This is a genomic window from Streptomyces sp. NPDC004721, assembly GCF_053601495.1.
Map to the genome: position 1 here is coordinate 112,489 of NZ_JBSGBZ010000001.1, position 229,789 is coordinate 342,277.

Sequence of the window (229,789 nt, forward strand, 5' to 3'; positions counted from 1 at the left end):
GCAGCTTGGGGTCGATGTTGGCCTTCTGGACCTTCTTGACCGCGTTTTCGAGCTTCGTGACCTTCTTCTTGTCGAAGGTCGTCTTGATCGTGTATCCGCCCAGCCGCAGCTTGTCCGCGGTGATGCCGGTCTCGTCGCTGTGGGTGACCAGATAGCTGTTGGCCAGGTCCACGAGGTAGCCGGTCTGACCGCTCAGCTGGGTGTTCGACCGCGGGTTCTTCCAGTCGGGGAGCTTGGTGTACTTGGCCCGCTCGGTGGGGCTCAGATGCTTGCCCTCGACCATCTTGTTGAGCGTGTCCTGCATCTGCTGCAGGGCCCGGGCGGAGTTCTTCTCCGCGGTGGCTCCGGTGGGGTCGATGGAGGTCTGGCCCGCCGGGTCGTAGTACGCCGCGCCTTTGAGCATCGCGGACAGGAAGGCGCACTCGCCCGGGTTCAGCTGGATGGCTTCCTTGTTGAAATAGGCGCGTGAGGCCGCCTGGATCCCGTAGGCACCCCGGCCGTAGTAGGCCGAGTTCAGGTAGCCCTCGAGGATCTCCTGCTTTTTGACAGTGGTGCCCACCTTGATCGAGATGAAGATCTCCTTGAACTTACGGGAGATCGTCTGCGACTGGTCGTCCAGCCTCGCGTTCTTCACGTACTGCTGGGTGATGGTGGAACCACCCTGGGTCTGGCCGCCGGTGGCCATGTTGAAGAACGCGCGGGCGATGCCCTTGGGGTCGATGCCGCTGTCGGAGTAGAAGCTCTTGTTCTCCTGGGAGATGACCGCCCACTGCATCGCCTCGGGGATCTGCGACAGGTTGACGATCTGCCGGTTCGTCTCACCACCCGTCGAGACCATCGGCGTGTTGTCGGACCAGAGGTAGACGTTGTTCTGCGCGGTCGCGGTCTGGGCGACATCGGGCACGCCCACCATGGCGTACCCGATGCCGGCGACCGCCACCAGACTCCCGACGAAGCCGATGAACAGCCCCGTCACGAGCTTCCAGGACGGCGTCCAGCGGCGCCATCCATCCTTGCCCGCGCGCGGATAGTCGACGATCCGGTTCTTGGCGGGCGGCGCCGCCCGGCCACGTCCGCGCCCGGGCCCGTTCGGGCCGCCGGGGCCGGCGGGCCGGCCCCGGCGACCGCCACCTCTCTGCGCCGCCCGCCGAGCGGCGGCACGACCCTCGTACGGGCGCTCCTCACCTCCCGCGCCATACGAACCCGACCCCGGACCCGGTCCTTGGGAACCGGATCCATAGGAATCGGCAGGGGATCCGCTGGCGCCTCGCGGTGCCGCGCGGCGGCCGGGGGACGAGCCGGACTGGCCGCGTCGGGCCGCGGCACGTCCGCCTCCCTGCGGCTGCGGCGGTTTGCGACGGTGCTCGCTCATCGAACGATTACTCCTCGGGCAGGCGCACCCTTGCGCGCCTGGAAACGGCGGCTGGTTTCCGGTCCCCCCGAAGTACGGATGTGGTCGGTCACGTATTCACCCGTACCGCACCGGGGACGAGGACGTCCCCCAGGCGTCACTTGGTTCCCGGCGGTGTGCATGGCGCACAGACTACGCACTGGCAAAACCCGCTGAGCCTCGAAGTTCACCCCAAATCAGGCAACTTGCCTCCGACTGACCTGCGATGTGATCCCGTTCACCCTGCCCCCTCTTGTCGCATCCGGGGCTGGGATCTATCGTCGTGATGTATCGAGTCGATACATCAGCGCGAGATAAGCATCGCCATGGCACCCGGAGCGGCACCCGCCGCCGCCGGTTCGTGGGAGAGAGGAGGCGACGATGGGCCGGCGTTCCGGCATCCTCGAGTTCGCCGTTCTCGGTCTGCTCCGCGAATCTCCGATGCACGGCTACGAGCTGCGCAAACGACTTAATACGTCACTGGGTGTGTTCCGTGCGTTCAGCTACGGGACGCTCTATCCCTGCCTCAAGACGCTGGTCGCCAACGGCTGGTTGATCGAGGAGCCGGGGAACGCTCCTGAGGACGCCGTCTCCGCCGCGCTCGCAGGGCGCCGCGCCAAAATCGTCTACCGGTTGACGGCCGAAGGTAAGGAGCACTTCGAGGAGCTGCTCTCGCAGACCGGCCCCGACACGTACGAGGACGAGCACTTCGCCGCGCGCTTCGCCTTCTTCGGGCAGACGTCGCGCGACGTACGCATGCGCGTGCTGGAGGGCCGCCGCAGCCGGCTGGAGGAGCGTCTGGAGAAGATGCGCGCCTCTCTGGCACGCACCCGGGAGCGCCTCGACGACTACACACTCGAGCTCCAGCGCCACGGAATGGAGTCCGTGGAGCGCGAAGTGCGCTGGCTGAACGAGCTCATCGAGAGCGAGCGGGCCGGGCGGGACCTCAAGGGTTCCGCCTCCGGGGGACCCGCGTCGCTGGACACCACCACTGGAGCGACGGGCGGCCTGCCCCGGTCCGGGGAGTCTCCCCGGCCGGATACGCCCGACGACACCGCCACGTGAGGTCCCGTCGGGGCTTCACCGATTACACACAGGGAGCAACCGGAATGGGTTCGGTTCGCGTAGCCATCGTCGGCGTGGGCAACTGCGCCGCGTCGCTGGTGCAGGGCGTCGAGTACTACAAGGACGCCGACCCGGCGTCGAAGGTCCCGGGCCTCATGCACGTGCAGTTCGGCGACTACCACGTGCGTGACATCGAGTTCGTCGCCGCCTTCGACGTCGACGCGAAGAAGGTCGGCCTGGACCTCGCGGACGCCATCGGCGCCTCCGAGAACAACACCATCAAGATCTGCGACGTGCCCAGCACCGGTGTGACGGTTCAGCGCGGCCACACCCTCGACGGTCTCGGCAAGTACTACCGGGAGACCATCGAGGAGTCCGCCGAGGCCCCGGTCGACGTCGTCCAGGTCCTCAAGGACAAGCAGATCGACGTCCTGGTCTGCTACCTGCCCGTGGGCTCCGAGCACGCGGCGAAGTTCTACGCCCAGTGCGCCATCGAGGCCAAGGTCGCCTTCGTCAACGCGCTCCCGGTCTTCATCGCCGGCACCAAGGAGTGGGCGGACAAGTTCACCGAGGCGGGCGTCCCGATCGTCGGCGACGACATCAAGTCGCAGGTCGGCGCGACCATCACGCACCGCGTCATGGCGAAGCTGTTCGAGGACCGCGGTGTCATCCTGGACCGCACCATGCAGCTGAACGTCGGCGGCAACATGGACTTCAAGAACATGCTGGAGCGCGACCGCCTGGAGTCCAAGAAGATCTCCAAGACGCAGGCCGTCACCTCCCAGATCCCCGACCGGGACCTCGGCGAGAAGAACGTCCACATCGGCCCGTCCGACTACGTGGCCTGGCTCGACGACCGCAAGTGGGCCTACGTCCGCCTCGAGGGCCGCGCCTTCGGCGACGTCCCGCTGAGCCTGGAGTACAAGCTCGAGGTCTGGGACTCCCCGAACTCCGCCGGTGTCATCATCGACGCCCTGCGCGCCGCGAAGATCGCCAAGGACCGGGGCATCGGCGGTCCGATCCTGTCGGCGTCCTCGTACTTCATGAAGTCCCCGCCGGTGCAGTACTTCGACGACGAGGCCCGCGAGAACGTGGAGAAGTTCATCCGCGGCGAGGTCGAGCGCTAGAGAGCGCTTCGCAAAACCGCTCCTGCCAGGGCTGTTGGGCCCCCGTCCGTGTACGCCGTGCGTGCACGGACGGGGGCCCTCCCACATGTGAGGCTGTGCTCCATGGCCGTCGTCCGTGACCTGCGTGTCCTGCTGCGCCTGAGGAACTTCAGACGCCTGCTCGCCGTACGGGTGCTCTCCCAGAGCGCGGACGGCGTCTACCAGGTCGCGCTCGCCACCTACGTCGTCTTCTCCCCGGAGAAGCAGACCTCGCCCGCCGCGATCGCCTCCGCGATGGCGGTCCTGCTCCTGCCGTACTCCCTGGTCGGCCCCTTCGCAGGCGTCCTGCTGGACCGCTGGCGCCGCCGTCAGGTCTTCCTCTACGGCAACCTGGCGCGTGCCGTGATGGCGACCGCCACGGCCGTGCTGATGGTCGCCGCCGTGCCGGACTGGCTGTTCTACGTCTCCGCGCTGTGCGTCACCGCCGTCAACCGCTTCGTCCTCGCCGGCCTGTCGGCCGCGCTGCCACGCGTCGTCGACGCCGAGCGGCTGGTGATGGCCAACTCGCTGTCGCCGACCGCCGGCTCCCTGGCCGCGTTCGCGGGTGGCGGTCTCGCCTTCGTCGTACGGCTGGTGGGAGCGGACTCCGACGCGGCCGTGGTGCTGCTGGGGGCCGCCCTGTACCTGTGCGCGGCCCTGACCTCGCTGCTCATGGCACCGGATCTGCTCGGGCCCGACCGGGAACCGGAGCGGACCCGGCTGGGCGCGGCACTGACCGTCACCGCACGCGATCTGATGGCGGCTGTACGGCACCTCGCCGCACCGTCCCGGCGGCAGGCCGCCTGGGCACTGGCCTCGATGACGCTGATGCGGTTCTGCTACGGGGCACTGACCGTCATGGTGCTGATGCTGTGCCGCTACGGCCTGACCTCGAACACACGGGAGGGACTGCGTCTGCTCGGGCTGGCGCTGGCCCTCTCGGGCGCCGGGTTCTTCGCGGCGGCCGTGATGACACCGTGGGCGGCGGGCCGGCTCGGACCGGCCCGCTGGATCGCCGTGTGCGCCGGCTCCGCCGCGGTTCTCGAGCCCGCCCTGGGTCTGCCCTTCGCCACCGGCCCCCTGCTCGTCGCGGCGTTCGTGCTGGGGCTGACCACCCAGGGAGCGAAGATCTCCACGGACACGATGGTGCAGTCCGCGGTCGACGACGGCTTCCGCGGCCGGATCTTTTCCGTGTACGACGTGCTGTTCAACGTGGCGTTCGTCGGCGCCGCGGGGTTCGCCGCGCTGATGCTGCCACCCGACGGCCGCTCGGCCGTGCTCGTCGTCATGATCGCCGCGATCTACGGAGCAGTTGCGGTCACTATGACCCGCTTTGCGGGCAAATAAGTGTCACATCAATGCCACAGAGTCCCAGTGGGCTACAGCAGTGTCAGTCATGGCCTGTAACTTACGTGCGTCTTATTTCGACGGCATGTTCCTGCCATCATGCCCAAGTTCCAGGGGGACCCCCAAGTGACCACTCCGCCGCCCCAGGGCCAGAACCCGCACGCCCAGGCGCCCACCGCTCCCATGGGGCAGCAGCCCGGTCAGCCCGGATCCCCGCAGCAGCCCTACCCGCCGCAGGCTCCGTACGCCCCCTTCCCCCAGCAACAGGGTGCACCGGTCCCGCCGCCCGTTCCGCCGAAGTCCGGGGCCAAGAAGGCGCTGGGCATCATGATGGCGATCGTCGTCGCTGTCGCCATCTTCCTCGTCAAGTTCGGCATCGGCTGGTGGTTCAGCCAGAACGACGCCGAGACGACCTCGGTGGGCGCCTGCCTGCACAACAAGGGAACCGACTCCAACCCCGACCTCAAGGAGGTCGGCTGCTCGTCCAGTGAGGCCGAGTACAAGGTGGTCCAGAAGTTCGACGGCTCCTCCGACGAGGACAAGTGCGAAGGCGTCAAGGGGTGGACCATCTCCTACGTCCAGTCTGGAGGCGGGCACGACGTGGTGCTGTGCCTGAAGGAGACGCAGTAACACCCGCATGACCCATGACTGAGGGGCGATGTTTCACGTGAAACATCGCCCCTTGGCGTTTCCCGGGCCCGTGTTTCACGTGAAACACGGGCCCTCTTCACACGATCTCAGCCCTACTCCTCCTGCTCGGCCCACCACTCCTTGAGGGCCGCCACCGCCGCATCGTGCTCCATCGGGCCGTTCTCGAGGCGGAGCTCCAGCAGGTACTTGTACGCCTTGCCGACGGCCGGGCCGGGCTTGACGCCCAGGATCTCCATGATCTGGTTGCCGTCGAGGTCCGGGCGGATCGCGTCGAGTTCTTCCCGCTCCTGGAGCTGGGCGATGCGCTCCTCCAGACCGTCGTACGCCCGGGACAGCGCGGCCGCCTTGCGCTTGTTGCGGGTGGTGCAGTCCGAGCGGGTCAGCTTGTGGAGACGGTCGAGCAGCGGGCCGGCATCACGGACGTAGCGGCGGACAGCCGAGTCCGTCCACTCGCCCGTGCCGTAGCCGTGGAACCGCAGGTGGAGTTCGACCAGCCGTGAAACGTCCTTCACCAGCTCGTTGGAGTACTTCAGCGCGATCATGCGCTTCTTGGTCATCTTCGCGCCGACCACCTCGTGATGGTGGAAGGAGACCCGGCCGTCCTTCTCGAAGCGGCGCGTGCGCGGCTTGCCGATGTCATGCAGAAGGGCAGCGAGGCGGAGGGCCAGGTCGGGTTCCTCCTCCAGCGCCATCGCCTGCTCCAGCACGATCAGCGTGTGGTCGTAGACATCCTTGTGCCGGTGGTGCTCATCGCTCTCCAGGCGGAGGGCGGGCAGCTCGGGCAGGACATGGCCGGCGAGACCGGTGTCGACGAGCAGGGTCAGGCCCTTGCGCGGGTGGGCCGACAGGATCAGCTTGTTCAACTCGTCCCGGACCCGCTCCGCCGAGACGATCTCGATGCGCCCCGCCATGTCCTTGATCGCCGTGACGACCTCGGGGGCGACGTCGAAGTCGAGCTGGGCGGCGAAGCGCGCGGCCCGCATCATGCGCAGCGGATCGTCGGAGAAGGACTCCTCGGGTGTGCCCGGGGTGCGCAGCACACGCGCCTCGAGGTCGCCGATCCCGCCGTGCGGGTCGATGAACGTCTTCTCCGGCAGCGCCACGGCCATGGCGTTGACCGTGAAGTCACGGCGGACGAGGTCCTCCTCGATGGAGTCGCCGTACGACACCTCGGGCTTGCGCGAGGAGCGGTCGTAGGCCTCGGACCGGTAGGTGGTCACCTCGATCTGGAAGCACCGGTCGGCGTCCCCGACGCGGGCCTGCTTCTGCACCCCGACCGTGCCGAAGGCGATCCCGACCTCCCAGACGGCGTCCGCCCATGGCCGCACGATCTTCAGTACGTCCTCGGGGCGGGCGTCGGTCGTGAAGTCCAGGTCGTTGCCGAGCCGGCCGAGCAGCGCGTCCCGGACCGAGCCTCCGACCAGGGCGAGGGAGAACCCGGCCTCCTGGAAACGGCGCGCGAGCTCGTCGGCGACGGGGGCCACCCGCAGCAACTCGCTCACCGCGCGCTGCTGCACCTGGTTCAGGGCAGGGGAAGTGTCTTCGTTGGCGTTCGGCACAACAGAAAAGGGTACGTGGCCCGGGCACTGGACCGCGCCGTCATTGTTCGGGCACGGGGCTCGGCCGGTCCGCCGGAACGGCACCACCGGGGGCCACCGCGGCAGACCCCTTTATTACCTGCTCAAACCCTGTCTTTGTGACGTAACGAACAGCATCCCCGGATACGGGCATATCCAGGGCGTCCACTCGCGTCCAGCGATCTTGAGACCGCCTCCGTGGCACTTCCCCTCGGCGCACATCGTTACCATGCGTGGACGCACATTCCGACGACCACTGACGACGAGGGACGGGCGAGCGCGTGGCCGAGGCGGCAGACTTCCAGGGGACCAGTCCCTCACCTGCCCGCCGCCGGTTGCGGCGTGCCGGGGCGCTGCTCGCCGGAGCACCGCTGCTGGCCGCTCTGCTCCAACTGCCCGCCATGCCGTCCGCACACGCTGCCGGGCAGGAGTCCCAGCAGGCCGCGTCGGGCTCGCGTACGGTGGCCGTCTCCCTCGACTCGCTCAGCCCCAGCACCCCCTCGGACGGGGACACGCTGACCGTCTCCGGCACGGTGACGAACAAGGGCAAGCAGGCTGTCACCGACGCCCACGTGGGCCTGCGCGTGGGCCCGGAGCTGGACACCCGCTCGGCGATCGACAGCGTGGCCCAGCGCAGCCGGTTCGATCCGGCCGCCGACGGACCCGAGGTCGGCGACAAGTACGTCCAGAAGTTCACCCGGCTCGCTCCGGGCGTCGCCCAGCACTTCAGCGTCTCCGTGCCGGTCGACAAGCTGAACCTCGGCACGAACGGGGTCTACGAGCTCTCCGTCTCGCTGTCCGGCCAGACCTCCGCCCAGCCCTGGGAGCAGGTCCTGGGCATCCAGCGCACGTTCCTGCCGTGGCAGCCGAACGACGCGGGCACGAAGACGAAGACGACCTATCTGTGGCCGCTCGTGTCCGACGTCCACATGACGGCCGAGACGGGCCCCGGAGCACAGCAGACGCCGGTCTTCCTCGACGACGACCTCGCCAAGGACATCGCTCCCGGCGGACGCCTGGAGCAGATGCTGTCGCTGGGCAAGGATCTCGACGTCACCTGGGTGATCGACCCCGACCTGCTGGCGTCCGTCGACGCCATGACCCGTAACTACCGCATCCAGACCGGGGACGGCGCACCCGTGCCGGGCACCCATCAGGATGTCGCCAAGAAGTGGCTCGCCGAGCTCCAGCAGGCGGTGGCGGGCAAGGACGTCGTGGCACTGCCCTTCGCCGACCCCGACCTGGCCTCCCTCGCCCACCACGGCACGAGCGTCACCGGCTCACTGAGTCAGTTCAAGGACGCCACCGACGTCGCCGCAGGCACGGTGGAGACGGTGCTCCACGTGAAACCGAACACGGACTTCGCCTGGCCCGTGGACGGCGCCATCGACCGGTCGATCGTCAAGGTCGCCACCTCCGCGGGCGCCGACAAGGTCATCACGCGCAGCGACAGCCTCCAGGAGACCGGCGGGCTCACCTACACGCCCTCCGCCGCCCGTCCGATCGGCGGCGGCACCACGGCGGTCGTCGCGGACGCCCGCCTGTCGACGGCGTTCGAGGGCGAAATGACGCAGGCCGGCGCCACCACGCTCGCCGTGCAGCAGTTCCTCGCCCAGAGCCTGGAGCTCGACAGCCAGACGAGTCGGCAGCGCAGCATCGTCGTGGCCCCGCAGCGCATGCCCACCGCCCCCCAGGCCCAGGCCATGGCGCAGGCGCTGACGGCCCTCCAGCAGAGCACCTGGTCCCAGTCGCAGGACCTGAACGCGGCCGCCGCGGCCAAGCCCGACCCCAGTGCCACCACGAAGATCCCGTCCACCGCGGACTACCCCTCCTCGCTACGCAAGAAGGAACTCGGGCGAGCCGCCTTCTGGGCGATCGCCAGGACGCAGGACAAGGTCGACAACTTCCAGGTCGTCCTCACCGACCCGTCCCGGGTCGTCACGCCCTTCGGACGGGGCATGAACCGCGAGATGGCCACGTCGTGGCGCGGCCGGACCGGTGAGGCGTCCAGCTTCCGGGACGGCGTGGAGGCGTATCTCGACGACCTCTCCGAGCAGGTCAAGCTGATCGACAAGTCGGAGACGAAGCTCTCCGGCCGCAGTGCCACGATCCCGGTGACGGTGCAGAACAACCTGGTGCAGGGTGTCGACCACCTGATGCTGCGGCTCACCTCGACCAACCCCACCCGCCTCAAGATCCGCGGCAAGGCGTACGCGGAACAGCCCGTCGCGGTCTCCGGCGGGCACAGCCAGTCCGTGAAGTTCCCCACGTCGGCCAACGCCAACGGTCCCGTGACGGTGGTCGCCCAGCTCTACACGCAGGACGGCCGGGAGTACGGCGCGCCCGTCACCTTCGACGTGAAGGTCACCGAGATCACGGCCACGGTGATGCTGGTCATCGGCGGCGGCGTCCTGCTGCTCGTCCTCGCCGGCTTCCGCATGTACACCCAGCGCAAGCGGGCGACGGCCAAGGAGGCCGCCCAGGACCCGCAGGACGCCGGGAGCGCCGAGGAGGCGCAGGACGGTGAGGACGGCGCCGGAGAAGCCGGTGAGAGCGCGGCCGAGCCGGAAGGCGGCGAGCCGGAGAACCTCGAAGGCACTGCCGGTCGTCTCACAGAAGAGTCCGGCACCCGGTCCCGGGCAGACGACCCGGAGCAGCCGAGTGACCCGGCACCGGACACCGAAGCGGAAAGCGCAGACCCGTCCGGCACGGGTGAGAAAGTGGACCGTTGAGGATGTCGTGGCCCGGAGGGCCCGGGACGATGAGGTGGGGTAAAGCATGAACGCGCCGTACGACGGTGACCGCGGCCAGGCCGTGGGCGGCTCGGGCCACCCCGACGCTCCGCCGCCCGGACACGGCCAGACGCCGCCCCAGCCTCCTGCGGACACGTACCTCCAGGACGCCTACGACGACGACCCCTACCGGGCGCAGGACCTCACCGCCCAGGACCCGGTCAGCGAGGCGCTGTACGACCGCGCCGCGCACCCTCCGCCTCCTCCGGGCACGAACGGGCCGCAGCAGCCGCTGTACGGCCGCCCCGCACAGTCTCCGTACGCCCCCGACCCACGGGTGTGGGCGCAGACCCCGCCGCCGGAGCCCTCGGGCCCCACCCAGTACCTGCCGCACGGCGAGGATCCCCGCACCACGCAGTTCGTCGGCGTCGACGACCTGGTCAGCAACTCCGGCGAGGAGCACCACGAGCCGGACGCCTTCGCCCACCTCTTCCGTGACCAGCAGCAGGGCGGCCGTCCGGACATGCGCCAGGACGGCTACGGCCACCAAGGTCCGGGACAGCACGGCTACCAGCCACCGCAGGACATGGGCGGACGCCCGCAGATGGCCGTCCCGTCGGTTCCCGGCCCCGCCCCGGCCCCGGCCGCCGGTCAGGGGCCGATGGGACCGTACGCCGCCGCACCGGCCATCGCCGAGGCCTCTGCCCCGGCTGCCGAGCCCGCCCCCGCTCCGGCGGCGAAGAAGGGCGGGAAGGCCGCGGGGCTGCTGAAGTCGAGCGCCGTCATGGCGGCGGGCACGATGGTCTCCCGGCTCACCGGGTTCATCCGCTCGGCGATGATCGTGGCCGCACTGGGCACGGCCCTGCTGGGCGACACCTTCCAGGTGGCCTACCAGCTGCCGACGATGATCTACATCCTGACCGTCGGCGGTGGCCTGAACTCCGTGTTCGTCCCGCAGCTCGTCCGCGCCATGAAGGAGGACGACGACGGGGGCGAGGCGTTCGCCAACCGGCTGCTCACCCTGGTGATGGTCGCACTGGGCGTGCTCACCGCCCTCACGATGTTCGCGGCGCCGCTTCTGGTCCGGATGCTCTCCAATTCGGTCGCCAGCAATCCGGCGGCCAACGAGGTCGGCATCACCTTCACCCGGTACTTCCTGCCCTCGATCTTCTTCATGGGCGTCCACGTGGTGATGGGCCAGATCCTCAACGCCCGGGGCAAGTTCGGCGCGATGATGTGGACGCCGGTCCTGAACAACATCGTCATCATCTTCACGCTCGGCACGTTCCTGTGGGTCTACGGCACGGCCGCGAACTCCCACATGACCGTCACGACCATCCCGCCGGAGGGCCAGCGGCTGCTCGGCGTCGGCGTGCTCCTCGGCCTCGTCGTGCAGGCACTCGCGATGATCCCGTACCTGCGCGAGACCGGGTTCAAGCTCCGTCTGCGCTTCGACTGGAAGGGACACGGCCTCGGCAAGGCCGCCATGCTGGCCAAGTGGACGGTCCTCTTCGTCCTCGCCAACCAGGCGGGCGCCCTGGTGGTCACCCAGCTGGCCACCTCCGCGGTCGCCCGCACGCACATCGACGGCACTGGCTTCAGCGCCTACGCCAACGCCCAGCTGATCTGGGGCCTGCCCCAAGCCATCATCACGGTCTCGCTGATGGCGGCCCTGCTGCCCCGCATCTCGCGCTCGGCCGCCGAGAACGACGCCGGCGCGGTCCGCGACGACATCTCGCAGGGTCTGCGGACGACGGCGGTCGCCATCGTGCCGATCTCCTTCGGGTTCCTCGCGCTCGGCATCCCCATGTGCACGCTGATCTTCGGCTCCCAGGGCACCACGGCCGCCACCAACATGGGCTACATGCTGATGGCCTTCGGACTCGGCCTGATCCCGTACTCCGTGCAGTACGTCGTCCTGCGCGCCTTCTACGCCTACGAGGACACCCGCACGCCCTTCTACAACACGGTCATCGTGGCCACGGTCAACGCGGTTGCCTCACTCCTGTGTTACTTCCTGCTTCCGGCCCGCTGGTCCGTGGCCGGCATGGCGGCCGTGTACGGTCTCGCGTACGCGATCGGCGTCGGGGTCGCCTGGCGCCGGCTGCGCCAGCGGCTGGGCGGCGACCTCGACGGCTCCCGTGTGCTGCGGACGTACGCGCGGCTGTGCATCGCCTCGGTGCCGGCGGCGCTGCTCAGCGGCGCGGCCTGCTACGGCATCGGCCACTCGCTGGGGCAGGGCGTCTTCGGGTCGTTCGTCGCACTGCTGGCCGGTGGCGTACTGCTGCTCGGAGTCTTCTTCGTCGCCGCCCGCCGGATGCGCATCGAGGAAGTCAACGGTCTCGTGGGCATGGTCCGCGGGCGCCTGGGGCGTTGAGTCGGGGGTAGGCGCACAACCATCGTCCGCAGCCGTGTGTCGTGCATAGCGGCGGACTGTGGGCACAATTGGATTCGGCGTCGGACAGCGCGCGATGGATGGGGAGGCAGGAGCGACGGTGGCGGAACGAATCACGGCTGCCGTCGACGTGGCAGACAACAGCGGCGAGCAGTCGCTGACCGCCGAGGCGGACCAGTCCACGTCCGACGGGGTGGCCCAGAATCGGGACCGGGGCACGGACAACGACGAGGCACAGGGGAGCGGCGGGACGGAGAGTCCCGGAAAGATGGCCTCACCGACCGAACTTCACAGCGGCCACAAACTGGCCGGACGCTACCGCCTCGAGGAGTGCGTCACCCGTCTGGACGGATTCAGCAGTTGGCGAGCGGTGGACGAGAAGCTCCGTCGCGCCGTCGGGGTGCACATCCTGCCCGCGGACCATACGCGAGCCCGGTCCGTGCTGGCCGCGGCCCGCTCCTCCGCGCTGCTCGGCGATCCCCGCTTCGTGCAGGTGCTCGACGCCGTCGAGGAGAACGACCTCGTCTACGTCGTCCACGAGTGGCTGCCCGACGCGACGGAGCTGACCACGCTTCTGGCCTCGGGCCCTCTGGAGCCGCACGACGCCTACCAGTTGGTCAGCCAGATCGCCTCCGCCATGGCCGCCGCGCACCGCGAGGGCCTCGCCCATCTGCGCCTGAACCCCAATGCCGTACTGCGCACCTCCACCGGACAGTGGCGGGTCCGCGGCCTCGCCGTGAACGCCGCGCTGCGCGGCATCAGTTCCGACACCCCGCAGCGAGCCGACACCGAGGCGATCGGCGCCCTGCTGTACGCGGCGCTCACCCAGCGCTGGCCGTACGAGAGCGACGCCTACGGCCTGTCCGGCCTGCCCAAGGACATCGGCCTCATCGCCCCCGACCAGGTGCGCGCGGGCGTCCACCGGGGTCTGTCCGAACTCGCCATGCGCGCCCTCGTCAACGACGGCGCCACCGCCTCCCGCCACGAGTCGGCGTGCACCACCCCGGAGGAACTGGTCAAGGCGATCGGTGAGATGCCGCGCGTCCGGCCGCCGGAGCCGACGTTCACCGCACCGCCGGAGTACCAGGGCACCTCCTACCAGCAGGGCGCGTACGGCCGTCCGGCACCGCACCCCGGTGTCACCCAGCCGGTCCCGGCCCCGCCGCCTCCGCTGCAGAGCCGCACCGGCAAGGCCCTGAAGTGGGCCGTCTCGGCCCTCCTCATCGCCGCCCTGGGCCTTGGCAGCTGGCAGCTCGCGGACGCCCTCCTGGACCAGGGCGGCAAGTCCGACGACACCCAGACGCAGACCCAGGACGACAACGACAAGAACGACAACCAGCCGAAGCCGGCCCAGCCGCTCCAGATCCAGGGGGCGCGGGAGTACGTCGCGAAGGGAGACGCCCAGCACCCCAACGACGTAGCCAAGACGTACGACGGAAACAGTTCGACGTACTGGCGGACCAACAGCTTCGTCGACGGTCCGACCCTGGCGCCGTACAAGCCGGGTGTGGGCATCGTCTATGACGTGGGCGCGGCCAAGGAGCTCTCCGCGGCGACCATAGGGCTCCTCTACGGCGGGGACCACACAACGGTCGAGCTGTACGCGGCGGATTCCCTGACGCCTTCCTCGCTGAGCTCGATGCAGAAGATCGGCAGCGTCCAGACGAGCGGGACCACCGCCACCGTGAAGGTCACGAAGCCGGTGAAGACCCAGTACGTGTTGGTGTGGCTCACCGCCCTGCCGTACGCGTCCGGGGACCAGTACAGCAATGGCGGATACAAGCAGGCCATCACCGATGTGAAGTTCACGGGCTGACGTCCCACCGAGGGGGAAGGGGTCAGATGGCGGACGGCGCCGGATACGGCGGAGCGAGCGATCAGGAGCTGCTCACCCGTCATGTGGAGGGCGACCCCGAAGCCTTCGGTGAGCTCGTACGCCGCCATCGTGATCGTCTCTGGGCGGTCGCCCTGCGCACACTGGGCGACCGCGAGGAGGCCGCTGACGCCGTGCAGGACGCGTTCGTCTCCGCCTACCGGGCCGCGGGCACCTTCCGCGGCCAGTCGGCCGTCACGACCTGGCTGCACCGGATCACGGTGAACGCCTGCCTGGACCGGGTCCGCAAGGCCGCTTCGCGCAAGACCTCGCCCGTGAGCGACACCGAGCGCCTGGAGCAGTTGCTGGAGCCGCACGAGTCGGCCTCGGCGCCCGCCGAGAGGAACGACGTGCAGCGGCAACTCGTCGAGGCTCTGGACACTCTCCCACCCGATCAGCGGGCCGCCCTGGTGCTCGTGGACATGCAGGGCTACCCGGTCGCCGAAGCCGCCCGCATCCTCGATGTTCCGACCGGAACGGTGAAGAGCCGTTGCGCCCGGGGCCGAGCGAGACTCCTGCCGCTGCTCACCCATCTGCGACCGGGACGCACCCGTGAGGAGAAGGAATCGGGCGCGGGACGGAACCGGGCGGAGGGGACATCCGTCCCACCGACGACGGATCCTGAAGGCGCGCGCCCCGAGGGCAGACACACGCAGGACACGGGATCAAGCGATTCAGCTGCTGTGAAGGGCGGAGGTGGGCGAGCGTGACATCCACGACAGACACGGCCGGGCACCCGGACGTCACCGAGATCTCCGACCTCACCGAGGGCCTCCTCGATCCCTCCCGGGCCGAGGACCTCCAGCGGCATCTGGACGAGTGCGAGCTGTGCGCCGACGTCCACACGTCGCTGACGGAGATCCGTGATCTGCTCGGCACCCTGCCGGGTGTGCCTGCCATGCCGGCCGACGTGGCGGACCGTATCGATGCGGCTCTCGCCGCCGAGGCCTCAGTCACGGGACCCTCGGTCACCGGTGGCGCGCGTGTTTCACGTGAAACATCGGCCGCGGATCGCCCATCCGGTCACCCTCGCGCCTCCAGCACCGGACCCGGTCGCAAGACAGGGACCCGGCGGGGACGCCACAGGGTCGCCGTTCTGGGCTCCGTCGTCGCCCTCGCCGCCCTGGGGGTGACAACCGTGGTTCTGACGTCGCTCCACGACGACAAGCGGTCCGACACCGCGGCACACGATCGTCCGAGCGCGTCCGCAGACACCTTCTCCGCGGGCACCCTCAAGAGCGAGGTCGCCGATCTCCTCGCCCAGGAGCAGCGGTCGCGCAGGGACACCCACACGCCGCACGACTTCGGCGTGGAATCCGCAGCCGGTACCGACAAGCCCAAGCTACTGAAGAGCCAGCCCCCGACCGTCCCCTCATGCGTACGGCAGGGCATCAACGACAGCGGCACCCCGCTCGCCGCCCGGGCGGGCACCTATGACGGCAAGGAGGCCTATCTCATCGTGCTGCCCGATGCCTCCGGCGACAGCACCCGTGTCACGGCCTACCTGGTCGACGCGACCTGCGTCCGCCACCCGGACGTCACGGCCAAGGTGCTGTTGTCGCACTCCTACGCGCGTTCCTGAGCTCGCACGCTCGGTCCTCGCGCTGCATGGCATCCCGTGCGCTGTCGCGCCCCCGTGTGCCCTGGCACACCGGGAATGCATGCCCCTTAGGATCCGTTGGGTGGGGTGAGAGCTGTGAGAGAGGCTCCCACCGGCCGTACGACACAGTCCAGAGACGAGGAATCAAGCCGTGAGCGATGTCCGTAACGTGATCATCATCGGCTCCGGGCCCGCCGGTTACACGGCGGCGCTCTACACCGCGCGCGCGTCGCTGAAGCCGCTGGTTTTCGAGGGTGCGGTCACCGCGGGTGGTGCCCTGATGAACACCACCGACGTGGAGAACTTCCCCGGCTTCCGCGACGGAATCATGGGACCCGAGCTCATGGACAACATGCGTGCGCAGGCCGAGCGTTTCGGCGCCGAGCTCATCCCGGACGACGTGGTCTCCGTCGACCTGAGCGGTGAGATCAAGACCGTCACGGACACCGCGGGCACGGTGCACCGGGCCAAGGCCGTCATCGTCACCACCGGCTCGCAGCACCGCAAGCTCGGTCTGCCGAACGAGGACACACTCTCCGGTCGGGGTGTCTCCTGGTGCGCCACCTGTGACGGCTTCTTCTTCCGGGAGCAGGACATCGCCGTGATCGGTGGCGGTGACACCGCCATGGAGGAGGCCACCTTCCTCTCCCGGTTCGCCAAGTCCGTCACGGTCGTCCACCGCCGGGACACCCTGCGTGCCTCCAAGGCGATGCAGGAGCGCGCCTTCGCCGACCCGAAGATCAAGTTCGTTTGGGACAGCGAGATCGCCGAGATCCAGGGCGACCAGAAGCTCTCCGGCCTGAAGCTGCGCAACGTCAAGACCGGCGAGCTGTCGGACCTGCCGGTGACGGGCCTGTTCATCGCGATCGGCCACGACCCGCGTACGGAGCTCTTCAAGGGCCAGCTGGACCTAGACGAGGAGGGTTACCTGAAGGTCGACTCGCCGTCCACCCGCACCAACCTGACCGGTGTCTTCGCCGCCGGCGACGTGGTCGACCACACCTACCGCCAGGCGATCACCGCGGCGGGCACCGGCTGCTCCGCCGCCCTCGACGCCGAGCGCTTCCTCGCGGCCCTCGCGGACAACGAGCAGAAGGCCGAGCCCGAGAAGTCCACCGTCTGAGACCCCCAACCACCCCACCGCACGACCAGTTAAGGAGCCCGCTGTGGCCGGCACCCTGAAGAACGTGACCGACGACTCCTTCGAGCAGGACGTCCTGAAGAGCGACAAGCCCGTCCTGGTGGACTTCTGGGCCGCTTGGTGCGGTCCCTGCCGCCAGATCGCTCCGTCCCTCGAGGCGATCGCCGCCGAGTACGGCGACAAGATCGAGGTCGTCAAGCTCAACATCGACGAAAACCCGAACACCGCTGCCAAGTACGGGGTCATGTCCATCCCGACGCTGAACGTCTACCAGAACGGCGAGGTCGCCAAGACCATCGTGGGCGCGAAGCCGAAGGCTGCGATCGTTCGCGACCTCGAGGACTTCGTCGCCGAGTAATCACGGCAGGGCCGCCGAGAGGGCGGCGATGTTTCACGTGAAACACGAATGGGCCAACCCTGAAGGGTTGGCCCATTCGCATGTGGCAGCTCGCCTACAGCGGCCTCAGCGCCGGTTCCTTCTGCACAGCGCCCAGCAGCCGGTCGATCGCCATCTCCACGTCCTCTTTCCAGGACAGCGTCGAACGCAGCTCCAGCCGAAGCCGCGGGTGGGCCGGGTGATGCCGGACCGTCTTGAACCCCACGGCCAGCAGATGGTCGGCGGGGAGCATGCAGGCGGGTTCCTTCCAGCGAGCGTCCCCGAATGCCTCGATGGCCTTGAAGCCCCGCCGCAGCAGGTCCTTCGCGACCGTCTGGACCATCACACGGCCCAGCCCCTGCCCCTGGTAGCCCGGCATGAGGAAGCCGGTCATCAGCTGCACCGCGTCCGGAGAAACGGGGCTCGTGGGAAACGCCGTGGAACGGGGGACGTAGGCGGGGGGAGCGTAGAGCACGAAGCCCACGGGTGCGTCATCGACGTAGACGACGCGGCCACAGGAGCCCCAGTCCAGCAGGACGGCGGAGATCCACGCTTCCTTTTCCGCCACGGATGTGCCGGCCTTCAGCGCGGCTTCACCACTGACGGGGTCCAGCTCCCAGAAGACGCACGCCCGGCAGCGCTGGGGAAGGTCTTGAAGGTTGTCCAGCGTGAGCGGTACGAGCCTGCGGCCCATGAAGGCTGTTCCTCGCTTCCTTCGCCCGCGGCGCCACGCGCGGCTGTCAGAGCGCTGCGTTCCTTGAGGAGGCTGCCGACGAATCCGCCGACCGCACCCAGCCCCAAGACCGCGCCGAGCATTCCGGTGCGGCTCACCGTTCGCATGCCCCTGCCTCCCTCTAGAGGTACCGCTGGGTGGATGCGTCATACCCAAGCGCATCGTATCGACGATGCGATTGCATCGATACCGCCTGAAAGCAAAGAGCGGGCCGTGTTCCGGTACACACCGGACACGACCCGCCTGTGTCGCTCGATCGAGCCGAAACCGTCCCTCGGACGGGCTCAGCCCTCCGTCTCCTTCTCCGGCTCTTCGCCGTCCAGAAGACTCTTCTGCATGACCGGGCCCTCGCCCGGAGCCAGCGTGCCGAGGATGCGCTCCAGGTCCTCCATGGAAGCGAACTCGACGGTGATCTTGCCCTTCTTCTGTCCCAGGTCGACCTTCACCCGCGTCTCAAAGCGGTCGGACAGACGCGTCGCGAGGTCGGACAGTGCCGGCGAGACCCGCCCGCCGGCACGCGGACCCTTGGAGCGAGGAGCCGCCGTCGGCCGTGACCCCATCAAGGTCACGATCTCCTCGACCGCCCGCACCGACAGACCCTCGGCGACGATCCGATGCGCCAGTCGGTCCTGCTCCTCCGAGTCCTCGACGGAGAGCAGCGCCCGGGCATGTCCGGCCGAGAGGACTCCGGCGGCGACCCGGCGCTGCACCGCCGGGGAGAGCTTCAGCAGACGCAGCGTGTTGGAAACCTGCGGGCGGGAACGGCCGATCCGGTCCGCCAGCTGGTCGTGCGTGCAGTTGAAGTCCTTCAGCAGCTGGTCGTAGGCGGCCGCCTCTTCCAGCGGGTTCAGCTGGGCCCGGTGCAGGTTCTCCAGCAGGGCGTCCAGAAGAAGCTTCTCGTCATCCGTGGCCCGCACGATCGCCGGGATGGCCGCGAGCCCCGCCTCACGACAGGCCCGCCAGCGCCGCTCACCCATGATGAGCTCATAGCGCCCGGGACCGAGTTGCCGGACAACGACGGGCTGGAGGAGTCCGACCTCCTTGATGGAGGTGACGAGCTCGGCCAGCGCGTCCTCGTCGAAGACGTCACGCGGCTGGCGCGGGTTCGGCGTGATGGAGTCGAGGGGGATCTCAGCGAAGTGGGCGCCCATCACGGACGTGTTCATCTCAGCCGGGCTGCTCGCCGACGGCTGCGATGTTTCACGTGAAACAGGCGGCAGTGTGGTCACCTTCGCCGCCGCCACCCCCCGGTCACCGGTCAGCCTCGGGACAGCCGTGGACGATGCGGAGTCCGCGCCCCCCGCCGTCGCCGGAGCCGGCGGTTTCTCCCCGGTCGGGGCAGCGGGGATCAGCGCGCCGAGACCACGACCCAACCCCCTCCGTCGCTCACTCACTGAATCCCCTCCACCATGTTCGGATCACCCTGTGCGCCGAGGTGAGCGTGCGTGGCGTCGTAGCTGACACCGACGCCCCTCAGCGCGATTTCTCGTGCCGCCTCAAGATAGGAGAGGGCACCGCTTGACCCTGGATCGTAAGTCAGCACCGTCTGCCCATAGCTCGGTGCCTCGGAGATACGGACGGAGCGGGGAATGCTCGTCCGCAGCACCTCGTCACCGAAGTGGCTGCGCACCTCTTCCGCGACCTGGGACGCAAGGCGCGTCCGGCCGTCGTACATGGTGAGCAGGATGGTCGACACATGCAGGTCGGGATTGAGGTGCCCCCGGACCAGGTCGACATTGCGGAGCAACTGGCCCAGGCCTTCCAGCGCGTAGTACTCGCACTGGATCGGGATGAGGACCTCCTGGCCGGCGACGAGCGCGTTGACCGTCAGCAGGCCGAGCGAGGGCGGGCAGTCGATGAGGATGTAGTCCAGCGGCTGCTCGTAGGCCTGAATCGCCCGCTGCAACCGGCTCTCCCGCGCCACCAGGGACACCAGCTCGATCTCCGCACCGGCGAGATCGATCGTGGCGGGAGCGCAGAAGAGACCCTCGACATCGGGGACGGGCTGGACGACCTCGGCCAGCGGCCTACTCTCCACCAGGACGTCGTAGATGGAGGGGACTTCGGCGTGATGGTCGATGCCCAGCGCCGTGGAGGCATTGCCCTGTGGGTCCAGGTCGACCACCAGGACGCGGGCACCGTGCAGAGCCAGCGAAGCGGCAAGATTGACAGTCGTCGTCGTCTTGCCCACGCCACCCTTCTGGTTGGCGACCACCATGACGCGGGTCTGTTCGGGCTGGGGCAGACCCTCGCCGGCGCGGCCCAGAGCCTCGACCGCCAGTTGGGCAGCACGACCGATGGGAGTGTCGTCCATCGGGGGCGGCGTTTCACGTGAAACATCCTCCCCCATCGATTCGGTACGGGGACCGGGGACCGGATCGGTCATCGGTCCCGCAATGTTGGCGTCGGACCGCAAGGATTCACTCTCCTCGACTTCAGGCTCGCAATGAACAGAGCCTCCCATGCCTTCGGGGTCGTGAACCAGTGAGGCCTGACGTTCTGTGGAGAAATCCACCTCTGTGGACAACTCCATTCCCTGTCCGAGTGAACTGAGAGGCTTGCGGTCGCGGGGTTGGGCCGCGGCGCGGCCACGGTTGATGATGCCGTGCAGCAGTGAGCGACGTTTCACGTGAAACACGATGCACAGCGGCCGTGGCCGGACTGTCGCGACACTCCGGCATGTGGAGGTTTGGCAGCTTGTGTGGAGTACGGGCGGCTATCGACGCCGTCGCGTCCGTCCTGTCCGCGCCGCCTTCGCCCGCTTGGCCGCGAAGCGTACGCCGCCCGGGCTTTCCCCGACCTCGACCCGCACGACGGTGGAGCTCGGATCCACGATGCCCTCACCCACATGCAGGATGGAGGTCTCCACCGCACCGAGCTTGCTCAGGGCGGCGGCCGCGCTCTTCAGCTCCTCCTCGGCAGTGTCCCCCTTGAGGGCGAGCATCTCCCCGTAGGGACGCAGCAACGGGATGCCCCACGTGGCCAGGCGGTCCAGCGGCGCAACCGCGCGGGCGGTCACCACATGCACCGGCGGAAGCTTGCCCATCACCTCCTCGGCACGGCCCCGGACAACGGTGACGTGGTCGAGCCCCAGCAGCTCCACAACCTCGGTGAGGAAGTTGGTGCGCCGCAGCAGCGGCTCCAACAGCGTGATCTTCAGGTCCTCCCGGACCAGGGCCAGGGGGATACCCGGCAGGCCGGCGCCCGAGCCGACGTCGCACACCGTCACCCCCTCGGGAACCACCTCCGAGAGCACCGCACAGTTCAGCAGATGCCGCTCCCACAGGCGGGGTACCTCACGCGGGCCGATGAGCCCTCGCTGCACTCCGGCCTCGGCCAGCAGCTCGGCGTACCGGACCGCATCCGTGAAGCGATCACCAAATACGTCACGTGCCTGCTCGGGCGCAGGGGGGAGCTCCGCTTCCGCCGTCACGGGGACCGTCCTTCCGTACCGCATCGGCGCTCTCGGCGCCGACCACCAGAACTACCAGGCTGACAAAGTACGGCCCCGCCTGCGCAACAGACGGGGCCGGTGGAACGTGGGACCGCTCAGGCGGGAAGCACGACGACGAAGCGCTGCGGCTCCTCGCCCTCCGACTCGCTGCGCAGGCCGGCGGCCTTGACCGCGTCGTGGACGACCTTGCGCTCGAACGGAGTCATCGGCTCCAGCTTCACGGGCTCGCCACTGCTCTTGGCCTCGGCTGCGGCCTTCGCACCCAGCTCGGACAGCTCGGTCCTCTTCTTGGCGCGGTAGCCCGCGATGTCCAGCATCAGACGGCTGCGGTCGCCGGTCTCCCGGTGCACGGCCAGGCGCGTGAGCTCCTGCAGTGCCTCCAGCACCTCACCGTCACGGCCGACCAGCTTCTGCAGGTCGCGACCGCCGGTGTCACTGATGATCGAGACAGAGGCGCGGTCGGCCTCGACATCCATGTCGATGTCACCGTCGAGGTCAGCGATGTCCAGTAGACCTTCGAGGTAGTCCGCCGCGATCTCGCCCTCCTGCTCCAGGCGGGTCAGGGCGTCCGCGCCCTCGGCAGCGGCGGAGGTGGTGCCTTCCGTCACGGGATGGGCTCCTTCTTACTTCTTGGACGGGGACTTGGGCCGCTGCGGACCCTTGCGCTGTCCGGACTGGGCCTTGCTGCGGGCGCCGTTGCCGGGCTTCGAGGCGGGTTTCTTGCCGGCTGCGGCCGGAGCGTCCTCCGGCTCGTCGGATTTGGTCAGCGACGGAGACTCCGTCGCCTCATCGGCCGGCTTCGTACCGCCCGACTGACGCTGCGACTTGGTCTGCCGCTTGGGCTGCTGGCGCCGGGGAGCGGTGGCGGTCGCCGTGGTGGTCGTACCGTCCTCGGCCTGTGCGACGGCGGCGCCGTCGCTCTTCATCACGGAGCCGTCGGGCTGGGCCGCGAGACCCGCCTTGTTCAGACCGTTGATGAACTTGCGCTCGAAGTCGTTGCGGTCACGGCCCTTGACGACGATCGCCTTGACGATGGCCTTCTCACGCCGGTTGCGGGTCTTGCCGTGGTGCGTGACGTGCTTGAAGAGCCGCTCCAGGTAGGCAGCCTGGGCCTTGGAACCCGGGGTCGGGTTGTTGTGGATGACGTACATCTGCTGGCCCATGGTCCACACGTTGGTGGTCAGCCAGTAGACGAGGACACCGACGGGGAAGTTGATGCCGAAGATGGCGAACATGACCGGGAAGACGTACATCAGCATCTTCTGCTGCTGCATGAACGGCGTCTTCACCGTCGTGTCGACGTTCTTCGTCATCAACTGGCGCTGCGTGTAGAACTGCGACGCCGACATCAGGATGATCATGACCGCGGTCACCACACGGACGTCGGTCAGCGAGGCGCCGAGCGCGGCGACCTTGTCGGTGCTGTCCATGAACTTCGCGGCGAGCGGCGCCCCGACGATGTGCGCCTTACGGGCACTGGCGAGCAGCTGATCGTCGATGACGCCGATCGTCTTGCCCGTCGCGATGCCGTTGAGCACGTGATACAGGGCGAAGAAGAACGGGGACTGCGCCAGGATGGGAAGGCACGAGGAGAGCGGGTTGGTACCCGACTCCTTGTACAGCTTCATCATCTCTTCGGACTGGCGCTGCTTGTCGTTCTTGTAGCGCTCCTGGATCTTCTTCATCTCGGGCTGGAGCGTCTGCATCGCCCGGGTCGCCTTGATCTGCTTCACGAAGAGCGGGATCAGGCAGATGCGGATCAGGATCACCAGGGACACGATGGACAGGCCCCAGGCCCACCCGGTGTCAGGGCCGAAGATCGTGCCGTACACCGTGTGGAACTGGACGATGACCCAGGAAACGGGTGTCGTGATGAAGCTGAAGAGGCTGGCAATCGTGTCCACTAATCATGCTCCTTGGGCATGGGGCGAGGTCTCTGCGGCCGGGACCGCCGGCATCTTCCCGTCGGTGGCCGTTTCGGCGGCGGAGGGCCCGCCCCTGCGCGCACGCCAGGCGTCACGCAGCATTTCGTGCCACCGCGGACGCTTACGCGGCGGAACATGGTCCACACCGCCGAGCGACCACGGATTGCACCGTAGGATGCGCCACGCCGTGAGCGCCGTTCCCTTGATCGCACCGTGCCGGTCGATGGCCGTGTAGCCGTAGTGGGAACACGACGGGTAGTACTTGCACACCGGCCCGAGCAACGGGCTGATGGTCCACTGGTACAGCTTGATCAGAGCCAGCAGCGGGTACTTCATCGCGTGCCCCCTCCCAGCAGCCGTCGCAGGGCGGCATCCAGGTCTCGGGCCAGCTGTGCGTGATCGGCGTCGCCCGCACCGGGCAGCGCTCGTACGACTACCAGGCTACCGGGGGGCAGCAAGGCGACTCGGTCACGCATCAGATGGCGAAGTCTGCGCTTCACCGTGTTGCGGACGACCGCGCCACCCACCGCCTTGCTCACGACGAAACCCGCACGTGACGGGGGAGCGCTCTCCCCTGGCACGTGCGGGTCCGTGGCACCGCTACGTAGATGGACGACGAGAAGCGGGCGTCCGGCTCGACGCCCTCGCCGTACCGCGGTCGCGAAGTCCTCGCGCCGCCTCAGCCGGTTCTCGGTGGGCAGCACGATGTCATGACCTGACCGGAATCAGGCGGACAGACGGGCGCGACCCTTGCTGCGGCGGGACGCGAGAATCGCGCGGCCGGCACGGGTGCGCATACGCAGCCGGAAGCCGTGGGTCTTCGCGCGACGACGGTTGTTCGGCTGGAAGGTGCGCTTGCTCACTCGGGGGCTCCAGAAAGAATCAGTAGTGGCGGGGTGCCGTCCTGGCTGTCACCGTGCGCCCACGATCAGCTCGCAGTAACGCCCGAGTGCACCGCTTTCCGATCACCCTTGACGCGATCTGTGCCCTTCGGAGGCAGGCGGCAGCAGCCATCGACAACTCGACCTGGTCACGGTACGCGCGGCTGCGCCATCCGGTCAAACCGGCCGCCCCCGAGGGACACTGTCCACAGCCTGGGGACAACGACTTGAACCGCACCCGTGGCCCTGACTACCGTGACTGGACTCCGATTCGTTCCCATGTCCCCCGCCCCACCCGTTTTAGATACCGACCCGTCCCGCACCACACGTTCGCGGGACCTGTGAGAGAGCGTGCCCTGTGGCTGACGTACCTGCCGATCTTGCCGCAGTGTGGCCACGAGTTCTGGAGCAGCTTCTCGGCGAGGGACGCGGACAGGGCGTCGAGACGAAGGACGAGCACTGGATCCGGCGCTGCCAGCCGCTCGCGCTGGTCGCGGACACCGCGTTGCTCGCCGTACCGAACGAGTTCGCCAAGGGCGTACTCGAAGGGCGCCTCGCACCGGTCGTCAGCGAGACGCTGAGCCGTGAGTGCGGCCGCCCGATCAGGATCGCGATCACCGTCGACAGCTCCGTCGGCGAGTCCCAGGCCCCCGCGCCCGCACCGGCGCCGCGCTACGAGGACCAGGAGCTGCCCGCGGGCCATGGCGGCGGCTACGAGGGCTACGGCCGGCGCCGGGCGGACGTCCACCGTCCCGGCCGCCCCGACCAGTTCCCGGGCGGTCAGGGCGACCATCTGACGCCCCCGCGCACGGGCCCGCAGCCGGCGGACGGCGGCGACCACCTCCCGAACGCCCGCCCCGCCTATCCGTCGGAGTACGCCGAGTACCAGCGTCCCGAGCCCGGCGCCTGGCCGCGCCACCACCAGGACGACTACGGATGGCAGCAGCAGCGGCTCGGCTTCCCGGAGCGCGACCCCTACGCCTCGCCGTCCCAGGACGCCTACGGCCCGCAGGACACCGGGTACGGCCACCAGGACGCGTATCCGCCGGCCAAGGACTCCTACGCGCAGGACTACCGGTCCCCGTCGATGGAGCGCCCGCCCTACGACCAGCCGCGCTCCGACTACGACCCGTCCCGCGGCGAGTACGACGCCCGCGACTACGACCAGCGCGACGTCGGCCACCGCGAGCCGCCCGAGCCACCGGCCGGCTCCGGCCAGGTGCACCGCGGCGGCCCGGTGGGCCCGAACCTGCCCACCACCGGCGCCCCCGGCCCGCTGGCCGCACAGCCCGCACCGGCGGCCGGCCCCGGCGAGCCGACCGCGCGCCTGAACCCCAAGTACCTCTTCGACACGTTCGTCATCGGCGCGTCCAACCGCTTCGCGCACGCGGCCGCGGTCGCCGTCGCCGAGGCACCCGCCAAGGCGTACAACCCCCTGTTCATCTACGGGGAGTCCGGACTCGGCAAGACCCACCTGCTGCACGCGATCGGCCACTACGCGCGCAGCCTGTACCCGGGTACGCGCGTGCGCTACGTGAGCTCGGAGGAGTTCACCAACGAGTTCATCAACTCCATCCGCGACGGCAAGGGCGACAGCTTCCGCAAGCGCTACCGCGAGATGGACATCCTGCTCGTCGACGACATCCAGTTCCTCGCGGACAAGGAGTCGACGCAGGAGGAGTTCTTCCACACCTTCAACACCCTCCACAACGCCAACAAGCAGATCGTGCTCTCCAGCGACCGGCCGCCCAAGCAGCTGGTGACCCTGGAGGACCGGCTGCGCAACCGGTTCGAGTGGGGCCTGATCACCGACGTCCAGCCGCCCGAGCTGGAGACCCGTATCGCGATCCTGCGCAAGAAGGCGGTGCAGGAGCAGCTGAACGCCCCGCCGGAGGTGCTGGAGTTCATCGCCTCCCGGATCTCGCGCAACATCCGCGAGCTGGAGGGCGCGCTGATCCGGGTGACGGCGTTCGCCTCGCTCAACCGGCAGCCGGTGGACCTGGGCCTGACGGAGATCGTCCTGAAGGACCTGATCCCCGGCGGCGAGGACACGGCCCCGGAGATCACGGCGCCGGCCATCATGGCGGCCACGGCCGACTACTTCGGCCTCACCGTCGAGGACCTGTGCGGCACCTCGCGCGGCCGGGCCCTGGTCACCGCCCGCCAGATCGCCATGTACCTGTGCCGTGAGCTGACCGATCTGTCGCTGCCGAAGATCGGCGCCCAGTTCGGCGGCCGCGACCACACGACCGTCATGCACGCCGACCGCAAGATCCGCGCGCTGATGGCCGAGCGGCGCTCCATCTACAACCAGGTCACGGAGCTGACCAACCGCATCAAGAACGGCTGAGAACACGCACAGCGGCGCTCAGGGCGCCTCCGGGAGCGGATCCCGGGGGCGCCCTGAGCGCGTTGCGGCGTCCGGCGCTGTTCGAATCCGCACCGGGTCACGGCCGTCCTCCACAGATTCGGCGACTTTTTTCCGTCCACATCCTGGGGACCGGGAAGTTGTCCAGATCGCTTCCACAGGCTGTGTGGTCGCAACACCATCACACCAGCTCAGGGGCCTGTGGAATCGTGGACGAACGCTCTCCACAGACTGTGGACGAAGCGATGATCCACAGGACACGGCCAAAGTTGTCCACCGGCGACCCACAGGCTGGGGGCCGTTGTCCCCAATGATCGACTGCTTCTCCACACCCCTGTCCACTGTTCGGCAACGCGACGCCCCCGGTCACCGCGTCGAGTGAAAGCCGTCACACCGAGGTGCGCGATTGGCGTGTGGGAAACGTGGGTAAACCTGGGGACGCAGCTGGGGAGAACTGCCCTCGGGCTGTGGGCAAGGTGTGCAGAACTTCCGGTTCTCCACAGAGACGCCCGGTTGTCCACCGGTCCCACCCACAGGGCCAGTGGACAAAATTTCCGCGCTGAGCTGGGAAAACGTGGTTATCCACGGTATCCACAGGGCCTACTACTACTCCCGACTAGAGAGAGTGCGGAATCCGTTTCGAAGCGGGGCCTGTGCACAACTCGAGCTCTCGAGCCCGACCGCCCCTCGGAGCGACTTGACCCCGACAGGCGCCTACTGTCAGTGCCGTGCGTCAGACTGGTCCCCGGTGTCCTTCCCGTCCCAGTGGGCGGTGACACCGAGTCGGAGGACTCAGTAGCAACAGCAGGAGGCGGCTTACGGTGAAGATCCGGGTGGAACGCGACGTACTCGCGGAGGCAGTGGCCTGGGCGGCTCGCAGCCTCCCGGCCCGTCCGCCGGCGCCTGTTCTCGCCGGCCTGCTGCTCAAGGCGGAGGACGGGCAGCTGAGCCTGTCCAGCTTCGACTACGAGGTCTCCGCGCGCGTGTCCGTGGAGGCCGAGGTCGACGAGGAGGGCACGGTCCTCGTCTCCGGCCGCCTGCTCGCCGACATCTCGCGCGCCCTGCCCAACCGCCCGGTGGAGATCTCCACAGACGGTGTACGGGCGACGGTGGTCTGCGGCTCCTCGCGGTTCACCCTCCACACCCTGCCTGTGGAGGAGTACCCGGCGCTCCCGCAGATGCCGAACGCGACGGGCACGGTCCCCGGCGAGGTCTTCGCCTCCGCCGTGCAGCAGGTGGCGATCGCGGCCGGCCGCGACGACACGCTGCCCGTGCTGACCGGTGTCCGCATCGAGATCGAGGGCGACACCGTCACGCTGGCCTCCACCGACCGCTACCGCTTCGCGGTCCGCGAGTTCCTGTGGAAGCCGGAGAACCCGGACGCCTCCGCGGTCGCCCTGGTGCCCGCCAAGACCCTGCTGGACACCGCCAAGGCGCTGACCAGCGGCGACAGCGTGATCCTGGCGCTGTCCGGCTCGGGTGCCGGTGAGGGCCTGATCGGCTTCGAGGGCGCCGGGCGGCGTACAACCACGCGCCTGCTGGAGGGCGACCTCCCGAAGTACCGCACCCTGTTCCCGACGGAGTTCAACTCCGTGGCCGTCATCGAGACCGCCCCCTTCGTGGAGGCCGTCAAGCGCGTGGCGCTGGTCGCCGAGCGCAACACCCCGGTGCGCCTGAGCTTCGAGCAGGGCGTGCTGATCCTGGAGGCCGGCTCCAGCGACGACGCACAGGCTGTGGAGAGGGTCGACGCGCAGCTGGAGGGCGACGACATCTCGATCGCCTTCAACCCGACGTTCCTGCTGGACGGCCTCAGCGCGATCGACTCCCCGGTGGCCCAGCTGTCCTTCACGACGTCCACCAAGCCGGCGCTGCTCAGCGGCAAGCCCGCGGTGGACGCCGAGGCGGACGACGCCTACAAGTACCTGATCATGCCGGTGCGGCTGAGCGGCTGAGCGGGCTGACGGCTGGGCGCGTTTCCGCAGGTGGCGACCCCAGGTCCGGGCATACGTATGAGCGCTTATGCCCACGGATGTGCGCGAGCGTCCGGGTCTAGGCTCGGACGCAGGTACGAAAGTGCCGGAACGTCACGTCGTGAAACCTAAGGAACGCAACTGATGGAGCTCGGTCTCGTCGGCCTCGGCAAGATGGGTGGCAACATGCGCGAGCGGATCCGCCGCGCCGGCCACACCGTCATCGGATACGACCGCAACCCGGACCTCGCCGATGTCCACAGCCTGGAAGAGCTTGTGGACAAACTTCACGGCCCGCGCGTGGTCTGGGTGATGGTCCCGGCCGGCGAGCCCACCCAGGGCACGATCGACGCCCTCGCCGAACTGCTGGAGCCCGGCGACGTGGTCGTGGACGGCGGGAACTCCCGCTGGACGGACGACGAGAGGCACGCCGAGGAGCTGGCCGCCAAGGGCATAGGCTTCGTCGACTGCGGCGTCTCCGGCGGCGTCTGGGGCCTGGAGAACGGCTACGCGCTGATGTACGGCGGCGACGCGAAGAACGTCGCCAAGGTGCAGCCGGTCTTCGACGCGCTCAAGCCGGAGGGCGACCTCGGCGCGGTGCACGCCGGCAAGGTCGGGGCGGGCCACTTCGCCAAGATGGTCCACAACGGCATCGAGTACGCGATGATGCAGGCCTACGCCGAGGGCTGGGAGCTGCTGGAGAAGGTCGACTCCGTGGAGAACGTCCGCGAGGTCTTCCGCTCCTGGCAGGAGGGCACCGTCATCCGCTCCTGGCTGCTCGACCTGGCGGTGAACTCCCTCGACGAGGACGAGCACCTGGAGCAGCTGAGGGGCTACGCGCAGGACTCCGGCGAGGGCCGGTGGACTGTGGAGGCGGCCATCGACAACGCCGTGCCGCTGCCCGCGATAACGGCCTCGCTGTTCGCGCGGTTCTCCTCGCGCCAGGAGGACTCGCCGCAGATGAAGATGATCGCCGCGCTGCGTAACCAGTTCGGCGGTCACGCCGTGGAGAAGAAGTAGTCCACCGGACCGCCTCGGCGGTCCGCAACGCCGGGGGAGGTCGGCGAACGACCATGCACGTCACGCATCTGTCGCTGGCCGACTTCCGCTCGTACGGCCGGGCCGAGGTTCCGCTCGACCGGGGTGTCACGGCGTTCGTCGGCCCCAACGGCCAGGGCAAGACGAACCTCGTCGAGGCGATCGGCTACCTGGCCACGCTCGGCAGCCACCGGGTCACCTCCGACGCTCCGCTGGTCCGCATGGGCGCCGAGCGTGCGGTGATCCGGGCGCAGGTGCGGCAGGGCGAGCGGCAGCAGCTGGTCGAGCTGGAGCTGAACCCCGGCCGGGCCAATCGCGCCCGTATCAACCGGTCCTCGCAGGTCAGGCCGCGGGATGTGCTGGGCATCGTGCGCACCGTGCTGTTCGCGCCCGAGGACCTGGCCCTGGTCAAGGGCGATCCCGGGGAGCGGCGGCGTTTCCTCGACGAGCTGGTGACGGCGCGCTCTCCGCGCATGGCGGGGGTGCGCTCCGACTACGAGCGGGTGCTCAAGCAGCGCAACACTCTGCTGAAGTCGGCCGCGCTGGCGCGCCGGCACGGTGGCCGTTCGATGGACCTGTCCACGCTGGACGTGTGGGACCAGCATCTGGCGCGGGCGGGCGCCGAACTGCTCGCCCAGCGCCTGGACCTGGTCGGCGCGCTGGAGCCGCTGGCGGACAAGGCGTACGAGCAACTGGCCCCCGGCGGCGGTCCCGTCGTGCTGGAGTACAAGCCGTCGGCGCCCGGCGAGGCACACACGCGTGAGGATCTCTTCGCGCAGCTGATGGCCGCGCTCGCGGACGTCCGCAAGCAGGAGATCGAGCGGGGCGTGACGCTGGTGGGGCCGCACCGGGACGACGTGGTGCTCAGGCTCGGTCAGCTGCCGGCGAAGGGGTACGCCTCGCACGGGGAGTCCTGGTCGTTCGCGCTGGCGCTGCGCTTGGCGTCGTACGACCTGCTGCGCGCGGAGGGCAATGAGCCGGTGCTGATCCTCGACGACGTCTTCGCGGAGCTGGACACCCGTCGCCGTGAGCGGCTGGCGGAGCTGGTGGCGCCCGGTGAGCAGGTCCTGGTGACCGCCGCGGTCGACGACGACGTGCCGCACGTGCTGACGGGTACGCGGTTCGCCGTGTTGGACGGGACGGTGGAGCGCGTATGAGCGGCGAACGGGACCCGGGCCGGGGGAAGGCGCCCGAGCCGTCGGGCGTCGACCTCGCGCGCGTGGCGCTGCACGCGGCGAAGGAGGCGGCACGCGCGCGTGGGGACGCGGCGCAGCAGCGCAGGCAGGTGCGGCGTGGTGGTCTGCGTTCCGGCGCGCGGGCCGACGGCCGTGATCCCATGGCTCTGGGCGCCGCGATCAACCGGCTGATCACCGAGCGCGGCTGGGAGGCGCCGGCCGCGGTGGGCGGCGTGATGGGGCGCTGGCCGCAGATCGTCGGGGCGGATGTGGCCAAGCACTGCGTGCCGGATCGGTACGACGAGGACGAGCGGGTGCTGACGGTGCGCTGCGACTCGACGGCGTGGGCGACGAACCTGCGTCTGCTCGCTCCGACGTTGGTGGCCCGGCTCAACGAGGACCTGGGGCACGGCGCGGTGCGGACGATCAAGGTCATCGGGCCGGGTGGCGGCGGCCGCCGGTACGGTCCGCTGCGGGTGCCGGGCAGCACGGGCCCCGGCGACACCTATGGGTGACAGACGTCACACAACGGGTTTGTGGTGGTCATCTCCGGGCGTGTGAGGGCCGTCCTTCGTGCAACCGCACGCCCTTGCGAATCCCGACCTGACCCGGGAGTAGCGAAGTGTTGACGTCCGGAAGCGCTGAGTGCCGCTGTGAGCCTCTTGGAGCCCCCTTGTGCATATCGGGACCCGGCCAAGACCGGTTGAGGGCGCCACATGCGTACTCAGGTACCGGCAAACCCCCATCACTGTCGGCGCTACCGGTAGACTGGAAGCCAATCCCGCCCCCATCGTGGGGACCGTCCGGGAAAAGCTGAGCAACGCTGATCAAGGCTTACCAACGCAACATGCCGCAGCCGCTCCGGCAACCCGCCGACGAGCCCGGCTCGTGCTGTGCCAGAAAGGGCGCTTCGTGGCCGATTCCGGCAACCCCAACGAGAACATCCCGTCCACCGAAGCCGGCGTGAACGGGGCAGCATCCTCGAACGGCGAGGTTGCCGCCTCGTACGACGCCAGCGCGATCACCGTGCTCGAGGGCCTGGACGCGGTTCGCAAGCGCCCCGGTATGTACATCGGCTCAACCGGTGAGCGCGGTCTGCACCACCTCGTGTACGAGGTCGTCGACAACTCGGTCGACGAGGCGCTTGCCGGGCACGCGGACACGATCGACGTGACGATCCTCGCCGACGGCGGCGTCCGCGTCGTCGACAACGGCCGTGGCATCCCCGTGGGCATCGTCCCGTCCGAGGGCAAGCCCGCCCTCGAGGTCGTGCTGACCGTGCTGCACGCGGGCGGCAAGTTCGGAGGCGGCGGCTACGCGGTCTCCGGCGGTCTGCACGGCGTCGGCGTCTCCGTCGTCAACGCCCTGTCGAGCAAGGTGTCGGTCGAGGTCAGGACCGACGGCCACCGCTGGACGCAGGACTACAAGATGGGCGTGCCGACGGCCCCGCTCGCCCAGCACGAGGAGATCAGCGAGACCGGCACCTCGGTCACCTTCTGGGCCGACCCGGACATCTTCGAGACCACCGACTACTCCTTCGAGACGCTCTCGCGGCGCTTCCAGGAGATGGCGTTCCTCAACAAGGGCCTGACCATCCGGCTCACCGACGAGCGCGAGTCGGCGAAGGCCACCTCGGGGGCGGACGAGGCGGGCGCCGACGAGAAGGACGAGGTCAAGTCCGTCACGTACCACTACGAGGGCGGCATCGTCGACTTCGTGAAGTACCTCAACTCCCGCAAGGGAGAGGTGGTGCACCCCACGGTCATCGACCTGGAGGCCGAGGACAAGGACAAGAGCCTGTCCCTCGAGGTCGCCATGCAGTGGAACGGCGGCTACAGCGAGGGTGTGTACTCCTTCGCGAACATCATCCACACGCACGAGGGCGGTACGCACGAGGAGGGCTTCCGCGCGGCCCTCACCAGCCTGATCAACAAGTACGCGCGCGACAAGAAGCTGCTGCGCGACAAGGACGACAACCTCACGGGCGACGACATCCGCGAGGGTCTGACCGCGATCATCTCGGTCAAGCTGAGCGAGCCTCAGTTCGAGGGCCAGACCAAGACCAAGCTGGGCAACACGGAGGCGAAGACCTTCGTCCAGAAGGCCGTCTACGAACACCTGAACGACTGGCTGGACCGCAACCCGGTCGAGGCGGCGGACATCATCCGCAAGGGCATCCAGGCGGCCACCGCGCGCGTGGCGGCCCGCAAGGCCCGCGACCTCACCCGCCGCAAGGGCCTGCTGGAGTCCGCCTCCCTGCCGGGCAAGCTCTCCGACTGCCAGTCGAACGACCCCACCAAGTGCGAGATCTTCATCGTCGAGGGTGACTCCGCCGGCGGCTCGGCCAAGTCCGGCCGCAACCCGGAGTACCAGGCGATCCTGCCGATCCGCGGCAAGATCCTCAACGTCGAGAAGGCGCGGATCGACAAGATCCTCCAGAACCAGGAGATCCAGGCGCTGATCTCCGCGTTCGGCACGGGTGTGCACGAGGACTTCGACATCGAGAAGCTCCGCTATCACAAGATCATCCTGATGGCGGACGCCGATGTCGACGGCCAGCACATCAACACCCTGCTGCTGACCTTCCTGTTCCGCTTCATGCGGCCCCTGGTCGAGGCCGGGCACGTGTTCCTGTCCCGCCCCCCGCTGTACAAGATCAAGTGGGGCCGGGAGGACGTCGAGTACGCGTACTCCGACCGCGAGCGCGACGCGCTCCTGGAGCTGGGCCGCCAGCGCGGCAAGCGGGTGCGGGAGGACTCGATCCAGCGCTTCAAGGGTCTCGGCGAGATGAACGCCGAGGAGCTGCGCGTGACCACCATGGACCAGGAGCACCGCGTGCTCGGCCAGGTCACCCTCGACGACGCGGCCCAGGCCGACGACCTGTTCTCGGTCCTGATGGGCGAGGACGTCGAGGCCCGCCGCCAGTTCATCCAGCGCAACGCCAAGGACGTCCGCTTCCTCGACATCTGAGTCGGTCTCAGCTGACCGCACCAGGAAGGATCCTCACCAGCAATGGCCGACGAGAACACTCCCGTCACCCCCGAAGAGGGCGGCGACCTCGCCATGCGTGTCGAGCCCGTCGGGCTCGAGACGGAGATGCAGCGCTCCTACCTCGACTACGCGATGTCCGTCATCGTCTCGCGTGCGCTGCCCGACGTCCGGGACGGTCTCAAGCCCGTCCACCGCCGCGTCCTGTACGCCATGTACGACGGCGGCTACCGCCCCGAGCGCGGCTTCTACAAGTGCGCCCGCGTCGTCGGCGACGTCATGGGCAACTACCACCCGCACGGCGACTCCTCGATCTACGACGCGCTGGTCCGCCTGGCGCAGCCGTGGGCGATGCGGATGCCGCTGGTGGACTCCAACGGCAACTTCGGCTCACCGGGCAACGACCCGGCGGCGGCCATGCGCTACACCGAGTGCAAGATGGCGCCGCTGTCGATGGAGATGGTCCGCGACATCGACGAGGGGACCGTCGACTTCACGGACAACTACGACGGCCGCTCCCAGGAGCCGACCGTCCTGCCGTCCCGCTTCCCGAACCTGCTGATCAACGGCTCGGCCGGCATCGCGGTCGGCATGGCGACCAACATCCCGCCGCACAACCTGCGCGAGGTCGCCTCCGGTGCCCAGTGGTACCTGGAGAACCCGGAGGCCTCCCACGAGGAGCTCCTCGACGCGCTGATCGAGCGGATCAAGGGCCCGGACTTCCCCACCGGAGCGCTCGTCGTCGGCCGCAAGGGCATCGAGGAGGCGTACCGCACCGGTCGCGGCTCGATCACCATGCGCGCCGTGGTCGAGGTCGAGGAGATCCAGAACCGCCAGTGCCTGGTGGTCACGGAGCTGCCGTACCAGGTCAACCCGGACAACCTCGCGCAGAAGATCGCCGACCTGGTGAAGGACGGCAAGATCGGCGGCATCGCGGACGTCCGCGACGAGACCAGCTCGCGCACCGGCCAGCGCCTGGTGATCGTCCTCAAGCGGGACGCGGTCGCCAAGGTCGTCCTGAACAACCTCTACAAGCACACCGACCTGCAGACCAACTTCGGCGCCAACATGCTGGCGCTGGTCGACGGCGTGCCGCGCACCCTGTCGCTGGACGCGTTCATCCGCCACTGGGTGACGCACCAGATCGAGGTCATCGTCCGCCGGACCCGCTTCCGGCTGCGCAAGGCCGAGGAGCGCGCCCACATCCTGCGCGGCCTGCTCAAGGCCCTGGACGCCATCGACGAGGTCATCGCGCTGATCCGGCGCAGCGCGACCGTCGAGGTCGCGCGTGAGGGCCTGATGGGCCTGCTGGAGATCGACGAGATCCAGGCCAACGCCATCCTGGAGATGCAGCTGCGCCGTCTGGCCGCCCTGGAGCGCCAGAAGATCGTCCAGGAGCACGACGAGCTCCAGGCGAAGATCAACGAGTACAACGAGATCCTCGCCTCGCCAGTCCGCCAGCGCGGGATCGTCAGCGCCGAGCTGGCCGCGATCGTCGAGAAGTTCGGCGACGACCGCAAGACGATGCTGATCCCCTACGAGGGCGACATGTCCATCGAGGATCTGATCGCCGAAGAGGACATCGTCGTCACGGTCAGCCGCGGCGGCTACATCAAGCGGACCAAGACCGACGACTACCGCGCCCAGAAGCGCGGCGGCAAGGGCGTGCGCGGCACGAAGCTGAAGGAAGACGACATCGTCGACCACTTCTTCGTCTCCACCACGCACCACTGGCTGCTGTTCTTCACCAACAAGGGCCGGGTGTACCGGGCGAAGGCCTACGAGCTGCCGGACGCCGGCCGGGACGCGCGCGGCCAGCACGTGGCGAACCTGCTGGCCTTCCAGCCGGACGAGGCGATCGCCCAGATCCTCGCGATCCGCGATTACGAGGCGACGCCGTACCTGGTGCTCGGCACCAAGGCGGGCCTGGTCAAGAAGACGCCTCTGAAGGATTACGATTCACCTCGCTCCGGCGGCGTCATCGCGATCAACCTGCGCGAGCAGGAGGACGGTTCCGATGACGAACTGATCGGGGCCGAGCTGGTCTCCGCCGATGACGATCTGCTTCTGATCAGCAAGAAGGCGCAATCGATCAGGTTCACCGCCTCCGACGACACTCTGCGTCCGATGGGCCGTGCCACCTCGGGTGTCAAGGGCATGAGTTTCCGCGGGGGCGACGAACTGCTCTCGATGAATGTTGTTCGACCCGGTACGTTCGTGTTCACTGCCACCGATGGCGGGTACGCCAAGCGGACCCGAGTCGACGAGTACCGCGTTCAGGGTCGCGGCGGCCTCGGCATCAAGGCCGCCAAGATCGTGGAGGACCGCGGCTCGCTCGTGGGGGCGCTGATTGTCGAGGAGACCGACGAGATCCTCGCCATCACGCTCTCGGGCGGCGTGATTCGTACGCGAGTCAACGAGGTCAGGGAGACGGGCCGTGACACCATGGGCGTCCAACTGATCAACCTGGGGAAGCGCGATGCCGTCGTCGGTATCGCACGTAACGCCGAGGCGGGGCGCGAGGCGGAGGAAGTCGACGGCGACGTGGCCGTGGACGAGACCGCCGAGGGGGCCGCGACCAGCGGCACGGACGAGGGCGAGGTGCCCTCGGCCGAGTAGCACGAGGAGAGAGTCATCGTGAGCGGAGCCACGGGCGCCGGATCGGCCGGTACCTCCACTGGTACGGGAGCGGACGGCGGCGGCCGTGGCTCCGCCGCGCCTGCGACGGACACGCGTACGACCAATCTGCAAGCGATCAAGTCGCCCGCGACCGATGCACACACGCCCCACACTCACGGATCCCAGGGGGAAACGGTGACGAACACCCGAGGCCCGCAGGCCCAGCAGGCGAACGCCGCGGCCGGTCAGCAGGCGGCGGGCTCACCGCTGCCGGGGGAGCGGCAGGCACAGCAGCCCTCCGGGCCGTACCACCCGCCGCAGGCCTACCCGTCGGCCGAGCCCGCCTCCCAGGCGGTGCGCCGGCCGCGCACGGGCGCGCGTACCGCACCGCGCACCCGCAAGGCCCGGCTGCGTGTGGCCAAGGCCGACCCGTGGTCGGTGATGAAGGTCAGCTTCCTGCTCTCCATCGCCCTGGGCATCTGCACGATCGTGGCGGCCGCCGTGCTGTGGATGGTCATGAACGCGATGGGTGTGTTCTCCACGGTCGGCGGGACGATCTCGGAGGCCACCGGCTCCAACGAGTCGAACGGCTTCGACCTCCAGTCCTTCCTGTCCCTTCCTCACGTGCTGATGTTCACGTCGATCATCGCCGTGATCGACGTGGTGCTGGCGACGGCCCTCGCGACCCTCGGAGCGTTCATTTACAACCTCTCCGCGGGCTTCGTCGGCGGCGTCGAGCTCACGCTGGCCGAGGACGAGTAGACCGACCGACCGCGCCTGCGCCGGTGTCGCGAAACGTCCGCTGACGGTCCTCCGACAACCGATTTTGGGACTGCCCCCCTCGTGCGCTAATCTTCAGGAGTCAGCGCGCGGGACACACACCGCAGAGCGCGGCGGGGCTATAGCTCAGTTGGTTAGAGCGCATCCCTGATAAGGATGAGGCCACAGGTTCAAATCCTGTTAGCCCCACAGTGAAAGACCCCCAGCCAATGGTTGGGGGTCTTTGGCGTTCAGGGGCTTACATCGTCGAGGATCCCGGCTTCGGTGCACGAGCACAATCTGTCGGTCCACGGCGCTCGTCGCCGCCTCCGAGGGCTCCTCGGGCCCGGATCTTCTCGGCGGGCTGTTGTTCGGAGTGAAGGAGCCGACCCATCACGTCGACTGGCTCCTCATCTCGGAGCAGGCGCGGGGCAAGGGCGTCGGCCGTGCGCTGATGGCAGGCGCGATGCGCCAGGCCGTCTCCGGGTCGTCCGTGGTGGTGAACCGCGTTGGCAGGTGACGACAGTCGGCTCCGGTTTCCACGCAGGCGAAGCTCCCCGGTCGTGGTGCCCGGGGAGCTTCGCGTTCTACGGCTGGTGCTGTACGCGAATCGCCGTTACGTCAAGGGTGCTGATGGTGGCACCGGCCGGGCCGGTGCGGCACTGTCAGCGCTGGAGGGGGATGGTCGGGCGGGCCGGTGGTTCGTCCGGGAGGCCTCGGGGTTCGGCGGCGAGGGAGAAGGCGTCGGTCGGCGGGCGGTGGCGGCAGCCGGGGGTCCTTCCGTGGGCCTCGGCGCGGATGCGCTGTTTCATCGTGGGAGGCAGGGACGGGGTGTGGGGACTGGACAAGGACGACGTCGTCTGTGCCGGCACCGGTGCGGTGCTCTTGGGCGCCGTCTCGGGCTGCGGTGCGGCCGCGGCCGTGGAGGCGGTCGTGGTGATGAGTCCGAGCGCCGTGCAGAGCGCGAGGAAGGCGGTGACGATGGCGGTCCACAGCTTCATGACCTTGTGCTGGTCCATGGCCCCTCACTTTCGGGTTGGGCGATTTGCGTACATTGCTCATCATGTGTATGAGGGTCGCGAAGTGGCGGACCGACGCCCGTGGCGCAGCGATCTTCGGATGAACACCACTCGGATGGGCGCATGAGCGGTGAAAAGGTGCGAAGACGGGAGGAGGGTGGTCAAAGTCACCGTCCGTGCGGACGTGATCACGCTCCGATCGGAGCGGATTCGTCAGCATCTAATGTGCTCACGCGCACGGCAGTTGACGGCCGACGCAGGTCACCGATCGGTATCGGCCGGTGTGTATAGTCGGGCGCCAGAGGTCCCCTACGTCAAGGAAAGACGAGGTCGCGCGGTGAAGAAGCTTCTCCTGGTCGCACTGGCCGCCATCGGCGGGCTCCTCGTGTACCGCCAGATCCAGGCGGATCGCGCCGAGCAGGATCTGTGGACGGAGGCGACTGACTCCGTGCCCACGGGTTCGTGAGCACTGACATCCCGAACTGAGCAGGCCCCGACCGCCGTAGCGGTCGGGGTTTTGTGTTGTGGTCCTCCGGCCGCGGCCGGGTCTCGTGTTGCGCGGTCGCGGAGGGTGGGGTAGGCGTCGCTTCTGAGGCCGGTGTTGCGCACGCGCCTGGGGAATGCGCGGATGGCGTAGCGGCCCTCGGGGCAGGATGGGCGACGGTCCGGAGCGACGGAACGCGAGGGGTGGCGCGGCATGGTGGGGCATGGGGCGGAACGGCAGGCGAGGGCAGGGAGCCCCCGGCGTGACCGGCGCGGCCGGTACCTCTCGCACAAGCTCGCTGTGCGCCTGGGCGCGGCCGCGGCGGCGCTGTGCCTCGCGGCGGCCGTCCCCGGCCCGAGCGCGTTCGCGGCCGGCGAACCGGAACCGTACGCCTTCACCGACGGCGCCCGGTCCGTCACCGGGGCCACGAGCACCACGGACGCCGCACGCCTCGAGCCCGGCCACACCTATAGGAGTTCCCTGCCGGGCAGCGGCAAGCTCTACTACCGCCTCGACCTCGACGCCACCTCCACCGCCTACGTCTCCGTCACGGCGGTGCCCGGACCCGGCACCACGGTCGCCGCCACCGACGGCCTCAGGATCTCGGTGCAGGACGCCCGAGGCACCTCCTGCTCCTCGCAGGCCGCTCACTTCGGCCCGAGCCGCAGTCCGCACCCCATCGCAGCGTGGGGCGCGCGCGAGGTCTCCTCCGGCCGCAGCCTGTGCCAGGGCGCCGGGGCGTACTACGTGCTCGTCGAACGCGTCGGCGCCGAGGGATCCTCGTCCGACGCCTGGCCCCTGGAACTCGCCGCCGTCTCGGAACCGCCGCTGAAACGCACCGGGGCCACCAGCGCGCCCGAGTCCTGGAACTCCGCCTCGCCCGAACCGGTCACCGGCCAGGCGGCAGAACGGGCCGGCGGTGCCGGGTTCGCCGCGGCGAGCACGGTCGGGCAAGGCGTGTGGCGGACCCGGATCCGGCCTGGCCAGACGGTCTTCTACCAGGTCCCGGTCGACTGGGGACAGCAGCCGAGCGCCACCGTCGAGCTGGGCAGTTCCAGCGGCGGCAGCGGCTATGTGAGCGGCGCGCTCACCCTGTCGCTCTACAACCCGGTACGCGGATACGTCGAGGAGGCGTACGCCGGTTACACCGGCCGGCAGACGTCCGCCACCCTCGCTCCCCTGCCGCCCGTCGCCCACGCCAACCGCCACGGCTTCGCCGACCAGGTCAAGGGGATGCGGTTCGCCGGCCTCCACTACCTGGTCGTGCACCTCGCCGCGCAGACCGCCGACTCCTTCGGCGAGGGGCCCTACGGACTGATCCTGCGTGTGCGGGTGGACGGCACGGCACAGCCGGGACCGGACTACGCCGGCCGGTCCGAGCCCGGCCGGCTCTTCGAGGTCACCGCCCACGACCGGGCCGCGGCGACCCCGGCCGGGGCGGCGGACGGCTCCGCGGCACTCCAGGCGCTCGCCGTCGGTGGGATCGGCGCGGGAACGGTCCTGCTGGCCGTCCACGGGGTGTGGACCGTGCTCGCCCGGCGCAGGGCCGAGGCCCAGTAGGCGGCGGGAGGGGCAGGAGGACGGGGACCCCGGCCGGGAGCGGCCCCTGCGGGCCTCACAGGCGGCTCAGTGCCCAGAAACCGACGGCGTAGCAGGCCAGGGCGAGGAGCAGCAGCGGGATCGCCGCCGTCGCGGGTGGGCCGGGGCGGCGCGGGCGCCTGGCGCGGTGGCGTGAGATTCCTCGCGCCGGAACGGGAACCCGCAGGGACTGGGCGGTGTACGAAGCAGTAGAGACATCAGCAGGCTGCCGCGGATCGGGGGAGGACAGCACATGAGTGGGGTCGTGAGGGGAGACGTGGACCACGGGCTGGGCGGCCGCGGGCTGGACCGGGGGCTGGACTGGGGGTTGGGTCGCGGGCTGGGCCGCGGGTTCGAGTGGCACGCCGCCGGAGGGCGGGGCGGCCGGTGCCGGGGGGAGGACGGTCTGCGGGGGCGCGGCGGGGGGTGGAACGGCCTGCGGGGGCGCGGCCCGGTGCCGTGGGACTTCCCACTCCGGGGCGGTGGTCTCCGGCGGCGGCAGGTGGAAGCTGCCTGTGTCCGACATGGTGGAGGGCTGGGCTGGTCCGGGCGACAAGCCGCTGCCGCCCGTCCCAGGCGTCGCCCCGGTCCCCTCCCGTGGATCGAGCCGCGGGTCCGGCACACCCCCGGCACCGGAAGCGGTACCAGCGCCGGAAGTCGCGGAGCCGGTACCGGAAGTGGCGGCACCGGTACCGGGAACCACAGACCCGGTGGCCGAACCGGCGGAGGCGGAGGCCGTCGTACGCCCGACCGTCACCCCAGGGCTCCGGGTGAGCGGTCCCTCGGGTCCGAACCCCGGTGGCAGCGGGCCGAGTTGGTCGAAGATCTCGATCAGCTCGTCGTCGGGGCCCGGCTCCGGCAGCAGCTCGGCGCATGTGACGAGGGCCTTGCGCGCACCCGTCGCGGTACGGAACCTGGCCTGCGGATCGGGTTGCAGCAGGGTGGCCACGACCTGCCACAGGGGATCGGGAACACCCTTGGGCGCACCGGGAGTTCCGTGCTCCGCGAAGTACTCCACGAGCGCTCTGGCGTCCGGCTTGGCGCCCTGGAGCAGATAGAGGGCGACCAGACCGGTGGCGAACAGGTCGGCGGGGAAGTCCGGTTCGGCGCCCATCATCTGCTCGGGAGCGAGGTAACCCGGCGTCCCCACCACCAGGTTGGTCTCCGTCAGCCGCGGTTCGCCCAACCGCATCGCGATGCCGAAGTCCGACAGCCGCAGCCTGGGCCGGCCGGTCCCGGTGGCCTCCAGCAGGATGTTCGCGGGCTTGATGTCGCGGTGCACGACACCCTCCGCGTGCACGGCGGCGAGCCCGGACAGCAACTGGTCGAGCAGGGTGCAGACGAACACCGGGGGCAGCGGACCGTAGTCCCCGACCAGGTGGACGAGCGAGCCGCCGGCCACCAGGTCCATGGTGAACAGGACCTTGTCGTCGTCAGCGGCCCAGCTGGCCGGTGCGAGCACATGGGGGTGATCGATCCGCAGCGCCTGCTCCCGCACGAAGCGCAGCAGGGAGTGTGCGTCGCGCTGCTGAAGGACCTTGGCGGCCACATACCGGCGACGGCGGTGGTCCCAGGCCCGCCAGACCGCGCCGACTCCCCCGCGTCCGACCGGGTCGGCCAGCTCGTACCGGCCGGCGAAGACCTCACCCATGGCTGTGCGTCGCTCCTCCCCCTGCGGTTGTCCCCCTCGCATCCCCCCGACGCGCGATACGACCCCCGCGGCGTCAGTTCTGGTGGGACTGGTAGTGCGCTACCGCGTCAGAGGTGCGGCCGGCGCCGTACACCCGGAGGAATTCCGCGAGTTCGGGGTGGGTCGGGGCGAGGGTGTTCGCGGCCTCGATGATGTCACCGGCCGCGGCGACCGAGCGGAGCAGCGACTGGATCTCGCGGACCACCCGCTTGACCGTCGGCGCCCCCGAAGTGCTCGTCGTGTGCGTGGTGTTGCTGAGCACCGAGCCGCCCTGCGACCGCTTGATCTCGTCCATGCGCTCGGTCGCCTCGGCCGCGCTGACGCTGCCGTCCGCCACCTGGGCCGCCAGCTCCTGGAGCAGTTGCACCCGCTGGACCACCGCAGGGTTGCCGATCTTCGCGCGCTGGCCGCTCATCAGCTGCGACAGCATCGGGGCGGACAGTCCCAGTACCCCCGCCAGCCGGGCCTGGTTGAGCCCCAGGTCATCTATGAGCTTGCGGAAGAGCGCCCCCAACGGCTCCCCGTACCAGTTCCGCTGCAGTTCCCGCGCTCTTGCGGTGGCTTCCTGCTGTGCGGCGTCCATTGCGTCTCCCCATCGCTTCCCCAAGTACCGCGGTTCGCTGTAGCGAACCACGCGGAGCATCTTACGGAGAGTGGTCGGCCGCGGGGAGCCCCCATCTTTTTGCGAGATCCGGGGGGTGACCCGGTACTCTGGTCTGCGGCACCGACCGGTGAGCGGATCTTCCGGCCGGATGCTCTCGTCCGGGGCCTTAGCTCAGTTGGTAGAGCGCTGTCTTTGCATGGCAGATGTCAGGGGTTCGACTCCCCTAGGCTCCACTGGTGAAACGCCCTCTGACCTGCGAAAACGCGGTGTCAGGGGGCGTTTTTCGTGCGCACGCGGTGCGCCCGGGCAGGGCGTTGGCGTATGCGCGCCTGTCCGTCCGGCTTCGGAGCACGCCCCGACGCCTTCGGGCAGGGATCCTTCGGCTACGCCGGAAGTTCCTCCACGTAGCGCTTCGCGAGGAGGAGCGAGACGTACGGGTGGGTCTGCCGTACCACCTTGATGACGGCGACGTCGCCCTGTTCCCTGCGCACCCGCCGGATCTTCTCCTCGTCGACCTGGCTCCGGAACCCCTCGAAGGATCCATAGCACTCCCAGAAAGCCTTCTCGCGCTTTTTCGAGGCGTGGTCGCCGACGACTGCTGACGCCACCATGACGCCGATGGCGATGGTTCCCGTGATTCCGCCGAGCATGGGTCCCCCCTTTTTTTCCTGTCGGTGCCCCAGGCAACCTCAACCTGCCCGCTCGCGGACCGGCAGCCACGTGCACGCGACAAAAGCTCGCCTGACCTGTGGAAACACCGGTCAGGCGAGCTCTTTCGTCGCTGGCGGTCAGCCCTGTTCGTCGCGGTCCGCCGCCTCCTCGGCCTCCTTCGCCTGGACCTCGGGGTCAAGCACGGACTGGCCGGTGCCGTCCACGGACGTCAGCCGACCAGAATCGGGCACCTCGGTCGCGGCCGGCGGTTCCACCAGCCAGTCGGGGTTGGCCTGCTTGTCCCACCACTTCCAGGCGGCGAAGGCACCGCCGGCGAGCGCGCCCGCCAGCGCGAGCAGCTTCACGACGCGCCCGGCCCGCGCCCGCCGCTCGTGTGTGCGGGCCAGCTTCTGGATCTTCCGGGCCGGGACCTGACCGCGCAGCGCCACCAGCGCGGCGGCACCGCGCGCGGCGGCCTCGTCCGCGACCGGCCCCGCCGCGGCCATCGCCTGCTCGATCCGCGGCCGGGAGTACTCGGCGGCCTGCCGCGCGGCCCGGCGCGTCCGCTCGGCGGCCTCCTGGGCGGCCTGGTCGACCTTGGGCGGCACATGGGCCATGGCCTGCGTACGGGCCTGCTCCAGCCGGGGTGCGACATGGGCGCCGTACTGGACGCGGGCCTGGTCGGCGGCCAGCGTCACCTTCGGCGCGAGCCGTACGCGTGCCTCGTGTGCGTATTGCGCGGCCCTTTCCCTGGCCGTGTCGGCGTAGGGCGCCACCACTTCCGCGGCGTGCAGCACGCTGTCCTTCGCCGAGCCGGTCGCGGCGCGCACGCTGTCGATGCGGGTCACGGGTTCCTCCTCCTCGGTGGCGTACGGTAATTCGACTTTCCACCCTTTTACGGATCATGCCTGCCAACGGGCCCGGCGGCATGTGCGAACGGGCATCCGGGTCACGGGTGACGACCGCAGTCACCGCGGTGGCCCTGCCGATCGGGAGTCCGCCGGGAGACGATCACGTGCGATAGGGATGAATACGGAGCAACAGGAGCTTGTCGTCGACAATGCCACGGATCGTCGCGCCGCGCTCCCGTCCGGGAGGACTCACCCGGTTTTCCGCAACCGAATCCGGCGGATCTCCTCCAGGAAGCGACCGCTGGGCGACGCACGGCGCGGGCCGTGCGAGGATCGGGGAGTCACAGGAAGACAACGGAAGGCAGATCGTGGCTGAGCAGCTCTACGCCACCCTGAAGACCAACCACGGCGACATCGAGGTCCGGCTCCTGCCGAACCACGCCCCCGAGACGGTTCGGAACTTTGTCGAACTCGCCAAGGGCGAGCGCGAGTGGACCCACCCCGCCACCGGCGAGAAGTCCACGGCGAAGCTCTACGACGGCACGGTCTTCCACCGGGTGATCAGCGGTTTCATGATCCAGGGCGGCGACCCGCTGGGCAACGGCACCGGCGGTCCCGGTTACCAGTTCAAGGACGAGTTCCACCCGGACCTCTCCTTCGACAAGCCCTACCTGCTGGCGATGGCCAACGCGGGCCCGGGCACCAACGGCTCGCAGTTCTTCATCACCGTCGGCCCGACGGCCTGGCTGAACCGCAAGCACACCATCTTCGGCGAGGTCACCGACACGGCCAGCCAGAAGGTCGTGGACTCCATCGCGACCGCGCAGACCAACCCGCGCACCGACCGTCCGCTCAACGACGTCGTCATCGAGTCGGTCGTCGTCGAGACCCGCGAAGGCTGAGTGAAGGGCCCGTCCCGACAGCTCCCCTAGGGAACCAAACGCCCCGCTTGTCCGTAAGGATGGGCGGGGCGGTGCATTGCCCACGAGCAGCCGCAGCCGTGCTCCGCGCAGGACGAATCGAGGGGAACCCCATGGACCAGGCACCAGGCAGCCCGCAGGGCCCGGCGGGCCAGGACCCGGCGGACCAGGGCCCGCCGGACGCCCACCGCCTGCCCACCTGCTATCGCCATCCGGGCCGCGAGACCGGTATCCGCTGCGCCCGCTGCGACCGGGCGATCTGCCCCGAGTGCATGGTCGACGCCTCCGTGGGCTTCCAGTGCCCGGACTGCGTCCGCGGCGGTTCCGGCACCGGCCACCCGCCCGCCGCGTCGCGGCCCCGCACGCTGGCCGGCGGCACCATGACCGCCGACCCCCGCCTGCTCACCAAGATCCTCATCGGGATCAACATCGCGGTGTTCATCGCGGTCAGCGCCGACTCCTCGCTCCTCGGGGACCTGGTCCTGATCGGCGCCTGGCCGCCGGCTCCCTTCACCCCCACCTCGGGTGTCGCGGACGGCGAGTGGTACCGCCTGGTGACCTCGATGTTCACGCACCAGGAGATCTGGCACATCGGCTTCAACATGCTCAGCCTGTGGTGGCTGGGCGGCCCCCTGGAGGCGGCCCTGGGCCGGCTGCGCTATCTGTCGCTCTACTTCGTCTCCGGGCTCGCGGGCGGAGCGCTGACGTACCTGCTCGCCTCGCCCAGCCAGGCCACGCTCGGCGCCTCGGGCGCCATCTTCGGACTGTTCGGCGCCACCGCGGTGCTGATGCGCCGGCTCAACTACGACATGCGGCCGATCATCGTCCTGCTGGTGATCAACCTGATCTTCACCTTCAGCTGGAGCGGTATCGCCTGGCAGGCGCACATCGGGGGTCTGGTCGCCGGTGTGGTGGTGGGGTACGCGATGGTGCACGCCCCGCGTGAACGGCGGGACCTGGTGCAGTACGGCACCTGTGCGCTGGTGCTGGTGGTCGTCGTCGTGTTGACGCTGATCAGAACGGTTCAGCTCATCTGAGAGCGCCCGTTGTCCACAGCTGGTGTCCGATCTTGTGCATAGCGTGCGGGAACGCGTGTGCCCCCTGTCGCCGACCTGTGTTGTCGCAGGTCAGGCAGGGGGCGTACGCACTCTGGACGAGCGGTGTGACAGTCGTACCGGTGTCAACGGCGCACTGGTTATCCACAGATCATCGGCGTTTTCCCCAGGCCGCATGTGGAAATTCTTCCGGCCTGTGGATAACTCAGCGGATACCCGTGGGCAGAGCTGTGTTCACCGGGACGCCGACGTCACTTCCACTGCGTGGAGACGGCGAATCCGGCCGCGATGAAGCCGAAGCCCACAACGATGTTCGCGTTGCCCAGGGCGTTGATGGGCAGGGATCCGTCGGTCACATAGAAGACGACAATCCAGGCCAGGCCGATGAGGAAGAGCGCCAGCATGACGGGCGCCACCCAGCCGCGGCCCTCCAGCTTGATACTCGCGGCCTGCTTGGCGGGCGGCGGCGTGTAGTCGGCCTTCTTGCGGATACGTGACTTCGGCACGAGGGTCTCTCCTGTCGATGCGCTGGTGGCCGCGCAGGGAACTGGGCTGGCTCCGGGGCAGCGTACAAGGGCACACTGAGCACTCCCCCGGACGTCCGTTAGCGTAGTGCTTCCGCGGCGCCGAAGGAGATAAGGGTACGTTGAGCAATTCTGCCGACTTCCCGGGGACGGGTGCCGGCCCGGACCGTACGCGCCGCCCGAGGCCCGTGCGGATCATGACCGTGGCCGTCTTCGCCCTCGCCGGGTTGATCTTCTTCACCAGTTTCAACACGGCCAAGGGCACCAACATCCGCACGGACACGTCCCTTCTGAAGCTGTCCGACCTCGTCCAGGAGCGCAGCCGGAAGAACAAGGAGCTGGACGAGTCCAACGCCGCCCTGCGCGACGACATCGAGTCCCTCGCCGCGCGCGACGACGGCGGCAAGCCGCAGGACGGCAGGCTGACCGGGCTCGAGCAGAGCGCGGGCACCCGGAAGATCACGGGCAAGGCGATCACGGTCACGCTCAACGACGCCCCGCCCGACGCCACCGCGAAGCTCCCCGGCTACCCCGAGCCGCAGCCGGACTACCTGGTGATCCACCAGCAGGACCTCCAGGCCGTGGTCAACGCGCTGTGGAAGGGTGGCGCCCAGGGCATCAAGGTGATGGACCAGCGGCTGATCTCCACCAGCGCCGTGCGCTGCGTGGGCAACACGCTGATCCTCCAGGGCCGCGTCTACTCGCCGCCGTACAAGATCACGGCGGTCGGCGATCCGGCGAAGCTCCAGAAGGCCCTCGCGGACTCCCCGGCGATCCAGAACTACATGGTGTACGTCAACGTCTACGGCCTCGGCTGGAAGGTCACCGACGACGGAACGGCGACGCTGCCCGGCTACTCCGGCACGGTGGACCTGCAGCACGCGAAGCCCGTGCAGTAGACGCGGGTGCCGGGCCTCGCGCCGCCGGTGCGGGCGACCGCCGCTGTCGTACTGGTGAACGGAACGGCCTGGTTCGCGTATCGGATCGACAAAGGGCCGTACAAAACCGTGTCCGCGATCGTTGAGGTGATCGACGCTGTGCCACGTACGTCCGGTCGCACGCGGTTTTCGCACAGCTAGCGGAGGCCGGGAGACCTCGGGCGCCGCGCCGTTAGTCTGGTGGCGTACGGCGTGAGTCTGGTGCCGTGGGAGACGGAAGGGACGGCATGTACGGCTGGATCTGGCGGCATCTGCCGGGGAACGCGTGGGTGAAGGCGCTGATCTCACTGGTGCTGGTCCTGGCCGCGGTCTACGCCCTGTTCCAGTACGTCTTCCCGTGGGCCGAACCGCTGCTTCCCTTCAACGATGTGACGGTGGACAACCAGTGAGTGCGCGGATTCTCGTCGTCGACAACTACGACAGCTTCGTCTTCAACCTGGTCCAGTACCTGTACCAGCTGGGGGCCGAGTGCGAGGTGCTGCGCAACGACGAGGTGTCGACGGCGCACGCGCAGGACGGTTTCGACGGCGTGCTGCTCTCGCCGGGTCCGGGTGCGCCCGAGCAGGCCGGTATCTGCGTGGAGATGGTCCGGCACTGCGCCGCGACCGGTGTTCCCGTCTTCGGTGTGTGCCTGGGGATGCAGTCGATGCAGGTGGCCTACGGCGGTGTGGTGGACCGCGCGCCCGAGCTGCTGCACGGCAAGACCTCGCTGGTGGAGCACGAGGGCACGGGCGTCTTCGCGGGACTGCCCTCCCCCTTCACGGCGACCCGCTACCACTCCCTGGCCGCCGAGCCGGCGACCGTGCCCGACGAGCTGGTGGTCACGGCGCGCACGCACGACGGCATCATCATGGGCCTGCGGCACCGTGAACTTCCCGTCGAGGGCGTGCAGTTCCATCCCGAGTCGGTACTGACCGAGCACGGGCACCGGATGCTGGCCAACTGGTTGGCGGAGTGCGGCGACAAGGAGGCCGTGGCGAGGTCGGCGGGGCTCGCCCCGGTGGTGGGCAGGGCCACGGCGTGACCGCGCTGCGCCCCGAGCGCGAGACCGACACCTCGTACGGGGAGCAGTCGTACGGGGGGCCGGACGCGTTCGAGGAGTGGTACGGCGGCGGGGCGCAGGGCGCGCACCAGGACCCCTACGCGGCGTCCTACGGGTCTCCGGGGGCGGCGCCCCAGCAGAACGCGCCCCAGCAGCACGCGGCGCCCCAGCAGCACGCGGCGCCTCAGCAGAGCGCGGCGGGGGTGCCGTACGGGCCCGCGGGTGAAGCCACGGCGTATCTGCCTCCCGTCGACGACGAGACGATGGCGCTGCGGATCCCGGATCCGCCGCCTGGCGCGTCTTCCGCCGCGCGGGCTCCCGCACCCCCACCGGGTGGACGCGCGGCCCGCAGAAAGGCCGCCAGGCGCCGTCACGGCCGTCGTGGGGCCGCGGCGGGCGCGCCGTCGGAGGAGGACAGCCCGGCCGACCGGGCGTCCGCTCCGCTGTCCCGTGTGGAGGCGCGCCGGCAGGCGCGGGCACGCAGGGCGAGCCCGGCCGTGATCGCCAGCCGGGTCATCGGTGAGATGTTCATCACCACCGGTGTGGTGATGCTGCTCTTCGTCACCTACCAGTTGTGGTGGACGAACGTCCGGGCGCACGCGCAGGCGGGCAGCGAGGCGCACCAGTTGCAGGACGACTGGGCGAGCGGCAAGCGCAATCCCGGGACGTTCGAGCCGGGACAGGGATTCGCCCTCCTGCACATCCCGAAGCTGGACGTGGTGGTGCCCATCGCGGAGGGCACCAGCAAGCCGAAGGTGCTGGACAAGGGCATGGTCGGGCACTACGGCCAGGGCGACCTCAACACCGCGATGCCGGACGCGAAGACGGGCAACTTCGGGCTCGCGGGCCACCGCAACACGCACGGTGAGCCGTTCCGGTACATCAACAAGCTCTCGCCGGGCGACGCGATCGTCGTGGAGACGCAGGACACGTACTTCGTCTACAAGATGGCGTCGATACTGCCGGTGACCTCGCCGGCCAACATCAGTGTCCTCGATCCCGTCCCGAAGGGATCGGGCTTCACCGGGCCCGGCCGCTACATCACGCTGACCACCTGCACACCGGAGTTCACCAGCAAGTACCGGATGATCGTCTGGGGCAAGATGGTCGAGGAACGGCCGCGCAGCAAGGGCAAGCCGGATGCGCTCGTCAGTTAAAGGGCGGATGAACAGTGGCAGCGACCACGGACGACACGGCAGGGCACACCGAGGGCCGCGAAGGGCACGGTGACGCGTCGGGCCCCGGCCGGGCGCGACGCCGCCGGGGTACCGGCCCGCTGGCCCTCGCCGTCAGCGTCTTCGGCGAACTCCTCATCACGGTGGGTCTGGTCCTCGGCCTGTTCGTCGTCTACTCCCTGTGGTGGACGAACGTCCTGGCGGACCGCAAGGCCGACCAGGAGGGCGGCAAGGTCCGCGACGAGTGGTCCCAGTCCGTGGCCGGCGGTCCCGGAGCGCTCGACACCAAGGACGGGATCGGCTTCCTGCACGTGCCGTCCATGCACAACGGCGAGGTCCTGATCAAGAAGGGCACGTCGGCGGAGGTGCTGAACGACGGCGTGGCCGGCTACTACGTGGACCCCGCCAAGGCGACCCTGCCGACGTCCGGCAAGGCCGGCAACTTCACCCTCGCCGCCCACCGGGACGGTCACGGCGCGAAGTTCCACAACATCGACAAGGTGCGGGTGGGCGATCCGGTCGTCTTCGAGACCAAGGACAAGTGGTACGTCTACAAGGTCTACGACATCCTCCCCGAGACGTCGAAGTACAACGTCCAGGTCCTGTCCTCGGTCCCCAAGGAGTCGGGCGTCAAGAAGGCCGGCCACTACATCACCCTGACGACCTGCACACCGGTGTACACCTCCCGCTACCGGTACGTGGTCTGGGGCGAACTGGTCCGCACGGAAAAGGTGGACGCCAAGCGCACACCGCCGAAGGAACTGACCGGTTGACGGACCACCTCCGGAGGACGTCCGGTACGACGGAGCCCCGGTTCCCCTCCTGGGAGGGGAACCGGGGCTCTGAGCGTCGAGGTGGGGTCAGCCGCCGAAGAAGCCGCCGTTGCCGTTCCCGTTGCCGTTGTTGCCGCCGCCGCCGAAGGTCGTCAGCGTGATCGGCGTGTTGGGGTCGTCGACCTCTTGGCCCTCGTTCGGTTCCTGCTTGACGACAAACGCGTTGTCGTCCTGGCTGCTTCCCTCGGCGAACTGGATGTTGGTGAAGCCGTTCTGCGCCAGAACCTGCTTGGCCTCCCCAAGACGCATGCCCTGGACCCTCGGCACCCGCTTCTTCTCCTGCTGCTGAAGCTTGCCGACCTGGATGTCGACGTTGGAGCCCTTGTCGACCTGCTGGTTGACGGCCGGAACGGTCTGGACGACCTTGCCGTCCTGGTTGGGGTCGCTGGTGGGCACCTCCCTGCAGGTGCCCTTGAGGTTGCTGCCCTGAAGCTGCTGCTGGGCCTCGTCGCACGTCGCGCCGACGATATTGGGGACAGTCGCCTTCTCGGCCGGCTTGGCGACCGTGAGGGTGATGACGGAGCCCTTCTCCTTCTCCGTGTCGCCCGCGGGGTCCTGGCTGATGACCACGTCGGGGGTCTGGTCGGACTCCTGGGTCTGCTTATCGACCTTGAAGCCCTTCTCCACCAGCTGGGACTTCGCCTTGTCGAAGGTCACGCCGCGGACGTCGGGAACCGTCTCCTTCGGCGCCCCGGTGGACAGCACCAGGTCGACCGTGTCGCCCTTCTTGACCTCGCCGTCCTTGGGGTCCTGTGAGCAGACCTTGCCCTTGGGCTGGTCCTCGCAGGTGTCCTGGGTGAAGGCCACTTCGACGCTGCCGTTCCGGGCCATCTCCACGGCTTCGGCCCTCGTGTGGCCGACGAAGTTGGGCACACGCACCATGTCGTTGTTGGCGCCCTTCCCGCCGAAGGCGTACATGCCGATGAAGATCGCGCCGATGAGGACCAGAACGCCGGCGACGGCCAGCAGGATCGTCGAGGTGTTGGACTTCTTCTGACGGCGCCGGTCGGGGCGGTCGTCGTAGCCGAAGCCGCCGTCGTCCGGGTTCATGGGCGGCAGCATCGTCGTCGCGCCCGCGGGGCCGGCGTCGGGGCGCAGCGCGGTGGTCGGCTGGTCGTCGGGGTAGCCGCCGTAGCCGACGGAGCCCAGGGCCGCCGTGGCCGCGACCGGCTGGCCGTCGAGGCAGGCCTCGATGTCGGCGCGCATCTCGTCGGCGGACTGGTAGCGGTAGTCGGGGTCCTTGACCAGCGCCCGCATCACGATCGCGTCCATCTCGGGCGTGATCTCGGGGTCGAAGACGCTCGGCGGCTGCGGCTCCTCGCGGACGTGCTGGTAGGCCACCGCGACCGGGGAGTCGCCCACGAAGGGCGGGCGGACCGTCAGCAGCTCGTAGAGCAGGCAACCCGTCGAGTACAGGTCCGAGCGCGCGTCGACCTGCTCGCCTTTGGCCTGCTCGGGAGACAGGTACTGGGCGGTGCCGATGACGGCCGAGGTCTGGGTCATGGTCATGCCGGAGTCGCCCATGGCGCGGGCGATGCCGAAGTCCATGACCTTGACCTGGCCGTTGCGGGTCAGCATGACGTTGGCCGGCTTGATGTCGCGGTGGACGATGCCGCTGCGGTGGGCGTACTCCAGGCCCTGGAGGATGCCGATGGTCATCTCCATGGACCGCTCGGGCAGCAGTTTGCGCCCGCTGTGCAGCAGTTCACGGAGCGTGGAGCCGTCGACGTACTCCATCACGATGTACGGGATCGAGACCCCGTCGATGTAGTCCTCGCCCGTGTCGTAGACCGCGACGATCGCGGGATGGTTGAGCGAGGCGGCCGACTGGGCCTCCCGGCGGAACCGGGCCTGGAAGGAAGGGTCGCGCGCCAGGTCGGCGCGCAGCGTCTTCACCGCCACGGTGCGTCCCAGCCGGGTGTCATGCGCGAGGTACACCTCCGCCATGCCACCACGGCCGAGCACATGGCCCAGCTCGTACCGGCCGCCGAGGCGACGCGGCTCTTCCATAGCTACCTACCAGCCCTCTCCGTCGGTCCCGACCGGCACCGCTTGTGCCGCCGGAGGCTGCTGTCCGGGCCTACCGTACCCGGCTCGCTCTGTGTGACCTGGCCAAGCCCGTCACCCGATACAGGACCGGTATCGCAACGTGCACCGATGTGAAGGGGGCATGACAGGGCTCACTGCCTGGAGTTGATGACCGCCTCCATGACGTTCTTCGCGATGGGCGCCGCGAGGCCGCCACCGGAGATGTCGTCGCGGTTGGCGTTGTTGTCCTCGACCACCACGGCCACGGCGACCGGCGAGCTGCCGTCGGCGAGCTTGGCGTAGGAGAGGAACCAGGCGTACGGCTTCTCGCTGTTGTCGACGCCGTGCTGGGCGGTACCGGTCTTGCCGCCCACGGTGACGTTGTTGATCTGCGCGTTCCTGCCCGTGCCGTCCTTGACGACGGTCTCCATCATGGACTGCAGGATCTGGGCGTTCTGCGAGCTGAGCGGCCGGCTCAGTTCCTGCGGCTGGGTCTGCTCCAGGGTGTCCACGTTGGGCGACTGGAGCTTGTCGACCATGTACGGCTTCATCAGCTTGCCGTCGTTGGCGACGGCGGAGGCGACCATGGCCATCTGCAGCGGGGTCGCGGCGGTCTCGAACTGGCCGATGGAGCTGAGCGCGGTCTGCGGCTGGTCCATCTTCTCGGGGAAGACGGAGGCGTTGGCGCGCACGGGCGTGAACTGCTCGGCGTTGAAGCCGAACTTCTTCGCCTCGGCGAGCATCTTGTCCTTGCCGAGGTCGTAGCCCATCTTGCCGAAGACGGTGTTGCAGGACACCCGCAGCGCCTCGCGCATGGTGGCGTTCCTGCAGGGGATGTTGCCCTCGTTCTTCAGCTCGGTCCGGGTGTTCGGCAGGGTCCACGGCAGCGGCGAGTCGGTGGGTTGGTCCGCCGACTTGTACAGGCCGTTCTCCAGCGCGGCGGCCGCGGTGACCACCTTGAAGGTGGAGCCCGGCGGGTAGGTCTCGCGCAGTGCCCGGTTCAGCATCGGGTCGTTGGCGTCGGACGTCTTCTGGAGGTCCTTCCAGGCCTTGGCGTCCTTGTCGGAGTTGCCGGCGAACGACGACGGGTCGTAGGACGGGTAGGACGCCAGGGCGAGGATCTTGCCCGTGGAGGGGTCCAGGGCCACCGCGGCGCCCTTGCCGCCGACCTTCTTCAGGCCGTTGAAGGCCGCCTTCTGCGCGGCCTCGTTGAGCGTGGTGACCACGTTGCCGCCCTGCTTGGGCTTGCCCGTGATCATGTCCAGGGTGTTCCGGAAGAAGAGCCGGTCGTCGTTTCCGGTGAGGATGCCGTCCTCGATGCTCTCCAACTGGGTGGCGCCGAAGGCCTGGGAGGTGAACCCGGTGACGGGCGCCCACATCGGGCCGTCCTTGTACGTGCGCTTGTACTTGAGGTCGTTGAGTCCGTTGCTCTTGGTCTCGACCGACCCGGTGATCGGGTTTCCGCCGACGATGATGTCGCCGCGCGGGGTGGCGTAACGCGCGATGGTGACGCGGCGGTTGTGCTTGTCGTTCTTGAGGGTGTCGGCCTTGACGTACTGGATCCAGTTGTCGCGGACGAGCAGTGTGAGGACGAGGAGGCCGCAGAAGATCGCGATTCGGCGCAGGGGCTTGTTCACGGGCGGACCACCTGGGTCATCTCGGCGTCGGGGTTGGAGGCGGGCGCGGGCGCGGGTCTGCGGGCGGTGTCGCTGATCCGGATCAGGATGCCGATCAGGGCCCAGTTGGCGATGACGGAGGAGCCGCCGTACGCCAGGAACGGCATCGTCATACCGGTGAGCGGGATGAGGCCCATCACGCCGCCGGACACGACGAAGACCTGCAGTGCGAAGGCGCCGGACAGGCCGATGGCGAGCAGCTTGCCGAACGGGTCGCGGGCGGCCAGCGCGGTGCGCACGCCGCGTTCCACGATCAGGCCGTAGACCAGCAGGATGGCCATGAGGCCGGCCAGGCCCAGCTCCTCGCCGAAGGTGGCGAGGATGAAGTCGGAGTTGGCGGCGAACTTGATGAGGTCGGAGTGGCCCTGGCCGAGGCCGGAGCCGAGGGTGCCGCCGGAGCCGAACGCCCACAGCGCTTCCATGGACTGCTCGGAGTGGCCGACGGAGCCCGCCTGGCTGAGCTTGTACTCCTTCATCGGGTCGAGCCAGGCCTGGACGCGCTGCTGGACGTGCGGCTCGAAGCTGGCCACGCCGACGGCGCCGGCGGCGGACATCAGCAGACCGAAGACGATCCAGCTGGTCCGCTCGGTGGCGACGTACAGCATGACGACGAACATGCCGAAGAACAGCAGCGAGGTGCCGAGGTCGGTCTCGAAGACCAGGATGAGGATCGAGATCACCCAGACGACCAGGATCGGTCCGAGGTCGCGGCCGCGGGGCAGGTACAGGCCCATGAAGCGGCGGCTGGCCAGGGCGAGCGCGTCCCGCTTCACCATGAGGTAGCCGGCGAAGAAGATGGCGAGCACGATCTTGGCGAACTCACCGGGCTGGATGGAGAACCCGGCGACCGAGATCCAGATCTTGGCGCCGTAGATGTTGGCGCCGAGGCCCGGCACGAGCGGCAGCAGCAGCAGGATCAGCGCGCCGACCATGGAGATGTAGGTGTAGCGCTGAAGGGCGCGGTGGTCCTTGAGGAAGATCAGCACCACCACGAACAGGGCGATGCCCAGGGCCGTGTACAGCAGCTGCCGTGGCGCGGCCGTTCCCGCCTGGTGGATGGCCTGGAGCAGTTTCGACTGGTCCAGCCGCCAGATGACGACCAGTCCGAGCCCGTTCAGCAGCGTGGCCAGCGGCAGCAGCAGCGGGTCCGCGTACGGGGCGAACTTGCGGACGACGAGGTGCGCGACGCCGGCCAGCAGACCGAGGCCCAGGCCGTAGCTCAGCAGGCCCGCGGGCACCTGGCTGTTGATGGCCAGGCCCACGTTGGCGTAGGCGAACACCGGGATGGCGACGGCGAAGACCAGCAGCGCCAGCTCGGTGTTGCGGCGGCTGGGCGCGCCGATCGCGCCGATCGTGGACGTGTGGTGCGTCGACGGGTTGGTAGTGCTGCTCATCGTGTGACAGGGCCTCTCACGGCTTGCCTACTGCTTACCGCACAGCGAGACGACCTTCTGCTCTTCCTCCGAGAGAGTGGGGCCGGGGCTGGGAGTGGACGCGGTGGCGGACGTGGACGGGGAGGACGGGGACGTGGTCGTCGACGGGTTCGGCGTCGGCGTCGCCTTGGACGTGAAGGAGGCGCGGGTGGTTCCCGTGGTGCCGGTGGTACCGCCCGCCTGGCCTTCTTGCGTCTTGGCGCCGTTCTTGTCCTCGGCGGTGCGGCGCTGGGTCTCCTTCTTGCACGCGGAGGCCTGCACGGACAGCTCGTCGATCTTCTTCTGGGCGTTGGTCAGACCGCCCTCGGTGATCGTCGCCTTGACCTGCTGCTGCTGATAGGGCGGCAGGTACTTGAGTTCGATCTCGGGGTGGTCCGTGTGGAGCTTCGACAGCTTCAGCCAGGCCAGGTCCTGGCTGATGCCCTGGTACAGCGCGACGTGCTCCTCGTTGGCGCCGACGAAGTACTGCGTCTGCGTCCAGCGGTAGCCGCCGTACAGGCCGCCGCCGAGCACGGCGAGCGCGAGAACGCTGTAGAAGGAGCGCTTGAGCCACCTGCGGTTCTTGCGGGGCTTGACGAAGTCCTCGTCGCCGTAGTCGCCGAAGCCGGCCGCGGGGGCGTAACCGTCGGTGTCGCCGGATCCGGGCGGGCCGAACTCGCCGCCACCGCCGCCCTGTCCGGGCACCTGGCGGCCGAGGCCCGAGGCGCGTCCGGCGGGGGTCTGCATGATGCCGTTGTCGTGCAGGTGGTTCTGGTTCTCGGCGACCGCGCCGACCACGACCGGGGTGTCGGACAGCTGTCCGGCGAGGGTGTCGCCGGTGTCCAGGTCCAGGACGTCGGCGACGATGACGGTGATGTTGTCGGGGCCGCCGCCGCGCAGCGCGAACTGGATCAGCTCCTGCACCGTCTCCTGCGGGCCCTGGTAGCCGGCGAGGGTCTCCTCCATCGTCTGGTGGGAGACGACGCCGCTGAGGCCGTCGGAGCAGATCAGGTAGCGGTCGCCGGCGCGCACCTCGCGGATGGACAGGTCGGGCTCGACGTGTTCGCCGCTGCCGAGGGCGCGCATGAGCAGGGCGCGCTGCGGGTGGGTGGTGGCCTCTTCCTCGGTGATGCGTCCCTCGTCGACGAGGCGCTGCACCCAGGTGTGGTCCTGGGTGATCTGGGTCAGCACGCCGTCGCGCAGCAGGTAGGCGCGCGAGTCGCCGACGTGCACCAGGCCGAGTCGCTGGCCGGTCCACAGCAGGGCGGTGAGCGTGGTGCCCATGCCCTCCAGCTGCGGGTCCTCTTCGACCATGGCGCGCAACTGGTCGTTGGCGCGCCGTACGGCGGTGCCGAGCGAGGTGAGGATGTCGGAGCCGGGGATGTCGTCGTCGAGGGCGACGATGGTGGAGATCACCTCGGAGGAGGCGACCTCGCCGGCGGCCTGGCCGCCCATTCCGTCGGCGATCGCGAGCAGGCGGGGACCGGCGTACCCGGAATCCTCGTTGCCCTCGCGGATCATGCCTTTGTGCGATCCGGCGGCGAAGCGCAGTGACAGACTCATGCGCACCTCGCCCGTCGGCTCCGGGTACATCCGCACGGTGCCCACCCTCCGGTCGGGAGCGCGCCGGGGCCCGGGGTGCCGGCCGCCGCTGCGTGCTCGCTCCGCTCGCTCATTAGTCGTACTACTTCCGCAGCTCGATGACGGTCTTGCCGATGCGGATCGGCGCGCCCAGCGGCATCGGTGTGGGGGTCGTCAGCCGGGTCCGGTCCAGGTATGTGCCGTTGGTGGATCCGAGGTCCTCGACGATCCACTGGCCGTCGCGGTCCGGGTAGATCCTGGCATGGCGGCTGGAGGCGTAGTCGTCGTCCAGCACGATCGTGGAGTCGTGCGCACGGCCCAGGGTGATGGTCTGGCCCTGCAGCGCGACGGTGGTGCCGGTGAGGATGCCCTCGGTCACCACGAGTTTGGTGGGGGCGTTGCGGCGCTGGCGGCCACCGCCCTGCTGACCGCGCTGCTGCGGCGGCGCCTGGCGCGCGGCCTGCTGCGGCCGGGCCGTCTCCCTGCGGGCCCCCCGCTGGGTGACGCGCGTACCGAACAGGTCGCTGCGGATGACCTGCACGGCCACGATCACGAACAGCCACAGTACGGCCAGGAAACCCAGCCGCATGACCGTGAGGGTCAGCTCTGACATTGCCCCCGCTTCACCCTTCGGCTTGCCGGTAAATGATGGTGGTGCTGCCCACGACGATCCGCGAGCCGTCGCGGAGCGTAGCGCGGGTGGTGTGCTGCCCGTCCACCACGATGCCGTTGGTGGACCCGAGATCCTGGATCGTCGAGGGCGTTCCGGTCCGGATCTCGCAGTGCCGGCGGGATACGCCGGGGTCGTCGATCCGCACGTCGGCCTCGGTGCTGCGGCCGAGCACGAGTGTCGGGCGGGAGATCTGGTGGCGGGTGCCGTTGATCTCGATCCAGTAGCGGGTGCGGCCGCCGCTCGCCGGGGCGGGCGCGGGCTGCTGGGCGGCGGGCGGCGGGTAGCCGTAGCCGCCGGGGCGGGCGCCGGGCGGCGGCGCGGACGGCATGGGGGGCGCTGCCGAGGGGCCGGCCGCGGGCGGGTAGCCGTACCCGCCCGGGGCGGCGGGGCGGCCGCCCGGGCCGGCCGAGGGGGCCTGGGGCGCCTGCTGGCTGCTGGTGGAGGCGAGCGTACGGCTGCGCACCCGGTACAGGCCGGTGTCCAGGTCCTCCGCCTTCTCCAGGTGGACCTTGATCGGCCCCATGAAGGTGTAGCGCTGCTGCTTCGCGTAGTCGCGCACCATGCCTGCGAGCTCGTCGCCGAGCTGGCCGGAGTAGGGGCTCAGACGCTCGTAGTCCGGCGCGCTGAGCTCCACGATGAAGTCGTTGGGTACGACGGTGCGGTCGCGGTTCCAGATCGTCGCGTTGTTGTCGCACTCGCGCTGGAGCGCACCCGCGATCTCCACGGGCTGGACCTCGGACTTGAAGACCTTGGCGAAGGTGCCGTTGACCAGACCTTCGAGACGCTGCTCGAACTTCTTCAGGACTCCCATGGGGCACCTCCTCCATCGTTGCCATCGCTGCGGGTCGTGCCGTCGTGCTGCGTATTGCTTGCCTGGTACTGCTTACTGATCGTATCCACGCGCGGGTGAATCGGCTGGTTCCCCCTGTCGGCCCTGTCGACGGGTGTCGACGCCTTCTGCGTGCCCGGGTGTCGCTCGGTACTTCTGCCCAGGATCGTAGAGGGGGTCGCAGACCAGTGTCCCGCACCCGACTGTGGTCCTCGTCCGGCTCCTGGGCAGACGGGCGTGACCGGTACGAGGTTGATACGTGAACGGGCGCGCTCCGATACGGAAAGAGGGTCTGTCCGGGCGGCGCGGCCGGGGGCCGGCGGCCTGGCGCGGCGGGTGGACGCGATGCGGCCGGGGCTGGACGTCTGCCCTGGGAAAGCGATGTGAATCCACCCTTCGGGGCGTGCTAATGTTCTGCATGTCGGAAGGCGCCAGCCCCCAGGGGGACGGAGCCGGAGGACACACCCAATGCGCGGGTGGCGGAATAGGCAGACGCGCTGGATTCAGGTTCCAGTGCCCGCAAGGGCGTGGGGGTTCAACTCCCCCCTCGCGCACCATGAGATACCGATGGAACGGGTCTCCGCCAGTGACGGAAGTCACGGTGGGGGCCCGTTTCTCGTTGTGCCGGCAGGTGTGGGTCATCGCACAGCTCGGCCGACGGACAACGGGCCCCGGCGCGTGAGGTATCTCACGTATCGGGGCCCGTTGTGTGCCGTCGGGACCGGTCGTCACTCGCGCCGCCAGAGGGCGGGGACGTTCGGCGGTTCCCAGCCGGTCATGGACGTGTGGGCCTGGAGGCAGCGGTAGGCGGCGCCGGCGTACGCGACGCGGTCGCCCGCGGCGTAGGAGCGGCCGGGGGCCCAGGCGCCGTTCGGCGGGTCGGTGGGCGGGGTGCCCGGATCGCTCGGGCCCGGTGTGCCGTCGACGTTCAGGACGAAGTCGAAGGTGCCCTCCTTGGCGTTGCCGGCCCCGCGGACGTTCATCAGCAGGGCCGGGTCGAAGAGAGCGTCGGTGCCGTTGCGCGGCTCGCCGGGGAAGTACAGCTGGGTGGTGAGCACCGGACGGCCGGGCGCCTGCGCCTTGACGTGGAGGTGCCGGGTGCGGCCGGGGTAGAGGCCCGGCACGATCGTGCTCAGCGAGTACGCGCCGGTGGAGTCCGTGAACTGGTGGCCCCGCAAGGCGTATCCGCTCATGTCGTACGCGCCGGCGTCGTCGGCCTGCCAGAAGTCGAGCAGGACGCCGGCCAGCGGGACGCAGTTGCGGCCGAAGACATGGCCGCTGACGGTCAGCCGGGTGCCGGGGGTGCCCGGCGTCACCAGGGCGGTGCGCAGCGGTGAGTTCGGCTTGAAGTAGGGGCCCTCGATCTGGTCGTGGGTCGGGCCGTCCCCGTCGTCGCACATGGGCGTAGGCGGAAGGGGCCGGTCCGGGGCGGCGGAGGCCCGGGCGAGCGCCGCAGCGCCGGTGGCCAGCGGGAGGGCGGCACCGGCGGCGACGGCCGCCTTGAGCAGGTTCTTGCGGCTGATCCGGTGCTCGGACGCGGAGCCGTCGGGGTCTGTGGGTGTCATGGCGGTTCCTCGGTCACCTCGAGTGGGGGAAGCGGGGAAAGCGGGGGAAGGGGATGGGGCATGCATGACACGGAGTACGCGCGGTGCGCTGGGCGCGCGGTCGAGCTCCGGTGGGGCCACCGACGACGGTAATCGCGCCGGTCGTGCACGAGGAGATGTCGTTGTGTCCCCCTGTCCGGTGTTATGGGTGGCCCGACGGACAGGGGGCGTTGGAGCGGGGGCCCGGCCGTCGCGGTGGTGGGCGGGGGCCCGGCCCGTGCGGCGCTAGTCTGGTCGGGTGACGACCCCGGAAGCTGGACAGGGTGACGTCGCCGGGGCGGACCGGGCGACGTCCGAGGGCGCCTCTGCGCGGCCCGAGGAGCGGTTGGAGCGGGCCGTACGGGCCGCCGAACAGGCGCTCATCGAGTACGAGATCGCGGTGGAGACCTTCCGGGTGGAGGTCGAGAACTTCGCCCGGCTGCACGAGCAGAGACTCGGACCGCTCTACGCACGGCTGGAGGAGCTGAAGGCGCTGACGGCCGAGGCCAGGGCCGCGCGCACCGGTGACCCCGAGGACCTGCGCAAGGCGCGGGAGGCGCGAGCCGATCTGCAGCCGATCCCCGGGGTCGAGGAGCTTCTGAACGGCTGGATGGACTCCGACGGCCTGTACCCGGAGGCCGTCGCGATGCTCACCGACGAGCCCGTGCGGCCCCCGCAGCGGGTACGCCCCAGCGAGGAGGCCCGCCGCCTCTACCGCGAGCTGGCCCGCAAGGCCCACCCCGACCTGGCGCAAGAGGACGACGAGCGCCAGCGGCGTGAGGAGTTCCTCACCCGGGTCAATGCCGCCTACGCGCGCGGCGCCGAGGACGAGCTGCGGGAGCTGGGCGCGGAGTGGGCGGCCGGCCCCAAGCCCAAGGAGCAGCGGCCGAGCCGCAGCGAGGAGCTCTACGCCCGCCTCGAATGGCTCGCCCGGCGCAAGGAGCTGCTCACGGTGGTCGCCAAGGGGCTGGAGGACGGCGCGATCGCCGGGATGCTCCGGCTGGCCCCCGACGATCCCGACGGCCTCCTCGACGAGATCGCCGAGCAGCTGCGCAAGGAGGTCGCGGAGCGCGAGGCGGAACTGGCCGAGCTGCTGGGCCAGGAGTGACGAGCGTGACTCGCGTGCCTTTGCGTGGCCTGCCCGCACCCGCGTGACCTGCGTCACCCGTGACCGGCCGGGTGCCGGATCCGTGCCGGTCCGAGCCGGAACCCTCCGGTGTGCTTCGGGTAGCGTCGACTCATGCATTTCGGAGCTGGTGTGCCCACGGTCGGGGTCCAGGACCTCGAGGACGGCGACTTCCTGCTGGACGTCCGCGAGGACGACGAGTGGCGGGCGGGCCACGCCGAGGGGGCGCTGCACATCCCCCTCAGCGAGTTCGTGGCCCGGTACGGCGAACTGACCGAGACGGCGCCCGAGGACGGGCGGGTCCATGTGATCTGCCGCTCCGGCGGGCGGTCGGCGCAGGTCGCGATGTACCTGGTCCAGCAGGGCGTCGACGCGGTGAACGTCGACGGCGGCATGCAGGTGTGGGCCGCCTCGGGCCGGCCCGTCGTGACCGACGAGGGGCGGCCCGGCCAGGTGGTGTGACACCGGGACGGGCCCTGTACTCCCCGGCACCGACATGTATCTGACTGTGCGTCAGAAGCATGGCGGACTTGGGTGGATGGACACGGCCGGACGACCAACCGAGCCCGTGTGCCCGGCCGATTCCATGTTGCGGTGGACCGCCGTAGGGTGGCCCCCGCCGCGGACGGCCGCCGGACGACTGCCGGTTCGGTCCGGCGCGGCGCCCGGTACGTTCCGGGGTGTGCCCGGAGGGCGGCCCTGAGTACCGTTCCGGTGCGGCACCGGGAAGCGGTGCGCGCGGGCGGTACGGCGCCCCACGGCCGGGTGGCGGCCGGAGGACGGACCGGGATCGGAAACGGGGCGGGATGAACGCGCACGACGACGACTCGACCGCCTCACGCGCCCCCAGCCGCCCGGGCGCCCGGCCGGACGAGGGCTCCCGGACCGCTGTCGGGCCCGCAGCCGGGCCGCCGGCCGCTGACGGCCCGGACGAGAACGCCGGGGCCGTAGCCGGGCCGGACGAGAGCGCCCCGGCCCCGGCCCCCGCGCCCGCCTCCGTTCCTGCTCCTCGCTCAGCGCCTGGCACCGGTCCGGGTGCTGGCACCGGTCCCGCTCCCGGCCTTGGCACCGCTCCCGGCCCTGGCACCGGTCCCGCTCCCGCTCCCAGCCTTGGCACCGGTCTCGGTTCCGGCACCGGCCCCGGTCCTGCTCCTGGTCCCGGCCCGGCCGCAGTGCCGGCTCCCGAGCCCGGTCCCGTTCCCGACCCCGGTCCTGACCCCGGTCCCGTTCCTGGCACTGGCCCTGGCCCCGCCGCGCTCGCGGCTCCCGCCCCCATATCTGCGCCCGCCCTCGCCCCCGCCCCCGGTGAGCCGGCGTCTCGTGGTGGTGTCGCTGCGTTGTCCCTGCCGTATCAGGTGGGTGCGGTGCTGGTGCTCGCGGTGGTCGCCGTCGTGGTGTGTGTGCATCTCGGGATGGTGTTCCTGCACGTCACGCCGTCGAACACGGTGAACAGGGAGCACGCCGAGGCCATCGACGGGTGGATCTACCCGGAGTTCGAGCAGAACTGGAAGCTGTTCGCGCCGAACCCGCTCCAGCAGAACGTCGCCGTCCAGGTGCGCGCGGAGGTCGGCACGGCGGACGGCGGCACCCGTACCACCGGCTGGTACGACCTGTCCGCCGAGGACGGCCGGGCCATCGACGGCAATCTGCTGCCCAGCCACACCCAGCAGAACGAACTGCGCCGCGCCTGGGACTTCTACGGGGCCGCCCACGACGCCGACAACCGGTCGGTGGGCCTGCGCGGCACCCTGGCCGAGCAGTACCTGCGCCGCATCGCGGTGCTGCGTCTGGAACGCGGGGACGTGGCCGGCGCGGGCGGCGTCCTCGAACGCGTCCAGATCCGCAGCCGCACCAGCAACGTGCCCCCGCCCCCGTGGAGCAACGAGAAGGCGACAGGCAAGCCGGCCTACCGCTTCCTGCCCTGGTGGACGGTGCCGGCCGGTGAGACCCGGGGAGGCGTGCGGTGAACCGCCTCGCGCTCGCGGTCTCGCGCGGGATCACCCGGGTCACCGAGGCGGCCCTCGGCCCCTACCAGACCGCCGTCATACGCATCGGTCTCTCGCTGACCTGGCTGCTGTTCCTGCTGCGCGAGTTCCCCCACCGCCATGAGCTCTACGGCCCCGACGGCCCGTGGAGCTGGAACCTGGCCCATCAGTTGGCCTCGGACAACGGCGCCTTCACGGCCCTGCTGTGGTTCCGCGGCGACCTCTGGTTCGAGACGTGCTACGCGCTGGCCGTGCTGGCGAGCCTGCTGCTCGCGCTGGGCTGGCGCACCCGCACCACGTCCGTGCTCTTCATGGTCGGCGTGCTCTCCCTGCAGAACCGCAGCGTCTTCGTGGGCGACGGCGGCGACAACGTGCTGCACCTGATGTCGCTCTACCTGGTGTTCACCCGCTGCGGCCAGGTCTGGTCGCTCGACGCGCGCCGGGCCGCGCGGGTACGGACGGCACACGCGCGCGGGGAGCGGGTGCCCGACCGGGCAGGTCCCGTCCTGTGGAGCGTGCTGGGGCTTTTCCTGGCCATGGTCACCGCGGCGGGCCGGACGCAGGGTGAGGTGTTCGTGCCCGTCCTCCTGTGGACGGTCTGGCTGGGCCTGGCCCTGTGGTGGGCGGTCGGACGGTGGGCGCGCTCGGCGCAGCCGCGGATGCTGCTGAACGTCGTCGCCGACATCGTCCACAACGGCGCCCTGCTCGTGATCATGGCCGAGGCCTGCCTGATCTACGCCACGGCCGGCTGGTACAAGGTCCAGGGCTCGCGCTGGCAGGACGGCACCGCCGTCTACTACCCGCTCCACCTGGACTACTTCTCGCCCTGGCCGGCCCTGGCCGGTCTGCTGTCCGCCAGCGGCACGCTGGTGATGCTGGTGACCTACGGGACGGTGATGGCGCAGGTCGCCTTCCCGTTCACGCTGCTCAACCGGCGGGTGAAGAGCGTCCTGCTGGCGGTCATGATGACCGAGCACGCCGTGATCGCGGTCGTGCTGGGGCTGCCGTTCTTCTCGCTGGCGATGATCGCGGCGGACTCGGTGTTCCTGCCGACGCCCCTCCTGCGCCGCCTGGGCGGCCTCGCGGCACGCGCGCGTGCGCGACTGCGGCGGGGCGGGGACCGATCCCCGGCGAAGGACCCGCGCTCCCCGGAGGACGCCGGGCCCGCCCGCGTAGGCTTCCCGGCATGAGCGACCCCGTACGCGCCTGGCACCGGCTGGCCGGCGGCTCCGTGCTGCTCGACGGCTTCCACGCCCTCAAGCACGCCCTGCGCTTCGGGGCCGAGGTGCCGGTGGCCGTCACCGCCGACCGGCACGCGGCGCTCGCCCTCGCCGACGAGCTGGCCCCCGATGTACGGGACGCGCTGGACGCCCTGCTGAGCGAGGTGCCGCGGGAGACGTACGCCTCCCTCGTGCCGCGCCCGCATCCCACCGCCGTGGCGGCCCTCGCCGTACGGCCCTCCCGCCAGGCCAATCTGAGGGCGCTGGCGTACTCGCCCCGCAGCGCGCCGGTCGTCGTCCTGGACCAGCCGCGCAACCTGGGCAACGCGGGGGCGGTGATCCGCCTGGCCGCCGGTTTCGGGGCGACCGGAGTGGTCACCACGGGCACCCTGGACCCCTGGCACCCGACGGTGGTCCGCGGCGGGGCGGGGCTGCACTTCGCGACCGCCGTGGAGCGGCTGGACGTCGACGAGCTGCCCGGTGGGCCGCTGTTCGCGCTCGACCCGGAGGGCGAGGACATCCGCGGGGTGAAGCTGCCCGACGACGCCGTGCTCGCCTTCGGCTCCGAGCGCAGCGGCCTGTCGGCCGAGCTGCGCGCGCGCACCGACCATCTGCTGGCGCTGCCGATGCGCCCCCAGGTCTCCAGTTACAACCTCGCCACCAGTGTGGCGATGACGCTGTACCACTGGAGTGCCACCGGGGGCGCACCCGCGTCCTGAGAGGCCTACGCCTCCCGGCGGACCTCCACCACGCGGAAGCGGTTGGCGACGAACGCGCCGTCGGTGAGGGCCGCGTTGGCCGCCGGGTTGCCGCCGGAGCCGTGGAAGTCGGAGAAGGCGGCGGTCTGGTTGACGTACACCCCGCCGGTGAGGTTCAGCGACAGCTGGGCGGGCTCCTCCAGGCACACCTCCTGCACCGCCTCCTCGACCTCCTCGTCGGTCGTGTACGCGCCCACCGTCATCGCGCCCTTGTCGCGGATCGTGCGGCGCAGCAGCTCCACCGCGTCGGCGGCCGAGTCGACGGCGACGGCGAAGGAGACGGGGCCGAAGCACTCGTTCATGTAGGCGGCCTCGGCGTCAGGCTTGGCGCCGTCCAGCTTCACGATCACCGGCGAGCGGACGACCGCGCCGGGGAAGTCCGGGTTGGCGATCTCGCGGGAGGCGAGCGCGACCTCGCCGAGGCCCGCGGCGGCCTCCAGGCGGGCCTTGACGTCCGGGTTGACGATCGCGCCGAGCAGCGCGTTGGCGCGCGCGTCGTCGCCGAGGAGCCCGTCCACCGCCTTGGCGAGGTCGGCGGTCACCTCGTCGAAGGACTTGGGGCCCTCGTCGGTGCGGATGCCGGCGCGGGGGATCAGCAGGTTCTGCGGGGTGGTGCACATCTGGCCGCTGTAGAGGGACAGCGAGAAGGCCAGGTTGGCGAGCATCCCCTTGTAGTCGCCGGTGGACTCCACGAGCACCGTGTTGACGCCGGCCTTCTCCGTGTAGACCTGCGCCTGGCGGGCGTTGGCCTCCAGCCAGTCGCCGAAGGACGTCGAGCCCGTGTAGTCGATGATCCTGATCTCGGGGCGGGTGGCGAGCGTCTTGGCGATGCCCTCGCCGGGACGCTCGGCGGCGAGCGCGATCAGGTTCGGGTCGAAGCCGGCCTCGGCGAGCACCTCGCGGGCGGTCTTCACCGTGAGCGCGAGCGGCAGCACCGCGCGCGGGTGCGGCTTGACCAGGACGGCGTTGCCGGTGGCCAGGGAGGCGAACAGGCCCGGGAAGCCGTTCCAGGTCGGGAAGGTGTTGCAGCCGATGACCAGCGCGATCCCGCGCGGGACGGCGGTGAACCGCTTGGTGAGGGCGAGCGGGTCGCGCTTGCCCTGCGGCTTGGTCCACTCGGCGGTGTCGGGGGTGCGCACCTGCTCCACGTACGCGTACGCCACCGCCTCCAGGCCGCGGTCCTGGGCGTGCGGGCCGCCCGCCTGGAACGCCATCATGAAGGCCTGGCCGGAGGTGTGCATGACCGCGTGCGCGAACTCGTGCGTCCGGTCGCTGATCCGCTTGAGGATCTCCAGGCACACCATGGCGCGCGCCTCCGCGCCCGCGTCCCGCCACGCCCGCTGGCCGGCCTTCATGGCGGGCAGCAGCACGTCGATGTCCGCGTGCGGGTAGCTCACGCCCAGTTCGATGCCGTACGGCGAGACCTCGTCGCCCACCCAGTCGTCCGTGCCGGGCTGGCCGAGGTCGAGGCGGGAGCCCAGGACGGCGTCGAAGGCGGCCTTGCCGGCGGCCGCGTCGAGGCTGCCGTTCTCCCCGTAGGCCTTGGGGTGCTCGGGGTGGGGCGACCAGTACGCGCGGGTGCGGACAGCCTCCAGCGCCTGGTCCAGGGTGGGCCGATGCCTGGCGATCAGCTCGTGTGCGGTCAGTTCGGCGGCCATGCGGGACCAACTCCTCGTCTCAAGAGCTCCTCGTCGAGCCCGTGATCTGGCATCTCCATGGTCACGGCCATGGGCAGGAACAGGCGGTCAGAGTTAGAGTAACCGAACGATCGGTCGGTACAAGGGGTCCGCCGCATCCGTGGACAGCGCCGTGCGGGAGGATCGCGCACATGACAGCACTCGACCTCAGCAGTCCGGTGGCCGTCGTCGGCACCGGCACCATGGGCCAGGGCATAGCCCAGGTCGCGCTGGTCGCGGGCCACACCGTACGCCTGTACGACGCCGTGCCCGGGCGGGCCCGGGAGGCGGCCGCCGCGATCGGCGCCCGGCTCGACCGGCTCGTCGAGAAGGACCGGCTGACCGGCGCCGAGCGGGACGCGGCCCGCGCCCGGCTCCTGGCCGCCGATGCCCTGACCGAACTCGCCGACTGCGCGCTGGTCGTCGAGGCCGTCCTGGAGCGGCTCGACGTCAAGCAGGAGCTGCTGAAGGAACTGGAGGGCGTCGTCGGCGACGACTGCCTGCTCGCCACCAACACCTCCTCCCTGTCGGTGACGGCCGTCGGCGGCGCGCTGCGCGTCCCGGGCCGCCTCGTGGGCCTGCACTTCTTCAACCCGGCCCCGCTGATGCCGCTGGTCGAGGTGGTCTCCGGGTTCGCCACCGACGTCACGTCGGCCACGCGCGCGTACGAGACGGCCCGCGCCTGGGGCAAGACCCCCGTGGCCTGCGCGGACACCCCCGGCTTCATCGTCAACCGCATCGCCCGGCCCTTCTACGCCGAGGCCTTCGCGGTGTACGAGTCCCAGGGCGCCGACCCCGCCACCATCGACGCGGTCCTGCGCGAGTCGGGCGGCTTCCGGATGGGCGCCTTCGAACTGACCGACCTCATCGGGCAGGACGTCAACGAGTCCGTCACCCACTCGGTGTGGCAGTCGTTCTTCCAGGACGTGCGCTTCACCCCCTCGCTGGCCCAGCGCCGTCTGGTCGAGTCCGGCCGGCACGGCAGGAAGAGCGGCCAGGGCTGGTACGACTACCGCGAGGGCGCCGAGCGCCCCGAGCCGCACACCGCGGAACGGGAGGCGCCGCCCGCGTACGTGGTCGCCGAGGGCGGCCTCGGGCCCGCCTCGGACCTGCTCGCCCTGATCAGGGAGGCGGGCATCCAGGTGCGCGAGGAGGACGAGGACCACGGCACCCGCCTGGTGCTGCCGAGCGGTGGCCAGCTGGTCCTCGCCGACGGGCAGACCTCGGTGGAGTTCCGGGACGTCGTCTACTTCGACCTCGCCCTCGACTACCGCGGGGCCACGCGGATCGCCCTGTCCGCCTCCCGGGACACCTCGCCGCGGACCGTCGCCGAGGCCACCGGCCTGTTCCAGGCGCTCGGCAAGAAGGTCAGCGTCATCGGGGACGTCCCCGGCATGATCGTCGCCCGCACGGTCGCGCGGATCGTGGACCTGGCGCACGACGCCGTCGCCAAGGGCGCGGCCACCGAGGAGGACATCGACACCGCGATGCGCCTGGGCGTCAACTACCCGCTCGGGCCCTTCGAGTGGAGCCGCAGGCTCGGCGGCGGCTGGGCCTGCTCCCTGCTGGACAACCTGCACGAGTGCGATCCGTCCGGCCGTTACGCGCCGTCGCTCGCGCTCTACCGCCACGCCTACGCCACCGACAAGCGGGAGGGCACCTCATGACCACCGCCAGGCGCGACACGTACACGCCGGAGACGCTGCTGTCCGTGGCCGTGCAGGTCTTCATCGAACGCGGTTACGACGGCACCTCCATGGAGCACCTGTCCCGGGCGGCCGGCATCTCCAAGTCGTCGATCTACCACCACGTCGCCGGCAAGGAGGAGCTGCTGCGCCGGGCGGTCAGCCGGGCGCTGGACGAGCTGTTCGGGATCCTCGACGAGGAGCACGCGCGCACGGGGCGCCCCGTCGAGCGCCTGGAGCACGTGGTGCGGCGCATGGTCGAGGTGCTCATCGCCGAACTGCCCTATGTGACGCTGCTGCTGCGCGTGCGCGGCAACACCGAGACCGAGCGCTGGGCGCTGGAGCGGCGCCGCGACTTCGACCACCGGGTGGCCGATCTGCTGAGGGCGTCGGCCGAGGAGGGGGACGTGCGCGCCGACGTGGAGGTGCGGCTGGCGACCCGGCTCGTCTTCGGGATGATCAACTCGATCGTGGAGTGGTACCGGCCCGACGGGCGCGGCATGGCGGAGCGCGAGGTGGCCGACGCGGTGACGCGGCTGGTCTTCTCGGGGCTGCGCAAGGCCTGACCCCCGTACCGCCTCACCCCTGCGGCTCCAGGTCCTCCTCCTCGAACACCAGCAGCGTGCGCGTGCTGAGTACCTCGGGGATGGCCTGGAGCCGGGTGAGGACCAGCTCACGCAGCGCCCTGTTGTCCGGGGTGTGCACCAGCAGCAGGACGTCGAAGTCGCCGCCGACCAGCGCGATGTGGTGGGCGCCGGGCAGCTGCCTGAGCTGCTCGCGCACCGTGCGCCAGGTGTTCTGCACGATCTTCAGCGTGATGTACGCGGAGGTGCCGTGCCCCGCGCGCTCGTGGTCGACGCGGGCGCCGAAGCCGCGGATGACGCCGTCCTCGATGAGCCGGTTGATCCGGGCGTAGGCGTTGGCGCGCGAGACGTGGACCCGTTCGGCGACCGACCGTATCGACGCGCGCCCGTCCGTCTGGAGCATGCGCAGGATGTCCTGGTCGATGGCGTCCAGCGGGCGCGGCGGCGGTACGGCGCCGTCCGGCTCCTCGGCCATTTGTTCAGGTGCCATGTCCCCCCGCCTTTCCCTCGTGGACGTAGTGCGTCCATCTCAGGTTGTGGAGAACCGTTTGTCCACAGCCTGGGCCCGCCTGTAGCCAAAATGTGCCGACGACCGAACAATCGGTAGGTGGGGCGCGTCACAGCCGACGCGCCTCTCGTAGCCGCTCCCACGAGGAGGTGCCGTCATGACGGTCATGGAGCAGCGAGGCGCGTACCGGCCATCGCCGCCGCCCGCCTGGCAGCCCCGTACCGACCCCGCGCCGCTGCTGCCCGACGCGGAGCCCTACCGCGTCCTGGGGACGGAGGCGGCCGCGAAGGCCGACCCGGAGCTGCTGCGCCGTCTGTACGCGCAGCTGGTCCTGGGCCGCCGTTACAACACGCAGGCCACCGCCCTGACCAAGCAGGGCCGCCTGGCGGTCTACCCCTCCAGCACCGGCCAGGAGGCCTGCGAGGTCGCCGCGGCGCTCGCCCTGGAGGAGCGCGACTGGCTCTTCCCCAGCTACCGCGACACGCTCGCCGTCGTGGCCCGCGGCGTCGACCCCGTCGAGGCCCTGACGCTGCTGCGCGGCGACTGGCACACCGGCTACGACCCCTACGAGCACCGTGTCGCCCCGCTGTCGACGCCGCTCGCCACCCAGCTGCCGCACGCCGTCGGTCTCGCCCACGCCGCGCGCCTCAAGGGCGACGACGTGGTCGCGCTGGCGATGATCGGCGACGGCGGCACCAGCGAGGGCGACTTCCACGAGGCGCTGAACTTCGCCGCCGTCTGGCAGGCCCCCGTCGTCTTCCTCGTGCAGAACAACGGCTTCGCGATCTCCGTCCCGCTCGCCAAGCAGACCGCGGCACCGACCCTGGCCCACAAGGCCGTCGGGTACGGCATGCCGGGCCGCCTGGTCGACGGCAACGACGCCGCCGCCGTGCACGAGGTGCTCGCCGACGCCGTGCGGCACGCGCGCGCGGGAGGCGGGCCCACCCTGATCGAGGCGGTGACCTACCGCATCGACGCCCACACCAACGCCGACGACGCCACCCGCTACCGCGGCGACGCCGAGGTCGAGGCCTGGCGCGAGCACGACCCGATCCAGCTGCTGGAGCGGGAGCTGACCGGACGCGGCCTGCTCGACGAGGACGGCGTCCGCGTCGCCCGCGAGGACGCCGAGGCGATGGCCGCGCGGCTGCGCGAGCGCATGAACCAGGACGCGCCGCTCGACCCCATGGACCTGTTCGCCCACGTGTACGCGGAGCCGACCCCGCAGCTGCGCGAGCAGCGCGACCAGCTGGTCGCCGAGCTCCAGGCCGAGTCGGAGGAGGGTACGGCCCGATGACCACCGTCGCGCTCAAGCCGGCCACCATGGCCCAGGCCCTCACGCGCGCGCTGCGCGACGCGATGGCCGCCGACCCTGCCGTGCACGTCATGGGCGAGGACGTCGGCACCCTCGGCGGCGTCTTCCGCATCACCGACGGCCTCGCCAAGGAGTTCGGCGAGGACCGCTGCACGGACACCCCGCTGGCCGAGGCCGGCATCCTCGGCGCCGCCGTCGGCATGGCCATGTACGGGCTGCGCCCGGTGGTCGAGATGCAGTTCGACGCCTTCGCCTACCCGGCGTTCGAGCAACTGGCCAGCCATGTCGCGAAGATGCGCAACCGCACCCGCGGCAAGATGCCCCTGCCGATCACCATCCGCATCCCCTACGGCGGCGGCATCGGCGGTGTGGAGCACCACAGCGACTCCTCCGAGGCGTACTACATGGCGACTCCGGGGCTCCATGTCGTCACGCCCGCGACCGTGGCCGACGCCTACGGGCTGCTGCGGGCCGCCATCGACTCCGACGACCCGGTCGTCTTCCTGGAGCCCAAGCGGCTGTACTGGTCGAAGGACACCTGGAACCCGGACGACCCACAGACCGTCGAGCCGGTGGGCCGCGCGGTGGTGCGGCGCACCGGCAGGAGCGCCACGCTGATCACGTACGGCCCGTCCGTGCCCGTCTGCCTCGAAGCCGCCGAGGCGGCGCGGGCCGAGGGCTGGGAGCTGGAGGTCGTCGACCTGCGCTCGCTGGTGCCGTTCGACGACGAGACGGTGTGCGCGTCGGTGCGGCGCACCGGACGTGCGGTCGTCGTGCACGAGTCGACCGGGTTCGGCGGCCCGGGCGGGGAGATCGCCGCCCGTGTCACGGAGCGCTGCTTCCACCACCTGGAGGCACCGGTGCTGCGCGTGGCCGGGTTCGACCTCCCCTACCCGCCGCCGATGCTGGAGCGGCACCACCTGCCCGGTGTCGACCGGATTCTGGACGCCGTGGCGCGTCTGCAGTGGGAGGCGGAGAGCTGATGGCACAGGTGCTGGAGTTCAGGCTCCCCGACCTCGGGGAGGGGCTCACCGAGGCGGAGGTCGTCCGCTGGCTGGTCGAGGTGGGTGACGTGGTCGCCATCGACCAGCCGGTCGTCGAGGTCGAGACGGCCAAGGCGATGGTCGAGGTGCCCTGCCCCTACGCCGGCGTGGTCACCGCCCGCTTCGGCGAGGAGGGCACGGAACTGCCCGTGGGAGCGCCGCTGCTGACGGTGGCGGTCGGGGAGCAGGACGCCGGTGACGCGGGTGACGCCACCGAGGGCTCCGGCAACGTCCTGGTCGGCTACGGCACGGGGGCGCCTCCGGCGCGCCGCCGCAGGGTGCGCCCGGCACCGATGGCGTCGGGCTCGCGTGGCGCGAGCGGCGCCGTGGAAGCGGCGGCGCCCGTCGCGGCCGCGGCACCGGCCGCCAACGGGTCCGCGCGTACGGCGGGCGTTCCGGCGGTGGCCCACGCGACCGCGGTGGCCGAGCGGGCCGCCGACGGTCCCGTTCCCGTGATCTCGCCGCTCGTGCGCCGCCTCGCGCGGGAGAACGGCGTGGACCTGCGGCAGCTGTCGGGCTCCGGGCCCGAGGGGCTGATCCTGCGCGCGGACGTCGAGGACGTGCTCAGGACCGACGCGGCACGGGGCCGCGGCGCCGGCGCACCGGCCGCTCCCGCGACCGCGCCCACCGCCGGGCCGGTGCAGGCCTCCGGCTCCCGCGTTCCGCTCAAGGGGGTGCGCGGCGCCGTCGCCGACAAGCTGTCCCGCAGCCGCCGGGAGATTCCGGACGCGACCTGCTGGGTGGACGCCGACGCCACGGAGCTGATGCGCGCCCGGGCCGCCATGAACGCCGCCGGGGGACAGAAGATCTCCCTGCTCGCGCTGCTGGCCCGGATCTGCACGGCCGCGCTCGCCCGCCATCCCGAGCTCAACTCGCGGGTCGACATGGAGGCCAGGGAGATCGTCCGGCTGGACGCCGTGCACCTCGGCTTCGCCGCGCAGACCGAACGCGGGCTCGTCGTCCCGGTCGTACGGGACGCGCACACGCGCGACGCGGAGTCGCTGACCGCCGAGTTCGCCCGGCTGACCGAGGCGGCCCGCGCGGGTACCCTCACTCCGGCCGAACTCACCGGCGGGACCTTCACGTTGAACAACTACGGAGTGTTCGGCGTCGACGGCTCCACGCCGATCATCAACCACCCCGAGGCCGCCATGCTCGGCGTCGGCCGCATCGTCCCCAAGCCGTGGGTGCACGAGGGCGAGCTGGCGGTGCGGCAGGTCGTCCAGCTCTCGCTCACCTTCGACCACCGGGTGTGCGACGGCGGAACGGCGGGCGGTTTCCTGCGGTATGTGGCTGACTGCGTGGAACAGCCGGCGGTGCTGCTGCGCACACTGTGACGGCAGTGTCCCGCCCGCGTTCCCCTTGATCGCGGGCGGGACGCATACTCGGGGGGTGACCTCCTACGAGCCCCTCGCTCACGACGCCGTCGTGCTCGCCGGAGGAGCCGCCCGGCGGCTCGGCGGCGCGGACAAGCCCGGCCTGCGCGTCGGCGGCCGCGCGCTGCTCGACCGCGTGCTCGCCGCCTGCGCCGACGCGGACACGACGGTGGTGGTCGCCGACCCCCGTCCCACCGCTCGGCCCGTGCGCTGGGCACGTGAGGAACCGGCTGGCGCCGGACCGCTCGCCGCGCTCGACGCCGGGCTGCGCCACACCACGGCGGACCATGTCGTCGTACTCTCCGCCGACCTGCCGTTCCTCGAACGCGACACGGTACGGCGGCTGTTGACGGCCCTGAGGGCCGGCCGGGCCGACGGCGTGCTGCTCACCGACGCCGGCGGCCGCGACCAGCCGCTCGTGGCCGCCTATCGCGCGCAGGCGCTGCGCCGCGCGCTGGCCGCGCTCGCCCGCGCCGCGTCCGACGGCGGCTCCGCCCGGGACGGCGCCCTCACCGGGCTGCCGCTGCGCCGGCTCAGCGCCGCGCTCGATCTCACCCGCGTCCCCGACGACGTCGCGTCCTTCGACTGCGACACCTGGGACGACATCGTCATCGCCAGAGCACGTATCAGGGAGCATGGGCACGTGTTGGATGAATGGATTTCCGCAGTCAAGGACGAGTTGGGCATCGATCTGGACGTCGACACCCGCGCGCTGCTCGACCTCGCCCGCGACGCCGCCCACGGTGTGGCCCGGCCCGCGGCACCCCTGACCACCTTCCTCGTCGGCTATGCGGCCGCGCAGGCCAAGGGCGGCCCCGAAGCCGTCGCCGAGGCCGCCCGCAAGGCCGCGGCCCTCGCCCAACGCTGGGCGGACGAGACCGCCGGCGGCACCGGTATGCCCGACGTGGCGCCCGACGCCACGCCCGACACCCGCCCGGACGTCTGATGCCCGGCCGTGGCATGCGGGTCGGTGAAACCGCCGAAACCGCCGAAACCGCCGAAACCGCCGAAACCGCCGAGGACACCGAGAACGCCGAGAACGCCGAGGACGCCGAGGACGCCGAGGACGCCGAGGACGCCGAGGACTTCGACGTGGAGGAGGCGCTCGCCCTGGTGAACGAAGGCAGCAGTCGGCATGCCCCCGAGCCCGGCCGGGGCCGGGCGGGACGCGGCGGCACCCCCGGTTCCGGTTCCACCTCCTTCGAGGACCACGGGAGCGCCGGGTCCGGTCACGGCACCCCGCACCCCGCGCACCCCCAGGAGGCCCGCCACCAGGCCATCGCCTGGCCGCAGGCCCGCGAGACCGCCGCCCGCGCGGGCCGTGCCGGTGCCCGCCGGGCCCCCGTCCCGGTGCCCCTCGAGGCCGCCCTGGGACTGGTCCTGGCCGTACCCCTGACCGCCCTGTGCGACCTGCCCTCCTTCGACACCTCCGCCATGGACGGCTGGGCGGTCGCCGGCCCCGGCCCCTGGGACGTACGCGACAAGGGCGTCCTGGCCGGGCACGACGAGCCCGACCCGCTCACCGACGGCGAGGCGGTACGCGTCGCGACCGGCGCCCGCGTCCCGCAGGACACCACGGCCGTGCTGCGCAGCGAACACGGCCGCACCGATGCCAAGGGCCGGCTGTACGCCACCGAGGAGTCCGGGCACGGCAAGGACATCCGCCAGCGTGGGCAGGAGTGCCGCATTGGCGACCAGTTGCTGCCCGTCGGCACCCTGGTGACCCCGGTGGTGCTCGGTCTGGCCGCGGCCGCCGGGTACGACACCCTCGCCACGGTCCCCCGTCCCCGCGTCGACGTCCTCGTGCTCGGCGACGAACTGCTCACCGAGGGCCTGCCGTACGACGGACGGATCCGGGACGCGCTCGGCCCGATGCTGCCCCCCTGGCTGCGCGCGCTGGGCGCCGAGGTCACCCGTGTGCGCCGGATCGGCGACGACGCCAAGGCCCTGCACAAGGCGGTCACCGGGTCGCAGGCCGACGTGATCGTCACCACCGGGGGAACCGCCGCCGGACCGGTCGACCACGTCCACCCCACCCTGCGCCGCATCGGCGCCGAACTGCTGGTGGACGGCGTCCAGGTGCGCCCCGGCCACCCCATGCTCCTGGCCCGCACCAAGGAGAACCAGCACCTCGTCGGCCTGCCCGGCAATCCGCTCGCGGCCGTCTCGGGTCTGCTGACGCTCGCCGAGCCGCTGCTGCGCACGCTGGCCGCGCGCCCGGCCCCGGAGCCGTACACGCTGCCGCTGACGGACGCGGTGCACGGGCACCCGGACGACACCCGGCTCGTGCCCGTGGTGCTGCGCGGCGACCGCGCTGTTCCGCTGCACTACAACGGCCCCGCCATGCTGCGCGGCGTCGCGGCGGCCGATGCCCTCGCCGTCGTACCACCGGGTGGCTCCCGACCGGGTCAGGAGGCCGAACTCCTCGACCTGCCCTGGGCCGCCGCCGGAATCGGGGTGTGTTTCACGTGAAACTTCCGGGCCATGACGCGATCGCCCGCCAGGCGGACGAGCATCTCGTGACCCATCGGGTGAAGCTCCCCCGAAAAGTCGTGGAGCGCCCGATACGTCAGGTCGGCAAACGACTGTTCCTGGCGGTGCTGGTGCTGCTCGTGACGGTTGTGATCGTCTACGCCGACCGCGAGGGATACCAGGACAGTGCCAAAGAAGCCCCGATGGACCTCATCGCCGCCGCGTACTACGCGACGGTGACCCTCTCCACGACCGGATACGGCGACGTCACCCCCGTCAGCGACAGCGCGCGTCTCACCAACATCTTCGTCATCACCCCGCTGCGTGTGATCTTCCTGATCATCCTGGTCGGCACCACACTCGAAGTCCTCACCGAGCGAACCCGTGAGGAATGGCGTCTGAATCGCTGGAGGTCCACTTTGCGCGATCACACCGTCGTCGTCGGATTCGGCACGAAGGGGAGGTCGGCGCTCCAGACCGTCTGTGCGGCCGGGCTGAAGAAGCAGCAGGTCGTCGTGGTCGACCCCAGCGCCAAGGTGGTCGACGCGGCCACGGCGGAGGGCTATGCGGGCGTGGTCGGAGACGCCACCCGCAGCGAGGTGCTCATGCGGGCCGAGGTGCAGCGGGCACGGCAGATCATCATCGCCACCCAGCGGGACGACACCGCCGTGCTGGTCACGCTGACCGCCCGGCAGATCAACCGGGCGGCGAAGATCGTCGCGGCGGTGCGGGAGGAGGAGAACGCGCCGCTGCTCAAGCAGTCCGGGGCCGACGCCGTCGTCACCAGCGCGAGTGCGGCGGGGCGGCTGCTCGGGCTGTCCGTGCTCAGTCCGGCCGCGAGCATGGTCCTGGAGGACCTCATCCAGCAGGGCAGCGGCCTGGACATCATAGAACGGCCCGTCATAAAGGCCGAGGTGGGCCAGGACCCGCGGGACATGGACGACCTGGTGGTGAGCGTGCTGCGCGGACACCGGGTGCTGGGCTACGACGACCCGTCCGTACGGGAACTGGAGCTGACCGACCGTCTGATCACCATCGTCCGGGCCACACCGGGAACGAAGGTCACCCCTGACACACGGCCGCTCCCTCAGGACTGACGCCGGCACCGCGAAGCAGTAGCGTCGGGCCCATGCATGCGATCACGATTCCCGAACCCGGTGGGCCCGAGGCGTTGGTGTGGGACGAGGTACCGGATCCCGTGCCCAGCGAGGGGGAGGTGCTGGTCGAGGTGGCGGCGAGTGCCGTCAACCGGGCCGACATCCTGCAACGGCAGGGCTTCTACAACCCGCCGCCCGGTGCCTCCCCGTACCCCGGTCTGGAGTGCTCCGGGCGGATCGCCGCACTCGGCCCCGGGGTGTCCGGCTGGGCCGTCGGCGACGAGGTGTGCGCACTGCTCGCGGGCGGCGGTTACGCCGAGAAGGTCGCCGTTCCGGCCGGTCAGCTGCTGCCCGTGCCCGACGGCGTCGGCCTGAGGCAGGCCGCGGCGCTGCCGGAGGTGACCTGCACCGTCTGGTCCAACGTCTTCATGGTCGCTCAGCTGCGCCCCGGGGAGACACTGCTCGTGCACGGCGGCTCCAGCGGCATCGGCACGATGGCGATCCAGCTCGCCCGGGCCGTGGGCGCGAAGGTCGCCGTGACCGCGGGCACCAAGGAGAAGCTCGAGCGCTGCGCCGAACTGGGCGCCGAGATCCTGATCAACTACCGCGAGCAGGACTTCGTCGAGGAGATCCGGCGGGCCACGGACGGGAACGGCGCCGACGTGATCCTCGACAACATGGGGGCCAAGTACCTGGACCGCAACGTCCAGGCCCTCGCCGTCAACGGCCGGCTCGCGATCATCGGCATGCAGGGCGGGGTCAAGGGCGAGCTGAACATTGGCACCCTGCTCGGCAAGCGGGCCGCGATCAGCGCGACCTCGCTGCGCGCCCGCCCGCTGAGCGAGAAGGCGGCCATCGTCGCCGCCGTACGCGAACACGTCTGGCCGCTGATCGCCGACGGGCACGTCCGGCCGGTGGTCGACCAGGAACTCCCGATGAGCGACGCCGCGGCCGCCCACCGGATCCTGGAGGAGAGCGGCCACATCGGCAAGGTGCTCCTGGTGACGCCCTGATCCCCGCACCTCCACCGCCGTACCGGTTGCGCCGGAGCTAGCTCCGGCGCAACCGCAGGGCGATGAACGCCAGGCCGAGGCCGAGGCCGATCAGGACGAGCCCGCTGGCCAGGGACAGGGACCGCAGCACGGGTCCGATCTCGGTCTGCGCGACGGGCAGGGCGCCGGCACTGTCCTGCGGCCCGGACGGCACGGGAGCGGCCTCCTGACCCGAGGGCAAGGTGCTCGTCGCCTCCGGCGTCGCGCTCGCCCTCTCGAAGTCCTCGCTGCCGTCGTCGTGCTCCCTCTCCCTCTCCCACCAGTGCGGCCGCCCCGGCCGATGCCGTCCCTCACCGGGGCGGCTCCCGGCCCGCGACGGGTCGGAGGACGACAGGGACGGGGACGACGATGAGGAGGGGGAGGAAGGGGACGAGGCGGGGCGTGAGGCTGGGGACGGCGGGGGCCCGTGGACCGGCGAGGGGACGGCCATCCGGGGGGCAGACGTACCGGACGCAGAGGCGCCGGAGGCGTCCGCGGCGGTCCTGGACGCGATGTCGTGCGGCGCGGCGGAGGCCGAGGGCGCCCGCGCGGCGCCGTGCGCCGTGGCGGAGCCACCGACCAGGACGGCCGCTGCCAGGGCGATCAGCAGTCCCGTCACGCGCAGCAGAGCGCGCAGCCATGGAGTCACGTCGGGGACCCCCTCACGGTGCCCGGCCAGCGGATCAGATCATTTCTGCAACAACAGTCACATCACTGGACCAATCCGGCATTCCAGGATCGGCCACCGGGTCGAACCCACTGCACAATCCGGTTATGGCGATACGTCACGGACTGCTGGCGCTCCTGGCGGACGGCCCCCGCCACTGCTCCCGGCTGCGCGCCGAGTTCGAGGTGCGCACGGGGGCGGCCCGGCCGCTGGACATCGGCCGGGTCTGCGCCGCGCTCGGCCGCCTGGAGCACGACGGCCTGGTCACCCGGGAGGGCGTGGACGAGGCCGGCCGGGTGGTCTACGCACTGGCCGAGGCGGGCCGCGCCGAGCTGCGGGCCTGGTACGCGCGGCCGGTGGAGCGGACGGGTCCGTCGTGCGACGAGCTGGCGATCAAGCTGGTGCTGGCGGTGGGGGCGCCCGGCGTCGATGTGCGCGAGGTCGTCGAGGCGCAGCGCCGCCATGTGTCCGAGGCGCTGCACGACTACGTGCGGCAGCGCGCCGAGGTCCTGGCCGGCCCGCTCGGGGGGCCGTGCGAGGTGGCCCGGCTGCTGGTCGTGGAGCAGCTGATCTGCTGTGCCGAGGCGGAGTCCCGCTGGCTGGACCACTGCGAGGCCCGACTGCTCCGGCTGGGCCTCCCCAGGGTCGAAGACGCGGGGAAATGACGCGGTGGACCGCTTTCCGTGGGGGCGCCACGGAAGTGGCATGTACGGGTGCGCGACAATGGCGGCATGGAGATGCCGAGGAACGAACGGTCGCCGGAGAATCCGCAGATCCTGGTCGTGGGCCAGGACGGAATGGCGCTCGGCGGTGGCGGGGGCGACGACTCCCGTGAGACCCCGGTGACGGAGCAGGTGGAGCAGCCCGCGAAGGTCATGCGGATCGGCAGCATGATCAAGCAGCTTCTCGAAGAGGTGCGCGCGGCTCCCCTGGACGAGGCCAGCCGGGTCCGGCTGAAGGAGATCCACGCGAGCTCGGTCAAGGAGCTGGAGGATGGCCTGGCGCCGGAACTCGTCGAGGAGCTGGAGCGGCTCTCCCTGCCGTTCACCGACGAGGGAACCCCCAGTGACGCCGAACTGCGTATCGCGCAGGCGCAGTTGGTGGGCTGGCTGGAGGGTCTCTTCCACGGGATCCAGACGACTCTGTTCGCCCAGCAGATGGCCGCCCGCGCCCAGCTGGAGCAGATGCGCCGTGCCCTGCCCCCGGGTATCGGGCACGACGGCGGCGACGACCCCCACACGGGCGGCCGCTCGGGCGGGCCGTACCTGTAGGCGCCCGTACGCGCAGGTGTCCTGCCCGCGGGCGCCGGGTCCGTCGGCCGTACGCCGCGCCCCCGCCCGCACCTGTCCTCGGAGCGCGGACGTGACAAGGCCCCGGCAGCCGTACTGCCGGGGCCTTCTTCTTACGGGACCGCGCTTCTCACGGGACCGCCCGCCGTGCTCGACGGGAGCCGGACGGGACGGTGACGGTCAGGACGACTCGGGGTTGCCGGTCGAGACGTAGAGCTGGATCACCGGCATGTTCTTCGGGTCGACGTCCGTGTCGGCCGCGGGGTACTGGTTCATGACCGTGTCCTGGCCGTACGTGTTCTCGTTGGTGTCGATCTTCTTCAGCTTCCAGCCGGCGGCCTGGAGGCACTCCTTGACCGAACCGAGGTTCTTGTACCGGAAGTCCGGCAGCCTGATCTTGTCCGGGTCGTTGTACGCCTCCCGGGGCTCCTTGCAGTCGTCGGAGTCGATCGTCTTCGAGGTGTCCGGCCCGCGGTGGCCCTCGACCACCGCGGCGGACGCGCTCGCGCTGCCGCCCCCGCCCTTGGCCTCGTCTCCGCTGCCGCCGTTGTCCATGGCCAGCGCGACGATCAGGCCGAGCACCGCGATGGCGGCGACGGCGATCGACCCGATGACCACGGGCCTGGTGCTCCGGCCGCCGCCCGGCGGGGGCGTGTGCTGGGGCGAGGCGGCGTACGGCGGCGGGGTCGGCGCCTGCTGCTGCGCGTACGGCGACGCGACGGGCGTCTGGTAGCCGGGCTGCTGCGGGTAGCCGTAACTCGCGGGCGTGGGGGCGCCGGTGCTGTAGGGATTGGGTGTCGGGGCCGGCTGGTACGGCGTCTGCACGTGGCCCTGGGGGACCGGGGACGTCTGGTCGACGGGCGGGAAGACGGCCGAGCCGACGCCCGCGCCGCTCGGCGTGTGGGCGCCGGGGACGATGCTGGGCGCGGCCGCCTGGAAGGAGGCCGCCACACGCAGGCACTCGTCGCGCATGGACTCGGAGCTCGGGAAGCGCTCGTTGGGGTTCTTCTTCAGCGCGCGGGCGACCAGCGCGTCCACCGCCGGAGGAAGCGAGCGGTTGATCGAGGAGGGCGCCACCGGCTCCTCCTGTACATGCGCGTACGCGATGGCCAGGGGTGAGTCCGCGTCGAACGGCAGCCGCCCGGTGACCAGTTGGAACAGCATGATGCCGACCGAGTACAGGTCGGACCGCGCGTCCACGCCCCGGCCGAGCGCCTGTTCCGGCGAGAGGTACTGCGGGGTGCCGACGACCATGCCGGTCTGCGTCATCGACGTCACGCCGGACTGCATGGCGCGGGCGATGCCGAAGTCCATGACCTTGACCACGCCGCGCTTGGTCATCATCACGTTGCCCGGCTTGATGTCGCGGTGGACCAGGCCCATTTCGTGGCTGATCTCCAGTGCGGCGAGCACGTCCGCGGTGATCTTCAGGGCCTTGTCGGCGGGCATCGCGCCCTGCTGCCGGATGTCCTCCTCCAGCACCGAGCCGAGGGGGCGGCCCGCGACGTACTCCATGACGATGTACGGCGTCGTCATGCCGTCCACATCGTCCTCGCCGGTGTCGAAGACCGAGACGATGTTGGTGTGCGTGAGCTTGGCCACTGCCTGGGCCTCGCGGCGGAACCGCTCGCGGAAGGCCTGTTCGCGGCCGAGTTCGGTGTGGAGTGTCTTGATCGCGACCTGGCGGTCGAGCACGGAGTCGTAGGCGAGGTGCACCGAGGCCATGCCGCCCTCGCCGAGCAGGTCGCGCAGCTGGTAGCGGCCGCCGGCCAGGGCCCGTCCCGCGTACTGGCCGTGTGCGCCGTCCTGGCTCATGTCTCCGCGTCCCCCACTAGGCCGTCCGGCGTCCTCGTTGATCGAATGAGTCATTCCCGGCCAAGTCTGCCCCAGGGCACTGACACGTCAAGCTCGGTGCCCGTTCCGTGACCGTACGCGAAAGAAGCGTCGCGGAAGCGTTACAGCAGGCGTACGGCCGGTACACGGAATTTGCACCACGGCATCCGTACGAGGTTTCATGGCCGGTCCGTCTCGGGCCGGTTCCGGCGGTGCTCGCCGCGACGATCCTGGACCGGCGGCCCCCGCGAAGCCTGTAGCGTGGCCGACGGAGACCGTGACAACACCGCGCGCACCGCGGGCAGAAACGACGGCGAGGACTGATGGCACAGCAGCATCGCGCCCAGGGCCCGTCCGACCCCGAGGCGAGTGGCGGCGGTATGTCGGACGCGCCGGAGATGTGGGGCAACGACGGCCTGGTCGGTGACGGTAGGTACCGGCTGACGCACAGACTCGGCCGGGGCGGCATGGCCGAGGTGTTCGCCGCCGAGGACGTGCGCCTCGGGCGGACCGTGGCGGTCAAACTGCTCCGCGCCGACCTGGCCGAAGACCCCGTCTCCAAGGCCCGGTTCACACGTGAGGCCCAGTCGGTGGCCGGGCTCAACCACCACGCGATCGTCGCCGTGTACGACTCCGGCGAGGACCAGGCGGGCGGCCAGGCCGTGCCGTACATCGTGATGGAGCTGGTCGAGGGCCGCACCATCCGCGATCTGCTGCTCAACGCCGAGGCGCCCGGCCCGGAGCAGGCGCTGATCATCGTCTCCGGTGTCCTGGAGGCGCTGGCCTACTCGCACCAGCACGGCATCGTGCACCGCGACATCAAGCCGGCCAACGTCATCATCACCGACAACGGCGCCGTGAAGGTGATGGACTTCGGCATCGCCCGCGCCCTGCACGGGGCGTCCACGACGATGACGCAGACCGGCATGGTCATGGGCACTCCGCAGTACCTCTCCCCGGAACAGGCTCTCGGCAAGGCCGTCGACTACCGCTCCGACCTGTACGCCACGGGCTGCCTGCTGTACGAACTCCTCGCGCTGCGGCCTCCGTTCACCGGCGAGACCCCGCTGTCGGTGGTCTACCAGCACGTCCAGGACATGCCGGTGCCGCCGTCGCAGGTCCCCGGCGGCACGTGCCCGCCGGAGCTCGACGGCCTTGTCATGCGCTCGCTGGCCAAGGAGCCCGACGACCGTTTCCAGACCGCCGAGGAGATGCGCGGGCTGATTCAGTACGGGCTGCAGATGCTGTACGACCAGGGCGGCCACACCGGCACCTGGCACACCGGCCCGGTCGAGGCGCACGACGGCCGGCACACCCCGGCGGCCGGCTACGCGGGCACGACCGCGATGCCGCACCAGGCCGACCTCGGCTCCGGCACCACGCAGATCCCCCAGCCGATCCTGCCCGCCGGATACGGCAGCTCCGACGACGGCGGCTTCGAGGGGCACGGCAACAAGGGCAGCGGCCGCGGCAAGCTGTGGATCCTGGCCGTCCTCGCGGTGATCGCCATCGCCGCGGGCGTGGCACTGGCGCTGCAGAAGACCGGCGGCGACACCGGCACCGGCGTCGACACCACCAAGTCGCCGTCGAACACGCAGTCCACCGAGGACGCGCAGCCCAGCACCACCCCGAGCGACTCGTCGAACGAGCAGCCGTCGGACACCTCGACGGACCGGAACCAAGGCTCCGGTGGGGGCGGCTGGAAGTACACGCCGTCGTACCGGCCGTCGTGGACCCCGTCGGAGCCGTCCCGCCAACAGCCCTCCAACGAGCAGTCCGACCCGCAGACCTCCAGCGAACCGGCCGACCCCCCGCCTGCGTCGACGCCCGCGGACACGAGCGGCGGTCCGGGCGACGGCTCCGGGGACGTTGGCGGTGGCGGTAGTGGCGACCCCGTCGGCACCGCCGCGGGGGCGGCGGGGAACCCCGTCGGGGGCAACTGAGTCCCGCCGCGAACCGAGCATCCTTCGCGCGCGCGTGAGGCCGTACGGGCCCCACGCGCGCGTGGTGTTTCCCGGCCCTTTCGGCGTCACTCCGCGAACGCGCCGCACACCGTGCCGTACTCCCGCGTCCACCACACCGCGAGCGCCGAGGCGGCCGGGAACTGCGGGTCCGCGCGGGTGTCGCCGCGCTCGTAGTGCCAGCGCAGCATCCAGAAGTCGTTCAGGCGCTCCCACCACACGCGGTGCACGGCCGCCGCGAGTTCCGAGGGGCCGGCGCCGGCCGCCCGCCGGTACGCGCGCGCGTACGCCCTGACCTTCGGCAGGTCCAGGGTGCCGGCGGGCCGGACGAAGAAGATCGCGGCGGCGCGCACCGCCTCCTCCGCGCGGGGCTGCACACCGAGCCGGTCCCAGTCGACGATCGCGGCGGGGGCGTCCCCCTGGTAGAGCAGGTTGAAGGGGTGGAAGTCGCCGTGCACCCAGCCGACGGGCCCGCCGGGCGGCGGACGCCGGTCCGCGTGCTGTTCCAGGAGCGCGCGCCGCTCCAGGAGCCGGTGCCGGGCCAGTTCGTCGAAGGCGTCCGGGGGCCGGTGGCGGCGGACGTGCCCGAGCAGGTCGTCGATCAGTGTGAAGGTGTCGGCGGGATCGGCGCTCTCCACGGGGTGGGGACTCGCGGCGGGGCGGGTGCGGCCCTTGGGCGGCATCACCCGCTCCAGGCACGCGTGCACGGCTCCCAGCAGCGCCCCCAGACGGGCGCACTGCTTGGTGGTGAGCTGCCCGCCGTGCCGGTGCCGGCCGTCGATCCAGGGGTGCAGGGCATAGGCGTGGCCGCCGACGACGGCGACCGTGCGCCCGTCGCGGCCGGTGAGCGGCGGGGCCACCGGGACGCCGAGGTCGGCCAGGCGCTGGGTGGCCCGGTGCTGGCGCGCGATGGCGGCGGGGTCGGCGGTGTCCGGATCGAAGTGGTGCTTGAGGAAATAACGGCCGCGGGTCGTGCACAGCCGGTAGCCGCGGTTGAGCAGGCCCTGGTCGACCGGCTCGCAGGTGAGGGCGGAACCGGCGGCGTACTGGCGCAGCAAGGCGCTCAGAGGGGGCGCGTGGGGCATGGGGGGTGGTACACATGGGCGCGGCACGCGCCAGATGCTAGGGCACCGGCGGAGGCCGTGAGCTGGGGCTTGTCACAGACAGTCGTCGGTGGTCGCTTTCGGTCACATGAGGTCGCGATGTCGTCCCGACAGCCGCCCGTCGTGCGCCGGTGCGCTCTCTGCGGCATTCCTTGCCGCCGCCCGGCGGGTCCTGTTTCGCCGTCCCCCGTGCGGGGTCATCCATCAAGAGCAGTTCCGGCCATTCGCCGACCCTTCCCGACTCAGGGGTGGCCGGGATAACGTGCCGGTGTTCCGGCCCCCCTGCACGGCTGTGACCAGCGGCTGCCCCGACTGTCCGGTGAGGTACTTGGACGTCCAAGTGAAAATACTTGGAAATCCAAGGAAACGCCCAGGTCAGGAGGGGTTTCCCAGAAATGTGGAGCACTGGGTAACGTGACTGCTGCAGGGCGCTCGCCGGGGCACCTGTCACGCCTGTTCCCGGCCGAGTGGCACCCACCCCGTGCCCGGTGGTCCGGAACAGGTGAGCCGCACTGGCTACCGGCAACCCCGGGGCCGGACCGACGGAGGAGCACACGTGACCGTGGAGAGCACTGCCGCGCGCACATCGCGACGCAGCGCCGGAAGCAAGGCCGGCGCGACCGGCGCGAAAGCCGCCGGCACCGGGCGGCGTACCGGCGCCAAGAAGAGCGCCGACCCCGAACTCGTGCAGTTGCTGACGCCCGAGGGCAAGCGCGTCAAGAACGCCGAGTACGACAAGTACGTCGCCGGCATCACCGCCGAGGAGCTTCGCGGCCTGTACCGCGACATGGTGCTCACCCGCCGCTTCGACGCCGAGGCCACCGCCCTGCAGCGCCAGGGCGAACTGGGGCTGTGGGCCTCGCTGCTCGGCCAGGAGGCCGCCCAGATCGGCTCCGGCCGCGCCACCCGCGAGGACGACTACGTCTTCCCGACCTACCGTGAGCACGGCGTCGCCTGGTGCCGCGGGGTGGATCCGACCAACCTGCTCGGCATGTTCCGGGGTGTGAACAACGGCGGCTGGGACCCCAACGGCAACAACTTCCACCTCTACACGATCGTCATCGGCTCCCAGGCGCTGCACGCCACCGGCTACGCGATGGGCGTCGCCAAGGACGGTGCCGACTCCGCGGTCATCGCCTACTTCGGCGACGGTGCCTCCAGCCAGGGCGACGTGGCCGAGGCCTTCACCTTCTCCGCGGTCTACAACGCCCCCGTGGTGTTCTTCTGCCAGAACAACCAGTGGGCGATCTCCGAGCCGACCGAGAAGCAGACCCGCGTCCCGCTCTACCAGCGCGCGGCGGGCTTCGGCTTCCCCGGCGTCCGCGTCGACGGCAACGACGTGCTGGCCTGCCTCGCCGTCACCAAGTGGGCGCTGGAGCGCGCTCGCAGCGGCGAGGGCCCCACCCTGGTCGAGGCGTACACCTACCGCATGGGCGCCCACACCACCTCCGACGACCCCACCCGATACCGGGGCGACGAGGAGCGCCTGGCCTGGGAGGCGAAGGACCCGATCCTGCGCCTTCGCCGCCACCTGGAGGCCGCAAACCACGCGGACGAGGGATTCTTCGAGGAACTCGAGACCGAGAGCGAAGCGTTGGGCAAACGAGTGCGCGAAGCGGTCCGTGCCATGCCGGACCCGGACCTCTTCGCCATCTTCGAGAACGTGTACGCGGACGGGCACGCGCTCGTCGACGAGGAGCGCGCCCAGTTCGCCGCCTACCAGGCGTCGTTCGCGGACGCAGAGGGGGTCTGATCATGGCTGCTGAGAAGATGGCCCTGGCCAAGGCGATCAACGAGTCGCTGCGCCGCGCCCTGGACAACGACCCCAAGGTCCTCATCATGGGCGAGGACGTCGGCAAGCTCGGCGGCGTGTTCCGGGTGACGGACGGCCTCCAGAAGGACTTCGGCGAGAGCCGTGTCATCGACACCCCGCTCGCCGAGTCCGGCATCGTCGGCACCGCGATCGGCCTCGCCCTGCGCGGCTACCGCCCGGTGGTCGAGATCCAGTTCGACGGCTTCGTCTTCCCGGCGTACGACCAGATCGTCACGCAGCTCGCGAAGATGCACGCCCGCTCGCTGGGCAAGGTCAAGCTCCCGGTCGTCGTCCGCATCCCCTACGGCGGCGGCATCGGCGCGGTCGAGCACCACTCGGAGTCCCCCGAGGCGCTGTTCGCGCACGTGGCGGGCCTGAAGGTCGTCAGCCCCTCCAACGCGTCGGACGCGTACTGGATGATGCAGCAGGCCATCCAGAGTGACGACCCGGTGATCTACTTCGAGCCCAAGCGGCGCTACTGGGACAAGGCCGAGGTCAACACGGAGGCCATCCCGAACCCGCTGCACAAGGCGCAGGTCGTCCGCGAGGGCACGGACCTGACCCTGGCGGCCTACGGCCCGATGGTGAAGCTCTGCCAGGAGGTCGCCGCCGCGGCCGCCGAGGAGGGCAAGTCCCTGGAGGTCCTGGACCTGCGCTCGGTCTCCCCGATCGACTTCGACGCCATCCAGGCCTCGGTGGAGCGGACCCGCCGCCTCGTCGTCGTCCACGAGGCGCCGGTGTTCTTCGGCTCCGGCGCGGAGATCGCCGCCCGGATCACCGAGCGCTGCTTCTACCACCTGGAGGCCCCCGTGCTGCGGGTCGGCGGCTACCACGCCCCGTACCCGCCGGCCCGCCTGGAGGAGTCCTACCTGCCGGACCTGGACCGCGTGCTCGACGCCGTCGACCGCTCGCTGGCGTACTGAGGGAGAGGTTCGTGACGACGATGACCGATGGGTCCGTGCGTGAGTTCAAGATGCCGGATGTCGGCGAGGGTCTGACCGAGGCGGAGATCCTCAAGTGGTACGTCCAGCCCGGTGACACGGTCACCGACGGCCGGGTGGTCTGCGAGGTCGAGACCGCCAAGGCGGCCGTCGAACTGCCCATCCCCTACGACGGGGTGGTGCGCGAGCTGCACTTCGCCGAGGGCACCACGGTGGACGTGGGCACGTCCATCATCGCGGTGCAGGTGGCGGGCGCGGCGCCGGCCGAGGTCCCGGCGCAGGCCGCCGCTCCGGTGGCAGAGCCGAAGACCGAGCCGAACACGGACGGGGAGGAGAAGCCGCAGGGCCGCCAGCCGGTGCTCGTGGGCTACGGCGTCTCGGCGTCCTCCACCAAGCGCCGTCCGCGCAAGGGCCCGGAGGCCGCGGCCGCCCCGGCGGCGACGGCACCCCGGCCGGAGCTGAACGGCCACGGCGCCGCGGCCCCGGCGGCCGCCGCGGCGCCCACCGGGCCCCGCCCGCTGGCCAAGCCTCCGGTGCGCAAGCTGGCCAAGGACCTGGGCGTGGACCTCGCCGCGGTCGTGCCGTCCGGCCCGGACGGCATCATCACGCGCGAGGATGTGCACGCGGCGGTGGCGGCACCGGCCGCACCCACGGCCCCCGAGGCGCCGGCGGCGGTGGCCCCGGCGGCCGCGGCTCCGGCTCCCGCCGCGAGCTACGACGGGGCGCGCGAGACCCGTATCCCCGTCAAGGGCGTCCGCAAGGCGACGGCGGCGGCGATGGTCGGCTCGGCGTTCACGGCCCCGCACGTCACGGAGTTCGTGACGGTGGACGTGACGCGCACGATGAAGCTGGTCGAGGAGCTCAAGCAGGACAAGGAGATGCAGGGGCTGCGGGTCAACCCGCTGCTGCTGATCGCCAAGGCCCTGCTGGTCGCCATCAAGCGCAACCCGGAGATCAACGCGTCCTGGGACGAGGCGGCTCAGGAGATCGTCCAGAAGCACTACGTCAACCTGGGCATCGCGGCGGCGACCCCGCGCGGCCTGATCGTCCCGAACGTCAAGGACGCCCACGTCAAGACGCTGCCGCAGCTCGCGGAGGCGCTTGGCGAGCTGGTGTCCACGGCACGCGAGGGCAGGACGTCCCCGGCGGCCATGCAGGGCGGCACGGTGACGATCACCAACGTCGGCGTCTTCGGCGTCGACACCGGCACGCCGATCCTCAACCCCGGCGAGTCCGCGATCCTCGCCGTCGGCGCGATCAAGCTCCAGCCGTGGGTCCACAAGGGCAAGGTCAAGCCCCGCCAGGTCACCACGCTGGCGCTCAGCTTCGACCACCGCCTGGTCGACGGCGAACTCGGCTCCAAGGTCCTGGCCGACGTGGCCGCGATCCTGGAACAGCCGAAGCGACTGATCACCTGGGCCTAGCGGCCTACGGCGAAACGGGGCGGCGCACCTCTCACGGAGGTGCGCCGCCCCGGCGTTTGCGGTGGTGTCAGCTCGGCTGGTGGGTGCGCAGTGCGTTCAGGAGGGCGGCTCCGCGTTCGGCGTCGTCCACGCTGACCGCGAAGTCGCTCCGGCTGCCCCGGGCCCGGATCACCAGGCACTCCCCGGCCCGTAGCATGACCGTGGTGCCCAGGCCGCTGAAGCGGTAGCCCCAGCCGCCGACCTGCGCGGGCGTACGGTTCTCGGCGCGGGCGGACTCGATCGTGTCGGGCGCCCAGCGCCGTACCGGCCAGCCGAGCGGGCCGAAGGCCACCTCCAGGCCCCGCCGGGACACACGCGTCTGGACCGAGGCGCAGCCGGCCCCCGCGAGGGACGCGACCGCGCACGAGGCGAACAGCGACCACCCCGCGCCGGGCCCGGCGAGTCCGGCGACGAGCGCGACCAGGGCGGCCACCGCCACCACTCCGGTCACGGCCGCGACGAGGTGCAGCCAGAGGTTGGTGGTGCGCGAGAACCACACCACCCGCTGCCCCTCGGGGATCTCCAGCGTGGGCCCGTCGGTGTTCCGTCCCGGGGACGCCGGACCGGAGACCTGTCCCCGCGTGCCCACCAGCCAGCCGGCGATCCCGGCGAGCACCGCCGCCACCAGTGAGACGACGATGCCCGCGATCGGCAGCCCCACCTGGTGCCAGTCCGTGTGATCGAGGTTCGCCCGCACGACGGAGAGCTGGCCACCGACGATGAGCACACCGGCCGACAGCAGCCCGGCCAGGGCCCGCGGCCGCGTCACCGCCAGGCCGTCCTCTCCGGCCCGCCGCCGCAGCACCTCCATGCCCACGCCCAGCACGAGCCAGACCAGCGCGGGGACGAGGGAGGCCGCCCACAGCGGCATCGAGCCGTCGGCCGCGGATCCCTTCCAGTGGGTCGCCAACCGGTCCGGCAGCCGGTCGCTCGCGGCCCAGGGCAGCGCGGCGATCAGGACCGCGATACCGGCCGTCCAGACGGCGGTTCCCCAGCGCGTCCCGTTTCCGTGCCTGCTCGAGTTGTTCACCGCGTCCCCCTGATCATCTCGATGAGGTCGTTCGGGCTGTAGCCCAGGCGGCCCGCCTCGGCCACCAGTTCGTGCACCCGGATCCGCAGCCCCGAGTGCCGGTCCGCGCCCTCCGACACGGTCACCCCTCGTCCCCGGCGGAACTCCAGCAGTCCCTCGTCCCGCAGGCCGCGCAGGCCGCGCAGGACGGTGTTGATGTTGATGTCGAGCATCTGCGAGAGATCGCGCGCCGACGGCAGCCGGTCGCCAGGGCGGCATTCCCCCTCGGAGATGGCGCGCCGGACGGCGCCGGCGACCTGCTCGTGCAGAGGCCGGGTGTCCCTCTTGTCCAATCGCAGCAACATGATGCTAATGATGCTAGCACCATACATACACGCGGGCACAGGAAAAGGGCCCGCCGCTGAGGTCAGCGGCGGGCCCTTCGGCCTGGTGGGCGGGTGTCAGACCTTCTTGGCGAACCCGTAGTTCAGGAGCTTCGTGGCGTCCGTCGCGCGCTGCGCGTACGTGGTGGAGGCCAGAACCGTGCCGATGACGGTCCTGCCGTTCCTGGTGGCGGCGAAGACGAGGCAGGCCCCGGCCTGGGGGCCGGAGCCCGTCTTCACGCCGATCGCGCCGCTGTAGCTGTTGAGCAGCGTGTTCGTGTTCGTCCACGTGCCCATCGTGCGGGTGCTGCCCGTCTTGGTGACGGTCTTGGCCGTGTACGTCTTCGTCTTCACGATCGTGCGGAACGTGGAGTTCTTCATCGCGCTGCGCGCCAGCTTCGTCAGGTCGCGCGGCGTGGAGTAGTTGTTGCCGTTGCCGATGCCGTCGAACGAGTCGAAGCGCGTGTTCGTCATGCCGAGGCTCTTGGCGCTGCTGTTCATCTTGCCGATGAAGGACTTCACGCGGGCGTCCCGCGTCGTGCCCGAGCCGTACTTGTCGGCCAGCGCGTACGCGGCGTCGCAGCCCGAGGGCAGCATCAGGCCGTACAGCAGCTGGCGGACGGTGACCTTGTCGCCGACGATCAGGTGGGCCTGGGAGGCGTTGTTCTTGACGACGTAGTCGCTGTACGCCTTCTGGATGGTGACCTTGGCGTCGAGGTTCAGATTCGGCTGGGCCAGCACGACCTTGGCGGTCATGATCTTCGTGGTGGAGCCAGTGGAGCGCTTGGTGTCCGCGGCCTTGGTGTAGAGGGACTTGCCGGTCGCGTCGTCCATCACGTAGCCGCCCTTGGCCACGATCGACGGCACGGTGGCGGCCTGCGCGGGTGCCGCGGTGAGGGCCCCGGCGGCGAGCACGGCGCTCGTGGTCACGACGACTGCGGCGGCTCTGCGGATACGGATGCCCTGGATGCCGGTTTTCAAGTGAAGTACCCCGATTGCGTTGAATTCCTCTGCGGTGCGGCAGAGTTGGGAGCCCACAAAGTGGGGCCGCACCTGTCTGACTCACGGCCGGGGCGGATGGTTGCGCGGCTTCCGGGGCGGATTCGGCCGGCGGGCCGGATGGTCCGCATGCTGGATGGGACGAGCCTTGGGTACGTGTTGTATCTATGCTGTGGACATGAGCCTGGCCGTGAAACAGCCCCCCGCCGCCGATCGCGTGTACGCCCACGTCAAGCAAGCCGTCCTGGATCGCAGTTACGAGGGCGGCACCCTGCTGACGGAGGGGGAGCTGGCCGAGGCCGTCGGGGTCTCGCGCACGCCCGTGCGCGAGGCGCTGCTGCGGCTGGAGGTCGAGGGGCTCATCAAGCTCTACCCGAAGAAGGGGGCCCTCGTCCTGCCGGTCTCCGCGCAGGAGATCGCCGACGTGGTCGAGACCCGGCAACTGGTCGAGGAGCACGCGGCCCGGAAGGCCGTACCCGCACCGCCGGGGCTCATCGAGCGGCTCGAGGAACTGCTCCAGAAGCAGAAGAAGCAGGCCGCCGCCGGTGACTTCGCCGCGGCCGCCGTCACCGACCGCTGTTTCCACGCCGAGATCGTCCGCAGCGGCGGCAACGAGATCCTGTCCCGGCTCTACGACCAGTTGCGCGACCGGCAGCTGCGCATGGGCGTCGCCGTCATGCACTCCCACCCCGACCGGCTCGCCAAGACCCTCGCCGAGCACGAGGAGATCCTGGACGCGCTGCGCTCGGGGAACGCGGAGGCGGCCGTCGACGTCGTGCACCGGCACGTCAGCTGGTTCTCCCACCTCGCCCGGGGGGAGGTCCGGTGAGCTCGTCGTCCTCGTCGTCCTCGTCGTCCTCGCCGGCCTCCCTGCCCGGTGATCCGCCCGGCGGCCGACGCGCCGTCGCCGTCTGGAGCATCGGTGTCGCCGTCTACTTCGTCGCCGTCATCTTCCGCACCTCCCTGGGCGTCGCCGGACTCGACGCCGCCGACCGCTTCCACGTGGGCGCCTCGGCGCTGTCGACGTTCTCGATCCTCCAACTCCTCGTCTACGCCGGTATGCAGATACCGGTCGGCCTGCTCGTCGACCGGCTCGGCACCAAGAAGGTGCTGGCCATCGGCGCCGTGCTCTTCACGGCCGGTCAGCTCGGCTTCGCGTTCTCCCCGTCGTACGGCACCGCGCTCGCCTCGCGCGCGCTGCTCGGCTGCGGGGACGCCATGACGTTCATCAGTGTGCTGCGGCTGGGCACCCGGTGGTTCCCCGCCCGGCGCGGGCCGCTGGTCGCCCAGCTGGCCGGGCTGGCCGGAATGGCGGGCAACCTGGTGTCCACGCTGGTGCTGGCCCGGCTGCTGCACGGCGTGGGCTGGACGGCGGCCTTCGCGGGCAGCGCGCTGGCCGGAGCGGTGGTGCTGGTGCTGCTGGTGCTGTTCCTCAAGGACCACCCGGAGGGCCACGAACCGGAACCGCTGCCCCACCTGGGCGCCGCGTTCGTACGCCGGCAGATCGCCGCGGCCTGGCGGGAGCCCGGGACGCGGCTCGGGCTGTGGGTGCACTTCACCACGCAGTTCCCGGCGATGGTGTTCCTGCTGCTGTGGGGGCTGCCGTTCCTGGTCGAGGCCCAGGGCCTGTCGCGGGCGGACGCGGGTGAACTGCTCACGCTCGTCGTGGTGTCCAACATGGCCGTCGGGCTCGTGTACGGGCAGATCGTCGCCCGGCACCACGCGGCGCGGCTGCCGCTCGCGCTCGGCACGGTGGCGGCGACCTCGGGCATGTGGGCGGTGACGCTGGCGTATCCGGGCGGGCGGGTGCCGATGTGGCTGCTGGTCGTGCTGTGCCTGGTGCTCGGCGCGTGCGGTCCGGCCTCGATGATCGGGTTCGACTTCGCGCGGCCGGCGAATCCGGCGGAGCGTCAGGGGACGGCGTCGGGCATCACCAACATGGGCGGCTTCGTGGCCTCGATGACGACGCTGTTCGCGATCGGTGTGCTGCTGGACGCGACCGGGGACGACTACAGGATCGCCTTCTCGGCGGTGTTCGTGCTCCAGGCGCTGGGCGTGAGCCAGATCCTGCGGCTGCGGAAGCGGGCGGCCCGGCGGGAGCGGGAGCGGCTGGTCGCCAGCCGGGTGGAGACGGTGCACGTGCCGGCGTGACGGTGCCCTGCGCCGCCGCCGCGAGCCGGGGCCGGGGCCGGTGCGCTCGCCGCGGCCGGGAGGCGCCTCCCCCCGGCTCCTGGAGCAGGGGGGAGGCGGCTCGCCCCCGGGGAGGCACGTCTGTCCGTGGCCACGGTCCTGGTGCCGCGACGGGCAACGTTCACCCCGTCGCGACGCCCGGCACGCTCCCCCGAGCTCTTCGAGCAGGGGGTACCTCCACTCGCCGCACCGGCCGAAAGCCCAAGTACGTCCAGTACGAGGACTTCCGGCCGGCACTCCCCCGAGCTCTTCGAGCAGGGGGTACCCCCAGAGCACGCACCGGACGCCGCTCCTTGACGGGCGAACGTTGCCTGCCGGGGCACTAGGCCGTCACCACGAAGTTCCGCAGGATCGCCGCCGCCAGGTCCAGGTCGCCCTCGGTCTTCACACGGTCCGCGACCGCTTCCGGGGTGACCCGGCCGCAGGCCAGACGGACGTAGGTCTCCCAGTCGAGCGCGAGGGTCGCCGCCGGGCCGAGGGCCGGGGCCGTCTCCAGGGTGCCGCGGCCCTGGATGTCGACGCGGATCGTGCGCAGGAACTCCACCGGGCCGTGCACGTCGAAGACGATCGCCGAGCTGCGCGGGGCGTCCGCCTTGACCGCGACCACGTCCGGCAGGGCGGCCAGCAGGTAGTCCCGGGCGACATGGGCGCCGGGCGAGTCGAGCTCGGCGGGGCGGCCGAGGGCCGCGCGCAGGTCCTGCTCGTGCACCCAGATGTCGAAGGCGCGGTAGCGCATGGCCTCTTCGAGGGTGATCTCCGCGCCGAGGGGGCCGCGCACCTTGGTGCCGGGGTCGCGGGACTCGTTCCGCAGCTGGCGGTTGCGGCGGATGATCGTGTACTCCAGCTCGGAGGTCATCTCCGGCGACGTGTGGTGGCGGCGGACGTCGACCTGCATCTCCATGTAGCGCTGGTGCTCGTTGGTGACGTGGAACAGGTCGCGCGGGAGCGCGTGGATGGGCCGCGGGTCGCCCAGCATCTCGCAGTCCATGCCGATGATGTGCGAGACGACATCGCGGACCGACCAGCCCGGGCACGGGGTGCGCCGGTTCCAATCGGCCTCCACCAGGGGCTGCATCAGCTCCGATATCGCCTCGACGGAGTGGGTCCAGGCATCGGCGTAGGGCTGGAGGGTGGGATGCAGACTCACGGAACGGGACCCCTCGGCGGTCGGTACACGGGCGGATGTGATGGCATTGCCAGTGGGAGGTGGCAGCGGTCGGCGGGTGTCTTGGAACGCTAAGTTACGCTGCTGTGAGGCAGCCCGGCAGTGCTTTCGTGTGACGATCGTAGGCCTGTCCGGACGACTCGAGTGCCAGGACGGTGGTAGTGTGCGCGCCTCGCTGATCCAGATTGCCGTGAACGAGGGTGAATCGGTCGATTCGCGGCGTCAGCGGGCGGCCGCGCTGGTGTGCGAGCAGGCCGGCGCCGACCTGGTGGTGCTGCCGGAGCTGTGGACCACCGGGGCCTTCGCCTTCGAGGAGTTCGAACGCGAGGCCGAACCGCTGGAGGGTCCCACCTACGAGGCGATGGCCAAGGCGGCGAGCGACGCGGGCGTGTGGCTGCACGCCGGCTCGATCCCCGAACGCGCCGCGTCCGACGGCCACTCGGCCGCGGACTCCCTCTACAACACCTCCCTGGTCTTCTCCCCGTCCGGCGAGTTGGCCGCCGTCTACCGCAAGATCCACCGCTTCGGCTTCGACAAGGGCGAGGCCGTGCTGATGAGCGCGGGGCGGGAACTGGTGACGGTCCCTCTGCCGGACACCACCCTGGGCCTCGCGACCTGTTACGACCTCCGATTCCCCGAACTCTTCCGCGGGCTGGTCGACGCCGGGGCGCAGACCCTGGTGGTCCCGGCGGGCTGGCCCGAGCGCCGGCGTGCGCACTGGACGCTGCTGGCTCGGGCGCGGGCGGTGGAGGACCAGGCGTTCGTGCTCGCCTGTGGAACGGCCGGGACGCACGCCGGAGTTCCGCAGGCGGGTCACTCGATCGTGGTGGACCCCTGGGGAGAGGTGCTGGCCGAGGCCGGCCCCGGCGAGGAGGTCCTCACGGTCGACTTCGACCCGGCGAGGGTGCCGGCCACCCGGGACCAGTTCCCGGCCCTGAAGGACCGGGTCCTCGGCCTGGAGCCGCCGCGCCGCCAGCACTAGCACCCACCGCTCCTCTCCCGGCGCCTACCGCTCCTCGCGCTCCTTCTCCGCCAGGTGGATCACGCACACCGCCACCGCGATCACCAGCGCCGGGTCGGCGTCCTCGCGCACGACGTCGACGCCGTAGGTCTCCACGACGCTCAGCCATCGCCGGGAGATCACCGCGAGCAGTTCGCCGTCGTACTCGACGGCGAACTCCCGGTCGAGGATCTTGCCGCTGACGTCGAGCTCGGTGCCGTCCACCATGGACACCCGGTAGTGGTTGCGCAGCAGCGACAGCCGCTTGCGCCTGATCTTCGCCAGGGCCTCCCCGTCCCGCTCGATCACCATCGTGTCCCGCAGCGCGAGCATCTTCTGGTGGATGTTGATCAGGACCCGGCCGTGGGCGTCCTTCAGCTCGAAGGTGTCCCGCAGCCGCATCGCCTTGCCGTCGACGAGGAAGACCTTGCGGCCGTGCTCGTCCTCGATCCAGTAGTCGTCACCGATGCCGAAAATCCGGTCGCGTACGAGGAATCTCATGTCCTCACCGCTTCCCCGGCTCCGCCCCGGCGACGCCGCAGATGGTCCGACGGGCCCAGTACGGCACCGCGCCGGGCGGGCCGCCGCCGGCGGGTGGCACCCTTGGTCCCATGAACGACACGGCACCCCGACGCGCCCGCGTACGCGCCCCCGAGCTGATCGGCAAGGGCGGCTGGCTCAACACTGGTGGGAAGAACCTCACGCTCGCCGACCTGCGAGGCAAGTGCGTCGTGGTGGATTTCTGGACGTTCTGCTGCGTGAACTGCCTGCACGTCCTGGACGAGCTGCGGGAGCTGGAGGAGAAGCACCGGGACACGGTCGTGGTCGTCGGGGTGCACTCGCCGAAGTTCGTGCACGAGGCGGAGCACCAGGCGGTGGTCGACGCGGTGGAGCGGTACGGGGTGGAGCATCCGGTGCTCGACGACCCGGAGCTCGCCACCTGGAAGCAGTACGCGGTACGGGCCTGGCCGACGCTGGCCGTCATCGACCCGGAGGGCTACATCGTCGCGCAGCACGCCGGCGAGGGGCACGCGCACGCGATCGAGCGGCTGGTGGAGGAGCTGGAGGCCGAGCACGAGGCGAAGGGCACCCTGCGCCGCGGCGACGGGCCGTACGTGCCGCCGGAGCCGGAGCCCACCACCCTGCGCTTCCCGGGCAAGGCAGTGCTGCTGCCGTCCGGGAACTTCCTGGTCAGCGACACCACCCGGCACCAGCTGGTGGAGCTGGCGGAGGACGGCGAGACCGTGGTGCGGCGGATCGGCCAGGGCGGCCGGGGGATGACCGACGGCGGCCCGGACCGGGCCAGGTTCCAGGAGCCGCAGGGGCTCGCACTCCTGCCGGACGGCAGCGTCGTGGTCGCCGACACGGTCAACCACGCCCTGCGGCGCTTCGACCCGGAGACGGGTGAGACCACGACCCTGGCTGGTACCGGACACCAGTGGATGCAGGGCGAGGCCACGTCCGGTCCCGCGCTGGACGTGAAGCTGTCCTCGCCCTGGGACGTGGCCTGGTGGAACGGCAAGGTGTGGATCGCCATGGCGGGCGTGCACCAGCTGTGGGCCTACGACCCGGCCGGGGGTACCGTCGCCGTCACCGCCGGGACCACGAACGAGGGGCTCGTCGACGGGCCCGGCGCGGAGGCCTGGTTCGCGCAGCCCTCCGGGCTCGCGGCGACGCCCGACCGGCTGTGGCTCGCCGACTCCGAGACGTCCGCCCTGCGCTGGGTGGATCTCGACGGCGCCGTCCACACGGCGGTCGGCACCGGGCTGTTCGACTTCGGGCACCGGGACGGAGCCGCCGGACAGGCTCTGCTCCAGCACCCGCTGGGCGTGACCGCGCTGCCGGACGGCTCGGTCGCCGTCAGCGACACCTACAACCACGCCCTGCGCCGCTACGACCCGGCGACCGGCGAGGTCACGACCCTCGCCACCGACCTGCGTGAGCCCAGCGACGCCGTGCTGGTCGGTGAGGACATCGTGGTCGTGGAGTCGGCCCGGCACCGGCTGACCCGGCTGCGGCTGCCGGAGGAGGCGGTACGGGTCGAGGCCGTCGCCCACCGCACCCGGCGCGCGGCGACGGAGGTCGCCCCCGGCCGCCTGAGCCTGGACGTGATCTTCCAGGCCCCGGCGGGTCAGAAGCTCGACACCCGGTACGGGCCGTCGACCCGGCTGCTGGTCTCCTCGACCCCGCCCGAGCTGCTGCTGAAGGGCGAGGGCGCGGACACCGACCTGTGCCGCGAACTGGAGCTGAACCCCGCTGTCCCGGAGGGTGTCCTGCACGTCTCCGCGATGGCGGCCTCGTGCGACGACGACCCCGCGAACGAGTACCCCGCCTGCCATGTGCACCAGCAGGACTGGGGCGTTCCGGTCCGTCTCACCGAGGGCGCGACGGACCGGCTGCCGCTCGTCCTGGCCGGGATGGACGAGACCGCGGCAGGCTGATCGCCGAGCGGCCCTGGGGCCGGTCTAGCGGCGCCGCGGGCGCGGCGCCAGCTTGAACAGGGCCACTCCCGCGGCCACCAGGGTGGTGGCCGCGACCATCATGGCCATGCTGTTCATCCACACGCCGGTGGCGGCCAGCGTGGCGCCTCCGGCGCCGGTGGTGCCGGCGCCGACGACTCGTCCGTACATGTCGTTCTCCTTGCTCTGGTGCGGGTGTGAAGAGGACGCGCCGCGGGTGCGGCGCGGGATGAGGGGGTCAGGTGGCCACCCACTTCTCCTCGCTGCGGCGCAGCAGGCCCCACAGCGAGGAGAAGTAGACGGCGTGCTGGAAGAGGTCGTAGAGCATCTCCGGGATCATCAGCAGCGCCACCAGCATCGGCAGGGGGCCGGCGCGGCGTACGGAGACGACCTTCTCGACGACGAAGATCAGGCCGATCGAGGTCCACACCGGTGACAGGCCCGGCGGGCCGTACAGGGCGATGGACGTGGTCATGAAGGTCAGGTAGACGAGGAAGAACAGCGCGCCGAACCCCATGAGGAACTGCTGGAGGAAGTAGCGGGCGGTGACGCGGGTCCAGCCGTAGTCGCGGAGGTTCTCCAGGGCGCCGCGCTGCCAGCGCAGCCGCTGGTGCCACAACTTGCCCAGGGTCGGCATGACCTCGGTGGTGACCGCGCAGCCGGCCGGTGACATGGCGCGGTAGCCGAGGGTCTTGACCGCCTTGGTCATCTCGTCGTCCTCGGTGAGGGAGGCGAGGCTGTAGTAGCCGTTGCCGCCGCCGATGACACCGGCGCGACGGGCCGCCCGCACCTCGCGCAACACCCGGGCCCGGAACATGGTGCCGGTGCCGGTGAGCACCTGCGCCTTGCCCCCGGTGCGCTCCAGCTCCCAGGCGTAGCGGTGGAACTCCATGCGCTGGAGCAGACCGAGCAGGCCGCCGCCCTCCTCGCCGTAGAAGACACCGCCGACGGCGCCGACCTTGCGGTTGAAGGTGGCCAGGGCGGTCTCGGCGAACCACGGGTTGAGCACGGTGTCGGCGTCCTGCACCAGCAGCAGGTCCCGGTCGTCGAGGTGGGGCAGCACCCAGGCGATGGCCTGGTTGAGTGCGCCCGCCTTCTTGTGCGTGTTGCCCTGGGTGTGGAAGACCTGCGCGCCGTGCGCGACGGCGATGTGGGCGGTGTCGTCGGTGCAGTTGTCGGCGACGACCACGATCAGGTCCGGCCGCCGGCTCTGCCGCCACAGGCCCTCGATCGCGGCGGCGACGCGGTCCTGCTCGTTGTGGGCGGGGATCAGGACCGCGAGCCGGGGCCTGCCGGGCGGTTCCTCCTCGGCGGCGTGCGCGCGGCGGGCGGCGTGCCGGCCCGCGGGTCGTGGCCGTGTCGGCGCAGCACCCAAGGCGCCGCCGCGTGCGGCGAAGTCGAGCACGGCAGAGTCCCCCGTCGTGATGGTCGCTTGACGCCCGGTTTCTCCCCTACGGGCTCAAGGGCGCCAAGTCTTCACGATATTCACACAACACGACAAGGAGGTGCGCGTAACGGAATGCTCAAGCTTGTGGCCGACTGTCCGTCATGTTCCGTGGCCGCGGGACCGGCTCGGCATGTGCTCAGATGCCGTAGCCGTCGCCGTAGCCGTCGCGTGCGTGGTGGTGGCGGTCCTCTTCGACGACCGTGGTGGGGGGAACCATCACGCGGCGGCGCCGGTAGATGCTGCTGAACGTCGTGACGCCGATCAGGCCGACGATCATCAGGATGACGCCGACCACGTGCAGGTCGACCCCCTGCATGTGCCAGTCGGTCGCGAACGTGAGAATGGCTCCCACGGCGATGAGGATGATGCAGCCGCCGAGGCCCATGAGTGTCGCCTCCCTGTCCGGTGTCGGGTCCGGTGGTTCCGGACGGTTCCGGTCCCTTCCGGTCAACTCCGGGTACCCGCAAGCCGGGTGACCATGCGGAGGCGGCCGCTCATGGGCCATGGGGGTCCCCCTGCTCGAGCGAAGCCGAGAGCTTGGGGGGAGGCCGTGCCGCTCAGCCCTCCAGGAACGCCACCAGCGCGTTCGCCAGCAGGAACGGGTCGTCGGCGGCGCACAGTTCACGGGCGCTGTGCATCGACAGGATGGCCACGCCGATGTCGACGGTGCGGATGCCGTGCCGGGCCGCGGTGATCGGGCCGATGGTCGTGCCGCACGGCATCGAGTTGTTGGAGACGAAGGACTGGAAGGGGACGCCGGCCTTCTCGCAGGCCGCCGCCCATACCGCGCGTCCCGAACCGTCTGTCGCGTAGCGGTTGTTGACGTTGACCTTGAGGATCGGACCGCCGCCCGCGCGCGGGTGGTGGGTCGGGTCGTGCCGCTCGGCGTAGTTGGGGTGGACGGCGTGGCCGGTGTCGGAGGACAGGCAGACCGTGCCGGCGAAGGCGCGCGCCCGGTCCTCGAACGATCCACCGCGCGCGAACACCGAGCGCTCCAGCACCGATCCGAGCAGCGGGCCGTCCGCGCCGGTGTCCGACTGGGAGCCGTTCTCCTCGTGGTCGAAGGCGGCCAGCACCGGGATGTACGGCAGCTCCGGCGCCCCCGCCGTGACGGCCGCGAGCGCCGCCGCGGCGGCGTGCACCGACAGCAGGTTGTCCATCCGGGGGCCGGCCAGCAGCTCCCGGTCCCGGCCCAGGTAGGCGGGGGGCTCCACGGAGTGCGTCATCAGGTCCCAGCCGGCCACCTCGCCCGCGGCGAGCCCCGCCTCCGCCTCGAGGAAGGCGATCAGGTCGCCGTCGCGGACGTCGTCGCCCAGGCCCCACACCGGTTGCAGGTGCCGCTGCTTGTCCAGCTTGAGGCCCTCCGCAGAGACCTGGCGGTCCAGGTGGATCGCCAGCTGGGGGACGCGCAGCAGCGGGCGGTCGACGTTGACCAGGCGGGTGGAGCCGTCGCGCAGCGTGAGCCGGCCGGCCAGGCCCAGGTCGCGGTCGAGCCAGGAGTTCATCAGCGGGCCGCCGTAGATCTCCACGGCGACCTGGCGCCAGCCGTGCGCCCCGGTGTCGGGGAGCGGCTTGACCCGCAGGTTGGGGGAGTCGGTGTGCGCGCCCGCGATGCGGAAGGGTGTGTGCGGCGCGGCACCCTCGGGGACGTACCAGGCCACGATCGCCCCGCCGCGCAGCACGTACTTTCCGCCTGCCGTGCCGTCCCACGCGTCCGTCTCGCAGACCTGGCGGAAGCCGGCCTTCTCCAGCCGCTCGGCTGTGTTCGCCACGGCGTGGTACGGCGACGGGCTCGCCGCCAGGAAGGACATCAGGTCGTCGGTGTGGCCGCGGTCGAAGCGCTGGCTTGTACTCATGGGTTCACCTTAACGACGTCACGAGGGTCCGCTCCCGGTGTCGGAAGCGGACCCTCGTGTGTGGGGGGTCGGGAGAGGCGCAGGTGGGGGGTGGGGCGGGCGCCGGGGCCGGGGCCGTCCTAGAAGGCGGCCTCGTCCAGCTCCATCAGGTCCAGGTCCACGTTCTCGGCGACCTTGCGGGCCAGGGTGACGCCCGGCAGGACGTTGGCCGCGAAGAACTTCGCCGCCGCGATCTTGCCCTGGTAGAACGCCCGGTCCTTCGAGGAGGCCGTCTCCAGCTTTTCGGCGGCGATCGCGGCGCCCTTGAGCAGCAGGTGGCCGACGATCACGTCACCGGAGGCGAGCAGCAGGCGGGTGGTGTTCAGGCCCACCTTGTAGATGCTCTTGACGTCCTTCTCGGTGGCGGCGAGGTCGGTCAGCATCAGGCCGACGAGGGCCTCCAGTTCGGCGGCGGCCCTGGCGAGGTGCTCGCGGGCGCCGGCCAGGTCCTCCCCGCCGGTGCCGAGAGCCAGGAACTCCTTGATGTCCTCGGCGACCGAGTTCAGCGCGGCGCCCTGGTTGCGGACGATCTTCCGGAAGAAGAAGTCCTGGCCCTGGATGGCCGTGGTGCCCTCGTACAGGGTGTCGATCTTGGCGTCCCGGATGTACTGCTCGACCGGGTACTCCTGGAGGAAGCCGGAGCCGCCGAAGGTCTGCAGCGACTGAGCGAGCTGCTCGTACCCCTTCTCCGAGCCGTAGCCCTTGACGATGGGCAGGAGCAGGTCGTTGAGCGCGTGGTCGGCCGAGGCGTCCTCGCCGCCCGCCTCCTTGACCGCGATCGTGTCCTGGACCGCGGCGGTGTGCAGGACGAGGGCGCGCATGCCCTCGGCGTACGCCTTCTGCGTCATCAGCGAGCGGCGCACGTCGGGGTGGTGCGTGATGGTGACCTTGGGCGCGGACTTGTCCATGAAGTTCGCCAGGTCGGGACCCTGGACGCGCTCCTTGGCGTACTCCAGCGCGTTCAGGTAGCCGGTGGACAGCGTGGAGATCGCCTTCGTGCCGACCATCATGCGGGCGAACTCGATGATGCGGAACATCTGGCGGATGCCGTCGTGCTTGTCGCCGATCAGCCAGCCCTTGGCGGGGTGGCGGTCGCCGAAGGTCATCTCGCAGGTGTTGGAGGCCTTCAGGCCCATCTTGTGCTCGACGTTGGTGGCGTAGACGCCGTTGCGCTCGCCCAGCTCGCCGGTCTCCCAGTCGAACAGGTACTTCGGCACGAGGAAGAGGGACAGGCCCTTGGTGCCGGGGCCGGCTCCCTCGGGGCGGGCGAGGACGTAGTGGAGGATGTTCTCCTCCATGTCGTGCTCGCCGGAGGTGATGAAGCGCTTCACGCCCTCGATGTGCCAGGAGCCGTCCTCCTGCTGGACCGCCTTCGTGCGGCCGGCACCGACGTCCGAGCCGGCGTCGGGCTCGGTGAGCACCATGGTGGAGCCCCAGGTCTTCTCGACCGCGATCGAGGCGATCTTCCGCTGCTCCTCGGTGCCCTCCTCGAAGAGGATGCGGGCGAACGCCGGGCCGGAGGAGTACATCCAGATCGCCGGGTTGGCGCCGAGGATCAGCTCCGCGTAGGCCCAGATCAGGGACGGGGGAGCGGTGGTGCCGCCGATCTCCTCGGGCAGGCCCAGGCGCCAGTACTCGGAGTCCATGAAGGCCTTGTAGCTCTTCTTGAAGGTCTCCGGCACCGGCGCGGTGTTCGTCTCGGGGTCGAACACCGGCGGGTTGCGGTCGGCGTCGACGAAGGACTCCGCCAGCTCGTTCTCCGCCAGGCGGGTCAGCTCCTCCAGGACGCTCCTGGCGGTGTCGGCGTCCATCTCCTCGAACGGACCGGTGCCGTACAGCTTGTCGCGTCCGAGCACTTCGAAGAGGTTGAACTCGATGTCGCGGAGGTTCGACTTGTAGTGCCCCATGGCCACGGCTCCCGTCGAGGACTCGGCGAGGCACTGGCTCCTCGCATCTGGTTCACGTACCAACTAGTAGCTCCGATGATGCTACCCGTCGGTAATAAGAAGCAACCCCGTCCCGCCATGTGTGACCGAGCCCTCGTGCGGGTCAGTACGCTGTGGCCCATGTACGGATACGGCCAGCCGATGGACAGCGGGGCGGCACAGCAGGGGTACGTCCCTCCGCAGCAGCAGATGCCCGGCGGTGTCGGCGGGTACGGCCAGCAGGCTCCGGCCTACCCCGAGCCCTCGCCGCCCTCGCTCGCGGACGCGGTGCGCGCCTTCACCACGGGGCAGCTGGCCGCCGAGGACTTCCAGCAGGTGTTCGCGACCTCCAAGGTGTACTGCCCCCGCGGCGACAACCCCGGGTTCCTGGCGCTGCACAACACCCAGCAGCCGGTGATCCCGATGTTCACCTCGCTCAAGGAGCTGCGCCGGTACGCGGGCAAGGAGTCCAAGTACTTCGTGATCACCGGTGCCGAGGTGATCGACCTGCTGCCGACCGGCTACGGCTTCGTGCTCGACATGGAGGGCGAGCACCGGATGGTGTTCGACGCCAAGGCGGTCGAGCAGATGGTCGACTTCGCGATGCGCCGGATGTACGGCTAGGACCAGGTGGACGCCATCGCCCGGAGCCCGGAGGGAATTCCCTCCGGGCTTCTTCTGTTGGGGGTGGCAGAAAGTTCAACGCTCAACTAAAGTGGTCGCACAAGGAGGAACCGACATGCCTGCAGTGACCGTCGAGAACCCGTTGACGCTGCCCCGTGTGGCCGCGCCCGCCGATGCCGTGGCACGTCCCGTGCTCACCGTCACGACCGCGCCCAGCGGATTCGAGGGCGAGGGCTTCCCGGTGCGCCGGGCGTTCGCGGGGATCAACTACCGCCATCTCGACCCGTTCATCATGATGGACCAGATGGGTGAGGTGGAGTACGCGCCGGGCGAGCCCAAGGGCACCCCCTGGCACCCCCACCGTGGCTTCGAGACCGTCACGTACATCATCGACGGAGTCTTCGACCACCAGGACTCCAACGGCGGTGGCGGCACCATCACCAACGGCGACACCCAGTGGATGACGGCGGGCAGCGGCCTGCTGCACATCGAGGCCCCGCCGGAGTCGCTGGTCGTGTCCGGCGGCCTCTTCCACGGCCTCCAGCTGTGGGTGAACCTGCCGGCCAAGGACAAGATGATGGCGCCGCGCTACCAGGACATCCGCGGCGGCAGCGTCCAGCTGCTCACCTCCCCCGACGGCGGCGCGCTGCTGCGGGTCATCGCCGGTGAGCTGGACGGCCACGCCGGCCCCGGCATCACGCACACGCCGATCACGATGATCCACGCGACGGTGGCGCCGGGCGCGGAGGTCACCCTGCCCTGGCGGGAGGACTTCAACGGCCTGGCGTACGTGATGGCGGGACGCGGCACCGTGGGCGCCGAGCGCCGGCCGATCCACCTCGGCCAGACCGCGGTCTTCGGCGCCGGTTCCTCGCTGACCGTCCGCGCGGACGAGAAGCAGGACGCGCACACGCCCGACCTGGAGGTCGTCCTCCTCGGCGGGCAGCCGATCCGCGAGCCGATGGCCCACTACGGCCCCTTCGTCATGAACACCCGGGACGAGCTCATGCAGGCGTTCGAGGACTTCAAGAAGGGCCGCCTCGGCACCATCCCGGCGGTCCACGGGATGACCGAGGACGGGCTGTAGGCCTTCCCGGTCGCTGGGAGCTAGTGCCGCGGCAGGCAACGTTTGCCCGTGAAGGAGCGGCGTCCGGTGCGTGCTCTGGGGGTACCCCCTGCTCGAAGAGCTTGGGGGAGTGCCGGCCGGAAGTCCTCGTACTGGACGTACTTGGGCTTTCGGCCGGTGCGGCGAGAGGGCGTGCCGGGGTCGCGACGGGGCGAACGCTGTCTGTCGGGGCACTGGGCCCCGTCCGTTCGAGGACGGGGCCCTTCCGCGTTCCTGCCGGGCCCGGTGCGGGACGCGGACCGCGCCACCGGCCGGACCGCCGGTGGCCGGCGCCGTGTCACCCGGGTGGGCCGTCCGCGCGGGACAGCCCGTCCGGCGTGTGATCGTCTGGAGGCGTGCAGGCCCCCGCCCCGCTGCTGCCCGAGCCCGTCCGGCGTCTCGCCGCCTGGTGTGCCGCCGTTCTGCTGGTGTCCGGGGTGGTGTGGATCGGGGCCCAGCTGTGCGTGGTGTTCCGGACCGCGGTGATCCCGGTGCTGCTGGCGCTGTTGGGGACGGCTCTGCTGCAGCCGCTCTTCCGGCGGCTCGTGGAGGCGGGGGTGAACCGGTCGCTCGCCGCCGGGATCACCTGTGTGGCGGTCGTCGTGGTCGTCGGCGGTGCGGTGTACATCGTGGTGGCCGCGCTGATCGACAGCGGGGAGCAGATCATCGCCTCGCTCAAGAAGGCCGCGCGGTCGCTCGCCACCCACTTCGGGGCGGCCGGGACCTCGCTGGACGACCTCGCCTCCAACGCCAGGCGGCTGCTGGAGAAGTTCGGCGGGACGGCCGCCTCCAATGTCATCAGCGGGGTCAGCGTGGTCGGCGAGGCGCTCGCCATGGCCGTACTGGCCCTGCTGCTCGTGTTCTTCTTCCTGCGCGACTCGCACAAGGCGGCCGCCACCCTGCGCACGCTCGCCCCGCGCGGGACCGGCGACACCGCGGAGGCCATGGCCCGGCGGGCCTTCGCGGCCGTGGAGGGCTTCATGCGCGGCACGACGCTCATCGCGCTGATCGACGCCGTCTGCATCACCGTCGGCCTGCTGGTGCTGAGGGTGCCCGGCGCGGTCGGGCTCGGCGCGCTGGTCTTCGTCGGCGCCTACATCCCCTACCTGGGCGCCTTCCTCTCCGGGGCGGTGTCCGTGCTGGTCGCGCTCGCCGACCGCGGGTTCGTCATCGCGCTGTGGGCGCTCGGGGTGGTGCTGGCGGTCCAGGTGCTGGAGGGACACGTGCTCCAGCCGATGATCCAGAGCCGGACCGTGCAGATGCACCCGGCCGTGGTGATGCTGGCGATCACCGGGGGCGCGTCGGTCGCCGGGATCGTGGGGATGCTGCTGGCGGTGCCGCTGACCGCGGCGGCCTTCGGGACCGCGCACGAGCTGCGGGACCGGTACGCGGCTTCGCCGTAGGGCTCACGCGGCGGAGCGGCTCACCTGGCCGGCGAGGCCTCGTACAGCTCGAACCAGATGCTCTTGCCCTGGCCCCGCGGCACGACGCCCCACGCGTCCGCGAGCAGTTCGATCAGCACCAGTCCGCGCCCGGAGGAGGCGAGTTCGCCGGGTCGGCGCTTGTGCGGCAGATCGTCGCCGGCGTCGGTGACCTCCACCCGCAGACGCCGCTCGCCTCTCTCCCCGCTGACCTCGGCCAGCACCAGCGCGTCGACGTCGGTGTGCAGCAGGACGTTGGCGAGGCTCTCCGACAGCAGCAGCACCGCCGAGTCCACGTGCTCCTCGCTCGACCAGTCGTGCAGCAGCTCCCGCAGTTGCCGGCGGGCCACGGAGACCCGCTCGGGCTCGGCCTGCGCGACCGTCATCAGGGTGTGCCGCAGCCTGGGGCGGACCGCCCGGCCGTCGCGGCGCCGGCTCAGCAGCAGCACGGCGATGTCGTCCTCGCGGCGGTCGGCCCGGGGCCCGGTGGTGTGGTGCGAGGAGGGTCCGTGCACGGCCTGCACCAGCGCGTCGGCGAGTTCCTCGGCCTCGCCGCCGTGCCGCTCCAGGATCGTACGGATCCGCTGCCAGCCGGTGTCCAGGTCGTGGCCGCCGGTCTCGATCAGGCCGTCCGTGCAGATCATCATCGTCTCGCCCGGCTCCAGGGTGAACCGGGTGGTCGGGTAGTCGGAGTCCGGGTCGATGCCGAGCGGCAGTCCGCCGGCCGTCGGGCGTTGCAGCACCGTGCCGTCCGCCATCCGGATCACCGGGTCGGGGTGCCCCGCGCGGGCCACCTCCAGGACCCCGGTGCGCGGGTCGACCTCGGCGTACAGGCAGGTCGCGAAGCGCAGGTCGGCGACCTCGGCAGCGTTCTCGCCGTCTTCGCCGTCTTCGCCGCCCTCGCCGCCCTCGCCGTCGGCACCGGCGGCGAGGATGCCGTGCAGGAAACGGGAGGCGCGGGAGAGCACCGCGTCCGGGCGGTGCCCCTCGCAGGCGTAGGCGCGCAGGGCGACGCGCAGCTGGCCCATCAGCCCCGCGGCGCGCACGTCGTGGCCCTGGACGTCCCCGATGACCATGGCGAAGCGTCCCGACCCGGAGGACGTGCGGGACCGCGAGGTGGCGCCGGGCAGGGGGATCATGTCGTACCAGTCGCCGCCGACCTGGAGGCCGCCGCCGGTGGGTACGTAGCGGGCGGCCAGGTCCATGCCGGGGACCTCGGGGCCCAGCGTCGGCATCATCGAGCGCTGGAGGCCCTCGCTCAGCTCCCGCTCGGACTCCGCGGTCCCGGCCCGGGACAGGGCCTGGGCGAGCATGCGGGCCACCGTGGTCAGCACCGAGCGCTCGTCGGGAGTGAAGGCCACCGGGTAGGTGAAGGCGGCCATCCAGGCGCCCATCGTGCGGCCCGCGACGGTCAGCGGCAGGAACGCCCAGGAGTGGCGGTGGAAGCGCTCGGCGAGCGGCCAGGTGAGCGGATAGCGGGACTTGTACTGCCCCGGGGAGGAGAGGTAGACGGCCCGCCCGGTGCGGACCACCTCGGCGGCCGGGTAGTCCGTCTCCAGCGCCATGTGCACGAAGGGGCCCTCGTCGCCGGGCCGCTGCCCGTGGTGGCCGACGATCGTCAGCCGGTCGGCCTGGACGCCGAAGACCGCCAGCCCGTCCGGCGAGAATCCCGGCATCGACAGGCCGGCCGCCACCCGCAGCACCTCCGCCGTGGAGCGGGCCTCGGCCAGCGCCCGCCCGGCGTCGAGCAGGAAGGCCTCCCGCGAGCGCCGCCACTCCCCGGTGACCGCTCTTCGCCCGGCGGGCGAACCGGGCGCCGGCTCGGCGACCTCCTGAAGGGTGCCGATCAGCTTGTACGCCTTCTTGCGGGCGTCGAAGGTCGGTTTGGAGCGGCTGCGCACGACGCGGATGATCCGGTTGCGCTCGTCCATGATGCGGATGCGCACCTCGGCGAGGGTGCCCTCGGCGACGGCCAGCTGCACCACGCCGGTTATCTCGTTCCAGTCGACCGGGTGGAGCCGGGCGCGCACCTGGGCTTCCCTGAGTGTGGCCTCCCGGGCGGGCAGCCCGAGCAGTCGGGCCGCCTCGGCGTCGACCGAGACCAGGCCGGTGGCCGTGTCCCAGTGCCACATCCCGGTCGCGAGGGAGGCGAGTACGTCCCCCACGGCGGGCAGGGGCTCACCAGTGCGCATTGCCCCACTGTAAGAAGAGGCGATCGAACACTGCCACCGAAGGTGTACGGCCGTGCGGACTTCGGCGCTGCCCCGTTACCGCCCGGGACCTCTCTTAATGGTGGGGAGCCGATCTTGAGGTGCCCGGTACGCTTGGTAGGTCCGGGCCGTGCCCGCCCGGTGATCCCCGATCCGCGAAGACTGGATGAACGACGATGCATCGGTACAGGTCCCACACCTGCGGCGAGCTCCGCGCCTCTGACGTCGGCACCGACGTCCGGCTGAGTGGCTGGCTGCACAATCGGCGCGACCTGGGCGGCATCCTCTTCATCGATCTGCGCGACCACTACGGCATCACGCAGCTCGTCGCCCGCCCCGGCACGCCCGCGTACGAGGCGCTCGACAAGCTCTCGAAGGAGACCGTCGTCCGCGCCGACGGCAAGGTCGTCTCCCGCGGCGCCGACAACGTCAACGCCGAGCTGCCCACCGGCGAGATCGAGATCGAGGTCGGCGAGGTCGAGGTGCTGGGCGCGGCGGCCCCGCTCCCCTTCACCATCAACACCGAGGACGGGGTCAACGAGGAGCGGCGCCTGGAGTACCGCTTCCTGGACCTGCGCCGTGAGCGCATGCACCGCAACATCCTGCTGCGCACGGCGGTCATCTCCGCCATCCGCCACAAGATGTCGGCGATGGGCTTCAACGAGATGGCGACGCCGATCCTGTCCGCCACCTCCCCCGAGGGCGCCCGCGACTACGTGGTCCCCTCCCGGGTCCACCCGGGCAGGTTCTACGCCCTCCCGCAGGCCCCCCAGCAGTTCAAGCAGCTGCTGATGATCTCGGGCTTCGACCGCTACTTCCAGATCGCGCCCTGCTTCCGTGACGAGGACGCCCGCGCGGACCGCTCGCCGGGCGAGTTCTACCAGCTCGACGTCGAGATGAGCTTCGTCGAGCAGGAGGACGTCTTCCAGCCGATCGAGAAGCTCATGACGGAGCTCTTCGAGGAGTTCGGCGGCGGCCGCCACGTCACCTCCCCCTTCCCGCGGATCCCGTTCCGCGAGGCGATGCTGAAGTACGGCTCCGACAAGCCGGACCTGCGCGCCAAGCTGGAGCTCGTCGACATCACCGACATCTTCGCGGGCTCGGAGTTCAAGGCGTTCGCCGGCAAGCACGTCCGCGCGCTGCCGGTGCCGGACACCGCCGGCCAGCCCCGCAAGTTCTTCGACCAGCTCGGCGAGTACGCGGTGGAGCAGGGCGCGAAGGGCCTGGCATGGGTACGGGTCGGCGAGGACGGCGCGCTGACCGGCCCGATCGCGAAGTTCCTGACCGAGGAGAACGTCGCGGAGCTGACCAAGCGGCTGTCGCTCTCCCCCGGTCACGCGGTGTTCTTCGGCGCGGGCGACTTCGACGAGGTCTCGAAGATCATGGGCGCGGTGCGGGTGGAGGCCGCCAAGCGCGCCGGCCAGTTCGAGGAGAACGTCTTCCGCTTCTGCTGGATCGTCGACTTCCCGATGTACGAGCGGGACGAGGAGACGGGCGGGATCGACTTCTCCCACAACCCGTTCTCGATGCCGCAGGGCGGCCTGGAGGCCCTGGAGAGCCAGGAGCCGCTGGACATCCTGGGCTGGCAGTACGACATCGTGTGCAACGGTGTCGAGCTGTCCTCCGGCGCCATCCGCAACCACGAGCCGGACATCATGCTCAAGGCCTTCGAGATCGCGGGCTACGACCGTGAGACCGTCGAGGAGAAGTTCGCCGGCATGCTCCGCGCGTTCCGCTTCGGCGCCCCGCCGCACGGCGGCATCGCGCCGGGCGTCGACCGCATCGTCATGCTGCTCGCGGACGAGCCCAACATCCGCGAGACCATCGCCTTCCCGCTCAACGGCAACGCCCAGGACCTGATGATGGGCGCCCCGACCGAGCTGGACGAGTCCCGCCTGCGGGAACTGCACCTGTCGGTACGCAAGCCGCAGCCGAAGTAGTCCCCCGCGGACGCACGAGAGGCCCGGAACCCCCTCGGGGTTCCGGGCCTTGCCGTATGAGCAGACGGAGGGGCGGTTCGTTTCCGGGGGCAGAGCTCTCAGAACCCCAGGTAAGTGATCTGAACGACGTAGACACGTTCACTGCGTGCGACGGCCTGATACGTGAACATCCCGCCGGGCACGATGACGTCGCCGCCTTTCGGGTCGATGTTCGCGTGAGCACTGCCGTGGAGGTGGACGGCTTCGGCGGCTCTGACCAGCTCGTCCGCCTTCTTCTGTACCCCGGCGAGAAAGTTGGCGGGTGCGGTGCGGGCGGTTTGCTCCGCACCGAAGGCGTACTCCCACTTCCAGCTCAACCGCGTACTGCTTCCATGGCTTCGTCCAGGACGGCGCTCAGCTCGCGCAGCGCCTCCTCAGCGGTGGCAGGGTCCTCGTGTTCCAACCTGCTCTGCGCGTGAGCGAGGCGGGAGGACAGGTCGGGGCGCCGGGCGATCTCGATGTCCCTGGCCCAGGTGAGGACCCAGCCTCGCACGGGGCTCAGAGACTGCCACTCGACAGCCTTGGCGAAGGCGTCGTCCTTCGTGGCCTGCATCTCGTACAGGCGACCGGGAGCGACGACGGCGAGAGCCGTGCGCAGGGCGTCAGGAGTCTGCTCGGGGCGCGGGATCAGCTCGTGTCCGTGATCGGCCTGAGTGCTCATGGTGTCCTCCACAGGGTGCCCTGGCCAGGGTATCCGGACGGGGGCGCGGAGGAGTCGGACCGGGCCGGCCGCTCACGGCCAGGCCTGCTCGGTTTGGTGCGCCACGCCTGTACCGGAGTCGGGGCTCCCGGGCCCCGTGCTCGTTGACACGCATCCGTGGCAGCTGTGTGGGTCGGGGCCTCGGTAGCCGCGGTCGCAGGTTTCGCAGTTGCGGAGCGGGTGCCTGATGGGTGGGGGCGGTTCGGGGGTGCCGAACGGCGGCAGGGGCGGGAGCGGGGCGGTGAGGCGGTGGGCCAGGAGGGCGGCCGGGCGGCGCAGGGGCTCCGCCGGAAGGTCGCTGGTCACGGCGTGCCGTACGGCGGTGGGGGTGAGGTCCCGCTCCAGCCAGGCGGCGACACCGGGGGCGAGGTGTTCGGCATCGGTGGCGGAGAGCATCAGGGGGGGTCGGTGCGGCGCAGGCCGGCGAGGACGTCGGTGGCCGCCCGGAGGAGGACGGGGGAGGCGTACGCGGGCTTCGGTATGGCGGGAAGGGCCCGGCGGCGTGCGGGTTCCTGCTGCGGGGCGGTGGTGGCGCGGCGGGCCGGGGGCTTCGGTGCTGCTGCTTCAGGCGTGTTGTGGTCGCGGTGTCGGCCCGGTTGGTTGCAGGAGACGGTGCGGGTGACGATACGGCCGCTCTCCGTGCGTTCGCGGGTGCGACGCAGGTAGCCGTGGGTCTCCAACTCGCGCAGCGCGGCGGCGATCCGGGTCGGGCCCTCGGGGAAGCGGGCGGTGAGGGTCTTGATGCCGACGGGGGTGCCGGTGGGGAGAGACAGTGGGATGCCAGTCCCGGCGAGGGCCGTTGTATGTCTGGGGTTGTGCTGTGCTGCGCTGAGCGTAGGGCAGGCAACCGGTGGGGAATCCAGCTCAGTTGGTGATGTTCACTCGTGGGAGTGAGCGTGCGCTGTGGGCGGGAGGGGTGGGGCTTGGTGCGGTTTCTTTCCCTCTTGTGTTCCTTGAGGAAGACCGTCGACGGCACCGGAGCACACGCGGTCGGGTTCCGGTGCGTGTGCCGTTTCCGCTGGTCGCGTCGCTGGTAGGTCGAGTTCTGCCCATACGGTCTTGCGGGGAACACGGATGCTCACCCAGGAGTGGACGGCAAGATCGAGTTGCTGAAGTTCCCCGACGGTACGGCAGCGGGACGCTCCGACGGGGCGTTCAACGGGCGGACGATTGCCGATCCGAAGCGGCTGCGCATCCTTGAACTGCGGTATGGCACGATCCGGGCCCAGGCACTCCCTCCGAGGGAGTCGCTGGCCTTCATCGAGAAACTGCTGGGAGAAACATGATCCGCAAGGCCTCCGCCAGCGACGCCTCCGAACTGGCGTGGTTCAAGAGCAGCTACAGCAGCGGCACGGATGGCAACTCCTGCGTTGAGCTCGCCGTCACCCCCGGCACCGTGCACGTTCGCGACTCCAAGAACATAGGAGGCCCTCAGCTTGCGCTCACGCGCGACGCGTGGAAGGGCTTCGTGGCCTACGCCTCGGAACGCTGACCCGGCGAGGGAGTGCGAAGGGGCCCGGGAACAAGGCGTTCCCGGGCCCCTGTGCGCAAGCGGTGAGTCCTACTCGTCCGAGCCGCCGAAGCGCTCCTTGTACGTCTCCAGGTCGTCGTCCGTGAGCTTGGCGAAGAGGACCGGGGGGACCGTGAACGGCGTACCGGCGGGGACGCTGGTCAGGGAGGCCGCCTCGGCGGGGGTCACCCAGGTCGCCGTGTCGCCGTCCAGGGAGAACGCCGCGCGCATGGCCGCCGACGAGGTGGGGATGAACGGCTCCGAGACCACCGCGTAGAGGTGGATCAGGTTCATCGCGGTGCGCAGGGTGAGGGCCGCGCCGTCCTTGTCGGTCTTGATCTCCAGCCAGGGGGACTTCTCCTCCAGGTAGGAGTTGCCCGCCGACCACAGGGCGCGCAGGGAAGCCGCCGCCTTGCGGAACTGGATGGCCTCCATGTGCTCCTCGTACTCGGCGAGGAGGCGGGCGATCTCCTCCCCGAGCCGCGCCTCGGCCTCGCCCGGCTCGCCGCCCTCCGGTACCGCGTCGCCGAAGCGCTTGCGGGAGAAGGACAGCACCCGGTTGACGAAGTTGCCCAGCGTGTCCGCCAGGTCCTTGTTCACCGTGGCCGTGAAGTGCTCCCAGGTGAAGGAGGAGTCGTCGGACTCCGGCGCGTTCGCCATCATGAAGTAGCGCCAGTAGTCGGCCGGGAGGATCTCCAGCGCGTCGTGCGTGAAGACACCGCGCCGCTGCGACGTGGAGAACTTGCCGCCGTAGTAGTTGAGCCAGTTGAAGGCCTTGATGACGTCGACCTTCTTCCACGGCGCGCGGGTGCCCAGCAGGGTCGCCGGGAACATCACGCTGTGGAAGGGCACGTTGTCCTTGCCCATGAACTGGGTGTAGTGGACGTCCGCGTCCGACTCCCACCACCACGAGCGCCAGTCCCGGTTCTCCGGGTCCTGGTCCGCCCACTCCTTCGTGGCGCCGATGTACTCGATCGGGGCGTCGAACCAGACGTAGAAGACCTTGCCCTCGGCGGCCAGCTCCGGCCAGGTGTCGGCCGGGACCGGGACGCCCCAGTCCAGGTCGCGGGTGATCGCGCGGTCGTGCAGGCCCTCGGTGAGCCACTTGCGGGCGATCGAGGAGGCCAGCACCGGCCAGTCGTCGGCGCGCTCGTCGACCCACGCCTCGACCTCGCCGGCCAGCACGGACTGGAGGAGGAAGAGGTGCTTGGTCTCGCGGACCTCCAGGTCGCTGCTGCCGCTGATCGCGGAGCGCGGCTCGATCAGGTCGGTCGGGTCCAGGACCCGCGTGCAGTTCTCGCACTGGTCGCCGCGCGCCTTGTCGTAGCCGCAGTGCGGGCAGGTGCCGATGATGTACCGGTCGGGCAGGAAGCGGCCGTCGGCGTTGGAGTACACCTGGCGGATGGCCCGCTCCTCGATGAACCCGTTCGCCTTGAGCTCGCGGGCGATCTCCTGCGTGATCTCGTGGTTCTGCGGGGACGAGCTGCGGCCGAAGTAGTCGAAGGCCAGCGAGAAGCCGTCGTAGACCGCCTTCTGCGCGTCGTGCGCCTGCGCGCAGAACTCGTCGACCGGGAGGCCCTGCTCCTTGGCCGCGAGCTCCGCCGGGGTGCCGTGCTCGTCCGTCGCGCAGATGTACAGGACGTCGTGGCCGCGCTGGCGCAGATAGCGCGAGTACACGTCCGCCGGGAGCATGGACCCCACCATGTTGCCCAGGTGCTTGATCCCGTTGATGTACGGAAGGGCGCTGGTGATGAGGTGTCGAGCCATCGCGGGCTGCTCCCAAGTCGCTACGTGGGGTGACGATCTCGTCGGGTGCGGGTCGTCTACGGAACCTTGAAATCGTAGCCGACATGGGTGGGCCGCCCGCTTCCCGTTTTAAGGGGTGGGAAGGGGCGGCCCTGGTGCGGCGTGGTTACGGGCGCGTGGTCCCGTGGGGCCCGTGGGTCACGGGCGCCAGTTCGCCAGTACGCCCTCGTAGAGCTCCTGGTCCGTGAGCTCGCGGGGGGTGGGGCCGGCGTGGAAGAAGGACGCGGTGTCGGTCTTCAGTTTGCGGAGGTAGTCGAAGGCCTTGTTGTCGTGCTCGCCGAAGGCGACGAAGGAGAAGAAGACGGAGGGGTGCTTCTTCGCCGCGTCGGTGAGGGACTGGGTGGCCGGGGTCTTGGCGTCCGGGGCGCCGTCCGTCTGGAAGATCACCAGGGTGGGGGCCGCCGGGTCGTCGGCCGACTCCGCGCGGTGGGCCAGTACGGCCTCCACGGCGGCGTGGTAGCTGGTGCGGCCCATGCGGCCGAGGGAGCCGTGCAGGTCGTCGACGCGGTTCTCGTGTTCGGCGAGGGTCAGCTCGCCGGTGCCGTCCACCTCCGTGGAGAAGAACGTGACGTGGACCGTCGCCTCGGGGTCGAGGTGGGCCGCGAGGGCGAGGGTCTGCTCGCCGAGGGCCTGGGCGGAGCCGTCCTTGTAGTACGGGCGCATGGAGGCGGAGCGGTCGAGGACGAGGTAGACCTTGGCGCGGGTGCCGGTGAGGTCGTACTTCGCCAGGGCGGATGCGGCGGACTGGTAGGCGGTGGTGAGGTCGGGGGCGTGCGAGTGGATGTGGGCGAGGGGGGTGGCGGGCTCGGTGCCCGTGTTCTCCGCCTTGGGTTCGGCGTCCGGCTCCGGCTCGGACTGGGCGTCCGGCGCAGTGTCGGTTTCGGCGTCCGGCTCCGGCTCGGTGTCGGTGTCGGCCTTGGCTTCGCCTTCGGCCGGTGAGGGCGACTGCTCAGCCGCGGGCTCCGGTTCCGGCTCCGGTTCCGTGGTCGGCTGTTCGGCTGCCGGTTCGGGGGTGGGCTCGGCCTCGGCTTCGTCTTCGGCCGGTTCGTTCCCACCCGCACCACCCGTGCGGCCTTCGTCGTCGGGTGCGAGTGGCCCCTGCGGGGCTTCCTCGCCGTCGGCGACCTGCGGCGCGTCGGTCTCCGGCTCCGCCTCGGTCTCGGTCTCTGCCTCGGCCTGCGGTTCGGGGGTCGGCTCGGGCTCCGGCGTCGGCTCCTCGGCCACCGGTTCCGGGGTCTGCTCGGGGGCGGGTGCCGCCTCGGGCTCCGACTCCGGTTCTCCGGCTGTCGGCTCCGGGGTCGGCTCCTCGGCTGCCGGGGCCGGGGTTGCCTCGGGTTCCGACTCCGACTCCGGCTCTGCGGCTGCCGGTTCGGGGGTCGGGGTGGGGTCCTCCGTCGTCAAGTCGGCCGGGTCCACGGGGGTGGCCGGCTTGGGGACGGTGATGTTGTCGAAGGCGGCTGAGACCAGATCGTGTTCGTCGCCGGTCGAGGGCCGGGGGTCCGGGACGTGGACGGCGGCGGGGGGCTCGGGGGCGGACTCGGTCGCCGGGGCGGGGACCTTAGGCTCCGGCTGCTGGGCAGCGGTGGGGGTCGGCTCCTGGGTGGGAGTCTGCTCCGCACCCTCTGCCTCGGCCGTACGCCCCTTGCGTGATCGGCCGAACGCGTTCCGCAGGAGAGTGAGAATGCCCATGTGCGCAACCCTTCGTGAGTTGATGCCCGTCAATCCCTGGCCAGGACGGACACGTAAGGTTAGCGGCCCCGAGTAGTGATCTTGGGCAGGGGCGAGTACCGGCAGGCGGGCCGTGTCAATGCGATCCTCGGCCGTCGTGCAGCGTGACGTCGACGAGCAGCGCGCGGTGGTCGGTGTCGGCCAGGGCGAGGAAGCGGGCGCCGGTCGCGGAGAAGTCCGGTGAGACGAGCACGTGGTCGATCTGGGCGCCGAGGGCGGGCGCGGTACGGGCCGGCCAGCTGGGGGCGCGCTCGGCGCCGGCCAGGCGGGCGGCGTCGTGCAGTCCGGCGTCGATGATGCGGCGGAAGGCCGCGTGGTCCTGGGTGGCGTTGAAGTCGCCGGCCAGCACGGTCGGGGTCGTACGGTCCGCCCCGGCGAAGGCGCGCAGCCGGGCGAGTTCCCGGTGCCAGAGCGCGACCTGGCCGGGCAGCGGCGGCATCGGGTGCGCGAGCTGGAGGCGTACCGCGTGCCCGCGGACGTCGGCGACCGCGCCCGGCATGCCCATCGTGCCGCGGACTCCGGAGGTGCCGCGCAGGGCGTAGCGGCTGAGGATCAGGGACCCCTGCGAACCACCCGCCCGGACCGCCCGCCGGTACGGGTAGTCGCCGCCGACCTCCCGGTCCAGCGTCGCCTGGCAGGTGTACTCGCACTCCTCGACGAAGACGATGTCGGGCCGCTCGCGGCGGATGACCGGGACGAGGGCCGGGGCACCACGCCCGAACTGCACGTTCGAGGTCAGCACCCGCACCCCGGCCACGGCATGGCCGGCCGGCGCGGAGACCCTGCCGTACGGCTCGATGAACCACGCCAGCAGCCCCAGCAGCGCAACGCCCCACACCGCCCCCGCCCACCAGCGTCCGCGCAGTGTGAACGCCAGGCCCAGTCCGGTGGGCACGAGCAGCCACGGCAGGAAGGCGAGGAGCTGCGGTATCGGCGTGATGCCGTCGCTGTCGGCCAGCCGGCACCCGACGACGACGCTCACCCCCGCGAACATCAGCCCGGCGCACCAGCTCGCGAACCGTCCCCCCTGCTTGGTCACGACGACGAGCCTACGGGGTCGCCACGGACCCCGGGCATCCCGCGCGCGGGGTCAGACGCGTACGCGCGGCGGCGGCTGCTGGGGGCGGGTCTGGGTGGTGGGCGCCTCGGCCGCCCGGCGGCGGCGGAATGGCCGGCGCGGGCGGCGGGAGAGCCAGGTCAGGGCGGCCACCGTCAGACCGAGCGCGACCAGGATCCATGAGGTGGTGCGCAGGGTGGCCGTGAGGGCGTCGTAGACGGCGCCGACGGCCGGCTGGGAGACCTCGGCGGGCAGGTCGGCGAGGGTCAGGCTGCGGCCGATGGCGACGGCGAGGGCGAGCAGCGCGCCGCCGAGGGCGGTGCCGAGCGCGGTGGCGGTCAGCGCACGGCGGCGGCGGGCGGCCAGGGCGAGCCCGGCGACGGCGAACGCGACGGCCGCGACCGGCAGCCAGAAACCGGCGATTTCGAGCACGTGGAACCCCTTCCGCAGGCGGCCCAGTTGCTGGGCCGGAAGCAGATCGACCTCGGTGTGCTGGACGGGGATGCGGTTCGCGAGCGGTACGTGGTCCTGGGCGAGCTGGGCCTTGACCTGGGCGGTGACGGGCGCGAGGTCGACGGTGACCGGGCGTTCGAGGGGGTCGCGTTCGTCGCGCAGGGCCCGCAACACGGCGTCGTGGGCGGCCCGGTTGCCCTCGTTCCACGCCGTGCGGAAGGCCTCGGTCTGGGTGAACGAGCGGACCGCGTCGTGAACGAAGGGGGTGATGGTGCCGGGGCGCACGTGGGCGTCCAGCCCGTGCCCGATCTCCTGCACGATCCCGTCCCCGACGGTGTCCGCGATCGCGTCGCGCACGTCCGGGTCGTCGGCGAGCGGCGCCATCGTGGTGACGTAGCGACCGGTGTCGGAGAGCCCGTACGCCGCCCAGGCCGACAGCACGCCGAACGGCACGAGCAGGCATGAGAGCGCGATGAGCACGGCCGACAGACCGCTTCGCATACGTCGGGACACGTTCTCAGCCAAGGCCGTCGCCCGCCCCTCCGCGAGCGGAGGGGCGGCATTCGGGTGACCGGCGGGAGAGCGGTTCGGTCGATTCGGTCGGTCCGGGTCGGCTGACGTGGGTCAGCGGGTCAACTCACGCGACGGCCCGCCGCGTCCTCGTGCGTGTAGAACCAGTAGAAGCAGAAGAGGCCCGCGACGATCCCTATCCCCAGCGACAGGCCGACCGTCGGCACGATCGCGTGGCCGCTCTGGCTGTAGAGGAAGCCGAACGCCACGCCGATGAAGGCGAACCACAGCGCGGCGTGCTGCTCCCGCCGCAGCCGGGGGCCGACCATGAGGACGCCTGCCAGGACCACCGCGAACACGATCGCGGTCACGAAGCCGAACAGCACGTTCCAGCCCGTGATCGGTCCGCCGTAGCGCCGGTCGGCCGCGGCCCAGTAGCCGTAGACGAGCCCCAGGGCGAGCGGTCCCGCCCACCGGCCGATGGCATGGGCCCGGTCGCTGAACAGGTTGGGTGGGCGGGTGGTGCGGGTGGTGATACCGGACACGGGTGCCGCGTGCGCCATGAGAGCGCTCCTCTCTCTCCTCGCCCCCGCCTACCAGAGCACACCGGGGAAGGAGCCCTGGCAAGTCGGTGGAGCGGTTAACGTGCTGACGTACGCGACCGACCGGATCACGACACGGGGGGACGATGCCCGGAACCGTGCTGCTGCTCGCGGCCGCGCCCGTGGGCAGGGGACGTCTGGTGGACGCCGCGTCCGTGCTGCCGGTGCTGGCCGCCGTGGCGCCCTCCGTGCTGTCCGGCACGGACACCGCGACCGTGGTGGAGCTCGCCGACCCGCTGGAGCCGCAGGCCGTGCTCACCCGGCTGCGCGCGGCCGCGGCGTCGCCCGGCCCGCTCACCGTGTTCCTCACCGGCCAGCTCCAGCTGGACCGCCGCCAGCGCCTGCCCCACCTGGCGCTCGCCCGCACCACCCCGGCGACCGTCCGCTACACGGCCCTGCCCTGGCACTGGCTGCGCGAGGAACTCCGGCTGCGCCCGGACGGCACGACCACGGTCGTGGCCGACCTGCACGCGGACGCGGAGAGCTGGAAACTGCTGCGCGGGTGCCCCTTGGACCGCGGGCACAACATCGCCCTGTACGGCCGGATCGCACCGCCACCGGCCCGGCGCACGGTGGCGGCACCGGCGTACATGAGAGCGGTGGCGACGATCCTGCGCAGCGGGCACCGGCCGCTCCCGGCGGAGCTGCACGAGCAGGCGCTGTCGCGGCTGACCGAGGAGTACGGCGGCCCCGGCCTCGTGCTCACCGCGCCCGGGCCGGGGCCGGCCGACCCGCACACGGCCATCACCGCCTGCGTGCAGGCCGGCCGGCACGGCGACGCCGACGCGCTCGCCGCCCGCTGGGAGCGGGCCGCCGCCCTCGCCCACGGAGCGGCCTCCGAGGACGCGCTGCACTGGGCCGAGGTCCGCGCGGACCTGGCGATGTTCGCGGGCGACGCCGCCCGCAGCTGCCGGGCCTGGCTGACCGTGGCCACCACCCGCCTGGCCATGGGCCAGGTCCCCGACGCCGTGGCCGTCGAGACCGCCGTCGACCGCGCCCACCACCAGTGGGGGCTGATCCACGACCCCGAACGGGCCCGCGAACTCGGCTCGGTGCTCGCGGAGTTGCGCGGCCGGGTGCCGGGCCGGCGAGAGGGCGCGCTGGACCATGTGCGCCGTCAGCTGAGCCAGCTGCAGACGCAGGCCTGAGGCGGGCCTGACGCGGATCTGGTGCGGGTCCGAGGCGGGTCTGACGCAGGTCTGGTGCGGGTCCGGTGCAGATTTGGCCCGGGTTTCCCGAGGTCCGTACGGGTCCGGTGTGGCCGAAATGCACCCTCCCGGAGAGTTGTGTCGCGGTGCCAGGATGGTGAGTTATGGCTGAGGGGGATGGCGTGGCCGGCCGAGGTGTACGGGTCCGGCTGGACGGAAGTGCGAGCAACAAGGACGTCGGCGCGCTGAAGGCGTGGCTGGAGCGGGAGAAACCGCTGGAGGAGCTGGTCAGCGGGGGACGGCTGCGGATTGTCGAGCAGCCGCGTTCGGACGTGCCGCCCGGTCGCATGGGCGCCGGCATGGAGATCCTGCTGTTCCTGCTCGGCGCGGGAGCCGAAGCCGTGTTCGACGAGCTGGTGGCGCAGACCAGGCGGGCGGTGGCGGCCTGGCTGGAGAACCGCCGCCGGGTGGAGTCCGGCGACTCACCCCAGACCCACGTCGATCCGGTGCACCACGACGAGGGGTAGCCCCGTGGACCGCTTCGACCCGCGCGGGCGGGTGAACCGGGCGCTGCTGGTCGGTGTTTGGGAGTACGAGCACACGCAGCCGGACGATCCGGAGGGCGTTCCCGGCCATCTGCCCGCCGTCCGGCACAACCTGGAGCGGCTGGAGGACGTGCTGCGCCGGAGCGGGATCTTCGGCGGGCGGGACGAGACCGGGGAGCGGGAGGCCACCGACGGGCAGGAGGCTGCCGTCGGGCGGGAGGCTGCCGTCGGGCGGGAGGACACCGCCGGGCGGGAGGACACAGACAGCCAGGACGGCGCCGGCGGGCAGGAGGCCGGCGGACCGGACGCCGTCGGATCGGAGGAGGTCACCGTCCTGCGCTCGCCATCCCTGGATCAGTTCAGCGAGGCGCTGCGCACCGCCGCCCAGGACGCCGACGGCCTGCTGCTGTGCTACTTCGCCGGACACGGCGCCGTGCCGAGCGCGGGCGACGAGCTGTTCCTTCAGATGCGCAACGCGCGCGTGGTCGCCGGCGGCCGGGCCGTGTTCCCGGGCGCCGAGGCGTTCACCGGGATGCTCACCGTGCTCGCCGGGAGCCGCGCCGAGCGGATCGTGGTGATCCTCGACTGCTGCTACGCGGGTAACGCCGCCAAGGTGTGGCACGACTTCGCCGACCGTCGGCGGATCCTGCTGCTGATGAGCGTGCAGGCCAACCGGCTCATCGACTCCGGCGACGGCACGCGAGCCACCCCGTTCACCGAAGAGCTCGTACAACTCCTCGACTCAAGCGGGGAGTTGTCCTTTCTGGAGCTCTTCGACCGGCTGCGCGGGCAGATGGTCGGGGCGGGCCGCAGGACCCCGCTCGGTGACCTGTGGGAGCCGCAGTTCGCCGGTGAGCCGGGCACGGACGTGCTGCTGGTGGCGCGGGAGGGCGAGCCGGTGCGCGAGGGCGAGCCGGAGGAGCCGAGCACACCCGCACCGGACCCGGGGCAGTCGTCCGAGGAGCCCGCGCCCTCGGCGCAGTCCTCCGCACAGCCGCCGCGCACCGAGTCACCGGGCGGGCAGGCGGGCACCGGGCCGAGCACCGGCACCGGCGGCCCGGTCCGTCTCCTGGTGGCCCTGTTCGCCGTGTCGCGTGCCCGGGCGCGTGCCGTGATCGACTGGTTCGTCGGGCTGCGCACCAGGGCCCGGGTCGTGGTGAGCGCGCTGCTGGTGCTCGCGCTCGCCGCGCTCGGTGCCGGCGGCTACGAACTCGTCGGCCCCGGCGGCGGCCACTCCTGCGCGCCGCCGCTCGAACTGCGCCTGCTGACCGACCCCGAACTGGAGCCGACGGTCCGCACCGCCGCCGACGCTTATCTGACCTCGCGGGCCAACACCACCGGGCACGGCTGCCGCCGCAGCGGCCTCACCGTCTACAGCGCGGGCGCGACCGCCGCGGTCTCCGCGCTGCGCCGGCAGAGCGACGCCTGGCAGGAACCCCGCGTGGAGGACACCAACCCGCAGCGGGACGTCGGGCCGCAGCCGGACGTGTGGATCCCCGCCTCGGGCACCGACGCGGCCCGGGTCACCACCGACTGGACCACCCGTAGTTACGTCGAACTCCACCCGGACGAGGAGCCGTTCGCGTACTCGCCCGTCGTGCTGGCCGTACCGCAGAACCTCGCCGGGGCCGGACTGGACGAGCGCGTCGGGCTGCCGCTGTCCGGGCTGATCGCGAACCTGAGGAAGCAGGACGCGAACGCCGGGGTGCTGCGGCCCGACCCGGAGTTCACCGACTCCGCCCTGCTGGCGACCATCGGCCTGTACGGCGGCACCGCCGACTCGCGCGCCGCCGAGCAGGCCGTACGCCCCGCGGGACCGCCCTCGCCGACCGCCGCCGAGCTGCTGTGCGCGCTGCCGGCCGACCGCGCCGCGGACGGCCGTACCGCCGCGCTCGTCCCGGAGTTCCTGCTCAGGAGCGGGGTGGGCTGCGAGCGGACGACACGCGTGCCGCGGATCGCCGAGTACCCCGCCGACGTACCGGCGCTGACGCCCACCTTCGTGCGGGTCCGCTGGGAGGGCGGCGACCGGGACGCGGCGGCGCGGGACGACGCCGTCGACCGCTTCCGCACCTGGCTCATCGGAGAGGAGGGCCTGGCCGCGTTCGCCGCCGACGGCTTCCGGTCGGCGACGGAATCCGGCCACCGGCTGCTCGACGCGGACCACGCCGGCGTGGGCGTGCTGCGCGGCCCCAGCCCGCTGCCGGGCGCGGCCCGCCGGACGGCGATGGAGGAGGCCCTCACGCGGTACCGCAGCGCCCACGGACCCGGCCGGGTCCTCTACCTCCTCGACAGCTCCGGTTCGATGAGCACGCGATGGCCGGGGCCCAGCGGCGGCCCCGGCATCCTGAAGCAGTCCCTGGGCGGGCTCGGCGCCCAGGACGACTACGGGGTGTGGGCGGTCTACGGCACCTCCGGCGACCAGCCCTACCAGCAGCTGCTCCCCTTCGGGCACCACCGCCGCGCCGACGCCGAGCACGTCGTCGACGCCGAGGCGCGGGTGCGCGACGCCGAGGCCGACCCGCACGCGGCGCTGCTCGCCGCGCTGGACGACATGGCCGGCCGCGGCACCGACGACCAGCGGCCGCAGCTGATCGTCTACATCACCGACGACGAGGACAGCGACCGGCTGACCGGGAAGAACCTGGACGAGGTGCTGGCCCGGGCGCGGAAGGCGAAGGTGCCGGTGGACATGGTGTCCCTGATCAGCGGCTCCTGCGACACGGGCCGGCCGGACGCCCGGATCGCCGAGGCGAGTGGCGGCCGCTGCCTGGACGCGGGCGACGATCCCGGCAGGGGCCTGCGCGACGAGGTCGCCCGAGTGGGGACGGGGGAGCACTGATGGCACGACGACCGGCCGCGACGCTCGCCCGCCTGCTGGTGCTGCCGCTGCTCGCGGCCACCGCCTGCACCGGGGGCGGGTCACGGGACGGGCAGACGCCCGCCGCCGACGTGCCCGGGGACATCGTGGTGGCCAGCGGCCGGGACGTGACCGGCAAGAACGGCGTCCGCCAGCAGCTCATCGACGCCTGGAACCGGCAGCAGGAGCAGCAGGACTCCGGCTACCACGCCCGCCTGGTGGAACTGCCGGGCTCCGCCGACCAGCAGCGCAGCCAGCTGCTGGGCGCGCTCCAGTCGGGCAGCGCCCACTACGACGTGGTCAACCTGGACGTCACCTGGGTACCGGAGTTCGCCGAGGCGGACCTGATCGGGCGGCTGTCCGACGAGGCCGTCGACGCCGACGTCATCGCGTCCGTGGCCGACACCGCCCGCTGGAAGGACCAGGTGTACGCGGTGCCGTTCAACAGCGACGTCGGTCTGCTCTACTACCGGCGCGACTATCTGAGCCGGGCGGGCGTCCAGCGCACCGGCCCGGACGCGATCCGCACCTGGCACGACCTGCTCGGCCTCGGCGACACCCTCGACGCGCGCCCGCCCAAGGGGTACGAGAAGCTCTGGACCACGCAACTGGCCGCCTACGAGGGCCGTACGGTCAACGCCGTGGAGGCGTTCGCCTCGGCGACCGACGACTTCGCGCTCACCGACGCCTCCGGCCGCTACACCGCCGATCTGCGGGAGCTGACCGACGGCATCACGGAGCTGCGCCGGCGCACCGACAAGCCGTACACCCTGGACAGCGCCGTCAGCTCAGACGAGGCGTCCTCGCTCAGCGACTTCGAGGACGGCCGCACCGCCTTCCTGCGGCAGTGGCCGTACGCCTACGGCACGCTCCACCAGAGTTTCACCGAGCAGCAGCTCGGCGTGGCCCCGCTGCCCGGCCGGGCGGTGCTCGGCGGGCAGAACCTGGCGGTCACCCGGTCCTCGCAGCGGGCCGGGAAGGCGGCCGAGCTGATCACGTTCCTCACCAGCCCCGAGAGCGAACGCTGCCTGCTGGACGCGGGCTTCGCCGCGACCCGTACGTCGGCGTACACCGACGACCGTGTCCGCTGCACGTCCGTGCCCGCCTCCGCCGGCTCGCCGTCGGCGTCGCCCACCGGCGAGAGCACCGACCGCATGCCCCGCGACACGGCGGGCCGTCCCGGCTACGCCCGCGGCATCCTGCTGCCCGCCCTCCAGCGGGCGGTCTCCCGACCGCGCACCCCGCTCTACGGGGCGTTCACCCAGACCTTCACCGCTCAGCTGGGTGCCCTGTTCTCCGACAACCCGCCCAGCGACGCGGTGCTGGCCGACCGGCTGGACGAGGCGCTGCGCCGGGCGCTGCCGGGCTGAGCGCGAGCGCGACGGGGGCGCCGACGCGCGGTACCGGCTGCCTGTCCGGTCACAGCACTAGCGGCTCTGGACCGCCTGCGGGGCGGGGACCGGGTCGGCCGAGGGCACCGGTCCGGCGTTGGCCGCCGCGACCAGGGCGGCCACGGCTATGAGGGCCGCGCCGAATCCTCTGACGCAACGTGCGGAGAAGTGTCCTTGGCGCGCGACAGTGCGTCCGAGCACGGCAACCGACCTCGCAACGACAGTGATGGATTAAGCGCGTTTAACGCACCCTCCAACGTAGGGGGTGAGGAGGTCGAACGAAAAGGGCGCCAGGGCGAGTTGGGGTGCGCTGGGCGTAAGGTCCGGTGCTGACCTCGGGTCAGTCGAGACGGCTCGCCGCAACTCGGCTTACTGGCATGATGAACCGCATGGCGAAGCGGGACGACCCGGAGACCATCGGGCGCAGGGTGCAGCGGCTACGGCGGGAACGAGGCCTGACCCAGCGTCAGTTGGCGGAGCCGGCGTACACCCCCGCCTATATCTCCACGCTCGAGGCGGGGCGGGTCCGGCCCTCCGACGAGGCGCTCAGGCACCTCGCCGAGCGGCTCGGAGTCGCCTTCGACGAACTCGCCACCGGCCGCCCCGCCCATCTCGCCACCGACCTGCGCCTCAGGCTGACCGAGGCCCGGCGCACGCTCGCCACCGGGGAGTCCGTGAAGGCGGCCGAGCAGTACACCCGGCTGCTGGCGGAGGCCGAGGAGCACGAACTCGTCGACGTCCAGGCCGAGGCGTTGCTGGGGCTCGGCGAATGCGCCCTGGAGACCGGCGAACTGGAGAGCGGCCGTCAGTTCTTCGAACGGTCCGAGCGGGCCCTCGCCGACGCGCCGCTGCCCGCCAGGGTCCCCGCGCTGCGCGGCCGCGCCGTGTCCCACTACCTGGCGGGGGAGCTGCGGTACGCCGTCTACCTGCTGGAGTCCACCCTCGACGAGCTCAACCGGGGCGGGCTGCACGACCCGGACGCGCTGCTGCTGCTCTACGCCGGCGTCATCGGGCCGTACATGGACATGGGGGCGCACGCGCGGGCGGCCCAGGCGGCCGAGTTCGCGCTCGCGCTGGCCCCGCAGGCGGGCGATCCCGCGCTGGTGGCCCGGATGCACCGGTCGGTGGCCCGCACCCTGCTCGCCGAGGGCCGGATCGCCGAGGCCGACGCCTCGCTCGCCAAGGCCGCCGAGCTCTACCGTGCCCTCCAGTTGCGCACCGAACTCGCCAACTGCCACTGGATGCGCGGCTACGTCTGCGCCCAGAACGGCGAACTTGAGCGCGCCGAGGAGGAGTTGAGGTCCGCCCAGGCCATGCTGTCCGCCCAGCGGGCCGCGCTCTACACCAGCCAGGTCGCGGTCGAGCTGGCCGACGTCCTGCACCGGCGCGGCAAGTCCGAGGAGGCCGCCGACCTGCTGCGAAACGTCCTGGGCGACCTCTCCTCCGAGCGGGGCGCCGTGCACGCCGCCGCCGCGCACCGCCTGCTCGGCATCATCGCCGAGGACGCCCGCGACACGGAGGCCGCCGAGGAGCACTACGTGCGTGCGCTGAGCCTGCTGGAACGGGCGGGCGCGGTCGGCGACCTGGCCGACCTGTGCCGCCTCCTCGGTGATCTGCTGCGCCGCACCGGCCGCGTGGAGGCGGCCCTGGACGCCTACCGCACCGGCCTCGGCCACCGCACCGCCCCCGGCACCACGACCCTGGGCCCGGCCCCGGCACAGCCGCCGCTGTGACGGCCGGCCGCCGCGGCGACGGCGGCGGCGCGCGGCTCCTGGGGGCGGATTCCGTGGCTTCCGGGGGTGGTTTCCGGAGCGGTTTCCCGGGGTGCGCCGGGGGTACCCGCCGCATGCCCCGGGCCGGGGACTCGCCTTCGTGCGGTTCTCCTCGTTCGGCGCGTGCCGGTGCGTCTGGTCCCGGGGTGCGCGGACGGGCGACGACGGCCGCGCCGATGACGTGAGGAGGCGGTGGCCGTGCGGTCCAGGGACGACGGCCTCGACGTCCCGGGCGAGGAACCCGACCGGGAGGGCCGACCGGGCCGCGGGGGCGGGGGTCGCTGGGGCGGGGGTCGCGGGGGCGAGGGTCGCTTGGGCGAAGGCTGCGGGGGCGAGGGCCGCGGGGGCGAAGTTCGCGGGGGCGAGGGTCGCTGGGGCGGGGGTCGCGGGGGCGAGGGCCGCGGGGGCGAAGGCCGTGGGGGCGAGGGTCGCTGGGGCGGGGGTCGCGGGGGCGAGGGCCGCGGGGGCGAAGGCCGTGGGGGCGAGGGTCGCTTGGGCGAAGGCTGCGAGGGCGAGGGCCGCGGGGGCGAAGGCCGTGGGGGCGAGGAGCGCGGGGGCGGGGGTCGTCGGGAGCGGGCGGGTGCGATGGCGCGTGGGCGGGACCGGGTACGTGGCCCGTTGGACGCCGCCGACGTGATCGCCGAGGGTGTGCGGGGCGTACCGGTCGCCGAGGTCCCGTGCCGGTTGTGCGCGGTCGCGGTGGAACTGCTGCCGGTCACCGGTGCCAGCGTCTCGCTGCGCGGCAACGGCATGCCCGTGCGGATGGGTGCCAGCGACGCGGTGGCCGCCCGCCTGGCCGAGATCCAGGCCACCCTGGGCGACGGGCCGTCGATGTACGCGGCGGAGGCCGGCGCGCCCGTGCTGGCGTCCGACCTGACCGCGGGCCGCGACGCCCGGCGCTGGCCGGTGTTCGCCCAGCAGGCGGCCGAGGCCGGCGTGCGGGCCGTGTACTCCGTTCCGCTGGGCGACGACGCCGTCTGCGTGGGCACGCTCGACCTGTACGGCGACGCCCCGCACGAACTCAGCGGGCGGGAGCTGCACACCGCGCGGCTGGTGGCCGGTGTGATGACGCTGGCCCTGATGTCCCTGCCCCTGGACGAGAACGACGAGAACGACGCAGCCTACGAGGCGGACGTGACCGGTGGCGGCGCCGGAGAGGCGTCCTGGCTGCGCGCCGTCGCCGCGGAGCAGGACGAGGTCTACCAGGCCATCGGCATGATCATGGCCCAGCTCGGAGTCGGCGCCGACGAGGCACTGGCACTGCTGCGCGCCCACGCCTTCGCCGAGAGCCGCACGGCACTCGACGTGGCACACGAGGTGATCACCCACAGGAAGAGGTTCGACCGCGACTAGTGCCCCGACAGACAACGTCCGCCCCGTCGCGGGCAAACGTTGCCTGCCGCGGCACTGGAGCCCCGCGGACCGTTCACCGGGACCGAAATCCGTGCGTACGCACGGCGGTTGCGGGTGCGGCTCACGCGTGACCGGCGATGGAGGCCGGCCGGGGCTCAGGCCCGGGTCCCTGCCTTGTGCACTGCCGTCAGGCGGTCCACGGCGTGCTGGACCGCCTGTTCGGTGGTGTCCCGCAGCGGGGCGCCCAGGGTGCCGGTGGTGAGGACGATCGCGTCGTCGCCGACGCGAACCGTGGCGAGGTCCAGGGTGAGGGTGGACAGGGTGTCCTCGTACGACTCGGCGGTGAAGGTGAGGCGCAGGCCCTGGCGGGCGTCGCCGACGTTCGGCAGGGCGAGGTCCGCGACCCGTACGTCCAGGAAGTCGGATTTCGTGGCCGAGGCGGTGAAGTTTGCGCAGGTCTGCGGCATGTTCTTGAGCCAGGCGAGGGTGCGGTCCACGTCCGGGGCGCGCAGCGCGAGCACCTGGTGGCGCAGTTGGGCCCCGTCGTCGCTGTCGTCGTAGGCGGCCACGGCGTGCGTGCCCGAGGGCGTGCCGAACGGTTCCTCGGTGTAGAGGGCGTCGAGGAGGCGCCCGCACTCGGTGGTGTCGGCCCGGGCCTTGAGCACGCCGTCCCGCCAGGTCGCCGCGCCCTGGGTCGGAGCCCACCGCGATCCGAGGTCCGCCTCGGTCAGCAACGCGGTCCGCGCCTGGTCCGGCGTGAGCGCGGCGTCCGGCACCGCGGCGGCGGGGCCGGGCCGGCGGGTGGCCGCCGGCGCGGAGGCGTGGACGGTCCGGCCGGACTGCCCGGCGGTGCAGGCGGCCTCGGTCAGCAGGACGGCCGCGCAGAGCGCGGAGGCGGCCAGGACACGGGCCGGGGTACGGGACATGCATGCCTCCAGACGGACGGAACGCGCGCCGCGGACCTGGCGTCCGGACGGCGGCGCTCCTCCCACGGCACCACCGGGCGGCCCCGCCCACCAGCGCGCCGGTCCGTCCGGGTGAGCGCCGTGGAGCGGGGAAGGCCGGCGGACGGGCGCGCGCGGCACCGGGCCGGGCAAGTGACGATGGTGATGGCCCCGTACACGGCACCCGAATGCGGCACCCGAACGGCGGAACCCCCACGACGGAGCCCGTACGACGGAAGGAGCGCCCTGTGACCTCGCGGCCCACTCCTGTGATCATCGACTGCGACACCGGCGTCGATGACGCGCTCGCCCTGCTGTTCGCCGTCCGCCACCCGGGCCTCGACCTGCGCGCGGTCTCCTGTGTGGCCGGGAACGCGGACGTGGACCAGGTGGTACGGAACACGCTGACCGTTCTGGAGCAGGCGTGCGCTCCCGCCGTCCCGGTCGCGCGGGGCGCCGAGCGGCCGCTGCTCGAGCCCCTGCGCACCGCCCTTCATGTGCACGGCAGGGACGGCATGGGCGACCTCGGGCTGCCCGCGCCGGGCCGCCGTCCCGCCGACGTGGACGCGGTGACCCTGCTCCGCCACGCGATCCTGGACTGCGACCGCCCGGTCACCGTGATTCCCACCGCGCCGCTGACGAACATCGCCCTGCTGCTGCGCACCCACCCCGAGGTCACCCGCAACATCGAGCGGATCGTGTTCATGGGCGGCGCGGTCGCCACCGGAAACGCCACGCCCGTCGCCGAGTTCAACGTCTGGCACGATCCGGAGGCCGCCGCCGTCCTGCTCACCGCGGGCGTGCCGATCACGATGTACGGGCTCGACGTGTTCCAGCGGGTGCTCGTGCCGGAGGCGGACGTACGGCGGCTGTGCGGGCGCGACGAGCCCGGCGCCCGGCTGGCCGGACTGCTGCTGTCCCGCCCCGACCCGGCCGCCGGCGAGTACGCCCCGCACGGCGTCCTCGGCGACGCGGGCACGGTGTGCTCGGTGGCCGACCCGGACGGGCTGACCACCCACCGGCTGCCGGTGGAGGTGAACCTCGCGCCGGGCCCGGCCCGCGGGCAGACGGTCGTCGACCGCCGCCCGCGTCCGGGCGAGGCGGAACTGCACGGAGAGGCCCGCGAACAGGCCCTGGTGGACGTGGCGTTGGACATCGACGCCGAGCGGTACGTCCGGCTGTACCTGACCACCGTCGAGGGCACCGGGGACAGCGCTGCGGGTCAATACACCTAGGCCCTGGGGCGACGCCCCCGGTGCCGGCCGCCGTCGGCGAGCCGTGGCGGCCGGCACCCCGCGAGCCGTTCCGCGGGGGTCAGGAGGCCTGCTTCGCCGCCCGGCGCCGCGTGGTGACGACGAGCGCCGCGCCGCCCGCCAGCAGCACTGCCGCGCCGGCGGCGACGAGGCCGGTGCCGCTGCCGCCGCCGGTCTCGGCGAGGTCGCCGCTGCCGCCGTTCGGGGCCGGGGCGGGTGCGGTGGCGGACTCGGAGGCGGACGGGGCCGGGGCCTCGCTCGGCGGCGTCGCCGGGGCCGACGACGGACTCTCCGTCTCGGCGGGGCTCTTCGTGGCCGGGAGCGTCGGCTCCTCGGCCGGGGCCGACGACTCGGGGGCGGACGGGGCCGGCGGCGTGGCCGAGGGCTGCTCCTCGGTGGCCGTGCAGTCCTTGGTGCCGCCGTTCCAGGCCGCGATCAGCTTGTCCTTGATGACCGGGCGGTCCGGGCCCTTGGGCAGGTCGCCGTGCTCGAAGCCGTCGTTCGCGTCCGTCCTGCCGTCGAACCTGACCGCGCCGCGGTACAGGTCGACCTGGGCGAAGCAGCCCGCGTCCGGGACGGCGATGTCGAGGGAGCCGGTCTCGCCCCGTTTGACCGTCACCGTGTCGAAGTCGACGAACACCTGCTCGCCGGAGGTGGCGAAGGTCGCGCCGTGGGCGAGGTAGGAGGCCAGGGAGGCGGTACAGGTCGTGGCGTCGTGGGCGGTGCGGACGGTGATGTGGACCTTGCCGTCCTCGGTGGGCCGCAGGTTCTGGTCGTCGACCTTGACGGCGTCGTAGAAGTTCTTGCCGTCGAGCGAGAACTGGCAGCGGTCGCTCTCGGTGACCGTGCCGGCGCCCGTGCCGGGCTGGTAGCGGCCGCCGCCCTTCCAGCCCTCGCCGCCCGGCGCGCCGTGGGCCCAGGCACCGGAGGCGGCGGCGACGGAGGCGGCACACAGGGCGAGCGTCGCGGCGCCCGTTCCCAGCAGGCGGGCGGCGGAGACACGACTGGCTATGGACATACGGATCCCATCTTGCTTGTGCGCGGGGTGGCTGGTCGCGGGGCAACGGCACGGACCAGGACGGGCCGACGGAAGGTCGAAGGGAACAACGGGCCCATCGGTCACATGCGCCACAGTGTGAGGTCATGGTCGTGCGTGCGGCTGAGCCTGTCAATTTGCCGGAGCACAAAGGGACTTCGCGCCTTCATCACGCTTGTGCCACATAGGGAGCGACTCGCTCCGTCACGAGGGCGGTGTTCACTTTTCGGGCGATGTGGACAGAGTTCTCGTGTCGTCCGTAGCCATCCGTACGTCCGCCGTACGCACCGAAGAGGAGACCGCGTGACCGATCCCGCCCCCACGCACGACTCCCCGCAGGACACCGTGCCCGACCTGTCGTCCAGGAACCCGGACTGGTGGCGGCAGGCCGTCGTCTACCAGGTCTACCCCCGCAGCTTCGCCGACTCCGACGGCGACGGGCTCGGCGACCTGCGCGGCATCACCGGGCGGCTGCCGCACCTCGCCGCCCTCGGCGTGGACGCCGTGTGGCTCAGCCCCTTCTACCCTTCCGAACTGGCCGACGGCGGCTACGACGTCGCCGACCACCGGGACGTCGACCCGCGCCTGGGCACCCTGGACGACTTCGCCGCCCTGACCGCCGAGGCGCACCGCCTGGGCCTGAAGGTGATCGTGGACCTCGTCCCCAACCACACCTCCCACCGGCACCCCTGGTTCCAGGAGGCGCTGCGGGCCGGCCCCGGCTCCCCCGCCCGCGACCGCTACGTGTTCCGCGACGGCCGCGGCGCGCACGGCGAACTCCCGCCCACCGACTGGCAGTCCGTTTTCGGCGGCAGCGCCTGGCGGCGGGTGCCGGACGGGCAGTGGTACCTGCATCTGTTCGCGTCCGAGCAGCCGGACCTGAACTGGGGGAGCGAGGAGGTGCGCGCCGACTTCCGCACCACGCTGCGGTTCTGGGCCGACCGCGGCGTGGACGGCTTCCGTGTCGACGTGGCGCACGCCCTGGCCAAGGACCTCGATGAGCCGCTGCGGGACGTCGGGGACATCGACGCCACCGGCGAGGGCGCGCTGCCGCTCGTGCCGCCCGGCAGCCATCCGTACTACGACCGGGACGAGGTGCACGAGATCTACCGCGACTGGCGGCGGATCCTCGACTCCTACTCCCCGCCGCGCTCGGCGGTCGCCGAGGCCTGGGTGCCGGGAGCCCGGCGTGCGCTGTACGCCCGGCCCGACGAACTGGGCCAGGCCTTCAACTTCGAGTACCTCCAGACCGGATGGGACGCCGGCCGACTGCGGCAGGTCATCACCGAGTCGCTGGCCACGGCGCGGGCCGCGGGGGCGTCGGCCACCTGGGTGCTGTCCAACCACGACGTCGTACGGCACGCCTCGCGTCTGATGCTCCCGCCCGGCACCGACGAGAACGCCTGGCTGCTGTCCGGCGGCCGCGCCCCGGCCGTCGACGAGGCGGCGGGGCTGCGCCGCGCCCGCGCGGCGACGCTGCTGATGCTGGCCCTGCCCGGCTCGGCCTACCTCTACCAGGGCGAGGAGCTGGGCCTGCCGGAGGTGGCCGACCTGCCCGCCGAGGTCCTCCAGGACCCGGTGTGGGAGCAGACCGGCCGTGCCCGCAAGGGGCGCGACGGCTGCCGGGTGCCGCTGCCGTGGACCACCACCGGGGCGTCGTACGGTTTCGGTCCGGGCGCCGCCTGGCTGCCGCAGCCGCCGTGCTTCGCCGCGTACGCCGTCCAGGCGCAGGACGGAGTGGACGGCTCGGCCCTGGAGCTGTACCGCTCGGCGCTGCGGCTGCGCCGCAAGCTGCTGGAGGGCGAGTCGCTGACCTGGGTGGAGGACGGCCCGGCCGGGGTGCTCGCGTTCGCCCGCTCCGGCGGCCGGCGGTGCGTCACCAACCTGTCGGGCCGGGCCGTGCCGCTGCCGCCGGGGGAGGTGCTGCTGAGCAGTTCGCCCCTGACGGAGCGCCGGCTGGATCCGGACACCACCGTGTGGCTCGTGTAGTTCCCCGCGCGCGGGTTCCTTGCCGCGCGCGGGTTCCGCCTCAGCCCGCCGCCGGGCTGGGGCTCGGGTCGCCGGGCAGCACCAGCGGGCTCGACGTGGCGTTCGGCGGCGGGGTGAGCACGACCTCGGGCTGCCCGCCGGAGGGGGGCGGCGGGGTCAGGTCCGAGTCGGGCAGCTTGGGCGGGGTCGTCTGCATGAAGAGCACTTGGTCGAAGTTGACCAGGCCCGTCTCCTCCATGACCGTGATGTGGTCCAGGACGGTGGCGTTGGCCTGGTTGGCGAGCTCGCGGACCAGGCTGTTCTTGGTGGTGGAGCGGATCTTCGCGATGGTGTTGAAGATCGAGCCGTGCGTCACGCGCAGGATGTTGGCCATGTCGGAGTCGAACTGCTTGCCGGTGTCCCCGGCGAGCTGGGTGACGAAGCCCTGCTGCTGGGGGCTGGCCACGTTCGGCAGCGTGATGTTGAGCATGGGCGCGATCCTGCGGCAGCTCACGTCCAGTTGCGCGTGCCCGTCGATCAGGTGCTTGCCCGCCTTGACGACCTCCTTGGTGGTCCCCTTGCTCACCGCCATCTCGCCGACGGGGTACTCCCACAGCCCGGCCGCGCGCACCTTGACCACGAAGTCCCGGTCCGCCTCCGTCAGCGGCCCCCACTGGGTCTGGGCGATGATCCGGGAGCCGTCGCTGGAGACCTTCTCGAGGCCGAGCATGCTGGGGTAGGCGAGCGCGACCAGGGTCAGGCTGAGGGCACCGCCCACGAAAAGAGTTCCCGTCGCGTTCCGCGAAAAGCGCACCGTGCCTCCTGCCCGGTCATGGTCCCGCCGTGGGCGGTTCGGACATCCACATGTACGGGCCGGGAAGCGTAAAGAACCTTTTGATTTGGTAAAAAGAACCGGACGTGATGTGAGGCCGCTCACTCCCGTGGGCAGTTGGGCCCCTTCGCCGGTCGCCACGTCCAAGTGCTGTGGATAGCAACAAGGTTGACGCAACGTTGACCGGTCTGGGGAGTGCCCTGGGGGATGCCCGCCCTGCATTCGGCCGCATGCCCCCACAGCCCCGCGGTGTGCGGTGCGCCGCCCGGGGCGCGCGGCGCGGCGGATCAGTACCGCAGCGCGGTGCCCACCTCCGCCCTGACGGGGGCGGACAGCTTGCGGACGCTGCGGGCGGTGGCCGTGGCGGTCTTCCCGGCCGGTACGTCGGGGACGGTGACGACCACCGTGTCGAGCAGGTTGCCGCCGCTGTCCTTGAAGTCGACCTGTACGGCGAAGGACTTGGCGGAGCCCGCCGTGTTCTCCACCCTGACCGCGACGGTGGCGTGCCCGTCCGAGGCGGTGGCCGGGGCGCCCAGGGCCACGGCGCTCCGGGCGTCGATGCCGTTCTTCACCTCGTCCAGCCTGCGGCCCGCCTCCGCGGTGGCCGAGGAGAGCATCTCGTCGGCCTGCGAGGCGAGCGAGGAGACCGCGGACGCCGCCTCGCTCGCGCTGCGGGAGGGGGTGCTGCCGCCGCCGGAGCAGCCGGTCGTACCGAGGGTCACGGCCACCGCGAGCGCCGCGCCCGTCGTCCAGCGTGCCCGGTGACCGGCCATGTCGCCTCCCACTGCCCGTTCGCCCGCCCCTCGCGCGGAGGAGGGACCGGCCGCCCCTCAAGTGAACCGCCGGGCACGGGTACCCGCACCTTCGTGTCACCCGTGCGGCGCCGTGGCCGAGCCGCTTCGCCGGACACCGGGCCCGGAGTCCGCGCGATACTCACCGCATCGATCAGGAGGAGGGCGACATGACCGACATCCGTACCGTGGGCGTCCTGGGCGCCGGGATCATGGGCGGCGCGATGGCCCGCAACCTCGCGAAGGCCGGGCACACCGTCCGGGTGTGGAACCGCACCCGGGCCAAGGCCGAGCCGCTGGCCGCCGACGGCGCGCACGTCGCGGACTCCCCCGCCGAGGCGGTGCGCGACGCCGATGTGGTCCTGACGATGCTCTACGACGGCGGCACGGTGCTGGAGGTCATGCGCGAGGCCGCCCCCGCGCTGCGCCCGGGCACGGTCTGGGCGCAGTCGACCACGGTCGGCCTGGAGGCGGCCGGTGAACTGGCCGCCCTCGCCCGTGAGCACGGACTGGTCCTCTACGACGCCCCGGTGCTCGGTACCCGGCAGCCCGCCGAGGCGGGCCGGCTGACCGTGCTGGCGGCGGGGCCGGCCGAGGGCCGGGAGACGGTGACGCCGGTGTTCGAGGCGGTCGGCGCCCACACGGTGTGGACGGGTGAGGACGCCGCGGCGGCCACCGCCACCCGGCTGAAGCTGGTGGCCAACAGCTGGGTCATCGCGGCCACCGCGGCGACGGGGGAGGTACTGGCCCTGGCCAAGGGGCTCGGCGTGGACCCCCAGGGCTTCTTCGACCTGATCGCCGACGGCCCGCTCGACATGGGCTACCTGCACGCCAAGGCCGGCGTCATCCTCGACGGCGCGTACCTGCCCCCGAGTTTCGCGGTGGCCACCGCGGAGAAGGACGCCCGCCTGATCGTCCAGGCCGGCGAGGCCCACGGCGTCCGCCTCGACGTGGCCGCCGCGAGCGCCGAACGCTTCGCTCGCGCCGCCGCGGGGGGCCATGCGGACGAGGACATGGCCGCGGCGTACTTCGCCAGCTTCGCAGACGACTCCGGCGGGCCCGGCGAGTCCGCCGGACCCGCCGGGCCCTGACCGTTCAGCCGCCCGCACCGGGCCGGGTGGTCAGCCGAGGCAGATCACCAGCAGGCAGAGGTGGGACGGCGACGTGGGCGTGTCGGTGGGGCTCGTCTGCGGAGTCTGCTGGGCGTTGCCGTCGGACGAGCCGGCCCCGGGTGCGGTCCGCTGGGTCGCCGTCGAGGACGACCGGGACGCCGACTGGCCCGACGGGACCGGCTGGGCGGACGGGACCGACTGGCCCGGCTGGGCGGACGGGACCGACTGGCCCGGCTGGGCGGCGGAGCTGGAGCCACCGGCGGCCGGCGCCGTGTTGTCCGGCCGCGGTGTGGACAGCAGCGTCCGCCTCGGCGCCTCGTGCGCGCCGGCGGGCGCGGACGGGGCCTGCGCGGTACGGGCAGCGGCGGCGTCCGGGGGTACGTCCTGCGGCGTGGTGCCCCGCGGCGCCGACCGCTGGTGCGGCACACCGGCCGCGGGCGGGGACTGCCGGGCGCCGGAGGGCGGCGAGGACGGGTCGCCGTGCTGCGCCGGCCGGCTGTCCCCCACGGTGCCCGTGTGCGGGGCCTCCGGTGCCGGGGCCGCCTGCGTGCGGTCGGTGGAGTGCCGGTCCATCGAGGCGACGGTCAGACCTCCCCCGACGAGAGCGACGGCGGTCGCCACCAGAGCCCTGCGCTGGGTCTTCTTCCAGCGGGCCAGCTGACGGCGCCGGGCCGCACGCCCGGGCCGCTGCCGCGGTGGCGGCGCGTCCGTCGCGTCTGCGGCGAGGTCGCCGAGGGCGAGGCCCGCGGCCCCGCCCGCCGCGAGGCCGGTCGTGCGGGCCGTCGCGGAATCGGTCGCGGTATCGGTCGTGAGGGGCGCCGTGACGTCCGGTGCTATGTCCGGTGCGTACGCACCGCAACCGGGGCACACCAGGGCGCCGTTGAGGTGCCTACGGCACGTGGAGCAGTAGTCCATCCGGTCTTCCTGACTAGGCCTGCCGAGCGGCCAGTCACGTTAACAAGGCTCGCGAGGGACTGTGTGCAGCCTGTGTGACGCTCCTGCGCGGATTCCCGGCACCCGGGCCCGAGCGTGTACGTCCACTCGGGCCCGGCCCGACTGTCAGGCGCGGTCGGTCAGCTCGTCGGCGTACACCTGCGACAGCGGCTGAGGACCCACGTACTGCTGGCAGTTGCACTGCCCCGGCTCGAAGCGCAGCGGCTTCTTGTTCTCGTCCCAGGCCGTCGGCACCTCGACGCGCTCGTGGCACCGGCCGTTCTTGTCGTGCTTGGCCAGATGGTGGGTGCAGCCGCACACCGGCTCCGGCGGCTTGTGCGCCGTCTCGACCGCCAGCCGCTCGGCCTTCGCCGCCTCCATCAGTTCGAGCTTGCGCTCATGCCGGTTACGCAGCGCGGTGCGGACGTTGTCGGCGACCCAGGCGAAACCGCCGGTCCAGAAAATGATCACTACCACCCAGATCCAGCCGCCCATCGGCCCTCACCCTTCCCCCTGCGGAGTCCATCGTGAGTTTAGGAGGAGTCCCGGACGTTCGCGCCCGGCAGGGCCGGGTGACGTCGCGGACGCTGTGGCCGGTGGTGCGGATGCGGGCCCGTCGGGGCACCCGCCGGGCCCGGGGCCCGCCGCCACTTGGCCAGTACGGCCGCCCGGCCCGGCAGCCATCTCGGGCCGCGGCCGTGGAAGAGCGCGAGGACGATCGCCGCAGCCACCGCGATGAGGTGCTCGCGGCCGGCCAGGTTGGGCCTGACCACCGACTCCACCACCATCGAGCCGCCGGTCAGGAAGAACACGACCGGGGCGCGCCGCACCACGGACAGGTAGGTGAACAGGCCCACCACGGCGGCGGACGGCCCGGTGTCGAGGATCCGGCCGGCCTCGGGCGGCAACCCCAGCCCCCACCAGCCGGGCCCGATCGCGATCATCGCCCGCACGGTGAGGGTGCCGGCCAGGGTGGTCGCGTACGAGATGAACAGCGTCCGGCCACGGCCCAGGGTGAGTTCGGCCAGCGCGAACGCGAGGAACAGCTGGGTGATGCCGGCCCACACCGGCAGGTCGAGCGCCGGGACGTACAGCGACACCGGGGTGCGCAGCAGGGTCAGCCACAGCGGCAGGTCGGCCTGGACGCCGCCGAGGATCCGCACCGCCGCCTCCCCGGCCGGCCGCTGTGCCACCTCGTGGAAGAGGATCACGCCGAAGGCCGCCACGAAGGCCAGCACCAGCCCGGACAGCCCCCGGCGCGCCAGTTGCCGTACGGGGTCGACGACGATGCCGTGCCACTCGGCGCGCAGCGTCCGCCCGGCGAACCGGGTGAGCCGCGCGGCCGCGTCACGCACCCGCACCGGTCCACCGTCCTCCGGTCCACCGTCCTCCGGTCCACCGTTCTCCGGTACGCCGTCCGGTGACCGGCCGGTCCGCTGTCCGCGGCCCCGCCACTCGTCGTCCGCCGGTCCCCCCGGATCCGTCGGACCCCCCGGCTCCCCCGGCTCCCCCGTCCATGGCTTCGTACCGCTGTGCCGCTGCACCGCCGTTCGGCTCCTTAGCAGTTCCCCCACCCCATCGTGCGCACAACCGTATGGACCGCAATCGGGCCTGCCGCGTTCCCCCAGGGGCGGCGTCACAGCGGCGGCAGGGGCCGCGGCGGGCTCAGGGCGGGATGGCGCAGGACCGAGTGCAGGGCTTCGACGGCGCCGCGCACCGCGGCGGTCTGCGGCCGCGGTACCGCCCGGACGTGGGTGTGCAGCCGCGCGGAGAGCCGGTAGGCCAACTCGGGGCGCAGCGCGCCGCCGCCGACGAGGAGGGGGCCGCGGTCGAGAGCGTCGACGAGCGCGGGCCGGGGATCGTCCCGCAGCAGCCCGGTGACCAACGTGGTGACGGCGGTGCCCAGTTCGGCGAGGGCGCCGGCGCGTACGTCGTCGGTGCCCATGGTGGCCCGGCGGGCGGCGGCCACCCGGCCGTCGGTGAGCAGGGCCACCTCGCTGAGCTGGGCGCCGACGTCGATGACGAGCAGCGCGGCGGACAGGTCGGCGCCGGCGCCCAGTGCGGCGGCGCGGACGCTGTCGATGGTCAGTACGGCCCGCGGCCGCAGTACCTGAAGGAAGCCGACGGCGGTGGCATGGGGCCGTGGTCCGCTCAGGACCGGGGTGGTGAGGACGACGACGGGCCGGGCGTCGTGCGGGACGCGGTCGGCCAGCAGCCGGGAGACGAGCCGGGTCGCGCCGGCCGGGTCGACGACGGTGCCGCGCCGGACGGGGCGGGCGGCGGCGGAGCCCTGGTGGGTGACGGTGGGCACGTCGAGGATGTCGCCGAGGCCCTCCGCCCAGACCCGGGTCCGGGCACTGCCCAGGTCCAGGGCGATGCCCGGACCGCGCCCGCGGACCGGGCCGGTGGGCCTGCGGCCCCCCGGGGCGGCGGTCGCCGTGCTGTCGCCGAGGATCACCGGTCGGCCTCCTTCACCTCGGACAGGGGACGCGGACACGGGCCGCGCCGCGCGGCGGCGCCGTCGGGCGCGGGGGCCGGGTCAGCCGGCGCGCTGCTGGCAGGGCACGCAGCAGCGCGCGTACGGAAGGATCTCCAGGCGCTCCACCGGGATGGGCTTGGCGCAGTCCTCGCAGTTCCCGTAGGAGCCGTCGTCCAGCCGGGCGAAGGCGGCCTCGATGTCCTTCAGCGCCCGCTGCAGGGCGTTCTTCTGCGCGGTCAGGAGGTCGTCGGCCTCCTGACCGCCGTCCTCGCTCTCCTGGACGGCCCGCAGCTGGGCGAGGCGGGAGTTGCGCTCGTGTTCGAGGCGCTGCCGGGCATCGTGCGCGCTCAGGCGCTCGGCCGCGGAGGCACTGCTGGTGGTCTCCCACGACATCGGCGATACGGTCCCTTCTGGCAAAAGAGCCGGTGACGAGGGGGGCCGCGGTGACGTACGGCCCCCCTCCTGACCCTCCAGCGTGGCCGCGCGCGCGAGATGCGGCCATCGGTCGCAGTACCCATTTCCGGTGGGCGGCGGGGTGCACCGCCGCCCACCGTCAGGGCCTCAGACCCGCGCCGGTGCGCTCCGGCGGGCGGGCTTGCCGCCGCCCGCGCCGCTGCCCGAGCCACCGCGCCGGCCGCCGCGCTGGTGGCGGTGCAGCTCGATGGCGAGCGGGGAGGCGGTGAACACCGAGGAGTAGGTGCCGACCACGAGACCGATGAGCAGCGCGAGCGCGAAGTCGGTCAGCGAGTCCCCGCCGAAGAGCGTCAGGGAGATCAGGATCAGCACCGCGCCCATGCCCGTATTGATCGTGCGGGGCAGCGTCTGCAGGATTCCCTTGTTGGTGATCTGCTCCAGCGGTGTCTTGCGGTCGCGTCCGAGCAGTTCCCGGATGCGGTCGAACAGGACCACCGAGTCGTTGACCGAGTAGCCGATGACGGTGAGCAGCGACGCCAGGAACACACCGTCGATGGGTTTGCCGAGCCACGCGAAGACGCCGACGAGGATGACGACGTCGTGCGCGAGCGCGGCGACCGCCGCGGTGCCGAACAGCCATCGGAAGCGGGCGGCGAGGTACAGCAACTGGGCGCCGAGGGCGACGCCGAGTGCGATGAGCGCGTTTCGGCGCAGTTCCTCGCCCAGGCTCGGGCCGATCAGCTCGTCGCGGATCTTCTCCGTCTTGCCGCCGAGTTCGCTGATGGTCCCGGTGACCTTGGTGGCCTCGGCGTCGGTCAGGTCCTCGGTGCGCACGGTCAGGCCGTTGTCGTTGGACGACTGCACGAGCGCGCCGGGGAAGCCCGCGTCGGCGAGGGCGGTGCGGGCCCGGTCGGGGTTCACGGGGGTCGCGGTGGTGTACTCGATCAGCCGGCCGCCGGTGAACTCCAGGCCGAAGTTCAGGCCCCGGGCCGCGACGCCCGAACCGGCGAGCACGAGCAGGACCGCGGAGGCGGCCAGCCAGCGACGCGGGTGGCGCATCAGATCCGGGTTGCGGCGCATGAGCAGATCGCGGACCCGTCCGGTGGTCGCCAGACCCGTGAGCAGGTGGCGGCGGCGCACCCAGGTGCGGTCCACGGCGAACTCGGCGAGCACCCGGGTGATCACCAGCGCGCTGATCATGGACGCGACGACACCGATGGCGAGGGTGACGGCGAAGCCGCGCACCGGACCGGTGGACAGGAAGAACAGCAGTCCCGCCGCGATCAGCGTGGTGATGTTGGAGTCGGCGATCGCGCTGAAGGCGTTGCGGAATCCGGCGGTGAGGGCCGAGCGCGGGCTCGGCCGGTGCATACCGGCGTACTCCTCACGTGCTCGTTCGAAGACGAGCACGTTGGCGTCCACGGCCATGCCGATCGCCAGGACGAAACCGGCCAGGCCCGGCAGGGTCAGGGTCGCGCCGAGGACGGCCAGGGCGGCGTAGGAGATCACTCCGTAGCAGAGCAGGGCCACCGCCGCGAGGAAGCCGGTGAGGCGGTAGACGGTGATGATGAACAGGATCGTCAGGGCGGTGCCGATCACCGCGGCCCAGGCGGTGGCCTCGATGGCGCTGGCGCCGAGGGTGGGGCCGATGGTGTGCTGCTCGACCGTCTCGACCGGCACGGGCAGGGCGCCGCCGTTGATGAGCAGCGCCAGCTCGCGGGCCTGGGCGTCGTCGAAGGAGCCGGTGATCTGCGTGGAGCCGTCCGCGATGCCCGTGCCGCAGGCGACGGACGGGGCGACCTGTGGGGAGGAGATGACCCGGTCGTCGAGCACGATGGCGACCCGGCGCGCGGGGTCGCCCACCTGACGGCAGGCGGCCTCACTGGTCAGCTTGGCCCACGCGGCCCGGCCCGCCTTGTCGAAGTCGACGGTGACGGTCCAGCCGGCGCCCGTCTCCTGCTCGAAGCGGGCCTGGGCGCCCTTGACGTCCTTGCCGGTCATGGCGCTGTCCTGAAGGCGCAGCTTCTGCCCCGACTCGTCGGGCAGGACGAGTTCCTTGGACGCGTCGGGTTCCTTGGACGCCTCGGGTTCCTTCGAAGCGCCGGGTTCCTTGGGTTCCTTGGAGTCCTTGGGGTCCTTGGGGTCCTTGGACGCCTCGGGCCTGGACGTGGCGGGGTCCTCGGTGCCGTCGGCGACGCCGACCACCGGGTGGAAGGTCAGCTGGGCGGTACGGCCGAGCACGTCGGCCGCCTTCTTGGGGTCCTGTACGCCGGGCAGCTCGACGATGATCCGGTTGCTGCCCGAGCGGACGAGGGTCGGTTCGGCGACGCCGAGCGCGTCGACCCGGCCGCGCAGCACTTCCAGGGCGCGGTCGGTGGCCTCGCGGTCGGCCTTGGTGGTCGGGGTGGAGCGGGTCTCCAGGACGATCTGGGTGCCGCCCCGCAGGTCGAGTCCGAGACGGACGGGGATGGTGGCGGTGATGTACACGGACAGGGCGATCACGGCGAGGGCGAACAGCGCTCTCACCCGGGAAGTACTGCGTTTCGTGCGTTTCAACGGAGGCCTCCGGCAGGCACGCCGCGACTGCGGCCGACGCGGTCACGGCGGTCGAGGGGCGAACGGGGGACGTCAGATGCCGAAGGCCCGCGGCGGCGCCCGACCGCCGTCCTGCACCACGTGCACCGTGCGGGCGGCGACGGTCACCGGGACCGGTCGCGTCCGCCCGGGTGCGGGGAGGGGGACGTCCGTGACGTCCTCGGTGTTGGCGAACTGCCCGTGCGCGACGGGCCGGTCCCCGTGGAACTCCTGCCGGGTGCCGTCCTGCCCGGAGCAGACGACGGTGCACCCCTGCCCGGCGTGCGGGGCGTACGTGGGACGCTCGTCGGTCCCGGAGTGGCCGCCGCCGGGCGCGGAGCCGGAGTGCGGTCCGGGCGCGAGGTCCGCGACGGATGCCGCCGCGGTGGCGGGTGCGGGCAGCGGCGGTGGGCTGCCGGTGGTGAAGACCGCCAGCAGGGTGAGCAGCGCGGCCGTCAGGAGGGCCAGGGCACGGGACGTGGGGGCGGTGCTCGGCGCTGGGTGCATGCACCGTCCCCTTTCGTGTTTCGTGGTGGCACTCGTGGCGGACGCGGGTGTCGTACCCGGGATCCCGGCCGGGGAGTGGGCAGCCGGGACCCCAGGCGGTCGTGGGGCGGGCGGTCAGGGTTCGATCAGACCGGCCCGGATGGCGTAGCGGGTGAGTTCGAGCCGGTCGCGCAGACCGAGCTTCTGGAGCAGGTTGGCGCGGTGCCGCTGGACGGTCTTGATGCTGATGAAGAGGATCTCGCCGATCTCCTTCGAGGAGTGCCCCTCCGCGACCAGCTTCAGGACCTCCTCCTCGCGGGGCGTCAGGACCTGGTCCGGGGTCTCCTCGCCGTGGCGGACCCGGTCCAGGTAGTTGCGGATGAGCGCGGTCACCGCGCCCGGGTACAGGAACGGCTCGTCCCGCATCGCCGCCCGGCACGCGGCGACCAGGTCCTGGTCGGCGACGGACTTCAGCACGTACCCGCTGGCACCGGCCTTGAGGGCCTGGAAGAAGTACTGCTCGTTGTCGTGCATGGTGAGCATCAGGATCCGCAGGTCCGGCTTGAGCGCGACCAGCTCGCGGGTGGCCTGGAGCCCGGTCAGCCGGGGCATCGCGATGTCCAGCACGGCGAGGTCGATGTCGTGGGTGCGGGCCATCTCGATGGCCTCCGCGCCGTCACCGGCCTCGGCGACCACTTCCAGGTCCGGTTCCTGGTCGAGGATGAGCCGCACCCCCCGTCGTACCAGCGCGTGGTCGTCGGCGAGCAGGATGCGGATCGTGGTCGGCTCGGACATGGTCAGGTCTGCTTCCTGGGGACGACGGGCGCGGTCAGCCGGACCTCGGTTCCGGCCGCGGGGGCGGGGGCGATGTCGAGGCCGGCCCCGATGAGCAGGGCCCGCTCGCGCATGCCGCGGATGCCGGCGCCTTCGTGCGCCGCCTTGATGCCGCGCCCGTCGTCGGTGATGGCCAGCTCCACGGCGCCGTCGGTGTGCCGCAGGCTGACCTCGATCCGTTCCGCGTCCGCGTGCCGGGCCACGTTGGTCAGGCTCTCCTGGGCGACACGGTAGAGGACCAGCTCCGTCTCCGGCTCCAGGGCGGGCAGGTCGGTGTCGAAGCGGCGCACCACCTGCAGCCCGGTGTGGGTGGCGAAGTCGGTGGTCAGCGAGGTCAGCGCGGCGACCAGACCGAGGTCGTCCAGGACCCCGGGCCGCAGCCGGCGCACCAGCCGGCGGACCTCGTCCAGGCTTCCCCGGGTGATCTCCTGCGCCTGGAGCAGTTCGTCGCGCAGCGGCGCGTCCGCCTCGTCCGCTGCCCGCTTGAGCGCGAGCAGGATCGCGGTCATGCTCTGGCCCACCTCGTCGTGCAGCTCCTGCGCGATACGGCGCCGCTCGGCCTCCTGGGCGAGCAGGACCCGGGCACTGCTCGTGGCCCGCTCGTTCTCCAGCCGGTCGAGCATGGCGTTGAACGTGCGGATCAGCTCGGCGACCTCGCCGCCGCCCTGCTCGGGCAGCCGCTGTCCTGGGCGCAGCAGGTCGACGGTGGTCATCAGCTTCGTCACCCGGTCCACCGGGGCCAGCCCCCAGCGCAGCAGGGCGGCGTTGGCGACCAGCATGACGGCGAGGCCGCCCACCAGGATGATGGCCTCGGTCAGCACGACCGGCACCGAGACGGTCACCGGGGCCCACAGCAGCAGCGCGGTGGCCGTGCCCAGCACCACTGCGTTGAGCCCGAAGATCCGCCAGAACAGGGACACCAGGGTTGAGCCTCCTTGTGTGATGCGTTCTGCTCTCTACTGTCGGGCATCGCGCATCCTGGACGAGCCGCGGCCCCTGGTCCCGACCGGGCCTGCCGCCAGTCTGCCTTCCGCCGGCCGCCGGGAGCGATGGGGCACGGTCCCCATTTCGCCGGGTGCGGCCTACCCATGAGCGTGTCGAGTGGATCCCCCGACCGGCCGCAAATGGGCTCTGGACCCGATGGGAAACCGCGGCGGGTTCGACCAGGGTTGATGTGACCGACCCCCGTCCCCCATTGCAGAAAGAAGGGCACTGACGATGTCGCTCGACGCCGCCCGGACCGAACCCCGCGAGCGCCTGTCCGCTCAGGAGGCCCGCCGGCGCCTTGAACACGCCCGCGGGACCCGGCTGGTCCAGCTGGAAGCCCTCGGCGAGACCGGGCAGACGGCGGACGACCACCTGATGTCCTCCCAGCGCGAGGCCATCCAGCGGGTGCTGAAGGAGATCGACGAGGCGTTCGCCCGTATCGAGGACGGCACCTACGGGACCTGCCTGGAATGCGGCAAGCCGGTCCCGGCGGAGCGCCTGGAGATCCTGCCGTACACGGGGCACTGCGTCGCCTGTCGGCGCCGTACCGCCTGACCCCGTTCGCCCCGTCCGTCCTGCCTTCGTCCTCCGCCCTGCCCAAGGGGTGAAACGGTGAACAACCAGATCATCGGCGACCGCGACACGTATCTGACGGCCGAGGACCTCGCCGCGCTCCGCGCGAACCTCGACGAGCAGCGCATGTTCCGCCAGGAGCAGCTGGAGCAGATCTCGGCCGCCGCGACGTCCCGCGCGGACGCCCTGCTCCAGCAGCAGGCCGCCTCGCAGGTGGAGGTCCGCGTGAAACTCGCGGCCTCCGCCCGCATGGTCCTCGCCGACGTCGAGGCGGCCCTGGCACGCATGGACGCGGGCGGCTACGGCACCTGCCACCTGTGCCGGCGTCCCATCGCGCGGGAGCGGCTGGAGATCGTGCCGCAGGCCCGCTACTGCGCGCGCTGCCAGCGGGTCAGGGAGGCCGGACGGTGACCGTCACCCAGCGTTCGCGTGCCGCCGCGGCCACCCGGCACCGGCCGTGGCCGCTGGGCCGGCAGGGCTGGGGCATCGCCCTCGACATGGGCAGCGCCCGCACCCGCGCCTGGGTCGCCGGGCGGGGGCTGGTCCTGGACGTGCCCACGGTGACGTTCCCCGGCTCCGGGGCGGTGTATCCGATCCAGCGCGGCACGATCATCGACACCGCGGGCACGGCCCGGATGCTCGACCGCCTGCTCGGCAACCGCCTGCCCCGCTTCACCCGCCCCCTGGTCGTCCTCACCGCCCCCGTCCTGGACGGGGTGGCCTTCCGCAACGAGGCCCGTACGGCGGTGGAGGTGCTGCGGCCGCGCGGTGTGCTGACCATTCCCAGCGCGCGGGCCGTCGCCCTGGCCGCGGGCGCGGACCTGTCCCGCCCGCTGCTCGTGGTGGACATCGGCGCGCATCTGACCGAGGTGGTGCTGCTGTCGGAGGGCGCCGTCGTCGACGCGCGCCGCACCGCGCTGGGCACCAGCGACCTCGACTCCGCCTCGCCGGTGCAGATCTGCGAGGCGGTGGCCACGATGGTGACCGCGATGCTGCGGCAGGACCGTACGTCGCTCACCGTGGACGCGCTGCGCCGGGGCGCGCTGCTGGCCGGGGGCGGAGCCCTGCGCCCGGAGATCACCTACCACCTCACCGGCAGGCTGCACGCGCCCCTCAAGGCCGTGGCGGCGCCGCACACCGCCGCGGTCCGCGGCGCCGCCACCCTGCTGCGTTCCGCGCACGACCGCCCCGAGGGTCCGGCGGGCGAGCCCTCCGAGCCGCCCGCCCCGTAGACCAGCCCCCGTCCCCACCGCGCACGGAAAAAGAGGACCACCGGAACCCCCAGAACCACGAGGACACGGAAGGAGGGCCGCACCATGGCCGGCGGCATCCCTCGGGCCCAGCCGCCCCCCGAAGGGCTGTTCCCCGACGACCCGCTCCCCGACGAACTCCCCACCCGCGTGCTCTGGCGCCTTCGGCGCAACCCGATGCGCCGCCCCAGCGACCTGCTCCAGGCGTGGATCGGCCTCGGCATCCTGCTGGCCGTGCTGGCCGGCGCGCCCGTGGCCATGTTCTTCGTCGGCAAGACCGCCCTGCGCCACTACGAGCAGGCGGCCGAGCACCAGGAGAAGACGCGGCGGCAGACCACCGCGGTCCTCCTGCACGCCGCTCCCCGCCATCCCGAGCCGGGCTCCGAGGAGGCGAAGAAGACCCGCTACCCGGTACCGGTGCGCTTCACCGACCCGGGCGGGCTCGCCCGTACCGACAGGACCGACGTCGAGCCCGGCCTGCCCGCCGGCAGCTCCGTCGACATATGGGCCGACACCGACGGACGCATCACCGAGCCGCCGCTGACCACGGCCCAGGTCCGCAGCCACAGCACGGGCTGGGCGATCCTCGCCGCGCTGGCCGTCCCGGTCGCCGGCGCCGCGGCGTACGGCGCCGCCGGCCTGCTGGTCCGCCGCCGCAACCTGGCCGCCTGGGACAGTGCCTGGGCCCGCACGGCCCCCCGCTGGCCGCCATCCTCGTGATCGCGGGGTGCCGGCGGCCGCGGGCCGCGCCGTGCCGTATCCGGTACCGCCCGTAAGAGGGGCGGCACTTTCCGGACTTTCCGAGCCCGGCTTCCCGAGCCCGGCTTCCCGGTCTTGATGCTGCACTGTCAGGTCACCGGCAGGAAGTACCGCCGAACACTGCCGGAGACCGGCAATGTGCGAGGTGGGCCCGGTCGGGCATCATGTTGCGAGGGGAGCACCGCGGACGGTTCCGGTGCCGGACACCGGCAGATGTCCGGTGCCGGGGCCGGCAGGGGGGAAGTACCGCCGCCCGGTGCGTCGCAGGGGGAAGAGGGGGCTCGACGATTCCGCGGCGCACCCGCCGCCCGCCGCCCGCCGCCTCAGCCGCCGGGACACGGCGGGGGCCGGACCCGGCCACCCGGTCTCTCCCTTACTCACCGTTCCTTACCGTCAAGGACGTATGCCATGGATGTCATCGGCGCACTCGTCGCGGCCTGCCTGCTCCTCGTACTCCTCGTGCTGTTCACCTTCTCCCGGCTGTTCCGGAAGGTGGAGCAGGGCAAGGCCCTGATCGTCTCCAAGATGCGCAAGGTCGACGTGACCTTCACCGGCCAGGTCGTCCTGCCGGTGCTGCACAAGGCCGAGGTCATGGACATCTCGGTGAAGGCCATCGAGATCACGCGCACCGGCCGCGAGGGGCTCATCTGCCGGGACAACATCCGCGCCGACATCCGCATCACGTTCTTCGTACGGGTCAACAAGACCGTCGAGGACGTCGTCAGGGTCGCCCAGGCCGTCGGCACCGCCCGCGCCAGCGACCGGGACACGCTGCAGGAGCTGTTCCACGCCAAGTTCTCCGAGGCGCTGAAGACCGTCGGCAAGCAGATGGACTTCACCGACCTCTACACCAAGCGTGAGGAACTGCGGTTCCAGATCATCGAGGTCATCGGTGTCGACCTGAACGGCTACCACCTCGAGGACGCGGCGATCGACTACCTGGAGCAGACGCCGCTGACCCAGCTCGACCCGGGCAACGTCCTCGACGCCCAGGGCATCCGGAAGATCACCGAGCTGACGGCCGTGGAGCACGTGCGCACCAACGAGGCGCAGCGCACCGAGCAGAAGGAGATCACCCGGCAGAACGTCGACGCGCGCGAGGCCATCCTGGAGCTGGAGCGCCGCCAGGCCGACGCCGAGATCAAGCAGAGGCGGGAGATCGAGACCTCCCGCGCCCGCGAGGAGGCCGAGACCGCCCGCGTGGTGGAGGAGGAGCGGCTGCGCGCACAGAGCGCCTTCCTGCACACCGAGGAGGAGCTCGGCGTCCAGCGCGAGAACCAGGCCCGTGAGGTCGCGGTCGCCGCGAAGAACCGCGAGCGGGTCATCGCCATCGAGAACGAGCGCATCGAGAAGGACCGCCTCCTGGAGGTCATCGCCCGGGAGCGGGAGACCCAGCTCACCCGGATCGCCGCCGACAAGGAGGTCGAGGCGGAGAAGCGGGAGATCGCCGAGGTCGTCCGCGAGCGGGTCGCGGTGGACCGTACGGTCGCCGAGCAGGAGGAGTCCATCAAGAAGCTGCGCGCCGTGGAGGAGGCGGAGCGCGAGCGTCAGGCCGTGATCATCGCCGCCGAGGCGGAGGCGCAGGAGAAGCTGGTCAAGGACATCAAGGCCGCCGAGGCCGCCGAGCAGGCCGCCACCCACCGCGCGGCCGAGGAACTCACCCTGGCCGAGGCCCGGTTGAAGACCGCCGACCTCGACGCGCGCGCCAAGCTGCGCCTGGCGGAGGCCGTCAAGGCCGAGGCCGCCGCGGAGGGACTGGCCGCTATCCAGGTCCGCGAGCAGGAGGCCGAGGTCATCGAGAAGGCCGGCCGCGCCGAGGCCGAGGCCTTGCAGGCCAAGGCTCTGGCCGAGGCCCAGGGCACCGAGGCACGGCTGCGCGCGGAGGCCGAGGGCGCCCAGGCCAAGGCGCTCGCCGAGGCCGCCGCGATCGGCGAGAAGCTGAAGGCCGAGGCGGCGGGCCTGACCGAGAAGGCGGCCGCGATGGCCGCCCTGGACGAGGCCTCCCGCGAGCACGAGGAGTACCGGCTGCGGCTCCAGGCGGAGAAGGAGATCCGGCTGGCCGGCCTGGAGGCGCAGCGGCAGGTCGCCGAGGCGCAGGCCACGGTCATCGCGACCGGCCTGGAGCACGCCGACATCGACATCGTCGGCGGCGAGTCGGTCTTCTTCGACCGTCTGATGAGTGCCATCTCGTTCGGCAAGGGCGTCGACGGCTTCGTGGAGAACTCCCGTACGGCGCAGGCCCTGGCGGCGCCCTGGCTGGACGGCTCGTCGAGCTTCCCCGACGACCTCGCCCGGATCCTCGGCCAGGTCAACTCGGCCGACGTCAAGAACCTGACGGTCTCCGCGCTGCTGATGAAGATGATGCAGTCGGGCGGCACGAACGCCGGTCAGCTCCAGCAACTCCTCGACCGCGCCGGTGAGCTGGGCCTCGCCGACACCCCGCTCACCGCCCTCAACGGCACCGCCCGGGTTTGACGACCCGTGGGGCGGGCCCCAAGCCGCCGCCTTGGGGCGGCGGTTGAGGGCCCGCCCCACGGATCACGCCGGAATCACGGGGCCGGGACGCCCCCGCCGGCGGGAGCCGGCCTGATCCGCCGGACGGGCCGGGCCCCGGGCCCGCACCTCTTCGCGAAGGGACGCACCACCCATGGCCACCGCCCTGGAGACGGGTTCGTACGACTCCGTGGACACCGGAACGTACGAGGTGCTGCGCGACCGGCTGACCGCGCAGGCCGCCGAGCTCGCCCGCGGTGCCGAGCGACTCAACGCCCGACGGGCCGAGGAGTTCGGCGCCACGCGCCTGGACCTCACCGGTACCGGCCGGCTGCGCACCGAGCACCCCAGCGTGCCCCGCGACGTCGTGGCCGTCGGCGACCGCCTGCTGTTCGGATACAACGGCAACCGGCCCGAACCCGAGGTCGGCGACGTCCTCGCGCTGTACGACCGGGAACTGAACCGGCTGCCCGAGGACGCGGTGCCCGGACTCCTCGACGACCCCGCCTTCGTGCGGGAGTTCGGGGCCCTGCACCGCTACTACCGGCAGGCCCGGCTGCTGAGCCTGCGCCGCGTGGAGGGCCGGCTGCTGGCCGTCTTCCGGACCGGCGAGAAGGCCGGCGACATCCGGGTGCTGCGCTGGACGCTCACCGCCGACGGCCGGGCGGCGTTCGTGGACGGGCGCGGCGAACGCGACCATGTGCCGCCGTCGTCCCACGACTTCGAGTGGACCACGACCGGTCGCGGGGACCATGTCCTGGGCCGCCACCCGCACGTCTCCGTGCGTGGCGAGATCTTCGTCTCCACCATCGGCGGCCACCTCACCGTCAAAACGGAGGACGACACCGAGACCGACGAGGGCATCCACAGCGAGCCGGTCGACGAGCCGCTGCAGGCCCTCGCCGACGCGGACATCGCGCACGCGAGCGTGGGCCCGCTGATCCTGCTGCGGATCCGCCCCTACAAGGAGCAGGCCCACCGCTACCTCGTCTTCCACACCCTCACCAGGGCCGTGGTCCGCCTCGACGGCATCGGGCAGGCCTGCCGCCGCCTGCCCGACGACCAGGGCATCGTGTTCCCCGGGGGCTACTGCCTGGCCACCGGCGCCCACAAGACCTACGAACTGGACAGCGCGGGCCTGGAGTTCGAGCGCGAGGTACGTTCGCCCTACGGCGAGGACGTGCTGTACGCCTTCCACGCGCCCGCCGAGGGACGCAGCCTGCTGCTGTCGTACAACACCATCCGCGAGGAGGTCGCCACCCCGCTGTCCTGCCACGGCTGGGCGCTGTTCGACGACGGCACGCTGATGGCGCTGCGCACGGACCCCTCGGCCGGCCCCGACGAGCCGGGCCGTGTGCACCCCCTCCAGCTGTGGAGCTCCCCCTACGTCTCCGACACCCACGCGGGATCCACGGGCACCGGACTGCTCGGCCGGGTCGGCAACGCCGACCTGGTACGCGGCATCTCCGACTGCCTGTCCATCAGCCGCGCCGTCGCCGAGACCACGCCCACCGCCGAGGTGTACGAGGCACTGGCCGCCGCCTGCGTCCGCGCCCTCGACAGCCACCACTGGCTGGGCGAGGAGGAGCTGGGGGACCTGCGCACCCCGCTGGACGCCGTACGGGCCACCGCCGAGCAGGTGCTGGAGGAGTTCCGTACCGTACAGGCGCTGACCCGGCAGGCCGCCGACGCGCTCGAAGCGGCCGCCGGCCGGCTCGCCGCGGTGGTGCGCCGGCTGCGCGGCGAGGCACCGCGCGGGGCCGCCGCCTGGGTCGGCGGCCTGAGCGAACTGAGGCAGTCCCAGGGCCACTTGCTGACCCTGAAGGAGATGCGGTACGCCGACACCGCCCGCATCGACGAACTGGCCGCCGAGGCGGAGGCCGACCTCGCCACGTTCGGGCAGCGGGCGGTCGCCTTCCTGGCCCGCGAGGACGCCTTCGCCGACCACCACGAGGAGGTCGAACGCCTCGCCGCCGACGCCGAGTCGATCGGCAGCGTCGCCGAGGCGGCACCGGTCGCCGGCCGGCTCGACGACCTCGCCGGCTCGCTGCGCACGGTCACCGAGGTCGTCGCCGGCCTCGACATCGGCGACGCCACCGTGCGCACCTCCGTCTTGGAACGCATCGCCGAGGTGCTGGGCGGTGTCAACCGCGCCCGCGCCCTGCTCGACGCCCGCCGCCGCGAACTGCGCGACCAGGAGGGACGCGCCGAGTTCGCGGCCGAGTTCGCGCTGCTCGGCCAGGCCGTCACCGGCGCGCTGGCGTCCGCGGACGATCCGGAGTCCTGCGACGAGCAACTCGCCTCCATGCTGGTGCGGTTGGAGAACCTGGAGTCCCGCTTCGCGGAGTTCGACGACTTCCTCGGCGAGCTGACCGACAAGCGCACCGAGATCTACGAGGCCTTCTCCGGCCGCAAGCAGGGCCTCCTGGACGCCCGCGCCCGCCGGGCCGAGCAACTCGCCGCGTCCGCGGGCCGGGTGCTGGAGACGATCGCCCGGCGCGCGGCCACGCTCGCCGACGCCGACGCCGTCAGCACCTTCTTCGCCTCCGACCCGCTGGTCGCCAAGGCCCGCCGCACCGCCGAGGAACTGCGCGAACTCGGCGACCCGGTACGGGCGGAAGAACTGAGCGGCCGCCTGAAGTCCGCCCGCCAGGAGGCGGCCCGCGCACTGCGCGACCGCACCGACCTGTACGCCGACGGCGGCCGCACCCTCCGTCTGGGCACCCACCGCTTCGCCGTCACCACCCGGCCGCTCGACCTCACCCTGGTCCCGCACGGCGACGGCCTCGCCTTCGCCCTGTCCGGCACCGACTACCGCGCCCCGGTCACCGACCCGGGCTTCGCGGACACACGCCCGTACTGGGACCGGCGGCTGCCGTCCGAGTCGCCCGAGGTCTACCGCGCCGAACACCTCGCCGCCCGGCTGCTGCGCCGCCACGGCGCGGCCGCGCCGGCCCAGGCCGACCTGCCGGCCCTGGTGCGCGAGGCCGCGGAGGAGGCGTACGACGAGGGCTACGAGCGCGGTGTCCACGACCACGACGCGACGGCGATCCTCACCGCCCTGCTCCCCCTGTACGAGCAGGCCGGACCCCTGCGCCACGAACCCGCCGCGCGGGCCGCCGCCCAGCTGTTCTGGGCGCACGGCACCACCGCCGGGGCCCGTACGGCGTGGACCCGGCGAGCGGCCTCCCTGGCCCGCGCCCGCGACGCCTTCGGCCCGTCCCCCGCCATCGCCGAACTCGCGGCGGAACTCGCGGCGGCCCTCGAGACCTGGCCGGCCGCCCCGGGCGGCCACGGACCGGCCTCCCTGGGCGCGGGCGACCTGGCACCCGCTGCCGCGGCGTATCTGTTCCAGGAGCTGACGAGTGGGCCCGACGGGTTCGTCATCAGCGCCGCCACCCGCACCCTGCTCGACAAGTTCCGCCGCACCGTGGGCAGTTCCGCCTACGACGAGGACCTGGCCGCGCTCGACGACCTCACCGCGCGCCGCCAGCTGGCCGAGGCGTGGCTGTCGGCGTACGTCACCTCCACCGGTACCGAGACCACCGCCGGTGACCTGGCCGAGGCGGTGGCCGCCGAGCTGTGCCCGGACCTGCCCCGCTACGAGTCCGAGGTCTCCCCGGTGACCACGGTCGAGGGCCTGCTCGGCACCCACCCGCGCGTCGAGGGCCGCAACCTCACCCTGCGGATCGACGAGTTCCTGGCCCGCACCGAACGCTTCGAGACACGGGAGGCACCCGCCTTCCGCGCCTACCAGCGCCGCCGCACCGCCCTGGTCGACACCGAGCGGGCCCGGCTGCGCCTGGAAGACCACCGCCCGCGCTCCATGGCCGCGTTCGTCCGCAACCGGCTCATCGACGAGGTCTACCTGCCGCTCATCGGTGACAGCCTCGCCCGCCAGCTCGGCACCGCGGGCGAGACCAAGCGCACCGACACCGGCGGCCTGCTGCTGCTCGTCTCGCCGCCCGGCTACGGCAAGACCACGCTGATGGAGTACGTCGCCGACCGCCTCGGCCTGATGCTGGTCAAGATCAGCGGCCCGGCGCTCGGCCACGCCGTCACCTCGCTGGACCCGGCCGAGGCCCCCAACGCCACCGCCCGCCAGGAGATCGAGAAGATCAACTTCGCGCTGGCGGCGGGCAACAACACCCTGCTGCTTCTGGACGACATCCAGCACACCTCACCGGAGCTGCTCCAGAAGTTCATCCCGCTGTGCGACGCCACCCGCCGTGTCGAGGGCGTCCGGAACGGCGAGGCGCGCACCTACGACCTGCGCGGCAAGCGGTTCGCCGTCTGCATGACCGGCAACCCGTACACCGAGTCGGGCGAGCGCTTCCGCGTCCCCGACATGCTCGCCAACCGCGCCGACGTCTGGAACCTCGGCGACGTCCTCACCGGCAAGGAGGACGTCTTCGCGCTCAGCTTCCTGGAGAACGCGCTCACCGCGAACCCGGTGCTGGCCCCACTGGCAGGCCGCGACCGCCGCGACCTCGACCTGTTCCTCCGGCTCGCGGGCAACGACCCCGCGGCCCGCGCCGACCGGCTCGGGCACCCCTACGCGCCCGCCGAGGTCGAGCAGATCGTGTCCGTGCTGCGCCATCTGCTCAGCGCGCGCGAGACGGTCCTCGCCGTCAACGCCGCCTACATCGCCTCCGCCGCCCAGTCCGACGCGACGCGCACCGAGCCGCCGTTCCGGCTCCAGGGCTCCTACCGCACCATGAACAAGATCGCCCAGCGGCTGCGGCCCGTCATGAACGGCGCCGAACTGTCCGCCGTCCTCGACGACCACTTCACCGCCGAGGCGCAGACCCTCACCACGGGAGCCGAGGCCAACCTGCTGAAACTGGCCGAACTGCGCGGCACCCTGACCGCGCGACAGGCGACTCGCTGGGCCGAGTTGAAGTCGGCCCACGTCCGTGCGCAGGCCCTCGGCGGCCCGGCCGGGGATCCCCTTGCGCGCGCGACCGCCGCTCTTGCCCTGCTGGCCGACCGGATGGGTGCCATCGAGGCCGCCCTGACCGGCCGCACCGCCTCCCGGGCCCGGCACGCGGCCGAGCACGCAAAGGAGGAGTGACGACGATGCAGACGATGACGGCGGTCATCGCGGCCATGGCCTTGATGACGCCCTTCCTGGTCCCGCTCAGCACCGCCACGCTGATCGTGGCGGCCAGTACGACCGTCCTGGTCCGCCGCGACCGCCGCCGGGCCCACGCCTACCGGTGCCCGTCGCCGGCCGAGGAGGAGTGAGTGCTTTTCGGGCGGTGCCGCCGGATCAGTTCCGCGAGTTGCCGAACAGGAGGCGGTAGCCGATGAGCAGCACGAGCGAGCCGCCGATGGCCGCGCCCCAGGTGTAGAGGTCGAAGAAGTTGCTCTCCACGGGCCGGTCGAGGAACCTGGCGGAGAGCCACCCGCCCACGAACGCGCCCGCGATGCCGATGAGAGTCGTGCCGATCAGTCCGCCCGGGTCCCGCCCCGGCAGCAGGATCTTGGCGATGGCCCCGGCTAGCAGTCCGAGGATGATCCAGCCGATGATGCTCACGTCGCCTGTCCTCCAGGAGTGTTGGTTACCCGATCGCATGGTTCCGGATGCCTGCTATGGCCAGGACGCGAGGTACGGCGCCCGTGGTTGCCTGGCCGGTCCGCATCCAGCCACATATTTTCATTATTGCGCAACCCCGGAACTGCCGAGGAGGGCACGCGCGTTGACCTCCATGAACACGGGGGACAGGAAAAGCTGCGGAGGAGTTCGATGAGTGTGCCCTTGACCAAGGGCGGCAACGTCTCGCTGAGCAAGCAGGCTCCCGGCCTGAGGGCGGTCACGGTCGGGCTGGGCTGGCAGGCGGATGCCGGATACGAGCTGGACGCCAGCGCGCTGTTGTGCGACGCGTCCGGCAAGGTGCTGTCCGAACGGCACTTCGTCTTCTTCAACAACCTGAGCAGCCCCGACGGTTCGGTCCGCCACAGCGGCGGCAGCCCCGTCGGTGGCGGCGACCAGGAGATCGGCGTCGACCTGACCCGTGTGCCCGCCGAGGTCACGAAGGTGGTCTTCCCGGTCTCGCTCTACGAGGGAGCGGCCCGCGGGCAGTCCTTCGGCCAGGTGCAGCGCGCCCACATCCGCGTGCTCGACCAGGAGGGCGGTGCCGAACTCGCCCGGTACGACCTGGCGGCCGGCGGCCTGGCCGGTGAGACGGCGCTGGTCTTCGGCGAGCTGTACCGGCAAGGCGCGGAGTGGAAGTTCCGGGCGGTCGGCCAGGGGTACGCCTCGGGCCTCGCGGGCATCGCCGCCGACTACGGCGTGGACGTCCTGCGGGAGACGGCCGACCCGGACCCGAGCCCGGCCTCGTCCGTCCCGGACCCCGGTGCGGGGGCGTACGGGACGACCCCGCCGGCCCCTGTGCCCACGCCCCCGCCGGCCCCTGTGCCCGCGCCCCCGCCCCTGCCCGCCGGCCCCGTGACGCCGACACCGACCCTGGTGTCCCCCCAGCCGCGGACCGTCGCCGCACCGCCGCACCCCACGAGGAGTCCCGACATGACCTGCTTCTTCGACCCCGGCCACGGCCCCGGCACGACGAGCGTCAACTGGTACCCGCAGTGGGGCGTGCCCCGGCCGGTCCAGGCGTGCGCCGAGTGCGCGCAGCGCGTCCAGACCACCGCGCCGCCGTTCTACACCCCGCCCCAGCCGATGAGCCCGGGGTATCCCCAGGCCCAGCAGGGCTATCCGCAACAGGGGTACCCGCAGCAGGGCTACCCGCAGCAGGGCTACCCGGCTCCCCAGGGCGACCAGCAGCAGGGCGGCCGCCGCTTCGGCACCGGCGCGCTCATCGGCGCCGGCGCGGCCGGCCTGGTCGGCGGGGCCCTGCTGAACGAGGCGTTCGACGACGACGAGCCGGACGTGGTGATCAACAACTACTACGAGGAGTGACCGGCTCCGCCGGGGCCGGGGAGCGGGGCGGAGAGGGCGGGACATGACCGGTGCCCGGTCGCGCCGGCGCTGGCCGGCGGTGGTGCTTCTGGCCGCCGCCTGCTACATCGCCGTGCGCGCGGTCGGCGGGCCGCCCTCCGGCTCCGCTCCCCGGCCCGCGCCGGCGGTCCCGGCCCCGCCCTCCGGCCCGGCGCGACCCTCGGCGACGGCGACCACGGGACCGTACGACCCGGCCGACCACGCGGCCCAGGTGCGCCGGAGGGCCGGCCAGGCGGGCGTCAGCGCCCGGCTGCTGATGGCGATCCTCTACAACGAGTCGTACAAGCCCCACGAGCCCGGTCTCGAGCGGGCCTGGCAGAAGTACAAGCCGGACGCCGCCTTCGGCATCGCCAACATGCACCGTGCGACCTTCGACGCCACCAAGAAGGACCGTGACTTCGCGAACCGCTCCTGGGACGAACTGCCCGACGACCGCGACCTCGCCATCGAGGCCGCGGCCTGGTACCTGCACGACCTCGCGGCCGTGCTGCCCGCCCACTGGCCGGCCCCGTACAGCAGGAGCGACCTGCTGGCCCTCGGCTACAACACCGGCCAGGGCAACATGCTCGCCTTCGCCCGCGGGGCCACCCCCGGCAGCCAGGCCCGGTCCTACCTCGACAAGCTGCACGCGAACTGGGCCAGGGCCGGCCAGGCGGTCCGCTCCTGATCCGACGAGAGGCGCCGTTGCCTGGGTGGGGGCTAGAGCCCAAGTACGTCCAGTACGAGGACTTCCGGCCGGCACTCCCCCAAGCTCTTCGAGCAGGGGGTACCCCCAGAGCACGCACCGGACGCCGCTCCTTCACGGGCAAACGTTGCCTGCCGCGGCACTAGTGCCGTGCCGGGCGTCGCGAGCCGGTGAACCTTTCCGGTCGCAGCACTAGATCCGGGCCCGCGCCGCCGCCCGGCCCGTGCGCGCCGTCGACCGGGCCCGCTTCGCGGTCCGGGCGACGAGCAGCGGGCCCAGGGGCCCGGCGCCCAGCCGTTCCACCAGCGGCGGGGCGAACCGGCGCGCCATCAGCACGACGATCAGGGTGACGACGGTCCCCACCAGGGCGCCGACGCCGACGTCATGGGGGTAGTGGGCGCCGACGTAGACGCGCGAGGCCCCCATCGCCACGGCCGCGAGCAGGGCGATGGACCCCAGCCAACGGTTGATGAAGAGCAGGGCCACCGCGAACGCGAAGGCGACGGTGGTGTGGTTGCTGGGGAAGGCGTAGTCGTCGACCGGGGGACACGCCTCGATGAGGAAGTCGTGCGGGAGGGCCCGGCAGGGGCGCGGCTCCTCGAAGACGTTCTTGATCCCGCTGTTGACGACGTACGCCAGGACCACGGCGAACGGCGTGGCCAGTACGGCGGCCATGACCGTGTTCCCCTGGCGCCGGGCACGCCACCAGGCCACCAGCAGGAAGAGCGCGAACAGGCCCATGCCGAGGTCGGAGAAGAGCGCGGCGGGCTCGTTCAGCCAGTGCGTGTCCCGAGCGAAGTTGGTGACGTCGGTGTAGAGGCCGCCGTCGATGGCCGCGCCGTCGAGCCCCGTGGCGGGCGGGGAGGAAGTCGTCATCAGGTGGATCTCCGGGCCATGGGTCCACGTGCGTGAGCGCTCCGGGGAACGCGTGTGAACACACGCGGACGCAGAAGTGGAACCCTCGTGAAGTCTGGCCGTCCGAGGGATGAACGTCTACAGATTGGTAGACGGTAGCAGTTGGAGATCGGGTTGCTTCAGGCGCCGTCGAATTGCCGCCGGGCCGATCGCGGCCTCTTGAGGGCGGGCGGTCGTGGCCAAGGGAGTCCTGGCGCTCGCCGCCATCCAGCCCAGCCCGCTCGGCAGCGCCACGACCAGGCGAATCCACGGGGAACGCTCCGGCGGCGGGCTCATGCGGCCGCCGGGCCGGCCGAGTGATGAACGTCGGCCAAGTGGTGAAGCAGGGGCAGACCCGCCACGGGGGGGTGCGAACGAGTCTGCCCCTGCTCGATGCCGCCCGCGTACCTCCCCCCGGAGAGCAGGCGGCCTGACCCCGCCCGGGGTCACTAGGTTCAGCGCTGCGGGAGCGCCGAATGTCACGGGTCCCGGTGCACTGACACGAAGTCGACACAACTGTGCAGTAAGGCACTCATCGCGTCACTCAGTGCGTCACAACTCGCATGCCGCATTCCCAGTGATTCCGCGGAATTCCATGCGATTCCAAGCATTCACGTGCCGGATTGCCCGGTCTTCGCCGCACCGGCCTCGGGAGCGCGGCCCGGTGGAGTGGCCTGTCCGTTCTTCTCGTTCTTCGCGGTCTTCCCGACGGCCGAGTTGCCGTTCGGCTGTCCGTTCTCCTTGCCCGGGTCACTCGCGCTGCCGGGGTTGCTTCCGCTCCCGGGGCTGTTCCCGCTTCCGGGGACGTTCCCGTTGTCCGAGCCGCTTCCCTTGCCCGGGTTGCCGGTCTCGGTCTGCGCCAACTGGTCGGCGCAGTAGGCGTCGACGTTGTCCCCGCCTCCGGCGGCCTCGATGAACCGCTTCCAGGCCGCCGACTCCAGCGCCTTGCCGCTGCCCTTCACCGCCGCGTACGCGCGGCAGCGGGCCTGGATGTCCTTGGCCGTCGGCGGGCGGTCCCGGGTCACGGAGGGAACGGGCGTGGGGGAGGCGGGCCCGGACGGTGCGGCGTCGGCGGATGCCGGTGTGGGCGACCGGTCGGGCGACGGAGCCTGGGGAGCGGTGGGCGACGGATGCCGCCGTGCGCGATCGTCGTCCCCCGCCCTCCCGTCGGACTTCGGTGAGCCGATCGCCGCGATCGCCACGCCGCTGAACGTCAGGCCGGCGAAGAACACGGCGATGGCGGCCCGCACCGAACGCCGCCCCAGGACGCGCCGCGGTCGCCAGTCGTCCCGTGTCCGCACCCGTGCCTGCTGGTGGACGCCTTCCTCCCGGGCGGCCCGGAAGGCGGCCACGGCCCGCTGTTCGGCCGACACGTCGAGAGCCTCGGCGCACAGGGCGCGGCGGAGGGCGGGTTCCAGCGCGGCGGCGCGGGTGTCACCGTCGCCGCCGGGCCCGCGGCCGCTCATGCCGGCGCGTCGGCGGTCCACGCCCCCACCGCCGCTGTGTCGGTCGCCCATACCCGTGTCCATCCCATGCGTTTGCTACTCGTTCGCTCTACGGATCCGACGCCCTCGCTGCTCATTCCGACTGCCTCAGCGTATGGCGGCCCTATCCCGTCACACCCGGCCTCTGCCGAGCGGTCCGGCCAGGACGGGCACGGCGTGTTCCGGGGCGGGCACGGCTCGATCGCCGTCGGCACGGACGGCGCGTGCCGTCAGGCGTGCCGTGGGCCTTCAGGCCGCCTTCGGACAGCCGTCTGGCACCGAGGCTGCCGAAGAGCACGGCCTCCGACCAGCGCAGCACCCCGAGCGAGTGGTGCCGGTGGGAGATGGCGAGCGGGACGATCGCCGGATGGGCCGCCACGGCGTCGCGCAGCCGCCGCACCATGACCTCGATCCGCTCGCGCCACGGCATGGCGGGGCCCGGCGGCTCGACGTCCACGCGGGCGAGTACGAGTTCGACGACGAGCCGTTCCAGTTCCTCGCGGTCGTCCACGTACCGATAGAGCCCCGGCTGGTCCTGCGTGAGTGAACGTGGGCTCTTGCACGCCATGTACTTTGCGTTGCAGAGTAGTTGGGGTGGAGGCGGGCCGACCGGCGGTCTGCTGCCCAGCGCTGTTCGAAGCGCGACCGCAGGGGGGACATCGTGGGAATGGGAACACCGTCGCTGAGCAGCACGGGATCCGAACCGAGGGCGCGCGCGGCCGGCCTGCTGGCGGCGACGGAGGGCCTGCGGGCCAGTACCCGCGCGCAGATGAACGGCTCGTGGGTCTCCCTGCTGGGCTTCGGTCTTCTGGCGCTGGCGGCCGCTCCGATCGCCCGGTACGCCTTCAACTTCGGAGCCCACGGTCGAAGCATCAACTCCTATCCGGCCTTCGCCTACGCCGAGTTGACCGGCCTGTGCGTCGTCCACGAACCGGGAACCCCCTGTCTGAGGGGCGAGTTCGACGGCGCCGTCCTGCGCTTCGTGGCCTGGGGCGTGTGGTTCGCGCTTCTCCCCCTGGCCTGGTTCGTCTTCGCCCGCTGGTACCGCCTGCGCGGCGAGGCTCGCGGTGTCGTCCCCCGCCGTGGCGTGTGGATCAGTACGACCGCCATCGTCACCGTGGTGATCACGGGCGCCCTGATGGCCCTGCTGTTCGCCAGGCGCCAGCCCTGGGAGGTCCACCTGCTGGAGAACAGCTATGCCTCACCGTGGTACCTGGTCGGTATCGGACTGCTCGCCCTCGGGATGGCCGAACGCAGCTGGATCGCCGCGGCCGCGGGCATCGCTCATGGCCTGCTGCTCACCGCCTACCTCGGTGCCTCCTGGGGCACCGGGTGGCTTTTCTGGCAGAACCCCGCCCACCCCGGCTGGATCGACGGACCGCAGGCCAAGGCGCTCCTGCTCGCCGCCATCCTGCTGGTCGCCGGCGTGGTCGAGCGGGCGGCGGCCCGTCATCGCGCCACGCCCGGCTCCGTCGACGCGGGTACGGTTGCCTCATGAGCGTCGGGGACTCGACCGCTGCGCAGGCTGAGCAGGAAGGACTCCATCCGACCCAGTCGCTGGACGACACCGTCCACCAGCGCGTGCGGCTCGGCATCCTCACCATCGCCAGAGAGGCCGATCGGGTCGAGTTCGGCTTCCTTAAGAAGCAACTCGCCGTCACCGACGGAAATCTCTCCCGGCACCTGAAGGTGCTGGAGGAATCCGAGCTGATCACCCTGGAGAAGGGCTACGCCGGTCGGCGCCCCCGCACCTGGGTGGCCCTCACCCGCGCCGGCGCCCAGGCACTGGACGCCGAACTCCGCGCCCTGCGCGCCCTGGTCCTGCGCCTGGAAGCCCCCCGCCCCGAGCCCGGCCGGCCCGACATCTGATCACCTGCCGCTGCTGTGCCCATGGCCGGGACGTGCAGGAACTCGCCCGGTCCTTCCCGGAAGCGCTTCCGGTGGCCGTTGAAATTCCCGGGAGAAATCCAATCCCGCGCGCCGCGGCACGCTTGTTCTCTGCCTCATGAGCGGCGCCGGCGAGAAAGCCCCACGATTCGGCATGTCAAAATCCACACTCCGTGCGGAGCGTCTCGTTCTACGGAGACGGCGTAGGGATCCGTACCGCAGGGGAGCCAATCCTCTGGACCCGGCCACGGAGATCCGCCCGCCAACACCCGTGGCTGCCACGGCTCGTCAGCGCTCGCTGCGTGTCAGTGATATAAGTCACAGAGAAATGCAGGCGTCCTGAACAACCATCCTCATTCGCCCCTTTCATCCGTGATGCTTTCCCTCATGGGGATGCGCCGGACGGAAAAACACCACCCCGCCCTTTACTTGGCTTATACACTCGCCGGTATCCAGGCTGCCCTATGTGCGCTTTCCGGTGGCCGTTCTCCTTCGTCTCCGACCAAGAAAGGGCGCCCGTGAAATTTCGCCGTACCCTCGCCGTGGCCGTCGCCGTCGCGGCAACCACGCAGGTTGTGCTCTTCGCCGCCACTCCGGCACTCGCCGCCGGGACGTCCGCGGCACAGACGCAGAACCAGCCGACGTACGCGGAACTGGTGAAGGCCGCCTCCGACGCGCAGAAGGCGTACGAGGAAGCCGTCACCGCCAAGGAGGAAGGGCAGAAGAAGCTCAAGGCCGCCCTGGACTCCCTGGACTCCGACACGCACCCGCTCAAGGCGGCCACGATCGCCGCGGACAAGGCGGCCAAGGAGGCGTCCGGCGCCAAGGACGCGGCCGAGAAGGCCGTCGCGGACGCCGAGGCCAAGCTGGAAGCGGCCCAGAGCGACACCGAGAAGGCCGAGGCGGAGCAAGCCCTCGAAGCCGCCAAGAGCGATCTGGCGAAGGCGGTCGAGGCCAAGCAGGGCGCCGACGCCGCGGCGAAGGAGGCCCGCACCGCGCTGGACGACGCCAGGGTGGCGGCCTTCCGCGAGTACAGCCTGGTCCAGGACGCTCCCAAGGAGGCCCTCAAGGCCAAGGAGGCCGCCGAAAAAGCACTCGCCACCGCCAAGGAGTGCGTCCGTGAGGACGGGCTGACCTCGCTCGCGGTGGGGCTGCCGTCCGCGGTCGCTGCCGGGACCACCGTCGATTTCACCCTGCGCGTGACCAACGGCACCGAGCGCACGCTGACTGTGGACCCCCTGGTGTTCTTCCATGTGACCGACGAACACCGCGGTGAGAAGAGCGACTTGGAGGTGGAATGGTCCAACGGCTCGGGCTGGCAGGCCCTCAACGGCGACGGTCCCGAGCACATCGCGCGCACCGACACCATGAAGCCGGGCGAGCAGAACGACGTGAAGCTGCGGATGAAGGTCGACTCCGCGGCCCAGGCCGCCGACGCCTTCGCCCTGTTCGCCGGTGACGCCTCCGACGCGTACAACCCCTGCGTCCTGGGCCCGATGAAGCGCTACGACTTCGAACTTCTGCCCGCGGGCAGCAAGACCGGCCCGGTCGACGAAGCCGAGCCCGGCCGGCCCGGCGAGGACGACGACAAGCGGCCGGACGGTGCGAAGCCCGGCACGGATACGGGCCCCTCGGCACAGGGCGGCACGTCCAAGCAGCCGGTGCAGGTGACGCCCACCGGAACCGACACCGGCGGCAACCTCGCCGCGACCGGTGCGTCCTCCGCGATGGCGCCGCTCGCTCTCGCGAGCGCCGTCACCGTCGTACTCGGCGCCGGAGCGGTTCTCGCCGTACGCCGCCGCAAGGCCGCGGGCAACGTCTGACCGTTGGACGGCGAAGGCCCTGTGGATCACTCCACAGGGCCTCCACACTCGAAACAGCCGGAGCCCGCGCACCGGCTTCTGAGCCGTACCACTGGAGTGCCTGGCCGGTGCCAGGGGGCAGGACCTCGGAGGTGGCGCCGTGACGCCGATCTGCCGGTCTTCACCTCCGCTGCCGTACTCGTCGAGGTCATCCGTCCGAGGATCAACGATGCCGCGCTGAAGTGGGCCCTTTCCCGGCTTCGGGTCGAGCTGGTCACGCAGGGCGTGGCGCAGGCTGCAGCCCGCCCTGCTGCGCACTGCGGGCTGCACGGCCACAGGTACGCCATCGACGCCATGCTGTGCGCGACCGCGCTCCAGCATCCCGCCGGGTGACCATCCCGACCTCCGATGTCGAGGACATCGGCCTGCTCACTGCCCGCCATTCGCGTGTGCCGGCCGAGAAGGTGTGAGCGCGAGCGGCGGTGCGGATCCGCCGGTCTACCGCACGCGACGCCCGCGCCGACGCCGATCCGGAGTGTCCATCGCGACCGCACATGCCGGGACCGCCTGGCGTGGCCGACGGCCTCGGCGCGGGGGCTGGTGGCCGGCTTGCGTGCACACGCCTCGCGTCATTTGTGTGACTCCTCCTACACTCACCGTCACACAGCGCATCGCCATGAGGGGGGCCGGATGGTGCTGAGCGGAACGGCCGGGCAGGGCGACGCCGCCGCAGCGGGACCGACGCTGGAAAGACTGCTGTCGGTCATGGGAGCCGGTGCGCTGGAGCTGTGCACGGCTCCACGTGGTCTGGGGGGCGTGGTCGAGGGAATCACGGTGCTGGACTCGCTGGAGTCGGGGCCGCCGCGGGGGCAGGTGCTGCTGGCAGTGGGCATCGATCCGCAGTCGGCCGCCGCCGTCGACGTCGTGCGCGATGCCGCTGGATCGGGAGCGGCCGCGCTGGTCTTCGGGCCGGGCAGGTCGGGGCGGCCCCCGGACGCGCTGCGGGCGGCCGCCGAGGACGCCGGTACGACGGTGCTCTTCCGGACGGCGTGGTGCCACTGGGTCGAGTTGATCGGCGCGCTGCGGGCCGGTCTGGTCCTGTCCGGAGTCCCCGCCGATCCGGCTGTGACGCCGGGCGACCTGAACGGACTGGCCGACGCGGTGGCGGTCCTGGTCAGTGGCGCGGTGACGATCGAGGACGTGGAGTCCCGGGTCCTGGCGTACTCGTCCACGAAGGAGGACGTGGACGAGTTACGCCGACTGACGATCCTCGGCCGCCGGGTGCCGGAGTGGCGCGTGGCCGCCATGCAGGAGGCCGGGTTCTTCCGGGCGTTGTGGGGCTCAGGGGACGTCATCCACCGGCCGGCGCACGGGGAGAATCCCGAACGTCTGGTGGTGGCCGTCCGGGCAGGCGGAGAGATCCTGGGATCGATCTGGGTGGCGGCCGCGGGCGGCGACCTCCCGCCACACGCCTCCGACACACTGCGGTCGGCGGCGCGGGTGGCCGCCGTACATCTGCTGCACCACCGGTCGCACCGCACGCACGCCCGGCTGGTCGAGGACGCGGCCCGTGCGCTGCTCGACGGACGGGGATCCGCCGGCCTACTGACCGAACGCACCGGAATTCCGGCGCACGGGCACTGCGCCGTCCTGGCGGTACGCCCCGGAGCCTCCTGCAAGGGGGAGGAAACCGGAAGGCTGTGCGCCCTGATGGCGGTGTACTGCGGCGCGAACGACCTCACGCCGGTGGCGGTGCCGGTGGGCCAGGGGGCCCTGGTCCTGGTGGGCGCGCTGCACCAGGACAGGCAGCGGGCCGTCGAACAGGTCGCACGTCTGGGGAAGTCACTGGTCCGGCAGGTGGCCGACGCGTTCGGGCCGGAAGCGAGAATCGGCCTGGGCACGGTGGTCGGGACCCTGGCGGACCTGCCCGAGTCCCGCCGGTCGGCGGACCTGGCACTGAGAGCCCTGCTCTCGACGGGAGAGCACCGCACCGTCGCCTTCGCGAGCGAGGTGGCCGAGACGATCGCCCTGAACCAGATGCTGGACACGCTGACGGGGCCGGCCCTGGCACCGGAGACACCGGTGGCACGTCTGGTGGCGTTCGACGCCGGGCACGGCGGAGGCACCATGGTGCGGACCCTGCGGGCCTACCTCGACCACTTCGGTCACGTGCCGGACACCGCCCGGGCGCTGGGTGTGCACGCGAACAGCCTGCGGCACCGGATCAGCCGGCTCACCGAGGTGTCCGGGCTCGACCTCCGCAGTCCGGACGCCCGGCTCCTCGCCCAACTGCAACTGCGCCTTCTCGAGCGCGGTGGCCGGGAGGCGTGAGCATGCGGGCGCCGCCACGAAGAAAGGGCCGCTTCTTCGTGCCCGAGCACCATGGCGGCTGTGGCACGTCCGCGGTTTCGCTCCCCGGTGAGATCCGCGCGGCGGAAAACCGGGACTCCCGACGAAGACACCCGCACCGCTGCGACGAGAGTCTGGTGGTCCGCCCCACGGCAGCCGTGGGCGGTGAGACCTCGGCTCGGGGAAGGTGCACGATGAGTGGTTCTGACAAGGCCGACCGGCGTGAGCGGATTCTGCGGGCAGCCGTACAGCAGGGACTCCTGGAACCCGAGACGGCCGTACTGGCCGGGTTCGTCGACCTCGACGGCGTCAACGAAACCGTCACGTCCTTGCGGAGCGCGTTCCCCAACTCCCTCCGGATCCTGCACGCGTTCGCGGCCAAGGCGAACTGCCTGGTTCCCGTACTCGAGGAACTGCGCCTGAGCGGCATGGGCTGCGAGGTCGCCAGTGCCGGCGAACTCGCCCAGGCGCTGGAGGCGGGCTTCGAACCCGCACACATCGTGTTCGACTCCCCTGCCAAGACACGGGCCGAACTGGTCCGGGCACTGAGCCTGGGGGTCGCGGTGAACGCGGACAACTTCCAGGAACTCTCGCGGCTGGACGAGATCCTGGCGACCCGCCGTTCCGACTCGCGCATCGGCGTGCGCATCAACCCCCAGATCGGTGCCGGCTCGATCACCGCCATGAGCACGGCCACCGCGACCTCGAAGTTCGGCATTCCGCTGGAGGACGAGGACAACCGGCGACGACTGCTCCAGGCGTACCGGGACCGTCCCTGGCTCACCTGGGTGCACACGCACGTCGGCTCGCAGGGCTGTCCCCTGGACCTGATCGCCCGGGGCATCGCGAAGGCGGTGGAGTTCGCCGAGGAGATCAACGCCCACCTCGGCCGCCGGCAGGTCACCGGCATCGACATCGGGGGAGGACTGCCGGTCAATTTCGACAGCGACGAGACGACGCCCGGCTTCGACACCTACGTGGACCACCTGCGCGAGCACGCACCGGCCCTCTTCTCGGGCGAGTACGAGATCATCACCGAGTTCGGCCGTTCCGTGCTGGCCAAGAACGGGTTCATCGCCGCGTACGTCGAGTACACCAAGACCGTCGGCGGACGTCCCGTCGCGATCACCCACGCCGGCGCACAGGTGGCCACACGGACAGTGTTCGCCCCCGACGCATGGCCCCTGCGGATCGAGGCCCACGACCCCCGCGGCCGGGCCAAGCACGGCCGGCCCGTGCCACAGGACATCGCGGGCCCGTGCTGCTTCGCCGGCGACCTGCTGGCACGCAACCGTGCGCTGCCCCTCCTCGACGTCGGCGACCTCGTCGTCGTCCCGGACACCGGCGCCTACTACTTCTCCACGCCCTTCCACTACAACAGCCTGCCCGAACCCGCCGTGCACGGCACCCGCGTCGACGCCGACGGCCGGGTCACCTTCCGGCAGCTCCGCACCGCCCAGGCCGTCCACCCGGCCCCGGCCCTCGCCGGACGGTGATACTCGCTCTCCCGCGTGCCCCAACGGAGTGCCGATCGTAGCCACTTGGGCCGGGCGTGACCCGAGCGAGCACGCCCGGCCGCCCGGAGAAAAACCACAACGCCAGGAAAGGCAGGTGTTACCGCCATGAAAGTACGGTCCGCCCGGGCAGGGTGTTCCACGGAGAAAGCGACATCCCCGGGCCGACGGGGGGCCATCGCACGACGGCTGTCCGCCACAGGGGTGCGCTGCGGCCGAGTGACGTGTGATGTCGCGCGGTGGATCTCACGACGTCGGCGCATCGCGGCCGACCAGTTCCTCCGGGGCGCGTGCTACGGGACGGGCACGGCCGTAGTGGGTCTGCTGGTGGTGTGGGCGCAGACCCGCTGACGACGAAGGAGCCCCGGACCGTTGGTCTGGGGCTCTCTCCGCTGGAGCGGGACCGTCACGACGATGTGCCTGAGCCCTGGCTATATCGAATAAGGACACATACGTGCATTGCCTCAACAATTCCTCGGGCACGTTCGGGTTCAGTACACCCAGCGGTGGCAGCCGGTTCACGACCCGCCTTTAGCGTGCCTTTACCCGGTATCCCGCCGGGCGCGTTCGTGGCTGCCACAAGAGGAGCCGTGAACGCCTCATCGATCGAGGAGCATCGGCGATGCGCAAATCCGTCAGAATCCTGACGGTCCTCGCCACTGCCGGCGCGCTGGCCGCCAGCATGCCGGCGGCGGCCAACTCCGCGCCCAAGGACACCCCTGCCAAGGGCAAGGACATCCGCAACATCATCTACCTGCTCGGCGACGGCATGGGCCGCACCCACGTCACCGCCGGGCGTGAGCGCTTCTACGGCGCCGAGGGCAAGCTCAACATGGAGCGCATGCCCTTCTACGGCGCCGTCTCGACGTACGCCGTCGAGAAGGGCAGCGACCAGCCCGCACTGGTCACCGACTCCGCCAGCGCGGCCACCGCCTGGGCGTCGGGTGTGAAGACCTACAACGCCGCTATCGGCGTGGACTCGTACGAGAAGTCCGCGCCGACCCTGATGGAGCAGGCCAAGAAGGCCGGCTTCGCCACGGGCAACGTCTCCACCGCCGAGATCACCGACGCCACCCCGGCCGGCATGTTCAGCCACGCGCTGCTCCGCGGCTGCCAGGGCCCGACCTACTCCGACGCCTCGTGCCTGCCGAAGAACGCTGACGGCACGTACGAGAACAAGCCGGCCGACAAGACCCTGATCACCCCGATCGCCCAGCAGATCGCCCGCAACGGCGTCGCTGACGTGATCTTCGGTGGCGGTCTGTCCCGCTTCCAGCCGGACGACGAGAAGGCGATGAAGGCCCAGGGCTACCAAGTCCTCGGCAGCTTCGGTGACGCGGGGCTCAGCGAGCAGACCGCCGCCAGCCAGCAGGTCGCCACCAAGTCCGAGCTTGACAAGGTCAAGAAGGGCAAGGTCGTCGGCCTGTTCAACCGCGGCAACCTGACCGTGGAGAACGCCAAGGCCAAGCTTCCGGCGGGTGCCGCCGAGAAGCAGGAGCCGACCCTGGCGGAGATGACCAAGAAGTCCATCTCCCTGCTGGACGGCGCCTCCAAGAAGGGCTTCCTGCTCCAGATCGAGGGCGCGCTGATCGACAAGCGCTCGCACGCCAACGACGCTGAGCAGACCCTTGACGAGGTCAAGGCGTTCGACGACGCCGTCAAGGCCGCGGTCGACTTCGCCAAGAAGGACGGCCACACCCTGGTCGTCGTCACCGCCGACCACGAGTGCGCCGGCTTCAACATCATCGAGCGTGGCACCTTCACCAACGCCGAGGCGGCCGCGCCTCCGGTGAACGTCGACTCGGGCAACACGGCGAACAACTCCACGCCGTCGCGCGCCGGTGGCAACGTGCTGGACCGGACCCGCTCCACCGGCATCGTCAACGGCGCCGGCGCGGGTGACGCGAAGAACTTCGCCCCGGCCACCTTCCGCACCGCCGACGACCCCGCGGGCGTCAAGGACGGCTCCCCGGAGGCCAGCCTCTGGCTGACCTACCTGTCGGGCAACCACACCGGTGCCGACGTGCCGATCTACGCCTTCGGCCCCGGCGCCGACGCCTTCGGCGCCAGCCAGGACAACACCGACCTGTACCGGAAGATGTACACGTCGCTGTTCCGCTCGCAGCCGGCCAAGCAGCACTGATCACGTGACGCGGGGCCGGGAGCGCATACCGCGCTCCCGGCCCCGTCCGGTTTCCGCACCCGCTCCTGACGAAGGCCGACCGGTCAGTGCCGGCAGCCCAGGGTCGCGGAAGCCGTCGGCCGGGCGCCGACCGTCCCGAGTACGTACCAGGAGTCCTACCCATGCCCCTTCCCGCCAGCCCCCGCAGTCGCATCCGCGTCCGCGTCGCCTCCGCCACGGCCGTGGGTGTCCTCGCGCTCGGCGCACTCACCGGCTGCACCGGCAACGGCAGCGACAGCCACGACAACGGCCAGGACAGCCGGCCGCACAGCACGGCATCGTCGGCCACGTCCAGCGAACTCGCCCTGCCCACGCCCCGTTCCGCCCCCGCTCCGGCGGCCAGCCTCAGCCCCGCCGCCACCCCCGGTGAGGTCCGTATCTCGGACGGGCCCTTCACCGACCGGGTCCGGATCACCAAGCTCGCCCTCGCCAAGGGACCGGCCGCCGTCACCGGACACCTGGTCGTCACCTCCGACGTCAGCGACCTCATCGCCCTCGAGTTGCGTGCCGCCTACTACGACGCCCAGGGCCGCCTGCTGGGCACCGGCACCTTCGAGCACACCGAGGAGGGCCACGCCCACGGGGAGCACTCCGGCCCGCAGGCCGAGAACGGGGGGATCGACTTCACCATCCCCGCCAAGGGCGTCCACGGCACCCCCGCCGCCGCCGTGCTCTCCATCCCGGTGCTGGTGAACGAGTAGCGGCGGCTTTACGGCCGACGGGCCGCGGAGTGGCTCTGAGCACGTCCGCACTGAGCAGCCGGCGAGCAGTTACCGCACTCGGGGCCCGCGCTCGCCCGCCGGGGCCGAGCGTGGTGGCGTGCCGGGCGTTCGAGTCGGCCGTGGTGAGGGTCCGCCAGTTCTTCAGCCAATGGTGCGGTTGTGGTGCGCACACCGCCTACCGGTCCAGACAACAAAGAACCCCCGGGCCTCTGGCCTGGGGGTTTCTGCTGGAGCGGGTGACGAGAATCGAACTCGCGCTCTCAGCTTGGGAAGCTGATGTTCTACCATTAAACTACACCCGCGTAAGACGCCGACCGAAGTTCGGGTCCGGCGCTCACTGTACCCCATCCCTGGCCCCCGGTGTTTGAGCCGTGGGGCCGGCGTGCGTTCGAAGAGGGGAGTGGCGCTGCGGGGGAACGGAGTTGGGGCGTACGGTGGGGGTGCGCGAGAGGGGTCCTGTGAGGCCGGAGTGCCGTCTGGTGGCACGTCTCTTTGATCCCGTAATGTGGCTTTTGTCGTCAGGCGGCGAGAGGCCAGACGCGGTTCTGGGGAAGGGACTTTAGGGACTTGATGGAGCGCACCGTCGTCCGTTGTGCCGAGGGGCACGTGTTCAGCACCGCTTCGTTCCCGATGCAGCAGGCCGAGCGGCTCGGCCCCGGCCGGCTCATGAGGTGTCCACGGTGTGCCAGGCTCCGCAGTGCGGTGCCCGTGGCACTTCAGAAGAGGTAGCGGCAGCATCGCGGCACCGGCGCGTGGAGTCGTCCTGATTGTGGGGGCTCCGCGCGCCTTGCGTATCCTCGCTACGTGCTTCTCTCAGACAAGGACATCCGGGCCGAGATCGACGCCGGGCGGGTGCGGATCGATCCCTTCGACGAATCCATGGTGCAGCCGTCGAGCATCGATGTGCGGCTGGACCGCTACTTCCGGGTGTTCGAGAATCACCGCTACCCCCACATCGACCCCTCTGTCGAGCAGCCCGACCTCACCCGGCTGGTCGAGCCGGAGGGCGACGAGCCGTTCATCCTGCACCCGGGTGAGTTCGTCCTCGCTTCGACGTACGAGGTCATCACGCTTCCCGACGACCTGGCCTCCCGGCTCGAGGGCAAGAGCTCGCTCGGGCGGCTCGGGCTGGTCACCCACTCCACCGCCGGGTTCATCGACCCCGGGTTCTCCGGGCACGTGACCCTGGAGCTGTCGAACCTCGCGACGCTGCCGATCAAGCTCTGGCCCGGGATGAAGATCGGGCAGCTGTGCTTGTTCCGGCTCAGCTCTCCCGCCGAGGCCCCGTACGGCAGCGAACGCTACGGCTCCCGGTACCAGGGGCAGCGCGGGCCCACCGCCTCCCGCTCCTACGTCAACTTCCACCGCACGCAGGTGTGAGGGGCACCCACGACATGACCGAGATACGAGAGAACCTCACCTACGAGGACTTCGGCGTCGCCGTGCGCGAACTCGCGCAGACCATCGCCGACGACGGGTACGAGCCGGACATCGTGCTCAGCATCGCGCGCGGCGGTGTCTTCGTCGCCGGCGGGCTCGCCTACGCCCTCGACTGCAAGAACATCCACCTGGTCAACGTGGAGTTCTACACGGGCGTCGGCACCACGCTCGAGATGCCCGTCATGCTCGCGCCCGTACCCAACGTCATCGACTTCTCCGACAAGAAGGTCCTGATCACGGACGACGTCGCCGACACCGGCAAGACGCTCAAGCTGGTCCGGGACTTCTGCCTGGACACCGTCGCCGAGGTGCGCAGCGCCGTCATCTACGAGAAGTCCCAGTCGCTCGTGAAGTGCGAGTACGTCTGGAAGCGCACCGACCACTGGATCAACTTCCCGTGGAGTGTTTTGCCTCCAGTACACAAGTCGGGAGAGGCGCCCAAGGAGAACAAGGAAGCGCTGTGAGCAGCCGGTCGCGGTCGACGGCGCCTTCCGGAACGTTCTCGGAGTCGGTCCACTTCTTGAACTTCTCGACGATCCAGGCGAGTTGTCCGACCGGGGAAACCGTGAGATTGTACGGCAGCGTCTGCGGCCTGGTCGCCTGGATGTCCGCGTAGCCCTGCGGGTCCGGCTCCACGCCTGGACGCGCTCTCACGAGTCCAGAGTCCGCCGGCGCTCGTGGGGGCCCGGTTCCTGCAGGTGAACGACTTGGTGACAGCCCTGTTCATCCTGACGCACTACAGTCGGAATTCCAGGGTGACAGCATGCGATTCCCCAAGCCGGTTCGATCCGTACTGGCGGTCCCCCTGGTGGTGGCTCTGGCGGTCTCCTGCCAGAGCTCGCCCGGGTCGGCGGAGGGCGCGGCCCCCGCGTCGAAGACCTCGTTCATGCAGATCGTCGCCCACCAGGATGACGACATCCTGTTCATGAACCCCGACCTGACCCGGCAGTACCGGGACCCGTCCGTCACCGTCTACCTGACCGGCGGCGAGACGATCGACCCCCGCTTCCCCGACACCTGCGCTTACTCGGCCAGCCGGGACGCCGGGGCGAAGGCCGCCCACGCGCAGATGGCCGGCGTCGCCGATCCGACCTGGACGGCGGTCCCGCTGAAGCTGGGTAACGGGAAGACCGTCGAGGTCGACACCCTGGACCAGGCACCCCAGGTCAAGCTGGTCTTCATGCGGCTGCACGCCCGCGGCGACAGGAACTGGGTGACCAAGGGCACCGGCCAGGCCAACCTCGCCGAGCTGTATGCCTTCGGCAAGGCGAAGTCGTTGCGGGAGTCGACCCTCGGCAGCCTGCCGGTCGACGGCAAGTGCAACCGCACCTATGCCCACCAGCAGTTCAGCCGAGCCGACCTGGTGGCCTCGCTGACCGATCTGATGCAGCACTTCCAACCCACCGTCGTGCTGGCCCAGGACCCCAAGGTCGAGGACGGCTACTCGCGCGACACCACCGACCTCGGCGACCACTCCGACCACATCGGCGGTGCCCGGTTCGTCGCCGAGGCCGCGCGCGGCTACCACGGGCCCGGCGGCAACCGGCACTTCCTGCTGCGCCACTACCGGGACTACAACATCCGGCTCGACCCGGAGAACGTCCCGCCCGCCCTCGCCGAGGAGAAGAAGCACACCTTCCTGACGTACCTCGGGCCGGACCGCCACACCGGCGAGCACTACTCCGGCCGCCTCGACCCCCAGCCCAACCCGGAGGAACCCCCGTTCTACGCGATGTTCCCCGGGCGCCAGTACCCGCGCTGGTGGAGCGGCACGTCCTGGTCCGCACTGGACCGCGGCGGCCTGCTGAACGCCTTCGCGGTCCTCGACGGCCACGTCCAGGCCTGGCGGGAGACGGAATCGGGCGGAGCCTGGAGGGGCCCGGCCGCGGTTCCTGGCGGGGAGGCCATGGCCCCCACGCTGGGCGTGCTGAAGGACCGCGACGGCCTGATCCACCTGTTCGGCATCCGACTGCGCGACAGCCGGATCGTCACGGTCGCGCAGACCGCTTCCGGTGCCTGGGGCGCCTGGACGGTGCTTGGCAACCCGGACCAGGGTGACCCGCAGTACGTGGGCGCTCCGGCGCCGGCGCTCGACCGGGACGGGCGGATGACGGTCTTCGTCCGCAACGCCGGCGGCGGGGTGAGCGCCACCTCGCAGCGGCCGGACGGGAGCTGGCCGGGGACGTGGACGGACCTCGGCGGTACCTGGGTGCGTGACGGGCTGACGGCCACGACGGCGTCCGACGGCCGGATTGAGCTGTTCGCACCGTCCAAGGACGGGATCCGCCACTGGCGCCAGAACGAGTCCGGCGCCTTCACCCAGGACGGCGCCCTCCTCGGCCCCGCCCCCGCGGGACCGATCACGGCCGGCCGGAGGGCCGACGGCCGGCTGGCCGTCTTCTACCACCAGGCCGGCACCACCCGGACGGTCACGCAGTACGTGCGGGCGGACGGCACCTGGACCAGCGCGCCCACCCCGCTGGGCGGACCGGCCGGAACCGACGGCGTGGCGGTGGCCACCAGCGGGGACGGCCGGATCGCCGTGGCCGTCCGCAACGGGGGCGGTGGGGTCAGCACCGTCTCCTGGTCCGGGCCGGACCAGCTGCTCGGACTTACCTGGTCCGACCTCGGTTTCGGGATCATCGGCGCTCCCACCGTGGCGTTCGACGGCGCGGGCCGCCAGGTCGTCCTCGCCCTGGGCCGGGACGCCGCCCTGCACGTCATCCGGCAGTCCGCGCCCGGCGCCGGGAGCCCCTTCGGACCGTGGCAGCAGGCAGGCGACTGACCGGTCACGCCGCACGGCCGTCTGCGGGACGACGCGGCCGAGGAGCCCGCTGCCGAGCCTGCCGTCGTGCCGTGGCCGCCGTCGCTGGTGCCGGCCCTCTGTGCGGGAAGCCCGGATTCGATCCCGGTCCGATCGCGCCAGTACCGCGCTGACCTGCAGAGATCCCGTAGGGCCGCGTCGAACGCCGTACGGCCCCGCAGCACGTGCTGCGGGGCCGTACCTGTGCGTGGTCCGGTCAGGCGCTGGTCAGCGCCGCCTGGCCGCGGTCGGCCTTCACCGGGCCGGCGGCGGACGGCCGGACGTCGAAGTCGAACATGGCGGTGGGCACGTACAGCGAGCAGCAGGCGTTCGGGATGTCGACGATGCCGCTGATGCGTCCCTCTATGGGCGCGGAGCCGAGCAGCAGGTAGGCCTGCTCGCCGCTGTAGCCGAACCTCTTGAAGTACTCGACCGCGTTGAGGCAGGCCCGCCGGTAGGCCAGCGTCGCGTCCATGTAGAAGTTGGTGTCCGTGTCGTGGTCGACGGAGACACCGATGAAGCTGATGAACTCCGTGTAGCGCGGCTCGACGTTGCCGGGCATGAACACCGGGTTGGTGGTGATGCCGTACTTCTCCATGCCGCCCTTGATCAGATCGATGTGGAAGTCGATGAAGCCGCCCATCTCGATGGCGCCGCAGAAGCTGATCTCTCCGTCGCCCTGGCTGAAGTGCAGGTCGCCCGCGGAGAGCTTGGCGTCCTTGACGTACACGGGGAAGAAGGCCCGCGAACCGCGGGTCATGTTCTTGATGTCCTGGTTGCCGCCGTTCTCACGGGCCGGCACCGTGCGTGCGCCTTCCGCGGCGATGCGGTTGGCGAGGTCTCCGGTGGCCGTGCCGGCGAGCGCGTTGCTGGCGTCCGGAGGTACGGCGAGGGGCGGGACCCGGTTCGGGTCGGTGTCGATCAGCGCCTTCTCGCGGGCGTTCCAGCGGCCGAGCATCTCGGCGGACGGGGCCGTTCCGAACAGCCCGGGGTGGGTGATTCCGGTGTAGCGGATGCCGGGCAGGTGGCGGGAGACCGCCTGCTGGCCGTGGAAGTTCCAGACGGCCTTGTAGGAGTCCGGGAAGTAGTCGGTCAGGAAGCCTCCGCCGTTCTTCTTGGCGAAGATGCCGGTGTAGCCCCAGCCCTGGCCGGCCGCGTCCCCGCTCTGCTGCGGCACGGGACCGAGGTCGAGGATGTCGACGACGAGCAGGTCGCCGGGCTCGGCGCCCTCCACGCCTATCGGCCCGCTGAGCATGTGAGGGACGGTCAGATCGATGTCGCGCACATCGTTGGCGGAGTCGTTGTTGCCGATCTGGCAGTCGGTCCAGTCGCGGCACTCGATGCGGAACTCCGCTCCCGGCTTCACCATGGTGGCGCTGGGGACGTCGGGGTGCCACCTGTTGTGTCCGGGAACGTCCTGCTCACGCATCGACTTGCTCTGGTCCACGCTGAAGAGGATTTCGGGCATGACAGCTCCTCACTTCTGATCCGGTGACGTTGGAGCGCCCGCACCGTTGGCCGGCGGAGCGGCTTGGCTGGGCTGAGGCGATTGACGGGTGCGCGGCCACAGCCCCACGAACATCAGCACGCCGAAGACCCCCAGGGCGATGGCCGTCTCGGTGGGGTGCTTCCAGTAGCCGGAGAGCAGCAGCCCCGCGGGAATGGCACCGGTGACCCAGCCCTCGATCGCGGTGATCCAGCCCGTATAGATCCTGAGGTGGTCCATCTTGAGACCGAGCAGCAGGAAGAACAGGAACCACAGCAAGGCCCAGTAGAGCCAGATGACCCCGAAGGGGTAGTCCTTCAAGAGTCGGAAATTGGCGTACGAATATCCCAGGGCGGCAATTGCCACAAACAATGAGTAGTAGCCGACCCCGGTGGTGTCGAGGTCGGCGAGCAGGCCGATACCCACATACAGGTAGGTGAAGGCGAACAGGTAGATTCCAGATGCCGCCAGGATCTTCTTGGGGTCGCCGCCGGAGGTGAAGATGAGGTAAGTCGGCGTCACTACCTGCAGTGTGCCTACGAATAGGTTGAACACTGCTCCTGCCCGGGCGTCGACCTTGCCGAGAAGCAGCAGCCCATTCATGAAGAGCACCGCACCGACAAAGAGGAGTCCCACATTTCCCACCGGGACGCACCTCCTGACTCCGCGTGGGGTGGAGACAGTCAGGGACGCGGCAACCGCGAGAGCGCGGGGTGCGGTCGCGGCTCCGGCCTTGTGCGCGGCGGCACTTCGGAGACCACTGCCGGGGCCTCACGGGCCTGCTCCTCCCGTTCGCGGAGGGCGGCGGACGCGCTCGAGGCCGTCGACAGGCCGGGCGCGGAGTACAGGCGCCTCGCGGCGTCCGCACAGAGAGGGCACCCATATGTCTTGGGTGCCGTTCCGATCGTCAATTTCACATCGAAAGGGCCGCAATGGCTGCACAGATATTCGTAAGTGGCCATTATCGCTCCGGAAACCACTGGACGCTCACGAACCCGAGTGCGCGGCGCGCTGGAAAAGCGACCGCCGCAACTGTTTCCTCTCTTCAAGGAGACGTCTCGTCAATGGGCGTGTCAAGTCGGGGAGGCGTCGCCTGCCCTTCTCTTGATCCGGCAGCCCGTGGTGTGCGCATCAGTGCATGATCGAGCGGTCGCGTTGATCAGCCGGGTGCCGCGGGGAACCAGCGGAAGATCCACCGTGAGGGGAGGAGTGAGCCGACTCACTCCGAATTTTGCTGGACGGTGGCGACCGAGACCTTTAGTTTCGGTAAATAGATTGATTTTTCTTATGCGGAGGCACCGGCGCCACGCATACTGTCTCGCAGAAAACCAAGGAGGGCGGATCGGTGAGCAACATGGACGCCGTGTGGGTACGAGGCGTGAACGGCATTCAGTTGCATCACGTGACCGACCTTCAGGACGCCGGCAGGTTTCTGGGCAACGCGGCGATGGCGCTGCGGGCCGCGCACGTGAGGACCGGCACCGACCAGTACGCCGGCATCGCCGCCGAGCTGAAGAGCCTGGTGGAGCGAGTGCGGGAGCTGGAGGACAAGGCACGGTCGAGCATGCACGACCTGCACTCCACCGACCCCGAGCGGTTCGCCCGCTGCCGGGACGGTCACGAGCCGTGGCCCGGCGAGATCCCGGCGGGGTTCATCCCGCGCCACACCTGCAAGGACGAGTGCCTCTACCACGACCGCGGGGTCGTAGAGGCGGTCATGCAGTGCACTTGCGGGCAGCCGCCGTGCAGGGCGTGTGAGATCGGCGGCAAGCTCTGACGGCAGGAGACGAGCAAGGGGCCCGGCGCATCGTCGCCGGGCCCCTTGTGTGCTGGTGGGCTGCTGGAAGGCCGGAACGCTAGAACGTGCCGAGCTTCACGATCGACAGCAGGGCGATCAGCTGGATCGCCGAGGCGCCCAGGGCCTTGGGCCAGGGCAGGTCGTGGGAGCGGCTGACCATGAGGGTCAGCAGGGCGCCGCACGCGACCCAGGTGGCCCAGCCGACGAGCTGGACGAAGCCCGCGTCGCCGCCGAGGAACATGGCGACGAGCAGACGCGGCGCGTCCGTGATCGACGCGATCAGCATGGACAGTCCGACCGTGGGCTGCCAGGCTCCGTCGCCGCCGAGCTGGCGGGCCAGGGTGTGGGTGACCACACCGAGGATGAAGGAACTGATCACTATGGCCACGGCGGTGATCAGCACGATCGGGACCGCGTTGGAGAGCGTGGCGTTGATGGCGTCCTCGCGGGCGCCGTCGAAGCCGAAGACCGCGAGCAGCCCGTAGAGGAACGTCACGATGAGGGCGGGGCCCCACATCGTGTAGTCGCGCATCCGGAGGAAGGTCTGCTTGGGGGACAGGACTATGCCCCGCAGCAGGTCCGTCCAGTGCAGACGCGGGCCGATCGGGCCGGCCGGCGCCGAGCCCGCGCGGTAGGTCCCGCACTGGCTGTAGGGGTCCTCGCCGACGGCGAACGCCTGGGTGTGGCCTGGGTTGTTGGCCGCGTACGGGTCGGGGCCGCCCTGCGGGTAGCCGCCGAAGTATTCCGGCTCGCCCTGGCCGCCGCCGTAGCCGCCGCCGGCCTGGGGCCACTGGGCGCCGCCGCCTCCGTGCGGCGGCCGCTGCTGCGCCGGGGGATAGCCGTACGAGGGGGCCTGGGGCGCCTGCCGCCCGTACGGAGGTCGTTGGGTCCGCGCTTGCGGGGCACGGTCGTTCCTGCCGCCGCGTCCGCTCCTGAATCCAGCCACGTCTCGAACGTACCCGAGCCCGGCAAGTCGCGTGCGGGGCCGGGTGTTCCGGCAGGGCATTGGGTCCGAGCTGTGACATCCCCTAAGGGGCGTTCCGGGCTCTTCTCAGGGGCGTTCACGGGGTGCTCCGAGGTGTCGTGCCGGAGCTTTCCGGACCACGGACGACCACGGAGGCGCTGAGTGGCGGCCCGGGGGCCACCGGGCAGGATGGGACCATGAGCGTAGTCAAGATCAACGTACTGACCGTGCCCGCCGAGCAGCGCGAGACGCTGGAGAAGCGGTTCGCCTCCCGGGCGCACGGGGTCGAGAACTCCGACGGGTTCGAGTGGTTCGAGCTCCTGCGCCCTGTCGAGGGCACCGACACCTATCTCGTCTACACGCGCTGGCGTGACGAGGAGTCGTTCCAGGCCTGGCTTGAGGGGCCGATGAAGGCCGCGCACCAGGGCGCCGGCGGGGGTGAGGGAGGGGAGCGGCCGAAGCCCGCGGCCACCGGCTCCACCCTGTGGTCCTTCGAGGTCGTGCAGCAGGCCGCCCCCAAGAGCGCGTAGCGCTCCCGGAAACACGGCGACGCCCCCGTGCCGGTACGGACACGGGGGCGTCGGACGCGGGGGCGCCGGGCCGCCGGGCCGCCTACTTCACCGGCGCGGGCTCCGGCTCGCTCTCGTCGGCCGCCTCGCCCGCCGGGTCGACCGGCGTCCTGACGGAGTCAAGGAGCAGCTGGGCGACGTCCACGACCTGGACGGACTCCTTGGCCTTGCCGTCGTTCTTCTTGCCGTTCACGGAGTCCGTGAGCATGACCAGGCAGAACGGGCAGGCCGTCGAGACGATGTCCGGGTTCAGCGAAAGGGCCTCGTCGACGCGCTCGTCGTTGATGCGCTTGCCGATCCGCTCCTCCATCCACATCCGGGCGCCGCCGGCGCCGCAGCAGAAACCGCGCTCCTTGTGGCGGTGCATCTCCTCGTTCCTGAGGCCCGGGACCTTGCCGATGATCTCGCGCGGAGGCGTGTAGATCTTGTTGTGGCGGCCCAGGTAGCAGGGGTCGTGGTAGGTGATGATGCCCTCGACCGGGGTGACCGGGACCAGCTTGCCCTCGTCCACCAGGTGCTGGAGCAGCTGGGTGTGGTGGATGACCTCGTAGTCGCCGCCGAGCTGCGGGTACTCGTTGCCGAGCGTGTTGAGGCAGTGCGGGCAGGTGGCGACGATCCTCTTCGCCGACTTCGGCTTCCTGGACTCGGGGGTGACGTTGCCCTCGTCGTCCGTCTCCTCGCCGAAGGCCATGTTCAGCGCGGTGACGTTCTCCATGCCGAGTTCCTGGAACAGGGGCTCGTTGCCCAGGCGGCGGGCCGAGTCACCGGTGCACTTCTCGTCGCCGCCCATGATCGCGAACTTCACGCCCGCGATGTGCAGCAGCTCCGCGAAGGCCTTGGTGGTCTTCTTGGCGCGGTCCTCCAGGGCGCCGGCGCAGCCGACCCAGTACAGGTAGTCGACCTCGGAGAGGTCCTCGATGTCCTTGCCGACGACCGGGACGTCGAAGTCGACCTCCTTGGTCCACTCCAGGCGCTGCTTCTTGGCCAGGCCCCAGGGGTTGCCCTTCTTCTCCAGGTTCTTGAGCATCGTGCCCGCCTCGGACGGGAACGAGGACTCGATCATGACCTGGTAGCGGCGCATGTCGACGATGTGGTCGACGTGCTCGATGTCGACCGGGCACTGCTCGACGCAGGCACCGCAGGTGGTGCAGGACCACAGGACGTCCGGGTCGATGACGCCGCTCTCCTCGAGCGTGCCGATCAGCGGGCGCTCGGCCTCCGCGAGCGCCGCCGCCGGGACGTCCTTCAGCTGCTCGGCGGACGCCTTCTCCTCGCCCTCCATCGACTTGCCGCCGCCGGCCAGCAGGTACGGGGCCTTGGCGTGCGCGTGGTCGCGCAGCGACATGACCAGCAGCTTGGGGGAGAGCGGCTTGCCGGTGTTCCAGGCCGGGCACTGCGACTGGCAGCGGCCGCACTCGGTGCAGGTGGAGAAGTCCAGCAGGCCCTTCCAGGAGAACTGCTCGACCTGGGAGACGCCGAAGACGTCGTCGTCGCCGGGGTCGGTGAAGTCGATCGCCTTGCCGCCGGAGGTCATCGGCTGAAGGGCGCCCAGGGCCGTGCCGCCGTCGGCCTCGCGCTTGAACCAGATGTTCGGGAAGGCCAGGAAGCGGTGCCAGGCCACGCCCATGTTGGTGTTCAGGGAGACCACGATCATCCACACGAAGGACGTGCCGATCTTGATCATCGCGGTCAGGTAGACCAGGTTCTGCAGGGTGCCGGCCGACAGGCTCTTGAAGGCGAGCACCAGCGGGTACGAGGCGAAGTACCCGGCCTCGTAGTGCTCCACGTGGTGCAGCGCGCCCTCCAGTCCGCGCAGGACGTAGATCGCGAGGCCGATGGTGAGGATGACGTACTCGACGAAGTACGCCTGGCCGGCCTTGGAGCCGGCGAAGCGGGACTTGCGGCCGGGCCGGGACGGCAGGCTCAGCAGCCGGATCGCGATGAGCACGGCGATGCCGAGGACGGTCATCACGCCGATGAACTCGATGTACATCTCGAACGGCAGGAAGTCGCCGATGACCGGCAGCGTCCAGTCGGCCCGGAACAGCTGGCCGAACGCCTGTGCGAGAGTCGGCGGCAGCGTCAGGAAGCCGACGGCCACGAACCAGTGGGCGACGCCCACGATGCCCCACCGGTTCATCCGGGTGTGGCCGAGGAACTCCCGGACCAGGGTCACGCTGCGCTGGTAGGGGTTGTCGGTACGGGTGCCGGCGGGTACGGGCTGGCCCAGCTTGAAGTACCGGACGAACTGGCCGATGGCACGGGCGAGCAGTGCGACGCCGACCACGGTCAGGACCAGCGACACGATGATCGCGGCGAGTTGCATGGGGGCTCCTGAGGCGGCCTCGAGATTACTGAGCGGTAACTTATGTAGTCCGTCTGAGACTACCCCCATCCTCTGTCGCAATGCAGCCGGGCGCGGGGTGATCTGGGTCGCTGAGCGGCACCTTGAGGGCCGTCCGGGGGGTGCCTGGGGGCCGCCCGGGAATCCAGTCGCGTTCCGATCGTGTTATTCACACCCGATCGCCCCATATACCCCTAATTTAAGAACCGTGCTATACGGGATCGCCACCGCCATCACCGCTCTCCTCCTCGCCGCCCTGCTCTCGGCGCTGCTCCGAGTGCTCGCGCTCCGGCTGGGTCTCGTCGACCGCAGGAGGCGGGCGCGCCCCTTGCCGCTGCTCGGCGGCCTGGCCGTGGTGCTCAGCACCTGCCTGGTCGCCGCGGCGGGCGGCTGGACCGGTACCGCCCCGCTGGGCGACGGGGTCGGCAGGCTGCTCGCCGCGGGCGCGGCGGTCGCCGTACTCGGGACCGCGGCGGACGTATGGCGGCTGAAGACGCCGTTCCTGCTCGTCGGTACGGCCCTCGCGGCGGCCTGCGTGGTGCCGTACGACGAGATCGGGCCGGTGGCCGGGATCGCCGCCGTGGTCTGGATCGCCTGTGTGGCCGCCGCCTTCCGGGGACTCGATCACGCGGACGGCCTCGCGGGCACCATGGGAGTGCTCACCGCGTTCGGGGTGGGCGTGTGCGCGGCGGCCGAGGTGATGGACGACCTCGCGGTGCTGCTGAGCGTGCTGGCCGCCGCCCTCACCGGCTTCCTGATGCACAACTGGCATCCGGCGCGGGTCGCGTTCGGGTCCGGCGGCTCGCTGTTCACCGGCTTCGTGGTCGCCTCCGCGGCCCTCCTCACCCGTACCGGGTACGGCACGGTCTCCACCGTTGCGGTGCTGTTCGCGCTCACCGCCACGGCGAGCGCCGACGCCGTGCTGGTCCTCGCGTCGCGGAAGCTGGCCGGGCGTCCCCTGCTGCGCCGCGGCCCCGACCATCTCGCGCACCGGTTGCGCCGGCTCGGGCCGACTCCGCCGGGCGCGACCGTCCTGCTCGGTCTCGCCACCTTCGCCGCGGTCCTGGTCGGGGTGCTGGTGCACACGGGCTGGGCCGAGCCGACGGCCGTACTGTGGGTGGCCGGGGCGGCCCTGGCGGTCGTCCTCGGGCTGCTGCGGGTGCCTGCGTACGCGCCGCGGCGGCCGACCGAACTCAACAGCGTCCGCGCGCAGGCCCCGGGTTCCGGTACGCGCTCGCAGTCCCGGGTGCCGGGCACCCGGGGGCAGACCCGGGTGCCCGGCACCCGCGGGCGGCCCGAGGAGCGGACCGCCCGGAGCGCCGCCGGTGCCGCCACACGCGCGCGTGGCGACGCGTCCGGTTCCGGGGCACCGCCACGCGTGCGCGCTGACTCCTCCGGCGCCCGTCCCCGCACCGAGCCCTTCCGGGTCCTCCGCGCCCTGAGGCAGTCCGGCGCGGGGGCTCCCAGAGCCCCCCGCGGCAGGGCTCCGTACGACGCGGAGACCGGCGCACCCGGCGTTCAGGTCCCTCGCCGTCAACTTGAATATCCGCCTCCTCCGCCCCGGCAATCCACATCGCCGCAGGTCAGAGCACCCTTGCGTATAAGGGATGGATAAGACTTGAGTCGATGCGGCTCAGGTCTGTTGACCCGACGGTGAGCCTCGGGCACACTTGAGTCCGTTCCACTCAAGTCAGCTGGAGGATTCACCATGGCACGTGCGGTCGGCATCGACCTGGGCACGACTAACTCCGTCGTCAGCGTTCTGGAGGGCGGCGAGCCCACCGTCATCACCAACGCCGAGGGTGCCAGGACCACGCCGTCCGTCGTCGCCTTCGCCAAGAACGGCGAGGTGCTGGTCGGCGAGGTGGCCAAGCGTCAGGCCGTCACCAACGTCGACAGGACCATCCGGTCGGTCAAGCGCCACATGGGCACCGACTGGAAGATCAACCTCGACGGCAAGGACTTCAACCCGCAGCAGATCAGCGCCTTCGTGCTGCAGAAGCTGAAGCGGGACGCCGAGTCCTACCTGGGCGAGAAGGTCACGGACGCGGTCATCACCGTCCCGGCGTACTTCAACGACGCCGAGCGCCAGGCCACCAAGGAGGCCGGCGAGATCGCCGGTCTGAACGTGCTGCGCATCGTCAACGAGCCGACCGCCGCCGCCCTGGCGTACGGCCTCGACAAGGACGAGCAGATGATCCTCGTCTTCGACCTCGGTGGCGGTACGTTCGACGTCTCGCTGCTGGAGATCGGCGACGGTGTCGTCGAGGTGAAGGCCACCAACGGTGACAACCACCTCGGTGGTGACGACTGGGACCAGCGCGTCGTCGACTACCTGGTCAAGCAGTTCCAGGCCGGTCACGGCGTGGACCTGTCCAAGGACAAGATGGCCCTGCAGCGTCTGCGCGAGGCGGCGGAGAAGGCCAAGATCGAGCTGTCCTCGTCCACCGAGACCTCGATCAACCTGCCCTACATCACCGCGTCCGCCGAGGGCCCGCTGCACCTGGACGAGAGGCTCACCCGCGCCCAGTTCCAGCAGCTGACGGCCGACCTGCTCGAGCGCTGCAAGACGCCGTTCTACAACGTGATCAAGGACGCCGGCGTCTCCGTCAACGACATCGACCACATCGTGCTCGTCGGTGGTTCCACCCGTATGCCCGCGGTCGCCGAGCTCGTCAAGGAGCTGACCGGCGGCAAGGAGGCCAACAAGGGCGTGAACCCGGACGAGGTCGTCGCCATCGGCGCCTCGCTCCAGGCCGGTGTCCTCAAGGGCGAGGTCAAGGACGTCCTGCTGCTCGACGTCACCCCGCTGTCCCTCGGCATCGAGACCAAGGGCGGCATCATGACCAAGCTGATCGAGCGCAACACCACGATCCCGACCAAGCGCTCGGAGATCTTCACCACGGCCGAGGACAACCAGCCGTCGGTGCAGATCCAGGTCTACCAGGGCGAGCGCGAGATCGCCGCGTACAACAAGAAGCTCGGCATGTTCGAGCTGACCGGTCTGCCGCCGGCGCCCCGCGGCGTCCCGCAGATCGAGGTCTCCTTCGACATCGACGCCAACGGCATCATGCACGTCACGGCGAAGGACCTCGGCACCGGCAAGGAGCAGAAGATGACCGTCACCGGCGGCTCCTCGCTCCCGAAGGACGAGGTCGACCGCATGCGCGAGGAGGCCGAGCGCTACGCGGAGGAGGACCACAAGCGTCGCGAGGCCGCCGAGACCCGCAACCAGGGCGAGCAGCTCGTCTACCAGACCGAGAAGTTCCTCAAGGACAACGAGGACAAGGTCCCCGGCGAGATCAAGACCGAGGTGGAGTCCGCCGTCACCGAGCTGAAGGAGCAGCTCAAGGGCGAGGACACCGCCGCGATCCGTGCCGCCACGGAGAAGGTCGCCGCCGTCTCCCAGAAGCTCGGCCAGGCCATGTACGCCGACGCCCAGGCCGCGCAGGCCGCGGGCGGTGCCGGTGACGCCGGCGCGGGCCAGGCCAAGGCCGACGACGACGTCGTGGACGCCGAGATCGTCGACGATGAGCGCAAGGACGGTGCGGCGTGACGGAGGAGACCCCCGGCTTCGAGGAACACCAGCCGCAGCCTCCACCGCAGTCCGACGCCGCCTCCGGCACCACCCCCGAGGACGCCGCGCCGGCCGCCGCCCAGGACAAGGGCGCGGCCCCGGCCGGTGACGCGGACCAGTCGGCCGCGCTGACGGCCCAGCTGGACCAGGTGCGCACGGCGCTCGGCGAGCGCACGGCGGACCTGCAACGGCTCCAGGCCGAGTACCAGAACTACCGGCGCCGGGTCGATCGCGACCGGATCGCGGTACGGGAGGTCGCTGTCGCGAACATCCTGTCCGAGCTCCTGCCCGTGCTCGACGACATCGGCCGCGCGCGGGACCACAGCGAACTGGTGGGCGGTTTCAAGTCCGTCGCCGAGTCGCTGGAGACCGTGGTGGCGAAGCTCGGGCTGCAGCAGTTCGGCAAGGAGGGCGAGCCCTTCGACCCGACGATCCACGAGGCCCTGATGCACTCCTACGCACCGGACGTCACCGAGACGACGTGCGTGGCGATTCTGCAGCCCGGGTATCGGATCGGCGAGCGCACCATCCGCCCCGCGCGGGTGGCGGTCGCCGAGCCCCAGCCCGGCGCGCAGACGGTCAAGCCGGCCGAGGAGTCCGGCACGGCCCAGGCCGCCGAACAGGGCGAGGACAAGGAGAGCGGTGGCCCGGAGGAGGGCTGACGTAATAACTGACGACGCACGAGAGGAGGGACGTCGGGGATGAGCACCAAGGACTTCATCGAGAAGGACTACTACAAGGTCCTCGGCGTCCCCAAGGACGCCACCGAGGCCGAGATCAAGAAGGCGTACCGGAAGCTCGCCCGCGAGTTCCACCCGGACGCCAACAAGGGCAACGCCAAGGCCGAGGAGCGCTTCAAGGAGATCTCCGAGGCGAACGACGTGCTCGGCGACGCCAAGAAGCGCAAGGAGTACGACGAGGCCCGCGCCCTGTTCGGCAACGGCGGCTTCCGCCCCGGACCGGGCGCCGGCGGCGGCTCCTTCAACTTCGACCTGGGCGACCTCTTCGGAGGTGCCCAGGGCGGGAGCGGCAGCGGCGGCTTCGGCGGCGGAATCGGTGACGTCTTCGGGGGCCTGTTCAACCGGGGCGGCACGGGCACCACGCGCGCCCAGCCCAGGCGCGGCCAGGACATCGAGTCCGAGGTCACGCTGAGCTTCACGGAGGCCATCGAGGGCGCGACGGTGCCGCTGCGCATGTCCAGCCAGCAGCCGTGCAAGGCCTGTTCGGGCACCGGCGACAAGAACGGCACACCGCGGGTGTGTCCGACCTGCGTCGGCACCGGACAGGTGGCGCGCGGCTCGGGCGGCGGATTCTCGCTGACGGACCCGTGCCCGGACTGCAAGGGCCGCGGACTCATCGCGGAGAACCCCTGCGAGGTCTGCATGGGCTCCGGGCGGGCCAAGTCGTCCCGGACGATGCAGGTCCGCATCCCGGCCGGGGTCAGCGACGGCCAGCGCATCCGGCTGCGCGGCAAGGGCGCCCCGGGCGAGCGCGGCGGACCCGCGGGCGACCTGTACGTGGTGGTGCACGTCGGGGAGCACCCGGTCTTCGGCCGCCGGGGCGACAACCTCACCGTGACCGTGCCGGTCACGTTCGCCGAGGCGGCCCTCGGCGGCGAGGTCCGCGTGCCCACCCTGGGCGGTCCCCCGGTGACGCTGAAGCTGCCCCCGGGCACACCGAACGGGCGTACGATGCGGGCCCGCGGCAAGGGCGCGGTCCGCAAGGACGGCAGCCACGGCGACCTCCTGGTCACCGTGGAGGTGAGTGTCCCGAAGGACCTGTCGGGGAAGGCTCGTGACGCGCTTCAGGCGTATCGCGAGGCCACCGCGGGCGAGGACCCGCGGGCCGAGCTGTTCGAGGCCGCGAAGGGAGCATGAGTGAGATGGACGGCCGCCGTCGCAACCCGTACGAACTGACGGAAGACACACCGGTGTACGTCATCTCGGTGGCCGCCCAGCTGTCCGGACTGCACCCGCAGACACTCCGCCAGTACGACCGCCTGGGCCTGGTGTCCCCCGACCGCACCGCCGGCCGAGGGCGCCGCTACTCGGCCCGTGACATCGAACTGCTCCGCCAGGTGCAGCAGTTGTCGCAGGACGAGGGCATCAACCTGGCCGGCATCAAGCGCATCATCGAACTGGAGAACCAGGTCACCGCGCTCCAGTCCCGGATCGCGGAACTCCAGGCGGCGCTGGACGGCGCCGCGGCGGCGATGCGGCAGCGCGAGGCCGCCGTCCACGCCTCCTACCGCCGGGACCTGGTCCCCTACCAGGAGGTCCAGCAGACCAGCGCGCTGGTGGTGTGGCGGCCCAAGCGGCAGCAGCCGGACTGACACGCATCCGGCCGCGGACCGCGCACGACACACTCGGGCACGAGCGCGACGAGGGGCCGGGAGGCCGTACAGCCTCCCGGCCCCTCGTCGTGCCGCCGGCGGCCCCGGCTCAGGTGAACGCGTGGGTGCCCACCGGCGCCGACTCGGTCCCGTCCGGGTAGGCGACGGTGGCCCGGTAGAAGACCGTGGTGTCGCTCGGCGCCGTGGTGTCGAGGTACCACTGGGTGCCGGTGACCGGCGTGGCGGTGATCCTGACCCAGGTGCCGGCCGCGGGATCCCAGCGGTCGACGAGGAAGCCGATCGCCGGGCCGCGCGGGTCGAGCGAGGGGGTGTACGAGACGCGGACCGAGTTGCCCTCGGCCTGGTTGTCGGCCCTCGTGTACAGGATGTCCGAGCTGTCCGGCCAGGTCTGCGGGGGCCGCAGGTCGAGTTCGGTGACGGCGACGGACGGGGCCGAGGCGACGTCCACGGCGTTGCCGGCCCGGTCGACGGCGACGACCGCGTAGCGCAGGCTCTCGCCGTCGGGCAGGTTCCGGTCCAGCCTGCGGGGCTGCATGTGGCCGTCGAGGGTCCTGGTGATGTCGGTGTACGTCCAGGGGCCGTCGGCATACACGCCCCGGTAGACCCGGTAGTGGTCGAAGTCGGCGGCCGTGCCGCCGTCCCATTCGAGCAGGATGCCGTTGCCGGCCGCCGTCGCGGTCAGGCCGGTCACGGGGGCGGGGGCGGTGTAGTCGCCGACGTGGTCGACGGTGACCTGTGCCAGGGGGCCGCCGTTGTTCGCGTCGTCGATGGCCAGGACCCAGTAGGTGTACGTCGTGGAGCGCTTGACCGAGGTGTCCACGAAGTAACCCGACCCGTCGTCGCCGTAGCGCGCGTTGCCGATCCGGGTGCCGTCGCGATAGACCGCGTACCCGCTCAGCGGCGAGGCGGGGTCCGACTGCCACGGCCAGGTCAGCGTCACCTCGTACTCCCCGTCGACGGCCGTCACCTCCGGGACGACGGTCGGTGCGGTGGTGTCGTACGTCTGGTACCAGGCGGTGCCGGAGGCCGCAGACTCATTGCCGTGGATGTCGACGGCCGTGACGACGTAGTAGTAGAAGTCGCCGGTGGGGGGCGGTGTCTCGGTCCAGCGGGTGGTCGGCCCGGTTTCGCCCACCCGGTTCTCGGCGGTCGGGGCGACGGGGCTGCTCGTCGACCGGTAGACCCGGTAGCCGGCCAGGTCGGGGTCGGGACTGCCGTCCCAGGTCAGGTTCACCGTGGTGACCCGGCCGAAGGTCCAGTTCCGGTCCACGCCGCCGGGCGGGGCGGGCGGTGTCGTGTCGACGGTGGTGACCGGGCGGTCGGTGCCGCCGGTGGACTCGTTGCCGGCCTTGTCGTAGGCGCGGACCTGGTAGGAGAAGACCTGGCCGGTGGGCGGCGGGGTGTCCGTGGCGGAGGTCGCCGCGGTCGTGGTCAGGCGCGTCCAGCCGCCGTTGCCCTTGGGGCGCCGGTACAGGCGGTACCCGGCGAGGTCCATCTCCTTGTTCTTGGCCCATGTCGCCCTGGCCTTGCCCGTGTTCTTGTCGTACGACACGGAGAGGCCTGCCGGGGCGAGCGGCCTGGCCCTGTCGACGCTCGCCGAAGTCCGTGGCGCGTAGCCGAACTTGACGTTGGCCCGGCCCGTCCAGTTGACGTAGTCCACGCGCAGTGTGTGGGTGCCGGAGGGGATCGTGACGTTGACGGTCCTGCTGACCGTCGAGGACACGTTCTTCCACAGGTCGACCTTGCGCTTGCCGTCCAGGTACACCCGTATGCCGTCCTGCACGGCGACCGCGAACACGAACGGCCCGCCGGAGCCGAAGTTCCGGGTCACCGTCCAGCGCACGCCGAACTTGTCCTTCGGCAGGCCCTTGGCGGGCGCGCCGGTGCCCCAGTTCTCGTTGACCGCGCTGTCGCAGTCCGTCTTCTTCGGCTGGCCGGAGAACGTGGTGTTCGCATAGAACTGCCGCTTGTAGACGGGCGAGGCGCAGTTCACGGCCGCCGAGGCGGGAGCGGTCGCCGAGAGCATCCCGCAGGCGGCGGTGAGCGCGACGGTCGTGGCCGTGGTACGGCCGGCTGGCTTCATTCGGTCCTCTGGTCGTGACGGGAACGCCGGAGCAAGGCTCCCGTGACCACGACTCGCGTGGCGGGGAGTTGGTTGTACGGATCTTGGCCCGGCGGTGGGCGGCCGTCGGGTGCGGGGCCCGTAAAGGGCGTTTGGAGGCGATTCAGCAAGGCTCCGCAAGGTCTTCACAGGCACAGCGGAGCGTTGCGTTGCCATCTCGTTAAGTGGTTCCGCTTGACGCCGGTGGTCGCCTCCGCGTTGGCTTTTCAGTCACCTGGGTCGCAATGCTGCGCCCACGTCCGGAAGGCACCAGAAGTGAGCACCTCGATGCGTCGTATCGCCATAGCCGTGGTCGCGCCCACGCTGTCCTTCTCGCTCGCCGCCTGCGGGGCGCTCGGCGGGTCGGGGAGCAGCAGCGACGCGAGCCCGACCAAGGGCAACGACCTGACGGTGGGTCTGCTGCTGCCGGAGACGGCCAACACCCGGTACGAGAAGTTCGACTACCCCATCATCAAGGAGAAGGTCGCGGCCCTGACCCGGAACCAGGGTAAGGTCGAGTATGCCAACGCGGACGCGGACGCGAGCCGGCAGGCCGGCCAGATGCAGCGGATGATCGACAACAAGGTCGACGTCATCCTGCTCGACGCCGTCGACTCGCACGCCATCGCCGACATGGTGCAGAAGGCCAAGGACGCGGCCATCCCGGTCATCGCCTACGACCGGCTCTCCGAGGGTCCGATCGACGCGTACATCTCCTTCGACAACGAACTGGTGGGCGAGGTGCAGGGCCGCTCCCTGCTCGAGGCGCTGGGTTCCGGCGTCGACACCACCGACAAGATCGTCATGATCAACGGCTCGCCCACCGACCCGAACGCCAAGCAGTTCAAGGAGGGCGCGCTTTCCCAGCTCAACGGGAAGGTCACCATCGCCAAGTCCTACGACACCAAGGACTGGAAGCCCGAGAACGCCGAGGCGCACATGGCCCAGGCGCTCGCCTCGCTCGGCGAGGGCAAAATCGACGCCGTCTACTCCGCCAACGACGGCATGGCGGGCGGCGTCATCAAGGCCTTCAAGAGGGCGGGCATCACCGACCTGCCGTTCATCACCGGCCAGGACGCCGAACTCGACGCCGTGCAGCGGATCGTCACCGGCGAGCAGTACATGAGCGTGTACAAGTCCTACCCGACGGAGGCCGAGACCGCCGCCCAGATGGCGGTCGCCAAGGTCCAGGGCAAGGACATCCAGTTCGACTCCCTCACCCGGGACCGGGTCAGCAGCCCCACCCACAAGGACATTCCGGCCCAGTTGGTCTCCGTGGTCGCCCTGACGAAGAACAACATCCAGGACACGGTCATCGATGACGACATCTACAAGGTGGCCGACATCTGCACCGCGAAGTACCGGGAGGCCTGCGTGGCGATCGGTCTTCTGAAGTAACTCCCCTGCTGGTAGGACCCGTTCGGGTTCAACAGTCGGTTCCGGCCACGTTGCGGTCCGTCAAGTGGAGGTTGGTGCACACCGGTCGAAACCGCTGGTTTTCGGGGGTCGCTCCGGTAGGAGCCGTGTTGCACAGCCGGTCCGCGCCGCGCATAGTTGCGCTGCGGAAGACGCGGAGACCGGGGGTGTGATGGGGCATGACCGGGCACGGGACGGCGGAGCATCCACACGGTGCCGAGCGACTGTGCGAGGCCGGCGAGCACGTGTATTCCCGGGCCGTACGACGGGGCCGGGTGCCGCGCCGGCTCGCCGAGCCGGTGCCCTGCCTGCTTGAGCTCGCCCTGCTGCACCCGGACCCCGACGACATGGACTTCCTGGTGCCGACCGCGCCGCAGGAGGTCATGACCCGGCTGCTGCGCGGGATGTACGACGAGGTCAGTGAGAGCCACCGGCGGGTGGGCTCGGTGGTGGCCGCCGTCGAGCGGTACGCCGGGCTGGGCCGCCAGGTGCGCGTGTCCGCCGCGACCGTGGAGGGCACGGCGATCCGGGTCCTGGACGGCCTGTCCCGCATCCAGGCGGCCATGGACGAGGCGACCGAGGCGTGCACCACCGAGGTGCTGACCGTCCAGCCGGGCGGCATCCGCCGCGAGCACGAGCTGTCCGAGGGGCTGCACCGGGCACTGGCACTGCGCGGGCGCGGGGTGCGGATGCGGGACCTGTACACGCACGTGGCCCGGCACGGCCAGGGGCTGCTCAACTACCTGGAGCTGATGGGCGACGCGGTCGAGGCACGCACGCTGGACGAGGTGATCGACCGGCTGATCCTCTTCGACCGCACGGTCGCCTTCGTGCCCGCCAACGCCGACCGCACGATGGCGCTGGAACTGCGCCATCCCGCGCTGGTGGAGTACCTGGGGACGGTCTTCGAACGGCTCTGGCGGCTGGCGATCCCGCTGACCGCGCCGCTGCCCGACACGGGCATCGAGGGCATCTCCCACCGCGAGCGGTCCATCGCGGCGCTGCTGGCCGAGGGCCACCAGGACGCGGTGATCGCCGAGCGGCTGGGCATCAGCGTCCGCACCTGCCGGGCCCACATCGCCCGGCTGTCGGAGACGCTGGGCGCGGCCAGCCGTACGCAGTTGGGCGTGCGGATCGCCCAGGCGGGGCTGGACGGGCCGCCGCGCACCGCCGTGGTGGGGCCGTTCACGGTTCCGGGTCAAGAATTCCCGACTGCCCGATGAGGTAGCCCAACTGGGCCCGGCTGCCGCTGCCGAGGGTGGCGGCGAGCTTGGCGATGTGCTCACGGGCGGTGCGTACGTTCATGCCGAGGCGGTCGGCGATGACGGCGTCGGTGTGACCCTCGACGAGGAGGCCGGCGATGGCGCGCTGCCGGGGGGTGACGCCGTCCGCGGACGGCTGTCGGACGGTCAGTGGGTACATGGGGGTGGCCAGCCGCCACAGCCGGTCGAAGGTGGTGGCGAAGTACCCCACGAGGGCCGGGTGGCGCACTTCGAGCGCGAGGGTGGCGTCACCGTTGGCGGGGATGAAGGCGACCCGGCGGTCGACGAGGACGAGGCGGGCGGTGACCTCGTCGAGGGAGCGGGCCTCGACGTCGCCGGTCAACCGCTCCTGATAGGCGGGCACCGAGGGCACATGACGCAGGGTGTGCTGGTAGAGGGTGCGAATGCGGCCACCTCGGTCCAGCAGTGCCTGGTCGCGCACCAGCGACACGGCCCGGGCCTCCTCGACGCGTCGGCCGACGAGGCCCGCGTGCGGTTGCACGCACAGCAGCTCCCGGCTCGCCTCAGCCATGGTCTCGGTGATGGCCTGGTTGATCCGGCGGGTACCGCTGAGGAGTCTGAGCACCGGCGAGTCCGGCCCGGCGGTACGCGGTCCGTCGACGCGCATCAGCGTCGCGAACGTCTCGGTCAGCCGTTCCTCGCGCTGTCGTTCCTCGGCGATGCGCTCGGCGGAGCCCCTCAGGAGCCGGTGCAGGACGGCGGCGGGCGGCACCGGTTCGAGCCGGCTCGTGTCGGCGACCGAGGGGTGCAGCAGGCCGAAGTCGACCAGGCAGGGTGCGACGGCGGCCTCCCGGGCGGCCACCTGCCCCTGGCGCAGGGCTCGTTCGTACAGTGCCGTGCCCGGGGAGCACAGGTCCTCCGGACGGTGGTCCGGATGCGGTGCCGACGTCACGACATTTGTCCCCTCGCCGTCAGTGGTCCTGCTCCAGAATCCCCGACTGGGCGATGAGGTAACCGAGTTGGGCCCGGCTGCCGCTGCCCAGAGCCGTGGCCAGCTTGGCTATGTGGGCGCGGCAGGTGCGTACGTTCATGCCCAGCCGACGCGCGATGGCCTCGTCGACGTGGCCCTCGACGAGGAGCTTGGCGATGGAGTGCTGGATCTCCGTGATGCCGTCGGGGGCCGTTTCGTAGGGGGTGCCGGCACTCAACGGGACCGCGCGGTTCCACATGAACTCGAAGACCTTGATCAGGTACCGGACCAGTCCCGGATGGCGTAGCTCCAGCGCGACCTGCTGATCGTCCCGGGTGGGGATGAAGGCGACCGTCTCGTCGCAGATGATCAGGCGCTCCACCAGTTCGTCGATCGTGCGGTACTCCACCTTGCCGTTGGCGAGTTGGTCCACGTAAGCCAGCTGTTCGAGGTTGTAGCGGACCGTGTGCTGGTAGAGGGTGCGGATGCGCACGCCGCGGTCGACCAGCGCCGTGTCACGCTCCAGGCCCTGCAGGATGGTCCGCTCCGTGAAACGGTTGCTCGGCTGGACGGTGAGCATCTCGACCTGGCATTGGGACGTGGCCAGGTCGAGTGCGGTGTTGATCCGGCCGCTGCCCTCCAGGACCGTGATGGCGTGGGTGGCCGATGTCGTCTGCGCGCTGAGTGAGAGGAACGGCTCGAATGCATCGGACAGTTCGATCGACCGCCGTCGGCGCTCGGCGATCTCGCGCTCGAGCGGACCGAGACGCCGAGCCAGCGCGATGCCCGGTGGGACGGGGCGCAGCCAGTCGGGATCGTCGGGATCGGGATGGAGCAGGGCGAACTCCATCAGACACGGGGCCGGTTCGGCGTCGGCGCGGGAGATGCGGCCGGAGCGCAGGGCACTCGCATAAAGTCGGCCACCTTCGTCGCACATCTCGGTCACCCCGTGGGGATGTGTCTCGTTAGTCCGATTCGTTGTCAAATCTCCACCCCCCAGGGTCCTGAACGTGCAGGAACATGATGCACCGATTGTGTGGCCATGACGTGCCTGAATGAGCCATCGTCGTATTCCGACGGGGGGAAGAGGGGACCTTCAAGTGAGGATGAAGCCGACTATGGGTAAGAGAGTGCTTCGCTCGATACTTGTCGCCACCTTCTCCGCCGCTGTGGCCCTCGTGGCGCTGAGCGGCCAGATGGAGAAGAAGGTCGACGACCGAGCGGACAGCAAGTGGCCGGCGGTGGCCGTGAACACAACTCCTGCGGATTCGGCAACGAGTTCTGGGGGCTGACGTGACCACTCCACCCGACGACCGTTCTTTTCGCCGTGAGATGGCCACCGCCTACCGCTCCGGTTGGCACTTCATCGACCTGGTCACCGCCCTCCCCCACAGCGGTGACTCGTTGATGGTGGCCGTCTTCGGTGAGCCGGTCGTCGTTACGCGGGACGAGGACGGAGACGTACGGGCGTACCGGTGTCTGCGGCGGCCTCGGGGGGCGCCGCAGCCCGTACGGTGTGCCGTCCGTTACGGAATGATCTTTGTGAACCTGGACCAGAGGGACCACCGCCAGGTGGCGGTGGAACCCTCGGTCCTCAGGACTGTCACCGCCACCCCCCGCAGTGCCTGACGCGATTCCCCCGTCGTAACAGATCGCTCAGGTGCTTCCCCCCGCAGCGGCGTCACCGTGACCTGAACACGGTGACGCCGCTGTAGTTTTCCCTGGAAATCTCCGGGTATCAGCGGATTCGATCACTGGCTGAAAAAGAGCGCCGCTCAGCCGCGCCCCAGCGCCCGGGTCAGCTCGATCTCGATCACCACACGGGACGGGTTGGGTCCCGGGGTCCGCTCGTAGCGCTCGGCGTACCGCCGCTCCGCCTCCCTGATCCGCTCCGGCTCCGTGCGGACGAACGCGCGTCCCTCCAGCGTCGCCCACCGCCGCCCGTCCACCTGGCACACCGCGACCGGCGCGCCCTGCGGGCCGACCGCCAGGACGTGTGCCGCCTTCGCGCTCGCCTTGTTCGTGATCACCCGGGCCAGCCGCGCCTCCGGGTCGTAGGTCACCCCGACGGGAACGACGTGCGGGGTGCCGTCCGGGCGCAGGGTGGTCAGCGTGCACAGGTGCCGTTCCCGCCAGAAGCCGAGATACGACGCGTCGGGGGCGCCCGGGTCGAGGGCGTACGTGGTGGTGGCCATGAGTCGCAACCTAACCCGCCCGGCACCCCGCGAGCCGCGAACCCCCTTCTCCGGGAAAGCTCCCGCCCCGACCTTGAGTGGAATAGACTCAAGTTTGTGTACGCTGACTGAGTCAGGACTGGGAGAAGTGGCAGAGAGCGCTCGTCAAGGAGGAGAGAAGCGACCGTGGACGCCGAGCTGACCAACAGGAGCCGTGACGCGATCAGCGCGGCCGGCAACCGGGCCGTACGGGAGGGGCACCCCGACCTCACCCCCGCCCACCTGCTCCTCGCGCTGCTCGAGGGGCAGGAGAACGAGAACATCATCGACCTGCTGTCGGCCGTCGAGGCCGATCAGGTCTCCGTCCGCTCCGGCGCCGAGCGCGTGCTCGCGTCACTGCCCAGCGTGACCGGGTCCACGGTCGCGCCGCCGCAGCCCAACCGCGAGCTGCTCGCCGTGATCGCGGACGCGCAGAGCAGGGCGCGGGACCTCGGGGATGAGTACCTGTCCACCGAGCACCTGCTCATCGGCATCGCCGCGAAGGGCGGCGCGGCCGGCGAGGTACTGTCCGGGCAGGGCGCCGATGCCAGGAAGCTTCAGGACGCCTTCTCGAAGGCGAGGGGAGGACGCCGGGTGACCACACCCGACCCCGAGGGCCAGTACAAGGCCCTGGAGAAGTTCGGCACGGACTTCACCGCGGCGGCGCGCGAGGGCCGCCTCGACCCGGTGATCGGCCGGGACCAGGAGATCCGCCGCGTCGTGCAGGTGCTGTCGCGCCGCACCAAGAACAACCCGGTCCTCATCGGTGAGCCCGGCGTCGGCAAGACCGCCGTCGTCGAGGGGCTCGCCCAGCGGATCGTCAAGGGCGACGTGCCCGAGTCCCTGAAGGACAAGCGGCTGGTGGCGCTGGACCTCGGGGCGATGGTCGCGGGCGCGAAGTACCGCGGCGAGTTCGAGGAGCGGCTCAAGACCGTACTGGCGGAGATCAAGGACTCCGACGGCCGGATCATCACCTTCATCGACGAACTGCACACCGTCGTCGGCACGGGCGCCGGCGGCGACTCCGCGATGGACGCCGGCAACATGCTCAAGCCCATGCTGGCCCGCGGTGAGCTGCGCATGGTCGGCGCCACGACGCTCGACGAGTACCGGGAGCGGATCGAGAAGGACCCGGCGCTGGAGCGGCGCTTCCAGCAGGTGCTGGTCGCCGAGCCCAGCGTGGAGGACTCCATCGCGATCCTGCGCGGGCTCAAGGGCCGCTACGAGGCCCACCACAAGGTGCAGATCAACGACTCCGCGCTGGTGGCCGCCGCGACCCTGTCCGACCGCTACATCACCTCCCGCTTCCTGCCCGACAAGGCGATCGACCTCGTCGACGAGGCCGCCTCCAGGCTGCGGATGGAGATCGACTCCTCTCCGGTGGAGATCGACGAACTCCAGCGCGGCGTCGACCGGTTGCGGATGGAGGAGCTGGCGCTCGACAAGGAGACCGACGCGGCCTCGCGCGAGCGGCTGGAGAAGCTGCGCCGCGACCTCGCCGACAAGGAGGAGGAGCTGCGCGGCCTGACCGCCCGCTGGGAGAAGGAGAAGCAGGCCCTCAACCGGGTCGGCGAGCTGAAGGAGCGGCTGGACGACCTGCGCGGCCAGGCCGAACGCGCCCAGCGCGACGGCGACTTCGACACCGCCTCCAAGCTGCTGTACGGCGAGATCCCGGACCTGGAGAAGGAGCTGGAGGCCGCCTCGCAGGCCGAGGAGGAGGCCGCCAAGGACACCATGGTCAAGGAGGAGGTCGGCCCCGACGACATCGCCGACGTGGTCGCCTCCTGGACCGGGATTCCGGCCGGCCGCCTGCTGGAGGGCGAGACGCAGAAGCTGCTGCGCATGGAGGAGGAGATCGGCAGGCGGCTCATCGGCCAGGCCGAGGCCGTCCGGGCCGTCTCCGACGCCGTACGCCGCAGCCGGGCCGGCATCGCGGACCCGGACCGGCCGACGGGCTCGTTCCTCTTCCTCGGCCCGACCGGCGTGGGCAAGACCGAACTCGCCAAGGCGCTCGCCGACTTCCTCTTCGACGACGAGCGGGCCATGGTCCGCATCGACATGTCGGAGTACGGCGAGAAGCACAGCGTGGCCCGGCTGGTCGGCGCCCCGCCCGGCTACGTCGGCTACGAGGAGGGCGGCCAGCTCACCGAGGCGGTGCGCCGCCGCCCGTACAGCGTGGTGCTGCTCGACGAGGTGGAGAAGGCCCACCCGGAGGTCTTCGACATCCTGCTGCAGGTGCTGGACGACGGCCGCCTGACGGACGGTCAGGGCCGCACGGTCGACTTCCGCAACACCATCCTGGTGCTGACCTCGAACCTGGGCAGCCAGTACCTGGTCGACCCGCTGACGAGCGAGGAGGAGAAGAAGGAGCAGGTCCTCGAGACGGTCCGCGTCTCCTTCAAGCCGGAGTTCCTCAACCGGCTGGACGACCTGGTGGTCTTCTCGGCCCTGACGAAGGAGGAGCTGAGCCGGATCGCCGGGCTCCAGATCGACCGGCTCGCCCGCCGACTGGCGGAGCGCCGCCTGACCCTGGACGTCACCCCCGACGCCCTGGCCTGGCTCGCCGAGGAGGGCATGGATCCGGCCTACGGCGCCCGCCCGCTGCGCCGTCTGGTCCAGACCGCCATCGGCGACCGCCTCGCCAAGGAGATCCTGGCCGGCGAGATCAAGGACGGCGACACGGTCCGCGTCGACCGCTTCGGCGAGGGCCTGCTGGTGGGCCCGCCGACCGGCAAGACGCTGTGAGCCCCGGCGCGGTCCGCCACCACGGTGGGTGGCGGACCGCGTCACACCGTGAACGCCGGGAAGCGTGTCGGGCCGGTGCGGGGATCTCCGTGGGTCCGCCGCTCAGTGGGTACTCGGGGGCGGACAGCACGATGCACGCGAAGGCGGCGAGGAAGGGCACAGTCCCTTCGTCCCGCCCCGTGTCCGCGTCATGACCTCCCACCTCCGTTTGCCGGACGTCCACCTGACGGCCGGATCGTGTCAGCCCAGGGCTGACAGCCTCCCGGAGGGCTTGCCACCCCCCTCCCCGCATGAGGGAGGATGGCGAGATCCGTACGAAGGGAAAAACACGGTGAGCATCGACCCGTCCTCGATTCCGAACTTCGGGGGCCAGCCCGAGCCGCAGCCCCAAGGAGCGGCGGGCCCCGTCGTCCCGGATCAGGACCTCGTGAAGCAGCTCCTGGACCAGATGGAGCTCAAGTACGTCGTCGACGACGAGGGCGACCTCGCGGCGCCGTGGGAGCAGTTCCGTACGTACTTCATGTTCCGAGGCGAGGCCGACCAGCAGGTCTTCTCGGTGCGGACGTTCTACGACCGGCCCCACAAGATCGACGAGAAGCCGCAGCTGCTGGAGTCCATCGACGACTGGAACCGGCGCACCCTGTGGCCCAAGGTGTACAGCCACACCCACGACGACGGCACCGTCCGCCTCATCGGCGAGGCGCAGATGCTGATCGGCATGGGCGTGAGCCTGGAGCACTTCGTCTCCTCGACGGTCAGCTGGGTGCGGGCCGCCATCGAGTTCGACCGGTGGCTCGTCGAGCAGCTCGGCCTCGAGCAGGAGATCAACGAGGCGGACAAGCCCGAGGACGACAACGACGAGGAGTAGTCCCTCGGCGATCGCGCACAGCGGTGTCCGTGTGAACGCGCGCAGATACGTGCCGTAGCCGGACGGGAGCCCGGCCCGGGACGCAGGCCACGACTGGCCGCGTACCGGGACCGGGCTCTTCGCCGTGCGGACCGGGGCCCGCGCGCATCCAGGGCCGTGCCGGACCCGGACCCGCGCGCACCCCTGCTCACAGGCTCCGGAGGCGGGACACGGCCTCCTGCAGGACGTCCGTCCGCTTGCAGAAGGCGAAGCGGACCTGGGTGCGGCCCGCCTCCCGGTCGTCGTAGAAGACCGCGTTGGGGATGGCGACCACGCCGCAGCGTTCGGGCAGGGCGCGGCAGAAGGCGATGCCGTCCTTCTCGCCGAGCCGGGCGATGTCGGTGGTGATGAAGTACGTGCCCCGGGGGCGGAAGACCTCGAAGCCCGCCTCGGTCAGGCCGGTGGCGAGCAGATCGCGCTTGGCGCGCAGGTCCTCGCGGAAGCCGGTGAAGTGACTGTCGGGGAGGGCGAGCGCCTCGGCGACCGCGTACTGGAACGGCCCGGCGCTCACGTAGGTCAGGAACTGCTTGGCCGAGCGGACCGCCGTGACCAGGGGAGCGGCGGCGGTGACCCAGCCGACCTTCCAACCAGTGAACGAGAACGTCTTGCCCGCCGACGAGATGCTCACCGTGCGCTCGCGCATGCCGGGGAACGTGGCGAGCGGGATGTGCTCGGCGTCGTCGTACACGAGGTGCTCGTACACCTCGTCCGTCACCACGAGCAGGTCGTGCTCGACGGCGAGCCGGGCGATCTCGGCCAGTTCGGGGCGGGTGAGGACGGTGCCGGTCGGGTTGTGCGGGGTGTTCAGGAGCAGCAGCCGGGTCCGCGGGGTCACCGCGTCGCGCAGCTCGTCCAGGTCGAGCCGGAACCCGGCACCCTCCTGGTGCGGCCGGAGCGTCACCGGCACCCGCTTCCCGCCCGCCATCGCGATGCAGGCGGCGTACGAGTCGTAGTACGGCTCCAGGGCGATCACCTCGTCGCCGGGCTCCAGCAGCGCGAGGAGCGTCGCCGCGATCGCCTCGGTGGCGCCCGCCGTGACCAGCACCTCCGTGTCCGGGTCGTAGGAGAGCCCGTACCGCCGCAGCTGGTGCTCCGCGACCGCCGTGCGCAGCTCGGGGATGCCCGGGCCCGGCGGATACTGGTTGCCCCGCCCGTCCCGCAGCGCGCGGACGGCCGCCTCCCGGATCTCCTCGGGTCCGTCGGTGTCGGGGAAGCCCTGCCCCAGGTTGATCGACCCGGTCCGCACGGCGAGCGCGGACATCTCGGCGAAGATGGTCGTCCCGAACTCGGCGAGCCGGCGGTTGAGGAGCGGGCGTGCGCTGGAGGTCATGCCGGCCATCCTCCGTCCAAGCTCTGGACTTCCTCAACTCTGCTTCACCGATTCGCGCCCGCGCCGGTACCCGAACCACCATCACGGGATCGACGGCGCTTCGGTCGAGGGCGGATTGAAGGCCCAGCCTGCAGTCGCCCGCGAGCTGGGCCTTCTGAGCGTGACATGGACCTGGCTAGCGGATTTAGCGGACGCCGGGTCAGCCGTCACCACCCGTGCCCGAGACAACCCCGGTCCTTGAAGGTCCAGTTGGCACCCGGCTACAGCTGCACGAGAACGGGGGCGACTTGCGGTCCTCGATGTGCCACCCGGATCGTACTTTGCGCGCTCGGCATGGCCACACGGTCCTGAATCGGACAACAGTGACAAGTAGCACATCAGTGAGAAGTCGCACAGGGGTAAGTACTTGCTCTGCGCATGGCCTCGCGGTGGGATTGCGGCAACTGTCGAGTGGGGGTCTCACCTTGCAAGGGGATTAAGCATGCGCGGAGTTCGTGCGCGACGCCGCATCGCGGTCGCGGTGGCCGGGGTCACTACCCTCGCCAATGTCACACTGCTATCGCCTATTTTGTCCGGTTCTGCGGCCGCCGCACCCGTGCATTCGGTGCAAGGAGTCGAGGCCGTGCCGGCAGCAGCCGGGCAGCAATCGGAGAACACGGCCCGCGGCTTGCTGACCACCGAGCAGTGCCAGGCGAAGTGGCAGATCTCCTGTTACACCCCGACCCAGTTCCAGCGGGCGTACAACCTGAACCCGCTGTACCGGGCGGGAGTCACCGGCAAGGGGCGCACGATCGTGATCGTGGATTCCTTCGGCTCGCCGACCATCCAGCATGACCTGGATGTCTACAGCGCCCGGTTCGGTATGAAGAGCACCCACGTCGACGTGGTCAAGTGGGGTACCGTCCCGCCCTTCGACCCCGCCAACGGGGACCACAACTTCTGGGCCGGGGAGAGCACCCTTGACGTGGAGATGGCGCATGCCGTCGCCCCGGACGCGCGCATCGTCCTGGTGGAGACCGGGGTCAACCAGAGCGGGGACGGCACCACCGGCCTGCGAGAGATGATGGACGCCGAGAAGTCGCTCATCGACCGCGGTGTGGGCGATGTGATCAGCCAGAGTTTCGGCGCGACGGAGAACACCTTCCCCGGCTTCCGCAGCGGTGACTTCTCCAGCATTGAGAACCTGCGGTACGCCTTCAAGGACGCGGCCAGGCGCGGTGTGACCGTCCTCGCCGCCTCCGGCGACGACGGAGCCACCAGCCCTACCGCGAACGGCGAGGCCAACTACCCGTACAGGGCCAACTCCTGGCCGTCCTCCGACCCGCTGGTCGTCTCGGTCGGCGGCACCCAGCTGCACTTGGACGCCAAGGGCGACCGCATCGCGCCGGACAGTGTCTACAACGACGACGGCGCGAGCGGCGGCGGCCTGTCCCCTGTCTTCGCCCGTCCCTCGTACCAGAACGGGGTCGAGCAGGTGGTCGGCCACCGCCGCGGCACCCCCGACGTTTCGATGTCCGCCGCGATGAACGGCGGCGCATGGGTGTACTCCAGCTACGACCCGAAGCGGGTCGGCTGGGATGTCTACGTCGGCACCAGCGCGGCCAGCCCGCTCTTTGCGGGCATCGTGGCCCTGGCCGACCAGGTCGCCGGGCACCGGCTGGGTGACATCCACCAGGCGCTGTACTCGCTGTCCGCGCAGTCCTCGCGGAACCCGTCCACCGGCATCGTGGATGTGAAGGACGGCACGAACAACAGCTACGCGGGAGTCACCGGCCATACCGCGGTGAAGGGCTACGACATGGCGACCGGCGTCGGCACCATCGACGCGGCCCGCTTCGTCCGGGCCCTCGCCAAGGAGGGCTGAAAGCATCCCCGTCCCCGAGAAGCGGGCGCCTGCCGCAGACCGCCGGGCCTCGCGCCGGGACGACGGCTTCTGTATCTTCGGACGGCCCCTGATCTGCCAATCTGTGCAGGTCAAGGGCCCTTTCTTTGAGCTGACCCTCAGAACTTCCTCAAGTGTGCTTTGGCCGGTCCGGCGGCCGGGCATCTCCCGTGCACGCTGCGAGGCGCCCACGGGGGGCCGCTTCGGCGGAACGCTTCGGGAACGTCCGGAGGCGTCCGGGGCACGACCTCGGGCGCGGTCGGCGGCGTCCCGGGGATCGGAGGGAGGACGCCATGGTTCTGGGCATCGTCCTGGCGGTGATCGCGTTGTTGTGCGTGACCGCCGTGGCGGCGGGGCGGCGCAAGGCCCGCCGCGACCGGTACGCCACGTCGTACCGAGGCCGGCGCACGGGGTCGGTCGGGGGCAGCGCGACCGCCGGGGGCGCCGGCTGGTGGGCCGGGTCGGATGGCGGCGGCAGTAGCTGCTCGTCCGGCGGCGGCCATCACTCGGGAGGGGGTCACTCGGGAGGGGGTCACCACTCGTGTGGGGGTCACTCCTGCGGGGGGAACTCCTCGTGCGGTGGAGGGTCGTCGTGCGGAGGCGGAGGCGGAGGCGGAGGCGGATGCGGGGGAGGCAGCTGATCCGGGCCGCTGATCAGGAGCGCTGATCAGGACCGCTGATCAGGGCAGCTGATCCGGGGCGGCCGGGCTCCGTGGAGGAACCGCATCCGGGCCGGCGCCCGTCGGGAGGCAGTCTCCGGCGGGTGCGCCGGCCCCCACGCGTACGCCCTGGCGCATGCCAGGGTTGAACAGTTGAGCTGTGGCGCCCTCTGAGGGATGGAAACCGCACGAAGTTGGGTAAAAACCCTGTGGCGGAACCGCTGTTCATGATTGCCTCTACCGACGCAGCCCCTCGGACGTCTCGCACACCCCCCTCCCGAGCTGGGCTGAGCCGGGCCGTTGTCCCCGTGCCCACCGGGGCGTGCCGGCCCGTTCCTCCCTTCTTTTTCTTTGCGTGCTAGCGGAGCCGATCCATGCTCACGACCCTGAACACCTCCTACACCGACACGCGCGCGGCCGACCTCGCCTGGGCCCTGGGACGCGAGCCGCTGCCCGCACTTGCCACCCTGGACCTCGAACTGACCGGGGCGAAACTCCAGTTGAGACTTCTCGGCGCGTCCCACCAGGTGCTCCTCGAGGAGAAGCGGGGAAGCTGCTCGGAGACCGTGGCGTGCATCCCGGGCTCCAGCACACCCCTGCCGCTCGGCGTCGCCAAGCGGGCCGACGACTGGGAGTACGAGTTCGCCGCCCGCGTCGAGTTCCTCTCGCCGGGATCGTTCACCGGCCGCGCCCAGGAGTTGCTGGCCCTCGTCTCCGACCATCCGCACGGTCTGGCGGGAGTCTTTCCGGGCAGCCCCAACGCTTTCACCGCGATGCTGGCGCAGTGGCACGACGGCCAGGTGCACTGGCGGACCTGGCACGCCTACCCACAGGACGGCCAGTTGGTGACGACCCGGACCAGGGTGGGGGTGCGCCGTTCCTTGCTGGCAGGAGCGAGTTGAGCGCGGGTAAACATGCGAAGCGCGACAACTTCCTTTTCCACACGTGTGGGTGACGAAGCGTCCCGCTGCGGTGACGTAACGTCACAGGTGTGATCGAACCGCACGCCCCGGCCCCGCACGCCCCGGCCCCGCCCGGCGCGGCGCCGTCCTTCAGCGGCCCCGCGCTACTGCCCGTCCGGCCGGGAACCGGCCGGTTCCTCGTCCTCGCGGGCGTCTTCGTCTGCGCGGCCTGCGGACTCGTGTACGAGCTCGAACTCGTGGCGCTGGCCTCGTACCTGATCGGCGACTCGGTCACCCAGGCGTCGATCGTGCTGTCCGTCATGGTGTTCGCGATGGGCATCGGCTCGCTCGCCGCGAAGCGGCTGCGCCGGCACGCCGCCGTCGCCTTCGGCGCGATCGAGGCGACGCTCGCGCTGGTCGGCGGGTGCAGTGCCATGGCGCTGTACGCGGTGTTCGCCTGGACCGGCGGCTGGGGCGGCATGTGGGCGGACGGCCCGCGCTGCCTGCTGGTCGCCTTCTCCCTGGCCATCGGCCTGCTGATCGGGGCGGAGGTGCCGCTGCTGATGGAACTGATCCAGCGGATCCGCCGCCAGGACGCGGGCGGCGCGGTCGCCGACCTGTTCGCGGCGGACTACGTGGGCGCGCTCGTCGGCGGGCTCGCCTTCCCGTTCCTCCTGCTGCCGCTGCTGGGGCAGCTGACCGGGGCGCTGGTGACCGGCGCCGTCAACGCCGTGGCGGGCGGTGTCCTCGTCCTCGGCCTGTTCCCGCGGGACCTGACCCCGCGCGGCCGCTGGCTGCTGATCGTCGCCAACCTCGCCGTGCTCGGTCTGCTCGCCTCCCTCACCGCCCTGGTCGGCGACTTCGAACGGGCCGCGCGGCAGGCGATGTACGGCGGAGACGTCCGGGTGGCCCTGCGGACCGGCGAGCAGGAGGTGGTCCTCACCGGCGGCGGCCCGGGCCGTCCGCTGCGTCTGTTCCTCGACGGGCGGCTGCGGGTCAGCGGCCGCGACGAGCGCCGCTACCACGAGGCGCTGGTCCACCCCGCGATGACCGGGCCGCACGCGCGCGTGCTGATCCTCGGCGGCGGCGACGGGCTCGCCGCGCGCGAGGTGCTGCGGCACCCCGGCGTCGAGCGGGTGGACGTCGTCGAGCGCGACCCGGCCCTCGTCCGGCTGGCGCGCGGCGACCCGGTACTGGCCGGGCTGGACGAGCACGCCTTCGACGACAGGAGGGTGCACGTGAGCACCGCCGACGCCTTCGACTGGCTGCGCGGGGCGCCGGCGGCGGCGTACGACGTGGTGATCGAGGACCTGCCCGATCCGGGTATCACGGCGAGCACGAAGCTGTACGCGCAGGAGTTCTACGGCCTGGCCCGGCGGGCCCTGGCGCCCGGCGGGCGGCTGGTGGCGCACGCCGGGCCGGTCTCCTCCCGGCCCCGGGTGTTCTGGACGGTGGAGGCCACGGTCCGGGCCGCCGGACTGCGCACCCTGCCGTACCGCGTGGACGGCCGCGACGCCGGGTTCGCCGCCGGGCCCGACCGTACGGCCGGCGCCCCGCGTGTCACCCGCGACTGGGGCTTCGTCCTGGCGGCCCGTATGCCGCCCGCCCTCCGTCTGGACCCGCGGGCCCCCGCTCCTCGCACGCTCACGCCGGCGTCGCTCACGGCGGCCGCCCGCGACGCGGCCCGCACCCGCGTCCCCGGCCTTCAGCCCTCGACGCTGGTCCACCCCCGGTACGCGGACTGATCCGGGCCTGCCGCCGGCCTATGCGGTGTGCGGGGGACGGGTTCTGGGCGAGGGGGGGTAATCAGGGGCGGCACTGGGTACCCTCGGCTGACATGGAGCACGAGGTGTTCGTTCCGGTTCCGGTTCGGCGGCTGCGGATGGCGCTCGCCGATCCCGCGCGGGTTGCCCGGGCGGTTCCCGGGCTCCAGCAGGACGCGGGCGGCGAGCCCGTCAGCGGCCGGCTCAAGATGCGGATCGGCGGCCACTCCATCACCTACCGCGGCACGCTGCGCGTCAGCGCGCTCGACGACGGCTCCTACGCCGTCGAGGGCGACGCGACCGAGTCCCGCGGCACCGGCTCGGTGAAACTCATGCTCACGCTCCGCCTCCGCGACACCGACGACGGCTCCACCCTCAGCTTCGAGGGCACGGCCTCCGCCGAAGGCCGCGTCACCGAGCTGCCCCCGGACTCCGTACACACCGCCACAACCCGCCTCCTGAACCGCTTCGCGGAAAACCTGTCCACGGAAGCGGCTGCGGGGCCGGCTGCCGCCGGGGCGGATGGCGTCGAGGCAGAAGCTCCCGAGCCGGAAGCTCCCGAGTCGCAGGACGCCGGGCCCGAGGCGCCGGGGGCCCATGGTGCGGTGGGGTTGGCCGAAGAGGCGACCGAGGACTTTGCTCCGTTGGCGAGTGGTGACTTCGAGGCCGCTCCGGACGCGGACGACGCCCCGGCGCCGCCGCTCGGGGACGAAGGCGAGGCGCACCCGGCCGGGCCTGGCGGGCGCGGTTCCGTCTTCGACGCCGACGTTCCGCCCTCCGCCCTCGACCCGCTGGCCGACGAGGAGGACGAGGACGACGAGCCCCCCGTCTCCGAGGACTTCACCGAGGCCGCCGAGCCGCCCGCCGAGGCGGCGCACGCGCGGCGCACGATGATCGGGCGCAGCGCCGAGGAGGTGGACCACGCCCCGCCCCGCGGCCGTTACGCCCCCGTCCCCGCCCCGCTGACCGTCTCCGCCGGGCCCACCCTTCGCTGGGCGGCGCCTGCGGCGGCGCTGGTGGTGGCGTCGGTGATCGTCGTGGGCCGGGCCTGGAGGCGCCGTCGCTGAGCGGCTCCTGCCCCCGCCCCGAGGGCGTTGGGCCGTTGGGCGGCGCCTGCGGCGGTTCTGGTGGTGGCGGCGGTGATCGTCGCGGGTCGGGCTTTGCGGCACCGTCGCTGAGCGCCACCTCGGCTCCGCACCGCGGCCGTTCCGCGCCTCCCGCTCCGCTGCCCATCTTCGCCGGGCCACCTTTTACTGGGTGCCCCCGACTCCGCCTCGCTGACCGTCTCCGCCCGGCCCAGCCTCCACTGGGCGCCCTCGTTCGTGTTCCGCTCACCTTTTCCGGGCCCACGCCCGGTTGGGCGGCGTCCGTCCCCGCCCCCAGGGCGTTACGCCCCCGTCCCCGCCCCGCTGACCGCTTCCGCCGGCCCCACCCACCGCTTGGCCGACCCGGCGCTGACCCAGCCCTGTCCCTCGCACCCCGCTCGATCCACCCGCTCGGTCCACCCGCTCGACCGTGACGCGCAACGCCGTCTTGATCGGACAAGTAGCCTCGTGGGGTGAGTAACGAAGACATCACGCTGACCGCGGGCGACGCGGAAGCGGTCGTGCAGCCGGGGAACGGCGGGCGCGTCGGGAGTCTGCGGGTCGGCGGCCTCGAACTGCTCCGCCAGGGAGAGCGGTTCGGCTGCTTCCCGATGGTCCCCTGGTGCGGCAGGATCCGCGACGGCCGCTTCCGGGACGGCGCCATCGTCCACCAGATGCCGCTCAACTCCCCACCGCACGCCATCCACGGCACCGCCCGCGACGGTGTCTGGCGCACCGCCCGCACCTCGGCGGGCGAGGCGGTGATCACGTACGACCTCGTCGAACCCTGGCCCTACCCCGGCCGCGTCACCCAGGCCGTCACCCTGACCGAGGACGCCCTGACCCTGACGATGTCCGTGGAGACGTACGAGTCGTCCTTCCCGGCGCAGATCGGCTGGCACCCGTGGTTCCACCGCAACCTCGGGGGAGCCGGAGCCCAGGACGTCCGCGTCGACTTCCGGCCCGCCTGGCAGGAGGAGCGCGGCGACGACCACCTGCCCACCGGTCACCGCGTCGAGCCCAAGCCCGGCCCCTGGGACGACTGCTTCGGCATGCCCGGCGGCGTCGACGTCACGCTCACCTGGCCCGGCCAACTGGAGCTGAGGGTGACCAGCCGTGAGGAGTGGGTCGTCGTCTACGACGAGCAGCAGGCCGCCGTGTGCGTGGAACCGCAGACCGGCCCGCCCGACGGACTGAACACCCTCCCGCGCCTGGTCACCCCGCTGGAACCGCTGGAGGCCTCGACGACCTGGACCTGGCGCCGCGTTTAAGCTGGCTGTCATGAGCGACGTTCGCGGCGAGCTGCTGCAACAGATCAAGGACAAGGCCGTGGTGCACGGCAGGGTGACACTGTCGTCCGGCCTGGAGGCCGACTACTACGTCGACCTGCGCCGCGTCACTCTCGACGGCGAGGCGGCTCCGCTGGTCGGCCAGGTGCTCCTGGACCTGACCGCCGACTTCGACTTCGACGCGGTGGGCGGCCTGACGATGGGCGCCGACCCCGTCGCGGCCTCGATGCTGCACGCCGCCGCCGCGCGCGGGCGCAGGCTGGACGCCTTCGTGGTCCGCAAGGCCGCCAAGGCCCACGGTCTGCAACGGCGTGTGGAGGGCCCGGAGATCAAGGGCCGCCGCGTCCTGGTGGTGGAGGACACCTCCACCACGGGCGGCTCCCCGCTCGCCGCCGTCGAGGCGGTGCGGGAGGCCGGCGCCGAGGTGGTCGCCGTGGCGACGATCGTCGACCGGGCCACGGGCGCGGCCGAGAAGATCAGTGAGGGCGCCGGTGTGCCGTACGTCTTCGCGTACTCGAAGGACGACCTGGGACTGGACTGAGACAGCCCCGAGTCCGTGTCGCGCGACCCGGTCGTCCACCGGCCGGGCAGGGTGTCCGACACATCCGTCGACGTCTGCGAAGATGGGGCCGACGATGACGTCACTCCCTAGGTCAGGGCCGTAAGTACGCAGAACGCACCCCGCACATACAAGGAGCGGACAGATGCCCATCGCAACCCCCGAGGTCTACAACGAGATGCTCGACCGGGCGAAGGCAGGCAAGTTCGCCTACCCGGCCATCAACGTCACCTCCTCCCAGACCCTGCACGCGGCCCTGCGCGGCTTCGCGGAGGCGGAGAGCGACGGCATCGTCCAGATCTCCACGGGTGGTGCGGAGTTCCTGGGCGGCCAGTACAGCAAGGACATGGTCACCGGCGCCGTCGCCCTGGCCGAGTACGCGCACATCGTCGCCGAGAAGTACCCCGTCAACATCGCGCTGCACACCGACCACTGCCCGAAGGACAAGCTCGACGGGTACGTGCGTCCGCTGATCGCGATCTCCGAGGAGCGCGTCAAGGGCGGCCGCAACCCGCTGTTCCAGTCCCACATGTGGGACGGCTCCGCGGAGACCCTCGCCGACAACCTGGCGATCGCCCAGGAGCTGCTCGTCCGCACCGCCGCCGCCAGGATCATCCTCGAGGTCGAGATCACCCCGACCGGCGGCGAGGAGGACGGCGTCACCCACGAGATCAACGACAAGCTGTACACCACGGTCGACGACGCGATCCGCACCGCCGAGGCCCTGGGCCTGGGCGACAAGGGCCGCTACCTGCTGGCCGCCTCCTTCGGCAACGTGCACGGCGTGTACAAGCCGGGCAACGTCGTCCTCCGCCCCGACCTGCTGAAGGAGCTGAACGAGGGCGTCGCGGCGAAGTTCGGCCGCCCGGCCGGCAGCCAGCCGTTCGACTTCGTCTTCCACGGCGGCTCCGGCTCCACGGAGGAGGAGATCCGCACGGCGCTGGAGAACGGCGTGGTGAAGATGAACATCGACACCGACACCCAGTACGCCTTCACGCGCCCCGTGGCCGACCACATGTTCAAGAACTACGACGGCGTCCTCAAGGTCGACGGCGAGGTCGGCTCCAAGAAGACCTACGACCCGCGCACCTGGGGCAAGGTGGCCGAGGCGTCGATGGCCAAGCGCGTGCTGGAGGCCTGCGGCAACCTCCGCTCGACCGGCACGAAGATCAAGTAACTCCCGGTTTCCCCGCGACGGGCCCGGTGCTTCGGCACCGGGCCCGTCGTCCGTCCGTACGTCCGCAGCTCGTCCGTCCCTCCGCCTGGCCTGGAGCCGGTCGGCGCGGGATGATCCCCTCATGGCTGTCGCCGCACAGCACGCCCCGGCCGTGAGGATCTCCAGCCCCACCGGCCGCTGGATCCTGCTCACCACCGTGCTCGGCTCCAGCATGGCCATGCTGGACTCGACCGTCGTCAACGTCGCCCTGCCCCGCATCGGCCGCGACCTGGACGCGAACCTCGCCGCGCTCCAGTGGACGGTCAACGCCTACATGGTCACCCTGGCCGGCCTGATCCTCCTCGGCGGCTCGCTCGGCGACCGCTACGGCCGCCGCAGGATCTTCGTGCTCGGCGTCGTCTGGTTCGCCACCGCCTCCCTGCTGTGCGGCCTCGCCCCGAACGTGGGCATCCTCGTCGCCGCCCGCGCCCTGCAAGGGATCGGCGGCGCCCTCCTCACCCCCGGCTCGCTCGCCCTCATCCAGGCCTCCTTCCACCCGGACGACCGGGGCAGGGCCGTGGGCCTGTGGTCCGGGTTCGGCGGCATCGGCGCGGCCGTCGGCCCGTTCCTCGGCGGCTGGCTGGTGGCCGGGCCCGGCTGGCGGTGGGTGTTCCTGCTCAACGTCCCGCTGGCCCTGGTCTGCGCTCCCATCGCCGTGCGCCACGTCCCCGAGTCCAGTGGGGGCCCCGCGCACGGCCGCTTCGACGTCCTGGGCGCGGCCCTCGGCGCCCTGTCCCTGGCCCTGGTGACGTACGCCCTGATCGAGGCCCGCGGCGGCACCCTGGCCGTCGCCCTGACCGCCGCCGCGGGCGTGATCGCCGCCGTCGCCTTCGTGTACGTGGAGAAGCACCGCCGCGATCCGATGGTGCCGCCGGACATCTTCGCCTCCCGCCAGTTCACCGCCGTCAACCTGGTCACCCTGTGCGTGTACGCGGCCTTCGGCGGCTTCTTCTTCCTCACCGCCCTGCAACTCCAGGTGGTGGCCGGCTACTCGCCGCTGGAGGCGGGCACCGCCCTGCTCCCGACGACCGCCCTCATGCTGCTGTTCTCGGCCCGCTCGGGCGCCCTCGCCGACCGCATCGGGCCGCGCCTGCCGCTCACCGTGGGGCCGCTGCTGTGCGCGGTGGCGTTGCTGCTGATGCTGCGGGTCGGAAAGGGGGCGGACTACCTCACGGACGTGCTGCCGGCCCTGCTGGTCATGGGCGCGGGCATGGTGACCCTGGTCGCCCCGCTCACCGCCACCGTGCTCGCCTCGGTGGACACCTCCCGCGCCGGACTGGCCAGCGGCATCAACAACGCCGCCGCCCGCGCGGCCGGCCTGATCGCGGTGGCCGCGCTGCCGCTGCTGGCCGGGATGGGCCCGGAGGCGTACCGCTCGGCGGACGCCTTCGGCGCCGCGTTCCGCCGGGCCATGCCCATCTGCGCGGCGGTCCTGGTGGCGGGGGCGGTCCTCGCCTTCACGACCGTCCGCCGTCCGGCTCCGGGCTGCCGCCGGCCCGAGTGCCGCACCCACGGCAGCGTGACGACACCGCCGCTGGAGACGGGCCGCGGGGGTGCGGCCTCCGGTACCGGTCCGGCTTCGTGAGCTGTGGAAGGGGCCGTTCCGCGCTGGCCGGGAGCAGTCGGTACCGATCACGGACCATGCAGCAGACTGGACCCCATGACCATTCACGAGAACCTCCTTGGCGGTCCGCCGCCCACGCACCTCCCCGACGACCCCGAGCCCCGCGAGCTCCTCGCGAAGGGGACCTCGCCGGCCGAGGTGGCGGCGCGGTACCCGGCGTCGTCGCTGGCCTGGGCGCAGCTGGCCGACGACGCCTTCGAGCGGGGGGCGGCCGTGGAGTCGTACGCGTACGCCCGAACGGGCTACCACCGCGGTCTGGACGCCCTGCGCCGCAGCGGCTGGAAGGGCCATGGCCCGGTCCCCTGGGAGCACGAGCCCAACCGCGGCTTCCTGCGCGCCCTGCACGCCCTCGCGCGCGCCGCCCAGGCGATCGGCGAGCAGGAGGAGTACGAGCGCTGCACGCAGTTCCTGAAGGACTCCTCGGAGACGGCCGCGCGGACCCTGGGCTGACCCCGTACGAGTACGAGGCCCGCCCGTGTGACCGGGCGGGCCTTGCGATCTGTCCACGTGATGCGCAGGATGCCGGTGGGGACCGGGGCCCCCGTGCCGGCATCGGCAGGGGCGGACCGCTACCCGGAGTACAACAGGAGACAGCGATGTCCCAACCGGCTCACTCGACCTCTCAGCCCGCTGAGGCCCCTGAGCCCGAGACCCCGCATCTCGACTTCGCCGGCACGACGCCGTACGAGGACTACGTCCGGGCGGACGTGCTCACCCACCTCCAGCACACCCTCTCCGACGACCCCGGAGAGATGGTTTTCCTGGTCACCACCCAGGTGATGGAGCTGTGGTTCACGGTCATCGTCCACGAGTGGGAGACCGCTGCCCGTGCCCTGCGCTCGGACGACGTGCCGACGGCGGTCGCCGCGCTGAAGAGGTCCGTACGGGAGCTCCAGGCGCTGAACGCCTCCTGGAAACCGCTGGCCGCTCTCACTCCGGCCCAGTTCAACAGCTACCGCGGCGCCCTCGGCGAGGGCTCCGGCTTCCAGTCGGCGATGTACCGCCGCATGGAGTTCCTGCTCGGCGACAAGTCCGCCTCGATGCTCGTCCCGCACCGCGGCGCCCCCCGCGTCCACGCGGAACTGGAGAAGGCGCTGCACGAGCCGAGCCTGTACGACGAGGTGCTGCGGCTGCTCGCCCGACGCGGGCACGCGGTCCCGGACGCGGTGCTGCGCCGCGACGTGTCGCTGCGGTACGAGCCCAGCGAGGAGGTCGAGGCCGTCTGGGCGGCGCTCTACTCCGGTGAACAGGACGACGAACTCGCCCGGCTCGGCGAGGCGTTGACCGACGTCGCCGAACTGGTGTGGCGCTGGCGCAACGACCACCTCGTCGCCACCCGCCGCGCGATGGGCGCCAAGTCCGGCACGGGGGGCTCCGCCGGGGTGGCCTGGCTGGAGAAGCGGGCCCGGAAGAACGTCTTTCCCGAGCTGTGGACGGCGAGGTCCCATGTCTGAGTTGACCATCAGGGCGGAGAAGCTGGACGCCGCCGACGAACTCGCCGGGCTGCGCGACCGGTTCGTCCTCGACGAGGGCGTCTACCTGGACGGCAACTCGCTGGGCGCGCTCCCGGCGGACGTCCCGGACCGGATCACCGACGTCGTACGCCGCCAGTGGGGCGAGCTGCGCATCCGCTCCTGGACGGAGAGCGGCTGGTGGACCGCGCCCGAGCGGATCGGCGACCGGATCGCCCCGCTGGTCGGGGCCGCGCCGGGCCAGATCGTGGTGGGCGACTCGACCAGCGTCAACGTGTTCAAGGCGCTGGTGGCGGGGGTCCGGATGGCCCGGGAGGAGAGCGGCGGCGGTGACCGGGACGAGATCCTGGTCGACGCGACGACGTTCCCCACGGACGGGTACATCGCGCAGTCGGCGGCCCGGATGACGGGCTGCGCGCTGCGTCCGGTGACGCCCGCCGAGGTGCCCGGGGCGCTGACCCCGCGCACCGCCGCGGTCCTGCTGAACCACGTCGACTACCGCACCGGCCGGCTGTACGACCTGCCGTCCCTGACCGCCGCGGTGCACGCGGCGGGTGCGTACGCCGTCTGGGACCTGTGCCACAGCGCGGGCGCCCTGCCGGTGGGGCTGGACGGGCACGGAGTCCGCCTGGCGGTCGGGTGCACCTACAAGTACCTGAACGGCGGCCCTGGTTCACCTGCGTTTCTGTACGTCCGCCGCGATGTGCAGGACCGCTTCGACTCCCCGCTGCCCGGCTGGAACTCGCACGCCGAGCCCTTCGGTATGCGGCCCGAGTACGAACCGGCGGCGGGCGCGGTCCGCGGCCGGGTCGGCACCCCCGACATCCTCTCCCTGCTCGCCCTGGAGGCGGCGCTGGACGTCTGGGACGGGGTGCCGATCGAGGCCGTACGCGCCAAGTCACTGGCGCTGACGGACTTCTTCCTGGAGTGCGTCGCCGAGTACGTCCCCGCCGGACGCGTGGAGTCCCTGACCCCGGCGGTCCACGAGGAGCGGGGCAGCCAGGTGGCCCTGCGCTGCCCGGACGCCGGGGACGTGATGAAGCGGCTGATCGAACGCGGGGTGGTCGGCGACTTCCGGCACCCCGACGTCCTGCGCTTCGGCTTCACCCCGCTCTACGTCGGGTTCGCGGACGTGGAGCGTGCGGCGCGGGTGCTGGCGGCGGTGCTGGCCGGCTGACGCACCGCCGTACGCCCGGCTCCCACGGGCGTACCGGAACGGAGGTTTCCTGCCGCACGGTCCCGGACCGTGCGGCAGAACCGTTCAGCCTCACCCAGCGTGACATCCCCATGTCGGCGCACGTCACCGGCCTGATACCGTCCCGGCCAACGGCCGGTTGATTTCCTTCCCGGACCGCCAAAACCGTTTCACCGCTGAGAGGTTGGAGCATGCCGGAAGCCGACGCCCCCGTCCCCCGAGCGCTCGAGTCCGAGCGTGCGGAGGGAACCCCCACCGCCGCGGAACCGGGGAACTCCGGCGGCCGTGACGCGGCCGCGCGCGCCGCCGCGGAGGAGGAGTCGGTCTTCTCGCACGCGCCCGTCGCACCCGACAGCACCGCCGCCTACGGTGACCACCCCGACCAGGTCGTCGACTTCTACCGCGCGCGCGGCGCGGCCGGCTCCTCGGAGTCCTCCCCGCTCGTGGTGGTGCTGCACGGCGGCGCCTGGCGGGCCCCGTACGACCGTCGCCACATCACTCCGTTCGCGGACTTCCTCGCCCGCCGGGGCTTCGCCGTGGCCTGCGTCGAGTACCGACGCGGCAGCGCCGCCCCGGCGGCGCCGGGCGAGGACCCGGTCGCGGGCCGCTGGCCGGACACGTTCGACGACGTGGCGGCGGCACTCGACGCGCTGCCCGCGCTGGCCCGGGAGGCGCTCCCGCAGGCCGACACGCGGCGCACGGTGCTCACCGGCCACTCGGCGGGCGGCCATCTGGCCCTGTGGGCGGCGGCCCGGCACGTCCTGCCCGCGGACGCGCCCTGGCGCACGGACCGCCCCGCCCCGCTGCGGGGCGTGGTCGCACTCGCCCCCATCGCCGACTTCGCGGTCGCCGACAAGCTGGACGTGTGCGGCGGGGCGGCCCGTCAACTGCTGGGCGGAGAAGAGGGCTTCGTCGAGCGGCAGCCCTACGCCGACCCGGCTCTGCTGCTGCCGACCGGCATCGCCACGACCCTCGTCCAGGGCCGCGACGACCTGGACGTACCGCAGGTGGTCGCGGAGTCCTACGCCGACGCCGCGGCGAAGGCGGGCGAGGTGGTGGGCCTGACCCTCCTGGAGGAGGTCGGCCACTTCCCCCTGATCGACCCGGCGGCCGACGCGTGCGCGGTGGTGGCGGAGGAGATCGCCCAGCTGGCGTGGTGACTTCGGCCTCCATCCCGACCGGGCAACCCGGTCGTACCCGTAGTACTTGAGAGCTACGGCCGCGAACACCTCCCTGGCGTGACGCGAGCTACGCCTCCGGATCCGTAATTTCCCTTCCGGACCGGCCCGACGGCCGGTCGGAGCCGGAGGGGATGAGCCGTGGGGCGTGGGCGGGAGAGACGGGGCATAGCCGCGAGCCTGGGCGGGGTTGCGGGATCGGGCGCGGGCCTGGGCGGGGTTGCGGCTCTGGGCGCGGGCCCGGAGACCGGGCCGGATGCCGGCCCGGGGGCGGGGTCGAGCGCCAGTCGGCGAGCGGGCCTGAGCGCCTGTCAGGGAGCGGCTTCCAACGCCGGCCAGGGAGCGAGCTCCAACGTCAGTCCCGGAGTGGGCGCCAGTGCCGGCCCGGGAATGGTTCCGAGTGCCGGCCCGGGGGCGGGGTCGAGCGCCAGTCGGCGAGCGGGCCTGAGCGCCGGTCAGGGAGCGGCTTCCAACGCCGGCCAGGGAGCGAGCTCCAACGTCAGTCCCGGAGCGGGCGCCAGTGCCGGCCCGGGAATGGTTCCGAGTGCCGGCCCGGGGGCGGGTCCGAGCGCAGACCTGGGGGCGGGGCCGAGCGCCGGTTCGGGAGCGCACCCGAGCGCCGGTTCGGGACCGCCCCCGAGTGTCGGCTCGGGAATGGGCCCGAGCGCTGGCCCGGGAATGGGCCCGAGTGCCCGTTCAGGGGCGGGCCTGAGCGCCGGTTCGGGAGCGCACACAAGTCCCGGCCCGGAAGTGAGCCTGAGTGCCGGTCCGGGAGCGATGTCCGGTGTCGGGGCCGGGGCAGGCAGATGGCGGCGGGCCCTGCTCGCCCTCCTCGTCACCGGTGCCCTCGTGGTGCCTCTGTCGGCCGCGGCCCGCCCCCGGATTCCCGCGCCCGCCCCGGCGGCTCTCGCGCCCCTGACCCGGACCACCCTCGACGCGGCCTACGGGGCGAACCGCGCCGACGCGGCCCGTGCCTCCGACATGGCCGCGGCGCACGGCGACACGCACCGCGCGGCCGTGGACCGGGCGCTGGCGTCACCCTCCCGTCGTCTGCTCTCCTTCGACGGCCGCGGTTCCGGCCGCGTGACGGAGGTGTTCGGCGACCTGGCGCACGCCGACCGCACAGCGGTCCTCGTCCCAGGTTCGGACACCTCCCTGGACACCTACGACCGCTTCCGGAAGGGCGCACTCGCCCTGTACCAGGCGCTCGGCCGCGAGACCGCGGCCGGTCCGCGCCCAGCGGTCGTCGCCTGGCTCGGCTACGAGACGCCGGGCACGGTGAGCACCTCGGTGCTCACCACGGGCCGCGCCGAGCAGGCGGCCCCGCATCTGCGCGAGCTGATACGCGACCTGCGTACCGTGGCGGGGCAGGCGCCGCACATCACCCTGGTGTGCCACTCCTACGGTTCGGTGGTGTGCGGGCGCGCCGCGGCAGGCCTGGACGTGAACGATATCGCCCTCATCGGTAGCCCCGGCACCGGCGCGGACTCCGTGCCCGCGCTGCACACCCGGGCCCGTGTCTGGGCGGCCCGCGGCACCGGCGACTGGGTGGCGAACGTGCCGCACGTCCACGCCGACCTCTTCGGCACGACCGTCGGTCTGGGCACCGACCCCATGGACCCCGCCTTCGGCGCCCGCAGGTTCACGGCCGGAAGCGGCGGTCACAGCGCCTACTTCGCGCCCGGCTCCCCGTCCCTGACCAACCTGGCCCGGATCGTCCTGGGCGCCACGAACGAGGTGCACGGTGACTGACCGCCTCACACCGGTACTCGCCCGCGTACGAGCCTCCGCCCACCGCCTCCACCACCAGACCCCGCCGCACCGGGACCGAGCGGTGGACGCCCTGCGGGCCCTCGCCATCCTCGGCGTGGTCCTGGGGCACTGGCTCGTCACGGCCCTGGTCGCGGACACCCGCACCCAGCCCCACCCCACCCTGCACACCGCGAGCCCCCTCCACTACCTGCCCGCCCTGGCCCCGGTCTCCTGGGCGTTCCAGACCCTCGCCGTGTTCTTCCTCGTCGGCGGGCACGTCGCCACCCGCGGCTACCGTTCGGCACGCGCCCGCGGGACCAGCTACCCGCGGTGGCTCCGCGCCCGCCTGTCCCGGCTGTTCCGGCCGGTCGCGGCCGTACTGGCCCTCTGGACGGTCACCGCCGCCGCCCTCCTCCTGACCGGTGCGGACCTCGACACCGTCCGCACCCTCGTGAAACTGGCTCTGTCCCCCCTGTGGTTCCTCCTGGTCTTCGCCCTGCTGACGGCGGCGACCCCCCTGCTCACCCGGCTCAGCCCCCTGTGGCCCCTGGCCGTCGTCCTGCACGTGGACCTTCTTCGCTTCGGCCTCGGTGCCCCCTCCTGGCTCGGCTGGCTGAACCTGCCGGCAGGCTGGCTCGTGCCGTACACCCTGGGCGCGGCGTGGACCCGCGGTGAGCTGGACCGCCGCCGCGCGGGCTGGATACTGCTGACCTGCGGCGCGACGGCGACCGCGGCCCTCGTCGCCTGGGCGGGCTACCCGGCGTCGATGGTCGGCGTACCAGGGGCCGCGGTCTCCAACCTCAACCCGCCGACCCTGGCGGCCGTCACCTTCGGCCTGGCCCAGTGCGGCCTGGCCCTGCTCCTGCGCGAGCGGCTGCGCCGCGCGATGGGCCGCCCGCTCGCCTGGGCGGCGGTGGTGCTGATCAACCTCTCCGCGATGACGATCTTCCTCTGGCATCAGACGGCCCTGATGGCGACCACCGCCATGGGCCTGCTCGCCGGCCGCGTCCCGGGTCTGCACACGCTCCCCGACGACCTCGGCTGGGTGGCGGCCCGGCTGGCCTGGCTCCCGGTCTTCGCCCTCGTCCTGACCGTCTGCTGGGCTGCTTTCCGCACCTGTGAGCAGGACGGTGGCGGGCGCCGTTCCCGGGTGGTCCGGTCCCATCGTCCCGGGGCGGCCCACACGCCAGACCCTAAAGTGGGCGCGTGATGCGATGGCAAAGCCGCGTCAGGCGTGGACTGCGGGTGCTGCACGACGACCTGTGGACCGCGCGGCTGGATCCGCTGCCCCCGTCCGTCTGGCTGCGCTGGCTGCCGCACGGGATCGTATGGCTGGTCGCGTTCGCGGTGCTGCTGGGCGCCGCTGCCCAACTCCAGGGGGAGGTGCGACTGGCCTTCGGGTACGTCTTCCTCATCGCGCTCGGACAGGCCGGTGCGGTGGCGCTCGCCCTGTGGCGGCCCATCCCGGCGTGGTGGCTGTCGACGGCGGCCACGGTGCTGGGGGCGGTGGCGCTGCGCGGCCCGCTGCTTGCCCGCGAGGTGAACGACTTCACCTGGCCCTGGACCGCGTCCGGGATCATCGCCCACCTGATCGTCATGCTGCTGCTCGCCCTGCGGGTGCGCACCCGCGTCGCCGCGGAGGCGCTGGCCCTGACCGCGCTGGTCACCTACGTCCTCCAGGGTGTGTGGGGCGCGGCGTACTACCAGCCCACCGGTGCTCTCGCGACGGCCCTGTTCGCGGTCGTGGTGGTGCTGGGCACCGCCCTGCGCGGCCGCCGCGAGGCCCGTGCGGAACTGGTGCAGCAGACCACGCTCACCGCGGAGGAGCGGGCCCGCCGCACGCTTCTGGAGGAGCGCAGCCGTATCGCCCGTGAGCTGCACGACGTGGTCGCCCACCACATGTCGGTGATCTCCATCCAGGCGCAGGTGGCACCGCACCTCACGCAGAACCCCTCGCCGGAGCTGAAGGAGAACCTCGACGGCATCCGGCAGAACGCGCTGGAGGCGCTCGCCGAACTGCGCCGGGTGCTCGGCGTGCTGCGTTCGGAGAATCCCGAGGACCCGTACGGCCTCGGCGAACCCGGCACCAGGGCCGCCCCGGACGCCCCGCAGCCCACCCTCGACCGCCTCGGCGCCCTTGTCGAGAACACCCGCGCCGCCGGTCTGACGGTCACCATGGACACCGAGGACTCGCGACGCGAGCGCCGGCCGTATCCGCCCGCCGTGGAGCTGTCGGCGTACCGCATCGTCCAGGAGGCCCTGAGCAACGCCCTGCGGCACGCCCCGGGGTCGACGGTCCGCGTGGAAGTCACGCATGTTCCCGACGGCCTGTTCCTGAGCGTGGTCAACTCCCGCCCCCGACAGCCCGTTCAGCCCTCCCCGGGCGCCGGGCACGGTCTGCTCGGCATGCGCGAGCGGGCGACCATGCTGGGCGGGCACGTGACCGCGGCCAGGACACTGCACGGCGGCTTCGCGGTCTCGGCCTTCCTCCCCCGCGACGGCATCGCGCCCGTGACCGGGATCGGCCCACCCCGCCTGCCCGTCATCTACACCGACCCGGCCGACACCCTCGTCGTCCACGTCGAACCGGCCGGCGCGCCCGCCGACCCCGGCCCCGGCCCCGACTCTGGCACCGGCTCCGGCACCGAACCCGGCTCACCGTCCCCGACAGGAGAAGACACTCCATGACGAGCGGCAGCATCCGCGTACTCATCGCCGACGACCAGCAGATGGTCCGTCAGGGATTCACCGTGCTGCTCAACACCCAGCCTGACATCGAGGTGGTGGGCCAGGCGGTGGACGGCCTGGACGCCGTCGCCAGGGCCGCGCAAGTCTCCCCGGACGTCGTCCTGATGGACATCCGCATGCCCGAGCTCGGCGGCATCGAGGCCACCCGCCGCATCACGACCGCCACCCCGGACATGAAGGTCCTGGTGCTCACCACCTTCGATCTGGACGAGTACGTGTACGAGGCGCTGCGCGCCGGCGCGTCCGGCTTCCTGCTCAAGGACGCGTCCGCGGACCAGCTCGCCGAGGCGGTCCGGGTGGTCGCGGCCGGCGACGCGCTGCTGGCGCCGGGGATCACGCGCCGGCTGATCGCGGAGTTCTCCCGGCTGAAGGACACACCGCGCGCCCCGCTGAAGTCGCGTATCGGCGTACTGACCGAACGCGAGACGGAAGTGCTCGCCCTGATCGCGCAGGGCCTGTCCAACGCGGAGATCGCCGGGCATCTCGTCGTCGCCGAACAGACCGTGAAGACCCACGTGGGCCGCATCCTGGTGAAACTGGGCCTCAGGGACCGCACTCAGGCGGCGGTGTTCGCCTACGAGTCGGGACTGGTCCGCCCCTCCGGGTACTGAACGAGGGAAGCAGGGCACTACCCGTAGTACTTGAGACGGACCGTGAAGGACCCCTCTCACAGGGGACGACCGCGACCGCCGCCTGCGCCTACCGTCTTCAGCGTGACCGATACGCAGCAGACGCAGCAGGCGCAGCAGACGACGCCGGACGGCGCCTTCAGCCCGTACAAGCCGCGCAGCCCGGAGTACAAGCTCGCCGCGAAGGCTCTGCACGGGCTGCGGCAGGGGCTGTTCCACGACGCCTTCGCCTACCGTCCGCTGCGGCCCATGGGTGTCGACGGCCCGCTGACCCGGCGGCTGCCCGGCCGCCTGCGTCCGTACGCGGCCTGGACCCCGCACGCCGTGGTGGCGGGAGCCGGCCTGCTGGCGCTGTTCGTCGGCTGGGCGAGCAGTGCGGGCAGTGGCGCGGCCCTGTTGCCGGGTCTGCTGGCCCTCGCCCCGGTGCTGCTCACCCTGACCCGCCCGGTCGGAGCGTTCTGGGTCTCCCTGATGGCGGCCATGGTCTCGGCGTGGCTCGTCGGCAGCTACACGACCTGGCCGTGGCAGCCCGGCAGCTACATTGCGCACCTGACGGTGCTCACGGTGGCGGCGATACGCACCCGGCCGCGCACGGCGGCGTGGATGTGGGCGACCACCGCGTTCTACGCCGTGTTCGCCGACGCGCTGTTCGGCTACGTCTACAGCAACAACTCGGCACCCATGCTGGTCCTCTCCGCGCTCGTCCTCCTCGTCGTCACCGTCTGGCACATACGCAAGGACGCCGAGCTGGAGGTGACCGCCCAGCAGACGGTGACCGCGCACGAGCGCTCCCGCCGCACCCTGCTGGAGGAGCGCACCACGATCGCCCGAGAGCTGCACGACGTCGTGGCCCACCACATGTCCGTCGTCGCCATCCAGGCCGAGGCCGCTCCCTACCGGGTGCAGAACCCGCCGCCGGAGCTGGAGAAGGCCTTCGCCACGATCCGGGAGAACGCGGTGGCGGCCCTCACCGAGCTGCGCCGCGTCCTCGGCGTCGTCCGCGCGGAGGACTACGAGGCCCCCGAGGCCCCGCAGCCCACTCTCGCCGACCTCGGCACCCTGCTGGCGAACGTGCGGGAGGCCGGGCTGGCGGTGGACAGGACGACGATGGGCGCGGTACGCGAACTCCCGCAGGGCGTCGAGCTGTCGGCGTACCGGATCGTCCAGGAGGCCCTGAGCAACACCCTGCGGCACGCGCCCGGCGCGAGCGCCCGCGTCGAGATCGGCTACGTCCTCGGCGGGCTGGCCCTGCGCATAGTCAACGGTCTGCCGCCCAAGCCGTCCCTGCTCAAGCCCTCGCCCGGATCCGGGCACGGCATCACCGGCATGCGGGAGCGGGTGTCGATGCTCGGCGGCGAGATGACGGCGGGCCCGGCCGACGACGGCGGGTACGAGGTGGCGGTGTTCCTGCCGGTCGCCACGGTGGTCGATCGCCCGGACGACGACGAGGCCGGCGCATGAGGGCGGGCACGATCCGGGTGCTGGTCGCGGACGACCAGATGATGGTGCGCGAGGGCTTCTCGGTCCTGCTGAACGCGATGCCGGACATCGAGGTCGTCGGCGAGGCCGTCAACGGCCGCGAAGCGGTGGAGCGGGTACGCGAACTGGCCCCGGACGTCGTACTGATGGACATCCGCATGCCGGAGCTGAACGGCATAGAGGCGACCCGGGAGATCGTCGCCGCGGACGGCACGGCGAAGGTGCTGGTGCTGACCACGTTCGACCTGGACGAGTACGTGTACCAGGCGCTGCGGGCCGGGGCCTCCGGGTTCCTGCTCAAGGACGCCTCGGCGCGGCAGCTCGCCGACGGGGTGCGGGTGGTCGCGGCCGGCGAGGCGCTGCTCGCCCCCTCGGTCACCAGGCGGCTGATCACGGAGTTCTCGAAGCTGACCGAGCCCCCGCGGCTTGCGCCCACCGCGCAGGCGGCGTACGGGGAGCTGACCGAGCGGGAGACGGAGGTGCTGGTGCTGATCGCGCAGGGCCTGTCGAACGCGGAGATCGCCGAGCGGCTGGTGGTCGCCGAGTCGACCGTCAAGACCCATGTGAGCCGCGTCCTGGTCAAGTTGGGCCTGCGGGACCGCACCCAGGCGGCGGTGTTCGCCTACGAGGCGCGGCTGGTCACGCCGGGGTGAGCCGCCCCGGGCGGTCCCCGGGCCGAGCCGTGCGAGGTGGGTGACACCCCTGGTCGGATCGGGGGTGGCCGGGCTAACGTCCGGGCATGTCCGCTCTTTCCGGTCTTTCCGGCCTCGCCTTCGACCCGTGGGACCTGGCGTTCCTCGCCGACCCCTACCCGGCCTACGCCGAGCTGCGCGCGCGGGGCCGCGTGCTCCACTACGAGCCCACCGACCAGTGGCTGGTGCCGCACCACGCGGACGTCTCGGCGCTGCTGCGGGACCGGCGGCTGGGCCGGACGTACCAGCACCGCTTCACGCACGAGGACTTCGGCCGTACGCCGCCCCCGCCGGAGCACGAGCCGTTCCACGTCCTCAACGACCACGGGATGCTCGACCTGGAGCCGCCGGACCACACCCGGATCCGGCGCCTGGTGTCGAAGGCGTTCACACCGCGCACGGTGGAGCGGCTCAAGCCGTACGTGCACGACCTGGCGAACGAGCTGGTCGCCGCGCTGGTGGCGGCGGGCGGCGGCGATCTGCTGAGGGGCGTGGCCGAACCGCTGCCGGTGGCCGTGATCGCCGAGATGCTGGGCATCCCCGAGCCGGACCGGGCGCAGCTGCGGCCCTGGTCGGCGGACATCTGCGGGATGTACGAGCTGAACCCGTCCGAGGAGACGGCGGCGAAGGCGGTACGGGCGTCGGTCGAGTTCTCCGACTATCTGCGGGAGCTGATCGCCGAGCGCCGCAAGGAGCCGGGCGAGGACCTGATCTCGGGGCTGATCGCGGCGTACGACGAGGGCGACCGGCTGACCGAGCAGGAGATGATCTCCACGGCGGTGCTGCTCCTCAACGCCGGTCACGAGGCCACGGTGAACGCCACGGTCAACGGCTGGTGGGCGCTGTTCCGCAACCCGCAGCAGCTGGCGGCCCTGCGCGCGGACCACTCCCTGATCCCCTCCGCGATCGAGGAGCTGATGCGCTACGACACCCCGCTCCAGCTCTTCGAGCGCTGGGTGCTGGACGAGATCGAGATAGCGGGCACCACGATCCCGAGGGGCGCGGAGATCGCCATGCTCTTCGGCTCGGCCAACCACGACCCGGCGGTCTTCACCGCCCCCGAGCGCCTGGACCTCACCCGCCGGGACAACCCCCACATCTCCTTCAGCGCGGGCATCCACTACTGCATCGGCGCCCCCCTGGCCCGCATCGAACTGGCCGCCTCCATGAAGGCCCTGCTGGAGCGAGCCCCGAACCTCACACTCGCGGCGGAGCCGGACCGGAAGCCGAACTTCGTGATCCGCGGGCTGGACGGGCTGAACGTGGCGGTGGGCTGACGCGCCGGGAGCTCCTCGGCATCGGATCCGATCGAACTCGACGCCGAGGAGCTCAGGCACCGCCGGCCGAGCCGCACGCCCTGTCGCACGCTCAGCCGCTCATGTCCCGTCTGCGCAGGCCCGCCAGTCCTCCGGTCACCAGGAGTGCGGCGAGGGCGAGCAGGGTGGCGACCGGGCCCCACTCCATCCGGCCGCCCGGCAGCTTCGGCAGATGGCCGAAGGGGGAGAGGTCCAGCACGACCTGGGGGACGTTCAGCGCGGGCCCGATCCAGCCGATCAGCAGGACCGCTCCGGCCACGCCCCACGCGGCCACGGCACCCCGCGGGAGGACGCCGTAGAGCAGGACGGCGATGCCACCGATCACCCACACCCCGGCCACCTGCACGAGGCACGCGCCGAGCACCGGGCCGACCTGCTTGCCGTGGCCGACCGCGATGCCCAGCCCGGCCAGGAGCATGATCAGGGCGGACCCGCCGAAGGCGATCAGCAGATGCCCGGCGGCCCAGCGCAGCCGGCCCACCGCGCCCGCCAGCACCGGCTCGGCACGGCCGGACGTCTCCTCGCCGTTCAGGCGCAGCACGGACGCCACGACGTAGAGCGCGGCGACCAGGCCGAGCATCCCGGCCATCGCGGCGAGGAAGGCGTCCGTCAGACCGGACTGCCCGCCCATCCGCTGGAAGATCTCCCGCGCCTTGGCGTTGTCGCCGACGAGCTGGGCCGCGCCGTCCGCCATCCCGCCGTAGACGACTCCGGCGACGAAGAAGCCGATGCTCCAGCCGAGCACGCTGCCCCGTTGCAGCCGCCAGGCCAGCCCGCCCGCCGTGGCGAGACGGCCCCGGGCCGGTCCCGGCCTGGTGGGCAGGAAGCTCATGCCGAGGTCCCGGCGCCCGGCGAGGTCGTAGGCGATACCCGCCTGGAGGGCGGTCGCCGCGGCGAACAGCAGCAGCACCCACCAGCGTTCGGCGGCGAAGGCGCGCAGGTCCTCCAGCCAGCCCAGCGGGGACAGCCAGGTCAGCACCGACGAACCGTCGTCCGTCCCGGAGTCGCCCGCGGCCCGCAGGACGAAGGCGGCGCCCAGGACGGCGGAGGTCAGGCCCCGGGCCAGCCGGGCGCTCTCCGTGAGCTGGGCGACGATCGCCGCCATCGTGGCGAAGACCATGCCCACGCCCGCCACCCCGAGCCCGAAGGCCAGGGCACCGGCGGCGCCCTGCCCGGCGAGGCCGGCCGTGATCAGCAGGGCCAGGGCCGCGTTCGCGACCGCCGCGGCCAGCAGCGCCGCCGTCAGCGGTGCCCGGCGGCCCACCATCCCGGACGACACCAGTTCCTGCCGTCCGCTCTCCTCCTCGTCCCGGGTGTGCCGGACGACGACGAGCAGGCTCATGACGGCGGCGAGGGCACCCGCGTACACCCCCACCCGCCAGGCCGTCAGCGCGCCCAGCGAGTCGCCGAACACCGGGCCGACCATGGCGCGCAGGGAGGCGTTCGTCGCCATCTGGCGCACCAGGTCGGCGCGCTCGGCCGGGGTGGCGTACAGGCCCTTGAGCGTGTTCGGCATGGACAGGACCATCAGCGCGTTCACCGCGACCCACACCGGGATCATCACGCGGTCGCGGCGCAGGGCGAACCGCAGCAGGGTGCCGGTGCCGGCCAGGTTGCGGGAGCGGGCGGCGGGTACGGCGGCGGGCGTGGAGACGGCGGCGGTCATCGCGTCACCTCCGCGGCTTCCTCGCCGGTCGCGGAGCCCGCCCCGGCCTCGGCCTCGTCGTGGTAGTGCCGCAGGAACAGCTCTTCCAGCGTCGGCGGGGTGGAGGTCAGCGACCGCACGCCCGACTCGCTCAGCGAGCGCAGCACCTCGTTCAGCTTGTCGGTGTCCACCTGGAGGCGGACCCGGTGCCCCTGGACGTCGAGGTCGTGCACGCCGGGCAGCCGGGCGAGCCCGTTGGGCGGGCCGGCCAGCTCGGCGGTGACGCTGGTACGGGTGAGGTGGCGTAGGTCGGCCAGGGAACCGCTCTCCACCGTGCGGCCCTTGCGGATGATGCTCACCCGGTCGCACAGCTCCTCGACCTCGCTGAGGATGTGGGAGGAGAGCAGGACGGTGCGGCCCCGGTCGCGCTCCTCCTCCACGCACCGCTGGAAGACCTCCTCCATCAGCGGGTCCAGGCCCGAGGTCGGCTCGTCCAGGATCAGCAGGTCGACGTCGGAGGCGAAGGCGGCGATCAGGGCGACCTTCTGCCGGTTGCCCTTGGAGTACGTCCGCCCCTTCTTGGTCGGGTCCAGCTCGAACCGTTCGATCAGCTCGTCCCGGCGCCGCCGGTCGAGGCCGCCCGCCCGTCGCCCACCACCACCCTGCCTGACACGCTTCGCGCGGCCCCCTTGACGCAGCCTGCCGTACAGGTCGATGACCTCTCCTCCGGAGAGGTTGCGCCACAGGGTCACGTCGCCGGGCACGTAGGCGATCCGGCTGTGCACCTCGACCGCGTCGGCCCAGGGGTCGCGGCCCAGCACCCGGGTGGCGCCCGAGTCGGCGCGCAGCAGGCCGAGCAGGACCCGGATGGTGGTGGACTTGCCGGCGCCGTTGGGGCCGAGGAAGCCGTGCACCTCGCCGGCGGCGACATTCAGGTCGAGGCCGTCCAGCGCCCGCGTGCCGCCGAACGACTTGTGCAGGCCGGATACCTCGATGGCGGGGTTTGCCGTGGTCATGCTTTGGAACGTACGCTAACTTCATAAATTTGTGAAGTTAAGGAAGGGTATAAAAGCGAGGTTAGACTCGACGGTGGTGTCCGAACAGGGGAGAGCAGGGGAGAGGGTCCGGGATGGCGGAGCGGGAGGCGGCGGTGGAGCGGGATCCCGAGGTGGTGTCGCAGTTCGTGGAGCACTTCGCGGCCCAGCTCGTCGAGGCGGGCGTGCCGCGCATGCCGGCCCGGGTCTTCGCCGCGCTGCTCGCCTCCGACGCCGGTGCCCTGACCTCCGCCGAGCTCGGCGGCCAGCTGAAGATCAGCCCCGCGGCCGTCTCCGGCGCGGTGCGCTACCTCGCCCAGGTGCACCTGGTCTCCCGTGAGCGGGAGCCCGGCTCGCGGCGGGAGCGCTACCGGGTCCACAGCGACCAGTGGTACGAGGCGCTCACCAGCCGTGACGCGCTCATCAAGCGCTGGGAGGACGCCCTGCGGGAAGGCGTGGCCAGCCTGGGGGCCGAGACTCCGGCGGGACGCCGGCTGGCCGACACGCTGGCCTTCTTCGAGTTCATCGAGCAGGACGTCGCCGGAATGATGGAGCGCTGGCGCCGCTACCAGGAGGAGAAGCCCCGCGGGTGACGCGGCCGGCCGGCCCTCCGGGGCCTGCTCACGCCGTCACCGGCAGCGTCAGGCCCCAGGCCCCCTCCACGACCCGCCATGTCCGCGTCCGCACCGGCCCCGCCACCACCGCGTCCGCCCGGTAGCGGAAGCCGGCTCCCGAGACGGTCACCGTGCGGCCCTGGGCCAGCAGCGGCGAGGCCTCCGCGCCCACCGACAGCCGCCGCACCTCCACCTCGGCCTTCCCCGTGCCTCCGCCCGGCGTGACCGAGACCGCCTCCACCGGCTGCTCCAGGTCCACGACCGTCTCCCCGTCGACCTCCACCCGCAGCCGGGAGGGGCCGCCCGGCCCGGCGACCGCCGTGGCCCTCGGCGGGCGGGTCACCAGCGTCCGTACGAGGGACTGGCAGGTCCGCAGCCACGGATGTCCGGCTCCGGACGAGACCGCCGCGGACCCCGCCGAATCCTCCTGGCGCGGGGAGACCGGCGGGATGCGCAGCGTGCCCAGCACCACCCCGTCGCTGTCGTCGACGAGCAGGTCCAGCCGCCGCTCGGCGCCCTCAAGCACCGCCCGGGCCGCCGCCACCGGCCCCGTCGGCACCCCCAGCGAGCGGACCAGCGACAGGGCGCCCCCGACCGGCACCACCGACAGCGCGCATCCGGCCAGCTCCCGCTGCCGGTGCAGCGCCGACACCGCCCGCAGCAGCGTCCGGTCGTCGCCGACCACCACCGGCCGCCGCGAGCCGCGCCGCGCCAGCGCACGGGTGAACTCCTCCGGCCCGTCCGGCAGGCACACCTTGGTGGCCGCACCCGCGCTGAGCACGTCTTTCGCGATCCGTACGGACTCCCCGTCCGTCCTCCGGGCGACCGGGTCGATGACCACCAGCAGCTGATCGGACGTCGGATAAGTCGCCACCTCGGTCCTGCCTCGCTTCCTCGGGTAGCATCTTTGTGCAAGAGCCCCTTTGCGCTATTGCGCCGGGGGCTTCGTCTATTCCGGGGCATCCGGTCCGACGGTTGAGCGGCCGACGACGGTCGCGGTGCACGCGGCGGTGAACCCTCCGCGTACGCCCCTGACCCTGGACATGCCCCGCCCGGAAGGGGTGTACGCGCGTGCCCGCACTTGTGCTGCTCGGTGCTCAGTGGGGTGACGAGGGCAAGGGGAAGGCCACCGACCTGCTCGGTGGCTCCGTGGACTATGTAGTGCGATACCAAGGCGGCAACAACGCCGGCCACACCGTCGTCGTCGGTGACCAGAAGTATGCACTGCACCTCCTTCCTTCCGGAATCCTCTCGCCCGGTTGCACGCCGGTCATCGGCAACGGTGTGGTCGTCGACCCGTCGGTCCTGCTCTCCGAGCTGAGCGGTCTGAACGAGCGAGGCGTCGACACGTCCAAGTTGCTGATCAGCGGCAACGCCCACGTCATCACGCCGTACAACGTCACCGTCGACAAGGTGACGGAACGCTTCCTCGGCAAGCGGAAGATCGGCACCACCGGCCGGGGCATCGGCCCGACCTACGCGGACAAGATCAACCGCGTCGGCATCCGGGTGCAGGACCTGTACGACGAGTCGATCCTCACCCAGAAGGTGGAGGCGGCCCTCGACGCCAAGAACCAGATCCTCACCAAGCTGTACAACCGGCGCGCGATCGCCGTGGACCAGGTGGTCGAGGAGCTCCTGGGCTACGCCGACCAGATCAAGCCGTACGTCGCCGACACGGTCCTGATCCTCAACCAGGCGCTGGACGAGAACAAGGTGGTCCTCTTCGAGGGCGGCCAGGGCACGCTGCTGGACATCGACCACGGCACGTACCCCTTCGTCACCTCCTCCAACCCGACCGCGGGCGGTGCCTGCACGGGCGCCGGCGTCGGCCCGACGAAGATCAGCCGTGTCATCGGCATCCTCAAGGCCTACACCACCCGCGTCGGCTCCGGCCCCTTCCCGACCGAGCTGTTCGACGAGGACGGCGAGGCGCTGCGCCGGATCGGCGGCGAGCGGGGTGTGACGACCGGCCGCGACCGCCGCTGCGGCTGGTTCGACGCGGTGATCGCCCGCTACGCCACCCGGGTCAACGGCCTGACCGACTTCTTCCTCACCAAGCTCGACGTCCTCACCGGCTGG

At 71.4% G+C, this 229,789-nt stretch carries 196 protein-coding genes, 4 tRNA genes and 6 pseudogenes (2 of these 206 running past the window's edge); 125 read left to right on the forward strand and 81 right to left on the reverse strand.

The genetic code is table 11. The features are described 5' to 3' along the window. Positions 1-1,372, reverse strand: partial view of a transglycosylase domain-containing protein gene (locus ACWEK3_RS00555; protein WP_453248585.1) — the 5' portion only. The gene continues 1,349 nt to the left of window position 1, outside the view; only the first 1,372 of its 2,721 coding nucleotides appear in the window; its start codon is at positions 1,370-1,372; the stop codon falls past the left edge of the window. A 399-nt stretch (positions 1,373-1,771) separates the two neighbouring features. Here ACWEK3_RS00555 and ACWEK3_RS00560 point away from each other — a divergent pair, with 399 nt between their 5' ends. From ACWEK3_RS00560 to ACWEK3_RS00575, 4 genes are all read left to right on the forward strand, one after another. Beyond that, positions 1,772-2,455, forward strand: coding sequence for a PadR family transcriptional regulator (locus ACWEK3_RS00560; protein WP_390828855.1), 684 nt, complete (start codon positions 1,772-1,774; stop codon positions 2,453-2,455). A gap of 44 nt (positions 2,456-2,499) precedes the next feature. Next, positions 2,500-3,582 carry an inositol-3-phosphate synthase gene (locus ACWEK3_RS00565; RefSeq protein ID WP_388728563.1) on the forward strand — a complete coding sequence of 361 codons (1,083 nt, stop codon included), beginning with the start codon at positions 2,500-2,502 and terminating at the stop codon, positions 3,580-3,582. A gap of 102 nt (positions 3,583-3,684) precedes the next feature. Continuing rightward, the gene (locus ACWEK3_RS00570) at positions 3,685-4,947 is read left to right on the forward strand and encodes an MFS transporter (RefSeq protein WP_453248586.1); all 1,263 of its coding nucleotides are present in this window, start codon (positions 3,685-3,687) and stop codon (positions 4,945-4,947) included. 99 nt (positions 4,948-5,046) lie between these two features. Next, positions 5,047-5,577, forward strand: coding sequence for an LppU/SCO3897 family protein (locus tag ACWEK3_RS00575; RefSeq protein ID WP_390872953.1), 531 nt, complete (start codon positions 5,047-5,049; stop codon positions 5,575-5,577). 113 nt (positions 5,578-5,690) lie between these two features. On the opposite strand, the gene ACWEK3_RS00580 is transcribed toward ACWEK3_RS00575, so the two are convergent. Further along, the gene (locus ACWEK3_RS00580) at positions 5,691-7,157 is read right to left on the reverse strand and encodes a CCA tRNA nucleotidyltransferase (RefSeq protein WP_450540277.1); all 1,467 of its coding nucleotides are present in this window, start codon (positions 7,155-7,157) and stop codon (positions 5,691-5,693) included. A 299-nt stretch (positions 7,158-7,456) separates the two neighbouring features. Between ACWEK3_RS00580 and ACWEK3_RS00585 the strand changes: the two genes are divergently transcribed. From ACWEK3_RS00585 to trxA, 7 genes are all read left to right on the forward strand, one after another. Continuing rightward, entirely contained in the window at positions 7,457-9,907 is a 2,451-nt protein-coding gene (locus ACWEK3_RS00585; RefSeq protein WP_450540276.1) for a DUF6049 family protein, read from the forward strand. Between the two features lie 46 nt (positions 9,908-9,953). Next, the gene (gene murJ, locus ACWEK3_RS00590; protein WP_450540274.1) at positions 9,954-12,284 is read left to right on the forward strand and encodes a murein biosynthesis integral membrane protein MurJ; all 2,331 of its coding nucleotides are present in this window, start codon (positions 9,954-9,956) and stop codon (positions 12,282-12,284) included. 118 nt (positions 12,285-12,402) lie between these two features. Then, entirely contained in the window at positions 12,403-14,118 is a 1,716-nt protein-coding gene (locus tag ACWEK3_RS00595) for a protein kinase family protein (RefSeq protein WP_450540272.1), read from the forward strand. Between the two features lie 26 nt (positions 14,119-14,144). Beyond that, positions 14,145-14,885: an RNA polymerase sigma factor SigM gene (sigM, locus tag ACWEK3_RS00600; RefSeq protein ID WP_450540271.1), complete on the forward strand. Its 741-nt coding sequence runs from the start codon at positions 14,145-14,147 to the stop codon at positions 14,883-14,885. Beyond that, on the forward strand, positions 14,882-15,757 hold the full coding sequence (locus ACWEK3_RS00605; RefSeq protein WP_450540269.1) for an anti-sigma factor family protein: 876 nt from the start codon (positions 14,882-14,884) through the stop codon (positions 15,755-15,757). The genes sigM and ACWEK3_RS00605 overlap by 4 nt, the downstream gene beginning before the upstream one ends. A 169-nt stretch (positions 15,758-15,926) precedes the next feature. Next, a complete protein-coding gene (gene trxB / locus ACWEK3_RS00610) occupies positions 15,927-16,898 on the forward strand; it encodes a thioredoxin-disulfide reductase (protein WP_376544251.1) in 972 nt (323 codons plus the stop codon). Positions 16,899-16,941: 43 nt separating this feature from the next. Continuing rightward, positions 16,942-17,274 carry a thioredoxin gene (trxA, locus tag ACWEK3_RS00615; RefSeq protein ID WP_141359862.1) on the forward strand — a complete coding sequence of 111 codons (333 nt, stop codon included), beginning with the start codon at positions 16,942-16,944 and terminating at the stop codon, positions 17,272-17,274. A gap of 94 nt (positions 17,275-17,368) precedes the next feature. On the opposite strand, the gene ACWEK3_RS00620 is transcribed toward trxA, so the two are convergent. The 9 genes from ACWEK3_RS00620 to rpmH form a co-directional block, all read right to left on the reverse strand. Next, complete coding sequence (locus ACWEK3_RS00620) at positions 17,369-17,986, reverse strand: GNAT family N-acetyltransferase (protein ID WP_384427112.1); 618 nt, start codon at positions 17,984-17,986, stop codon at positions 17,369-17,371. A gap of 323 nt (positions 17,987-18,309) precedes the next feature. Then, on the reverse strand, positions 18,310-19,419 hold the full coding sequence (locus tag ACWEK3_RS00625; protein WP_453248587.1) for a ParB/RepB/Spo0J family partition protein: 1,110 nt from the start codon (positions 19,417-19,419) through the stop codon (positions 18,310-18,312). Continuing rightward, positions 19,416-20,489 carry a ParA family protein gene (locus ACWEK3_RS00630; protein WP_361413617.1) on the reverse strand — a complete coding sequence of 358 codons (1,074 nt, stop codon included), beginning with the start codon at positions 20,487-20,489 and terminating at the stop codon, positions 19,416-19,418. Before ACWEK3_RS00630 ends, ACWEK3_RS00625 begins: the two co-directional genes overlap by 4 nt. Positions 20,490-20,741: 252 nt before the next feature. Continuing rightward, positions 20,742-21,458 carry a 16S rRNA (guanine(527)-N(7))-methyltransferase RsmG gene (gene rsmG, locus ACWEK3_RS00635; protein WP_365417761.1) on the reverse strand — a complete coding sequence of 239 codons (717 nt, stop codon included), beginning with the start codon at positions 21,456-21,458 and terminating at the stop codon, positions 20,742-20,744. Positions 21,459-21,574: 116 nt separating this feature from the next. Then, the gene (locus ACWEK3_RS00640) at positions 21,575-22,087 is read right to left on the reverse strand and encodes a Jag family protein (RefSeq protein ID WP_361413541.1); all 513 of its coding nucleotides are present in this window, start codon (positions 22,085-22,087) and stop codon (positions 21,575-21,577) included. Between the two features lie 15 nt (positions 22,088-22,102). After that, on the reverse strand, positions 22,103-23,383 hold the full coding sequence (gene yidC / locus ACWEK3_RS00645) for a membrane protein insertase YidC (protein ID WP_450540264.1): 1,281 nt from the start codon (positions 23,381-23,383) through the stop codon (positions 22,103-22,105). A 3-nt stretch (positions 23,384-23,386) separates the two neighbouring features. Continuing rightward, positions 23,387-23,740: a membrane protein insertion efficiency factor YidD gene (yidD, locus tag ACWEK3_RS00650; RefSeq protein WP_225076446.1), complete on the reverse strand. Its 354-nt coding sequence runs from the start codon at positions 23,738-23,740 to the stop codon at positions 23,387-23,389. Next, a complete protein-coding gene (rnpA, locus tag ACWEK3_RS00655) occupies positions 23,737-24,108 on the reverse strand; it encodes a ribonuclease P protein component (RefSeq protein ID WP_365417753.1) in 372 nt (123 codons plus the stop codon). The genes yidD and rnpA overlap by 4 nt, the downstream gene beginning before the upstream one ends. 21 nt (positions 24,109-24,129) lie before the next feature. Continuing rightward, the gene (gene rpmH / locus ACWEK3_RS00660) at positions 24,130-24,267 is read right to left on the reverse strand and encodes a 50S ribosomal protein L34 (RefSeq protein WP_003956500.1); all 138 of its coding nucleotides are present in this window, start codon (positions 24,265-24,267) and stop codon (positions 24,130-24,132) included. Positions 24,268-24,643: 376 nt separating this feature from the next. Here rpmH and dnaA point away from each other — a divergent pair, with 376 nt between their 5' ends. From dnaA to ACWEK3_RS00710, 10 genes are all read left to right on the forward strand, one after another. Further along, a complete protein-coding gene (dnaA, locus tag ACWEK3_RS00665) occupies positions 24,644-26,635 on the forward strand; it encodes a chromosomal replication initiator protein DnaA (protein WP_453248588.1) in 1,992 nt (663 codons plus the stop codon). Between the two features lie 839 nt (positions 26,636-27,474). Further along, entirely contained in the window at positions 27,475-28,605 is a 1,131-nt protein-coding gene (gene dnaN, locus ACWEK3_RS00670; RefSeq protein ID WP_450540259.1) for a DNA polymerase III subunit beta, read from the forward strand. Positions 28,606-28,767: 162 nt separating this feature from the next. Next, the gene (gnd, locus tag ACWEK3_RS00675; protein ID WP_453248589.1) at positions 28,768-29,643 is read left to right on the forward strand and encodes a phosphogluconate dehydrogenase (NAD(+)-dependent, decarboxylating); all 876 of its coding nucleotides are present in this window, start codon (positions 28,768-28,770) and stop codon (positions 29,641-29,643) included. A 53-nt stretch (positions 29,644-29,696) separates the two neighbouring features. Continuing rightward, on the forward strand, positions 29,697-30,818 hold the full coding sequence (recF, locus tag ACWEK3_RS00680; protein WP_453248590.1) for a DNA replication/repair protein RecF: 1,122 nt from the start codon (positions 29,697-29,699) through the stop codon (positions 30,816-30,818). Then, positions 30,815-31,351 carry a DUF721 domain-containing protein gene (locus ACWEK3_RS00685; RefSeq protein ID WP_453248591.1) on the forward strand — a complete coding sequence of 179 codons (537 nt, stop codon included), beginning with the start codon at positions 30,815-30,817 and terminating at the stop codon, positions 31,349-31,351. The genes recF and ACWEK3_RS00685 overlap by 4 nt, the downstream gene beginning before the upstream one ends. Before the next feature lie 373 nt (positions 31,352-31,724). Next, complete coding sequence (gene gyrB / locus ACWEK3_RS00690) at positions 31,725-33,806, forward strand: DNA topoisomerase (ATP-hydrolyzing) subunit B (RefSeq protein WP_376397431.1); 2,082 nt, start codon at positions 31,725-31,727, stop codon at positions 33,804-33,806. A 42-nt stretch (positions 33,807-33,848) separates the two neighbouring features. After that, positions 33,849-36,443: a DNA gyrase subunit A gene (gyrA, locus tag ACWEK3_RS00695; protein ID WP_361413515.1), complete on the forward strand. Its 2,595-nt coding sequence runs from the start codon at positions 33,849-33,851 to the stop codon at positions 36,441-36,443. Between the two features lie 18 nt (positions 36,444-36,461). Continuing rightward, a complete protein-coding gene (locus ACWEK3_RS00700) occupies positions 36,462-37,205 on the forward strand; it encodes a DUF3566 domain-containing protein (protein WP_453248592.1) in 744 nt (247 codons plus the stop codon). A gap of 133 nt (positions 37,206-37,338) precedes the next feature. Then, positions 37,339-37,412, forward strand: a tRNA-Ile gene (locus tag ACWEK3_RS00705). Between the two features lie 34 nt (positions 37,413-37,446). Further along, positions 37,447-37,722, forward strand: a complete 276-nt coding sequence (locus tag ACWEK3_RS00710) for a GNAT family N-acetyltransferase (RefSeq protein ID WP_450540254.1) — start codon at positions 37,447-37,449, stop codon at positions 37,720-37,722. Between the two features lie 145 nt (positions 37,723-37,867). Here ACWEK3_RS00710 and ACWEK3_RS00715 read toward each other — a convergent pair whose 3' ends face one another. Next, positions 37,868-38,221, reverse strand: a complete 354-nt coding sequence (locus tag ACWEK3_RS00715; RefSeq protein ID WP_361413508.1) for a DUF6344 domain-containing protein — start codon at positions 38,219-38,221, stop codon at positions 37,868-37,870. A gap of 337 nt (positions 38,222-38,558) precedes the next feature. Between ACWEK3_RS00715 and ACWEK3_RS00720 the strand changes: the two genes are divergently transcribed. Continuing rightward, positions 38,559-38,687: a DLW-39 family protein gene (locus tag ACWEK3_RS00720; protein ID WP_003999697.1), complete on the forward strand. Its 129-nt coding sequence runs from the start codon at positions 38,559-38,561 to the stop codon at positions 38,685-38,687. Between the two features lie 231 nt (positions 38,688-38,918). Then, complete coding sequence (locus ACWEK3_RS00725; RefSeq protein ID WP_453248593.1) at positions 38,919-40,265, forward strand: hypothetical protein; 1,347 nt, start codon at positions 38,919-38,921, stop codon at positions 40,263-40,265. Positions 40,266-40,320: 55 nt separating this feature from the next. Here the strand turns inward: ACWEK3_RS00725 and ACWEK3_RS00730 are convergent, their stop codons facing one another. Together ACWEK3_RS00730 and ACWEK3_RS00735 are read right to left on the reverse strand one after the other, a co-directional pair. Then, positions 40,321-41,934: a serine/threonine-protein kinase gene (locus ACWEK3_RS00730; RefSeq protein WP_453248594.1), complete on the reverse strand. Its 1,614-nt coding sequence runs from the start codon at positions 41,932-41,934 to the stop codon at positions 40,321-40,323. A gap of 73 nt (positions 41,935-42,007) precedes the next feature. Continuing rightward, positions 42,008-42,556 (reverse strand): helix-turn-helix domain-containing protein, encoded by a 549-nt coding sequence (locus ACWEK3_RS00735; RefSeq protein ID WP_450540248.1) that lies wholly within the window; start codon positions 42,554-42,556, stop codon positions 42,008-42,010. Between the two features lie 181 nt (positions 42,557-42,737). Here ACWEK3_RS00735 and ACWEK3_RS00740 point away from each other — a divergent pair. Beyond that, a tRNA-Ala gene (locus ACWEK3_RS00740) sits at positions 42,738-42,810 on the forward strand. 150 nt (positions 42,811-42,960) lie between these two features. Here the strand turns inward: ACWEK3_RS00740 and ACWEK3_RS00745 are convergent. Both ACWEK3_RS00745 and ACWEK3_RS00750 read right to left on the reverse strand, forming a co-directional pair. Next, positions 42,961-43,227, reverse strand: a complete 267-nt coding sequence (locus ACWEK3_RS00745) for a hypothetical protein (RefSeq protein ID WP_450540247.1) — start codon at positions 43,225-43,227, stop codon at positions 42,961-42,963. A gap of 138 nt (positions 43,228-43,365) precedes the next feature. After that, a complete protein-coding gene (locus ACWEK3_RS00750) occupies positions 43,366-44,076 on the reverse strand; it encodes a DUF5324 family protein (RefSeq protein ID WP_376544282.1) in 711 nt (236 codons plus the stop codon). A gap of 371 nt (positions 44,077-44,447) precedes the next feature. Between ACWEK3_RS00750 and ACWEK3_RS00755 the strand changes: the two genes are divergently transcribed. Both ACWEK3_RS00755 and ACWEK3_RS00760 read left to right on the forward strand, forming a co-directional pair. Then, positions 44,448-44,981 carry a peptidylprolyl isomerase gene (locus ACWEK3_RS00755; protein ID WP_390724059.1) on the forward strand — a complete coding sequence of 178 codons (534 nt, stop codon included), beginning with the start codon at positions 44,448-44,450 and terminating at the stop codon, positions 44,979-44,981. 131 nt (positions 44,982-45,112) lie between these two features. Beyond that, on the forward strand, positions 45,113-46,036 hold the full coding sequence (locus ACWEK3_RS00760; RefSeq protein WP_361413488.1) for a rhomboid family intramembrane serine protease: 924 nt from the start codon (positions 45,113-45,115) through the stop codon (positions 46,034-46,036). 269 nt (positions 46,037-46,305) lie between these two features. Here the strand turns inward: ACWEK3_RS00760 and crgA are convergent, their stop codons facing one another. Beyond that, the gene (gene crgA / locus ACWEK3_RS00765; protein ID WP_376544288.1) at positions 46,306-46,560 is read right to left on the reverse strand and encodes a cell division protein CrgA; all 255 of its coding nucleotides are present in this window, start codon (positions 46,558-46,560) and stop codon (positions 46,306-46,308) included. Positions 46,561-46,700: 140 nt separating this feature from the next. Between crgA and ACWEK3_RS00770 the strand changes: the two genes are divergently transcribed. The 6 genes and pseudogenes from ACWEK3_RS00770 to ACWEK3_RS00795 all read left to right on the forward strand — a co-directional run bounded on the left by ACWEK3_RS00770 (position 46,701) and on the right by ACWEK3_RS00795 (position 50,506). Beyond that, complete coding sequence (locus ACWEK3_RS00770; protein WP_450540244.1) at positions 46,701-47,477, forward strand: DUF881 domain-containing protein; 777 nt, start codon at positions 46,701-46,703, stop codon at positions 47,475-47,477. 36 nt (positions 47,478-47,513) lie between these two features. Further along, a pseudogene (locus ACWEK3_RS00775) lies at positions 47,514-47,642 on the forward strand (class E sortase); the annotation flags it as partial. Between the two features lie 54 nt (positions 47,643-47,696). Next, a pseudogene (locus tag ACWEK3_RS00780) lies at positions 47,697-47,905 on the forward strand (hypothetical protein). Continuing rightward, positions 47,902-48,540: an aminodeoxychorismate/anthranilate synthase component II gene (locus ACWEK3_RS00785; RefSeq protein ID WP_450540243.1), complete on the forward strand. Its 639-nt coding sequence runs from the start codon at positions 47,902-47,904 to the stop codon at positions 48,538-48,540. The pseudogene ACWEK3_RS00780 and the gene ACWEK3_RS00785 overlap by 4 nt, the downstream one beginning before the upstream one ends. Then, on the forward strand, positions 48,537-49,715 hold the full coding sequence (locus ACWEK3_RS00790; protein ID WP_453248595.1) for a class E sortase: 1,179 nt from the start codon (positions 48,537-48,539) through the stop codon (positions 49,713-49,715). Before ACWEK3_RS00785 ends, ACWEK3_RS00790 begins: the two co-directional genes overlap by 4 nt. Before the next feature lie 14 nt (positions 49,716-49,729). Continuing rightward, a complete protein-coding gene (locus tag ACWEK3_RS00795; RefSeq protein WP_388728603.1) occupies positions 49,730-50,506 on the forward strand; it encodes a class E sortase in 777 nt (258 codons plus the stop codon). An 87-nt stretch (positions 50,507-50,593) separates the two neighbouring features. Here ACWEK3_RS00795 and pknB read toward each other — a convergent pair whose 3' ends face one another. From pknB to ACWEK3_RS00825, 6 genes are all read right to left on the reverse strand, one after another. Next, positions 50,594-52,576 (reverse strand): Stk1 family PASTA domain-containing Ser/Thr kinase, encoded by a 1,983-nt coding sequence (pknB, locus tag ACWEK3_RS00800; RefSeq protein ID WP_453248596.1) that lies wholly within the window; start codon positions 52,574-52,576, stop codon positions 50,594-50,596. A 170-nt stretch (positions 52,577-52,746) separates the two neighbouring features. Continuing rightward, complete coding sequence (locus ACWEK3_RS00805) at positions 52,747-54,231, reverse strand: peptidoglycan D,D-transpeptidase FtsI family protein (protein WP_450540237.1); 1,485 nt, start codon at positions 54,229-54,231, stop codon at positions 52,747-52,749. Further along, positions 54,228-55,664, reverse strand: a complete 1,437-nt coding sequence (locus ACWEK3_RS00810; protein WP_450540235.1) for an FtsW/RodA/SpoVE family cell cycle protein — start codon at positions 55,662-55,664, stop codon at positions 54,228-54,230. Before ACWEK3_RS00810 ends, ACWEK3_RS00805 begins: the two co-directional genes overlap by 4 nt. Positions 55,665-55,691: 27 nt before the next feature. Then, a complete protein-coding gene (locus ACWEK3_RS00815) occupies positions 55,692-57,245 on the reverse strand; it encodes a Stp1/IreP family PP2C-type Ser/Thr phosphatase (protein ID WP_450540233.1) in 1,554 nt (517 codons plus the stop codon). A gap of 121 nt (positions 57,246-57,366) precedes the next feature. Next, positions 57,367-57,876 (reverse strand): FHA domain-containing protein FhaB/FipA, encoded by a 510-nt coding sequence (locus ACWEK3_RS00820; protein ID WP_384437370.1) that lies wholly within the window; start codon positions 57,874-57,876, stop codon positions 57,367-57,369. Between the two features lie 10 nt (positions 57,877-57,886). Then, entirely contained in the window at positions 57,887-58,747 is an 861-nt protein-coding gene (locus ACWEK3_RS00825; RefSeq protein ID WP_361413460.1) for a DUF3662 and FHA domain-containing protein, read from the reverse strand. A 488-nt stretch (positions 58,748-59,235) separates the two neighbouring features. On the opposite strand from ACWEK3_RS00825, the gene ACWEK3_RS00830 reads away from it, so the two are divergent. Next, positions 59,236-59,322: transfer RNA gene (locus ACWEK3_RS00830), tRNA-Leu, on the forward strand. Between the two features lie 171 nt (positions 59,323-59,493). Here ACWEK3_RS00830 and ACWEK3_RS00835 read toward each other — a convergent pair. Beyond that, a complete protein-coding gene (locus tag ACWEK3_RS00835) occupies positions 59,494-60,330 on the reverse strand; it encodes a dioxygenase family protein (protein WP_453248597.1) in 837 nt (278 codons plus the stop codon). 277 nt (positions 60,331-60,607) lie between these two features. Between ACWEK3_RS00835 and ACWEK3_RS00840 the strand changes: the two genes are divergently transcribed. The 5 genes from ACWEK3_RS00840 to ACWEK3_RS00860 all read left to right on the forward strand — a co-directional run bounded on the left by ACWEK3_RS00840 (position 60,608) and on the right by ACWEK3_RS00860 (position 65,398). Further along, positions 60,608-61,456 (forward strand): hypothetical protein, encoded by an 849-nt coding sequence (locus tag ACWEK3_RS00840; protein WP_390724070.1) that lies wholly within the window; start codon positions 60,608-60,610, stop codon positions 61,454-61,456. Positions 61,457-61,606: 150 nt separating this feature from the next. Beyond that, positions 61,607-61,936, forward strand: a complete 330-nt coding sequence (locus ACWEK3_RS00845; RefSeq protein WP_376397991.1) for a rhodanese-like domain-containing protein — start codon at positions 61,607-61,609, stop codon at positions 61,934-61,936. A gap of 875 nt (positions 61,937-62,811) precedes the next feature. Then, complete coding sequence (locus tag ACWEK3_RS00850; protein ID WP_450540229.1) at positions 62,812-63,441, forward strand: DUF5819 family protein; 630 nt, start codon at positions 62,812-62,814, stop codon at positions 63,439-63,441. Then, positions 63,438-64,649: an HTTM domain-containing protein gene (locus ACWEK3_RS00855; RefSeq protein ID WP_453248598.1), complete on the forward strand. Its 1,212-nt coding sequence runs from the start codon at positions 63,438-63,440 to the stop codon at positions 64,647-64,649. The genes ACWEK3_RS00850 and ACWEK3_RS00855 overlap by 4 nt, the downstream gene beginning before the upstream one ends. Then, positions 64,646-65,398 carry a TrmH family RNA methyltransferase gene (locus ACWEK3_RS00860; RefSeq protein ID WP_450540225.1) on the forward strand — a complete coding sequence of 251 codons (753 nt, stop codon included), beginning with the start codon at positions 64,646-64,648 and terminating at the stop codon, positions 65,396-65,398. The genes ACWEK3_RS00855 and ACWEK3_RS00860 overlap by 4 nt, the downstream gene beginning before the upstream one ends. A gap of 5 nt (positions 65,399-65,403) precedes the next feature. On the opposite strand, the gene paaN is transcribed toward ACWEK3_RS00860, so the two are convergent. Then, positions 65,404-67,095, reverse strand: coding sequence for a phenylacetic acid degradation protein PaaN (gene paaN, locus ACWEK3_RS00865; protein ID WP_450540223.1), 1,692 nt, complete (start codon positions 67,093-67,095; stop codon positions 65,404-65,406). Between the two features lie 170 nt (positions 67,096-67,265). Between paaN and ACWEK3_RS00870 the strand changes: the two genes are divergently transcribed. Together ACWEK3_RS00870 and ACWEK3_RS00875 are read left to right on the forward strand one after the other, a co-directional pair. Continuing rightward, positions 67,266-68,780: a 3-hydroxyacyl-CoA dehydrogenase gene (locus tag ACWEK3_RS00870; protein ID WP_450540222.1), complete on the forward strand. Its 1,515-nt coding sequence runs from the start codon at positions 67,266-67,268 to the stop codon at positions 68,778-68,780. Then, positions 68,777-69,364 carry a TetR/AcrR family transcriptional regulator gene (locus ACWEK3_RS00875; RefSeq protein ID WP_453248599.1) on the forward strand — a complete coding sequence of 196 codons (588 nt, stop codon included), beginning with the start codon at positions 68,777-68,779 and terminating at the stop codon, positions 69,362-69,364. The genes ACWEK3_RS00870 and ACWEK3_RS00875 overlap by 4 nt, the downstream gene beginning before the upstream one ends. A gap of 13 nt (positions 69,365-69,377) precedes the next feature. Here ACWEK3_RS00875 and ACWEK3_RS00880 read toward each other — a convergent pair whose 3' ends face one another. Then, positions 69,378-69,857 carry an Lrp/AsnC family transcriptional regulator gene (locus ACWEK3_RS00880; protein ID WP_384175055.1) on the reverse strand — a complete coding sequence of 160 codons (480 nt, stop codon included), beginning with the start codon at positions 69,855-69,857 and terminating at the stop codon, positions 69,378-69,380. Positions 69,858-70,047: 190 nt separating this feature from the next. Here ACWEK3_RS00880 and pdhA (ACWEK3_RS00885) point away from each other — a divergent pair, with 190 nt between their 5' ends. Genes pdhA (ACWEK3_RS00885) through ACWEK3_RS00915 form a run of 7 tightly spaced genes read left to right on the forward strand, consistent with a single transcriptional unit; the run spans position 70,048 to position 78,206 of the window. After that, a complete protein-coding gene (pdhA, locus tag ACWEK3_RS00885) occupies positions 70,048-71,187 on the forward strand; it encodes a pyruvate dehydrogenase (acetyl-transferring) E1 component subunit alpha (RefSeq protein WP_453248600.1) in 1,140 nt (379 codons plus the stop codon). Then, positions 71,184-72,188, forward strand: coding sequence for an alpha-ketoacid dehydrogenase subunit beta (locus ACWEK3_RS00890; protein WP_361413430.1), 1,005 nt, complete (start codon positions 71,184-71,186; stop codon positions 72,186-72,188). The genes pdhA (ACWEK3_RS00885) and ACWEK3_RS00890 overlap by 4 nt, the downstream gene beginning before the upstream one ends. Beyond that, a complete protein-coding gene (locus ACWEK3_RS00895; protein WP_453248601.1) occupies positions 72,188-73,585 on the forward strand; it encodes a dihydrolipoamide acetyltransferase family protein in 1,398 nt (465 codons plus the stop codon). Before ACWEK3_RS00890 ends, ACWEK3_RS00895 begins: the two co-directional genes overlap by 1 nt. Positions 73,586-73,640: 55 nt before the next feature. Beyond that, positions 73,641-74,570, forward strand: coding sequence for an NTP transferase domain-containing protein (locus tag ACWEK3_RS00900; protein ID WP_453248602.1), 930 nt, complete (start codon positions 73,641-73,643; stop codon positions 74,568-74,570). Positions 74,571-74,584: 14 nt separating this feature from the next. Beyond that, the gene (locus tag ACWEK3_RS00905; protein ID WP_453248603.1) at positions 74,585-76,096 is read left to right on the forward strand and encodes a molybdopterin molybdotransferase MoeA; all 1,512 of its coding nucleotides are present in this window, start codon (positions 74,585-74,587) and stop codon (positions 76,094-76,096) included. Beyond that, positions 76,093-77,193 carry a potassium channel family protein gene (locus tag ACWEK3_RS00910; protein ID WP_141359814.1) on the forward strand — a complete coding sequence of 367 codons (1,101 nt, stop codon included), beginning with the start codon at positions 76,093-76,095 and terminating at the stop codon, positions 77,191-77,193. Before ACWEK3_RS00905 ends, ACWEK3_RS00910 begins: the two co-directional genes overlap by 4 nt. A gap of 32 nt (positions 77,194-77,225) precedes the next feature. Then, positions 77,226-78,206 carry an NAD(P)H-quinone oxidoreductase gene (locus ACWEK3_RS00915; protein ID WP_450547658.1) on the forward strand — a complete coding sequence of 327 codons (981 nt, stop codon included), beginning with the start codon at positions 77,226-77,228 and terminating at the stop codon, positions 78,204-78,206. 37 nt (positions 78,207-78,243) lie between these two features. On the opposite strand, the gene ACWEK3_RS00920 is transcribed toward ACWEK3_RS00915, so the two are convergent. Continuing rightward, a complete protein-coding gene (locus tag ACWEK3_RS00920; protein ID WP_453248604.1) occupies positions 78,244-78,873 on the reverse strand; it encodes a hypothetical protein in 630 nt (209 codons plus the stop codon). Between the two features lie 125 nt (positions 78,874-78,998). Here ACWEK3_RS00920 and ACWEK3_RS00925 point away from each other — a divergent pair, with 125 nt between their 5' ends. Together ACWEK3_RS00925 and ACWEK3_RS00930 are read left to right on the forward strand one after the other, a co-directional pair. Beyond that, positions 78,999-79,556: a PadR family transcriptional regulator gene (locus ACWEK3_RS00925; RefSeq protein ID WP_450547410.1), complete on the forward strand. Its 558-nt coding sequence runs from the start codon at positions 78,999-79,001 to the stop codon at positions 79,554-79,556. 66 nt (positions 79,557-79,622) lie between these two features. After that, positions 79,623-80,162 (forward strand): bacterial proteasome activator family protein, encoded by a 540-nt coding sequence (locus ACWEK3_RS00930; protein ID WP_361413407.1) that lies wholly within the window; start codon positions 79,623-79,625, stop codon positions 80,160-80,162. Between the two features lie 198 nt (positions 80,163-80,360). Here ACWEK3_RS00930 and ACWEK3_RS00935 read toward each other — a convergent pair whose 3' ends face one another. Beyond that, positions 80,361-81,995 (reverse strand): protein kinase domain-containing protein, encoded by a 1,635-nt coding sequence (locus tag ACWEK3_RS00935; RefSeq protein ID WP_450547411.1) that lies wholly within the window; start codon positions 81,993-81,995, stop codon positions 80,361-80,363. A 341-nt stretch (positions 81,996-82,336) separates the two neighbouring features. On the opposite strand from ACWEK3_RS00935, the gene ACWEK3_RS00940 reads away from it, so the two are divergent. Then, entirely contained in the window at positions 82,337-83,956 is a 1,620-nt protein-coding gene (locus ACWEK3_RS00940; protein WP_453248605.1) for a protein kinase domain-containing protein, read from the forward strand. Between the two features lie 86 nt (positions 83,957-84,042). Here the strand turns inward: ACWEK3_RS00940 and ACWEK3_RS00945 are convergent, their stop codons facing one another. Further along, positions 84,043-85,059, reverse strand: a complete 1,017-nt coding sequence (locus ACWEK3_RS00945; protein WP_450547413.1) for a phosphotransferase — start codon at positions 85,057-85,059, stop codon at positions 84,043-84,045. Positions 85,060-85,633: 574 nt separating this feature from the next. On the opposite strand from ACWEK3_RS00945, the gene pdhA (ACWEK3_RS00950) reads away from it, so the two are divergent. The 3 genes from pdhA (ACWEK3_RS00950) to ACWEK3_RS00960 are packed head-to-tail and all read left to right on the forward strand — an operon-like array spanning position 85,634 to position 89,255. Then, positions 85,634-86,830, forward strand: coding sequence for a pyruvate dehydrogenase (acetyl-transferring) E1 component subunit alpha (pdhA, locus tag ACWEK3_RS00950; protein ID WP_376397537.1), 1,197 nt, complete (start codon positions 85,634-85,636; stop codon positions 86,828-86,830). 2 nt (positions 86,831-86,832) lie between these two features. After that, a complete protein-coding gene (locus ACWEK3_RS00955) occupies positions 86,833-87,813 on the forward strand; it encodes an alpha-ketoacid dehydrogenase subunit beta (protein WP_361413393.1) in 981 nt (326 codons plus the stop codon). A gap of 11 nt (positions 87,814-87,824) precedes the next feature. After that, positions 87,825-89,255 (forward strand): dihydrolipoamide acetyltransferase family protein, encoded by a 1,431-nt coding sequence (locus tag ACWEK3_RS00960; RefSeq protein WP_453248606.1) that lies wholly within the window; start codon positions 87,825-87,827, stop codon positions 89,253-89,255. Positions 89,256-89,322: 67 nt separating this feature from the next. Here the strand turns inward: ACWEK3_RS00960 and ACWEK3_RS00965 are convergent, their stop codons facing one another. From ACWEK3_RS00965 to ACWEK3_RS00975, 3 genes are all read right to left on the reverse strand, one after another. Beyond that, positions 89,323-90,324 (reverse strand): DUF1648 domain-containing protein, encoded by a 1,002-nt coding sequence (locus tag ACWEK3_RS00965; RefSeq protein WP_450547009.1) that lies wholly within the window; start codon positions 90,322-90,324, stop codon positions 89,323-89,325. Continuing rightward, complete coding sequence (locus ACWEK3_RS00970; protein ID WP_450547010.1) at positions 90,321-90,668, reverse strand: GntR family transcriptional regulator; 348 nt, start codon at positions 90,666-90,668, stop codon at positions 90,321-90,323. The genes ACWEK3_RS00965 and ACWEK3_RS00970 overlap by 4 nt, the downstream gene beginning before the upstream one ends. Positions 90,669-90,764: 96 nt before the next feature. Next, on the reverse strand, positions 90,765-91,667 hold the full coding sequence (locus tag ACWEK3_RS00975) for a D-alanyl-D-alanine carboxypeptidase family protein (protein ID WP_450547011.1): 903 nt from the start codon (positions 91,665-91,667) through the stop codon (positions 90,765-90,767). Positions 91,668-91,863: 196 nt separating this feature from the next. On the opposite strand from ACWEK3_RS00975, the gene ACWEK3_RS00980 reads away from it, so the two are divergent. Further along, on the forward strand, positions 91,864-92,514 hold the full coding sequence (locus tag ACWEK3_RS00980) for a GntR family transcriptional regulator (RefSeq protein WP_450547012.1): 651 nt from the start codon (positions 91,864-91,866) through the stop codon (positions 92,512-92,514). After that, entirely contained in the window at positions 92,511-93,836 is a 1,326-nt protein-coding gene (locus ACWEK3_RS00985) for an MFS transporter (RefSeq protein WP_450547013.1), read from the forward strand. Before ACWEK3_RS00980 ends, ACWEK3_RS00985 begins: the two co-directional genes overlap by 4 nt. Positions 93,837-94,197: 361 nt before the next feature. Here ACWEK3_RS00985 and ACWEK3_RS00990 read toward each other — a convergent pair whose 3' ends face one another. Further along, positions 94,198-95,022: a maleylpyruvate isomerase family mycothiol-dependent enzyme gene (locus ACWEK3_RS00990; RefSeq protein WP_384439247.1), complete on the reverse strand. Its 825-nt coding sequence runs from the start codon at positions 95,020-95,022 to the stop codon at positions 94,198-94,200. A 181-nt stretch (positions 95,023-95,203) separates the two neighbouring features. Here ACWEK3_RS00990 and ACWEK3_RS00995 point away from each other — a divergent pair, with 181 nt between their 5' ends. Next, positions 95,204-96,022 carry a carbon-nitrogen family hydrolase gene (locus ACWEK3_RS00995; protein ID WP_453248607.1) on the forward strand — a complete coding sequence of 273 codons (819 nt, stop codon included), beginning with the start codon at positions 95,204-95,206 and terminating at the stop codon, positions 96,020-96,022. Positions 96,023-96,046: 24 nt separating this feature from the next. Here ACWEK3_RS00995 and ACWEK3_RS01000 read toward each other — a convergent pair whose 3' ends face one another. Then, positions 96,047-96,541: an LURP-one-related/scramblase family protein gene (locus ACWEK3_RS01000; RefSeq protein ID WP_141359801.1), complete on the reverse strand. Its 495-nt coding sequence runs from the start codon at positions 96,539-96,541 to the stop codon at positions 96,047-96,049. A 110-nt stretch (positions 96,542-96,651) separates the two neighbouring features. On the opposite strand from ACWEK3_RS01000, the gene ACWEK3_RS01005 reads away from it, so the two are divergent. Continuing rightward, the gene (locus ACWEK3_RS01005) at positions 96,652-98,481 is read left to right on the forward strand and encodes an NHL domain-containing thioredoxin family protein (protein WP_453248608.1); all 1,830 of its coding nucleotides are present in this window, start codon (positions 96,652-96,654) and stop codon (positions 98,479-98,481) included. A 24-nt stretch (positions 98,482-98,505) separates the two neighbouring features. Here the strand turns inward: ACWEK3_RS01005 and ACWEK3_RS01010 are convergent, their stop codons facing one another. The 5 genes from ACWEK3_RS01010 to ACWEK3_RS01030 all read right to left on the reverse strand — a co-directional run bounded on the left by ACWEK3_RS01010 (position 98,506) and on the right by ACWEK3_RS01030 (position 103,748). After that, positions 98,506-98,670, reverse strand: coding sequence for a hypothetical protein (locus tag ACWEK3_RS01010; RefSeq protein WP_172632907.1), 165 nt, complete (start codon positions 98,668-98,670; stop codon positions 98,506-98,508). A gap of 67 nt (positions 98,671-98,737) precedes the next feature. Further along, positions 98,738-99,904 carry a glycosyltransferase gene (locus tag ACWEK3_RS01015; RefSeq protein WP_453248609.1) on the reverse strand — a complete coding sequence of 389 codons (1,167 nt, stop codon included), beginning with the start codon at positions 99,902-99,904 and terminating at the stop codon, positions 98,738-98,740. A gap of 178 nt (positions 99,905-100,082) precedes the next feature. After that, a complete protein-coding gene (locus ACWEK3_RS01020; RefSeq protein ID WP_141359799.1) occupies positions 100,083-100,331 on the reverse strand; it encodes a DUF6458 family protein in 249 nt (82 codons plus the stop codon). Between the two features lie 172 nt (positions 100,332-100,503). Next, complete coding sequence (locus ACWEK3_RS01025; RefSeq protein ID WP_450547016.1) at positions 100,504-101,802, reverse strand: M18 family aminopeptidase; 1,299 nt, start codon at positions 101,800-101,802, stop codon at positions 100,504-100,506. 119 nt (positions 101,803-101,921) lie between these two features. After that, positions 101,922-103,748: an acyl-CoA dehydrogenase gene (locus tag ACWEK3_RS01030; RefSeq protein WP_453248610.1), complete on the reverse strand. Its 1,827-nt coding sequence runs from the start codon at positions 103,746-103,748 to the stop codon at positions 101,922-101,924. A 159-nt stretch (positions 103,749-103,907) separates the two neighbouring features. Between ACWEK3_RS01030 and ACWEK3_RS01035 the strand changes: the two genes are divergently transcribed. The 3 genes from ACWEK3_RS01035 to ACWEK3_RS01045 all read left to right on the forward strand — a co-directional run bounded on the left by ACWEK3_RS01035 (position 103,908) and on the right by ACWEK3_RS01045 (position 106,898). After that, positions 103,908-104,390, forward strand: coding sequence for an SseB family protein (locus ACWEK3_RS01035; protein WP_141366432.1), 483 nt, complete (start codon positions 103,908-103,910; stop codon positions 104,388-104,390). A 115-nt stretch (positions 104,391-104,505) separates the two neighbouring features. Beyond that, positions 104,506-105,477, forward strand: a complete 972-nt coding sequence (locus ACWEK3_RS01040; protein ID WP_361413353.1) for a pirin family protein — start codon at positions 104,506-104,508, stop codon at positions 105,475-105,477. Positions 105,478-105,851: 374 nt separating this feature from the next. Next, on the forward strand, positions 105,852-106,898 hold the full coding sequence (locus ACWEK3_RS01045) for an AI-2E family transporter (RefSeq protein ID WP_390872907.1): 1,047 nt from the start codon (positions 105,852-105,854) through the stop codon (positions 106,896-106,898). 20 nt (positions 106,899-106,918) lie between these two features. Here ACWEK3_RS01045 and ACWEK3_RS01050 read toward each other — a convergent pair whose 3' ends face one another. Next, positions 106,919-109,108, reverse strand: a complete 2,190-nt coding sequence (locus tag ACWEK3_RS01050; RefSeq protein ID WP_453248611.1) for a SpoIIE family protein phosphatase — start codon at positions 109,106-109,108, stop codon at positions 106,919-106,921. Between the two features lie 194 nt (positions 109,109-109,302). Here ACWEK3_RS01050 and aspS point away from each other — a divergent pair, with 194 nt between their 5' ends. Then, on the forward strand, positions 109,303-111,066 hold the full coding sequence (gene aspS / locus ACWEK3_RS01055) for an aspartate--tRNA ligase (RefSeq protein ID WP_453248612.1): 1,764 nt from the start codon (positions 109,303-109,305) through the stop codon (positions 111,064-111,066). 98 nt (positions 111,067-111,164) lie between these two features. Here aspS and ACWEK3_RS01060 read toward each other — a convergent pair whose 3' ends face one another. The 3 genes and pseudogenes from ACWEK3_RS01060 to ACWEK3_RS01070 form a co-directional block, all read right to left on the reverse strand. After that, positions 111,165-111,422 carry a hypothetical protein gene (locus ACWEK3_RS01060; protein WP_453248613.1) on the reverse strand — a complete coding sequence of 86 codons (258 nt, stop codon included), beginning with the start codon at positions 111,420-111,422 and terminating at the stop codon, positions 111,165-111,167. Further along, positions 111,419-111,766, reverse strand: coding sequence for a hypothetical protein (locus ACWEK3_RS01065; protein WP_365420613.1), 348 nt, complete (start codon positions 111,764-111,766; stop codon positions 111,419-111,421). The genes ACWEK3_RS01060 and ACWEK3_RS01065 overlap by 4 nt, the downstream gene beginning before the upstream one ends. 72 nt (positions 111,767-111,838) lie before the next feature. Continuing rightward, positions 111,839-112,668 (reverse strand): annotated as a pseudogene (locus ACWEK3_RS01070) (helix-turn-helix domain-containing protein). A 204-nt stretch (positions 112,669-112,872) separates the two neighbouring features. Between ACWEK3_RS01070 and ACWEK3_RS01075 the strand changes: the two are divergent. After that, positions 112,873-113,091: pseudogene (locus ACWEK3_RS01075) on the forward strand (Scr1 family TA system antitoxin-like transcriptional regulator); the annotation flags it as partial. Then, positions 113,088-113,297, forward strand: a complete 210-nt coding sequence (locus tag ACWEK3_RS01080) for a DUF397 domain-containing protein (protein ID WP_376547929.1) — start codon at positions 113,088-113,090, stop codon at positions 113,295-113,297. The pseudogene ACWEK3_RS01075 and the gene ACWEK3_RS01080, both read left to right, overlap by 4 nt. Positions 113,298-113,366: 69 nt before the next feature. On the opposite strand, the gene metG is transcribed toward ACWEK3_RS01080, so the two are convergent. The 5 genes from metG to ACWEK3_RS01105 form a co-directional block, all read right to left on the reverse strand. Beyond that, a complete protein-coding gene (metG, locus tag ACWEK3_RS01085) occupies positions 113,367-115,082 on the reverse strand; it encodes a methionine--tRNA ligase (RefSeq protein ID WP_453248614.1) in 1,716 nt (571 codons plus the stop codon). Between the two features lie 177 nt (positions 115,083-115,259). After that, the gene (locus tag ACWEK3_RS01090) at positions 115,260-116,810 is read right to left on the reverse strand and encodes a VWA domain-containing protein (protein ID WP_453248615.1); all 1,551 of its coding nucleotides are present in this window, start codon (positions 116,808-116,810) and stop codon (positions 115,260-115,262) included. 115 nt (positions 116,811-116,925) lie between these two features. Continuing rightward, complete coding sequence (locus tag ACWEK3_RS01095; protein ID WP_453248655.1) at positions 116,926-117,843, reverse strand: endonuclease/exonuclease/phosphatase family protein; 918 nt, start codon at positions 117,841-117,843, stop codon at positions 116,926-116,928. Positions 117,844-117,939: 96 nt separating this feature from the next. Further along, complete coding sequence (locus ACWEK3_RS01100; protein WP_450543160.1) at positions 117,940-118,860, reverse strand: hypothetical protein; 921 nt, start codon at positions 118,858-118,860, stop codon at positions 117,940-117,942. A gap of 131 nt (positions 118,861-118,991) precedes the next feature. After that, positions 118,992-119,432, reverse strand: a complete 441-nt coding sequence (locus tag ACWEK3_RS01105) for a hypothetical protein (protein ID WP_450543162.1) — start codon at positions 119,430-119,432, stop codon at positions 118,992-118,994. 125 nt (positions 119,433-119,557) lie between these two features. Between ACWEK3_RS01105 and ACWEK3_RS01110 the strand changes: the two genes are divergently transcribed. The 4 genes from ACWEK3_RS01110 to ACWEK3_RS01125 all read left to right on the forward strand — a co-directional run bounded on the left by ACWEK3_RS01110 (position 119,558) and on the right by ACWEK3_RS01125 (position 125,391). Continuing rightward, positions 119,558-120,619: a hypothetical protein gene (locus tag ACWEK3_RS01110; RefSeq protein ID WP_453248616.1), complete on the forward strand. Its 1,062-nt coding sequence runs from the start codon at positions 119,558-119,560 to the stop codon at positions 120,617-120,619. Positions 120,620-120,801: 182 nt separating this feature from the next. Beyond that, complete coding sequence (locus ACWEK3_RS01115) at positions 120,802-121,146, forward strand: effector-associated constant component EACC1 (protein ID WP_361413336.1); 345 nt, start codon at positions 120,802-120,804, stop codon at positions 121,144-121,146. A gap of 4 nt (positions 121,147-121,150) precedes the next feature. Next, entirely contained in the window at positions 121,151-124,003 is a 2,853-nt protein-coding gene (locus tag ACWEK3_RS01120) for a caspase family protein (RefSeq protein ID WP_453248617.1), read from the forward strand. Then, positions 124,003-125,391 (forward strand): extracellular solute-binding protein, encoded by a 1,389-nt coding sequence (locus ACWEK3_RS01125; RefSeq protein WP_450543169.1) that lies wholly within the window; start codon positions 124,003-124,005, stop codon positions 125,389-125,391. The genes ACWEK3_RS01120 and ACWEK3_RS01125 overlap by 1 nt, the downstream gene beginning before the upstream one ends. A gap of 57 nt (positions 125,392-125,448) precedes the next feature. Here ACWEK3_RS01125 and ACWEK3_RS01130 read toward each other — a convergent pair whose 3' ends face one another. Beyond that, positions 125,449-125,613: a hypothetical protein gene (locus ACWEK3_RS01130; RefSeq protein WP_390872895.1), complete on the reverse strand. Its 165-nt coding sequence runs from the start codon at positions 125,611-125,613 to the stop codon at positions 125,449-125,451. 188 nt (positions 125,614-125,801) lie between these two features. Here ACWEK3_RS01130 and ACWEK3_RS01135 point away from each other — a divergent pair, with 188 nt between their 5' ends. After that, entirely contained in the window at positions 125,802-127,145 is a 1,344-nt protein-coding gene (locus ACWEK3_RS01135; protein ID WP_450543171.1) for a helix-turn-helix domain-containing protein, read from the forward strand. 624 nt (positions 127,146-127,769) lie between these two features. Next, the gene (locus tag ACWEK3_RS01140; RefSeq protein ID WP_453248618.1) at positions 127,770-128,537 is read left to right on the forward strand and encodes a GAF and ANTAR domain-containing protein; all 768 of its coding nucleotides are present in this window, start codon (positions 127,770-127,772) and stop codon (positions 128,535-128,537) included. A 155-nt stretch (positions 128,538-128,692) separates the two neighbouring features. On the opposite strand, the gene ACWEK3_RS01145 is transcribed toward ACWEK3_RS01140, so the two are convergent. Further along, a complete protein-coding gene (locus ACWEK3_RS01145; RefSeq protein ID WP_450543175.1) occupies positions 128,693-129,463 on the reverse strand; it encodes a hypothetical protein in 771 nt (256 codons plus the stop codon). A gap of 266 nt (positions 129,464-129,729) precedes the next feature. Here ACWEK3_RS01145 and ACWEK3_RS01150 point away from each other — a divergent pair, with 266 nt between their 5' ends. Further along, on the forward strand, positions 129,730-130,716 hold the full coding sequence (locus tag ACWEK3_RS01150; protein ID WP_453248619.1) for a nucleoside hydrolase: 987 nt from the start codon (positions 129,730-129,732) through the stop codon (positions 130,714-130,716). A gap of 79 nt (positions 130,717-130,795) precedes the next feature. On the opposite strand, the gene ACWEK3_RS01155 is transcribed toward ACWEK3_RS01150, so the two are convergent. Further along, entirely contained in the window at positions 130,796-131,752 is a 957-nt protein-coding gene (locus tag ACWEK3_RS01155) for an LAETG motif-containing sortase-dependent surface protein (protein ID WP_450543179.1), read from the reverse strand. 321 nt (positions 131,753-132,073) lie between these two features. On the opposite strand from ACWEK3_RS01155, the gene ACWEK3_RS01160 reads away from it, so the two are divergent. Beyond that, complete coding sequence (locus ACWEK3_RS01160) at positions 132,074-133,759, forward strand: glycoside hydrolase family 13 protein (RefSeq protein WP_450543181.1); 1,686 nt, start codon at positions 132,074-132,076, stop codon at positions 133,757-133,759. Between the two features lie 40 nt (positions 133,760-133,799). Here ACWEK3_RS01160 and ACWEK3_RS01165 read toward each other — a convergent pair whose 3' ends face one another. Both ACWEK3_RS01165 and ACWEK3_RS01170 read right to left on the reverse strand, forming a co-directional pair. Continuing rightward, a complete protein-coding gene (locus ACWEK3_RS01165; protein WP_376397628.1) occupies positions 133,800-134,516 on the reverse strand; it encodes a DUF4142 domain-containing protein in 717 nt (238 codons plus the stop codon). Positions 134,517-134,857: 341 nt separating this feature from the next. Then, on the reverse strand, positions 134,858-135,343 hold the full coding sequence (locus ACWEK3_RS01170) for a hypothetical protein (protein ID WP_453248620.1): 486 nt from the start codon (positions 135,341-135,343) through the stop codon (positions 134,858-134,860). Between the two features lie 188 nt (positions 135,344-135,531). Between ACWEK3_RS01170 and ACWEK3_RS01175 the strand changes: the two genes are divergently transcribed. After that, entirely contained in the window at positions 135,532-136,452 is a 921-nt protein-coding gene (locus ACWEK3_RS01175) for an NAD(P)-dependent oxidoreductase (protein ID WP_453248621.1), read from the forward strand. Positions 136,453-136,482: 30 nt separating this feature from the next. Here ACWEK3_RS01175 and ACWEK3_RS01180 read toward each other — a convergent pair whose 3' ends face one another. The 9 genes from ACWEK3_RS01180 to ACWEK3_RS01220 form a co-directional block, all read right to left on the reverse strand. Next, positions 136,483-137,388, reverse strand: coding sequence for an SCO2400 family protein (locus tag ACWEK3_RS01180; RefSeq protein ID WP_453248622.1), 906 nt, complete (start codon positions 137,386-137,388; stop codon positions 136,483-136,485). Between the two features lie 144 nt (positions 137,389-137,532). Then, positions 137,533-137,901 carry a hypothetical protein gene (locus ACWEK3_RS01185; protein ID WP_390872885.1) on the reverse strand — a complete coding sequence of 123 codons (369 nt, stop codon included), beginning with the start codon at positions 137,899-137,901 and terminating at the stop codon, positions 137,533-137,535. A 38-nt stretch (positions 137,902-137,939) separates the two neighbouring features. Next, positions 137,940-138,767 carry a hypothetical protein gene (locus tag ACWEK3_RS01190; protein ID WP_450543189.1) on the reverse strand — a complete coding sequence of 276 codons (828 nt, stop codon included), beginning with the start codon at positions 138,765-138,767 and terminating at the stop codon, positions 137,940-137,942. A 275-nt stretch (positions 138,768-139,042) separates the two neighbouring features. Beyond that, complete coding sequence (locus tag ACWEK3_RS01195) at positions 139,043-139,864, reverse strand: rod shape-determining protein (protein WP_450543191.1); 822 nt, start codon at positions 139,862-139,864, stop codon at positions 139,043-139,045. A gap of 81 nt (positions 139,865-139,945) precedes the next feature. After that, a complete protein-coding gene (locus tag ACWEK3_RS01200) occupies positions 139,946-140,278 on the reverse strand; it encodes a TraR/DksA family transcriptional regulator (RefSeq protein WP_225076521.1) in 333 nt (110 codons plus the stop codon). Positions 140,279-140,446: 168 nt separating this feature from the next. Then, the gene (secD, locus tag ACWEK3_RS01205) at positions 140,447-142,825 is read right to left on the reverse strand and encodes a protein translocase subunit SecD (RefSeq protein WP_453248623.1); all 2,379 of its coding nucleotides are present in this window, start codon (positions 142,823-142,825) and stop codon (positions 140,447-140,449) included. A gap of 102 nt (positions 142,826-142,927) precedes the next feature. Beyond that, positions 142,928-143,380: a hypothetical protein gene (locus ACWEK3_RS01210; RefSeq protein ID WP_450543196.1), complete on the reverse strand. Its 453-nt coding sequence runs from the start codon at positions 143,378-143,380 to the stop codon at positions 142,928-142,930. A 114-nt stretch (positions 143,381-143,494) separates the two neighbouring features. Continuing rightward, the gene (locus ACWEK3_RS01215; RefSeq protein ID WP_100568361.1) at positions 143,495-144,154 is read right to left on the reverse strand and encodes a response regulator; all 660 of its coding nucleotides are present in this window, start codon (positions 144,152-144,154) and stop codon (positions 143,495-143,497) included. A 2-nt stretch (positions 144,155-144,156) separates the two neighbouring features. Then, positions 144,157-145,113, reverse strand: coding sequence for a HAMP domain-containing sensor histidine kinase (locus ACWEK3_RS01220; protein ID WP_390724133.1), 957 nt, complete (start codon positions 145,111-145,113; stop codon positions 144,157-144,159). A 298-nt stretch (positions 145,114-145,411) separates the two neighbouring features. Here ACWEK3_RS01220 and ACWEK3_RS01225 point away from each other — a divergent pair, with 298 nt between their 5' ends. The 7 genes from ACWEK3_RS01225 (at position 145,412) to ACWEK3_RS01255 (ending at position 155,502) form a co-directional block, all read left to right on the forward strand. After that, positions 145,412-145,735, forward strand: coding sequence for a TraR/DksA family transcriptional regulator (locus tag ACWEK3_RS01225; RefSeq protein WP_225076525.1), 324 nt, complete (start codon positions 145,412-145,414; stop codon positions 145,733-145,735). Positions 145,736-145,792: 57 nt separating this feature from the next. Continuing rightward, a complete protein-coding gene (locus ACWEK3_RS01230) occupies positions 145,793-146,164 on the forward strand; it encodes a TraR/DksA family transcriptional regulator (protein ID WP_453248624.1) in 372 nt (123 codons plus the stop codon). Beyond that, positions 146,161-146,985 carry a rod shape-determining protein gene (locus ACWEK3_RS01235; RefSeq protein WP_450543201.1) on the forward strand — a complete coding sequence of 275 codons (825 nt, stop codon included), beginning with the start codon at positions 146,161-146,163 and terminating at the stop codon, positions 146,983-146,985. Before ACWEK3_RS01230 ends, ACWEK3_RS01235 begins: the two co-directional genes overlap by 4 nt. Before the next feature lie 84 nt (positions 146,986-147,069). Further along, positions 147,070-147,723 carry an Rv1733c family protein gene (locus tag ACWEK3_RS01240; protein WP_450543203.1) on the forward strand — a complete coding sequence of 218 codons (654 nt, stop codon included), beginning with the start codon at positions 147,070-147,072 and terminating at the stop codon, positions 147,721-147,723. 447 nt (positions 147,724-148,170) lie between these two features. Beyond that, entirely contained in the window at positions 148,171-150,237 is a 2,067-nt protein-coding gene (locus ACWEK3_RS01245; RefSeq protein ID WP_450543205.1) for an SPFH domain-containing protein, read from the forward strand. A 172-nt stretch (positions 150,238-150,409) separates the two neighbouring features. After that, positions 150,410-155,329: a DNA repair ATPase gene (locus ACWEK3_RS01250; RefSeq protein ID WP_453248625.1), complete on the forward strand. Its 4,920-nt coding sequence runs from the start codon at positions 150,410-150,412 to the stop codon at positions 155,327-155,329. 5 nt (positions 155,330-155,334) lie between these two features. After that, a complete protein-coding gene (locus ACWEK3_RS01255) occupies positions 155,335-155,502 on the forward strand; it encodes a hypothetical protein (protein WP_390724138.1) in 168 nt (55 codons plus the stop codon). Between the two features lie 25 nt (positions 155,503-155,527). Here the strand turns inward: ACWEK3_RS01255 and ACWEK3_RS01260 are convergent, their stop codons facing one another. Then, positions 155,528-155,794, reverse strand: coding sequence for a GlsB/YeaQ/YmgE family stress response membrane protein (locus ACWEK3_RS01260; protein ID WP_141359764.1), 267 nt, complete (start codon positions 155,792-155,794; stop codon positions 155,528-155,530). Positions 155,795-156,004: 210 nt separating this feature from the next. Here ACWEK3_RS01260 and ACWEK3_RS01265 point away from each other — a divergent pair, with 210 nt between their 5' ends. Both ACWEK3_RS01265 and ACWEK3_RS01270 read left to right on the forward strand, forming a co-directional pair. Further along, on the forward strand, positions 156,005-157,177 hold the full coding sequence (locus tag ACWEK3_RS01265) for a TerD family protein (RefSeq protein WP_453248626.1): 1,173 nt from the start codon (positions 156,005-156,007) through the stop codon (positions 157,175-157,177). Positions 157,178-157,220: 43 nt separating this feature from the next. Continuing rightward, positions 157,221-157,883 (forward strand): transglycosylase SLT domain-containing protein, encoded by a 663-nt coding sequence (locus ACWEK3_RS01270; protein WP_450543212.1) that lies wholly within the window; start codon positions 157,221-157,223, stop codon positions 157,881-157,883. A gap of 210 nt (positions 157,884-158,093) precedes the next feature. Here ACWEK3_RS01270 and ACWEK3_RS01275 read toward each other — a convergent pair whose 3' ends face one another. The 3 genes from ACWEK3_RS01275 to ACWEK3_RS01285 form a co-directional block, all read right to left on the reverse strand. Beyond that, entirely contained in the window at positions 158,094-158,777 is a 684-nt protein-coding gene (locus ACWEK3_RS01275) for a phosphatase PAP2 family protein (protein WP_450544283.1), read from the reverse strand. 629 nt (positions 158,778-159,406) lie between these two features. Then, on the reverse strand, positions 159,407-160,312 hold the full coding sequence (locus tag ACWEK3_RS01280; protein ID WP_450544285.1) for a hypothetical protein: 906 nt from the start codon (positions 160,310-160,312) through the stop codon (positions 159,407-159,409). A 91-nt stretch (positions 160,313-160,403) separates the two neighbouring features. Further along, on the reverse strand, positions 160,404-160,790 hold the full coding sequence (locus tag ACWEK3_RS01285; RefSeq protein ID WP_453248627.1) for a hypothetical protein: 387 nt from the start codon (positions 160,788-160,790) through the stop codon (positions 160,404-160,406). Between the two features lie 156 nt (positions 160,791-160,946). On the opposite strand from ACWEK3_RS01285, the gene ACWEK3_RS01290 reads away from it, so the two are divergent. The 8 genes and pseudogenes from ACWEK3_RS01290 (at position 160,947) to ACWEK3_RS01325 (ending at position 170,714) form a co-directional block, all read left to right on the forward strand. Continuing rightward, complete coding sequence (locus ACWEK3_RS01290) at positions 160,947-161,777, forward strand: hypothetical protein (RefSeq protein WP_450544288.1); 831 nt, start codon at positions 160,947-160,949, stop codon at positions 161,775-161,777. Continuing rightward, on the forward strand, positions 161,774-162,148 hold the full coding sequence (locus ACWEK3_RS01295) for a transcriptional regulator (protein ID WP_450544290.1): 375 nt from the start codon (positions 161,774-161,776) through the stop codon (positions 162,146-162,148). The genes ACWEK3_RS01290 and ACWEK3_RS01295 overlap by 4 nt, the downstream gene beginning before the upstream one ends. 536 nt (positions 162,149-162,684) lie before the next feature. Further along, on the forward strand, positions 162,685-163,989 hold the full coding sequence (locus tag ACWEK3_RS01300) for a hypothetical protein (protein ID WP_450544292.1): 1,305 nt from the start codon (positions 162,685-162,687) through the stop codon (positions 163,987-163,989). Between the two features lie 138 nt (positions 163,990-164,127). Next, positions 164,128-164,438: pseudogene (locus ACWEK3_RS01305) on the forward strand (DNA-binding protein); the annotation flags it as partial. A 220-nt stretch (positions 164,439-164,658) separates the two neighbouring features. After that, entirely contained in the window at positions 164,659-166,299 is a 1,641-nt protein-coding gene (locus ACWEK3_RS01310; protein WP_453248628.1) for a helix-turn-helix domain-containing protein, read from the forward strand. Between the two features lie 212 nt (positions 166,300-166,511). Then, the gene (locus tag ACWEK3_RS01315; protein WP_453248629.1) at positions 166,512-167,813 is read left to right on the forward strand and encodes a diaminopimelate decarboxylase; all 1,302 of its coding nucleotides are present in this window, start codon (positions 166,512-166,514) and stop codon (positions 167,811-167,813) included. Positions 167,814-168,453: 640 nt separating this feature from the next. Further along, a complete protein-coding gene (locus ACWEK3_RS01320; RefSeq protein ID WP_450544297.1) occupies positions 168,454-169,974 on the forward strand; it encodes an alkaline phosphatase in 1,521 nt (506 codons plus the stop codon). A gap of 161 nt (positions 169,975-170,135) precedes the next feature. After that, a complete protein-coding gene (locus ACWEK3_RS01325; protein WP_453248630.1) occupies positions 170,136-170,714 on the forward strand; it encodes a hypothetical protein in 579 nt (192 codons plus the stop codon). A gap of 249 nt (positions 170,715-170,963) precedes the next feature. On the opposite strand, the gene ACWEK3_RS01330 is transcribed toward ACWEK3_RS01325, so the two are convergent. Next, a tRNA-Gly gene (locus ACWEK3_RS01330) sits at positions 170,964-171,037 on the reverse strand. A 502-nt stretch (positions 171,038-171,539) separates the two neighbouring features. On the opposite strand from ACWEK3_RS01330, the gene dcd reads away from it, so the two are divergent. Beyond that, a complete protein-coding gene (dcd, locus tag ACWEK3_RS01335; RefSeq protein ID WP_361427150.1) occupies positions 171,540-172,115 on the forward strand; it encodes a dCTP deaminase in 576 nt (191 codons plus the stop codon). A gap of 14 nt (positions 172,116-172,129) precedes the next feature. Beyond that, complete coding sequence (locus ACWEK3_RS01340) at positions 172,130-172,639, forward strand: phosphoribosyltransferase (RefSeq protein ID WP_450544301.1); 510 nt, start codon at positions 172,130-172,132, stop codon at positions 172,637-172,639. On the opposite strand, the pseudogene ACWEK3_RS01345 reads toward ACWEK3_RS01340, so the two are convergent. Beyond that, positions 172,635-172,861 (reverse strand): annotated as a pseudogene (locus tag ACWEK3_RS01345) (epoxide hydrolase); the annotation flags it as partial. The gene ACWEK3_RS01340 and the pseudogene ACWEK3_RS01345 sit on opposite strands and share 5 nt — an antisense overlap. Positions 172,862-172,938: 77 nt before the next feature. Between ACWEK3_RS01345 and ACWEK3_RS01350 the strand changes: the two are divergent. Continuing rightward, entirely contained in the window at positions 172,939-174,960 is a 2,022-nt protein-coding gene (locus tag ACWEK3_RS01350) for a hypothetical protein (RefSeq protein WP_453248631.1), read from the forward strand. Positions 174,961-175,195: 235 nt separating this feature from the next. Here ACWEK3_RS01350 and fmdA read toward each other — a convergent pair whose 3' ends face one another. From fmdA to ACWEK3_RS01365, 3 genes are read right to left on the reverse strand one after another with little or no spacing between them, the layout of a single operon-like run. Next, complete coding sequence (gene fmdA / locus ACWEK3_RS01355) at positions 175,196-176,446, reverse strand: formamidase (protein ID WP_450544305.1); 1,251 nt, start codon at positions 176,444-176,446, stop codon at positions 175,196-175,198. Positions 176,447-176,455: 9 nt separating this feature from the next. Next, complete coding sequence (locus ACWEK3_RS01360) at positions 176,456-177,109, reverse strand: AmiS/UreI family transporter (protein ID WP_450544306.1); 654 nt, start codon at positions 177,107-177,109, stop codon at positions 176,456-176,458. Positions 177,110-177,147: 38 nt separating this feature from the next. After that, the gene (locus tag ACWEK3_RS01365; RefSeq protein ID WP_453248632.1) at positions 177,148-177,426 is read right to left on the reverse strand and encodes an FmdB family zinc ribbon protein; all 279 of its coding nucleotides are present in this window, start codon (positions 177,424-177,426) and stop codon (positions 177,148-177,150) included. A 392-nt stretch (positions 177,427-177,818) separates the two neighbouring features. Between ACWEK3_RS01365 and ACWEK3_RS01370 the strand changes: the two genes are divergently transcribed. Next, positions 177,819-178,241, forward strand: coding sequence for a hypothetical protein (locus ACWEK3_RS01370; protein WP_361427156.1), 423 nt, complete (start codon positions 177,819-177,821; stop codon positions 178,239-178,241). A gap of 79 nt (positions 178,242-178,320) precedes the next feature. Here ACWEK3_RS01370 and ACWEK3_RS01375 read toward each other — a convergent pair whose 3' ends face one another. Beyond that, the gene (locus ACWEK3_RS01375; RefSeq protein WP_453248633.1) at positions 178,321-179,208 is read right to left on the reverse strand and encodes a Yip1 family protein; all 888 of its coding nucleotides are present in this window, start codon (positions 179,206-179,208) and stop codon (positions 178,321-178,323) included. A gap of 215 nt (positions 179,209-179,423) precedes the next feature. Here ACWEK3_RS01375 and ACWEK3_RS01380 point away from each other — a divergent pair, with 215 nt between their 5' ends. Then, entirely contained in the window at positions 179,424-179,756 is a 333-nt protein-coding gene (locus tag ACWEK3_RS01380) for an antibiotic biosynthesis monooxygenase family protein (RefSeq protein WP_453248634.1), read from the forward strand. A gap of 82 nt (positions 179,757-179,838) precedes the next feature. On the opposite strand, the gene ACWEK3_RS01385 is transcribed toward ACWEK3_RS01380, so the two are convergent. Beyond that, positions 179,839-182,121, reverse strand: coding sequence for a (Fe-S)-binding protein (locus ACWEK3_RS01385; RefSeq protein ID WP_450544310.1), 2,283 nt, complete (start codon positions 182,119-182,121; stop codon positions 179,839-179,841). A 226-nt stretch (positions 182,122-182,347) separates the two neighbouring features. Here ACWEK3_RS01385 and ACWEK3_RS01390 point away from each other — a divergent pair, with 226 nt between their 5' ends. From ACWEK3_RS01390 to ACWEK3_RS01410, 5 genes are all read left to right on the forward strand, one after another. After that, positions 182,348-183,754, forward strand: coding sequence for an undecaprenyl/decaprenyl-phosphate alpha-N-acetylglucosaminyl 1-phosphate transferase (locus tag ACWEK3_RS01390; protein ID WP_453248635.1), 1,407 nt, complete (start codon positions 182,348-182,350; stop codon positions 183,752-183,754). Between the two features lie 93 nt (positions 183,755-183,847). Next, complete coding sequence (gene dnaK / locus ACWEK3_RS01395; RefSeq protein ID WP_365430152.1) at positions 183,848-185,695, forward strand: molecular chaperone DnaK; 1,848 nt, start codon at positions 183,848-183,850, stop codon at positions 185,693-185,695. Then, on the forward strand, positions 185,692-186,378 hold the full coding sequence (grpE, locus tag ACWEK3_RS01400; RefSeq protein WP_450544314.1) for a nucleotide exchange factor GrpE: 687 nt from the start codon (positions 185,692-185,694) through the stop codon (positions 186,376-186,378). The genes dnaK and grpE overlap by 4 nt, the downstream gene beginning before the upstream one ends. A 39-nt stretch (positions 186,379-186,417) precedes the next feature. Next, on the forward strand, positions 186,418-187,593 hold the full coding sequence (gene dnaJ / locus ACWEK3_RS01405; RefSeq protein WP_376548355.1) for a molecular chaperone DnaJ: 1,176 nt from the start codon (positions 186,418-186,420) through the stop codon (positions 187,591-187,593). Positions 187,594-187,598: 5 nt separating this feature from the next. Further along, complete coding sequence (locus ACWEK3_RS01410; protein ID WP_361422654.1) at positions 187,599-188,048, forward strand: heat shock protein transcriptional repressor HspR; 450 nt, start codon at positions 187,599-187,601, stop codon at positions 188,046-188,048. A 109-nt stretch (positions 188,049-188,157) separates the two neighbouring features. Here the strand turns inward: ACWEK3_RS01410 and ACWEK3_RS01415 are convergent, their stop codons facing one another. Further along, entirely contained in the window at positions 188,158-190,152 is a 1,995-nt protein-coding gene (locus ACWEK3_RS01415) for a fibronectin type III domain-containing protein (protein WP_453248636.1), read from the reverse strand. A gap of 306 nt (positions 190,153-190,458) precedes the next feature. Here ACWEK3_RS01415 and ACWEK3_RS01420 point away from each other — a divergent pair, with 306 nt between their 5' ends. Next, positions 190,459-191,568: a sugar ABC transporter substrate-binding protein gene (locus ACWEK3_RS01420; protein ID WP_453248656.1), complete on the forward strand. Its 1,110-nt coding sequence runs from the start codon at positions 190,459-190,461 to the stop codon at positions 191,566-191,568. Between the two features lie 197 nt (positions 191,569-191,765). Further along, positions 191,766-192,809: a LuxR C-terminal-related transcriptional regulator gene (locus ACWEK3_RS01425; protein WP_450544318.1), complete on the forward strand. Its 1,044-nt coding sequence runs from the start codon at positions 191,766-191,768 to the stop codon at positions 192,807-192,809. Here the strand turns inward: ACWEK3_RS01425 and ACWEK3_RS01430 are convergent. Beyond that, entirely contained in the window at positions 192,772-193,761 is a 990-nt protein-coding gene (locus ACWEK3_RS01430; RefSeq protein WP_450544320.1) for a helix-turn-helix transcriptional regulator, read from the reverse strand. The two genes, ACWEK3_RS01425 and ACWEK3_RS01430, sit on opposite strands and share 38 nt — an antisense overlap. Positions 193,762-193,780: 19 nt before the next feature. Continuing rightward, a complete protein-coding gene (locus tag ACWEK3_RS01435; protein ID WP_450544322.1) occupies positions 193,781-194,716 on the reverse strand; it encodes a helix-turn-helix transcriptional regulator in 936 nt (311 codons plus the stop codon). 356 nt (positions 194,717-195,072) lie between these two features. Between ACWEK3_RS01435 and ACWEK3_RS01440 the strand changes: the two genes are divergently transcribed. Further along, complete coding sequence (locus ACWEK3_RS01440; RefSeq protein ID WP_450544324.1) at positions 195,073-195,408, forward strand: hypothetical protein; 336 nt, start codon at positions 195,073-195,075, stop codon at positions 195,406-195,408. A 146-nt stretch (positions 195,409-195,554) separates the two neighbouring features. On the opposite strand, the gene ACWEK3_RS01445 is transcribed toward ACWEK3_RS01440, so the two are convergent. Further along, a complete protein-coding gene (locus tag ACWEK3_RS01445) occupies positions 195,555-195,974 on the reverse strand; it encodes a pyridoxamine 5'-phosphate oxidase family protein (protein WP_450544326.1) in 420 nt (139 codons plus the stop codon). A 165-nt stretch (positions 195,975-196,139) separates the two neighbouring features. Here ACWEK3_RS01445 and clpB point away from each other — a divergent pair, with 165 nt between their 5' ends. Further along, entirely contained in the window at positions 196,140-198,737 is a 2,598-nt protein-coding gene (gene clpB, locus ACWEK3_RS01450; RefSeq protein ID WP_453248637.1) for an ATP-dependent chaperone ClpB, read from the forward strand. Between the two features lie 331 nt (positions 198,738-199,068). Further along, positions 199,069-199,605 (forward strand): YbjN domain-containing protein, encoded by a 537-nt coding sequence (locus tag ACWEK3_RS01455; RefSeq protein WP_361422614.1) that lies wholly within the window; start codon positions 199,069-199,071, stop codon positions 199,603-199,605. Positions 199,606-199,792: 187 nt separating this feature from the next. Here ACWEK3_RS01455 and ACWEK3_RS01460 read toward each other — a convergent pair whose 3' ends face one another. After that, entirely contained in the window at positions 199,793-200,983 is a 1,191-nt protein-coding gene (locus tag ACWEK3_RS01460) for a pyridoxal phosphate-dependent aminotransferase (protein WP_450539563.1), read from the reverse strand. A gap of 613 nt (positions 200,984-201,596) precedes the next feature. On the opposite strand from ACWEK3_RS01460, the gene ACWEK3_RS01465 reads away from it, so the two are divergent. From ACWEK3_RS01465 to ACWEK3_RS01555, 19 genes are all read left to right on the forward strand, one after another. Next, a complete protein-coding gene (locus ACWEK3_RS01465) occupies positions 201,597-202,838 on the forward strand; it encodes a S53 family peptidase (protein ID WP_450539565.1) in 1,242 nt (413 codons plus the stop codon). A 1,051-nt stretch (positions 202,839-203,889) separates the two neighbouring features. Further along, positions 203,890-204,417 (forward strand): DUF2617 family protein, encoded by a 528-nt coding sequence (locus ACWEK3_RS01470; RefSeq protein ID WP_453248638.1) that lies wholly within the window; start codon positions 203,890-203,892, stop codon positions 204,415-204,417. An 89-nt stretch (positions 204,418-204,506) separates the two neighbouring features. Beyond that, the gene (locus tag ACWEK3_RS01475) at positions 204,507-206,162 is read left to right on the forward strand and encodes a polyamine aminopropyltransferase (RefSeq protein WP_453248639.1); all 1,656 of its coding nucleotides are present in this window, start codon (positions 204,507-204,509) and stop codon (positions 206,160-206,162) included. 92 nt (positions 206,163-206,254) lie between these two features. Continuing rightward, positions 206,255-207,247: an SRPBCC domain-containing protein gene (locus ACWEK3_RS01480; RefSeq protein ID WP_450539570.1), complete on the forward strand. Its 993-nt coding sequence runs from the start codon at positions 206,255-206,257 to the stop codon at positions 207,245-207,247. Between the two features lie 491 nt (positions 207,248-207,738). Further along, the gene (locus ACWEK3_RS01485; RefSeq protein ID WP_450539572.1) at positions 207,739-208,536 is read left to right on the forward strand and encodes an aldose epimerase family protein; all 798 of its coding nucleotides are present in this window, start codon (positions 207,739-207,741) and stop codon (positions 208,534-208,536) included. Between the two features lie 10 nt (positions 208,537-208,546). Next, positions 208,547-209,095, forward strand: a complete 549-nt coding sequence (gene pyrE, locus ACWEK3_RS01490; RefSeq protein WP_225077031.1) for an orotate phosphoribosyltransferase — start codon at positions 208,547-208,549, stop codon at positions 209,093-209,095. 163 nt (positions 209,096-209,258) lie between these two features. Continuing rightward, positions 209,259-210,290 (forward strand): class II fructose-bisphosphate aldolase, encoded by a 1,032-nt coding sequence (gene fbaA, locus ACWEK3_RS01495; protein WP_361422590.1) that lies wholly within the window; start codon positions 209,259-209,261, stop codon positions 210,288-210,290. Positions 210,291-210,411: 121 nt separating this feature from the next. Then, a complete protein-coding gene (locus ACWEK3_RS01500; RefSeq protein WP_450539574.1) occupies positions 210,412-211,914 on the forward strand; it encodes an MFS transporter in 1,503 nt (500 codons plus the stop codon). 75 nt (positions 211,915-211,989) lie between these two features. Further along, the gene (locus ACWEK3_RS01505; protein ID WP_384426906.1) at positions 211,990-212,403 is read left to right on the forward strand and encodes a DUF3151 domain-containing protein; all 414 of its coding nucleotides are present in this window, start codon (positions 211,990-211,992) and stop codon (positions 212,401-212,403) included. 146 nt (positions 212,404-212,549) lie between these two features. After that, the gene (locus ACWEK3_RS01510) at positions 212,550-213,407 is read left to right on the forward strand and encodes a tryptophan 2,3-dioxygenase family protein (RefSeq protein ID WP_450539576.1); all 858 of its coding nucleotides are present in this window, start codon (positions 212,550-212,552) and stop codon (positions 213,405-213,407) included. Then, positions 213,400-214,602 (forward strand): kynureninase, encoded by a 1,203-nt coding sequence (kynU, locus tag ACWEK3_RS01515; protein ID WP_453248640.1) that lies wholly within the window; start codon positions 213,400-213,402, stop codon positions 214,600-214,602. The genes ACWEK3_RS01510 and kynU overlap by 8 nt, the downstream gene beginning before the upstream one ends. A gap of 209 nt (positions 214,603-214,811) precedes the next feature. Beyond that, positions 214,812-215,780, forward strand: coding sequence for an alpha/beta hydrolase (locus ACWEK3_RS01520; RefSeq protein ID WP_453248641.1), 969 nt, complete (start codon positions 214,812-214,814; stop codon positions 215,778-215,780). 795 nt (positions 215,781-216,575) lie between these two features. Then, on the forward strand, positions 216,576-217,550 hold the full coding sequence (locus tag ACWEK3_RS01525) for an alpha/beta hydrolase (RefSeq protein ID WP_453248642.1): 975 nt from the start codon (positions 216,576-216,578) through the stop codon (positions 217,548-217,550). Further along, positions 217,543-218,760, forward strand: coding sequence for an acyltransferase family protein (locus ACWEK3_RS01530; protein WP_453248643.1), 1,218 nt, complete (start codon positions 217,543-217,545; stop codon positions 218,758-218,760). Before ACWEK3_RS01525 ends, ACWEK3_RS01530 begins: the two co-directional genes overlap by 8 nt. Continuing rightward, positions 218,760-220,238, forward strand: coding sequence for a histidine kinase (locus ACWEK3_RS01535; RefSeq protein WP_453248657.1), 1,479 nt, complete (start codon positions 218,760-218,762; stop codon positions 220,236-220,238). The genes ACWEK3_RS01530 and ACWEK3_RS01535 overlap by 1 nt, the downstream gene beginning before the upstream one ends. Continuing rightward, a complete protein-coding gene (locus tag ACWEK3_RS01540) occupies positions 220,235-220,909 on the forward strand; it encodes a response regulator transcription factor (RefSeq protein WP_361414044.1) in 675 nt (224 codons plus the stop codon). Before ACWEK3_RS01535 ends, ACWEK3_RS01540 begins: the two co-directional genes overlap by 4 nt. A gap of 102 nt (positions 220,910-221,011) precedes the next feature. Beyond that, on the forward strand, positions 221,012-222,388 hold the full coding sequence (locus ACWEK3_RS01545; RefSeq protein ID WP_453248644.1) for a sensor histidine kinase: 1,377 nt from the start codon (positions 221,012-221,014) through the stop codon (positions 222,386-222,388). Then, positions 222,385-223,059 (forward strand): response regulator, encoded by a 675-nt coding sequence (locus ACWEK3_RS01550; protein ID WP_390724565.1) that lies wholly within the window; start codon positions 222,385-222,387, stop codon positions 223,057-223,059. The genes ACWEK3_RS01545 and ACWEK3_RS01550 overlap by 4 nt, the downstream gene beginning before the upstream one ends. 86 nt (positions 223,060-223,145) lie before the next feature. Further along, the gene (locus ACWEK3_RS01555; protein WP_453248645.1) at positions 223,146-224,375 is read left to right on the forward strand and encodes a cytochrome P450; all 1,230 of its coding nucleotides are present in this window, start codon (positions 223,146-223,148) and stop codon (positions 224,373-224,375) included. A 91-nt stretch (positions 224,376-224,466) separates the two neighbouring features. On the opposite strand, the gene ACWEK3_RS01560 is transcribed toward ACWEK3_RS01555, so the two are convergent. Both ACWEK3_RS01560 and ACWEK3_RS01565 read right to left on the reverse strand, forming a co-directional pair. After that, positions 224,467-226,080: an ABC transporter permease gene (locus ACWEK3_RS01560; RefSeq protein ID WP_450539589.1), complete on the reverse strand. Its 1,614-nt coding sequence runs from the start codon at positions 226,078-226,080 to the stop codon at positions 224,467-224,469. Continuing rightward, a complete protein-coding gene (locus tag ACWEK3_RS01565) occupies positions 226,077-227,075 on the reverse strand; it encodes an ABC transporter ATP-binding protein (RefSeq protein ID WP_450539590.1) in 999 nt (332 codons plus the stop codon). Before ACWEK3_RS01565 ends, ACWEK3_RS01560 begins: the two co-directional genes overlap by 4 nt. A gap of 113 nt (positions 227,076-227,188) precedes the next feature. Between ACWEK3_RS01565 and ACWEK3_RS01570 the strand changes: the two genes are divergently transcribed. Further along, the gene (locus tag ACWEK3_RS01570; protein ID WP_361414062.1) at positions 227,189-227,686 is read left to right on the forward strand and encodes a GbsR/MarR family transcriptional regulator; all 498 of its coding nucleotides are present in this window, start codon (positions 227,189-227,191) and stop codon (positions 227,684-227,686) included. 28 nt (positions 227,687-227,714) lie between these two features. On the opposite strand, the gene ACWEK3_RS01575 is transcribed toward ACWEK3_RS01570, so the two are convergent. Then, positions 227,715-228,581 (reverse strand): diacylglycerol kinase family protein, encoded by an 867-nt coding sequence (locus ACWEK3_RS01575; protein ID WP_450539592.1) that lies wholly within the window; start codon positions 228,579-228,581, stop codon positions 227,715-227,717. Between the two features lie 197 nt (positions 228,582-228,778). Between ACWEK3_RS01575 and ACWEK3_RS01580 the strand changes: the two genes are divergently transcribed. After that, on the forward strand, positions 228,779-229,789 hold the 5' portion of the coding sequence (locus ACWEK3_RS01580) for an adenylosuccinate synthase (RefSeq protein ID WP_141359700.1). It continues 273 nt past the right edge of the window; the window shows 1,011 of its 1,284 coding nt (coding positions 1-1,011); it begins with the start codon at positions 228,779-228,781; its stop codon lies off the right edge, out of view.

Coding starts and splice junctions, on each gene's coding strand:
- ACWEK3_RS01365 (WP_453248632.1), bottom strand. CDS start 177,426: ATGGCCACTTACGAATATCTGTGCAGCCATTGCGGCCCTTTCGATGTG.
- ACWEK3_RS00575 (WP_390872953.1), top strand. CDS start 5,047: ATGCCCAAGTTCCAGGGGGACCCCCAAGTGACCACTCCGCCGCCCCAG.
- ACWEK3_RS01185 (WP_390872885.1), bottom strand. CDS start 137,901: ATGGGCGGCTGGATCTGGGTGGTAGTGATCATTTTCTGGACCGGCGGT.
- ACWEK3_RS01570 (WP_361414062.1), top strand. CDS start 227,189: ATGGCGGAGCGGGAGGCGGCGGTGGAGCGGGATCCCGAGGTGGTGTCG.
- ACWEK3_RS01175 (WP_453248621.1), top strand. CDS start 135,532: ATGACCGACATCCGTACCGTGGGCGTCCTGGGCGCCGGGATCATGGGC.
- yidD (WP_225076446.1), bottom strand. CDS start 23,740: ATGAAGTACCCGCTGCTGGCTCTGATCAAGCTGTACCAGTGGACCATC.
- ACWEK3_RS01415 (WP_453248636.1), bottom strand. CDS start 190,152: ATGAAGCCAGCCGGCCGTACCACGGCCACGACCGTCGCGCTCACCGCC.
- ACWEK3_RS00935 (WP_450547411.1), bottom strand. CDS start 81,995: ATGAGCCAGGACGGCGCACACGGCCAGTACGCGGGACGGGCCCTGGCC.
- ACWEK3_RS00880 (WP_384175055.1), bottom strand. CDS start 69,857: ATGGCCGAGGAGCCGGACGGCGCCGTACCGCCGCCGCGCCCGCTGGAC.
- ACWEK3_RS01180 (WP_453248622.1), bottom strand. CDS start 137,388: ATGGACTACTGCTCCACGTGCCGTAGGCACCTCAACGGCGCCCTGGTG.
- sigM (WP_450540271.1), top strand. CDS start 14,145: ATGGCGGACGGCGCCGGATACGGCGGAGCGAGCGATCAGGAGCTGCTC.
- ACWEK3_RS01540 (WP_361414044.1), top strand. CDS start 220,235: ATGACGAGCGGCAGCATCCGCGTACTCATCGCCGACGACCAGCAGATG.
- ACWEK3_RS00915 (WP_450547658.1), top strand. CDS start 77,226: ATGCATGCGATCACGATTCCCGAACCCGGTGGGCCCGAGGCGTTGGTG.
- ACWEK3_RS01035 (WP_141366432.1), top strand. CDS start 103,908: ATGTACGGATACGGCCAGCCGATGGACAGCGGGGCGGCACAGCAGGGG.
- ACWEK3_RS01145 (WP_450543175.1), bottom strand. CDS start 129,463: ATGTCCCGTACCCCGGCCCGTGTCCTGGCCGCCTCCGCGCTCTGCGCG.
- ACWEK3_RS00905 (WP_453248603.1), top strand. CDS start 74,585: ATGCGGGTCGGTGAAACCGCCGAAACCGCCGAAACCGCCGAAACCGCC.
- ACWEK3_RS00725 (WP_453248593.1), top strand. CDS start 38,919: ATGGTGGGGCATGGGGCGGAACGGCAGGCGAGGGCAGGGAGCCCCCGG.
- gyrA (WP_361413515.1), top strand. CDS start 33,849: ATGGCCGACGAGAACACTCCCGTCACCCCCGAAGAGGGCGGCGACCTC.
- ACWEK3_RS00940 (WP_453248605.1), top strand. CDS start 82,337: ATGGCACAGCAGCATCGCGCCCAGGGCCCGTCCGACCCCGAGGCGAGT.
- ACWEK3_RS00860 (WP_450540225.1), top strand. CDS start 64,646: ATGAGCGACCCCGTACGCGCCTGGCACCGGCTGGCCGGCGGCTCCGTG.
- ACWEK3_RS01095 (WP_453248655.1), bottom strand. CDS start 117,843: ATGTTCGCGGGGGTGAGCGTCGTCGTCGGGTGCCGGCTGGCCGACAGC.
- ACWEK3_RS01425 (WP_450544318.1), top strand. CDS start 191,766: ATGACCGGGCACGGGACGGCGGAGCATCCACACGGTGCCGAGCGACTG.
- ACWEK3_RS00945 (WP_450547413.1), bottom strand. CDS start 85,059: ATGCCCCACGCGCCCCCTCTGAGCGCCTTGCTGCGCCAGTACGCCGCC.
- ACWEK3_RS01240 (WP_450543203.1), top strand. CDS start 147,070: ATGGCCGGCGGCATCCCTCGGGCCCAGCCGCCCCCCGAAGGGCTGTTC.
- ACWEK3_RS01025 (WP_450547016.1), bottom strand. CDS start 101,802: ATGAGTACAAGCCAGCGCTTCGACCGCGGCCACACCGACGACCTGATG.
- ACWEK3_RS00745 (WP_450540247.1), bottom strand. CDS start 43,227: ATGCTCGGCGGAATCACGGGAACCATCGCCATCGGCGTCATGGTGGCG.
- ACWEK3_RS01215 (WP_100568361.1), bottom strand. CDS start 144,154: ATGTCCGAGCCGACCACGATCCGCATCCTGCTCGCCGACGACCACGCG.
- ACWEK3_RS01270 (WP_450543212.1), top strand. CDS start 157,221: ATGACCGGTGCCCGGTCGCGCCGGCGCTGGCCGGCGGTGGTGCTTCTG.
- ACWEK3_RS01370 (WP_361427156.1), top strand. CDS start 177,819: ATGGACGCCGTGTGGGTACGAGGCGTGAACGGCATTCAGTTGCATCAC.
- ACWEK3_RS01320 (WP_450544297.1), top strand. CDS start 168,454: ATGCGCAAATCCGTCAGAATCCTGACGGTCCTCGCCACTGCCGGCGCG.
- dnaK (WP_365430152.1), top strand. CDS start 183,848: ATGGCACGTGCGGTCGGCATCGACCTGGGCACGACTAACTCCGTCGTC.
- metG (WP_453248614.1), bottom strand. CDS start 115,082: ATGGCTCGACACCTCATCACCAGCGCCCTTCCGTACATCAACGGGATC.
- ACWEK3_RS00810 (WP_450540235.1), bottom strand. CDS start 55,664: ATGAGCAGCACTACCAACCCGTCGACGCACCACACGTCCACGATCGGC.
- ACWEK3_RS01510 (WP_450539576.1), top strand. CDS start 212,550: ATGTCCCAACCGGCTCACTCGACCTCTCAGCCCGCTGAGGCCCCTGAG.
- ACWEK3_RS00715 (WP_361413508.1), bottom strand. CDS start 38,221: ATGGACCAGCACAAGGTCATGAAGCTGTGGACCGCCATCGTCACCGCC.
- ACWEK3_RS00955 (WP_361413393.1), top strand. CDS start 86,833: ATGGCTGCTGAGAAGATGGCCCTGGCCAAGGCGATCAACGAGTCGCTG.
- ACWEK3_RS01565 (WP_450539590.1), bottom strand. CDS start 227,075: ATGACCACGGCAAACCCCGCCATCGAGGTATCCGGCCTGCACAAGTCG.
- ACWEK3_RS01380 (WP_453248634.1), top strand. CDS start 179,424: ATGAGCGTAGTCAAGATCAACGTACTGACCGTGCCCGCCGAGCAGCGC.
- ACWEK3_RS01250 (WP_453248625.1), top strand. CDS start 150,410: ATGGCCACCGCCCTGGAGACGGGTTCGTACGACTCCGTGGACACCGGA.
- ACWEK3_RS00620 (WP_384427112.1), bottom strand. CDS start 17,986: ATGGGCCGCAGGCTCGTACCGCTCACGCTGGACAACCTTCAAGACCTT.
- kynU (WP_453248640.1), top strand. CDS start 213,400: ATGTCTGAGTTGACCATCAGGGCGGAGAAGCTGGACGCCGCCGACGAA.
- ACWEK3_RS01210 (WP_450543196.1), bottom strand. CDS start 143,380: ATGCACCCAGCGCCGAGCACCGCCCCCACGTCCCGTGCCCTGGCCCTC.
- ACWEK3_RS01385 (WP_450544310.1), bottom strand. CDS start 182,121: ATGCAACTCGCCGCGATCATCGTGTCGCTGGTCCTGACCGTGGTCGGC.
- ACWEK3_RS01005 (WP_453248608.1), top strand. CDS start 96,652: ATGAACGACACGGCACCCCGACGCGCCCGCGTACGCGCCCCCGAGCTG.
- ACWEK3_RS01555 (WP_453248645.1), top strand. CDS start 223,146: ATGTCCGCTCTTTCCGGTCTTTCCGGCCTCGCCTTCGACCCGTGGGAC.
- ACWEK3_RS01040 (WP_361413353.1), top strand. CDS start 104,506: ATGCCTGCAGTGACCGTCGAGAACCCGTTGACGCTGCCCCGTGTGGCC.
- ACWEK3_RS00565 (WP_388728563.1), top strand. CDS start 2,500: ATGGGTTCGGTTCGCGTAGCCATCGTCGGCGTGGGCAACTGCGCCGCG.
- ACWEK3_RS01280 (WP_450544285.1), bottom strand. CDS start 160,312: ATGGGCGACCGACACAGCGGCGGTGGGGGCGTGGACCGCCGACGCGCC.
- ACWEK3_RS01200 (WP_225076521.1), bottom strand. CDS start 140,278: ATGTCGTGGGAGACCACCAGCAGTGCCTCCGCGGCCGAGCGCCTGAGC.
- ACWEK3_RS00570 (WP_453248586.1), top strand. CDS start 3,685: ATGGCCGTCGTCCGTGACCTGCGTGTCCTGCTGCGCCTGAGGAACTTC.
- ACWEK3_RS00870 (WP_450540222.1), top strand. CDS start 67,266: ATGACAGCACTCGACCTCAGCAGTCCGGTGGCCGTCGTCGGCACCGGC.
- ACWEK3_RS00560 (WP_390828855.1), top strand. CDS start 1,772: ATGGGCCGGCGTTCCGGCATCCTCGAGTTCGCCGTTCTCGGTCTGCTC.
- ACWEK3_RS01410 (WP_361422654.1), top strand. CDS start 187,599: ATGGACGGCCGCCGTCGCAACCCGTACGAACTGACGGAAGACACACCG.
- ACWEK3_RS01445 (WP_450544326.1), bottom strand. CDS start 195,974: ATGGCCACCACCACGTACGCCCTCGACCCGGGCGCCCCCGACGCGTCG.
- ACWEK3_RS00820 (WP_384437370.1), bottom strand. CDS start 57,876: ATGTCAGAGCTGACCCTCACGGTCATGCGGCTGGGTTTCCTGGCCGTA.
- ACWEK3_RS01030 (WP_453248610.1), bottom strand. CDS start 103,748: ATGGGGCACTACAAGTCGAACCTCCGCGACATCGAGTTCAACCTCTTC.
- ACWEK3_RS01000 (WP_141359801.1), bottom strand. CDS start 96,541: ATGAGATTCCTCGTACGCGACCGGATTTTCGGCATCGGTGACGACTAC.
- ACWEK3_RS00730 (WP_453248594.1), bottom strand. CDS start 41,934: ATGGGTGAGGTCTTCGCCGGCCGGTACGAGCTGGCCGACCCGGTCGGA.
- ACWEK3_RS01050 (WP_453248611.1), bottom strand. CDS start 109,108: ATGCGCACTGGTGAGCCCCTGCCCGCCGTGGGGGACGTACTCGCCTCC.
- ACWEK3_RS00815 (WP_450540233.1), bottom strand. CDS start 57,245: ATGAGTCTGTCACTGCGCTTCGCCGCCGGATCGCACAAAGGCATGATC.
- ACWEK3_RS01100 (WP_450543160.1), bottom strand. CDS start 118,860: ATGCGAAGCGGTCTGTCGGCCGTGCTCATCGCGCTCTCATGCCTGCTC.
- ACWEK3_RS00735 (WP_450540248.1), bottom strand. CDS start 42,556: ATGGACGCCGCACAGCAGGAAGCCACCGCAAGAGCGCGGGAACTGCAG.
- ACWEK3_RS01435 (WP_450544322.1), bottom strand. CDS start 194,716: ATGTGCGACGAAGGTGGCCGACTTTATGCGAGTGCCCTGCGCTCCGGC.
- ACWEK3_RS01225 (WP_225076525.1), top strand. CDS start 145,412: ATGTCGCTCGACGCCGCCCGGACCGAACCCCGCGAGCGCCTGTCCGCT.
- ACWEK3_RS01535 (WP_453248657.1), top strand. CDS start 218,760: ATGCGATGGCAAAGCCGCGTCAGGCGTGGACTGCGGGTGCTGCACGAC.
- recF (WP_453248590.1), top strand. CDS start 29,697: ATGCACGTCACGCATCTGTCGCTGGCCGACTTCCGCTCGTACGGCCGG.
- paaN (WP_450540223.1), bottom strand. CDS start 67,095: ATGGCCGCCGAACTGACCGCACACGAGCTGATCGCCAGGCATCGGCCC.
- ACWEK3_RS00760 (WP_361413488.1), top strand. CDS start 45,113: ATGGACCAGGCACCAGGCAGCCCGCAGGGCCCGGCGGGCCAGGACCCG.
- ACWEK3_RS01125 (WP_450543169.1), top strand. CDS start 124,003: ATGGCACGACGACCGGCCGCGACGCTCGCCCGCCTGCTGGTGCTGCCG.
- ACWEK3_RS01460 (WP_450539563.1), bottom strand. CDS start 200,983: ATGGCCGGCATGACCTCCAGCGCACGCCCGCTCCTCAACCGCCGGCTC.
- pknB (WP_453248596.1), bottom strand. CDS start 52,576: ATGGAAGAGCCGCGTCGCCTCGGCGGCCGGTACGAGCTGGGCCATGTG.
- ACWEK3_RS01550 (WP_390724565.1), top strand. CDS start 222,385: ATGAGGGCGGGCACGATCCGGGTGCTGGTCGCGGACGACCAGATGATG.
- ACWEK3_RS01500 (WP_450539574.1), top strand. CDS start 210,412: ATGGCTGTCGCCGCACAGCACGCCCCGGCCGTGAGGATCTCCAGCCCC.
- ACWEK3_RS01480 (WP_450539570.1), top strand. CDS start 206,255: ATGGAGCACGAGGTGTTCGTTCCGGTTCCGGTTCGGCGGCTGCGGATG.
- ACWEK3_RS01090 (WP_453248615.1), bottom strand. CDS start 116,810: ATGGGCATTCTCACTCTCCTGCGGAACGCGTTCGGCCGATCACGCAAG.
- murJ (WP_450540274.1), top strand. CDS start 9,954: ATGAACGCGCCGTACGACGGTGACCGCGGCCAGGCCGTGGGCGGCTCG.
- ACWEK3_RS00980 (WP_450547012.1), top strand. CDS start 91,864: ATGAGCCTGGCCGTGAAACAGCCCCCCGCCGCCGATCGCGTGTACGCC.
- aspS (WP_453248612.1), top strand. CDS start 109,303: ATGCATCGGTACAGGTCCCACACCTGCGGCGAGCTCCGCGCCTCTGAC.
- pyrE (WP_225077031.1), top strand. CDS start 208,547: ATGAGCGACGTTCGCGGCGAGCTGCTGCAACAGATCAAGGACAAGGCC.
- ACWEK3_RS01245 (WP_450543205.1), top strand. CDS start 148,171: ATGGATGTCATCGGCGCACTCGTCGCGGCCTGCCTGCTCCTCGTACTC.
- ACWEK3_RS01525 (WP_453248642.1), top strand. CDS start 216,576: ATGTCCGGTGTCGGGGCCGGGGCAGGCAGATGGCGGCGGGCCCTGCTC.
- ACWEK3_RS01020 (WP_141359799.1), bottom strand. CDS start 100,331: ATGGGCCTCGGCGGCTGCATCATCCTCATCGCCGTGGGAGCCATTCTC.
- dnaJ (WP_376548355.1), top strand. CDS start 186,418: ATGAGCACCAAGGACTTCATCGAGAAGGACTACTACAAGGTCCTCGGC.
- ACWEK3_RS00930 (WP_361413407.1), top strand. CDS start 79,623: ATGGAGATGCCGAGGAACGAACGGTCGCCGGAGAATCCGCAGATCCTG.
- ACWEK3_RS01340 (WP_450544301.1), top strand. CDS start 172,130: ATGACCGAGATACGAGAGAACCTCACCTACGAGGACTTCGGCGTCGCC.
- ACWEK3_RS01350 (WP_453248631.1), top strand. CDS start 172,939: ATGCGATTCCCCAAGCCGGTTCGATCCGTACTGGCGGTCCCCCTGGTG.
- ACWEK3_RS00895 (WP_453248601.1), top strand. CDS start 72,188: ATGGCACAGGTGCTGGAGTTCAGGCTCCCCGACCTCGGGGAGGGGCTC.
- ACWEK3_RS01420 (WP_453248656.1), top strand. CDS start 190,459: ATGCGTCGTATCGCCATAGCCGTGGTCGCGCCCACGCTGTCCTTCTCG.
- ACWEK3_RS01310 (WP_453248628.1), top strand. CDS start 164,659: ATGGTGCTGAGCGGAACGGCCGGGCAGGGCGACGCCGCCGCAGCGGGA.
- ACWEK3_RS01520 (WP_453248641.1), top strand. CDS start 214,812: ATGCCGGAAGCCGACGCCCCCGTCCCCCGAGCGCTCGAGTCCGAGCGT.
- pdhA (WP_453248600.1), top strand. CDS start 70,048: ATGACGGTCATGGAGCAGCGAGGCGCGTACCGGCCATCGCCGCCGCCC.
- fbaA (WP_361422590.1), top strand. CDS start 209,259: ATGCCCATCGCAACCCCCGAGGTCTACAACGAGATGCTCGACCGGGCG.
- ACWEK3_RS01255 (WP_390724138.1), top strand. CDS start 155,335: ATGCAGACGATGACGGCGGTCATCGCGGCCATGGCCTTGATGACGCCC.
- ACWEK3_RS01275 (WP_450544283.1), bottom strand. CDS start 158,777: ATGACGACTTCCTCCCCGCCCGCCACGGGGCTCGACGGCGCGGCCATC.
- ACWEK3_RS01135 (WP_450543171.1), top strand. CDS start 125,802: ATGGCGAAGCGGGACGACCCGGAGACCATCGGGCGCAGGGTGCAGCGG.
- ACWEK3_RS01505 (WP_384426906.1), top strand. CDS start 211,990: ATGACCATTCACGAGAACCTCCTTGGCGGTCCGCCGCCCACGCACCTC.
- ACWEK3_RS01560 (WP_450539589.1), bottom strand. CDS start 226,080: ATGACCGCCGCCGTCTCCACGCCCGCCGCCGTACCCGCCGCCCGCTCC.
- ACWEK3_RS00630 (WP_361413617.1), bottom strand. CDS start 20,489: ATGGGAGGCTCTGTTCATTGCGAGCCTGAAGTCGAGGAGAGTGAATCC.
- fmdA (WP_450544305.1), bottom strand. CDS start 176,446: ATGCCCGAAATCCTCTTCAGCGTGGACCAGAGCAAGTCGATGCGTGAG.
- ACWEK3_RS01110 (WP_453248616.1), top strand. CDS start 119,558: ATGCCCGGAACCGTGCTGCTGCTCGCGGCCGCGCCCGTGGGCAGGGGA.
- ACWEK3_RS00825 (WP_361413460.1), bottom strand. CDS start 58,747: ATGGGAGTCCTGAAGAAGTTCGAGCAGCGTCTCGAAGGTCTGGTCAAC.
- ACWEK3_RS00875 (WP_453248599.1), top strand. CDS start 68,777: ATGACCACCGCCAGGCGCGACACGTACACGCCGGAGACGCTGCTGTCC.
- ACWEK3_RS01080 (WP_376547929.1), top strand. CDS start 113,088: ATGATCCGCAAGGCCTCCGCCAGCGACGCCTCCGAACTGGCGTGGTTC.
- ACWEK3_RS00970 (WP_450547010.1), bottom strand. CDS start 90,668: ATGTTGCTGCGATTGGACAAGAGGGACACCCGGCCTCTGCACGAGCAG.
- ACWEK3_RS00925 (WP_450547410.1), top strand. CDS start 78,999: ATGGCGATACGTCACGGACTGCTGGCGCTCCTGGCGGACGGCCCCCGC.
- ACWEK3_RS01105 (WP_450543162.1), bottom strand. CDS start 119,432: ATGGCGCACGCGGCACCCGTGTCCGGTATCACCACCCGCACCACCCGC.
- ACWEK3_RS00835 (WP_453248597.1), bottom strand. CDS start 60,330: ATGACACCCACAGACCCCGACGGCTCCGCGTCCGAGCACCGGATCAGC.
- ACWEK3_RS01140 (WP_453248618.1), top strand. CDS start 127,770: ATGGCGCGTGGGCGGGACCGGGTACGTGGCCCGTTGGACGCCGCCGAC.
- ACWEK3_RS01155 (WP_450543179.1), bottom strand. CDS start 131,752: ATGTCCATAGCCAGTCGTGTCTCCGCCGCCCGCCTGCTGGGAACGGGC.
- ACWEK3_RS01315 (WP_453248629.1), top strand. CDS start 166,512: ATGAGTGGTTCTGACAAGGCCGACCGGCGTGAGCGGATTCTGCGGGCA.
- ACWEK3_RS01325 (WP_453248630.1), top strand. CDS start 170,136: ATGCCCCTTCCCGCCAGCCCCCGCAGTCGCATCCGCGTCCGCGTCGCC.
- ACWEK3_RS01010 (WP_172632907.1), bottom strand. CDS start 98,670: ATGTACGGACGAGTCGTCGGCGCCGGCACCACCGGCGCCGGAGGCGCC.
- ACWEK3_RS00890 (WP_361413430.1), top strand. CDS start 71,184: ATGACCACCGTCGCGCTCAAGCCGGCCACCATGGCCCAGGCCCTCACG.
- gnd (WP_453248589.1), top strand. CDS start 28,768: ATGGAGCTCGGTCTCGTCGGCCTCGGCAAGATGGGTGGCAACATGCGC.
- ACWEK3_RS00685 (WP_453248591.1), top strand. CDS start 30,815: ATGAGCGGCGAACGGGACCCGGGCCGGGGGAAGGCGCCCGAGCCGTCG.
- ACWEK3_RS01290 (WP_450544288.1), top strand. CDS start 160,947: ATGGGAACACCGTCGCTGAGCAGCACGGGATCCGAACCGAGGGCGCGC.
- ACWEK3_RS01065 (WP_365420613.1), bottom strand. CDS start 111,766: ATGAGCACTCAGGCCGATCACGGACACGAGCTGATCCCGCGCCCCGAG.
- ACWEK3_RS01295 (WP_450544290.1), top strand. CDS start 161,774: ATGAGCGTCGGGGACTCGACCGCTGCGCAGGCTGAGCAGGAAGGACTC.
- ACWEK3_RS01265 (WP_453248626.1), top strand. CDS start 156,005: ATGAGTGTGCCCTTGACCAAGGGCGGCAACGTCTCGCTGAGCAAGCAG.
- ACWEK3_RS01470 (WP_453248638.1), top strand. CDS start 203,890: ATGCTCACGACCCTGAACACCTCCTACACCGACACGCGCGCGGCCGAC.
- ACWEK3_RS01170 (WP_453248620.1), bottom strand. CDS start 135,343: ATGGCCGGTCACCGGGCACGCTGGACGACGGGCGCGGCGCTCGCGGTG.